This is a genomic window from Nonomuraea sp. IBHARD001 (genome assembly GCF_056106265.1).
On sequence record NZ_JBWBBW010000002.1, the window covers coordinates 7849084 to 8075396 of the forward strand.

Annotated in this window: 213 protein-coding genes, 1 tRNA gene and 3 rRNA genes (1 of these 217 running past the window's edge); 99 read left to right on the forward strand and 118 right to left on the reverse strand. The window is 70.1% G+C overall.

Translation table 11 applies throughout. The annotated features are described in order from the left end of the window. Positions 1-19 precede the first annotated feature (19 nt). From ACTWNK_RS37260 to ACTWNK_RS37285, 6 genes are all read left to right on the forward strand, one after another. On the forward strand, positions 20-1171 hold the full coding sequence (locus tag ACTWNK_RS37260) for an 8-amino-7-oxononanoate synthase (protein ID WP_474309613.1): 1152 nt from the start codon (positions 20-22) through the stop codon (positions 1169-1171). Then, positions 1168-1887 carry a GntR family transcriptional regulator gene (locus tag ACTWNK_RS37265; RefSeq protein WP_474309614.1) on the forward strand — a complete coding sequence of 240 codons (720 nt, stop codon included), beginning with the start codon at positions 1168-1170 and terminating at the stop codon, positions 1885-1887. The genes ACTWNK_RS37260 and ACTWNK_RS37265 overlap by 4 nt, the downstream gene beginning before the upstream one ends. 10 nt (positions 1888-1897) lie before the next feature. After that, positions 1898-2617: a dethiobiotin synthase gene (gene bioD, locus ACTWNK_RS37270; protein ID WP_474309615.1), complete on the forward strand. Its 720-nt coding sequence runs from the start codon at positions 1898-1900 to the stop codon at positions 2615-2617. Positions 2618-2655: 38 nt separating this feature from the next. Next, positions 2656-3654 carry a biotin synthase BioB gene (bioB, locus tag ACTWNK_RS37275; protein WP_474309616.1) on the forward strand — a complete coding sequence of 333 codons (999 nt, stop codon included), beginning with the start codon at positions 2656-2658 and terminating at the stop codon, positions 3652-3654. 42 nt (positions 3655-3696) lie between these two features. Continuing rightward, the gene (locus ACTWNK_RS37280) at positions 3697-4665 is read left to right on the forward strand and encodes a thermonuclease family protein (protein ID WP_474309617.1); all 969 of its coding nucleotides are present in this window, start codon (positions 3697-3699) and stop codon (positions 4663-4665) included. 79 nt (positions 4666-4744) lie between these two features. Next, on the forward strand, positions 4745-6391 hold the full coding sequence (locus tag ACTWNK_RS37285; protein ID WP_474309618.1) for an acetolactate synthase: 1647 nt from the start codon (positions 4745-4747) through the stop codon (positions 6389-6391). On the opposite strand, the gene ACTWNK_RS37290 is transcribed toward ACTWNK_RS37285, so the two are convergent. The 4 genes from ACTWNK_RS37290 to bsaP form a co-directional block, all read right to left on the reverse strand. Next, on the reverse strand, positions 6388-8034 hold the full coding sequence (locus tag ACTWNK_RS37290; RefSeq protein WP_474309619.1) for a serine/threonine protein kinase: 1647 nt from the start codon (positions 8032-8034) through the stop codon (positions 6388-6390). The two genes, ACTWNK_RS37285 and ACTWNK_RS37290, sit on opposite strands and share 4 nt — an antisense overlap. 148 nt (positions 8035-8182) lie before the next feature. Beyond that, positions 8183-9118 carry a trypsin-like serine peptidase gene (locus ACTWNK_RS37295; protein WP_474309620.1) on the reverse strand — a complete coding sequence of 312 codons (936 nt, stop codon included), beginning with the start codon at positions 9116-9118 and terminating at the stop codon, positions 8183-8185. A gap of 3 nt (positions 9119-9121) precedes the next feature. Then, a complete protein-coding gene (locus ACTWNK_RS37300; RefSeq protein ID WP_474309621.1) occupies positions 9122-10090 on the reverse strand; it encodes a trypsin-like serine peptidase in 969 nt (322 codons plus the stop codon). Positions 10091-10164: 74 nt separating this feature from the next. After that, positions 10165-10389, reverse strand: coding sequence for a biotin synthase auxiliary protein BsaP (gene bsaP, locus ACTWNK_RS37305; RefSeq protein WP_474309622.1), 225 nt, complete (start codon positions 10387-10389; stop codon positions 10165-10167). On the opposite strand from bsaP, the gene ACTWNK_RS37310 reads away from it, so the two are divergent. Then, positions 10352-10744: a thioesterase family protein gene (locus tag ACTWNK_RS37310; protein WP_474309623.1), complete on the forward strand. Its 393-nt coding sequence runs from the start codon at positions 10352-10354 to the stop codon at positions 10742-10744. The genes bsaP and ACTWNK_RS37310 overlap by 38 nt on opposite strands. Before the next feature lie 27 nt (positions 10745-10771). On the opposite strand, the gene ACTWNK_RS37315 is transcribed toward ACTWNK_RS37310, so the two are convergent. The 5 genes from ACTWNK_RS37315 to ACTWNK_RS37335 all read right to left on the reverse strand — a co-directional run bounded on the left by ACTWNK_RS37315 (position 10772) and on the right by ACTWNK_RS37335 (position 15528). Continuing rightward, on the reverse strand, positions 10772-12061 hold the full coding sequence (locus ACTWNK_RS37315) for an HD-GYP domain-containing protein (protein WP_474309624.1): 1290 nt from the start codon (positions 12059-12061) through the stop codon (positions 10772-10774). After that, positions 12058-13413, reverse strand: coding sequence for an HD-GYP domain-containing protein (locus ACTWNK_RS37320; protein ID WP_474309625.1), 1356 nt, complete (start codon positions 13411-13413; stop codon positions 12058-12060). The genes ACTWNK_RS37315 and ACTWNK_RS37320 overlap by 4 nt, the downstream gene beginning before the upstream one ends. 271 nt (positions 13414-13684) lie before the next feature. After that, the gene (locus ACTWNK_RS37325) at positions 13685-14623 is read right to left on the reverse strand and encodes an NAD-dependent epimerase/dehydratase family protein (protein WP_474309626.1); all 939 of its coding nucleotides are present in this window, start codon (positions 14621-14623) and stop codon (positions 13685-13687) included. Between the two features lie 36 nt (positions 14624-14659). Next, on the reverse strand, positions 14660-14923 hold the full coding sequence (gene rsrA / locus ACTWNK_RS37330) for a mycothiol system anti-sigma-R factor (protein ID WP_474309627.1): 264 nt from the start codon (positions 14921-14923) through the stop codon (positions 14660-14662). After that, positions 14920-15528 (reverse strand): sigma-70 family RNA polymerase sigma factor, encoded by a 609-nt coding sequence (locus ACTWNK_RS37335; protein WP_474309628.1) that lies wholly within the window; start codon positions 15526-15528, stop codon positions 14920-14922. Before ACTWNK_RS37335 ends, rsrA begins: the two co-directional genes overlap by 4 nt. A 260-nt stretch (positions 15529-15788) precedes the next feature. Between ACTWNK_RS37335 and ACTWNK_RS37340 the strand changes: the two genes are divergently transcribed. Further along, positions 15789-16538, forward strand: a complete 750-nt coding sequence (locus tag ACTWNK_RS37340) for a class I SAM-dependent methyltransferase (RefSeq protein ID WP_474309629.1) — start codon at positions 15789-15791, stop codon at positions 16536-16538. A 10-nt stretch (positions 16539-16548) separates the two neighbouring features. Here ACTWNK_RS37340 and ACTWNK_RS37345 read toward each other — a convergent pair whose 3' ends face one another. Together ACTWNK_RS37345 and ACTWNK_RS37350 are read right to left on the reverse strand one after the other, a co-directional pair. Next, entirely contained in the window at positions 16549-16884 is a 336-nt protein-coding gene (locus ACTWNK_RS37345) for a TraR/DksA family transcriptional regulator (RefSeq protein ID WP_474309630.1), read from the reverse strand. A 156-nt stretch (positions 16885-17040) separates the two neighbouring features. After that, on the reverse strand, positions 17041-17787 hold the full coding sequence (locus ACTWNK_RS37350) for an SOS response-associated peptidase (protein WP_474309631.1): 747 nt from the start codon (positions 17785-17787) through the stop codon (positions 17041-17043). A 41-nt stretch (positions 17788-17828) separates the two neighbouring features. Between ACTWNK_RS37350 and ACTWNK_RS37355 the strand changes: the two genes are divergently transcribed. From ACTWNK_RS37355 to rsgA, 3 genes are read left to right on the forward strand one after another with little or no spacing between them, the layout of a single operon-like run. Beyond that, on the forward strand, positions 17829-18857 hold the full coding sequence (locus ACTWNK_RS37355) for an alcohol dehydrogenase catalytic domain-containing protein (RefSeq protein WP_474309632.1): 1029 nt from the start codon (positions 17829-17831) through the stop codon (positions 18855-18857). A 34-nt stretch (positions 18858-18891) separates the two neighbouring features. Continuing rightward, positions 18892-20163: a 3-phosphoshikimate 1-carboxyvinyltransferase gene (aroA, locus tag ACTWNK_RS37360; protein WP_474309633.1), complete on the forward strand. Its 1272-nt coding sequence runs from the start codon at positions 18892-18894 to the stop codon at positions 20161-20163. 1 nt (position 20164) lies between these two features. Continuing rightward, on the forward strand, positions 20165-21190 hold the full coding sequence (gene rsgA / locus ACTWNK_RS37365; RefSeq protein WP_474311107.1) for a ribosome small subunit-dependent GTPase A: 1026 nt from the start codon (positions 20165-20167) through the stop codon (positions 21188-21190). Here the strand turns inward: rsgA and ACTWNK_RS37370 are convergent. Both ACTWNK_RS37370 and ACTWNK_RS37375 read right to left on the reverse strand, forming a co-directional pair. Beyond that, positions 21187-21651: a MarR family winged helix-turn-helix transcriptional regulator gene (locus ACTWNK_RS37370; protein ID WP_474309634.1), complete on the reverse strand. Its 465-nt coding sequence runs from the start codon at positions 21649-21651 to the stop codon at positions 21187-21189. The genes rsgA and ACTWNK_RS37370 overlap by 4 nt on opposite strands. A 67-nt stretch (positions 21652-21718) precedes the next feature. Next, positions 21719-22171, reverse strand: coding sequence for a DUF4442 domain-containing protein (locus ACTWNK_RS37375; RefSeq protein WP_474309635.1), 453 nt, complete (start codon positions 22169-22171; stop codon positions 21719-21721). A gap of 96 nt (positions 22172-22267) precedes the next feature. Between ACTWNK_RS37375 and hisN the strand changes: the two genes are divergently transcribed. Further along, on the forward strand, positions 22268-23071 hold the full coding sequence (hisN, locus tag ACTWNK_RS37380) for a histidinol-phosphatase (RefSeq protein WP_474309636.1): 804 nt from the start codon (positions 22268-22270) through the stop codon (positions 23069-23071). A 37-nt stretch (positions 23072-23108) separates the two neighbouring features. Here hisN and ACTWNK_RS37385 read toward each other — a convergent pair whose 3' ends face one another. Both ACTWNK_RS37385 and ACTWNK_RS37390 read right to left on the reverse strand, forming a co-directional pair. Further along, on the reverse strand, positions 23109-23825 hold the full coding sequence (locus ACTWNK_RS37385) for a CPBP family glutamic-type intramembrane protease (RefSeq protein WP_474309637.1): 717 nt from the start codon (positions 23823-23825) through the stop codon (positions 23109-23111). Positions 23826-23905: 80 nt separating this feature from the next. Beyond that, complete coding sequence (locus ACTWNK_RS37390) at positions 23906-24379, reverse strand: low molecular weight protein-tyrosine-phosphatase (protein WP_474309638.1); 474 nt, start codon at positions 24377-24379, stop codon at positions 23906-23908. 136 nt (positions 24380-24515) lie between these two features. Between ACTWNK_RS37390 and ACTWNK_RS37395 the strand changes: the two genes are divergently transcribed. The 5 genes from ACTWNK_RS37395 to ACTWNK_RS37415 all read left to right on the forward strand — a co-directional run bounded on the left by ACTWNK_RS37395 (position 24516) and on the right by ACTWNK_RS37415 (position 28962). Beyond that, entirely contained in the window at positions 24516-25529 is a 1014-nt protein-coding gene (locus ACTWNK_RS37395) for a PstS family phosphate ABC transporter substrate-binding protein (RefSeq protein WP_474309639.1), read from the forward strand. A gap of 74 nt (positions 25530-25603) precedes the next feature. After that, positions 25604-26470 carry a phosphate ABC transporter permease subunit PstC gene (gene pstC / locus ACTWNK_RS37400; protein ID WP_474309640.1) on the forward strand — a complete coding sequence of 289 codons (867 nt, stop codon included), beginning with the start codon at positions 25604-25606 and terminating at the stop codon, positions 26468-26470. Beyond that, complete coding sequence (pstA, locus tag ACTWNK_RS37405; protein WP_474309641.1) at positions 26470-27360, forward strand: phosphate ABC transporter permease PstA; 891 nt, start codon at positions 26470-26472, stop codon at positions 27358-27360. Before pstC ends, pstA begins: the two co-directional genes overlap by 1 nt. A gap of 29 nt (positions 27361-27389) precedes the next feature. Then, on the forward strand, positions 27390-28217 hold the full coding sequence (gene pstB, locus ACTWNK_RS37410; RefSeq protein ID WP_474311108.1) for a phosphate ABC transporter ATP-binding protein PstB: 828 nt from the start codon (positions 27390-27392) through the stop codon (positions 28215-28217). A gap of 22 nt (positions 28218-28239) precedes the next feature. After that, positions 28240-28962 (forward strand): response regulator transcription factor, encoded by a 723-nt coding sequence (locus ACTWNK_RS37415; protein WP_474309642.1) that lies wholly within the window; start codon positions 28240-28242, stop codon positions 28960-28962. 81 nt (positions 28963-29043) lie between these two features. On the opposite strand, the gene ACTWNK_RS37420 is transcribed toward ACTWNK_RS37415, so the two are convergent. The 3 genes from ACTWNK_RS37420 to ACTWNK_RS37430 form a co-directional block, all read right to left on the reverse strand. Next, positions 29044-30126, reverse strand: coding sequence for a serine hydrolase (locus ACTWNK_RS37420; RefSeq protein WP_474309643.1), 1083 nt, complete (start codon positions 30124-30126; stop codon positions 29044-29046). A gap of 83 nt (positions 30127-30209) precedes the next feature. Then, on the reverse strand, positions 30210-30569 hold the full coding sequence (locus ACTWNK_RS37425; protein ID WP_474309644.1) for a YbaB/EbfC family nucleoid-associated protein: 360 nt from the start codon (positions 30567-30569) through the stop codon (positions 30210-30212). Positions 30570-30647: 78 nt separating this feature from the next. Continuing rightward, complete coding sequence (locus tag ACTWNK_RS37430; protein ID WP_474309646.1) at positions 30648-31058, reverse strand: YbaB/EbfC family nucleoid-associated protein; 411 nt, start codon at positions 31056-31058, stop codon at positions 30648-30650. A gap of 112 nt (positions 31059-31170) precedes the next feature. Between ACTWNK_RS37430 and ACTWNK_RS37435 the strand changes: the two genes are divergently transcribed. The 3 genes from ACTWNK_RS37435 (at position 31171) to ACTWNK_RS37445 (ending at position 33631) form a co-directional block, all read left to right on the forward strand. After that, complete coding sequence (locus tag ACTWNK_RS37435; RefSeq protein ID WP_474309647.1) at positions 31171-31464, forward strand: hypothetical protein; 294 nt, start codon at positions 31171-31173, stop codon at positions 31462-31464. Next, on the forward strand, positions 31455-32261 hold the full coding sequence (locus ACTWNK_RS37440) for a hypothetical protein (RefSeq protein ID WP_474309648.1): 807 nt from the start codon (positions 31455-31457) through the stop codon (positions 32259-32261). The genes ACTWNK_RS37435 and ACTWNK_RS37440 overlap by 10 nt, the downstream gene beginning before the upstream one ends. Before the next feature lie 287 nt (positions 32262-32548). Beyond that, complete coding sequence (locus ACTWNK_RS37445) at positions 32549-33631, forward strand: tetratricopeptide repeat protein (RefSeq protein ID WP_474309649.1); 1083 nt, start codon at positions 32549-32551, stop codon at positions 33629-33631. Positions 33632-34326: 695 nt separating this feature from the next. On the opposite strand, the gene ACTWNK_RS37450 is transcribed toward ACTWNK_RS37445, so the two are convergent. Continuing rightward, positions 34327-35220: a phenylalanine 4-monooxygenase gene (locus ACTWNK_RS37450; protein WP_474309650.1), complete on the reverse strand. Its 894-nt coding sequence runs from the start codon at positions 35218-35220 to the stop codon at positions 34327-34329. A 130-nt stretch (positions 35221-35350) separates the two neighbouring features. Here ACTWNK_RS37450 and ACTWNK_RS37455 point away from each other — a divergent pair, with 130 nt between their 5' ends. Next, positions 35351-35815, forward strand: coding sequence for an Lrp/AsnC family transcriptional regulator (locus ACTWNK_RS37455; RefSeq protein WP_474309651.1), 465 nt, complete (start codon positions 35351-35353; stop codon positions 35813-35815). 71 nt (positions 35816-35886) lie between these two features. Here ACTWNK_RS37455 and rrf read toward each other — a convergent pair. The 3 genes from rrf to ACTWNK_RS37470 form a co-directional block, all read right to left on the reverse strand. Next, positions 35887-36003: ribosomal RNA gene (rrf, locus tag ACTWNK_RS37460) — 5S ribosomal RNA — on the reverse strand. A 76-nt stretch (positions 36004-36079) separates the two neighbouring features. Further along, a 23S ribosomal RNA gene (locus tag ACTWNK_RS37465) occupies positions 36080-39183 on the reverse strand. Between the two features lie 378 nt (positions 39184-39561). Beyond that, positions 39562-41081, reverse strand: a 16S ribosomal RNA gene (locus ACTWNK_RS37470). The 16S, 23S and 5S rRNA genes sit together here, the layout of an rRNA operon. A 610-nt stretch (positions 41082-41691) precedes the next feature. On the opposite strand from ACTWNK_RS37470, the gene ACTWNK_RS37475 reads away from it, so the two are divergent. From ACTWNK_RS37475 to ACTWNK_RS37485, 3 genes are all read left to right on the forward strand, one after another. Continuing rightward, complete coding sequence (locus ACTWNK_RS37475; RefSeq protein WP_474309652.1) at positions 41692-42087, forward strand: hypothetical protein; 396 nt, start codon at positions 41692-41694, stop codon at positions 42085-42087. A 209-nt stretch (positions 42088-42296) separates the two neighbouring features. Further along, positions 42297-42551 (forward strand): hypothetical protein, encoded by a 255-nt coding sequence (locus tag ACTWNK_RS37480; RefSeq protein WP_474309653.1) that lies wholly within the window; start codon positions 42297-42299, stop codon positions 42549-42551. 12 nt (positions 42552-42563) lie between these two features. Beyond that, positions 42564-42812: a hypothetical protein gene (locus ACTWNK_RS37485; protein WP_474309654.1), complete on the forward strand. Its 249-nt coding sequence runs from the start codon at positions 42564-42566 to the stop codon at positions 42810-42812. Positions 42813-42825: 13 nt separating this feature from the next. On the opposite strand, the gene ACTWNK_RS37490 is transcribed toward ACTWNK_RS37485, so the two are convergent. The 3 genes from ACTWNK_RS37490 to ACTWNK_RS37500 all read right to left on the reverse strand — a co-directional run bounded on the left by ACTWNK_RS37490 (position 42826) and on the right by ACTWNK_RS37500 (position 47042). After that, on the reverse strand, positions 42826-43494 hold the full coding sequence (locus tag ACTWNK_RS37490; protein WP_474311109.1) for a response regulator: 669 nt from the start codon (positions 43492-43494) through the stop codon (positions 42826-42828). Positions 43495-43511: 17 nt separating this feature from the next. Further along, the gene (locus tag ACTWNK_RS37495; protein ID WP_474309655.1) at positions 43512-46016 is read right to left on the reverse strand and encodes a DUF4118 domain-containing protein; all 2505 of its coding nucleotides are present in this window, start codon (positions 46014-46016) and stop codon (positions 43512-43514) included. Positions 46017-46097: 81 nt separating this feature from the next. Then, entirely contained in the window at positions 46098-47042 is a 945-nt protein-coding gene (locus ACTWNK_RS37500; protein WP_474309656.1) for an NADP-dependent oxidoreductase, read from the reverse strand. 72 nt (positions 47043-47114) lie between these two features. Here ACTWNK_RS37500 and ACTWNK_RS37505 point away from each other — a divergent pair, with 72 nt between their 5' ends. After that, positions 47115-48056 (forward strand): GlxA family transcriptional regulator, encoded by a 942-nt coding sequence (locus ACTWNK_RS37505; protein WP_474309657.1) that lies wholly within the window; start codon positions 47115-47117, stop codon positions 48054-48056. 49 nt (positions 48057-48105) lie between these two features. Here the strand turns inward: ACTWNK_RS37505 and ACTWNK_RS37510 are convergent. The 5 genes from ACTWNK_RS37510 to ACTWNK_RS37530 form a co-directional block, all read right to left on the reverse strand. Next, positions 48106-48179 (reverse strand) — tRNA-Met (locus tag ACTWNK_RS37510). Positions 48180-48234: 55 nt separating this feature from the next. Next, positions 48235-51165, reverse strand: a complete 2931-nt coding sequence (locus ACTWNK_RS37515; protein ID WP_474309658.1) for a UPF0182 family membrane protein — start codon at positions 51163-51165, stop codon at positions 48235-48237. A gap of 184 nt (positions 51166-51349) precedes the next feature. After that, positions 51350-52390, reverse strand: a complete 1041-nt coding sequence (locus tag ACTWNK_RS37520) for a YlbL family protein (RefSeq protein ID WP_474309659.1) — start codon at positions 52388-52390, stop codon at positions 51350-51352. A gap of 24 nt (positions 52391-52414) precedes the next feature. Further along, positions 52415-52840 carry a molybdenum cofactor biosynthesis protein MoaE gene (locus ACTWNK_RS37525; protein ID WP_474309660.1) on the reverse strand — a complete coding sequence of 142 codons (426 nt, stop codon included), beginning with the start codon at positions 52838-52840 and terminating at the stop codon, positions 52415-52417. Positions 52841-52935: 95 nt separating this feature from the next. Continuing rightward, the gene (locus ACTWNK_RS37530; protein ID WP_474311111.1) at positions 52936-54009 is read right to left on the reverse strand and encodes an NAD-dependent epimerase/dehydratase family protein; all 1074 of its coding nucleotides are present in this window, start codon (positions 54007-54009) and stop codon (positions 52936-52938) included. Positions 54010-54088: 79 nt separating this feature from the next. Between ACTWNK_RS37530 and ACTWNK_RS37535 the strand changes: the two genes are divergently transcribed. From ACTWNK_RS37535 to ACTWNK_RS37545, 3 genes are read left to right on the forward strand one after another with little or no spacing between them, the layout of a single operon-like run. Beyond that, positions 54089-55345, forward strand: a complete 1257-nt coding sequence (locus tag ACTWNK_RS37535; RefSeq protein ID WP_474309661.1) for a zinc-dependent metalloprotease — start codon at positions 54089-54091, stop codon at positions 55343-55345. Next, on the forward strand, positions 55342-55881 hold the full coding sequence (locus tag ACTWNK_RS37540; protein ID WP_474309662.1) for an NUDIX hydrolase: 540 nt from the start codon (positions 55342-55344) through the stop codon (positions 55879-55881). The genes ACTWNK_RS37535 and ACTWNK_RS37540 overlap by 4 nt, the downstream gene beginning before the upstream one ends. Before the next feature lies 1 nt (position 55882). Next, positions 55883-56857, forward strand: coding sequence for an endonuclease/exonuclease/phosphatase family protein (locus ACTWNK_RS37545; RefSeq protein ID WP_474309663.1), 975 nt, complete (start codon positions 55883-55885; stop codon positions 56855-56857). 28 nt (positions 56858-56885) lie between these two features. On the opposite strand, the gene ACTWNK_RS37550 is transcribed toward ACTWNK_RS37545, so the two are convergent. From ACTWNK_RS37550 to ACTWNK_RS37565, 4 genes are all read right to left on the reverse strand, one after another. Next, complete coding sequence (locus tag ACTWNK_RS37550; RefSeq protein WP_474309664.1) at positions 56886-57482, reverse strand: DUF2064 domain-containing protein; 597 nt, start codon at positions 57480-57482, stop codon at positions 56886-56888. Continuing rightward, on the reverse strand, positions 57479-57994 hold the full coding sequence (locus ACTWNK_RS37555; protein WP_474309665.1) for a M48 metallopeptidase family protein: 516 nt from the start codon (positions 57992-57994) through the stop codon (positions 57479-57481). The genes ACTWNK_RS37550 and ACTWNK_RS37555 overlap by 4 nt, the downstream gene beginning before the upstream one ends. Positions 57995-58061: 67 nt before the next feature. Further along, a complete protein-coding gene (locus tag ACTWNK_RS37560) occupies positions 58062-58844 on the reverse strand; it encodes an enoyl-CoA hydratase/isomerase family protein (RefSeq protein ID WP_474309666.1) in 783 nt (260 codons plus the stop codon). Positions 58845-59134: 290 nt separating this feature from the next. Then, the gene (locus ACTWNK_RS37565) at positions 59135-59746 is read right to left on the reverse strand and encodes a hypothetical protein (RefSeq protein WP_474311166.1); all 612 of its coding nucleotides are present in this window, start codon (positions 59744-59746) and stop codon (positions 59135-59137) included. Here ACTWNK_RS37565 and ACTWNK_RS37570 point away from each other — a divergent pair. Both ACTWNK_RS37570 and ACTWNK_RS37575 read left to right on the forward strand, forming a co-directional pair. After that, the gene (locus ACTWNK_RS37570; protein ID WP_474311113.1) at positions 59633-60712 is read left to right on the forward strand and encodes a hypothetical protein; all 1080 of its coding nucleotides are present in this window, start codon (positions 59633-59635) and stop codon (positions 60710-60712) included. The genes ACTWNK_RS37565 and ACTWNK_RS37570 overlap by 114 nt on opposite strands. A gap of 93 nt (positions 60713-60805) precedes the next feature. Beyond that, entirely contained in the window at positions 60806-62215 is a 1410-nt protein-coding gene (locus ACTWNK_RS37575) for an ABC1 kinase family protein (RefSeq protein WP_474309667.1), read from the forward strand. Between the two features lie 164 nt (positions 62216-62379). On the opposite strand, the gene ACTWNK_RS37580 is transcribed toward ACTWNK_RS37575, so the two are convergent. The 5 genes from ACTWNK_RS37580 to ACTWNK_RS37600 all read right to left on the reverse strand — a co-directional run bounded on the left by ACTWNK_RS37580 (position 62380) and on the right by ACTWNK_RS37600 (position 66434). Further along, positions 62380-62577 carry a hypothetical protein gene (locus ACTWNK_RS37580; protein WP_474309668.1) on the reverse strand — a complete coding sequence of 66 codons (198 nt, stop codon included), beginning with the start codon at positions 62575-62577 and terminating at the stop codon, positions 62380-62382. Positions 62578-62623: 46 nt separating this feature from the next. Continuing rightward, positions 62624-62893 (reverse strand): WhiB family transcriptional regulator, encoded by a 270-nt coding sequence (locus ACTWNK_RS37585; RefSeq protein ID WP_474309669.1) that lies wholly within the window; start codon positions 62891-62893, stop codon positions 62624-62626. 132 nt (positions 62894-63025) lie between these two features. Then, positions 63026-63355 carry a hypothetical protein gene (locus tag ACTWNK_RS37590; RefSeq protein WP_474309670.1) on the reverse strand — a complete coding sequence of 110 codons (330 nt, stop codon included), beginning with the start codon at positions 63353-63355 and terminating at the stop codon, positions 63026-63028. 146 nt (positions 63356-63501) lie between these two features. Then, a complete protein-coding gene (locus ACTWNK_RS37595; protein WP_474309671.1) occupies positions 63502-64374 on the reverse strand; it encodes an acyl-CoA thioesterase in 873 nt (290 codons plus the stop codon). Continuing rightward, positions 64371-66434, reverse strand: a complete 2064-nt coding sequence (locus ACTWNK_RS37600; protein ID WP_474309672.1) for an ATP-dependent DNA helicase UvrD2 — start codon at positions 66432-66434, stop codon at positions 64371-64373. Before ACTWNK_RS37600 ends, ACTWNK_RS37595 begins: the two co-directional genes overlap by 4 nt. A gap of 144 nt (positions 66435-66578) precedes the next feature. Between ACTWNK_RS37600 and ACTWNK_RS37605 the strand changes: the two genes are divergently transcribed. Both ACTWNK_RS37605 and ACTWNK_RS37610 read left to right on the forward strand, forming a co-directional pair. Continuing rightward, the gene (locus ACTWNK_RS37605) at positions 66579-67553 is read left to right on the forward strand and encodes an alpha/beta hydrolase (protein ID WP_474309673.1); all 975 of its coding nucleotides are present in this window, start codon (positions 66579-66581) and stop codon (positions 67551-67553) included. Positions 67554-67638: 85 nt separating this feature from the next. After that, the gene (locus ACTWNK_RS37610) at positions 67639-67887 is read left to right on the forward strand and encodes a mycoredoxin (RefSeq protein ID WP_474309675.1); all 249 of its coding nucleotides are present in this window, start codon (positions 67639-67641) and stop codon (positions 67885-67887) included. Here the strand turns inward: ACTWNK_RS37610 and ACTWNK_RS37615 are convergent. Further along, positions 67877-68836, reverse strand: a complete 960-nt coding sequence (locus ACTWNK_RS37615; protein WP_474309676.1) for a helix-turn-helix transcriptional regulator — start codon at positions 68834-68836, stop codon at positions 67877-67879. The two genes, ACTWNK_RS37610 and ACTWNK_RS37615, sit on opposite strands and share 11 nt — an antisense overlap. A gap of 147 nt (positions 68837-68983) precedes the next feature. Here ACTWNK_RS37615 and ACTWNK_RS37620 point away from each other — a divergent pair, with 147 nt between their 5' ends. Further along, positions 68984-69172: a hypothetical protein gene (locus ACTWNK_RS37620; RefSeq protein ID WP_474309677.1), complete on the forward strand. Its 189-nt coding sequence runs from the start codon at positions 68984-68986 to the stop codon at positions 69170-69172. A 26-nt stretch (positions 69173-69198) separates the two neighbouring features. Here ACTWNK_RS37620 and nudC read toward each other — a convergent pair whose 3' ends face one another. Further along, positions 69199-70173, reverse strand: a complete 975-nt coding sequence (nudC, locus tag ACTWNK_RS37625) for an NAD(+) diphosphatase (RefSeq protein ID WP_474309678.1) — start codon at positions 70171-70173, stop codon at positions 69199-69201. Positions 70174-70432: 259 nt separating this feature from the next. Here nudC and ACTWNK_RS37630 point away from each other — a divergent pair, with 259 nt between their 5' ends. The 5 genes from ACTWNK_RS37630 to ACTWNK_RS37650 are packed head-to-tail and all read left to right on the forward strand — an operon-like array spanning position 70433 to position 76118. Further along, positions 70433-71575, forward strand: coding sequence for a siderophore biosynthesis protein (locus tag ACTWNK_RS37630; RefSeq protein WP_474309679.1), 1143 nt, complete (start codon positions 70433-70435; stop codon positions 71573-71575). After that, positions 71572-73077, forward strand: a complete 1506-nt coding sequence (locus tag ACTWNK_RS37635; RefSeq protein ID WP_474309680.1) for an IucA/IucC family protein — start codon at positions 71572-71574, stop codon at positions 73075-73077. The genes ACTWNK_RS37630 and ACTWNK_RS37635 overlap by 4 nt, the downstream gene beginning before the upstream one ends. A 2-nt stretch (positions 73078-73079) precedes the next feature. After that, the gene (locus tag ACTWNK_RS37640; protein WP_474309681.1) at positions 73080-74648 is read left to right on the forward strand and encodes an IucA/IucC family protein; all 1569 of its coding nucleotides are present in this window, start codon (positions 73080-73082) and stop codon (positions 74646-74648) included. Then, positions 74645-75724 (forward strand): type III PLP-dependent enzyme domain-containing protein, encoded by a 1080-nt coding sequence (locus ACTWNK_RS37645; RefSeq protein ID WP_474309682.1) that lies wholly within the window; start codon positions 74645-74647, stop codon positions 75722-75724. Before ACTWNK_RS37640 ends, ACTWNK_RS37645 begins: the two co-directional genes overlap by 4 nt. 40 nt (positions 75725-75764) lie before the next feature. Further along, positions 75765-76118 carry an HPF/RaiA family ribosome-associated protein gene (locus tag ACTWNK_RS37650; RefSeq protein WP_474309683.1) on the forward strand — a complete coding sequence of 118 codons (354 nt, stop codon included), beginning with the start codon at positions 75765-75767 and terminating at the stop codon, positions 76116-76118. Here ACTWNK_RS37650 and ACTWNK_RS37655 read toward each other — a convergent pair. From ACTWNK_RS37655 to ku, 14 genes are all read right to left on the reverse strand, one after another. After that, positions 76115-79384, reverse strand: a complete 3270-nt coding sequence (locus ACTWNK_RS37655; RefSeq protein ID WP_474311115.1) for an ATP-dependent helicase — start codon at positions 79382-79384, stop codon at positions 76115-76117. The two genes, ACTWNK_RS37650 and ACTWNK_RS37655, sit on opposite strands and share 4 nt — an antisense overlap. A 14-nt stretch (positions 79385-79398) precedes the next feature. Further along, entirely contained in the window at positions 79399-82680 is a 3282-nt protein-coding gene (locus ACTWNK_RS37660; RefSeq protein ID WP_474309684.1) for an ATP-dependent helicase, read from the reverse strand. Positions 82681-82803: 123 nt separating this feature from the next. Next, entirely contained in the window at positions 82804-83184 is a 381-nt protein-coding gene (locus ACTWNK_RS37665) for a nuclear transport factor 2-like protein (protein ID WP_474309685.1), read from the reverse strand. Continuing rightward, positions 83181-83756: a MarR family winged helix-turn-helix transcriptional regulator gene (locus ACTWNK_RS37670; RefSeq protein ID WP_474309686.1), complete on the reverse strand. Its 576-nt coding sequence runs from the start codon at positions 83754-83756 to the stop codon at positions 83181-83183. The genes ACTWNK_RS37665 and ACTWNK_RS37670 overlap by 4 nt, the downstream gene beginning before the upstream one ends. 48 nt (positions 83757-83804) lie before the next feature. Next, positions 83805-86561 (reverse strand): CDP-glycerol glycerophosphotransferase family protein, encoded by a 2757-nt coding sequence (locus ACTWNK_RS37675; protein WP_474311116.1) that lies wholly within the window; start codon positions 86559-86561, stop codon positions 83805-83807. 239 nt (positions 86562-86800) lie between these two features. Continuing rightward, positions 86801-87139 (reverse strand): MGMT family protein, encoded by a 339-nt coding sequence (locus ACTWNK_RS37680; protein ID WP_474309687.1) that lies wholly within the window; start codon positions 87137-87139, stop codon positions 86801-86803. Next, on the reverse strand, positions 87127-87510 hold the full coding sequence (locus ACTWNK_RS37685) for a hypothetical protein (protein WP_474309688.1): 384 nt from the start codon (positions 87508-87510) through the stop codon (positions 87127-87129). The genes ACTWNK_RS37680 and ACTWNK_RS37685 overlap by 13 nt, the downstream gene beginning before the upstream one ends. 75 nt (positions 87511-87585) lie before the next feature. Next, positions 87586-88764 carry a S8 family serine peptidase gene (locus ACTWNK_RS37690; RefSeq protein ID WP_474309689.1) on the reverse strand — a complete coding sequence of 393 codons (1179 nt, stop codon included), beginning with the start codon at positions 88762-88764 and terminating at the stop codon, positions 87586-87588. Further along, positions 88758-89564 (reverse strand): hypothetical protein, encoded by an 807-nt coding sequence (locus ACTWNK_RS37695; protein WP_474309690.1) that lies wholly within the window; start codon positions 89562-89564, stop codon positions 88758-88760. The genes ACTWNK_RS37690 and ACTWNK_RS37695 overlap by 7 nt, the downstream gene beginning before the upstream one ends. Positions 89565-89767: 203 nt before the next feature. After that, positions 89768-91018, reverse strand: coding sequence for a S8 family serine peptidase (locus tag ACTWNK_RS37700; protein ID WP_474309691.1), 1251 nt, complete (start codon positions 91016-91018; stop codon positions 89768-89770). Further along, positions 91012-91689 carry a hypothetical protein gene (locus ACTWNK_RS37705; RefSeq protein WP_474309693.1) on the reverse strand — a complete coding sequence of 226 codons (678 nt, stop codon included), beginning with the start codon at positions 91687-91689 and terminating at the stop codon, positions 91012-91014. Before ACTWNK_RS37705 ends, ACTWNK_RS37700 begins: the two co-directional genes overlap by 7 nt. A gap of 100 nt (positions 91690-91789) precedes the next feature. Continuing rightward, the gene (gene moeZ, locus ACTWNK_RS37710) at positions 91790-92971 is read right to left on the reverse strand and encodes an adenylyltransferase/sulfurtransferase MoeZ (RefSeq protein ID WP_474309694.1); all 1182 of its coding nucleotides are present in this window, start codon (positions 92969-92971) and stop codon (positions 91790-91792) included. A gap of 45 nt (positions 92972-93016) precedes the next feature. Next, the gene (locus tag ACTWNK_RS37715) at positions 93017-93913 is read right to left on the reverse strand and encodes an alpha/beta fold hydrolase (protein WP_474309695.1); all 897 of its coding nucleotides are present in this window, start codon (positions 93911-93913) and stop codon (positions 93017-93019) included. Positions 93914-93990: 77 nt separating this feature from the next. Next, positions 93991-94884: a non-homologous end joining protein Ku gene (gene ku / locus ACTWNK_RS37720; RefSeq protein ID WP_474309696.1), complete on the reverse strand. Its 894-nt coding sequence runs from the start codon at positions 94882-94884 to the stop codon at positions 93991-93993. A 65-nt stretch (positions 94885-94949) separates the two neighbouring features. Between ku and ligD (ACTWNK_RS37725) the strand changes: the two genes are divergently transcribed. The 5 genes from ligD (ACTWNK_RS37725) to ACTWNK_RS37745 all read left to right on the forward strand — a co-directional run bounded on the left by ligD (ACTWNK_RS37725) (position 94950) and on the right by ACTWNK_RS37745 (position 98000). Continuing rightward, positions 94950-95870 carry a non-homologous end-joining DNA ligase gene (gene ligD, locus ACTWNK_RS37725; protein WP_474309697.1) on the forward strand — a complete coding sequence of 307 codons (921 nt, stop codon included), beginning with the start codon at positions 94950-94952 and terminating at the stop codon, positions 95868-95870. Next, positions 95867-96739, forward strand: coding sequence for a non-homologous end-joining DNA ligase (ligD, locus tag ACTWNK_RS37730; RefSeq protein ID WP_474309698.1), 873 nt, complete (start codon positions 95867-95869; stop codon positions 96737-96739). The genes ligD (ACTWNK_RS37725) and ligD (ACTWNK_RS37730) overlap by 4 nt, the downstream gene beginning before the upstream one ends. A gap of 32 nt (positions 96740-96771) precedes the next feature. After that, positions 96772-96987, forward strand: coding sequence for a hypothetical protein (locus ACTWNK_RS37735; protein WP_474309699.1), 216 nt, complete (start codon positions 96772-96774; stop codon positions 96985-96987). Positions 96988-97067: 80 nt separating this feature from the next. Then, entirely contained in the window at positions 97068-97688 is a 621-nt protein-coding gene (locus ACTWNK_RS37740; RefSeq protein WP_474309700.1) for a TetR/AcrR family transcriptional regulator, read from the forward strand. Positions 97689-97769: 81 nt separating this feature from the next. Further along, the gene (locus ACTWNK_RS37745) at positions 97770-98000 is read left to right on the forward strand and encodes a DUF3107 domain-containing protein (protein WP_474309701.1); all 231 of its coding nucleotides are present in this window, start codon (positions 97770-97772) and stop codon (positions 97998-98000) included. Between the two features lie 350 nt (positions 98001-98350). On the opposite strand, the gene ACTWNK_RS37750 is transcribed toward ACTWNK_RS37745, so the two are convergent. After that, the gene (locus ACTWNK_RS37750; RefSeq protein ID WP_474309702.1) at positions 98351-99016 is read right to left on the reverse strand and encodes a ferritin-like fold-containing protein; all 666 of its coding nucleotides are present in this window, start codon (positions 99014-99016) and stop codon (positions 98351-98353) included. A gap of 345 nt (positions 99017-99361) precedes the next feature. On the opposite strand from ACTWNK_RS37750, the gene ACTWNK_RS37755 reads away from it, so the two are divergent. Continuing rightward, positions 99362-101344 carry a DEAD/DEAH box helicase gene (locus ACTWNK_RS37755; RefSeq protein WP_474309703.1) on the forward strand — a complete coding sequence of 661 codons (1983 nt, stop codon included), beginning with the start codon at positions 99362-99364 and terminating at the stop codon, positions 101342-101344. A gap of 63 nt (positions 101345-101407) precedes the next feature. Here the strand turns inward: ACTWNK_RS37755 and ACTWNK_RS37760 are convergent, their stop codons facing one another. Then, positions 101408-101989, reverse strand: a complete 582-nt coding sequence (locus ACTWNK_RS37760) for a YceI family protein (RefSeq protein ID WP_474309704.1) — start codon at positions 101987-101989, stop codon at positions 101408-101410. Between the two features lie 122 nt (positions 101990-102111). Between ACTWNK_RS37760 and ACTWNK_RS37765 the strand changes: the two genes are divergently transcribed. The 3 genes from ACTWNK_RS37765 to ACTWNK_RS37775 all read left to right on the forward strand — a co-directional run bounded on the left by ACTWNK_RS37765 (position 102112) and on the right by ACTWNK_RS37775 (position 104742). After that, positions 102112-102534: a winged helix-turn-helix transcriptional regulator gene (locus ACTWNK_RS37765; RefSeq protein WP_474309705.1), complete on the forward strand. Its 423-nt coding sequence runs from the start codon at positions 102112-102114 to the stop codon at positions 102532-102534. 413 nt (positions 102535-102947) lie between these two features. Continuing rightward, positions 102948-103835 carry an alpha/beta fold hydrolase gene (locus ACTWNK_RS37770; protein WP_474309706.1) on the forward strand — a complete coding sequence of 296 codons (888 nt, stop codon included), beginning with the start codon at positions 102948-102950 and terminating at the stop codon, positions 103833-103835. Then, positions 103825-104742: an oxygenase MpaB family protein gene (locus ACTWNK_RS37775; RefSeq protein ID WP_474309707.1), complete on the forward strand. Its 918-nt coding sequence runs from the start codon at positions 103825-103827 to the stop codon at positions 104740-104742. Before ACTWNK_RS37770 ends, ACTWNK_RS37775 begins: the two co-directional genes overlap by 11 nt. Here the strand turns inward: ACTWNK_RS37775 and ACTWNK_RS37780 are convergent. The 4 genes from ACTWNK_RS37780 to ACTWNK_RS37795 all read right to left on the reverse strand — a co-directional run bounded on the left by ACTWNK_RS37780 (position 104732) and on the right by ACTWNK_RS37795 (position 107820). Continuing rightward, positions 104732-105646, reverse strand: a complete 915-nt coding sequence (locus ACTWNK_RS37780) for a RecB family exonuclease (protein ID WP_474309708.1) — start codon at positions 105644-105646, stop codon at positions 104732-104734. The genes ACTWNK_RS37775 and ACTWNK_RS37780 overlap by 11 nt on opposite strands. 122 nt (positions 105647-105768) lie before the next feature. After that, complete coding sequence (locus ACTWNK_RS37785) at positions 105769-106485, reverse strand: MBL fold metallo-hydrolase (RefSeq protein ID WP_474309709.1); 717 nt, start codon at positions 106483-106485, stop codon at positions 105769-105771. 45 nt (positions 106486-106530) lie between these two features. Continuing rightward, entirely contained in the window at positions 106531-107145 is a 615-nt protein-coding gene (locus ACTWNK_RS37790; RefSeq protein ID WP_474309710.1) for a MarC family protein, read from the reverse strand. Positions 107146-107187: 42 nt separating this feature from the next. Then, on the reverse strand, positions 107188-107820 hold the full coding sequence (locus tag ACTWNK_RS37795) for a DUF6758 family protein (protein WP_474309711.1): 633 nt from the start codon (positions 107818-107820) through the stop codon (positions 107188-107190). An 89-nt stretch (positions 107821-107909) separates the two neighbouring features. Here ACTWNK_RS37795 and ACTWNK_RS37800 point away from each other — a divergent pair, with 89 nt between their 5' ends. Continuing rightward, positions 107910-108287: an NUDIX hydrolase gene (locus tag ACTWNK_RS37800; RefSeq protein ID WP_474309712.1), complete on the forward strand. Its 378-nt coding sequence runs from the start codon at positions 107910-107912 to the stop codon at positions 108285-108287. A gap of 16 nt (positions 108288-108303) precedes the next feature. On the opposite strand, the gene ACTWNK_RS37805 is transcribed toward ACTWNK_RS37800, so the two are convergent. Further along, positions 108304-111102 (reverse strand): hypothetical protein, encoded by a 2799-nt coding sequence (locus ACTWNK_RS37805; RefSeq protein WP_474309713.1) that lies wholly within the window; start codon positions 111100-111102, stop codon positions 108304-108306. Between the two features lie 1034 nt (positions 111103-112136). Further along, complete coding sequence (locus ACTWNK_RS37810) at positions 112137-113225, reverse strand: lysostaphin resistance A-like protein (protein WP_474309714.1); 1089 nt, start codon at positions 113223-113225, stop codon at positions 112137-112139. Between the two features lie 97 nt (positions 113226-113322). Between ACTWNK_RS37810 and ACTWNK_RS37815 the strand changes: the two genes are divergently transcribed. Both ACTWNK_RS37815 and ACTWNK_RS37820 read left to right on the forward strand, forming a co-directional pair. Continuing rightward, positions 113323-114015 carry a hypothetical protein gene (locus ACTWNK_RS37815; RefSeq protein ID WP_474309716.1) on the forward strand — a complete coding sequence of 231 codons (693 nt, stop codon included), beginning with the start codon at positions 113323-113325 and terminating at the stop codon, positions 114013-114015. Continuing rightward, complete coding sequence (locus ACTWNK_RS37820; protein ID WP_474309717.1) at positions 114012-114557, forward strand: DUF6529 family protein; 546 nt, start codon at positions 114012-114014, stop codon at positions 114555-114557. Before ACTWNK_RS37815 ends, ACTWNK_RS37820 begins: the two co-directional genes overlap by 4 nt. Here the strand turns inward: ACTWNK_RS37820 and ACTWNK_RS37825 are convergent. Then, positions 114547-115479, reverse strand: coding sequence for an HpcH/HpaI aldolase/citrate lyase family protein (locus tag ACTWNK_RS37825; protein WP_474309718.1), 933 nt, complete (start codon positions 115477-115479; stop codon positions 114547-114549). The two genes, ACTWNK_RS37820 and ACTWNK_RS37825, sit on opposite strands and share 11 nt — an antisense overlap. Positions 115480-115637: 158 nt before the next feature. On the opposite strand from ACTWNK_RS37825, the gene ACTWNK_RS37830 reads away from it, so the two are divergent. From ACTWNK_RS37830 to ACTWNK_RS37845, 4 genes are all read left to right on the forward strand, one after another. After that, on the forward strand, positions 115638-116216 hold the full coding sequence (locus ACTWNK_RS37830) for a biotin transporter BioY (RefSeq protein ID WP_474309719.1): 579 nt from the start codon (positions 115638-115640) through the stop codon (positions 116214-116216). A 98-nt stretch (positions 116217-116314) separates the two neighbouring features. After that, positions 116315-117352 (forward strand): hypothetical protein, encoded by a 1038-nt coding sequence (locus ACTWNK_RS37835; RefSeq protein ID WP_474309720.1) that lies wholly within the window; start codon positions 116315-116317, stop codon positions 117350-117352. A gap of 1 nt (position 117353) precedes the next feature. Next, complete coding sequence (locus ACTWNK_RS37840; RefSeq protein ID WP_474309721.1) at positions 117354-117716, forward strand: hypothetical protein; 363 nt, start codon at positions 117354-117356, stop codon at positions 117714-117716. 28 nt (positions 117717-117744) lie between these two features. Continuing rightward, positions 117745-119364: a serine/threonine protein kinase gene (locus tag ACTWNK_RS37845; protein WP_474309722.1), complete on the forward strand. Its 1620-nt coding sequence runs from the start codon at positions 117745-117747 to the stop codon at positions 119362-119364. A gap of 48 nt (positions 119365-119412) precedes the next feature. Here the strand turns inward: ACTWNK_RS37845 and ACTWNK_RS37850 are convergent, their stop codons facing one another. Further along, entirely contained in the window at positions 119413-120357 is a 945-nt protein-coding gene (locus tag ACTWNK_RS37850) for an EamA family transporter (protein ID WP_474309723.1), read from the reverse strand. A 148-nt stretch (positions 120358-120505) separates the two neighbouring features. Between ACTWNK_RS37850 and ACTWNK_RS37855 the strand changes: the two genes are divergently transcribed. Together ACTWNK_RS37855 and ACTWNK_RS37860 are read left to right on the forward strand one after the other, a co-directional pair. After that, entirely contained in the window at positions 120506-121732 is a 1227-nt protein-coding gene (locus tag ACTWNK_RS37855) for a magnesium transporter MgtE N-terminal domain-containing protein (RefSeq protein WP_474309725.1), read from the forward strand. Continuing rightward, positions 121722-122192: a DUF1003 domain-containing protein gene (locus ACTWNK_RS37860; protein ID WP_474309726.1), complete on the forward strand. Its 471-nt coding sequence runs from the start codon at positions 121722-121724 to the stop codon at positions 122190-122192. Before ACTWNK_RS37855 ends, ACTWNK_RS37860 begins: the two co-directional genes overlap by 11 nt. Here ACTWNK_RS37860 and ACTWNK_RS37865 read toward each other — a convergent pair. After that, positions 122149-122640 carry a MarR family winged helix-turn-helix transcriptional regulator gene (locus ACTWNK_RS37865; protein ID WP_474309727.1) on the reverse strand — a complete coding sequence of 164 codons (492 nt, stop codon included), beginning with the start codon at positions 122638-122640 and terminating at the stop codon, positions 122149-122151. The genes ACTWNK_RS37860 and ACTWNK_RS37865 overlap by 44 nt on opposite strands. Before the next feature lie 156 nt (positions 122641-122796). On the opposite strand from ACTWNK_RS37865, the gene ACTWNK_RS37870 reads away from it, so the two are divergent. Next, positions 122797-123936 (forward strand): Mrp/NBP35 family ATP-binding protein, encoded by a 1140-nt coding sequence (locus tag ACTWNK_RS37870; RefSeq protein ID WP_474309728.1) that lies wholly within the window; start codon positions 122797-122799, stop codon positions 123934-123936. A 150-nt stretch (positions 123937-124086) separates the two neighbouring features. On the opposite strand, the gene ACTWNK_RS37875 is transcribed toward ACTWNK_RS37870, so the two are convergent. The 4 genes from ACTWNK_RS37875 to sigE form a co-directional block, all read right to left on the reverse strand. Then, a complete protein-coding gene (locus ACTWNK_RS37875) occupies positions 124087-124452 on the reverse strand; it encodes a sec-independent translocase (RefSeq protein ID WP_474309729.1) in 366 nt (121 codons plus the stop codon). Positions 124453-124658: 206 nt separating this feature from the next. Further along, positions 124659-126488 carry a S1C family serine protease gene (locus ACTWNK_RS37880; protein WP_474309730.1) on the reverse strand — a complete coding sequence of 610 codons (1830 nt, stop codon included), beginning with the start codon at positions 126486-126488 and terminating at the stop codon, positions 124659-124661. Positions 126489-126682: 194 nt separating this feature from the next. Continuing rightward, entirely contained in the window at positions 126683-127186 is a 504-nt protein-coding gene (locus ACTWNK_RS37885; protein ID WP_474309731.1) for an anti-sigma factor family protein, read from the reverse strand. A 1-nt stretch (position 127187) separates the two neighbouring features. Next, on the reverse strand, positions 127188-127817 hold the full coding sequence (sigE, locus tag ACTWNK_RS37890) for an RNA polymerase sigma factor SigE (RefSeq protein ID WP_474309732.1): 630 nt from the start codon (positions 127815-127817) through the stop codon (positions 127188-127190). Between the two features lie 162 nt (positions 127818-127979). Here sigE and ACTWNK_RS37895 point away from each other — a divergent pair, with 162 nt between their 5' ends. Next, positions 127980-128630 carry an O-methyltransferase gene (locus ACTWNK_RS37895; RefSeq protein ID WP_474309733.1) on the forward strand — a complete coding sequence of 217 codons (651 nt, stop codon included), beginning with the start codon at positions 127980-127982 and terminating at the stop codon, positions 128628-128630. A 22-nt stretch (positions 128631-128652) separates the two neighbouring features. Here ACTWNK_RS37895 and ACTWNK_RS37900 read toward each other — a convergent pair whose 3' ends face one another. Beyond that, positions 128653-130068 (reverse strand): leucyl aminopeptidase, encoded by a 1416-nt coding sequence (locus tag ACTWNK_RS37900; RefSeq protein ID WP_474309734.1) that lies wholly within the window; start codon positions 130066-130068, stop codon positions 128653-128655. An 87-nt stretch (positions 130069-130155) separates the two neighbouring features. After that, positions 130156-130323, reverse strand: a complete 168-nt coding sequence (locus tag ACTWNK_RS37905; protein ID WP_020545024.1) for a DUF3117 domain-containing protein — start codon at positions 130321-130323, stop codon at positions 130156-130158. Positions 130324-130504: 181 nt separating this feature from the next. Here ACTWNK_RS37905 and ACTWNK_RS37910 point away from each other — a divergent pair, with 181 nt between their 5' ends. Both ACTWNK_RS37910 and ACTWNK_RS37915 read left to right on the forward strand, forming a co-directional pair. Then, positions 130505-131290, forward strand: a complete 786-nt coding sequence (locus tag ACTWNK_RS37910) for a PaaX family transcriptional regulator (protein ID WP_474309735.1) — start codon at positions 130505-130507, stop codon at positions 131288-131290. Further along, positions 131287-132063 (forward strand): enoyl-CoA hydratase-related protein, encoded by a 777-nt coding sequence (locus tag ACTWNK_RS37915; protein ID WP_474309736.1) that lies wholly within the window; start codon positions 131287-131289, stop codon positions 132061-132063. Before ACTWNK_RS37910 ends, ACTWNK_RS37915 begins: the two co-directional genes overlap by 4 nt. 3 nt (positions 132064-132066) lie before the next feature. Here ACTWNK_RS37915 and ACTWNK_RS37920 read toward each other — a convergent pair whose 3' ends face one another. Then, positions 132067-132609, reverse strand: coding sequence for a DNA-3-methyladenine glycosylase I (locus ACTWNK_RS37920; protein ID WP_474309737.1), 543 nt, complete (start codon positions 132607-132609; stop codon positions 132067-132069). After that, the gene (locus tag ACTWNK_RS37925; protein ID WP_474309738.1) at positions 132606-133082 is read right to left on the reverse strand and encodes a hypothetical protein; all 477 of its coding nucleotides are present in this window, start codon (positions 133080-133082) and stop codon (positions 132606-132608) included. The genes ACTWNK_RS37920 and ACTWNK_RS37925 overlap by 4 nt, the downstream gene beginning before the upstream one ends. A gap of 28 nt (positions 133083-133110) precedes the next feature. Between ACTWNK_RS37925 and ACTWNK_RS37930 the strand changes: the two genes are divergently transcribed. After that, positions 133111-133401 (forward strand): hypothetical protein, encoded by a 291-nt coding sequence (locus ACTWNK_RS37930; RefSeq protein WP_474309739.1) that lies wholly within the window; start codon positions 133111-133113, stop codon positions 133399-133401. A gap of 6 nt (positions 133402-133407) precedes the next feature. On the opposite strand, the gene ACTWNK_RS37935 is transcribed toward ACTWNK_RS37930, so the two are convergent. From ACTWNK_RS37935 to ACTWNK_RS37950, 4 genes are all read right to left on the reverse strand, one after another. After that, positions 133408-133986: an LOG family protein gene (locus ACTWNK_RS37935; RefSeq protein WP_474309740.1), complete on the reverse strand. Its 579-nt coding sequence runs from the start codon at positions 133984-133986 to the stop codon at positions 133408-133410. Positions 133987-133997: 11 nt separating this feature from the next. After that, a complete protein-coding gene (locus ACTWNK_RS37940) occupies positions 133998-134780 on the reverse strand; it encodes an LOG family protein (protein WP_474309741.1) in 783 nt (260 codons plus the stop codon). 172 nt (positions 134781-134952) lie between these two features. After that, a complete protein-coding gene (gene dapE / locus ACTWNK_RS37945) occupies positions 134953-136014 on the reverse strand; it encodes a succinyl-diaminopimelate desuccinylase (protein WP_474309742.1) in 1062 nt (353 codons plus the stop codon). Positions 136015-136091: 77 nt separating this feature from the next. Beyond that, positions 136092-136928, reverse strand: coding sequence for a 2,3,4,5-tetrahydropyridine-2,6-dicarboxylate N-succinyltransferase (locus ACTWNK_RS37950; protein ID WP_474309743.1), 837 nt, complete (start codon positions 136926-136928; stop codon positions 136092-136094). Between the two features lie 37 nt (positions 136929-136965). Here ACTWNK_RS37950 and ACTWNK_RS37955 point away from each other — a divergent pair, with 37 nt between their 5' ends. Continuing rightward, positions 136966-137793 carry a hypothetical protein gene (locus tag ACTWNK_RS37955; protein ID WP_474309744.1) on the forward strand — a complete coding sequence of 276 codons (828 nt, stop codon included), beginning with the start codon at positions 136966-136968 and terminating at the stop codon, positions 137791-137793. Positions 137794-137822: 29 nt separating this feature from the next. On the opposite strand, the gene ACTWNK_RS37960 is transcribed toward ACTWNK_RS37955, so the two are convergent. The 3 genes from ACTWNK_RS37960 to fdxA form a co-directional block, all read right to left on the reverse strand. After that, positions 137823-138494, reverse strand: a complete 672-nt coding sequence (locus tag ACTWNK_RS37960) for a DUF4178 domain-containing protein (protein WP_474309745.1) — start codon at positions 138492-138494, stop codon at positions 137823-137825. A gap of 11 nt (positions 138495-138505) precedes the next feature. Continuing rightward, positions 138506-139585 carry a succinyldiaminopimelate transaminase gene (gene dapC, locus ACTWNK_RS37965; RefSeq protein WP_474309746.1) on the reverse strand — a complete coding sequence of 360 codons (1080 nt, stop codon included), beginning with the start codon at positions 139583-139585 and terminating at the stop codon, positions 138506-138508. A 114-nt stretch (positions 139586-139699) separates the two neighbouring features. Further along, positions 139700-140026: a ferredoxin gene (gene fdxA, locus ACTWNK_RS37970; RefSeq protein ID WP_474309747.1), complete on the reverse strand. Its 327-nt coding sequence runs from the start codon at positions 140024-140026 to the stop codon at positions 139700-139702. A gap of 104 nt (positions 140027-140130) precedes the next feature. Between fdxA and ACTWNK_RS37975 the strand changes: the two genes are divergently transcribed. The 7 genes from ACTWNK_RS37975 to cysS all read left to right on the forward strand — a co-directional run bounded on the left by ACTWNK_RS37975 (position 140131) and on the right by cysS (position 150007). Then, the gene (locus ACTWNK_RS37975; RefSeq protein WP_474309748.1) at positions 140131-140361 is read left to right on the forward strand and encodes a putative acetyltransferase; all 231 of its coding nucleotides are present in this window, start codon (positions 140131-140133) and stop codon (positions 140359-140361) included. A 17-nt stretch (positions 140362-140378) separates the two neighbouring features. Continuing rightward, the gene (locus tag ACTWNK_RS37980; RefSeq protein WP_474309749.1) at positions 140379-141458 is read left to right on the forward strand and encodes an ABC transporter substrate-binding protein; all 1080 of its coding nucleotides are present in this window, start codon (positions 140379-140381) and stop codon (positions 141456-141458) included. Positions 141459-141593: 135 nt separating this feature from the next. After that, a complete protein-coding gene (locus tag ACTWNK_RS37985; RefSeq protein WP_474309750.1) occupies positions 141594-142346 on the forward strand; it encodes a class I SAM-dependent methyltransferase in 753 nt (250 codons plus the stop codon). A gap of 152 nt (positions 142347-142498) precedes the next feature. Continuing rightward, entirely contained in the window at positions 142499-144799 is a 2301-nt protein-coding gene (locus ACTWNK_RS37990; protein ID WP_474309751.1) for a hypothetical protein, read from the forward strand. Between the two features lie 5 nt (positions 144800-144804). Beyond that, entirely contained in the window at positions 144805-146631 is a 1827-nt protein-coding gene (locus ACTWNK_RS37995; protein ID WP_474309752.1) for a UvrD-helicase domain-containing protein, read from the forward strand. 53 nt (positions 146632-146684) lie between these two features. Beyond that, complete coding sequence (locus ACTWNK_RS38000; protein WP_474309753.1) at positions 146685-148532, forward strand: sigma factor-like helix-turn-helix DNA-binding protein; 1848 nt, start codon at positions 146685-146687, stop codon at positions 148530-148532. A 104-nt stretch (positions 148533-148636) separates the two neighbouring features. After that, positions 148637-150007: a cysteine--tRNA ligase gene (gene cysS / locus ACTWNK_RS38005; protein WP_474309754.1), complete on the forward strand. Its 1371-nt coding sequence runs from the start codon at positions 148637-148639 to the stop codon at positions 150005-150007. 37 nt (positions 150008-150044) lie between these two features. On the opposite strand, the gene ddaH is transcribed toward cysS, so the two are convergent. Further along, a complete protein-coding gene (ddaH, locus tag ACTWNK_RS38010) occupies positions 150045-150821 on the reverse strand; it encodes a dimethylargininase (protein ID WP_474309755.1) in 777 nt (258 codons plus the stop codon). 127 nt (positions 150822-150948) lie between these two features. On the opposite strand from ddaH, the gene ACTWNK_RS38015 reads away from it, so the two are divergent. Further along, entirely contained in the window at positions 150949-153504 is a 2556-nt protein-coding gene (locus tag ACTWNK_RS38015) for a penicillin acylase family protein (protein ID WP_474309756.1), read from the forward strand. Positions 153505-154050: 546 nt separating this feature from the next. Here ACTWNK_RS38015 and ACTWNK_RS38020 read toward each other — a convergent pair. Next, positions 154051-154989 (reverse strand): MBL fold metallo-hydrolase, encoded by a 939-nt coding sequence (locus tag ACTWNK_RS38020; protein WP_474309757.1) that lies wholly within the window; start codon positions 154987-154989, stop codon positions 154051-154053. Between the two features lie 27 nt (positions 154990-155016). Next, positions 155017-155484, reverse strand: a complete 468-nt coding sequence (locus ACTWNK_RS38025) for a hypothetical protein (protein ID WP_474309758.1) — start codon at positions 155482-155484, stop codon at positions 155017-155019. A 1237-nt stretch (positions 155485-156721) separates the two neighbouring features. Here ACTWNK_RS38025 and ACTWNK_RS38030 point away from each other — a divergent pair. Beyond that, positions 156722-157684 carry a hypothetical protein gene (locus tag ACTWNK_RS38030; protein ID WP_474309759.1) on the forward strand — a complete coding sequence of 321 codons (963 nt, stop codon included), beginning with the start codon at positions 156722-156724 and terminating at the stop codon, positions 157682-157684. Positions 157685-157745: 61 nt separating this feature from the next. On the opposite strand, the gene ACTWNK_RS38035 is transcribed toward ACTWNK_RS38030, so the two are convergent. After that, the gene (locus ACTWNK_RS38035; protein ID WP_474309760.1) at positions 157746-158150 is read right to left on the reverse strand and encodes a flavin reductase family protein; all 405 of its coding nucleotides are present in this window, start codon (positions 158148-158150) and stop codon (positions 157746-157748) included. Between the two features lie 3 nt (positions 158151-158153). Between ACTWNK_RS38035 and ACTWNK_RS38040 the strand changes: the two genes are divergently transcribed. Next, a complete protein-coding gene (locus tag ACTWNK_RS38040) occupies positions 158154-158366 on the forward strand; it encodes a hypothetical protein (protein WP_474309761.1) in 213 nt (70 codons plus the stop codon). 232 nt (positions 158367-158598) lie between these two features. Here ACTWNK_RS38040 and ACTWNK_RS38045 read toward each other — a convergent pair whose 3' ends face one another. Then, a complete protein-coding gene (locus ACTWNK_RS38045; RefSeq protein ID WP_474309762.1) occupies positions 158599-159039 on the reverse strand; it encodes a DUF6113 family protein in 441 nt (146 codons plus the stop codon). Between the two features lie 11 nt (positions 159040-159050). Further along, a complete protein-coding gene (gene mshB, locus ACTWNK_RS38050) occupies positions 159051-159956 on the reverse strand; it encodes an N-acetyl-1-D-myo-inositol-2-amino-2-deoxy-alpha-D-glucopyranoside deacetylase (RefSeq protein WP_474309763.1) in 906 nt (301 codons plus the stop codon). Positions 159957-160084: 128 nt separating this feature from the next. Between mshB and ACTWNK_RS38055 the strand changes: the two genes are divergently transcribed. After that, complete coding sequence (locus ACTWNK_RS38055) at positions 160085-162154, forward strand: S9 family peptidase (protein ID WP_474309764.1); 2070 nt, start codon at positions 160085-160087, stop codon at positions 162152-162154. Positions 162155-162228: 74 nt separating this feature from the next. Here the strand turns inward: ACTWNK_RS38055 and ACTWNK_RS38060 are convergent, their stop codons facing one another. Genes ACTWNK_RS38060 through ACTWNK_RS38070 form a run of 3 tightly spaced genes read right to left on the reverse strand, consistent with a single transcriptional unit; the run spans position 162229 to position 166884 of the window. Then, entirely contained in the window at positions 162229-163977 is a 1749-nt protein-coding gene (locus tag ACTWNK_RS38060) for an ABC transporter ATP-binding protein (protein WP_474309765.1), read from the reverse strand. 2 nt (positions 163978-163979) lie between these two features. Continuing rightward, positions 163980-165668, reverse strand: a complete 1689-nt coding sequence (locus ACTWNK_RS38065; protein ID WP_474309766.1) for an ABC transporter ATP-binding protein — start codon at positions 165666-165668, stop codon at positions 163980-163982. A 40-nt stretch (positions 165669-165708) separates the two neighbouring features. Next, entirely contained in the window at positions 165709-166884 is a 1176-nt protein-coding gene (locus ACTWNK_RS38070; RefSeq protein ID WP_474309767.1) for an MFS transporter, read from the reverse strand. A gap of 49 nt (positions 166885-166933) precedes the next feature. Here ACTWNK_RS38070 and ACTWNK_RS38075 point away from each other — a divergent pair, with 49 nt between their 5' ends. From ACTWNK_RS38075 to ACTWNK_RS38105, 7 genes are all read left to right on the forward strand, one after another. Further along, complete coding sequence (locus ACTWNK_RS38075; protein WP_474309768.1) at positions 166934-170479, forward strand: nitrate reductase subunit alpha; 3546 nt, start codon at positions 166934-166936, stop codon at positions 170477-170479. Further along, positions 170479-172095, forward strand: a complete 1617-nt coding sequence (gene narH / locus ACTWNK_RS38080; RefSeq protein WP_474309769.1) for a nitrate reductase subunit beta — start codon at positions 170479-170481, stop codon at positions 172093-172095. The genes ACTWNK_RS38075 and narH overlap by 1 nt, the downstream gene beginning before the upstream one ends. Continuing rightward, positions 172092-172649, forward strand: a complete 558-nt coding sequence (gene narJ / locus ACTWNK_RS38085) for a nitrate reductase molybdenum cofactor assembly chaperone (protein WP_474309770.1) — start codon at positions 172092-172094, stop codon at positions 172647-172649. The genes narH and narJ overlap by 4 nt, the downstream gene beginning before the upstream one ends. Next, positions 172646-173326, forward strand: coding sequence for a respiratory nitrate reductase subunit gamma (gene narI, locus ACTWNK_RS38090; protein WP_474309771.1), 681 nt, complete (start codon positions 172646-172648; stop codon positions 173324-173326). Before narJ ends, narI begins: the two co-directional genes overlap by 4 nt. A gap of 81 nt (positions 173327-173407) precedes the next feature. Next, positions 173408-174640: a sensor histidine kinase gene (locus tag ACTWNK_RS38095; protein WP_474309772.1), complete on the forward strand. Its 1233-nt coding sequence runs from the start codon at positions 173408-173410 to the stop codon at positions 174638-174640. Next, complete coding sequence (locus tag ACTWNK_RS38100; protein WP_474309773.1) at positions 174631-175272, forward strand: response regulator transcription factor; 642 nt, start codon at positions 174631-174633, stop codon at positions 175270-175272. The genes ACTWNK_RS38095 and ACTWNK_RS38100 overlap by 10 nt, the downstream gene beginning before the upstream one ends. Positions 175273-175286: 14 nt before the next feature. Next, a complete protein-coding gene (locus ACTWNK_RS38105; RefSeq protein ID WP_474309774.1) occupies positions 175287-176060 on the forward strand; it encodes a DUF4097 family beta strand repeat-containing protein in 774 nt (257 codons plus the stop codon). Here ACTWNK_RS38105 and ACTWNK_RS38110 read toward each other — a convergent pair. From ACTWNK_RS38110 to ACTWNK_RS38125, 4 genes are all read right to left on the reverse strand, one after another. Next, positions 175982-177631, reverse strand: a complete 1650-nt coding sequence (locus tag ACTWNK_RS38110; RefSeq protein ID WP_474309775.1) for a beta-N-acetylhexosaminidase — start codon at positions 177629-177631, stop codon at positions 175982-175984. The two genes, ACTWNK_RS38105 and ACTWNK_RS38110, sit on opposite strands and share 79 nt — an antisense overlap. A 148-nt stretch (positions 177632-177779) precedes the next feature. After that, positions 177780-178517: a succinate dehydrogenase/fumarate reductase iron-sulfur subunit gene (locus ACTWNK_RS38115; protein ID WP_474311117.1), complete on the reverse strand. Its 738-nt coding sequence runs from the start codon at positions 178515-178517 to the stop codon at positions 177780-177782. 20 nt (positions 178518-178537) lie between these two features. Further along, positions 178538-180466 (reverse strand): fumarate reductase/succinate dehydrogenase flavoprotein subunit, encoded by a 1929-nt coding sequence (locus ACTWNK_RS38120; RefSeq protein ID WP_474309776.1) that lies wholly within the window; start codon positions 180464-180466, stop codon positions 178538-178540. Beyond that, positions 180463-181260 (reverse strand): succinate dehydrogenase cytochrome b subunit, encoded by a 798-nt coding sequence (locus tag ACTWNK_RS38125; RefSeq protein ID WP_474309777.1) that lies wholly within the window; start codon positions 181258-181260, stop codon positions 180463-180465. Before ACTWNK_RS38125 ends, ACTWNK_RS38120 begins: the two co-directional genes overlap by 4 nt. A gap of 129 nt (positions 181261-181389) precedes the next feature. Between ACTWNK_RS38125 and ACTWNK_RS38130 the strand changes: the two genes are divergently transcribed. The 7 genes from ACTWNK_RS38130 (at position 181390) to ACTWNK_RS38160 (ending at position 189208) form a co-directional block, all read left to right on the forward strand. Beyond that, positions 181390-182319 (forward strand): LysR family transcriptional regulator, encoded by a 930-nt coding sequence (locus ACTWNK_RS38130; RefSeq protein WP_474309778.1) that lies wholly within the window; start codon positions 181390-181392, stop codon positions 182317-182319. 84 nt (positions 182320-182403) lie between these two features. Next, complete coding sequence (locus ACTWNK_RS38135) at positions 182404-183540, forward strand: PP2C family protein-serine/threonine phosphatase (protein ID WP_474309779.1); 1137 nt, start codon at positions 182404-182406, stop codon at positions 183538-183540. Continuing rightward, the gene (locus ACTWNK_RS38140) at positions 183540-185084 is read left to right on the forward strand and encodes a sensor histidine kinase (RefSeq protein WP_474311119.1); all 1545 of its coding nucleotides are present in this window, start codon (positions 183540-183542) and stop codon (positions 185082-185084) included. Before ACTWNK_RS38135 ends, ACTWNK_RS38140 begins: the two co-directional genes overlap by 1 nt. Continuing rightward, on the forward strand, positions 185077-185526 hold the full coding sequence (locus ACTWNK_RS38145; RefSeq protein ID WP_474309780.1) for a response regulator: 450 nt from the start codon (positions 185077-185079) through the stop codon (positions 185524-185526). Before ACTWNK_RS38140 ends, ACTWNK_RS38145 begins: the two co-directional genes overlap by 8 nt. 215 nt (positions 185527-185741) lie before the next feature. After that, positions 185742-186527 (forward strand): hypothetical protein, encoded by a 786-nt coding sequence (locus tag ACTWNK_RS38150; protein ID WP_474309781.1) that lies wholly within the window; start codon positions 185742-185744, stop codon positions 186525-186527. Between the two features lie 12 nt (positions 186528-186539). Then, positions 186540-188429 (forward strand): fumarate reductase/succinate dehydrogenase flavoprotein subunit, encoded by a 1890-nt coding sequence (locus ACTWNK_RS38155; protein WP_474309782.1) that lies wholly within the window; start codon positions 186540-186542, stop codon positions 188427-188429. Then, positions 188426-189208: a succinate dehydrogenase/fumarate reductase iron-sulfur subunit gene (locus tag ACTWNK_RS38160; RefSeq protein WP_474309783.1), complete on the forward strand. Its 783-nt coding sequence runs from the start codon at positions 188426-188428 to the stop codon at positions 189206-189208. Before ACTWNK_RS38155 ends, ACTWNK_RS38160 begins: the two co-directional genes overlap by 4 nt. 186 nt (positions 189209-189394) lie before the next feature. Here ACTWNK_RS38160 and ACTWNK_RS38165 read toward each other — a convergent pair whose 3' ends face one another. The 12 genes from ACTWNK_RS38165 to ACTWNK_RS38220 all read right to left on the reverse strand — a co-directional run bounded on the left by ACTWNK_RS38165 (position 189395) and on the right by ACTWNK_RS38220 (position 206031). Further along, positions 189395-190696, reverse strand: a complete 1302-nt coding sequence (locus tag ACTWNK_RS38165) for a hypothetical protein (protein WP_474309784.1) — start codon at positions 190694-190696, stop codon at positions 189395-189397. A gap of 94 nt (positions 190697-190790) precedes the next feature. Then, positions 190791-192611 (reverse strand): hypothetical protein, encoded by a 1821-nt coding sequence (locus ACTWNK_RS38170; protein WP_474309785.1) that lies wholly within the window; start codon positions 192609-192611, stop codon positions 190791-190793. 114 nt (positions 192612-192725) lie between these two features. Then, on the reverse strand, positions 192726-193115 hold the full coding sequence (locus ACTWNK_RS38175) for a (deoxy)nucleoside triphosphate pyrophosphohydrolase (protein ID WP_474309786.1): 390 nt from the start codon (positions 193113-193115) through the stop codon (positions 192726-192728). Next, positions 193112-194206, reverse strand: coding sequence for a C40 family peptidase (locus tag ACTWNK_RS38180; RefSeq protein WP_474309787.1), 1095 nt, complete (start codon positions 194204-194206; stop codon positions 193112-193114). Before ACTWNK_RS38180 ends, ACTWNK_RS38175 begins: the two co-directional genes overlap by 4 nt. Then, positions 194206-194868 carry a hypothetical protein gene (locus tag ACTWNK_RS38185; RefSeq protein ID WP_474309788.1) on the reverse strand — a complete coding sequence of 221 codons (663 nt, stop codon included), beginning with the start codon at positions 194866-194868 and terminating at the stop codon, positions 194206-194208. The genes ACTWNK_RS38180 and ACTWNK_RS38185 overlap by 1 nt, the downstream gene beginning before the upstream one ends. 43 nt (positions 194869-194911) lie before the next feature. Further along, positions 194912-197284 (reverse strand): type IV secretion system protein, encoded by a 2373-nt coding sequence (locus tag ACTWNK_RS38190; protein WP_474309789.1) that lies wholly within the window; start codon positions 197282-197284, stop codon positions 194912-194914. 68 nt (positions 197285-197352) lie between these two features. Continuing rightward, positions 197353-199830: an ATP-binding protein gene (locus ACTWNK_RS38195; RefSeq protein WP_474309790.1), complete on the reverse strand. Its 2478-nt coding sequence runs from the start codon at positions 199828-199830 to the stop codon at positions 197353-197355. 31 nt (positions 199831-199861) lie between these two features. Further along, on the reverse strand, positions 199862-203290 hold the full coding sequence (locus ACTWNK_RS38200; protein WP_474309791.1) for a TcpE family conjugal transfer membrane protein: 3429 nt from the start codon (positions 203288-203290) through the stop codon (positions 199862-199864). 82 nt (positions 203291-203372) lie between these two features. Next, on the reverse strand, positions 203373-203648 hold the full coding sequence (locus ACTWNK_RS38205) for a hypothetical protein (RefSeq protein WP_474309792.1): 276 nt from the start codon (positions 203646-203648) through the stop codon (positions 203373-203375). A gap of 60 nt (positions 203649-203708) precedes the next feature. Further along, on the reverse strand, positions 203709-204641 hold the full coding sequence (locus tag ACTWNK_RS38210) for a conjugal transfer protein (protein WP_474309793.1): 933 nt from the start codon (positions 204639-204641) through the stop codon (positions 203709-203711). 419 nt (positions 204642-205060) lie between these two features. Then, positions 205061-205411, reverse strand: a complete 351-nt coding sequence (locus ACTWNK_RS38215; protein ID WP_474309794.1) for a hypothetical protein — start codon at positions 205409-205411, stop codon at positions 205061-205063. Positions 205412-205587: 176 nt separating this feature from the next. After that, positions 205588-206031 (reverse strand): hypothetical protein, encoded by a 444-nt coding sequence (locus ACTWNK_RS38220; protein WP_474309795.1) that lies wholly within the window; start codon positions 206029-206031, stop codon positions 205588-205590. Between the two features lie 170 nt (positions 206032-206201). Here ACTWNK_RS38220 and ACTWNK_RS38225 point away from each other — a divergent pair, with 170 nt between their 5' ends. Beyond that, a complete protein-coding gene (locus ACTWNK_RS38225; protein ID WP_474309796.1) occupies positions 206202-206477 on the forward strand; it encodes a CopG family transcriptional regulator in 276 nt (91 codons plus the stop codon). Next, positions 206474-206881 carry a PIN domain-containing protein gene (locus ACTWNK_RS38230; RefSeq protein ID WP_474309797.1) on the forward strand — a complete coding sequence of 136 codons (408 nt, stop codon included), beginning with the start codon at positions 206474-206476 and terminating at the stop codon, positions 206879-206881. Before ACTWNK_RS38225 ends, ACTWNK_RS38230 begins: the two co-directional genes overlap by 4 nt. 49 nt (positions 206882-206930) lie before the next feature. Here the strand turns inward: ACTWNK_RS38230 and ychF are convergent, their stop codons facing one another. Next, the gene (gene ychF / locus ACTWNK_RS38235) at positions 206931-208007 is read right to left on the reverse strand and encodes a redox-regulated ATPase YchF (RefSeq protein WP_474309798.1); all 1077 of its coding nucleotides are present in this window, start codon (positions 208005-208007) and stop codon (positions 206931-206933) included. An 11-nt stretch (positions 208008-208018) separates the two neighbouring features. Continuing rightward, positions 208019-208813: a hypothetical protein gene (locus ACTWNK_RS38240; protein ID WP_474309799.1), complete on the reverse strand. Its 795-nt coding sequence runs from the start codon at positions 208811-208813 to the stop codon at positions 208019-208021. Positions 208814-208921: 108 nt separating this feature from the next. Between ACTWNK_RS38240 and ACTWNK_RS38245 the strand changes: the two genes are divergently transcribed. Continuing rightward, positions 208922-210190 carry a DNA recombination protein RmuC gene (locus ACTWNK_RS38245; protein WP_474309800.1) on the forward strand — a complete coding sequence of 423 codons (1269 nt, stop codon included), beginning with the start codon at positions 208922-208924 and terminating at the stop codon, positions 210188-210190. Positions 210191-210263: 73 nt separating this feature from the next. Then, positions 210264-210884, forward strand: coding sequence for a DUF6542 domain-containing protein (locus tag ACTWNK_RS38250; RefSeq protein ID WP_474309801.1), 621 nt, complete (start codon positions 210264-210266; stop codon positions 210882-210884). Between the two features lie 22 nt (positions 210885-210906). Here the strand turns inward: ACTWNK_RS38250 and ACTWNK_RS38255 are convergent, their stop codons facing one another. Next, positions 210907-211872 (reverse strand): 4-hydroxy-3-methylbut-2-enyl diphosphate reductase, encoded by a 966-nt coding sequence (locus tag ACTWNK_RS38255; RefSeq protein WP_474309802.1) that lies wholly within the window; start codon positions 211870-211872, stop codon positions 210907-210909. Positions 211873-211977: 105 nt separating this feature from the next. Here ACTWNK_RS38255 and ACTWNK_RS38260 point away from each other — a divergent pair, with 105 nt between their 5' ends. From ACTWNK_RS38260 to ACTWNK_RS38270, 3 genes are all read left to right on the forward strand, one after another. Further along, positions 211978-212970 (forward strand): hypothetical protein, encoded by a 993-nt coding sequence (locus tag ACTWNK_RS38260; RefSeq protein ID WP_474309803.1) that lies wholly within the window; start codon positions 211978-211980, stop codon positions 212968-212970. Between the two features lie 146 nt (positions 212971-213116). Continuing rightward, positions 213117-214439 (forward strand): exodeoxyribonuclease VII large subunit, encoded by a 1323-nt coding sequence (gene xseA, locus ACTWNK_RS38265; protein WP_474309804.1) that lies wholly within the window; start codon positions 213117-213119, stop codon positions 214437-214439. Positions 214440-214489: 50 nt separating this feature from the next. Beyond that, positions 214490-214720 (forward strand): exodeoxyribonuclease VII small subunit, encoded by a 231-nt coding sequence (locus tag ACTWNK_RS38270; protein WP_474309806.1) that lies wholly within the window; start codon positions 214490-214492, stop codon positions 214718-214720. On the opposite strand, the gene ACTWNK_RS38275 is transcribed toward ACTWNK_RS38270, so the two are convergent. Genes ACTWNK_RS38275 through ACTWNK_RS38290 form a run of 4 tightly spaced genes read right to left on the reverse strand, consistent with a single transcriptional unit; the run spans position 214717 to position 219321 of the window. After that, positions 214717-216288 (reverse strand): beta-N-acetylhexosaminidase, encoded by a 1572-nt coding sequence (locus ACTWNK_RS38275; protein WP_474309807.1) that lies wholly within the window; start codon positions 216286-216288, stop codon positions 214717-214719. The genes ACTWNK_RS38270 and ACTWNK_RS38275 overlap by 4 nt on opposite strands. Beyond that, positions 216288-217127, reverse strand: coding sequence for a carbohydrate ABC transporter permease (locus tag ACTWNK_RS38280; RefSeq protein ID WP_474309808.1), 840 nt, complete (start codon positions 217125-217127; stop codon positions 216288-216290). The genes ACTWNK_RS38275 and ACTWNK_RS38280 overlap by 1 nt, the downstream gene beginning before the upstream one ends. Then, positions 217124-218062 (reverse strand): carbohydrate ABC transporter permease, encoded by a 939-nt coding sequence (locus ACTWNK_RS38285; protein WP_474309809.1) that lies wholly within the window; start codon positions 218060-218062, stop codon positions 217124-217126. The genes ACTWNK_RS38280 and ACTWNK_RS38285 overlap by 4 nt, the downstream gene beginning before the upstream one ends. Next, a complete protein-coding gene (locus tag ACTWNK_RS38290; RefSeq protein ID WP_474309810.1) occupies positions 218059-219321 on the reverse strand; it encodes an extracellular solute-binding protein in 1263 nt (420 codons plus the stop codon). Before ACTWNK_RS38290 ends, ACTWNK_RS38285 begins: the two co-directional genes overlap by 4 nt. Before the next feature lie 137 nt (positions 219322-219458). Between ACTWNK_RS38290 and ACTWNK_RS38295 the strand changes: the two genes are divergently transcribed. Genes ACTWNK_RS38295 through ACTWNK_RS38305 form a run of 3 tightly spaced genes read left to right on the forward strand, consistent with a single transcriptional unit; the run spans position 219459 to position 221645 of the window. Further along, the gene (locus ACTWNK_RS38295; protein ID WP_474309811.1) at positions 219459-220268 is read left to right on the forward strand and encodes an IclR family transcriptional regulator; all 810 of its coding nucleotides are present in this window, start codon (positions 219459-219461) and stop codon (positions 220266-220268) included. After that, complete coding sequence (locus ACTWNK_RS38300; protein ID WP_474309812.1) at positions 220265-221224, forward strand: sugar kinase; 960 nt, start codon at positions 220265-220267, stop codon at positions 221222-221224. Before ACTWNK_RS38295 ends, ACTWNK_RS38300 begins: the two co-directional genes overlap by 4 nt. 40 nt (positions 221225-221264) lie before the next feature. Further along, positions 221265-221645 (forward strand): Rid family detoxifying hydrolase, encoded by a 381-nt coding sequence (locus ACTWNK_RS38305; protein ID WP_474309813.1) that lies wholly within the window; start codon positions 221265-221267, stop codon positions 221643-221645. Between the two features lie 6 nt (positions 221646-221651). On the opposite strand, the gene ACTWNK_RS38310 is transcribed toward ACTWNK_RS38305, so the two are convergent. Further along, positions 221652-222065 carry a nitroreductase family deazaflavin-dependent oxidoreductase gene (locus tag ACTWNK_RS38310; protein ID WP_474309814.1) on the reverse strand — a complete coding sequence of 138 codons (414 nt, stop codon included), beginning with the start codon at positions 222063-222065 and terminating at the stop codon, positions 221652-221654. 98 nt (positions 222066-222163) lie between these two features. On the opposite strand from ACTWNK_RS38310, the gene ACTWNK_RS38315 reads away from it, so the two are divergent. Continuing rightward, complete coding sequence (locus tag ACTWNK_RS38315) at positions 222164-222760, forward strand: TetR/AcrR family transcriptional regulator (protein ID WP_474309815.1); 597 nt, start codon at positions 222164-222166, stop codon at positions 222758-222760. Positions 222761-222773: 13 nt separating this feature from the next. On the opposite strand, the gene ACTWNK_RS38320 is transcribed toward ACTWNK_RS38315, so the two are convergent. From ACTWNK_RS38320 to ACTWNK_RS38330, 3 genes are all read right to left on the reverse strand, one after another. Continuing rightward, a complete protein-coding gene (locus ACTWNK_RS38320) occupies positions 222774-223655 on the reverse strand; it encodes a glycerophosphodiester phosphodiesterase family protein (RefSeq protein WP_474309816.1) in 882 nt (293 codons plus the stop codon). A 109-nt stretch (positions 223656-223764) separates the two neighbouring features. Then, positions 223765-224295: a DUF4245 domain-containing protein gene (locus ACTWNK_RS38325; protein ID WP_474309817.1), complete on the reverse strand. Its 531-nt coding sequence runs from the start codon at positions 224293-224295 to the stop codon at positions 223765-223767. Between the two features lie 11 nt (positions 224296-224306). Further along, complete coding sequence (locus ACTWNK_RS38330; RefSeq protein ID WP_474309818.1) at positions 224307-224972, reverse strand: TetR/AcrR family transcriptional regulator; 666 nt, start codon at positions 224970-224972, stop codon at positions 224307-224309. Between the two features lie 81 nt (positions 224973-225053). On the opposite strand from ACTWNK_RS38330, the gene glpX reads away from it, so the two are divergent. After that, positions 225054-226091 carry a class II fructose-bisphosphatase gene (glpX, locus tag ACTWNK_RS38335; protein WP_474309819.1) on the forward strand — a complete coding sequence of 346 codons (1038 nt, stop codon included), beginning with the start codon at positions 225054-225056 and terminating at the stop codon, positions 226089-226091. Positions 226092-226176: 85 nt separating this feature from the next. Here the strand turns inward: glpX and ACTWNK_RS38340 are convergent, their stop codons facing one another. Then, on the reverse strand, positions 226177-226313 hold the 3' end of the coding sequence (locus tag ACTWNK_RS38340) for a DUF1707 SHOCT-like domain-containing protein (protein ID WP_474309820.1). It continues 514 nt past the right edge of the window; 137 of the gene's 651 nt are visible here — the last part of the coding sequence; the start codon falls outside the window, past its right edge; the stop codon is at positions 226177-226179.

The window sequence follows — 226313 nt, forward strand, 5'->3', positions numbered from 1 at the left end:
GGTTTGGTTGAATGCGCTCATGGATCCGCTGGCAAGACTGCGTACGGCCGCCGCCGCCCGTACGGCCGCCGGGCTGCGGCGCACGCTGCGCCCGCGCACACCGGACGACGACGGGCTGGTGGACCTGGCCTCCAACGACTACCTGGGACTGGCACGCGACCCCAGGCTGATCCGCGCCGCAGCCGACGCCGCGCGCGTGTGGGGCACCGGTTCGACGGGCTCGCGGCTGGTCACCGGGTCCACCGCCCTGCACGATCGGCTGGAACGAGCGCTGGCCGATTTCTGCCGGGCCGAAAAGGCGCTCGTCTTCTCGTCCGGCTATCTGGCGAACCTGGCCGCCGTGGCCGCGCTCGGCGGCAGGGACACCCTCGTGGTGTCGGAGGCGGGCAACCACGCCTCGATCGTCGACGCGTGCAGGCTGTCGCGCTCGCGGGTGGTCCTCACGCCGCACAAGGACGTCGGGGCGGTGGAGAAGGCGCTGGCCGACAGGAGCGAGCCGCACGCGCTCGTGGTGACCGACGCGGTCTTCTCCGTCGACGGCGATCTCGCCCCCGTCGCCGCCCTGTCCGAGGCAGCCGAGCGGCAGGGCGCGCTGCTGGTCGTGGACGAGGCGCACGCGCTGGGCGTGGTCGGCGACCAGGGGCGCGGCGCCGTGTACGCAGAGCGGCTTTTCGGGGCATCTCACATTGTGAGAACCGTCACACTGTCCAAATCCCTCGGATCCCAGGGGGGTGCGGTGCTCGGCGCTCCGGAGGTGATCGACACATTGATCGACACAGGACGCTCGTTCATCTTCGACACAGGGCTGGCACCGGCCTCGGTGTCGGCCGCATTGACCGCTGTGGATATCCTTCACCATCAGCCCGAGCTGCCAGGACACGCGCGCGCCAGGGCGAGGGAGCTGGCCGCCATGGCCCGCGAGCTCGGCCTGGAGACGAGTGAGCCGGCGGGCGCGGTCGTGCCTGTGGTGCTCGGCGCCCCCGAGATCGCACTGCGGGCCGCCGCCACGTGTGCGGAGCTGGGGGTTCGCGTCGGCTGCTTCCGGCCGCCCTCGGTTCGGGAAGGCCGCTCTTGCCTGCGGTTGACCGCTCGGGCCAATCTGAGTTCGGATGATCTCGCGGTGATCAGACACGCCCTCACCGCCGTGGCGAGAGTGAAGGTGAGCGCGTGACCGAGGACGTTCCCCGCGTACCCAAGTACTACGACGTCAAACGCAACCTGCTGGAGCTCACCAAGAGCCTGCAGCCGGGCAGCTCGCTGCCGCCCGAGCGCACGCTCGCCGTACGGTTCGAGACCTCCCGCACCACCGTGCGCCAGGCGTTGACCGAGCTCGTCGTCGAAGGGCGGCTGCTGCGCATCCAGGGCAAGGGCACCTTCGTGGCCCAGCCGAAGGTCGCACAGGTGCTGCAGCTGACCTCCTACATCGGCGACCTGCGCACCGCGGGCCTTGAGCCGGACACCAAGATCCTCGACATGAGCTACATCACCGCCGACGAGGCGCTGGCCAGGCGGCTGGCCATCAATCCCGGCGGCCGGGTGCTGCGCATCCACCGGCTCAGGCTGGCCAACGGCGAGCCGGTCTCCATCGACACCACCCACCTGTCGGCCAGGCGCTTCCCCAGGCTCAGGCGCGAGCTGGAGGTGCACGCCTCGCTGTACGAGACGCTGCACAACGCCTACAACGTCAGGCTGACCGACGCCGAGGAGATCATCGAGACCGTGCTCGCCACGCCCTACGACGCCCAGGCGCTCGGGGTCGACGTCGGCCTGCCGATGCTGCTGCTCACCCGGCACGCCTTCGACGCCGACGGCAATCCGGTGGAGTGGGCGCAGTCGTTGTACCGGGGCGACCGCTACAAGTTCGTCACGAGGCTGCGCCGCCCATAGGCTGCGGAAGATGAGCATTCTCGTCGTCAGCGGCACCGACACAGGGGTGGGCAAGACCGTCGTCACCGCGGCCGTGGCCGCACTGGCCAGGCGGCGCGGCGCCTCCGTCGCGGTGGTCAAACCGGGCCAGACGGGCGTACTGCCCGGCGAGGCGGGCGACGTCGACGATGTGATCAGGCTGTCCGGCGTGCCCACCACGTTCGAGCTGGCCCGCTTCCCCGACCCGCTCTCGCCCGCCGCCGCCGCGCGGGTCTCGGGCCGGGCGCCGGTGTCGCTGGCCGAGAGCGCCGTGCGCGTGCTGGAGCTGGCGCGCACGCATCGGCTGGTCGTGGTCGAGGGCGCGGGCGGCCTGCTGGTGCGCTACGACGAGGACGGCATGACGATCGCCGACCTGGCCAGGTTGGTCTCGGCGCAGGTCCTCGTGGTCACCAGGGCAGCGCTCGGCACGCTCAACCACACCGCGCTCACCCTTGAGGCGCTGGCCCATCGCGGGCTGCACCTGGCCGGGCTGGTCATCGGCTCCTGGCCGGACGAGCCCGGTCTGGCCGAGCGCTGCAATGTGGCCGACCTGGAGATGCTGGCCGCCAGGCCGCTCGCGGGCGCGTTCCCCGAGGGCGTGGGCGCGCTCGGGATCGAGGAGTTCGCCGCCGCCGCCCACTCCGGCCTGGCCCCTTCGCTGGGCGGCGGGTTCGATCCTGCGGCCTTCAGGCAGGCCCTTAAGCTGTCCTGATCCGGTGAGTCGGCCTGACGTCAGGAGAGTGGTCTTCCTTGAGCGGCGACATCCTTCAGATCGCGCGTGCCCAGGTGCTGGACGAAGGCAGGGGGCTGAGCGCCGAGCAGGCGCTGGCCTGCCTGAGCCTGCCGGACGAGCGGGTGGGCGACCTGCTGGCCCTCGCGCACGAGGTGCGGATGAAGTGGTGCGGCCCGGAGGTCGAGGTCGAGGGCATCGTCTCGATCAAGACAGGCGGCTGCCCCGAGGACTGTCACTTCTGCTCGCAGTCCGGCCAGTTCACCTCACCCGTGCGCGCGGCCTGGCTGGACATCCCCTCGCTGGTCGAGGCGGCCAGGCAGACGGCCGCGACGGGCGCGACGGAGTTCTGCATCGTGGCCGCCGTCAGGGGGCCGGACCAGCGGCTGATGGACCAGGTGCGCGAGGGCGTCAAGGCGATCAGGGAGGCCGTCGAGATCAATGTCGCCTGTTCGCTCGGCATGCTGACCCAGGCGCAGGTCGACGAGTTGGCCGAGATGGGCGTGCACCGCTACAACCACAACCTGGAGACCGCGCGCTCGCACTTCGGCGCGGTCGTCACCACGCACTCCTGGCAGGAGCGGTGGGACACCTGTCTCATGGTGCGCGAGGCCGGGATGGAGCTGTGCTGCGGCGGCATCGTCGGCATGGGCGAGACGCTGGAGCAACGGGCCGAGTTCGCCGCGCAGCTCGGCGAGCTGGCCCCGGACGAGGTGCCGCTCAACTTCCTCAACCCGCGTCCCGGCACGCCGTTCGAACAGTTCCCGCTGCTCGAAGGGTCCGAGGCGCTCAAGACCATCGCGACCTTCCGGCTGGCGCTCCCCCGCACGATCCTGAGGTACGCGGGCGGGCGTGAGCTGACGCTCGGCGATCTCGGCACGCGTGACGGCATGCTCGGCGGCATCAACGCCATCATCGTCGGCAACTACCTGACGACGCTCGGCCGTACGCCCGCGCAGGACCTGGAGCTGCTCAGCGACCTGAAGATGCCGATCAAGGCGTTGTCACAGACTCTGTAGATTTTTCCGGACATCGGGGTCGGGGCGGCGCATGATTCAACTATGGCAAAGGCAATCGAACAGCCCGTTCCCGGGATAACCGTCGGGCACGCCCTGCTCGCCAGGGCCAAAGGCGTCGCCCAGCCGGTCGACAAGATCGTGCACGACGGCGACACCCTCAACATCGCGGCCGACGGCAACTTCGGGGTGCGCCTGCTCGGCGTCGACGCCCCCGAGGTCAGCTTCGAGCTGCCCCGCAACCCCGCACTGCCCGACCAGCCGAAAGGCTTCGTCAAGATCGAGAACCCGGCCTGGACGGCCTTCCTGACCGACCCGTTCGCCGCGGGCTACCCCGAACTCGTCCTGCGCTCGGCTCTGCACGCCGACCTGCTGGCCAGGCTCGGCCCGAACGCGGCGCCCAACCACGCCGCCCACTCCGTGCCCTCGACCCAGGCGCTCAGGGACATGGTCAGCGGCGACATCGCCGAACAGGGCCTCACGCCGGACACCTTCAAGATCCGTCTCGCCTTCGCGCACGAGATCCTGGACAGGTACGGCAGGCTGCTGTGCTACGTCAACCGCGAGCAGAAGCTGCCCCCGAGGCCCGACGCCTACAACGAGCGCCTGCTCGCCGCCGGGCATGTCGTGCCGTACTTCATCTGGCCCAATGTCGACCCGTTCGTCCGCCAGGAGGGCCGGGTCGCCGACCACGTCCCCGCGCCGGGCACGGCCAGGACGCTGGCAGAGAAGGGCGCGCTCGGCCGGGCCAGGCGCAACGTCGGCCAGGCGAGGACGGCCGGGCTCGGCCTGTGGAACCACGCGGACCCGCTGGCCGTACAGCCGTTCGAGCTGCGGTTCCTGGCCCAGCGCCGGGCACCTGACCGCTATGTGCTCGACCTGTCCGACAGTGGGCGCGAACTGCTGCACCCGCAGAGCTACTTCCGGATCTCCCGTCCCGAGGACCGCCTCTACATCAACGCCGAGCACGCCCCGCTTTGGCATGAGAAGGGATGGTCGGTTCCGCCGCTGTAGCCGGGGCAGGCGGCATAAGAGGAGGCCATCTATCGGGCATGCCCTGTTTACACAGGTAACTCGTTGGTAGGTTCCCGGCATGGAGTCTGTGAAGCACGCCGGAGACGCCGCGGTCGCCGTGTCCAAGGCCTATGGCATCGAGACGATGTTCACCCTTTCGGGCGGGCACGTCTTCCCCCTCTACGACGGCGCCGTGCACGAGGGCATGCGCATTCTCGACGTCAGGCACGAGCAGAGCGCGGTGTTCGCCGCCGAGGCGACCGCGAGGCTGACCCGCAAACCGGGCCTGGCCGTACTGACCGCGGGGCCCGGCATCACCAACGGCGTGAGCGGCATCGCGACCGCGCACTTCAACGGCTCCCCCGTCGTCGTCATGGGCGGGCGCGCCCCGGAGTCGCGCTGGGGCAGCGGCGCCCTGCAGGAGCTCGACCACCCGCCCCTGCTGCGGCCGATCACCAAGCTCTCCTTCACCGCGACCGGCGCCGACTCCATCGGCCAGGACGTCGAGATGGCCTTCCGCACGGCGGTCGCGCCGCACAGGGGCCCGGTGTTCATGGACTTCGCCATGGACCACCTGTTCTCGCCCTCGCCCGTGCACGACGTGCAGACGCAGAGCCCCTCCCCGCTCGAACCCGACACCGACGCGCTGGCCAGGGTGGCGGCGCTGATCGGCGAGGCCGAGCGGCCGGTCGTGGTGCTCGGCTCCGACGTGTGGATGGACCGGGCCGAGGAGGCGGCGCGCGACTTCGTCGAGTCGTGGCGGCTGCCGGTCATCCCCAACGGCCAGGGCCGCGGCATCCTGCCCGCCGGGCACGAACTGCTGGTCACGCGGGCGCGCGGTCTCGCCTTCTCCCAGGCCGACCTGGTCATCGTGGTGGGCACGCCGCTGGACTTCAGGCTGGGCTACGGCTGGTTCGGCGGCAAGGACGGCGCGCCGCTGGCCAAGGTGGTGCACCTGATGGACGCGCCCTCGCAGCTCACCACGCACATGCAGCCGGTCGTCTCGGCGGCGGGCGACCTGTCGCTGGTGTTCTGGAGCCTGAGCGCGGCCTGCGGCGAGGCGAGCGTGGAGCCCAAGCGCTACAGCGAGTGGGTCACCAAGCTGGGCGAGAGCGCCGCCTCGGCCATCGCCGCCGACGCCGACCTGCTGGCCTCCGACTCCGACCCGATCCACCCGATGCGCATCTACGGCGAGCTCGGCAGGCTGCTCGACGACGACGCCGTGGTCATCGGCGACGGCGGCGACTTCGTCTCCTACGCCGGCAAGTACGTCGAGCCACGCAACCCGGGCAACTGGCTCGACCCCGGGCCCTACGGCTGTCTCGGCACCGGGCTCGGCTACTCCGTCGCCGCCAGGCTGGCCCGCCCGTCCTCGCAGGTGGTGCTCCTGCTGGGCGACGGCGCCGCCGGTTTCTCGCTGATGGACGTCGACACACTGGTCAGGCACAAGCTGCCGGTCGTGATGATCTGCGGCAACAACGGCATCTGGGGCCTGGAGAAGCACCCCATGCAGATGCTCTACGGCTACGACGTGGCCGCCGAGCTGCAGCCGCAGACCAGGTACGACCAGGTCGTCACCGCGCTCGGCGGCGCGGGCGAGCTCGTCACCTCGCCCGCCGACATCGCGCCCGCGCTGCGCAGGGCGTTCGACTCGGGCGTGCCGTACCTGGTCAACATCGCCACCGACCCGCAGGTCGCCTATCCGCGCAACACCACGGGCGTCTAGGACAGGATGCGCGCGATGCTGACGGAGGCGGACGGGCTGGGCGAGGTGCACGGCCGCTGGCTGATCAGCACCAGCTTGACCGGCCGCCCCTGCTCCAGCAGCTGACCCCCCGAGGGGAACTGGTCGGCGACCTCGACGCATGTGCCCGGCTCGCCCGTGGTCTGGTCGTCGACCCGGATCTGGAAGCCGTGCGCCCTGATCCTGGCCTTGGCCGCCTCGGCGCCCATGTTGACGACGTTCGGCACCGTCTTCTTGGCCTGCGGCGTCCTGGTGGGCGTCGGCGGCTTGCTGGTCGGCGGTTTGGTCGTGGGGGGCTTGGTCGTGGGCTCGTCCGTCGGCTCGGTCGGCTCCGGCTCGGTCGGTTCGGTGCTCGGCTCGTGCGTCGGCTCGGGCGGGCGGGGTGAGCGAGAGGTCGGCGGCCTGGTCGGCGGCCTGCTCTTCGGCGTGGTCGGGGTGTCGCTCGGCTGCTCGGTCCTGGGCGTCGCGGTCACCCGGCCCGCGTGCAGTCCGGGGTCCTGCTCACCTGCCCCGGTGAGCGCGACGGCCCCGGCGCCGACGCCGAGCACCGCGACGACCGCGATGCCGGCCACCAGACCGCTCCTGCGTTTGGCCTTGACCGCGCGCCGTCCCCTGCGCGCCCCTGAGGCGGCCAGGGTGGCCGTCCCGGCCGGGGAGGCCAGAGCGGTGTCCGCAGGCTGGTAGGAGCCCGTCTGCGGCGCTCCTGTGTCCCCTGTGGCCTGCGGGTAGACCTGCGCCTGCTGTGACCCGGTCTGGTACGGCATCTGCGGCGCGAGGCCGCTCAGCCCTTCGAGCGGCGCCAGGATCGACTGCCTCGCGGCCGCGCTCATCGCACCGGCCGTGGGGTATCTCCGCTCCGGATCCTTCAGCAGCGCCCGCTCGACGACCTGCCTGACCGGCGGCGGGATGTCTCCGGGCAGCGGCGGCGGCGCCTCCCTGATGTGCTTGAGCGCGATCGTCACAGGCGTGTCGCCGTCGAAGGGCCGCCTGCCCGTCAGGCACTCGTAGGCCACCACGCCGAGTGCGTAGATGTCGACGGCCGGAGTGACCGGGTAGCCCTCGGCCTGCTCGGGCGCGCAGTAGGCGGCCGTGCCGAGCACCATGCCGGCGTCGGTGAGCCTGCTGGCCACATCGGCCCTGGCGATCCCGAAGTCGGTGATGACCAGCGTGCCGTCACGCTGCACGAGCAGGTTGCCGGGCTTCACGTCGCGGTGCACGATGCCCTGCTCGTGCACGGCATGCAGCGCCGAGGCCGCCTGCGCGATCAGTTCCATGGCCGACTCGGGCGAGATGCGCCCCAGCCTGGCCAGCAGCCGGTCGAGCGGCTCGCCGTCGACGAACTTCATCACGAGGTACGCGGTGGCCCCCGCCCCCGGCACCTCCGCCACACCGTAGTCGTAGACGTCGACCACACCAGGGTGGTTGACGGTCGCCATCGCCCGCGCCTCGCCCTGGAAGCGCGCGACGAAACCCGAGTCGTCCATCCGCCCTGGGAGCAGCACCTTGACGGCGACGGTCCTGGCGAGAACGATGTCCTCACCTCTCCAGACCTCGCCCATGCCACCGGCGCCTATGCGGGTGTCGAGGCGGTACCTCCCCGCCAGCGTCGTCCCTTGGGCCACCATGCCCCCCCGTTACCCCCTTCAACTCGGAAACCTCTGCCACCCCAAGGTCTCCAACAAAGCGGATTTGTATCGCGACTAGATAACGCGGAGGTCACGAAAACCTGTGCGGGGTATGGCCGGCGGATGCCGCCATACCACCATCACTGCGTCAAAGTTGCTGCGTCCACCGGTAAAGAGAGTAGGCCGTCTCTCCTAGCAAAGGCGACGAATTCGCCACATGACGGTTACCCGACCACCAGAAGGCGCTCTGGACGCCCACCAGATATCCGGTGCCGTCGGCCGCCCGATAGCCCGCGATCCACGGCCCGCCGTCGGCGCCGGGCCCCAGCTTGCAGGGGGCCATGCGGTGCGCCGAGATGCCGAGCTTTGACGCGCTGACCAGCCGCCCCTTGGCCGTGCAGGTGGCCATCCGCCTGCCGCCCGACGTCGTCTGCGGATAGCCGAACATCGTGACCTTGGCCGTGTTCTTGGCGTTCCACCGGATGCCCTGGGCGCCGACCACGTTGGCGATCTGCTTGCCCTTGCGCTTGTGCAGGAGCACGAAGCCGTAGTCGTAGTCGGAGTCCGCCCACTTGTGCCAGCCCACGACCGACGTCTTCACCGAGGCGTACCAGACGCCGTGCGGCGCCCTGCCGTCGCGGTAGCCGGGCACGAAGATCGCGTCCTTGTACCAGACGCCCTTGCCGTTGCTGACGCAGTGCCCGGCCGTGGCCACGAGGTTGCGCAGTGCGGAGTTCACCACGGCGGCCGAGCACCAGTAGTTCTTGCCGCGGTGGGTGAAGAAGAGACGGCCCACGCTGCGCGGCTGTCCCGATCCCTTGATCCGCAGCGGCTGCACGGTCTTCGTCGCGGCGGCCGGGCCGTTCGACAGGCCCGCGACCTTCGTGGCGAGGTCCTGCTGCGCCCGCATGGGGACGGCCGCCCTCATCCGCGAGGCCGTCCAGTACCCGTCCCTGGCGTCGCCGTGGCCCGAGGCCTCGCCGCGCACCGGGGCGCCGGGGTCGACCGGCTCGGCGGAGGCGTCGAGCGCGGGCAGCAGGACCAGTCCGGCGAGCAGCGCCGCCGTCGTCATACGTGTCCGCACGGGTCAGCCCGCCAGGCGCTTGTAGGTGCGGAAGGTCTGCTCGCCGAAGTACGGGGAGGAGTTGTAGCGGATCACACGCTGCGCGTCCCACCACTTCTGGCTCTGCACGCCGACGACATAGCCTGCTCCCTTGATCCAGGGGCCGCCGCTCGAACCGCCCGACAGCTTGCACGTCGTGAAGCGGTGCGCGTCGATCTTCGCATTCGGCACGCGGTAGATCGTGGTGCGCTTGGCGCAGCTGACCATGCGGGAGCCGTCCCACGGGCGCTCGGCCGGGTAGCCGTAGACGCGCACGTCGATGCGCGCGGGCTGGTTCCACTTGATGCCCTGGGCGCCGACCACGTTGGCCACCCTCTTGCCGCGCAGCTTGGCGACGCTCACGAAGGCGTAGTCGTGGTCGAGGTCGCGCGTCTTGGTCCACGCCGAGTTCACCGCGATCTTCTTACCGGCCCAGACTCCGTACGGCGCGCGGTACCTGCCGCCCGACTCGGAGTAGGACGGCACGAAGACGAAGTTGCGCGCCCACCGGGAGCCGCCGTCGTTGACGCAGTGCGCGGCGGTGGCCAGCAGGTTGCGGCCGGCGGAGTTCACGACCGAGGCCGAGCACACGTAGTCGCCGCCGTCCATGGTGAAGAAGACCTTGCCCACGCTGCGCGGCCTGGACCCGCCGAGCCCGGCCCGCAGCGGCGCCACGGTCCTGGCCTTGACCGCCTTGGCCGCGGGTCTGCCCTGGGTGAGCTCGGCGCCACCCTTGACGGCAGCGGGTACGGCGGCCGCCATGCGCTCGGCCGTCCAGTAGCCCTCAAGGGCGGCGGTCGAGGAGGCCGAGCCGCTGCCGTCGGCTCCCCTGACCGTGTACTGGACGGTGTGCTCGACGGGCGCCGAGACCACGTCGGCCTCGGCGGTCAGCGCGGGGGTCACCGCGAGGACGGCGAAAGCCGTCGAGGCGACGAGCAGGGAACGAGGGGGCATCGAGATCCTCAGAGGTTCGGTCGGGATAAAGACGACGTAAACCTATGAAACTTCTCGTAATGCCCCAAATCGGACTATGAGTTGGTCAGGAGACCGTGCGCCGAGCAACGGGCCGACCAACCGACGGGCGTCACCTGCACCACCAGCCGGCGCCTGCACTCGGCGCAGTACCGCGGCGGCTCCATCGCCCTGGCCCGATCACAGGAGGCGTGATCCCCTTCGGCACGGCCCGCGCCGCAGTGATCGCAGTAGGCTGCCGTCATGACGCTCGCTCCCGGTCTGCGCTCCCAGTTGCTCATCCTGGTCGAGCGCGAGGATACCGCGCAGCAGGTCGGCAGCGGCGACGTCCCCGTGCTCGCCACCCCACGCCTGCTGACCCTCATGGAGGCGGCCACCGTACAGGCGGTGCAGGCGCACCTGGAGCCGGGCCAGACGACACTGGGCACCCGGGTCGTGCTCGACCACACGGCCGCCGTGCCCGTCGGTGTGCACGTCGACGTCGGGGCCGAGCTGACCGAGGTCGACGGCAGGCGGCTGGTGTTCGCCGTCACCGCCGTCCTGACCCGCGAGCGCTCCTCCGTCGTCGGGCACGGGACGGTCGAGCGCGTGCTCGTCGACAGGGAGAGGTTCCTGGCCAAGCTCGCCAAGCCGTAGGCCCTCGGCCTCACAGCAGGCGCAACCTCAGAGCAGGTACACCGGGGCCAGTCTGTCGATCACCCTGGCCATCGCCTCGATCACCTGGGGGTCGTAGGCGACGCCGCTGCCCAGACGCAGCCGCTCCAGCGCCGCGCCAGCCCGGTCGCGATCGGTCGAACCGCCCACCAGGTCGTCGTAGGCGTTGGCCGCCTTGATGATCCGGCTCGACAGCGGCGGCTCCTCCTGCATCGAGTCGGTCTGGCGGCGTACGAGATCGGCGACCCGGTCCAGGACGCCCGTCTGCTTGATGACCTCGGCGCCCAGCTCGGCGATCCGCCTGGCCTGCTCGGGATCGGTCAGCACGGTCGCGCCTCCCGGGATCGGGTCACGCAGCGACAGCTGGCCGATGTCGTGCATCAGCGCGGCGTACTCCAGCTCCAGCAGCTCCGGCTCCGGCATGCCGAGCTCACGCCCGATCGCCACCGACAGCCTGCTGACCCGGCGCGAGTGGCCGGGCTCGACATATCCCCCGACCTCGGTCACCCGCGACAACGCACGCACGGTCTGCAGATACGTCGCCCTGATCCCCGCGTACTTGCGGAAGGCCACCTGGGTGACCAGCAGCGGCGCGGCGAAGACCAGCAGGGCGAACAGGTCCATGCTGTGCGACGACAGCGCGAGCAGCACACCCGAGGCGGCAACGGCGGCGCCGAGCGGGTAGGCCATCCGCAGTTCGTCCTGCACGGCGACCTTGAACAGCGTGCGCACCTGCTCGGCCCTGAGCATGGCCGCGATCAGCACGTCGACCAGCAGGCTGAAGACGATCAGCAGCACCATGACGACCAGGGCAGGCCACCAGGTGAGCTGCGGCGGCTGGGTCATCTGGTGCAGCGGCGCGGCCAGCGGCCTGAAGGCGAAGGCCAGCAGCGCGCCGGTGAGCAGCCGCCTGGCCATCGCGTCCAGGCGTGGCGGCCTGCCCACGGCCAGGTGCGGCAGCGCGCCCGCCATCATCCCGACCGCGATCACCGCGACCACCTGGAGGGCCGAGTGCGTCAGCGGCACATTGCCGAGGTCGAGCAGCAGCGTGTAGCCGAGCGCCGCCGCCGCGCCGATCGGCGCGACCTCCCTGTTGCCCGGCATCGTCAGCCTGGCCAGCTCGCCCACCGCGATGAGCGCGCCGAAGCCCACGGCGATGTCGGCGCGTACGAGTCCCACGGCGGCGGTGTGCGCCACCCCCGCCACGGCCAGCAGCCCGGCCGCGCTGATGAGCAGGAGCTGGCCCGAGTCGAGGCCCTTGAACAGGCGCGTCGTCGCGACGCCGCGGGTAACGGTCACGGCCCGCTCACCACCTGGATGGGCATGGTCGGGTCGTCGTGGTCCTTGGTGGTGATCTCGGCCTCGCCTAAGGGTGGCGCCTCGACCTTGCTCGGCGGGTCCCAGGGGCTTCGGTCGAGCGCCTTGACGAAGGCCGTCACCATGACCGGGTCGAACTGCGTGCCCGCGCCCTTGCGCAGCTCGCCCACGGCCACCTCGACCGTGCGGGCGTTGCGGTAGGAGCGGTCCGAGGTCATGGCGTCGAAGGCGTCGGCCACGGCGATGACCCGGGCGAACTCGGGGATCTCGTCACCGGCCAGGCCCATCGGGTAGCCGCGCCCGTCGTGGCGTTCGTGGTGATGCATGATCCCGGCGAAGGCCTCGTCGAGGAAGTCGATGCCCCGCACGATCTCCAGACCGCGCATGGGGTGCAGCTGGATGGCGGCGAACTCCTCCTCGGTCAGCGGCCCCTCCTTCTGCAGCACCTTGGTGGGCACGCCGAGCTTGCCGACGTCGTGCAGCATTCCGGCGTAGCGGATGGCGCGCAGCCGTTCCGGTCCCATGCCGATCTCCTGGGCGATCATGCTGGAGGCCAGCGACACGCGTCTGCAGTGGCCTCGGGTGTAGTAGTCCTTGGTCTCGACGGCCTGGGCCAGCGCCGCGATCGTCGCCTCGTAGGAGCGCTGCTGGGCGAGGTACTGCCCGAAGGCCCACCGCGCGACGAACAGCGGCAGCAGCACGAGCACGGCCGAGATCGACTGCACGGTCGCCCACAGCCCGGCCACCAGCAGCCCGAAGGTCGCATAGCCCAGATAGGAGACGAAGAACTGGGCCAGCCCGCGCACCGGCACCTCTTCCGGCCTGACCTTGGTGGCCAGCCAGACGACGGTCGCGGTCAGCACGATGTTGAGCACCACGAACACCGCGGCCGCCGCGGCGTAGGGCCCGATCAGCGCGCCGAACGCCTTGATATCGGGAATGCCGGGCCGTCCGCCGAGCCACTCGAACAGCCACCCGGCCGCATAGCCGCATATGGCGAACTGTGAGCCGTTGAACAGCCGTTTGACCACCGGCAGGCCCGGCCGCACGCTGAAGACGGCGGTCAGCCCGACCAGGGCCGCCCCTTCGGGCCCGACGAGCACCACGGCGGCGAGCGCGGCCGAGAAGCTCACCGACACGGCGAACTGATCCACGTTGAGCAGGGTCGGCATCGACTCGCACACCAGGAACAGCAGTGCGAGAACGAGCAGGGTGTCCCAGCCGGCGATTTCCGACAGGTGACCGGAAAGGAGAATGCTGTGCCCGATCAGGGCACAGGCCGCGCCGATGACGGCGACGAGGTAGACCTTGGCAGGCCACGGCAGTCCACGCAATGCGGCCCCTCAAAGATGCGAACCGGGCGTCCGCTCAGGTCCAGGACACTCCTGGCGGGAGGAGAAATCCGCCCGCCAGAAGAACCATAGGCGCGACCAGCACGATCCTGATGGCCATTGCCTTCACCATGGGCTTGCCCTCCACGTTTTCTTCTGCGCCTCACGCTACAGAAATCAACGCGCCGAAGGCGGCCAAGCCGAGAATCGCAAGCAAAGCGTAATCATTCAACTACTCATTGCGGTTCCTCGCGCATTGTCGCGGTGAGCCGGATCACCCCTTGACCGACCTGGCCCATTCCACCGTGGCCTTGAGCCCCGTCGCCAGGTCGGTGCGCGGCTGCCAGCCGAGCGCCTCGTAGGCGGGCGCGGGGTCGACCGACATGGCGGGCAGGTCGCCGAGGCGGGCCGGAGCGGTGTCGGGCCGGTCCTGGGCGCCCGCGGCGGCGGCGATCAGCGAGTGCAGCCGCCTGTCGGTGGTCTCGACGCCGGTGCCCAGATTGAACCTGCGGCCGTTGCCCCGATCGCCGGAGGCGCGCACGAAGCCGTCGACGACATCCTCGACGAAGATGTAGTCACGCGTCTGCGACCCGTCGCCGAACACCACGGTCGGCGCGCCCGCCAGCAGGGCGTCGGTGAAGATGGCGACCACACCGGCCTCGCCCTCGGGCGACTGCCTCGGCCCGTAGACGTTGGACAGCACGCACGTCGTGTAGTCGATGTCGTAGAGCGCCTTGAACACCGCGAGATACGTCTCGCCGCTCAGCTTGGAGGCGGCGTAGGGCGAGCGGGGGTCGGTGGCCGCGTCGCCCGGCACCGGCAGGACGGCCGGTCTGCCGTAGACCGCGACCGACGAGGCGAACAGCACCTTGCGCGCGCCGCCGCGCTGGGCCGCCGTCAGGACCGATGCCGTGCCCTCGACATTGAGCCTGGCGTCGTGCACCGGGTCGGCCACGCTCTTGCGCACACTGATCTGGGCGGCCAGATGGAAGACCGTCTCGGGCCTGAACTCGGCCGCCAGGCCCACGACCGCCGGGTCGCGGATGTCGAGCTCGTGCAGGCTGAAGGCGCTGTGCCCGGCCGCGTCCCGCAGATTGGCCCTGCTGCCGGACGACAGGTCGTCGACGACCGCCACCTCGTGCCCCTCGGCCAGCAGCCGATCGACCAGTGTGGAGCCGATGAACCCGGCTCCACCGGTGACAAGTGCGCGCATGATCGCCCCTCCCGTAGCAGTGATGCAGGGGAGATCCTAGTCCGCGAGGTCGGCCCTGACCTGCGCGATCCGCGCCAGCACCTTCTCCTTCAGGTCGCCGGGCACCGGATCGCAGCCGCAGTGCTTGGCGACCAGCTGCTTGACGACCTTCTCCAGCCCGTATTCCTCAAGGCACGGGCTGCACTCGTCGAGGTGCAGCTTGATGTCGACGCACTCGCCCTCGCCGAGCTCGCCGTCGAGGTAGGTGTAGACCTGGTCCAGCACTTCGCGACAGTCCTTGTCGTGCGGCCCGCAACTCATTTCGCAGATCCCTCCGCCGGAACCAGGCCGCGCTCGCGGGCGTAGTCCTCGAGGAGCGACCGCAGCTGCCTGCGGCCGCGGTGGAGTCTCGACATCACCGTGCCGATGGGAGTGCCCATGATGTCGGCGATTTCCTTGTACGGGAAGCCCTCGACGTCGGCCAGGTAGACCGCGATCCTGAACTCCTCGGGAAGCGCGGCGAGCGCCTCCTTGATGTCGCCGTCGGGCAGGTGCTCGAGCGCCTCGGCCTCGGCCGACTTCAGACCGGTCGAGGTGTGCGACTCGGCACGCGCGAGCTGCCAGTCCTCGATCTCCTCCGCGCCCGACTGCTTCGGCTCCCGCTGCTTCTTGCGGTAGCTGTTGATGAAGGTGTTGGTCAGGATGCGGTAGAGCCAGGCCTTGAGGTTGGTGCCCTCCTGGAACTGGTGGAAGGAGGCGAAGGCCTTGGCGAAGGTCTCCTGGAGAAGGTCCTCCGCATCCGCTGGGTTCCGGGTCATCCGGAGCGCCGCGGAGTAGAGCTGGTCCAGATAGGGCATGACATCCCGCTCGAACCGTGCACTCCGCTGCTCCAGAGTCTCCGCGCCTGTCGCAGGGACCGGACCCACCCCCTTATGATCGCCGGTGGCCGGCTGGAGCGGGACACCGTACTCAGCGGAGGATACCCGCTCGTCAGGGGCCACAGGATCACCGGGGCGGGGTTGGAGCCGGGGATCCATCCGGGGATCGAGCAACGTCAGCATGCTCGTTGGCAACACGCCCAAGCCCGCGTCTGTTCCCGCAAGATAGAAGGTGACGAACGACCCGGTGCGGGGAAAAACATACGTACCGGCTGGTAGCCATTTCCCGGAACCACATGGAGTCGCGTGTGCTGCCCATTCCGGCCGAAGAGCTGAACGGCACAGGGACACTAGGGCCGTACTGGAACTTCTACCGCGCGGTGGTCGCGGAGCAGCTGAGTCGCTGGCTGCCCGCCCGTCCGTCGGTGATCCTCGACCTGTCGGGCGGCAGAGGCCGCTGGTCGGGGCAGGCGGTCAAGGCCGGTCACCGGGTCATCGAGGTGATCGACTTCCGCCGGGCAGTGGAAGGGCAGCCGCAGCTGCGCGATGCCGACCGGGTGCGTCAGGTGCGCTCGGACGACCTCTCCTTCCTGCCGGACGGATGCGTCGACGCGGTCGTGGCCGAGGAACGCGTGATGTCGATCGAGCTCATGGCCGAGTCGGCGATGAGCGACGTGGCCAGGGTGCTGCGTCCGGGCGGCAGGGCGCTGGTGTGCGTGGACTCGCTGGTGCTCGGGATGGCGATCCTGGCCGAGCAGAACTACTGGCAGCACCTGCGTCAGACCTCGTCGGGCGAGGTCATGCTGGTGCCGTGGCCGGACGGCAGCATCACGCGCTGCTTCTCCAGCGGCCAGTTCCGCGAGCTGCTGTCGGAGGCGGGCCTGGAGGTGGAGTGGATGCGCCCGCGCACGGTGCTCTCGCCGTCGACGGTCGACCACGTCCTGGCCACCGACGCACGCGCGCTGGCCTGGCTGGTGCGCACCGAGCTCGACGCGCACCCCGACGACGACGACACGGTCGGCATCCACCTGGTGGCCAGCGCCGTGAAGAAGGGCTGAGCGCCCCGCCTCAGCGACGGCGCTCGCGTTTGGACTGACAGGTGACACACCTGGCCGCCTCGGGCCTGGCCTCAAGGCGCCCTTCGGGTACGGCCTTGCGGCAGTCGACGCACAGGCCGTACCTGCCTTCCTCCAGGCGTTCGAGCGCCTGGACGACCGCGCTGCGCTGGCTGGTCGCCACCGTGAGCATCGCCTGCGCGCGGTCGTTGTCGGTCAGGTCGGAGCCTGCGTCGGCGGCCGACCTGTCGCGCACCGCGACGGGGTCTCCGCGCAGGACGCCGATGGAGCGGTCGAGCTCGGCGAGCATGTGTTCCAGTCGCTGACGAGCGGTCGTGACATCGTCCACGAATCCGCACCTCCGGGTGAGGGGGGAGCCGAAGGCGGAACTCCCCGGAGGTTCCGCCCGGCACTTGGGGTTGCTTGCTGTGCGGTGACTCCGTGTGAACGGGCGCATCGCTTTCCTCACCGGATGCCCGCTAGGGATGGTTCTTACACCGACCAGTTAGAAAAGCCGGGTTTCTTCAGCAGAAGGCAAAGGTTCGATGAGTTCGGGGCCGTTGTTGCGGACATTCCCGACAGCGTCGGAGACGGGACGCGCCGACAGCCCGCCCGCGTCGGCGGGCACGAGCAGGCCCGAGGCGGTCTCGACGTCGGTGAGCTTGGGGTCGAGCCACTGCGCCCAGCGCTCGCGCTCGATCATCATCGGCATCCTGTCGTGGATGGCGCCCAGCTCGTCGACCGCGTCCGTGGTGATCACCGTGCAGGTCACGAGCCATCGCAGCGGGTCGTCGTCGGCCCTGCTCCGGTCCTTCCAGAACTCGTACAGCCCGGCCATCGCCAGCACGCCGCCGTCCTCGGGGTGCACGTAGAAGGCCTGCTTCTTCTTCTTTTCGCCCTCGATCGGCATCCACTCGAAGTAGCCGTCGGCGGGCAGCAGGCAGCGCCGCTGGGCGAACGCCTTGCGGAAGGCGGGCTTCTCGGCGACCGTCTCGACCCGTGCGTTGATCATGCGGGAGCCGATCGAGGGGTCCTTCGCCCACGCGGGCACCAGGCCCCAGCGCATGGTCCGCAACTGGCGCACGCCCCGCTCGGCGTCCTTGGGCACCCGGCTCAGCACGGCGTAGACCTGCTTGGTCGGGGCCACGTTGTAGTCGGGCGGGAGCTCCTCGTCGGGCGAGTCGTCCAGCTCGACCTCGAACTCCTCGAGCAGCTCGTGCTTCTTGCGTGCCGACGCGTATCTACCGCACATACCACCACGTTGCCACAGGTAGCGTGGGTATGGAGGAAGATATGAAGGCATTTCAACTGGTAGGACCAGGCAAGACGGAATTCCGGGACGTGGACGTGCCCGAGCCCGGCCCCGGGCAGGTCCTGCTCAAAGTGACCGGTTCCGGAGTGTGTCACTCCGACCTTCACCTGCTGCACTCCGACAATCTCCCCTTTCCGATGACGCTCGGCCACGAGCCGTCGGGCATCGTCGAGGCCGTCGGGCCCGACGTCACCGGCTGGCAGGCGGGACAGGCCGCGATCGGCTACATCGTCTGGGGATGCGGCGTGTGCCGCCAATGCGCCACCGGGGCGGAGAACGCCTGTGAGCGCTTCCCCCGTGGCCTCGTCCCGGGACCGGGGCTCGGCTACCAGGGGGCCATGGCCGAGTACCTGCTCGCGCCCGCCCGTTCGCTCGTGCCGCTCGGCGACCTCGACCCCGTCGACGCAGCCCCGCTGGCCGATGCCGCGCTCACGCCGTACCACGCCATCACCCGCTCCAAGGCGCTGCTCACGCCCACCTCGACCGCCGTCGTGGTCGGTGTCGGCGGGCTCGGGCACATGGCCGTGCAGATCCTGCGCGCGACCACCGGCGCGCGTATCGTCGCCGTCGACGTCGATCCGGCCAAGCTGGAGGCGGCCAAGGGCTACGGCGCCGACGCGGCCGTGCTGTCGGACGCCGACGCGGCGGGACACATCCTGGAGCTGACCAAGGGCGTCGGCGCCGACGTCGTGCTCGACTTCGTGGGCGCGCAGCCCACCGTCGACCTCGGCGCGGCCGTCGTCTCCAGCTACGGGAGCATCACGCTCGTCGGCCTGGCAGGCGGCGTGCTGCCCTACCCCGCGTCGGGGCCGCCCAAGGGCCTGCCGTGGGGCACGACGGTCAGCACGCCGTACGGCGGGACCAGGCGTGATCTGTTCGAGGTGCTCGCCCTGGCCGAGCGCGGCCGGATCAAGGTCCATGTCGAGCGGCACCCGCTCGCCGAGGCCGCCGCCGTACTGGAGAGGCTCGAAGCGGGCGCGATCACCGGCAGGGCCGTGCTCGTCCCCTGAGGACGTCGTGCGGGGTGCCGGTAGGCTTTCGGTCATGCCCACCCCGCACTGGCCCGCACCGCTCGCCCAGGCACCGGTCGAGGCCACCGTCCGCCTCCCGGGGTCGAAGTCGGTGACCAACCGGGCGCTGCTGCTCGCGGCGCTGGCCGACGGCCCCGCGACCGTGCGCCTGGCCCTGCGCAGCCGTGACGCCGACCTGATGGTCTCCGCCCTGGGCGCGCTCGGCGCCGGGATGACGGCCGAGTCGCGAACCGCCTCCAGCACCGACTGGCGCGTGACGCCGGGCCCGATCAGAGGCGGAGCGCACATCGACGTCGGCCTGGCCGGCACCGTGATGCGGTTCGTGCCTCCGGTGGCCGCGCTGGCCGACGGCGAGGTCTCCTTCGACGGCGACCCGCATGCCCGCAAACGCCCGATGGGCACCATCCTGGGGGCCCTGCGCACGCTCGGCGCCGAGGTGTCGGGCGACGCGCTGCCGTTCACGATCAGAGGGCCGATCGAGGGCGGCGAGGTCGTGCTCGACGCCTCCGGCTCCTCGCAGTTCGTCTCCGGTCTGATGCTGGCCGCGCCTCGTTTCGCCAAGGGCCTGACGATCAGGCACGAGGGGCCGCCCGTACCCTCGCAGCCGCATCTGCGGATGACCGTGCTGATGCTGCGCGCGTTCGGCGTGAGCGTCGACGACGGCGAGCCGGACGTCTGGCGGGTCGAGCCGGGTCCGATCAGGGCCGCCGACTTCACCGTCGAGCCCGACCTGTCCAACGCGGCGCCGTTCCTGTCGGCCGCGATGGTGACGGGCGGCTCGGTGACGATCCCGGACTGGCCGCTGGAGACCACCCAGCCGGGCGACGAACTGCGCCACCTGCTGGCCGAGATGGGCGCCACCGTCGAGCGCACCCCCGAGGGCCTGAAGGTCACCGGCACCGGCGTGGTGCACGGCATCGACGCCGACCTGCGCGACGTGGCCGAGCTGACGCCGACGATCGTGGCCCTGGCCGCACTCGCCGACTCCCCCACCCGCATCAGGGGCGTGGCCCACATCCGGGGCCACGAGACCGACCGCATCCAGGCGCTCGCCACCGAGGTCAACCGGCTCGGCGGCGACGCCGAAGAGACCGAGGACGGGCTGATCATCAGGCCCGCCCGCCTGCACGGCGGGGTCTTCCACAGCTACGACGACCACCGCCTGGCCACGGCCGGAGCGGTCATCGGCCTGGCCGTGCCCGGCGTCGAGGTGGAGAACATCGCCACGACGGGTAAGACCCTTCCGGAGTTCGCCCTGATGTGGGCCGAGATGCTGGGGGTCTGACCTGCGCCGCAGGGAGTACGACGAGGACGATGTCAGGGTCAGGCCGGGCAAGGGCTCACGGCCGAGGACCCGCATTCGTCCTGCGCACGAGGACGCCGTCGAGGGCTTCGTCGTCGCCGTCGACAGAGGGCGTTACACCTGCCTGGTGGAGACACTGGACAGACGCAAGCGCACGCGGGCGATCGTCACCGCGATGAAGGCACGCGAGCTCGGCCGCAAGGGCATCGTCGTGGGCGACCGCGTCGGCATCGTCGGCGACGTCACCGGCAGGCCCGACACGCTGGCCAGGGTGGTCAGGGTGGAGCCGCGCACCTCGATGCTGCGCCGCTCGGCCGACGACACCGACAACACCGACGGCATCGAACGCCCGGTCGTGGCCAACGCCGACCAACTCGTCATCGTCACCGCGCTGGCCGACCCGCCGCCCAGGCCCCGCATGATCGACCGCATCCTGGTGGCCGCCTTCGACGCCGGCATCGAGCCGCTGCTGTGCCTGACCAAGGCCGACCTGGCGCCGCCCACCACCCTGGCCGCCCTGTACGAGCCGCTGGACGTGCCCTATCTCGTGGTGGCCAAGGGCAGCTCGCTCGATGAGCTGCGCGAGCACCTGGCCGGGCGGATCAGCGTGCTCGTCGGCCATTCGGGCGTGGGCAAGTCGACCCTGGTCAACGCGCTCGTGCCCGACGCCAATCGGGCGGTCTCGCACGTCAACGCGGTGACAGGCCGGGGCAGGCACACCTCGACCTCGGCGGTGGCCCTTGAGCTGCCGGGCGGCGGCTGGATCATCGACACGCCCGGCGTCCGCTCGTTCGGGCTGGCGCACGTCTCGGTCGACACCGTGCTGGCGGCCTTCCCCGACCTGGTGGAGGGCACGGTCGACTGCCCGAAGGGCTGCACGCATCTGGACAAGGACTGCGCGCTCGACGCATGGGTGGCCGCCGGCCACGCGGGTGTGGAGCGGCTGGAGTCACTGCGCCGCCTGCTGGCCAGCCGGGAGGGCACGGCCGAGCCCGACGGCGGCGACTAGCGGGGCAACGGCTCCAGGTGGGCCAGCAGCGCCTCGCTGACATCGCCGAGCTGCCGGATCTGTTCAGGGGTGAGCAGGTCGAACAGGTGCTCCCTGACGCTGCGCACGTGGGCCGGGGCGGCCACCTCGATCGCGCGCAGGCCCTCGTCGGTGAGCACGGCGAGCCAGCCGCGCCTGTCGGTGGCGTGGTGCTCGCGGCGCACCCATCCGGCCTGCTCCAGGCGGCCGACGGCGTGGGAGATACGGCTCGGCTGGGAGTGCGTCCAGCGGGCCAGCTCGCTCATCCTGAGGGTGCGCTCCGGCGCCTCCGACAGCAGGACCAGCAGTTCGTAGTAGGTGGGGGGCATGCCGGCCTCCTGCTGGAGGTCGCGCTCGACGCGGTCGGCGAACAGCCGTGTGGCGAGCCCGAAGGCGCGCCACGTGCGCTGTTCGTCCTGGTCGAGCCAGCGTGTTTCGGTCACCCTGCCAGGGTACCCACCGCTTAGTTTCGCGCTGAAATATCTACCTGTTCGGTCTGGCGGACCGCCTTCACCCGTTCGGCCTGAGGGTCCACGAGATCGTCATCTCGGCGACCACGGCGCCGTCCTCACGCCGCATCTCGACCCCGACCTCGAACTCAGGCCGCTCCCCCGCGTCCAGCGCCTCCACGACCGCCTGCCGTACGGCCAGCAGTCTGGCCTCGGCGACGACCTCGCCCTTGGCCAGCTTGCGATACGTCACCGTCGAGGCCGTGGTCAGGGGTGTCGCCCTGGCCAGTTCGCCGCCGAAGGCCGCCAGCATGGCCGCGCCAGACGCCGTCTCGCCGAGGGTGAACAGCGCTCCGGCATGCGGTCCGCCCACGTGGTTGTGCAGGTCGGCCCGGTCGGGCAGACGGCAGACGGCGTGCTTCTCGCCCACCTCGTCGAAGGTGATGCCGAGCGTGCGGGCGAAGGGCACGGTCTGCAGCAGGAACGCGCCGACGTCGAAGGATTCGGAAGACATACCGCCCATGCTACTCATGAGTAATGCCAGAAATCCTGACATGCCACCGACAGCCGTCTGATGTGAACAGCCGCTGACGCGATAGCGTGGCGACCCGTGAACGGCTACTCCGACGACCTGCGCCTCGCCCACGTGATGGCCGACGCCGCCGACGACATGACGATGCGCCGGTTCAAGGCGGTCGACCTGAGGATCGAGACCAAGCCCGACCTCACCCCCGTCAGCGATGCCGACAGGGCCGTCGAGGAGGCCATCCGCGGCACCCTGCGCAGGGCCAGGCCGCGCGACGCCGTCGTCGGCGAGGAGTACGGCAAGACCGGCTACAGCGCCCGCGAGTGGATCGTCGACCCGATCGACGGCACCAAGAACTACGTGCGCGGCGTGCCCGTCTGGGCCACACTCATCGCGCTGATGGACAAGGGCACGGTCGTCGTCGGCGTGGTCTCGGCGCCCGCGCTCGGCCGCCGCTGGTGGGCCGCGCGCGACGGCGGCGCCTGGACGGGCAAGAGCCTGACCAAGGCGACGCGGTGCCAGGTCTCGTCGGTGACCAGACTGCAGGACGCCTCCTTCTCCTACTCCAGCTTCGGCGGCTGGGAGGCGGCGGGCAGGCTCGACAACTTCCTCGACCTGAGCAGGACCTGCTGGCGCACCCGGGCATACGGCGACTTCTGGTCGCACATGATGGTCGCCGAAGGCTCGGTCGACCTCTCGGCCGAGCCGGAGCTCTCCCCCTGGGACATGGCGGCGCTGACCGTCATCGTCGAGGAGGCGGGCGGCGTGTGGACCGACATCGCGGGCGTGCCCGGCCTCGACGGCGGCAGCCTGGTCTGCACCAACGGCCACCTGCACGGCGAGGTCCTCAAGCGCCTGGGCGGCGGCCCGCTCACCCTGCCCGTCTAGGCCTCAGGTCTGGGGCCTCAGGTCCAGGGCCGCAGGTCTAGGCGCCGGTCGACAGGGCGAACAGCGCCCAGTCGTTGGCGATGTGCGCTCCGGCCGACACCCAGATGTTCTTCGTCCTGATGTAGGCCAGGGTCAGCACCATCCGGGCCGCGCCGATCACGACCAGCGCCTGGACGAGGTTCCAGTCGTAGGTCGGCAGGTGGGCCGCGCCGAACACCAGGGCCGAGCCCACCCAGGCCACCGTCACGGCCACCGTGCGCGAGCATCCCGGCCTGCCGTACAGCAGCGACATGACGGCCAGGAACGGCAGGATCGTGAGCACCTCCTCGCCGACGAGTTGCGGCAGCGTCGCGAGGAAGAACAGGACGCGCTCGGCGCCCGACATACCGGCCAGCGAGCCGATGGCCGCATTGCCCGCCACCTCGCCGACGCCGGAGACGGCCGCGGCCACGCTCATCGTCACGACGAGGTTGAGCGCCGCGAACGCCAGCATCCACCCGACGTCACGCACACCGACCCTGCGGAAGATCGCCCGCCAGTGCACGGGCACCACCCACGCGAAGACGGCCAGCGGGATCGCCAGGAACGCGATGGCCCGCACCCACATCCCCACGAGCGGCGGACCCGGCACCGGCAGCAGCGTCAGGACGAGGAATCCGGCCAGCACACCGAGCAGCACGAGCCCCCACTGCGCCGCGCCGAGGCGTACCGGCTTGCCGTCGTAGTAGGGAAAATCGGTCTCCGCGTGCGCCATGGCCACCCCTCGGTCCGGCCCGCCGGTGACACTTCGTGTCCTCGCCGGGCCCGGCGTCAGTGAATTGAAGGTAAACAGATCTACAAGAGCTTCTGCTCCAGGGTCTTCGCCAGCCCTTCGGAGGCGGCCTTCACCATCTCCAGCACCTCGACGAAGCCCTCCCTTTCACCGTAGTAGGGATCGGGCACCTGGGCCCCTGGCGCGGCCGAGGGGTCGAACGATCGGAACAACCGCACGTCGGCGCCCTGTGGAGCGATCCTGCGCAGGGCCTTCAGATTGTCGTTGTCCATGGCGAGCACCAGGTCGAACCGGTCGAACCACTCCCTGGTGAAGTGCCTGGCGCGTTGCGCCGATCCGTCGTAGCCGAAGTCGGCCAGCACCTCGGCGCCACGCTCGTCCATGGGGGCGCCCTCGTGCCAGCCGCCGGTTCCCGCGCTGGCCAGGGTCACGACGTGGTCGAGGCCGTGGTCGGCGAGCGTGCTGCGCAGCACGACCTCGGCCATCGGCGAGCGGCAGATGTTCCCCAGGCAGACGAGGCAAATGCGGTAGTCCATCCACTAAGGATGCCTATTCACACGACGCGTCACACCTCTTCCAACGTCGGTCACGACTCGTTTCTGTTCCGTTCACTTTGCCCCGCTTTTATCGACTCATCGAGAACGGATCTCACGACGGAGAAGGACACATACCGTGACCAGTGGACAGCGCCGCCTCAGCGCGGTGGCGACCGCCGCGCTCGTGGTCGCACTCGCGGCCGCTTGCGGCGGCGACGCCAAGCCCAGCACCGACGGCACCGCTTCGGCCGCCCCGGCCGAGACCGGCTCGGCTCCGGCCGCCGCCGCGGGCCTCAGCGGTGAGATCAAGGTGGACGGTTCCAGCACCGTCGCCCCCCTCACCCAGGCAGCCTCCGAGATCTTCGGTGAGGAGCAGCCCCAGGTCAAGATCCCGGTCGGTACCTCGGGCACCGGTGGCGGCTTCGAGAAGTTCTGCGCGGGCGAGATCGACATCTCCGACGCCTCCCGTTCGATCAAGGACGAGGAGAAGGCGGCCTGCGACGCCAAGGGCATCAAGTACGCCGAGCTGACCGTCGCCACCGACGCGCTCACCGTCGTCGTGCCCAAGGAGAACACCTGGGCGACCTGCCTGACCACCGACCAGCTCAAGAAGATCTGGGAGCCGGCGGCCGAGGGCAAGGTCAAGACCTGGAAGGACGTCGACGCCAAGTTCCCGGCCGAGGAGCTCAAGCTCTACGGCCCCGGCACCGACTCCGGCACGTTCGACTACTTCACCGACGAGATCAACGGTGAGGAAGGCGCGAGCCGCAAGGACTACAGCCCCTCCGAGAACGACAACGACATCGTCACCGGTGTCGCCGGCGCCAAGGGCGGACTCGGCTACTTCGGCTTCACCTACTTCGAGGAGAACGCCGACAAGCTGAAGGCCGTCGAGGTCGACTCGGGCAGCGGCTGCGTCGCCCCGAGCGTCGAGGCCGCGCAGGGTGGCAAGTACACCCCGCTGTCGCGCCCGCTGTTCATCTACCCGTCGGCCGCCGCCGTCAAGCGGCCCGAGGTCGCGGCCTTCCTCGACTTCTACGTCGCCCAGGCCGAGGCGATCGCCAAGGACGCCAAGTTCATCCCGCTGAACGCCGAGCAGGCGGGCAAGCTCAAGACCGACCTCGACGCCCTGAAGACGCAGGCCGGCTGATGTCGGCTCAGCACCGAGCGACCGCGCCAGGGACAGGCAAGTCCCTGGCGCGGTCGCGCCCGCGTTACGGCGAGATGGCGATCAAGGCAGTGCTCCTGCTCGCCGCTCTCGTCTCCGTCGCCACGACGGTCGGGATCGTCGCCGCCCTGTTGGAGCCGACCATCGAGTTCTTCGCCGAGGTCAGCTTCGGTGAGTTCTTCGGCTCGACGAGCTGGGGTCCGCTGTTCAAGGACCCGACGTTCGGTGTCTGGCCGCTCATCGTCGCCACGCTGGAGATCACGCTCATCGCGATCGTCGTCGCGGTGCCGCTGGGACTCGCCGCCGCGATCTACCTGTCGGAGTACGCGAGCGCGCGTGTCCGCAAGATCTTCAAGCCGGTGCTCGAGGTCCTCGCGGGTGTGCCCACCGTGGTGTTCGGCTTCTTCGCCCTGAAGTTCGTCACACCGCTGCTGTCGGACCTCTTCCCCTTCCTGAACCTGGAGCCCAAGAACGCGCTCAGCGCCGGACTCCTCGTCGGTGTGATGATCATCCCGATCGTCGCCTCGCTGTCGGAAGACTCCATGGCCGCCGTGCCCAACGGCCTGCGCGAAGGCTCCTACGCACTCGGCGCCTCCAAGATGCTCACCTCGGTGCGCGTCGTGGTCCCCGCCGCCTTCTCCGGCATCGTGGCCGCCATCATCCTCGCGGTCTCCAGGGCCGCGGGCGAGACGATGATCGTCGCCATCGCCGGCGGCTTCAAGTCGGAGTTCACGCTCTACCCCGGTGACGAGATGTCGACCATGGCCGCCTTCATCGCCAGCGCGGGCTCGGGCGACGCCTCCATCGGGTCGATCGCCTACAAGACCATCTTCGCGGTCGGGTCGCTGCTGTTCGTCATGACGTTCGCGATGAACTGGCTCAGCGCCCGCCTCGTGCAGAAGTACCGTGAGGTGTACGACTGATGGCCATCCTGTCGACCCCCCGCTCGGCCGTGCAGCTGGCCAGCAAGGGCCGTCCGCTGCGCGAGCACCTTTTCCGCCTCGCCCTGCTGTCCAGCCTGGCGATCGCGCTGCTGTTCCTCGCCTTCCTGCTCGTGTACGTCGTCGAGGAGGGCTGGCCCCGCATCAACTCGATGCTCTGGGAGAACCAGCCGTCGATCCGCAGGCCCGAGACCTCCGGCATCCAGTCCGGCATCCTCGGCACGCTGTGGATCATCGGCCTGACCGCGGTGATGGCCCTGCCGACCGGCATCCTGGCCGCGGTCTACCTGGAGGAGTACGCCGACCGGACCAAGTGGTACAACCGCCTGATCGAGCTCAACATCTCGAACCTGGCGGCCGTCCCCTCGATCGTCTACGGCATCCTCGGGCTCGGCATCATCGCCCGCTGGATGGCCTTCGGCTTCACCATCATGACCGGCGCGATCACCATCTCGCTGCTCGTGCTGCCCATTGTGATCATCTCGGCCCGCGAGGCCATCCGCGCGGTGCCGCCGTCCATCCGCGAGGGTTCGCTGGCCCTGGGCGCCACCCAGTGGCAGACGATCTGGCGCCAGGTGCTGCCCGCGTCCATCCCCGGCATCGCGACCGGCTCGATCCTCGCCCTGTCGCGGGCGATCGGCGAGGCCGCGCCGTTCCTCATGCTCGGCGCCGCGACGCTGGTCCGCTTCAACCCCGAGGGCGTGTGGAGCAGCTTCTCCGTACTGCCCCTGCAGATCTACACCTTCATCACCAGGCCTCAGGCCGAGTACGCCGTGCTCGCCGCCGCCTCCATCGCGATCCTGCTGGTGATCTTGCTGTTGATGAACTCCGTCGCGATCTGGCTTCGCAATCGCTACCAGAAGCGCTGGTGAGGAGAAGAATGTCTGAGATTGGAATCTCCATGCCGAACGTGACCGTCCGCGGCCCGGAGGCACCCCGCAACATCGAGGCCCTGGACCCGGTCTTCACCGTGTCGAACCTCAGCGTCTTCTACGGCGACTACGAGGCCGTGCGCGGCGTCGACCTGACGATCGGCAATCGTGAGATCACCGCCATGATCGGCCCGTCCGGCTGTGGCAAGTCCACCGTACTGCGCTGCTTCAACCGCATGAACGACCTGATCGCGGGCACCCGCGTGGCCGGCAAGATCACCTACCACGAAGAGGACCTGTACGGCGACCACGTCGACCCCATCGAGGTACGACGCCGCATCGGCATGGTCTTCCAGAAGCCGAACCCCTTCCCCAAGTCCATCTACGACAACATCGCCTACGGCCCCCGCGTCAACGGGGTCAAGGGCAAGATGGACGACATCGTGGAGGAGGCGCTGCACAAGGCCGCCCTCTGGGACGAGGTCAAAGACAAGATCAAGCAGAACGCGCTGTCGCTGTCCGGCGGTCAGCAGCAGCGCCTGTGCATCGCCAGGGCCATCGCGGTCAAGCCCGAGGTCATCCTCATGGACGAGCCCTGCTCCGCGCTCGACCCGATCGCGACCACCAAGATCGAAGACCTGATGCAGGAGCTCTCGCGCGACTACACGATCGTGATCGTCACGCACAACATGCAGCAGGCTGCCCGTGTCTCCGACCGCACGGCCTTCTTCACGGCCGAGGTCGACGACGCGGGCGTACGGCACGGCCGCCTCGTCGAGTTCGACGAGACCAGCCGTATCTTCACCAACCCCACGGACAAGCGCACCGAGGACTACATCACCGGTCGCTTCGGCTGATCGTTTCTATTGGAGGATCCGCGTGATCCAGCCGCATGCGGCACCCGAAGTGGACGGGGACACGACCACGGCGCCCGTGCTGCTCGTCGCCGACCCTGACGACAGCGTCGTCCAGGAACTAGCCGCGGCCCTCGAACGCGAGGGGGTCGCGGTCACCGGCGTGTCCGACGGGGCCCAGGCGCTGATCCAGGCCGGGGCCCTGCAGCCCGATGTCGTCCTGATCAGTGCCGGTCTGCCGGTGATAGGCGCGGTCGAATTCGTCCGCGCCCTCCGCCTTTCCCGGGCCGTGCCCCTGCTGCTCGGCGTCGGCGAAGGGCATGCCGAACAGGCCGTGCAGGCGCTGGCCGCAGGCGCGACCGCGTGTGTGGCCAGGCCGTACCGGGTGCCCGAGCTTCTGCCGTTCATCCAGGCCGCGTCCGCGTCGTCGGCGGGCGCGGACGTGCGCAAGGTGCTGACGGTCGGCGCGGTCGAGCTCGACGTGCACGCCTACCAGGTCCGTGTCTCCGGCAGGGCCGTGCACCTGCCGCTGCGCGAGTTCGAGCTGCTGCACTATCTGATGCGCAACGCCGATCGCACGGTGACGCGCGAGCAGATCATGCGGCACGTCTGGAACGCGGCCGAAAGCACCTCGACCAACACCATCGCGGTACACGTCAAACGCCTACGCGCCCGCCTCGGCGACGACGACGACCAACTCATCCAGACCGTACGAGGAGTCGGCTACCGCCTCATCACCCCCACCTGATCCGTACTTCGGGCTCAGACGTGCATGGTGCGGGTTCAGCACGTGCGAAGTGCCCGCATCGTCCGTATCCGCAGTGCGGGTTCAACACGTGCGCAATGCCCGCATCATCCGCGACGCGACGCCCTCCACGGTCGCGATCCCGTCGTCCACCTGCGCGCTGCCCTCGGTCAGTACGGCCAGCGCGTAGTCGTGGCCCCTGCTGCGCAGGCGTCCCACTGTGACGACCGCCCAGCGCTTGCCGGAGACGCGCTTCAGCCAGCCGTTCTTCTGGGCCACCTGGTCGCCCTTGCATGCCGCCGCGCGCACGCCCCAGTCCTGGCCCGCGACGACCGTGCTCATCAGCCTCAGCACCTGCCGCCTGTCGTCCTCGATCAGCGGGCCGCCCGGTGTGCCCAGTGCGGCCATCAGTCTGACCTGGTCGTCGGCCGAGGTCCTGGTGATGCCCCAGCAGTACAGATCGACGCACGTGCCGTCGATGCCCACCGTATGCCGCAGGCCGAGCCGCCTGCCCGCCTTGGTGAAGCCGCTCGCACCTCCGATGCGCCGCCACAGCCGGTCGGCCGCCTTGTTGTCGCTGTACCTGATCATGAGATCGGCGTCACGTCTGGTCGCCTTGCTCAGCTTGGACCAGGGGGTGTCGAGGAGGACAGCCACCAGGATCTGCACCTTCGCACTGCTGGCGGTGATCATGCGTTCACTCGCGTGGTAGCGGTAGGTCCGCCCCGTGGTCAGGTCCTTGACCGTCGCCGTCACCGGTCCGTGGTGGCCCGTCTTCACCAGGAAGGCGTCGAGCCGCCTGGCGAGGGCTTTGGACGACAGGGGCGGCTCCGGTTCCTCGACCGGACGTTCGTCCGGAGGCGGCGGCGTAAGCGCGTTCCCGCGTGCGGTGACCTGAGGTTTGTGCGTAGTGAGCGGGGCCCTGTGCATGGCGACCAGGGCCTCGTGCGCAGTCAGCGGGACCTGCGGCGCGGCGCCCAGGGCTCCGTCCCCGGCGAGCGGGCCCCTGTGCACGGCGACCGGGGCTTCATCCGCAGTGAGCGGGACCTGCTGTGCGGCGAGTGGGCCGGGGGCAGGTCGCACGGGTGGCGGTGAGGCCACGGCGGTCAGGCCCGGGCAGAGGCCCAGCAGTACGGCGACGACCACGCGCGGCAGGTGGACGAACATCTGGCCCAGCTCCTTAGCTAGCCCTCATTGCTCGACTTATCCCGAAATCTCGACTTATCCCGAAATATAGAGCTATCCCGTGATCAGGAGGGCGGCGTCCCGAGGATGGCGCCGAACTGGGCTCTCGCCGCATCCGGGTCGAATCCCTCCAGACCTGCACGCATCAGGTCGTCGGTCTGGCGCGTCGCGTCCGCCTGTGCTCGTCGTACCGCTTCGAGGGTTTCGGACGCCAGGGTGGCACTGTCCAGGCGGGAGGCGCGTGGGGCGAGGATGACCTGCAGGATGCGGCCGTCGGCGGTGGAGGTCGCCGTCACCAGTCCGGAGTCGCCGACGCCGGTACCTACGATCGCGACGAGATCGTCGCCTGCGGCCTCGACCCAGGCGGCCATACGCTCGGCCTCGTCGGCTGAGCGGGCGAGGTCTTCGTGTGTGGGCTCGTCCATCGTGTCTCCGCTGGGGGTGGGAGGAGGTTGGGCGGTCGGGCGCTGTTCGAGGCTCGGACTGCCAAGGGATGCTGGGGGCTATTCGAGACGGTCGGCGACGAGGTCGACGCATTCGCGGACGAGGGATTCGTCCAGGAGGGCGGGCAGGGTGTCGGCGAGCGCCATCGCGCCCGCCATTGCCTCGCGCGCCTGCTGTCCGGCCTGGTCCTGGGCCGACTGGATCGCGGTCGTGAGCTCCCGGCCGAGGGTGAGGTGGTCCAGGCGCAGGGCGCGGGGGTTGATCCGGATGTCGCCGATGGCGCCGCGCCCGCCGGAGGTCGCACGGATCAGGCCTTCGGCGGCCTCGCCTTCGGCGGCGATCCGGGCGATCACGGCCTCGGCCTTGCGTAGTTCCGTCAGGACATGGTCGGCCCGGCTGAGGTGATCTTCGAGGAGCTCCTCCAGAGCCCGCTGGTGTTCGGCGAACTCACCGCCCTTCTGCTGCACCATTTCTCCCCTCTTTGCGGCCCCTCTGACTAAAAGTCACGATATATAGATCAATCCTGCGAAAGGAAGATTTCATACTGGGTCAGGCTTCTTGATCGACGCTAGTGTCCGGGACATGAGTTCCGGATTCGAGATCGACTCGGCCCAGCTGTCGAGAGATGCCGCCCGGATGGACGGCCACGGGATGGACTACACCGCCGCGGTCCAACGCCTCACCGAGCGCGACAGCGGTGGAGCCACCTGGGGGCACGGCCCACTGATCGACATCTTCCGCCGCGCCTACATCTCCTGTACGGAGGCCGGTGTCGAAACCCTGGTCAAACTGGGCGACGTGACCGGCAGAACAGGCGAAGGCCTGCGCGAGACCGTACGCAACGTCCGCGACGCCAACGAGGCCTCATGGCAGTGATGCTGCCGCCGGGGGCCGACCTCGGGCTGTCCCTGCTCGGCATCCCCTGGCCGAACGTCAACGAGGACGAGATGCGCCTGGACGCCCAGGCCTGGCGTGTGGTCACCGCGCACTCCGACGGGGCCGCGCTCGGCGCGGAGGGCACGGTGGCGGGCACGCAGGCCTCCTACCGGGGCGACTCGGCCACCGAACTGGCCGCCTACTGGCAGGAGACCGGCTCCTCCGGCGGGCACATGACGCAGGCGAGCAGCGCCATGCGGGTCGCGCCCGTCGCCCTCGACGGCACCGCCATGGTGGTCACCGCGACCAAGGTGGTCGTCGCCACCGCCGCCGTGTGGACGACCGTACGGGTGGTGCGGTCGATGTACTTCGGCGGGCCGCTCGGCCTCGCCTCCGCCGGGGCCAGCGTACGATCGGCCCAGGTCGTCACCCGCAAAGCCGTACGCGAGGCGAGCGACGGCATCGGCGGCAAGCTGGCCACCGGGCTCGTCCGCAAGATGGGCAACCCGCTGCGCCGTATCCTGCAGAGCCTGCGCGCCCCCGGCCATGGCGGCCCGGTCCTGGCCGGTGCCGGAGGGCCGCGCGTGCCGCTGACCAAACAGAGCCCGTTCAACGGCATCCTGCAGATGGCGAAAAAGAAGAAGAAGCCCCTCAACCAGGAGAACCGCACCGGCCACCGCAGCGGCGGCAGCCGAAACACCAGGGACAAACACCAGAAGGGCGACGCACACGGCGGCAGACGCAACATCCCCCAGAACCCGAACAAGCGCAAGAAGCCAAAGGACGAGGGCAAGTGACCAACCCCGAGACCCCGTTCACCGAGCCCCCCTGGAAACCTGAGCCCTCCTCTGAGGCCGAGCGGCCCCCGGAAGCCGAGCTCTCGTTGGGAGCCGAACTACCCTCGGAGGCCGAGCTCTCTTTTGGGGCCGAGCCCCGCGATGAGCACGGCTCCCCGGCATACGCGAAGCCCCGCCCTCCGCACGCCGAGCCGTCATCGGAACACGACCTCCCCCTGGAAACCGAACCTCCCTCGGAAACCGAACCTCCCTCGGAAGCCGAGCCCCCCTTGGAAGCCGAGCCCTCCTTGGCAAGAGCGCGCAGGCTCACCGCACTCGGGCTGCACGAGGAGGCCGCGGCCCTGTATGAGGACGCGGTCGCGAGCGGCCTGCCCCATGCCGCTGCGGCCTACGGCGAAGCGCTCATCGAGGCGGGCGAACTGGGCAAGGCCGAACAGGTGCTCGGCGCGGCCGTGGCCAGGGGTGAGGAAGACGCCTTCGACTGGCTCTGCGACGTCCTGCTGGCGACCGATCGACCGGTCGAGGCCGCCCGCCTGCTCGGCTACGCCGCCTCCCCCCATGCCGCCCTCCGGGCCGCGGCCATCTGGGCGGACTTCGTCGGCGACCGGGCCGAGGCGGAGGAGAGCTACCGCAAGGCCGTCGACCAGGGTGCCGCCGGTGCGCTCAACGACTACGGCTCCTTCCTCGCCGACGACGACGACCGCCTGGAAGAGGCCGAACAGATGTTGCGCCGAGCCGCCGCCGAAGGCGACGCCCTGGCCTTCAGCAACCTGGGCGGCCTCGAACTCGACCGAGGCAACCCCGACGAGGCCGCCACCTGGCTCCGCCAGGGCCTGAACGCCGAAGGCGCCGCCGGATCCCCCATCCTGCTCAAACTCGCCCAAGCCGAAGAACGCCTCGGCCACCCCACCGAGGCCCGAGCCCACTACGACAGCGCCGTCTCCGAAGGTATCCCCGGTGCCCTCGTCGCCCGAGCCCGCTTCCACTCCGACCAGGACGAACGCGCAGCCGCCGAGGCCGACTTCCTGTCCGCGATCACCCAGGACGAGGAAGGCGCCCTCTACCACTACGCCGAATTCCTGGACGCCTACGGCCGCGACGACGAGGCCATGACCTTCTACCGCCAGGCCATCACCGCCGGCTCCGACGCCGCATACGCCGACCTCGCCCGCCTCCAACTGGAACACGGCGACCACAGCGAGGCCGAGCCCCTACTCCTGGCCGGCATCGAGGCAGGCTGGCTGGACGCTTTGCTGACGTACGCGGAGCTGCTGCGGGACCTCGGGCGCGGGGAGGAGGTCGCCGGACTGGTCGGGAAGGCAGTGTCGCTGGGGGCTACGACCGAGGAGATCGAGAGCCTCGGGGGGTAGTCCCGAGGCGCAGGGGCGTCATCCGGGGATTCCCTGTACGGCACGAGTGCGCCCCGCTCGGGTGGGCCAAAGGCCACAGCAAAGCGAAAGCGGCCAGGCCGGGCATCGGGCGTGACGAGGATCGGGCGGATGCCCGATCCTCGTCATCAGAAACCGGCAGGCGGCAGGCGGCAGGTACATGGGAAAAGGTGGCCTGGTTGGTGTCAATCGTCCTGATGCCTGAAGGTCTCCCCCGGAGGGCCGCGCGCTGGGGCCAGGCAAGCCAGAGACTGCTACAGGGATGCGAGCGATTTGGATGAGGGCGGCGGGGATGCGGGCGATCGCGGCAGTCGGCCGACGCTCGCGCGTCACTCGCCGCACTCAAGCGTCACCTAAGGACTCGCGCGTCATGGCGTAGCCCCAAATAGGACAGCCTCAGATGGCCGACACGTCCACCCACACCCTGCCTACGGCCCACCCAATTCCCACCGCACCTTGCCCTGCATAGCTCCCACGCCTCCCCACCGCATCTCCCGCCCGCGCCCTCACCCCACTCCCCCACCCTCACCTGCCCTCGTCGCTCAGCCCTCGTCGGCCGGCCCGCACCTCGCCCAACCTCCCGCCCTAACGCCCTCCCCCCCGTCTGGCCTCGCCCGCTCTCTCCCACAAACGGACCGCCAGACCAGAACGCCAGACCAGAACGGCAGGCAGGAACGTCAGACCGTGACCCCAGTGGCGTTCAGGCGAGCAATGGTGTCGTCGTCGCATGTGGACCAGAAAGCACCAACGACATCCTCCAAATGAGTCATGGAGTCCGCACGGAACAGCACATCCTGATATTTCGTAATGTCATAAGTCGTGTTCCCCATGGCGTGAAGATCCAGAGGACGGATGTCCATCCCGCGGAACTCCTCGATCTCGCCATAGGACGACAGAATGCCGGCACCGTACGCCCGCAGTTCCCCGCCCTCCTGCATCACGCCGAACTCCAGCGTGAACCAGAACACCTTGCTGATGAACTCCAGCGACTCCTCCCGCTCCACCCGGCGCGCCGCGGCCCCGGCCAGTCGGTACAGCGCCGCGAAACGGTCGGCCGCGAGGGCGTTCGCATGGCCGATCACCTCGTGGATGACGTCCGGCTCCGGCGTGTAGAACGGCACGGAATGGTGGCGGATGTACTGCGTCGAGTGGAAGTACCCGTCAGCCAGTACGCCGTAGAAGTCGCGCAGCGGCACCAGACCGGCGGCCGGTAGGTAGCGGAAGCCGGTCAGCGGCTCCAGTGCGACACTGACCTCCTCCAACTGCGGAATGCGCTCGGCGGGCAGTCCGAGTCGCTCGGCGCCCTCCAGGTACTCCTTGATGGCGTACTTCTCGTGCTTGACCGCCAGCTCCTTGGTGACCATCGCCCAGACGTCGTGCTCCTGGCCGGTGTACTCGGCCACGGGGATCGGCTCTCCCCTGCGGTGGTTGAGCGCCAGGCCGGCGATGGCGTTGCGGCGATCCCGGTACACCGGGTCGGCGAACCCCGGGTGCCCTGCGGACAGCTCGACCACGACCGAGCCGTCGTCCTGGGTGGAGATCGGGGCGAAATACTGCGCTTCCTCGAACATGCAGTAGATGACAGCAATATCCGCTTTCGCTGGCAAGAGCGAGCAGTTCTACTGGTCGTTCCGCCGAGTTTCAGCCCGTACGAGCGGCTAAGCTCTGGTCGAATCGCACAGTCCTCGAAGGGAGGCTCCCATGGTGATCGACTCGTTGGACGCCCGGCTGCTGTCCACCATGCGTGATCATCCGCGCATCGGCCTGACCGAGCTCGCTCGGCTCCTGGGTGTCGCCCGAGGGACCGTCCAGGCACGTGTGGAGAAGCTCACCGCCCGAGGTGTGATCGCCGATTTCGGTCCGACCGTCGACCCTGCGGAGATCGGCTATCCGATTCTGGCCTTCGTCTCCCTGCAGATCGCCCAGGGCCGCCTGCGTGAAGCAGTGGTGTCGCTGCGCGAGATCCCGGAGATCCTCGAAGCGCTGGGTACCAGTGGCACCTCCGACCTGCTGTGCCGCGTGGTCGCCCGCAGTACGGAACACCTTCAGGAGATCATCGCCACCGTGCTCGCCTCGCCGGCCATCCAGCGCACCGACACGACGATCGCCCTGTCGTCTCAGATCCCGTACCGAATCCAGCCCCTCCTGGACTCAGCTCATCGCTGAACCGCCGCACTTTTCGGTACAACGCAAAAAGGGCCACCCCGCACAAGCAGGGTGGCCCTTCTCGAAAGATTGTCCGGCGGCGACCTACTCTCCCACACCCTCCCGAGTGCAGTACCATCGGCGCAGTAGAGCTTAACTTCCGGGTTCGGAATGTAACCGGGTGTTTCCTCCACGCTATAACCGCCGTAACACTATGAAACTGTCAAACAGACCAGCTGTTTGTGGTTTCAGAATTGCCTAGTGGACGCGAGCAAAAGTTGCTTTGTGGTCAAGTCCTCGGCCTATTAGTACCGGTCAGCTCCACACGTTACCGTGCTTCCACCTCCGGCCTATCAACCCAGTCGTCTACTGGGAGCCTTACCCACTCTCATGGTGGGAGACCTCATCTCAAGGCGAGCTTCCCGCTTAGATGCTTTCAGCGGTTATCCCTTCCGAACGTAGCCAACCAGCCGTGCTCCTGGCGGAACAACTGGCACACCAGAGGTTCGTCCGTCCCGGTCCTCTCGTACTAGGGACAGCTCCTTTCAAGTCTCCTGCGCGCGCAGCGGATAGGGACCGAACTGTCTCGCGACGTTCTAAACCCAGCTCGCGTACCGCTTTAATGGGCGAACAGCCCAACCCTTGGGACCTACTCCAGCCCCAGGATGCGACGAGCCGACATCGAGGTGCCAAACCATCCCGTCGATATGGACTCTTGGGGAAGATCAGCCTGTTATCCCCGGGGTACCTTTTAGCCGTTGAGCGACGGCGCTTCCACATGCCACCGCCGGATCACTAGTCCCAGCTTTCGCTCCTGCTCGACCCGTCAGTCTCACAGTCAAGCTCCCTTGTGCACTTACACTCGACACCTGATTGCCAACCAGGCTGAGGGAACCTTTGGGCGCCTCCGTTACTCTTTAGGAGGCAACCGCCCCAGTTAAACTACCCACCAGACACTGTCCCCGATCCGGATCACGGACCAGGGTTAGACGTTCAAAACGACCAGAGTGGTATTTCACCAATGACTCCACCACCACTAGCGTGACAGCTTCACAGTCTCCCACCTATCCTACACAAGACGTTCCAAACGCCAATGTCAAGCTGTAGTGAAGGTCCCGGGGTCTTTCCGTCCTGCTGCGCGTAACGAGCATCTTTACTCGTAGTGCAATTTCGCCGGGTCTGCGGTTGAGACAGCGGGGAAGTCGTTACGCCATTCGTGCAGGTCGGAACTTACCCGACAAGGAATTTCGCTACCTTAGGATGGTTATAGTTACCACCGCCGTTTACCGGCGCTTAAGTTCTCAGCTTCGCGACTTACGTCGCTAACCGGTCCCCTTAACGTTCCGGCACCGGGCAGGCGTCAGTCCGTATACATCGTCTTACGACTTAGCACGGACCTGTGTTTTTAGTAAACAGTCGCTTCCCCCTGGCCACTGCGACCCCCACCAGCTCCAGGCGCAAGGCCTATCACCAGCAGAGGTCCCCCTTCTCCCGAAGTTACGGGGGCAATTTGCCGAGTTCCTTAACCACAGTTCACCCGATCGCCTTGGTATTCTCTACCTGACCACCTGAGTCGGTTTAGGGTACGGGCCGCCATAACACTCACTAGAGGCTTTTCTCGGCAGCATAGGATCATCCACTTCGCCACAATCGGCTCGGCATCACACCTCAGGCTGTATGAGACGCGGATTTGCCTACGTCTCGCCCTACATGCTTACCCCAGGAACAACCATCGCCTGGGCTGGACTACCTTCCTGCGTCACCCCATCGCTTACCTACTACCCGATCGGTCCGAGCGTTCACCCCACCCAAGCCCGAAGGCTTTAGGAAAGGCTAAGGACTCTTAGCATCACGAGGTTCAGTATGGGCGCGTTAAAGCGGGTACGGGAATATCAACCCGTTGTCCATCGACTACGCCTGTCGGCCTCGCCTTAGGTCCCGACTTACCCTGGGCGGATTAGCCTGGCCCAGGAACCCTTGGTCATCCGGCGCGAGGGTTTCTCACCCTCGATTCGCTACTCATGCCTGCATTCTCACTCGTGTACGCTCCACGGCTAGATCACTCTGCCGCTTCACCGCAGCACACGACGCTCCCCTACCCATCCACACCTTGCAGTGTGAATGCCACGACTTCGGCGGTGTACTTGAGCCCCGCTACATTATCGGCGCGGAATCACTTGACCAGTGAGCTATTACGCACTCTTTCAAGGGTGGCTGCTTCTAAGCCAACCTCCTGGTTGTCTCTGCGACTCCACATCCTTTCCCACTTAGCACACGCTTAGGGGCCTTAGTCGGTGATCTGGGCTGTTTCCCTCTCGACTACGGAGCTTATCCCCCGCAGTCTCACTGCCACGCTCTCACTTACCGGCATTCGGAGTTTGGCTGACGTCAGTAACCTTGTCGGGCCCATCGGCCATCCAGTGCTCTACCTCCGGCAAGAAACACGTGACGCTGCACCTAAATGCATTTCGGGGAGAACCAGCTATCACGGAGTTTGATTGGCCTTTCACCCCTACACACAGGTCATCCCCCAGGTTTTCAACCCTGGTGGGTTCGGTCCTCCACGAGGTCTTACCCTCGCTTCAACCTGCCCATGCGTAGATCACTCCGCTTCGGGTCTACAGCATGCGACTCAAACGCCCTATTCAGACTCGCTTTCGCTACGGCTCCCCCACACGGGTTAACCTCGCCACACACCATAACTCGCAGGCTCATTCTTCAAAAGGCACGCAGTCACATCACACACCAGACAAGCTGGTGCAAGCTCCTACGGCTTGTAGGCACACGGTTTCAGGTACTATTTCACGACCCCTCACCGGGGCGCTTTTCACCTTTCCCTCACGGTACTTGTTCACTATCGGTCATCAGGGAGTATTTAGGCTTACCAGGTGGTCCTGGCAGATTCACACAGGATTTCTCGGGCCCCGTGCTACTTGGGATCCCCTCAAACAGTCCAAAAGGTTTCGCCTACCCGGCTCTCACGGTCTACGGCGCCCCTTCCCAGAGGCTTCGACTACCCAAAGGATTTATCACTGTCCGGAGAAGCGGCAGCTCCTCCAAGAGGGTCCCACGACCCCGCATGCGCAACGCCTGCCGGCTATCACACGCAAACGGTTTAGCCTCATCCGCTTTCGCTCACCACTACTCACGGAATCACTCTTGTTTTCTCTTCCTACGGGTACTGAGATGTTTCACTTCCCCGCGTTACCACCAACCGCCCTATACATTCAGGCGGAGGCAACACCACATGACTGGTGCTAGGTTTCCCCATTCGGAAATCCCCGGATCAACGTCTGATTGGCGACTCCCCGAGGCTTAACGCAGCCTTCCACGTCCTTCATCGGCTCCTGATGCCAAGGCATCCACCGTGTGCCCTAAAAAACTTGGCCACAAAGATGCTCGCGTCCACTATGCAAATCTCAAACAACAAACAGCAACCAAACCCGACCCGCCATCAGACCACCACCCCGAAGAAGAGGCGATGCGATCTGGCAGGAGGATGGCCCTGAATGAGGCTCCAACAGACAGCGAGCCCGCCTCAGCGGGCCCGACCGGTCCGTTCCCTCAGGACCCAACAGTGTGTTCCAGACCTGGCCCGAACCCCCGGAAACCCCGTTCCCACTCCCTCACAAGGAGGGCGGTACTAGCGGCCCGGCGACCCGGTCCAGCTGACTAGCCAGTGCTCCACTAATGAGCTGCCGTGTGCAGAACATTCGCCTGCAATCACAGCGTAGACCAGGTCGTTAGACCCAGCCGGTGCTCCTTAGAAAGGAGGTGATCCAGCCGCACCTTCCGGTACGGCTACCTTGTTACGACTTCGTCCCAATCGCCAGCCCCACCTTCGACCGCTCCCCCCCTTACGGGTTGGGCCACGGGCTTCGGGTGTTGCCGACTTTCGTGACGTGACGGGCGGTGTGTACAAGGCCCGGGAACGTATTCACCGCAGCGTTGCTGATCTGCGATTACTAGCGACTCCGACTTCATGGGGTCGAGTTGCAGACCCCAATCCGAACTGAGACCGGCTTTTAGGGATTCGCTCCACCTCACGGTATCGCAACCCTCTGTACCGGCCATTGTAGCATGTTTGCAGCCCAAGACATAAGGGGCATGATGACTTGACGTCATCCCCACCTTCCTCCGAGTTGACCCCGGCAGTCTCCCATGAGTCCCCAACCCTCCGAAGAGGTTGCTGGCAACATGGAACAAGGGTTGCGCTCGTTGCGGGACTTAACCCAACATCTCACGACACGAGCTGACGACAGCCATGCACCACCTGTCACCCAGTCCGAAGAGGGCACCATCTCTGATGCTTTCCGGGCGATGTCAAGCCTTGGTAAGGTTCTTCGCGTTGCGTCGAATTAAGCAACATGCTCCGCCGCTTGTGCGGGCCCCCGTCAATTCCTTTGAGTTTTAGCCTTGCGGCCGTACTCCCCAGGCGGGGCGCTTAATGCGTTAGCTCCGGCACGGAATCCGTGGAAGGACCCCACACCTAGCGCCCAACGTTTACAGCGTGGACTACCAGGGTATCTAATCCTGTTCGCTCCCCACGCTTTCGCTCCTCAGCGTCAGGTAAGGCCCAGCAAGCCGCCTTCGCCACCGGTGTTCCTCCTGATATCTGCGCATTTCACCGCTACACCAGGAATTCCGCTTGCCCCTACCTACCTCTAGCCGGCCCGTATCCACCGCAGAACCCGAGTTAAGCCCGGGTCTTTCACGGCAGACGCGACCAGCCACCTACGAGCTCTTTACGCCCAATAATTCCGGACAACGCTTGCGCCCTACGTATTACCGCGGCTGCTGGCACGTAGTTAGCCGGCGCTTCTTCTGCAGGTACACGTCAACTTCGTCCCTGCTGAAAGAGGTTTACAACCCGAAGGCCGTCATCCCCCACGCGGCGTCGCTGCGTCAGGCTTCCGCCCATTGCGCAATATTCCCCACTGCTGCCTCCCGTAGGAGTCTGGGCCGTGTCTCAGTCCCAGTGTGGCCGGTCGCCCTCTCAGGCCGGCTACCCGTCGTCGCCTTGGTAGGCCACTACCCCACCAACAAGCTGATAGGCCGCGAGCCCATCCCCAACCGAAACAACTTTCCACACACAGACCATGCGATCGTGTGTCATATCCGGTATTAGACCCAGTTTCCCGGGCTTATCCCAGAGTCGGGGGCAGGTTGCTCACGTGTTACTCACCCGTTCGCCGCTCGAGTACCCCGAAGGGCCTTTCCGCTCGACTTGCATGTGTTAAGCACGCCGCCAGCGTTCGTCCTGAGCCAGGATCAAACTCTCCAAACAATGCTTGGAAATGTTTCACCCGGCTGATACTGCATGTATCAACCAAAGGAATCCATCACACCCACAATGTGAGCGCGACGGGGTTGTGCATCATGCACTGGCTTTTAACACACTGTTGAGTTCTCAAGAAACGGACGCGTACACCCTCGACCACCAGGTGGCGTTCATTCCGTCGTTGTGTCTCAATCTTAGCTCATCCGCCGTTTTTGTGTCAAACCCGGAGGCTTTGTCACAATCCCGTCAAACACGCTAGGATTTCGATCACCCCGTTTCCGGGGCAACCCCTCTAACTTACCAGAGGAACCGGACAGGTGCGAACTAAGCACACTTTCCGGGACGAACCGGTGAAATCTTGGGGTTTTGCGCGGCATGCGCTGGGCTTCGCCCTCGTCCGCCGCACAGAGGAAACCTTAGCAGCACTCCCGGAGCGCTCGGGCAACTTGATAGGCATTCCCTCCCCTGGAGCGCCCAAACTCCTGATCTTTCCGGTCTACCGGACGACATCCCGGGCTCCAGCAAGCGGTTGTCAAGTCATCCGCAATCACCCCCCGGTACGAAGTAAGCACGAGCCCACTGCGCCCGCAGAGTAAGTGCCCGTGGAGGTGTCCTCATGACCCGCTCAGAGTTCGACGACATCCGCGCCTACATCGACGCGGAGGCGGACCACGCCGGTGACCTGCTGATTGTCGCGCGCACGCTGCTGGAAGACCTGGAACACGCGCGCATGCGTGAGGCCATGCTCCGCAGTCACTACCTGCGTCTGCTCACCGCGGCGCGGGCGACGGTGGCGGCCGACCACCTGGGTGAGTCGGATCCGCTGTCCTACGTCACCCACGAACTGGCCGAACACGGTCAGCTGCCGCTCGACGGCGAAGCCGTGCACCGCGTGCTGGCCGACGCGCGTATGGCGGCGAGCCTGCTGGCCAGCCTTGAGCAGGCGCCCGTCCGATCGAGCGGCCCGCGTCTGCGTCGATGCGTCGGCACCAGCCGTTCCCTCCCCCGCTGAACCCGGCCGGCCCGGCCCGCGCCGGGCCGAGCCGCCCATGACCGGACCACCGCTCCCGCGGCCGGTTCGCCTCCTGGCCCCGGCCCTCCCCGGGGCCAGGAGACAACTCCCCTGGACCTTGGAGGCAACTCCCCTGCCAGGAGACAAGCCAGCGGACAAATGGGACTGGCCTGACCCGGTCTTGGATCAACGACTGCGAGACTGCTCGCATGGTGCAACGGGGGTTGAACTGGGCCGCGATCGTGCTCGTCTTCTGCTTCGGCGTGTTGTGGCTGGGCGTCGTGCTGTTCGCCGCCGTCGACACGGCCGTGTGGATACGCGTGGCGCAGGCGGCGTTCGGCGCCCTGCTCGCCGGCTGGGCCGTACAGAAGGCGGCTTTGCTGGTGCGGACCCCCGCGCATGTGGCCAGGCATGCCGAGCGGGAGCGGCAGCGGCTGCTCACCGATGCCGAGGCCAGGCCGTAGGGAGCCCCTCCGATGAGCGATCAGCCGTACGACATCGGCCATGACCTGGGTGATGACGTGCAGGAGTCCGAGGTCGCGATGTACACCGACCGGTTCCCCGAACGCCACCGGATCGACGAGATCGACGACGAGGTCGACAGGGGCATCACGCACTGGGTGCACGAGGAGGACGTACGCCTCACCGACACGCACCCGGACCCGCTGAGCGAACCCCGGACGCTGGCCGAGGAGATCGAACGCGAGGACCCGGAGGACGACTGAGCCCGGGACGGCCTCAGGGCTGGAAGCGGTACCCCATGCCGGGTTCGGTCAGCAGGTGCACCGGGTGCGCAGGATCGGGCTCCAGTTTGCGGCGGAGTTGCGCCAGATACTGGCGGAGGTAGTGCGTCTCCTTGCTGTAGTACGGACCCCACACCTCCCTCAGCAGATGTTGCTGGCTGATCAGCTTGCCGGGATTGCGCAGGAGGATCTCCAGCAGGTGCCATTCGGTCGGCGTCAGCCGTACCCCGCCTGAAACGGTCTTGTCGGTCAGGTCGATCGTGTGCTCGCCGACGCGGACGACGGCGAGGTCGGCTCCGGGTGCGGTCATACGCCTGGTCACCGCCCTGATCCTGGCCAGCAGTTCGTCGATGCCGAACGGCTTGGTGACGTAGTCGTCGGCCCCGGCGTCCAGCGCCTCGACCTTGTCGCCGCCGTCGGTGCGCCCGGACAGCACGATGATGGGGACGTTCGTCCAGCCGCGCAGCCCGTGTATCACCTCGACGCCGTCGAGATCGGGCAGGCCGAGATCGAGGACGACCAGGTCGGGATGCCATTCGGCGGCCTGGCGCAACGCCGATCCGCCGTCGGCGGCCACGGCCACGTCGTAGTGCCTGGCGACCAGGTTGATCCGGAGGGCACGCAGGATCTGGGGTTCGTCGTCGACGACGAGGATGCGGGCCAGGTGCTCGGCGGGTCCGCTCACGAGGCCGCTCCCAAGCTGACGGTCATGGTCAGTCCTCCCCCTGGGGTCTCCTCAGGCGCCAGTTCGCCGCCCATGGCCTCGGTCAGGCCCCTGGACAGCGCCAGCCCGAGTCCGACACCAGTGTGATTGTCGCGATCGCCGAGCCGTTGGAACGGCAGGAACACCCGTTCGTACGCCTCGGGCGGCAGTCCGGGCCCGCCGTCGACGACGCGGATCTCCACGCAGTCGCCGAGCGAGCTCGCGGTGATGAGCACCTTCTCCGGCGCGGGGCTGTAGCGGACGGCGTTGTTCAGCAGGTTCACCAGCACACGCTCCAGCAGGGCGGGATCGGCCATGACCTCCGGCAGTCCGGGCGACACGTCGATCGCGATCCGCTCGCGCAGGGGACCGAGCTCGTCCACCGCGTGCGGAATGACCTCCTCCAGCGCCACCCGCTGCATGTCGAGGCCGAGCGCGCCGGCCTGCAGCCTGCTCATGTCGAGCAGGTTCAGGACCAGGCGCTCCAGCCTGACCAGCGACTCGTCGGCCGTGGCGAGCAGTTCGCCCCTGTCCTCGGGGCTCCAGGTGATCTCGGTGCTGCGCAGGCTCTCCACCGCGGCCTTGGCCGAGGCGAGCGGTGTGCGCAGGTCGTGGCTGACGGCGGCGAGCAGGGCGGTGCGCATCCGGTCCGCCTCGGCCAGCGGCCTGGCCCGGTCGGCCACCTCGCGCAGCCGTTCCTGGCGCAGCGCGACCGCGGCCTCGGCGGCGAACGCCTCCAGCACCCTGCGGTCGGCGGCGTCGAACAGCCTGCCGTGTACGGCGAGCACGAGCCGTTCGTCGATCACCACATCGGTGTCGGCCGCACCGGGCCCCGGGCACGGCGGACCGGCCGTGGCGACGATGCGCCATTCGTCGGGATCGTCGGCGCCGCGCTCCAGCAGTGTCACCGAGGTGAGCGCGTAGATCTCCTTGAGCCTGGCCAGCAGCGAGGCCAGCGCCGACTCCCCGCGCAGCACGTGCCCGGCCAGCGTCGAGAGCACCTCGGCCTCGGCCCTGAGCCTGGCGGCCTCACGCGTGCGCCTGGCGGCGAGGTCGACCACGGTGCTGACCATGGCCGCGACCAGGATGTAGACGCCGAGCGCGAGAAGGTTCTCCGGATCGGCGACGCCGAGTGTGCGAAGCGGCGGTGTGAAGTACCAGTTCAGCAGCCCGAACCCGAGCACCGCGGCGGTCAGCGCCGGCCACATGCCACCGACGAGCGAGACGCCCACGACCACCAGCAGGAACATGAGGATCTCGCTGGGAAAGGACACGATCGGCCCGAGCGGCATCAGCACGGCCGTCAGCAGCGGCACCCCGGCCAGTGCCATGATCCACCCGGCGATCCTGCGCCCGCGCGACAACGAGGCCCGCGAGCGCGAGGGCGTCGCGGCGCGCAGCCCGATCTGCTCGTGGGTGACCATGTGCACGTCGATGCTGCCCGACTTGGCGGTCACGGTCGCACTGACCCCGCGCGAGAGCAGATGCGCGAGCCTGCCCCTGCGCGAGGCGCCGAGCACGAGCTGGGTGGCGTTGACACCGCCCGCGAAGTCGAGCAGCGCCTGCGGCACGTCGTCGCCGACGACCTGGTGGTAGCTGCCGCCGAGGCTCTCCACCAACGCCCGCTGACCGATCAGCCCCGCAGGGTCGGCGGGCCCGGCGATGCCGTCGGCCCTGGTGACGTGTACGGCCAGCAGGTCGGCGCCCTTGCCGCGCGCCGCGATGCGGGCGGCACGCCGTACCAGGGTGTCGCCTTCGGGGCCGCCGGTCAGGGCGACGACGACGCGTTCGCGTGCCTCCCAGGTGGCGGCGATGCCGTGCTCGGCGCGGTAGCGGCCGAGCTGGTCGTCCACCCGGCCCGCCACCCAGAGCAGGGCGAGTTCGCGCAGGGCCGTGAGGTTGCCGACCCTGAAGTAGTTCGACAGGGCGGCGTCGACCTTGTCCGGCCCGTAGACGTTGCCGTGCGCGATGCGCCTGCGCAGGGCCTCGGGCGACATGTCGACGAGCTCGATCTGGTCGGCCCTGCGTACGGCCTCGTCGGGCACGGTCTCGCGTTGCGGCACTCCGGTGATCTGGGTGACGACGTCGTTGAGCGACTCCAGGTGCTGCACGTTGACCGTGGTGACGACGTCGATCCCGGCGTCGAGCAGCTCCTCCACGTCCTGCCAGCGTTTGGCGTTGCGCGAGCCCGGCACATTGGTGTGGGCCAGCTCGTCGACCAGGACGACCGCGGGCGCCCTGGCCAGTGCGGCTTCGACGTCGAACTCGGTGAAGACGGCTCCCCTGTGCGTGAGCGTGCGCCTGGGCACGGCTTCGAGCCCGTCGAGCAGCTCGGCCGTACGCGGGCGGTCGTGGGTCTCGACCAGGCCGACGACGACGTCGGCGCCGCGTTCGCGTCGTCTGCGGCCTTCGCCGAGCATGGCGTAGGTCTTGCCGACGCCGGGGGCGGCGCCGAGGTAGATACGCAGCCGCCCTCGTGCCACGTCGTCCGCCTCCTCCGCCTGCTCGCCTCGCCTTCCAGGCTACGACCGCCCGCCCGGCGTGGCGGACCCAGGGGCGGGGGTTCAGGTGATGACGAGAACGGTCTTGCCGGTGGTACGGCCGGACTCGCCGAGTTCGTGTGCCTTGGCCGCCTCCGCCAGCGGGAGCACGCTCGACACGTGCGGGCGCAGCTCGCCCGCCTCCACCAGGGCGGCGATCGTCAGCATGTCGCCGTGGTCGGGCTCGACGAGCATGAACCCGGCGTCGATCCCACGCCGTCTCGCCTCGGGGATCAGCGCGTCGCCACCGCCGGGCAGCGAGACCAGGACGCCTCCGGGTCCCAGCACGTCGAGCGAGCGCTCCCCGCAGGCTCCGCCGACGCCGTCGAGCACGACGTCCACCCGGCCCGCGGCCTGGGTGAAGTCGATCTCGGTGTAGTCGATCACCTCGTCGGCGCCGAGCGAGCGTACGAAGTCGTGCTTGGCCGTCCGGGCCGTGCCGATGACGTACGCGCCGAGGTGTTTGGCCAGTTGCACGGCCAGATGTCCGACGCCTCCGGCCGCCGCGTGCACCAGGACCCTGGCGCCCGGCCGCACGCGGGCGGTGTCCTTGAGCGCCTGCCATGCGGTGAGCGCGCCCAGCGGAACGGCGGCGGCGTGCACATGGTCGAGTACGGCGGGCTTGGGTGCGAAGTGCCTGGCCGGGCCCGTGACGTACTCGGCGTAGGCCCCGGCCTGACGCGGGAAGCACGGCATGCCGAACACCTCGTCGCCCGGCCGGTACAGCCGCACGCCGAGTCCCACCGCCTCGACCACGCCCGAGACGTCGAACCCGAGGATCGGCGGGTCGCCCCACAAGCCGAGGCCGCCGGTGGCCCGGGACTTCCAGTCGGTCGGGTTCACCCCTGCGGCGTGTACCCGGACCAGGATCTCGGTCGGCAGGGGTTCCGGTCTCGGCACCCGTACCTCGGTCAGCACCTCGGGCCCGCCCCACGTCAGCGGGGTGATCGCACGCATCGTCCTCGTCATGCGTTCCAGCATCGGCGAGCCTGCTTGGCGGCTGCCAGTGGCCCGCAAGCCAACACCTGTGAGAATCGGGCCATGCACCGCATCGCCGTACTCGCCCTCGACGGGGTCATCCCCTTCGAACTCAGCCTGGCCGCCCGGATCTTCGGCACGGCCGAGGGACTGTACGAGGTGATCACCTGCAGCCTGGACGGAGGCCCGGTGCGGACCGGCGCCGACTACGCGATCACCGTCGAGCACGACGCCTCCGTCCTGGCCGAGGCCGACACCGTCGTCGTGCCCGGCTCGGAGTCGCACGCCCTGCTCGTCCCTCCGGCCCGCCTGCCCGACCCCCTGCTGGAGGCCCTGACCTCGGTACGGCCGGGCACCAGGTTCATGAGCATCTGCATCGCCGGGTATGTGCTGGCCGCGGCCGGGCTGCTCGACGACAGGCCCGCGACCACGCACTGGCGTCATGCCGAGCACTTCCAGCGGCACTATCCGAGGGTCAGGGTCGATCCCGGCGTGCTGTTCGTCGACGACGGCGACGTGCTCACCTCGGCGGGGGCCGCGGCCGGCCTCGACCTGTGCCTGCATCTGCTGCGCCGCGACCACGGCAGCGACGTCGCCAACCAGGTCGCCCGCCGCTGCGTCGTGCCGCCCTGGCGCGAGGGCGGCCAGGCCCAGTACGTCGAACGGCCCGTGCCCGCCCCCGGCGCCACCTCCACCGCCTCCACCCGCGCCTGGGCCCTGCAGCGCCTGCACGAGCCGATCCCCCTGGCCGACCTGGCCGAACACGCCTCCATGAGCCGCCGTACCTTCACCCGTCGCTTCCGCGCCGAGGCCGGCGTCAGTCCGGGACGCTGGCTCACCCTGCAGCGCCTCACCCTGGCCCGCACCCTCCTGGAGACCACGGACCTCCCGGTCGACCAGATCGCGACCCGCTCGGGCTTCGCCACGTACGCCACCCTGCGCCAGCATTTCCACACGGCCTTGGGGACGTCTCCGGCGGCCTATCGCCGCACGTTCCATGCGTGACATACGAAAAACACCCTCAGGGGCAATTCCCTGAGGGTGTTTCTTCTAGTAGCGGGGACAGGATTTGAACCTGCGACCTCTGGGTTATGAGCCCAGCGAGCTACCGAACTGCTCCACCCCGCGTCGGTGTGTGTCTAAAGACTATCCGGCTCGCGGGGTGGGCGCAAATCGAAGGGCGTTACTGGGTCGGCGTGGCGGACGGCGCCGGTGTCGCGGCCGGGGTCACCACCGGGGTGGCGGACGGGGACGCGGCGGGTGACGGGCTGGTGGTCGGGGTGGCGGCCTGCTGGTCGGCCGTGCGGTCCAGGACGGCCAGGGCGTCCTGGAGACGCTTCTGGGCCTCGCCGTACTTGACCCAGTCGGGCGGGCTCGCCTGCAGGGCCTTCTGGGCGTCGTCGTAGGCCGCCTGGGCCTCGCCGATGGCCTTGGCCAGGGCGCCGGTCGGCTGGGTGGGCGTGGTGGGCTGGTTCGGCGTCGTGGGCGTGGTGCCCTTGCCGCCGAACACGCGCTCAAGGGCCTCGGCGAGGGTGTCGCCGGTGCCGACCTGGGTGCCGAAGGACACCAGGACGCGCTTCAGGATCGGGTACGGCTCCTGCCCGGTGCCGGCCGCGACCTGGACGTACACCGGTTCGATGTAGACCAGGCCGCCCGCGTAGGGCAGCGTGAGCAGGTTGCCGTACTTGACGGTGGCGTTGCCCAGGCCCAGCAGGTTGAGCTCGCCGGAGAACTTGTTCTGGAAGTTGTTCTGCGCCTGCCCGGGCCCGGGGATCGCGGTGTTGGACGGCATACGCAGGATGCGCAGTTTGCCGTAGTCCTCGCTCGCGGTGGAGTCGACGGCCATGAACGCCGCCAGGTTGGGCCCCTGCCTGGGCACGAACGTCGTGGTGAGCGAGAACTTCGGCTCGTCGCCGGGCATCGTCGTGGTCAGGTAGTACGGCGGCTGCTTGATCGCGCTGGCGCCCTGGGAGGGGTCGTTGGGGACGTTCCAGAAGTCCTGGCCGCTGTAGAAGGCCGAGGCGTCCTCGATGTGGTAGCGCGCGAGCACGTGCCGCTGGATCTTGAACAGGTCCTCCGGGTATCGGATGTGGTCCGACAGGTCCGCCGACATCTCGCCCTTCGGCTTGAGGATGCCGGGGAAGGCCTTGGCCCAGGTCGCGAGGACCGGGTCGGCGTTGTCCCAGGCGTAGAGGCTGACGGTGCCGTCATAGGCGTCGACCGTGGCCTTGACCGAGTTGCGGATGTAGTTGATCTTGTCGCGCGGCTGCTGGGCGATGGCCTTGGTGGCGGTCGCCGTGTCGCGCGTCATCGCCTCCAGGCTCTCGCTCTGCGAGTACGGGAAGTCGTTGGACGTCGTGTAGCCGTCGACGATCCAGGTGATGCGCCCGTCGACGATCGCGGGGTACGGGTTGGCGTCGAGGGTGAGGAACGGGGCGACCTTCTGCACCCTCTCGCGCGGGTTGCGCACGTAGATGATCTTGGAGTCGTCGTTCACGTCACCCGAGAGCAGGATGTTCTTCTCGCCGTACTTGGCCGCGTAGAGCAGCCGGTTGAAGAACGAGCCGACGGGGACGCCGCCCTTGCCGGTGTAGGTGGTGTTGGCCTGGCCGGTGCCGCCGCTCTCCGGGTAGTCGAGCTCCTGGCCGCCCTTGGTGCCGGGCGGGCCGCCCGCGATGACGTACTGCGCGGCCCCGGGGTTCTCGCCGAAGTAGACCCTCGACTCCTTGAGCTTGGTCGCCTCGACGAGGGAGCCGGTGACCGGCATGTCCTTGGCGTCGAAGTTGGGCAGGCCTTCGGAGTCCACCTGGTTGCCCGGCGCGGCGACGATGCCGTAGCCGTGGGTGTAGACCAGGTGCTGGTTGATCCAGTTGTTCTGCTCGGTCGGCGGCCCGGTCAGCTCGCGCACACCGACGACGTGGTCGCGCGGCACGCCCGAGGAGTCCTTGTAGCGGTCGACGTCGAGCGGGTCGGCGAAGTCGTAGAAGCCTCGGATGCGCTGCTTCTGCTGGTAGGTCTTGGCCACCAGGCTCGGGTCGAGCAGGCGCACGCCCGACACCGACGTGTCGCCGTCGGGGCTGACCTTGCTCGGGTCGGCCTCGGCGGAGTACGGGATGACCTCGGAGTCGTCGACCTTGTACGCCGTGCGGGTGGCGTCGATGTTGCGGCCGATCGACTTGGCCTCACGCTGCTGCTGGTTCGGCTTGACCTGGAACTGCTCGACGATCGCCGGGTACACGCCGCCGATCAGGATGGCCGAGAGCACCAGCAGGCCGAAGGAGACGCCGGGCAGCATGCCGCCCGACCTGAAGATCCCGGCGAAGAACAGCGCGGCGCAGATCAGCGCGATGAACATCAGGATCGTCTTGCCCGGCAGCACCGCGTTGATGTCGGTGTAGGAGGCGCCGTGCACGAACCCGCGCTCGGAGAAGACGAGCTCGAACCGGTCGACCCAGTACGCGACCGCCTTCAGCAGGACGAACGTGCCGAGCAGCACCGACAGGTGCACCCTGGCCGCACGCGAGGCGTGCACACCGGGCGACTGCAGCCTGAACCCGCCGTAGAGGTAGTGCGTGATCGTCGCCAGGATCGCCGAGATGATGACCGCGGTGAACAGGAAGTTCAGCACCATCGTGATGAACGGCAGGTCGAACATGAAGAAGGAGATGTCGTAGCCGAACTCGGGATCGACCTTCCCGAACGGCGTGCCGTTGACGAACTCCAGCCAGGTCTTCCACAGCCCGGCGAGCGAGGAGCCGGAGAAGAGGGCGAGCATCGCCATGCCGACGATGAAGATCAGCTTGCGATGCGGGTCGAGCGCCATCCGATAGCGGTCGGCGCCGCTGCCTCCGCCGAACATCGCGGGCCCGAACATCGGCCGCATCCGGAAGGCCAGCAGCATGTTGCCGCCGACGATCGCCACCATGAGCGCACCGCCGATCAGGAACAGCAACACCTGCGTCAGCAGCACTCCGGAGAACACCGAGGTGTAGTCGACGGCGTCGAACCACAGGTAGTCGGTGTAGATGCCGGCGAAAAGGAAGAACAACGCCACGAGCACCACGAGGGTGATCGCGACAGGAAGAAGCAGGCGCGGTCGACGAGGCAAACGCACTCCCCGACCGGCTCCTGGGGTCCGGAAGCTCAAGGGCCAACCCCTCGTCGTGTCAGAACAAACGTCGTGTCAGAACAAACGGTCCGTGACTGGCAACCTACACCGGCGCACCCACCGGGGCACGGTCCAGCCACGTGACCCAACGAACGAGAGATCGGATTAGTTTCACCAGGCCGCCGCCCGATCACTCGCAGGAAGGCACTTCGCCCTTGCCCGTCCTGATCGCCTCAAGGGAGGTGACTGCGGCGTCCAGCGTGCCCGCCTTGACCAGTCGCAGTCCGTCGGGCACGGCCTTGACCGCCTCGGCGCAGTTGTCGGGCGGCGTCAGGAACACGGTGGCGCCCGCCTCGACCGCGCCGACCATCTTCTGCGCGATGCCGCCGATCGCGCCGACCTTGCCCTCGGGCGTGATGGTGCCGGTGCCCGCGATCGACTTGCCGCCCGTCATCGGGCCGGGGGTGAGCTTGTCCACGATGCCGAGGGAGAACATCAGCCCCGCGCTCGGCCCGCCGACGTCGCCCACATTGATCTCGACGTCGAACGGGAACTTGTACTTGGCCTGCATCACCACGCCGACCATCGTCTTGCCGCCGGTCGAGGCCACGCTCTTGATCGGCACCTGGAGCTTCTCCTTGGCCCTGGTGACGGAGAAGACGATCTCGTCGCCCGGCTTGTGCGCCTGCACGGTGTCGGCGACCATGCCCACGTCGGTGGCGGGCTTGCCGTCGACCGCGTCGATCTCGTCGCCCGGCTTGAGCTTGCCGTCGGCCGGCTTGCCCTTCTCGGTCGAGGCCACCGCGACGACCGTGCTGTAGGAGATCTTGAGCTGGCTCAGCGCCGCGGCCGTGGCGTCGTCCTGGGAGTTGGTCATCTCCAGGGTGTTCTCCGCCTCGACCTCCTTGGCCGTCTGCGTGCGCGGGAAGATCGACTCCTCGGGCACGACGGCGACGGTCGGGTCGACCCAGCCGCGCAACGCCGTCATCAGGTCGATCCGCGCGCCGGGCCCGCCCTGGTAGGCGACCGTGACCAGGCTCAGCTTGCCGTCGGTCGGGTAGGTCGTGGTGCCGGTGATGTTGATGACCGGCTTCTTCTCGACGAGCCCGATCGTGTTCTCCGTCGGCCCAGGACTGAGCACGACGTACGGCACGGGCAGGAACGCTCCGGTCACACCGAGCGCGAGCACCAGGAAACCCGCCACCAGAAGGGTCAGAGCACGTCGAGACATGGCGAAGAGCCTATGCGAGAGCGCTCACCCGCAGGCGCCGACCCACTCGGAGGAGCCGTCGGCGAACACCTGATGTTTCCAGATCGGCACCTCGGACTTGAGGTCGTCGATGAGTCTGCGTGAGGCCTCGAACGCCTCTCCCCTGTGCGGGCAGGCGACGGCCACGATGACCGCGATGTCGCCGAGCGCCAGGTCGCCGACCCTGTGCACGGCCGCCAGCGCCACCGTCGGGTAGTCGGCCGCGACCTTCTCCGCGACCCGCCTGAGCTCGGCCTCGGCGCTCGGATGCGCGGAGTAGGACAGGCCGGTCACGGGCTTGCCGTGGTCCTGCTTCCTGACCGTGCCGACGAAGAGCGTCGTGCCCCCGGCCGCGTGGTCGCCGACCGCGGCCAGCACCTCGTCGACGGAGAGCGGGGTTTCGCGTATGCCGAGCAGCCGGATGACGTCCACCCGGCCAGCCTACAACCGGCGCGGGCGCAGGCCCGGAACGGCCGGATCCGGCGCTTCCCGCGGACCTGGCGCTTCCTGCGGATCCGGTGCAACGGTCAGATGCGGCGCTTCTTGCGGACCTGGCGGACTATGGCGGCCGTGCCGATGACCGCCACCGTCGCGCCCGCGGCGGTGAGCGTGGCCTCCTTGCCCGAGAGCCGCCGCCCGACGACCGCGTGCTTGCCCTCGCGCAGTTCGAGCAGGAGCTCGAAGGCGGCCTCGTTCGACCAGGCGGGCTTCCATCCGGCCGCGCGCAGCGACGCCGCGTCGACCACCCACGGGTAGACGACGTAGTGCAGATCGGTCGCGGGGGCCGGGGTGATGCCCAGTCTGTGCAGGCGCTGGGCCGTACCGAAGGTGATCGCGGCGGGCAGTTCGAAACGGCGCAGGCCGGAGATCTCCTCGACCTGGTCCTGTTCGAGCCAGCCGTCGGAGCCGACGGCGAGCACGCCGGTCACCACGCCCTTGGCGGCCAGTTCGAGGGCCGACACCAGGTCGTCGACATGGCAGAACTGCCAGCGCGGCGTGCAGCCCTTGACGGTCAGCAGCCTCGGCGCCTCGAAATGACGGGTGACGACGGTGTCGACGCCGGGCCCGACGATCGCGGCGGGGCGCAGCACGGTCACCTCGAGGCCGGGATGGCTGCGCAGCGACCTGCGGACCAGGGCCTCTATCTCCAGGTGGTCGCCGACCAGGCCGGTGTCCGGCTCGGCCGCGACCGGCGACTCCTCGGCGAGCGGCACCTCGTTCTCGGGGGCGGCGCCGTACACCATGGCGCTTGTGACGAGAACCACCCTGCGGACGCGGGCGGCGGCGCTGGCGGTGAGGACGGTCTGGGCTGCTCTGAGGTTGTACGCACGGCGTTCGGCGGGGTCGGAGTCGAGGGCGTGGTCACCGGCGAGATGGACCAGGACGTCGATGTCGGAGATCCGGTTCGCCAAGAGCGGATCCCGGACGTCGATCACCCTCCAGGTGGCTTCCTGGACGTCGCCGCGCTGCTCGTCGATGGCCACCACCCTGCGGAAATCCGCTGATGTGACGAGCTTCGCGAGCAGCTCGCGGCCGATTCCGGAGGCGGCGCCCGTGACGGCGACGACGGGTGGCCGGTGGCGATTCGAGGTAGGCACCAGGTCCTCACTTTGCACTGATCCGCCATAGGACGGCTAACGTGGCGGATGTGGACTCCTCCATCCTGCACGAGGTAACGCGGTGACTGACCTGCCAGGTCGCGAAAACGACCCCAACGAGAATCCGTTCGCCATGTTCGGCAACCCCGAGCAGATGGCGCAGGCGATGCGGCAGTTCGCCGACATGTTGTCCGCGCCCCAGGGCTCGGGCCCGGTGAACTGGGACATGGCCAAGAACATCGCCAGACACGCCGTGGTCGCCGAGGGCGATCCCAGCGTCATGGAAGGCGAGCGTCGTCAGATCGTCGACGCGCTGCAACTGGCCGACCTGTGGCTCAACGAGGCCAGCGCCCTGCCGAGCGGTGTGAGCAATCCGCAGGCGTGGAGCCGGTCGGAGTGGATCGAGAAGACCGTCCCCGTCTGGCGCACGCTCACCGAGCCGATCGCCGCGCGCATGGTCGAGACGATGGGCGCGACGCTCGGCGGCGCCGGGCTGCCCGCCGAGGCCCAGCAGATGGCCGGCCCGCTCATGGGCATGCTGAAGCAGATGGGCGGCATGATGGTCGGCCAGCAGATCGGCCAGGCCCTCGGCACGCTCGCCCGCGAGGTCGTCGGCACCACCGACATCGGCCTGCCGCTTTCGGACGTCGCCGCGCTGCTGCCCGGTGGCATCGCCGCCTTCAGCCAGGGCCTCGAACTGCCCGCCGACGAGATCCGGCTCTATCTCGCCCTGCGCGAGGCCGCGCACCACAGGCTGTTCCAGCACGTGCCGTGGCTGCGCTCGCACCTGCTCGGCGCGGTCGAGGAGTACGCCAGGGGCATCACGGTCGACACCTCCGCGCTGGAGGAGCAGATCCGCGGCCTCGACATGAGCGACCCGTCGGCTCTGCAGGAGGCGCTGAGCGGCGGCGCGCTGCTCAAGCCGGAGGAGACCGAACGCCAGAAGGCCGCGCTGACCCGCCTGGAGACCGCGCTCGCGCTGGTCGAGGGCTGGGTGGCCACGGTCGTCGACACCGCCGCCGAGGGCAAGCTGCCCTCCTCCGCCGCCCTGGCCGAGACCGTACGCCGCCGCAGGGCGACCGGTGGACCCGCCGAGACCACGTTCGGCACGCTGGTCGGCCTCGAACTGCGGCCCCGCAGGCTGCGTGAGGCCGCGGCGCTGTGGCAGGCGATCGCCGCCGACCGCGGCATCGACGGGCGCGACGCGCTGTGGGCGCACCCCGACCTGATGCCGCAGGCCGACGACCTCGACGACCCCGCCGCCTTCATCAGGGGCGAGGCCGAGTGGGACATCAGCGCGTTCGAGAGGCCGGCAGACGACGACCCCGAGGATCGATGAGCCTGCACGACGACGCGGTGACGGTGCTCTCCGGCTGGGTGGCGCCCACCGACGAGGAGGAGGCGCTGCGCAAGGAGTTCCTGCAGCACCTCCAGGAGCACCAGGACGCCATGCTGCGTTCGTGCGCGCCCGGCCATCTGACGGGCACGACGGCCGTGCTGTCGCACGACGGCGCCAAGGTGCTGCTCACCCTGCATCCCAAGGCCGGGATGTGGCTGCCGATGGGCGGGCACTGCGAGCCTTCGGACGCCTCGCTGGCCGAGGTGGCGCTGCGCGAGGCCGTGGAGGAGTCCGGTATCTCCGGCCTTCGGCTGCTGCCCGGGCCGCTGGCGCTCGACCGGCACGAGGTGTGGTGCCATCCGCCGCGTAGCTGGCATCTCGACGTCGAGTACGCCGCCGTCGCACCCGAAGGCGCCGAGGCCGTGATCAGTGACGAGTCGCTCGACCTGCGCTGGTTCCCCGTGGACGAGATCCCCTCGCCGTCGGACGAGGCCACCAGGCGGCTGGCACGACGAGGCAGGGCAGCGCTGGGCTGAGATGGAGTCCCCGATCGGCGGCACGATCGTCACGCCACGGCGCCGAAGCCGGAGCGGGCCGCTGATCTGGGTGATCCTCACGCCGTTCGCCCTGTGGGCGGTGGCCAGGACGGCCGGACTCGAACGCGGCCCGCTCGCCGTCCCCCTCATGGCCGCCACGCCGTACGCCGCACTGGCGTCCCTGGTGCCGTTGTCGCTGGCCGTACGGGGGCGGGGCCGGGCGTTCACGCTGGTGGCGCTGCTCACGACGGTGACCCTGACGGCGTGCGTGCTGCCCCGTGCGTTCGGGCGTCCCCAGGACCTGTCCGGACGCCCGCTCCGCGTCCTGACCGTCAACCTGCTGTACGGCAAGGCGGACGTGAACGCGGTCATGGCGCTGGTGCGCGACCTCGCTCCCGATGTGCTGGCCACCCAGGAGCTCACGCCCGGTTATGTCGCCGCGCTGGACGCCGCCGGGCTCGCTTCGCTGCTGCCGTACCGGGTGCTGCGTGCGGAGTGGTCCTCCAGCGGGAGCGGGATCTTCGCCAGGCATGCGCTGGGTGAGATCGCGTTCACGCCTCCCGCCGGGCATCGCATGCCCGCCGCTTCGGTCGCGCTGCCGGGCGGTGCGGGCGTCGAGGTGTACGACGTGCATCCGTATCCGCCGGTCGGAGCGAAGGTGGACGCCTGGGGCGCGGCATTGGCCGCCCTGCCTTCGGCCTCTCCCCGGGTGGTACGCGTGCTGGCCGGGGACTTCAATGCCAGCCTTGATCATGCGGCGATGCGGGAGGTGCTCGGGCGTGGGTACAAGGATGCGGCCGAGCAGGTCGGGCTGGGGTTGACGGCTACCTGGCCGGCGAATCGACGGGTGCCCGCGGTGATCGCCATCGATCATGTGCTGGTGGACGGGCGGGCCGGGGTGCGGCGGGTGAGCGTGCACACCGTGCCCGGCAGTGATCACCGGGCGGTGTTCGCGGAGCTTTCTGTTCCGTTCTAGCTGTCTCTTCCGTTCTAGCGGCTTCGTGCTAAAGGTGCAGTATCGCGCGGGTGCACTCCCAGCCTTCGAGGCCGGGGTCGAGGCGTTTGAGGTCGTCGGTGGTGCGCAGGCGGTGCCAGCCGGGGCCGGTGGCCACCCGGCGAGGGCCGGGTGCCTGGGCGCGCAGGGCGGCGACCGGGTCGGGGTCGTCGAGGTCGGGACGCGCCCACGCGGGCAGCGGCAGCACCGAGGCGACGGCCACCGCGCCTCCGTCCTCGGCGCGGCACACGGTGAGCTCGGCGCGGCCCAGCTCCCGGAACAGCTTGCCGATCAGCAGCGGCGGCAGGTCGGGCGCGTCGGCGCTCAGCACGACCGCGCTCCCGCCATCGGGCACACCCTCGTTGAGCAGGGCGAACACCTCGGTCAGCGGCGTGTCCTCGCCGATCTCGATCACCCTGGTGCCGGGCCATACGAGCTCTTCGAGGCCCGGCACGCTGGTCACCAGCACCGGGGTGACCAGCTCCAGGCCCGCGACAAGGTCGTAGGCGTCTTCGGCCAGCGCCTCCAGGAACTGTGCGGGATCCACCCCTTCGGGCGTCGCGCCCGCCATGCCCGCTTTGACGACAACGGCGACGATCCGCGTCAACACTCCTCCGGGATGTTGCTGGCCGCACTGGAGAATCCTTCAAGGAAGCCGCGCGCCCGCTCCGCCTTGGGATACTGTTCGACCAGTTCCCAGAACTGCGGGCCGTGGCTCGGCACCAACAGGTGCACGAGCTCATGGATGATCACGTAGTTGATGACCCACTCGGGCAATCCCCGCAGCCGGGTTGATATTCTGATCGTGGCGTTCTCAGGCGTGCACGAGCCCCATCGGTGCTGCTGGTTGTCGACCCAGCGCACACTGGCCGGCTTGGCCGCTCCGTCGAGGTAGCGAGCCGAAAGCTCCTTAGCCCTTTCGAACAACTCGTCGTCCGTAGGGCGTCTTCGTTGTTCCCTGGCCGCCAGCCTGTCGAGCATCCGGCTCACCCATTCGTCCGCGTCGTCGCCGCTCAGCCAGGCCGGCAGCAGCACGATCGTCTTGTCGCCGTCTCGGTACGCAGACACCGTGCGCCGGCGACGAGAGCTTCGTCGGACCTCGACTGTCTCGGGGGGCACATATGCACGTTAGCCGAGACCGGCGAAATTCCACAGGGGGTGCATCCTGTTTTCGCTGGTCAGATGATTAAGACCCGGTGAACTTGGGCAGGCGCCTTTCCCGATGCGCCGCGAGCCCCTCCCTCATGTCGGCCGACACCATCGTCACCGGCTGGGCCAGCGACTCCCATCGCAGCGCCGACTCCAGGTCGTCGTGACCCTCGGCCAGGGCGAGCTTGGTGAGCTTCGTCGCGATCGGCGCATTGCCCGCGATCCGGTCCGCGACCCCCATGACCTGCTCCAACAACTCCTCCTTCGGGAAGCTCCCCGTGACCAGTCCACGCCTGGCCGCCTCCTGCCCCAGCATGGTCCGGCCTGTGAGCAACATCTCCCTGGCGACGTGCACACCTCCCGCCTTCGGCAGCAGATAGGTCGCCGCCATCCCCGGATGCAGCCCCAGCGAAGTGAACGGCACCAGCAGCTTGGCGTCATCCGCCGTGTAGACAAGGTCACACGCCAACGCCAGACAGAACCCCGCCCCCACCGCGGCCCCGTTCACCGCCGCGATCGTCGGCACCTCGAGCGTCGTCACCGACAGCCAGTCGCGGTAGAAGGCCAGCATGCGTTCGCGCAGCTGAGGGACGGTCTCGGCATTCGTCTCCGCCAGCCAGGAGAGGTCCCCTCCCGAGGAGAAGGCCGTGCCTGCGCCTGTGACGACCACACATCTGGTGGCGGGGTCCTGGCGGAGTTCGGCGATGGTGGTGCGCCATTGGGTGGTCAGGGGGGTGGTCATGGGGTTGCGGTGCTCGGGGATGTTGAGGGTGAGGGTTACCACGCCGTTGGGGTGCCTGGTGGTGAGGAGGTGGGTCATGGCGGACGAGCGTAGAGGAGGTGGAGGTCGTCCTCGCGCCTTTCACCCTTGCCCTTCGCGTTTCGCCCTTGCCCCTCGCCTCTCGCCCTCGTCCTCGCGCCTTTCGCCCTTGCCCTTCGCTTCTCGCCCTTGCTCTTCGCGTTGTGGCTCGCTGTCCCCATCCGTCCCTTCCCCTCCCTCCTCCACTCCTGCGCCCCCCTTCTTCGCCCCCGCTCCACTGCGCCATTCGTACTGGGCTGTGTTGCCTTGCGCTCACCCGCCTCGCGCCGGGTTGTCCACAGGCTCGTCCCTCAGGGGAGACTTATCCACAGCTGAGCGAAACCCCGCCCCGGGCCTCTCGAAATCGTGAAACCTTGCCGGTCATGAGGCCACGAGTGAAATCCGCGCTCCGCCGTATCAGCCGTGACGACCACACCCTGCAGTACGGCGTGCACCCCCAGCGCGCGGTCCTGCTGTCCAGCCTCGACCCCGTCGTACGCGATTGGCTTGACTCCCTCGACGGCACCCTCACCCTCGATCAAGCTCTGGAGTCGGCCGCAGCGATCGATTTCACCGCCAAGTCCGCCCGCGATCTGATCAACCTGCTGTTCGCCCAGGGAATCCTCGAAGACGCCTCGACCCCGCGCACACCACTCGCCTCGCTCAGCCTGGCCGAGCTCGACCGTCTCCGCCCCGAACTCGACGCCTTGGCGTTGTCCTCGGTCGCTCCCGACGCCGGGCTCTCCGTCTTCGCCCGACGCCGGGCCGCCCAGGTCCGCGTCTACGGCGCAGGCCGAATCGGCGCCCAGATCGTCGCCCTCCTCGCCGCCTCGGGCGTAGGCACGATCCGTGTCTTCGACCTCGGCCTCACCAGGCCGGAGGACCTCACCCCAGGCGGCCTGACCTGGTCCGAGCTCGGCCAACCCCGCCAGACAGCCGCCACCACGGCCGCCCGACGCCTCCTCAGTCCCCCACCTCCGGAGGCCCTCGCTCCGCCTTCCGGAGAGCCTGCCCGACCGCCCTCCGACAGGACTACCAGAGCCACCGAGCCAGCCTCTTCCCCCAGAAGGAACTCCAGCCGTTCCACTCCATACTCCGCCCAGGTGTCCACCTCACGAGGTCCCGCCTCCGCAGGCCGTCCTGTCGAGGAGCTTCCATCAGAAGCCCCTCAGCCCGACCGCCTTCCACTTCGCACTCAGGCACCGCGTCCCGGTGCCACCCGTCCTGCCTCTCCTGGTTCCGCTCGCACTCGCTCCACAGCTTCTCGCCCAAGCACGGGTTCGAGTGCTGATCCGGATTCGAGTAGTGCTGCTGGCCCTGCGCCCGGCCGGCAGCCGACACCCGCACAGGACGCGACATTCCAGGAGCCCTCGGACTCCCCCTTGGGAGTCGTCGCGGGTGGCACGTACCTGGGTGATGGGTCGCAGCGGCCCGATCTGGTGATCCTCTCGCCGGTCGGGCCGCTCGACGGGCTGCTCGCGTACGAGCTGGTCGAGCTGGGTGTTCCGCATCTCGTGGCGGCCGCGCTCGAAGGGTACGGGCTGGTCGGGCCGCTCGTTGAGCCGGGCTTGACGGCCTGCGTGCAGTGCCTGGACCTGGCTCGGAGTGATCGGGATCCGGCGTGGCCGCTTGTCACGGCGCGGCTTGGCGGCTATCCCGTGAGTGAGATCGCCTGCGATGCCGTACTCGCGTCGCTGGTGGCGGCCAAGGCGACCAGCCATGCGCTTGCTCATCTCGATGGTCGAAACACACCTGTGACCAACGGCACAATAGATGTATTGCCTGATTGGCAGTGGAGAAGGCGTTCTTGGGAGCGACACCCAGAATGTAGTTGTAGTCGAAACAAGTTCGGTTCGCCCACAATGGTCGAATCGGGTAGCAGTAGCTGACGACCGAGAGCAGCAAGATCGTCCGCGAAGGGGGGAAGCGGCATCTCGGCTGAGATACCGCACATCATGGTGAGTGATCTTCCACGCCGTGCCGTGACACGTTCCGCGAAACTGGCGACTCTTCCTCTCGGTTTCGCCGGGCGTACCGCGCTGGGCATCGGCAAACGCATCGGCGGCAAGTCCGCAGAGTTCGTGGCCCAGGAGATTCAGCAGCGTACGGCCGAGCAGATCTTCAAGGTGCTCGGCGAGCTCAAGGGCGGGGCGATGAAGCTCGGCCAAGCCCTGTCGATCTTCGAGGCCGCCCTTCCGCCCGAGATAGCCGGGCCGTACCGTGCGACGCTGACCAAGCTCCAGGACGCCGCGCCTCCGCTGCCGACCGCCACCGTGTACAAGGTGCTGGCCGAAGAGCTCGGCGACGACTGGCGGGAGAACTTCCAGTCCTTCGACGACAAACCGACGGCCGCGGCGTCCATCGGTCAGGTACACAAGGCCGTGTGGCACGACGGCCGTGCCGTGGCGGTGAAGATCCAGTACCCGGGCGCCGGCAAGGCGCTGATCGGCGATTTCAACCAGCTGTCCCGGCTCGGCAAGCTGTTCGGGGCATTGCTGCCGGGGCTGGACATCAAGGCCGTGCTCGCCGAGCTGCGTGAGCGGATCGTCGAGGAGCTCGACTACCTTCGTGAGGCCGAGGCGCAGCACGCCTTCGCGCTCGAGTACAAGGACGATCCCGACTTCCAGGTGCCCGACGTCATCGCCGCCAACGAGCAGGTGCTGGTTACCGAGTGGATGGACGGCACGCCGCTTTCGCGCATCATCACCGACGGGACCAAGGAGGAGCGCGACCGGGCCGGACTGCTGTTCGTCCGTTTCCTGTTCGCCTCGCCCGCTCGGGTCGGCATGCTGCACGCCGATCCTCATCCGGGCAACTTCCGGATGACTCCCGACGGGCGTCTCGGCGTGCTCGACTTCGGGGCGGTCAATCGGCTGCCCGACGGGTACCCGAAGGTGTTCGGCCTGCTCACCCGTATCTTCAACCACGGCGACATGCAGACGGTCGTCGACGGGCTGCGCGACGAGGGCTTCATCCGGCCGCACATCGAGGTCGACGTCGACGCGCTGCGCGGCTTCCTCGCGCCGTACGTCGAGCCGACCGCCGTGGAGGAGTTCACCTTCAGCCGCGAATGGCTCCAGGCCCAGGCCGCCAGCGTCACCGACCTCCGCCCTACGAACGTCGTCAGACAGCTCAACCTGCCGCCTTCTTACGTACTGATCCACCGGGTCCACGCGGCCGGCGTCGGCGTCCTGTGCCAACTCGGTACCACAGCCCGCTTCCGCGACGAGGTCATCCGCTGGGTCCCCGGCTTCGCCGACGCCCCCAACAGCCACACCCACAGCCACACGTGCGCCGAGGCCGACACCCATCCCAGTGGCGGTTCCGGGGCGCCCGGATCAAGTCCCGGCAATGACACCGACACCGATGAAAGCTCTCTCCCCGTGGGGTGAGCGAGCCTCTCCCCACGCGATAGCGACACCACAACACCTGCCCCGCCCCCACTCCCGCCCAACACGAAACCGCCCACACCCCCGTCGGGATGTGGGCGGTTTCTAATCGTGTGGATACGGTCCTCCGCCGGCGGTAGGACCGGAGCCGGGTGGCCGGACGAAAGCTACGTCAGGTCGACCAGGGCTTTGCGGAGGCGGGTGGAGGCGCGTTGGACGTCTCGGCGGGCGCGCTGCAGGCGGCGTACTCGGCTGATGAGGCGTTGGTGTTCGGCCTCGCGGTGGAGGGTTTGTATTCGGTCGTTGACCAGTTCCTGGAACATATACGTCATCTCGAAGCCTCGCGTGGTGGTGATGCCGTTCATGGGGTCTCGTCTTTCTGTGAGGTGCGGTGCGGACAGGGACAAGGGGTCAGGCAGCGACCGGGTGCTTGCGGGGACGCCCGCGGGGCCGCTTTCGGGGGACAACGATCCCCCTGAGGATGAGCTCGCCGCCCCAGACGCCCCACGGCTCCTCGCGCTCCAGCGCGCGGGCCAGGCAGGCCTTCTGGATCGGGCAGCCACCACAGAGCGTCTTGGCGAACTCGACGTCCTCGGGCGACTCGGCGAACCACAGGTCGGGGTCGGTACGGCAGGGGATCTCGGCTTCGTCGATCAGGTCCATGATCGTCTTCGCCCCCATCTGCGTCTCCTTCTGGTCGATCTTGATCTGATTGATCTGTTGGGTACCTCTTGGTGGCGAGGAGTCGCGGGAAAACAAGAAGGCCGCGGATCCTGTATGCGGATCCGCGGCCTGAAGGCTGGCTGTTGCCGGTCAGGTTATGACCGGTTCATGCCTCCAGGAATACGGACCACGCAGTCCACCGGTGGTGCTCTGCTGCTGGTTCGGCTTGACGGCGCTCTCGACGGAGAAGACCTTCGCGGCATCCACGAACGGGACGGCCGGGCCGGCTGCTTCGACTCCACGCAATGCCAGGGCGCTGCCACGCAGGGCGGCGGCGGCCGGAGCACCATGGAAGGCGTAAGCGCCGGTGGTCATCGCGATGAGGGCAGACTTCTCCTGACGGAGCGAGATCGGCCCGGCAACGGTCAGAGCGCGGCTGCGGAATGCCGAGGCGAGCACCTGCTCGACCGACATGATCATGTTGCTCTCCACAGCTGACTCACCTCCGATTCCAGTGACAGCCGGGCGGGAACCACCCGGCTGGTCGGACAGGACTGTCCGACTTGCTTGTCCATGACCCTAAACCGAGAACTCCGGAACGGGCAACATAATTTCTACCTGCAGTTTTATGACTTCGTCACGCGGATCATGCACTCCTGCACGACGGAAACCGCGAGATCCCCGGCCGGTGTGAACATCTGCCCGCGAGCCAGCCCGCGCGCTCCTCCGGACCAGGGCGACTCCTGAGCATAGAGCAGCCAGTCATCGGCCCTGAAGGGACGGTGGAACCACATGGCATGGTCGAGCGAGGCCCCCGACAGGTTCGAGGTGATCCAGTCGAGCCCGTTGGCCAGCAGCACCGTGTCGACAAGCGTGTAGTCGGAGGCGTAGGCGGCCAGCACCACGTGCAGCAGCGGGTCGTCGGGCAGCTCGGCGTCGTAGCGCAGCCAGACGTTGTTCAGATTGCTGCGCAGCGCCGGATCCTGGCTCGCCTCCCACGTCAGCGCCGAGGCGTACCTGAGGTCGACCGGACGCGGCCGCGACAACCACGCCTTCCACTCCGGATCGTCGCCGATCAGCCCCAGCATCCGCTCCTGGAACGGCTGCAACATCTCAGGCCCGGGTACGGCCGGCGGCACGGCGGCCTGGTGCTCGACGCCCTCCTCGACGACATGGAAGGAGGCCGACATGGTGAAGATCGCCTTGCCGTGCTGGATCGCCACCACCCGCCGCGTGGTGAACGAACGCCCGTCACGCACCCGCTCGACGTTGTACACGATGGGAACGGACGGATCGCCCGGCCGGATGAAGTAGGCGTGCAGCGAGTGCACGTGCCGCTCGGACGGAACGGTGCGCCCGGCGGCGACGAGTGCCTGGGCCGCCACCTGTCCGCCGAACACCCTCTGGATGCGCTCCTCGGGGCTGCGGCCCCTGAAGATGTCGAGCTCGATCTGCTCCAGGTCGAGCAGGTCGAGCAACTCCTTGAGCGCCTCGTTCACGTGGGGTCCCCTCCGCGGCAGATGTCGAGCACGGCCTCGCCGTACCGGTCCAGTTTGACGCGGCCCAGGCCCGCGATCGACAGCAGGTCCTGCTCGCTGACGGGGGCGCGCTCGGCGATGGCCTGCAGGGTGACGTCGGTGAACACGACGTAGGGCGGAATCTTGGCCTCTTTGGCGGTGGCGGTGCGCCAGGTGCGCAGGCGCTCCAGCAGGGCCTCGTCGTAGTGGGCCGGGCAGGAGGCGCAGCGGCCGAGCTTCTGCTCGGTGGCGGCCACCAGCGTCTTGGCGCACACCCGGCAGCTCACGGGCGCGGCGACCGCACGGCGCTGCCCACCGGCCACGGCGCTCTTGGGCGCGGGGGTGGCACGCCCGGTCAGACCGTCGAGGAAGCGGGAGGAACGGCGGCTCTTGCGCCCGCCGGGCGACCTGGCCAGCGCCCAGGACAGCCCGAGGTGCACGCGAGCGCGCGTGACGCCGACATAGAGCAGCCTGCGCTCCTCCTCGACCTGCTCGGGCGTCTCGGCGTAGATGATCGGCATCATGCCCTCGGTCAGCCCGACCAGGAAGACGGCGTCCCACTCCAGGCCCTTGGCGGCATGCAGCGAGGCCAGGGTGACGCCTTCGACGGGAGGGGCGTGCTGCTCGGTGGCCCGGCGTTCGAGCTCCGTGACGAACACCGGAAGGTCGCCGCCTTCGGAGGCCACGTCCTCGGCCAGATCGGCCAGCGCCTTGAGCGACTCCCACTTCTCGCGCGCCCTGCCGCCACCGCCGGGCGCGACCGGCGTGAGGCCGATCCCGGCCAGGATGTGATGCACCTCGGCGGCCAGCGGCGCACCCGAGACCGAACGCGCGGCCCCGCGCAGCAGGACGACCGCCTGCCTGACCTCGGGCCGTTCGAAGAACCGGTCGGCGCCGCGCAGCAGGTAGGGGATCTCCGCCTTGGTGAACGCCTCCTCGTAGATCTCCGACTGCGCGTTGACCCGGAACAGCACGGCGATCTCGCGCGAGGGCACGCCCTGCTCCAGCAGCTTGCGCACGGCCCTGGCGACGCCCGCCGCCTCCTGGGGCTCGTCGTCGTACTCGGTGAAGGCCGGGCGCGGCCCGTCGGGGCGCTGGGCGATGAGCTCCAGGCTGTGCGGGCTGCGCGCCTTGGCCATGACCATGTTCGCGAGGTGGACCACCTGCGGCGTCGAGCGGTAGTCGCGTACCAGCCTGACGACGGCGGCGCCGGGATGTTCGAGCTGGAAGCCGGTCAGGTAGCGCGGGGTCGCGCCGGTGAAGGAGTAGATCGTCTGGTTGGGGTCGCCGACCACGCACAGGTCGTCGCGCCCGCCGAGCCAGGTGTCGAGCAGCAGCTTCTGCAGCGGGTTGACGTCTTGGTACTCGTCGACGACGAAGTAGCGGTACTGCTGGCGGATCTGGGCGGCGACCTCACGGTGCTCGGTCATCACCGCGGCGGTCAGTTCGAGGATGGTCTCGAAGTCCACCATGTGCCGCTCGCGGCGGATCTGCTCGTAGGCGGCGTAGAGCCGGGAGACCTCCTCGGCCGGGATCGGCGGCGTCCTGCCGAACTTGGCCGCCGCCGCCTCATAGTCCTCGTGGCCGATCTGGGTGACCTTGGCCCATTCGATCTCGGAGGCGACGTCGCGCAACTCCGAACGGTCCAGGCTCTTGCGTACCAGCCGGGTGGCCTCGCCGAGCAGCGGCAGCTTGGACTCGATCACCGAGGGCGCCGAGCCGCCGATCACGCGCGGCCAGAAGTAGGTGAGCTGGCGCAGCGCCGCGGCGTGGAACGTGCGCGCCTGCACACCCGGCGCGCCGAGCGCGCGCAGCCGCTGGCGCAACTCCCCCGCCGCCCGTGTGGTGAACGTCACCGCGAGCACGCCCGACGCCTCGACGACCCCACTGCGTACGGCATGGGCGATGCGGTGGGTGATGGCCCTCGTCTTGCCGGTGCCCGCGCCCGCCAGCACGCAGACGGGGCCGCGCACGGCCTCGGCAACCTCGCGCTGCTCAGGGTCGAGCCCGGCCAGAACGTCGTCGACCGCCAAGCTGCTCATTACCTCATCCTTCCAGCCGGTGGCGAGACACGGCTTCATTCTGGCAACATGCGGCCGACGCCTCTTGCCGGGGCGTCGAGATGCGAAACTCGGTCAATTCCCCCAGAATGGGGCCGACCAAACTTCATGGGGAAAGGATGGGCCGTGCGAGCTGCGGTAACGCTGGGTGCTCTGACCTTGGCAGCCGTCGCTCTGGCGCCCGCGCTGGCGAGCGCCTCGACCGCCACCGTACCCGCGTCCGGCACGAGCATCACCGCCACCGCCCCCAAGGCCAAGTCCGCGACGAAGGCCAAGGCCCCGACGCCCTCCCCCACCTCGCTGCCGCAGCTCGACTCCAACGGCCTGGGCGGCATCGCGGTCGAGACCATCTCGTACGGCCCGCACCGCCGCCAGGCCATGGACGTCTGGTGGACGCCCGACGGAGCCAAACGGCCGGGCGTCTTCCTGATCCACGGCGGCTGGTGGTCCAGCGGCGACAAGAAGTACATGACCGAGATCACCCGTAGCTACGCCGAGCTCGGCTACACGGTCTTCAACATCAACTACCGCCTGTCGGGCGACGCCGCCTGGCCCGCGCAGCGCACCGACACCCTCGACGCCATCGCCACCGCGCGCAGGCACGCCGAGCGCTGGTCGCTCGACCCCGGCAACTACGTGGTCGTCGGCTTCTCCGCCGGTGGCCACCTGGCCGCCTCGGTCGGCACGTACGGCGACGGCATCTCCGGGATGAAGGGCGTCGTCGGCATCTCCCCCGTGATCTCGCCGCTGCGCGCCTACACCGACGGCGCCGAGAGCAGGAGCGTGGAGAAGTTCAAGCTCCGCGAGGCCGCCATCGAACTCGCGGGCGGCTGCGAGCCCAAGGGCAAGTGCGCCCGCATCTGGGCCAGTATGGAAGTGCCGTGGCACGCCAGCCGCAAGGACGCGCCGATGCTTTCGGTGCACTCGCAGGACGAGTTCGTGCCTCCGGCGCAGAGCGAGCTGCTCAAGGACATGCTCGGCCAGGTCGGCGTGCCGATGAGCATCGTCACCCAGCCGGGCAGCGACCACAGCGCGCCGCTGTACCGGCAGCAGGGCGTGGCCGAGCGCGTGCAGAAGTGGATCGCCGACCGCACGGGCTGATCAGGCCGGGAAATCGGGAATTTCGGGCTCTGTTCATGTTGTTGCACCGAGCGCCCGATCCTGGATTGCGAAGGGACCTCCCGACATGGCGCTCACGGTCTACACCACCACCTGGTGCGGCCCCTGCAAGCGGCTGAAGAGCCAGCTCACCCGCGAAGGCATCGCCTACCGGGAGATCGACATCGAGGCCAACCCCGGTGCCGCCGAGTTCGTGATGAGCGTCAACAACGGCAACCAGACGGTGCCGACCGTCGTCGCGGTCTCGCGTTCCGGCAACGAGCACGTCCGGACGAACCCCAGCGTCATCGAGATCAAGACCCTCCTCAACTCCTAGGACGCCTCCCGGCCTCGGCGTCCGCCTTGAGGTTGCGGTACCAGTCCATCCATGCGGCTCGCCTGATCTCCTCCGGCAGGGCGTTCAGGCCCTCCCCGATCAGGCCGGCCGCATCCTGGAAGCGGCCGAGGTGGAGCAGCACGAGGCCGCGTTGCATCGTCAGATAGGCCGGACCGAAGAAGTACGCCGAGTCCGGGGCGTGCGCGGTGGCGTCGTAGAGGCGCTCGGCGGCGTCCATCAGCAGGAGGGCGTTCCGCTCCTCCCCCGCCAAGGCGTGGCCTCTGGCCTGCTGCTGGGTGGCCATCGCGGTGGTCGCCGGGGTCACCGCCAGCTTCCTTGCCGCCCGTGAGGCCGCGATCATCCCCGGGGTGTCGCCGCGCATGTTCGCGTCCAGACCCCTGGCGGCCATGGCCGTCGACGCCGCGTCGGCGTCGACCGCCTCCCAGGCGATGCGCAGCGCCTTGTCGTAGAGGCGGCTCGCCGTGCCGTACTGGCCGAGGTAGGAGGCGATCCAGCCGGAGAAGTGGGCCGAGGACGCCGCCACGGACGCCAGCCGGTCACGGGCCGCCCCTCGGGCTCCGGCGAGTGCGCTTTCGGCCTGCTGCAGGTGGGCCCGCGCGGCAGGCTGGACCGCCGCCGAACCGACCACGTCCTCAAGCCTGCGATGGGAGAGCAGCACCGTCTCCAGCATGCCCGCGGTCACCGCGTCCGGCCTGCGACTCCTGCGCGCCTGCTCGGCCGCCTCCTCCAGCACGGCCTCCGGCACCCCCAGGACCACGGCCAACGCGGGCACGTCCCCGACCGGCACACGCCTGCCCGACTCCCACCGCGCCACGTCCCAGCGCGTCAGCGCCTTCCCAGAGACGTCGTTCACCCGCCCGGCCAACTGCGCCTGCGACAGTCCGAGCCCCGCCCTCAACTGAGCGATCAGGGGGCCGATCGGCAGCATGGGTGTGGGCCTCCAACCGCAGGTGTGGGCCTGGCACCTCCCATCATCCTCCGCAGCCGATGAACTCGGCGGTGTGACCGCACAAGAAGTGAGTCCCACCACGCCTGTCCGCCCCCACCCCTCTCACGGCGCAGGAGTGACGCCCTCGTGAAATGGGAATCCCCGCAGCCGTTCAGGGTCGAAGGCTGGATCGTGATGGACGGCGCCGGAGGCGGCTTCGTCGCCCTGCGGGTCGTCGAGCTGGGCGACAAGGAGAACCTCGTGTGTGGCAGGGACGCCTCCGAGATACGCCGCAGGATCGACCGTGCCGAAGGACGCCTGCGTCGGTCGGGGTAGCGGCATGCCCTTCGGGGGCCTGGGTCCTACCAGTCTCCGGTGAGGCGTTCGCCGTACCAGGTTTCGACGAGTCTTCTGGCGATGGAGACCTGGGGTGGGAGTTTGACCTCGCCGGAGCGGAGGGCCTGGGCGAGTTCGCCTCGGGTGAACCAGTGGGCTTCGGCGATCTCGTCGTGGTCGAGGTCGAGGGTGGTGGAGGTGGCTGTGGCGAAGAAGCCGAGCATCAGGCTGCGGGGGAAGGGCCACGGCTGGCTGCCCAGGTAGCGGGGGGCGACGACGGGGACGCCCACCTCTTCGGCCACCTCGCGGATGACCGCGTGTTCGAGCGACTCGCCGGGCTCGACGAACCCGGCCAGGACCGACAGCCTGCCTTCAGGCCATTGCGGGCCCCTGGCCAGCAGGACCCTGTCGGCCTCGTCGCGGACGAGCATGATCACGGCGGGGTCGACGCGGGGGAAGTGCTGGCTGGCGTCGTCGGGGCAGACGCGGACGTGGCCGCCCGACTCGACGCGAGTGCGGGAGCCGCAGCGCGGACAGTACTCGTGTGTGGTGTGCCAGGCCTCCAGCGCCACCGCGTAGACGAGGAGCCCGGCGTCCCGGTCGCCGAGCAGGGCGCCGACCTGGCGCAGCCCGGCGGCCGTCGGTGTGCCTTCGGCCACGTCGCGCAGGTCGACGGGTGCGACGATGCGGCCGTCGAGGTCGGCGCGCGGCAGGCCGGGCAGCGGGGTGGCGACCGCGAAGTAGGTGACGTCGCCCTCGACGCCCAGCAGGTAGCGTTCGCCCTCGGGCGCCTGCTCAGGGGTGTACAGCACGGCCTCGATGCCGTCACCCGTGCGCCTGACCAGGGTCTGGCCGCCGTCGATCAGCAGCACACGCGTCGTCGGCGCGGCCCACGCCGCCTCGATCCAGGCGGCGTCGCCGCGCAGGGCCGAGGATCGGTCGATCGTGCCGCGTGCGAGGAGCAGCGGTCCCAGGAGTTGTTCTTCAGCCGTCGGCTCCACGCGCAACTTCCTCCCCAGATCCGCAGCCATCTTATGCCTGGGCGAGATGAGCACTTGACCCGGACATGACCAGGAAGCCGGGCACGGGCGGCGCTGACGCGACACGACGTAGGCTTGATCACGGCGGATCCCGACGAGGCCCGGCAGGAGCGACCGACTCGGACTTCTCCTGCCATTGCGCCATCGCGGCAGCGAGATCATCTCCGTCACACTAGGATCTACCGAGTTAGGTTAGCCTTACCTGATCCGGGGGTGTCCGTTGCGGCTCTACCTGACCGCGCTCAAACCGACAGACTCGGTGACCGACGGTTTCCTGCCCGCTGCCCGCGCGCTCGGGTTCGAGGTCACGATCCTCACCGACAGGCCCGGCGAGCACCCGCACGCGATCGGCTGCGACGTACGCGACCCGCGAGCGCTGATCGACACCGTCGCGGGCCTGCCGCGCCCGGACGTGATCTTCACCAACTCCGACCACCTCCAGGCCGAGACCGCCATGGCCGCCGCCTACCTCGGCCTGCCTGGCAAGGACTGGCGGGCCTGCCTGACCGCCAAGAACAAGGCGCTGACCAGGATCAGACTGGCCGAGGCGGGCGTCGAGAGCGTGTACTCACTGCGCCTGGCGCCCGGCGACCCCGTGCCCGACGACCCGCCGTACCCTGTGGTCGTCAAGCCGCGCGAAGGCGTCGCCAGCGAGGACGTCGTGCTCGTCGAGGAGGACCTGGCGGGCGCCGTGGCCGCGTTCAGGGCGAGGCGGCCGGGCGAGGCGCTGGTCGTCGAGGCCTACCTGGAAGGGCCGCTGCGCACGCTGGAGACGCTCGGCGACGGCGAACGGCTGCACGTGCTCGGCGGGTTCGCCACCACACTCGGCCCCCTGCCGCACTTCGTCGAGGAGCGCCTGGACTGGGCGCCCGAAGGCCCGCACGAGCACGTCCTCGCCGCACTCCGGGCGCTCGGCGTCGGGCTCGGCGCCTGCCACACCGAGTACGTCGTGACGGCGCAGGGTCCGCGCATCGTCGAGGCGAACTACCGGGTGATCGGCGACCACTGCGACTTCCTGCTGGCCGAGATACTCGGCGTGCCGCTGTTCGAGCTCATCCTCAGGACCCACATGGGCGAGCGCCTCGCCCCGATCGACACCGCCGTGCCCAGGTACGGCAGTGCGGTCAGCCTCGTGGCCGACCGCTCGGGCACCGTGAGCGCCGCACCCGGCCACCTGGCCCCCGCGCCGGGCGACGAGGTGCGGGTGTGGCACCGGCCGCTCCGGGCGGTGGGCGACAGGATCGAGCAGACTCATACCAACCGCGACTACCTCGGCCTGATCCGGGCGATCGGCCCCGACCGGGCAGGGGTGGAGGCGGCGGTGACGCAGTTCAGGCGGAGCAGGCCGTGGGTGATCGCATGAGGGATCGGTATCTTGCGACCAGAGTGCTGGACGCGCTCCTGCGCGAGGACTACGGCGGCCTGGCCGGCCGGGTGACGCGCAGCAAGGACGGCGTGGCACTGGCCCTGCCCGGCGGCACGAGGGTACGGCTGAAGCCGGGCTCGCTGTTCCAGGACTTCGTCGTCGCACCCGGCCAGCCGCTCCGCCTGGAGCAGGTGCTCGACACACTGCGCACGATCGCGGACCCGGCCGACGCCGAGGGCGTGCGGGCCTTCGCGGGCGAGTGCGAGGCGGCGCTGAGCGCGCTCAGGCTGCACGACGCGCAACGCGAGGGGCTGCTGACCAGGCTGGCCGCCGAGGAGCGGCCGTTCGAGTCGCTCGCCGCCTTCGTCGACCATCCGGTCTATCCGACCTCGCGGGCCAGGCCGGGGCTGTCGGAGCTCGACCTGCAGTTTTACGCGCCGGAGTTCGCGCCCGCCTTCGCCCTGCGCTGGGCCGAGGTCGAGGGCCATGCCGAGCCGTTCCCCGTGCACCCGCTGACGGTCGGCGAGGTCGAACGGCTGCCCGGCGTGCGGCTGCTGCCACCGCGTGCGGACGAGCCGAGCGTGCGTCCGACGTTGTCGATGCGCACGGTCGAACTCGACGCGCGTACCCATCTGAAGCTGCCGCTGGCCACCAGCACGCTGGGGCTGCGCAACCGCCGCTCGATCAAGCCCTCGACGCTGGAGGACGGCGCCAGGGCCGAACGGCTGCTGTCGTCGCTGCTCGACCCCGGCATCGTGCTCGCCGGTGAGCAGACCTTCGCGCACGCGGGCCACGAGTACCTTGGCTGGCTGCGCCGCGCGCTGCCCGAGGGCGAGATCGTGCCCGTCGCCGCGCTGGGCGCACCGTGGCCCGCGGGGGGCACCGTGCTGGGCGAGCTGGCCAGACGGCACTTCGGCGGCGACAGGGAGGCGCTGCTGACCGCCTATCTACGCCTGCTGCTCGGCTGGAACGTCCGCCTCTTCGTCCGTTACGGCGTCGCGCTCGAAGCCCATCAGCAGAACCTGTCGCTGGTCTTCTCCGGTTCCTCGATGAGGCTGCTGGTCAAGGACAACGACGGGCTGATCGCCTCGCCGAGCAGGCTCGCGGCGGCCGGGGCGCACGTGCCCGACTTCGCCGACGCCCGCATGCTCGGCGACGACCCGCACGCGCTCGCCGACGTGTTCGTCACGATCACCCTGCACCTGGCCGCGGCGGCGGTCGCCTTCACCGCGCTGCCCGCCGACCGGGCCGTGCACCTGCTGCGCACCGAGCTCGGCGCGGCGCTGTCCGAGCACGGCGAGCACCCGATGGCCAGGCTGCTGCGGGCCAGGACCCTGGAGGCCGCCAGGCTCGTCGGCAAGTCGATGCTCACCGCGGGCACCCTCGTCGACAAGTCCCGCACGGGCGCCCGCGACGTCAACAAGTACTACGGCACCAGTGGGCCCAACTATCTGCGCCGCCCCTGCGCCTGCCGACCCGTTCACCAGAGGAGCGCCTGATCATGGAGAGCCTGCTGCTGGAGTCCCCGGCCGCGCTGGCCGAGGAGGCGACACTCGCCGCACTGCTGCGCTGCTGCGTACGCGAGGTGGCCGGGCCGCGCGGTCAGGTGTGGCCCGCGGCTCCGCACCTGCTCCTGCGCGTGGGCGGCACCCTGATCAGAGCCCGCACGCACGGCGGCGCCGCCCTGCGCTTCCACGGCCAGGTCGAACGCCTCGACCACGGCGCCTGGCGGCAGCTGACGGCGGGCGAGCTCGTCGGCCTGGCCGAGGCCGAGCTGTCCGACCAGCCGCACCCGGACACGGGCGGCGAGCCCGCCAACACCGAGTTCGCCGGGCAGGTGGCCGCGAGCAGGGACGCCATCGAGGCGATCCTGGCCGCCCGGGCGCTGGCCGACCCGCCTGCCGACCCGTGGCTCGCCTCCGAGCAGGCGCTGGTCTTCGGCCACCCGTTCCACCCGAGTCCCAAGGCCAGGGGCGGCGCCGACTGGCTGGCCCACGCCCCCGAGGCGCATGCCGGCTTCCCGCTCAGACTGCTGGCCGTACGGCGTGACGTGCTGGCCGAGGAGGGCGAGCCGGGGGCGCTGGACCGGCTGGGGGCCGCGCCCAGCGGGTACGCGCTGCTGCCGGCTCATCCCTGGCAGCTCGGGCTGCTGCGACCGGCGTTCGACGATCGGCTGATCGACCTGGGCGACAGTCCGTGGCAGGTGGCGCCGACCTCGTCGGTGCGCACGGTCTACGTGCCCTCCGCGGGCGTGTGCCTGAAGTTCAGCCTGGATGTGCGGATCACCAACTGCGTGCGCAAGAACGCCTGGTACGAGCTCGCGGGCGCGGTCGAGCTGAGTGCGCGGCTCGGGCCCGTCTTCGGCGCGCTGGCCGCGAGGTTCCCCGGCACCCGGTGGCTGTCCGAGCCCGGCTACCGCTCGGCCGGGCTCGGCACCCGGCTGCTCGAAGGGCTGGGCGTGATCGTCAGGAACGGGCCGCTCGCGGTCTGTTCGCCCGGCGTGACGCCCGTGCTGGCCGGGGCGCTGGCCGCCGGGCCCGCCGGAGGGAACGACCCTGTGGCCTGGTGGACGGCCTATGTGACGGCGGTCGCGCCACCCGTCCTGGAGGCGTACTTCGGCCACGGCGTCGTGCTCGAACCGCATCTGCAGAACGTGCTGATCGGCCTCGACCGATCGGGCACACCGGTCGAGGCGATCTTCAGGGACATGGAGGGCACCAAGCTCATCGCCGGGCGGCACGACCTGTCCGCACTGCCCGAGCGTGTCGCCGAAGGCCTGACCTACGACGCCGAGCGCGGCTGGACCCGGGTGGTGTACTGCCTGCTGGTCAACCATCTGACCGAGATCGCGGCCACGGTGGCCGACGGCGACGACGAGCTGCTGCGCGTGCTCTGGCGGCGGGCGCGCGAGGTGCTGGCGCGCTACGCCGAGTCGGCCGGATGGCCGCTGCCGCTCAGCGACCTGCTGGCGGGCGCGCCGCTCCCGGCCAAGGCCAACCTGTCGGTCAGGTGGGCCAGAGGCGCCGACCGCTCGGCGGGCTACGTGCCGATCGCCAACCCGCTCGCATGATCACCGAAGCGGTCCGCGAAGCGGCCTTGCGGCTGCCCGCCGTACCCGCCTATGTGTACGACCTGGCGGCGCTGGACGCGCATGCCGCCGGGGTGCGGGCGGCGCTCGGCGGGGTGGAGGTGTACTACGCGGCCAAGGCCAATCCCGATGCCGAGCTGCTCAGGTGTCTCGCACCGCACGTCGACGGGTTCGAGGTGTCGTCGGGCGGTGAGTTCGAGCATGTGCGCTCGGTCGTGCCGGGGGCCAGGCTGGCGTTCGGCGGGCCGGGCAAGACCGACGAGGAGTTGCGCCTGGCGGCATCGGCCCATCGGGTGCACGTGGAGTCGCCGGGCGAGCTGAGGCGGCTGCTGGATCTGGGCGTCGGGGCCGAGGTGCTGTTCAGGCTGAACCTCGAACTGCCGGTCGAGGGGGCCGCGCTGGCGATGAGCGGGCCGTTCGGCATGGACGAGGCCGGGCTGGCCGAATGTCTGGCCATGGTCTGCGGCGGCGTGCGGCCGCGTGGGGTGCACGCCCATCTGGCCAGCGGGCTGCAGGCCGATGACCTGCTGCGGATCGCGGCCGTCGTGCTGTCGCACCACGACGAGGAGGTGAACGTCGGCGGCGGCATGGCCGTCTCCTACACCGATCCCGCCGCGCGCTTCGACTGGCGGGCCTACGGCGAGGGCCTGGCGAGGCTGCGCGGGCCGGGCCAGGTCGTGCGCGTGGAGCCTGGCCGTGCGCTGACGGCGTACTGCGGCTACTACGTGAGCAGGGTGCTGGACGTCAAGCGGGTGCGCGGCGCCGCGTACGCCGTCGTCGCGGGCGGCACCCACCACCTGCGCACGCCGGTCACCAAGGGCCACGACCAGCCGTTCGAGGTGCTGCCTACGGGCCACGGCCCGGCGCTGAGCGGCTCGCCCGTGACGGTCGTCGGGCAGTTGTGCACACCCAAGGACGTGCTGGCCCGCGAGGCGGACGCCGAGATGCGGGTGGGCGACACGCTGGTCTTCGCCATGGCGGGCGCCTACGCCTGGAACATCTCCCACCACGACTTCCTCATGCACCCGAAGCCCTCGATGCACTACCTCGGCCGATAGGGTTACACATTGTCGACAATCGGCTACAGAGGGGGATGTTGTGGAGAGCGATGACGTGGTGGACGAGCGCCTGCGACTGGGCACGGGGTTCGCCGAGGCCGAACGCGCGGGCATCGTCGAGCGGTTCGCCGCGCTCGGCAAGCACCTGCGCAGGTACACACCCGACTCGGTCGACATGGAGCTCAGCGTCAAGGACCGGGACACCGCCGAGCAGCGGGTCACGTTCGAGCTCAAGGTCGCGGGACAGCACCGGCTGGTCGCCACCTCCACCGAGACCGACCTGACCTCCGCGCTGACCGAGGCCAGGGAGGACATGATCCGCCAGCTGGTCGACGAGAAGGACAAGCGCGTCCCGCAGTCCAACAGGCACCTGCGCGACACCATCCGCGACTAGGGCGCGGACGGCACCGACTCGATCAGGTCGACCAGCCCCTGGGCGTCGATCAGGTCGACCGGCCGCACGGTCTGGTTGATCCGGACATAGTGGAAGGCCGCTCCCACCTGCTCGACCGGCACGCCCGCCAGATGGGCCCACGCGAGCCGGTAGGCGGCCAGCTGCACCGCCGCCGCGCGGGCGTCCTTGCCCCGCGGCGGCCTGCCCGTCTTCCAGTCGACCACCTCGTAGGTGCCGTCGGGCAGGACGAAGACCGCGTCCATCCGGCCTCGCACCATCCGGTCGGCGATCATCGTCTCGAACGGCACCTCGACGTCGATCGGCTCACGCAGCGCCCACTCGCTCTCCTCGAAGCGCTCCTGCAACTCCGACAGGCGCTCGTCCTGCTCCTCCGGGTCGTCGTACGCGCCGGGCAGCTCGTCGTCCTCGAGCAGCCGTTGCTGGCCCCAGCGCGACTCCAGCCAGCGGTGGAAGGAGGTGCCCCTGCGGGCCAGCGGCGCGGGCTGCACGGGCACCGGACGGCGGATACGGCGGGCCAGCTCACGCGCGTCGCCCGCCAGCGTCACCAGCTGCGAGACCGTCAGCTTCGAGGGCAGCTCGACCGTGCGACCGGCCCCCATCCGGCGGCTTTCGCGCTCGCGCAGCAGCAGGTCGGTGTCGCGCTCCCAGGCCCGCATGCGCTCGTGCTCGAACGCCCGCAGCGCCTCCTCCTCGACCGGCTCGAACCGCCCGGCCAGCGCGTCCTCGACGAGCTGGGCGCCCTCCTCGATCGCCTCCCAGCGCGGGCCGCCCGGCTCGACCGGCCAGCTCGCCTCGGCGGGCTCGGCCAGCAGCGGGTTCTGCTCGCCCTCGCGCACGTCCTCGGCCCACACGCTCACCCGTTCGCACATGTCGCGGATCTCCAGCAGGAAGTCGGAGGGCTCCAGCGGCTTGGACGCCGTGCCCCAGCGATACCCGGAGGCGATGAGCAGGTAGTGCGCCCTGGTCACCGCGACGTAGGCGAGCCTGCGCTCCTCCATCAGGTCGCGCTCGCGGCACGCCTCGTCGAACGCGCCGAGCTCCTGCTTCGACAGCCCGCCGAGCCTCGGCAGGTCGGCGGCGTCGCCGCGCAGCGGGTAGGGCAGCTTGCGCGGGTTGTCGCTCCAGCGGCTGCTGGCCACCGGCGTCGCCGGGAACACACTGCCCTTGGCCACCGCGCCCGACGAACTGAGCAGCTGCGACATACCGGGCACCACGACGATCGGCCACTCCAGGCCCTTGGAGGCGTGCACGGTCATCAACTTGACGCTGTTGCTCTCGCCGACCCGGCCCGCCTCCAGGCCGAACTCCTCGCTCTCCGCGGCCTTCAGATAGGCCAGGAACGCGCCCAGCGTGGGGTCCTCGGCGTCTCCGGCGAACCTGGAGGCGGCGTCGATGAACGCGTCGAGGTCGGCACGCGCGGCGAAGGCGCCCATGGCGTTGCCCCTGGCCGCCACCTCGATGTCGAGGCCGAGCCTGCGCTCCACCTCGGTGATCAGGTCGGGCAGCGGCTGGCCGGTGTGCGCGCGCAGCAGGCGCAACTCCTGGGCCATGGCGACCAGGCGCGTCCTGGCCAGGGGCGAGTAGGCGTCGAGCCACTCCTGCCTGTCGGGCAGCTCGTCGAGGGCGTCGACGAGGCTGCCCCGCTCCTCGGCCATGTCGGCGACCGCCTGGTCGAGCGGGTCGGAGGTACGGCTCGCGCCCTCGCGCGCCTCGCGGTTGAGCTCCCTTGCGTGCTCGCCGAGCACCCGCAGGTCGGCCGGTGCGATGCGCCAGCGCGGGCTGCCCAGCAGTCTGGCCAGCGCGTCGCCCGCCGTCGGGTCGTACAGGCAGCGCAGCGTGGCCACGATGTCGCTGACCTCGGGCACGGTGAGCAGGCCGCCGAGCCCGACGACCTCGACCGGGATGTCGCGCTCCTCCAGCGCCCTGCGCAGGGCCGGGAACTGCGAGCGCTTGCGGGCCAGGATCGCCACGTCGCTCGGCTGGACGAGCGGCGTCTTGGCCTTCTTGCGTTCGCCCTCTCCCCAGGGCAGGCCATCGGGCGCGACGTCGGTGCCGATGAGCTCGGCGATCCTGGCCGCCACCCATGCGGCCTCGTCCTCGGCCGTGGGGTGGAAGGCGGCCAGCACCCTGCCCCTGTCGACGCGGTTGGCGCCGGGGACCAGGACGGGCACCTCGCGGGCCTCCATGCGCAGGGGGAGCTGCACCCTGGCCGCCACGTCGAGCACGCGGTCGCCGTTGCGGAAGCTGACCGACAGCTGCCTGACCGGCGCCCGCTCGCCGCCCGTCGTGGGGAAGTCGGCGGGGAACCTGCGCAGGTTGCCCGACGAGGCCCCGCGCCAGCCGTAGATCGACTGGCAGGGGTCGCCGACGGCCGTCACCGGATGGCCGCCAGCGAACAGGCTGCGCAGCAGGACCAGCTGGGCATGGCTGGTGTCCTGGTACTCGTCGAGCAGGACGACGGAGAAGCGCTCGCGCTCCATCTGGCCGACGTCGCGGTGCTTGGCGGCGATGCGGGCGGCCAGCGACATCTGGTCGCCGTAGTCGATGACCTCCCGGCCTCGTTTGAGCCGTTCGTAGGCCTCCACCAGCGGGAGCAGCTGTTCGCGGGCACGCTGGACCACCAGCGGGCGCTCCTGCGCCTTGATCGGCCTTCCGGGCAGCTCGCCGTACTTGCGGCTCAGCCACGCGCCGATCTCGCGGACGTCGGCGGGGGTGCGCAGGTGCTCCGACAGCTCGCCCGCGAGGTCGAGCAGGGCTGCGGTGACCGACGGCGGGCCGAGCTCGACCCTGTCCATCGGCCCGTCGTACATCGCCACCACACGCGCCGCGAGCTGCCAGGAGATCGCCGGGCTGACCAGCCGCATCGTCGGCTCCAGCGCCTCGCGCAACGCGTGGTCGGTCACCAGGCGAGCGGCATAGGAGTGGTACGTCGAGACGGTGGGCTCGTTGTCCAGCAGCTCGGGCTCGACCAGACCGGCCTCGGCCAGGCCGTTGAGCCGCTCGCGCACGCGGTGGGCGAGCTCGGCCGCGGCCTTGCGGGTGAAGGTCAGGCCGAGCACCCGTTCGGGTCTGACCAGGCCGTTGGCGACCAGCCAGACGACGCGTCCCGCCATCGTCTCGCTCTTGCCCGATCCGGCTCCCGCCATCACCACCATCGGCTCAAGGGGGGCCTGGATCACGGCGGCCTGCTCGCTCGTGGGCGGCAGGATGCCGAGCTTCTCCGCGAGTTCGACCGGGTCGAGCAGCGCGCGGTCGGGGGTCAGCACACCTGGCCCCCTCCGTCGTTGACCGGGCAGCTGCCCTTGACCGCGCACGTGCGGCAGCCGTCGTTGACCTTGGCCTGGAAGCTCGGCCGTCGCATGCCGTCGGCCACGGTGATCACGAGCTGTCTGGCCCAGCCCGGGTCGGGGTCGTCGGCGAGCGCGCGCTGGCCCTGCTCCTTGGCGTCCTTGCCCGCCGCCTTGCCCAGCTGGACCAGCGCGGCGCCGCCCGGCTCGGTCATCCCGTGCCTGGCGAAGGCGCCGAGCAGGGCGGCGAGCTGGTAGACGCCGAGCTGCGGGTGGCGTTCGAGATCGGCGGGCGGCGGTTTGGTGCCACCGGTCTTGAGGTCGATGATCACCGCACGGCCCAGGGCGTCGCGCTCGACCCGGTCGACCCGGCCCTTGATCTCGATGTCGGCCCCCACCTGCTGGACGAACGCCTCCTCCAGGGCGACGAGCTGTCTGGGATTCTCGGCATGCCAGCGGACGAACCTGGTGATCATCTGCTCGGCGACCTGACGCTGCTTGCGGTTGAACCACACGCCGCCGAAGTCCAGCTCGGCCCAGATGTCGTCGAGCCTCCTGCCCAGCGTCTCCTCGCTCGGGATGCCGGTCGCCGCGAGCACGGCCAGCGCGTGGATCACGGTGCCGAGCCCCTGGGCCGAGCTGGTGCCCGCCGCGCCGACGGCCGACTCAAGCAGCCAGCGCAGGCCGCATTTGGTGAAGCTCTCCACGGCGCTCGGCGAGATGCGCACCACGTCGTCCGGCCAGCTCAGCGGGCGGTCGTCGGTGATCGGGGTGAGCGCGTGCCAGTCGCTGGGATGGGCGCCGCGCACGCCGGAGGCGGCCAGTCTGGCCAGCTGGGTCGCCGCCTGCCTGCGCATGCCCTGCGGCTTCGTCGGGTCGGTGACCGCACTGCGCAGGTCGGCGACCAGGGCCGACATCGTCAGCCATCGGGCCCGGTCGTCGGCGCTCGCCGCCTCGACCGCGCCAGGCGCGAGCTCGCTCAGGAACCTGGAGGGCCGTTCGTCGGTGTCCTCGCCGCCGACCGCCGTGACCACCAGACGCCGCCTGGCCCTGGTCGCGGCCACATAGAACAGCCTGCGCTCCTCGGCCAGCAGCTTGGACGCCAGCGCCGCCGTCGCCGCCTCGGCATGGTCGAGCGGCATGCCCTCGGCCAGCTCCACCATCTCCGAGATGCCGAGCATCGACCCACGCAGCCGCAGGTCGGGCCAGACCCCCTCCTGCACGCCCGCCACGACCACGACGTCCCACTCCAGCCCCTTGGAGCGGTGGGCGGTGAGGATGCGCACGGCGTCGCCGTCGGGGGCACGGTCGGCGAGGGTGTCGCCCGGGATCTCCTGGGCGGCGAGATCTTCGAGGAACACCTCCGGCCCGGCCTTGGGCATCCTGTCGACGAATCTGGCCGCGTAGTCGAACAGGGCGACGACGGCGTCGAGATCGCGGTCGGCCTGCGCGCCCCTGGAGCCGCCCTGCACGCTCGTCTCGCTCCACCGCTCGGCCAGGCCGCTGGCCTGCCAGGTCGCCCACAGGACGTCTTCGGCGCTGCCGCCGCCCGCGACGGCCTCCCGGGTGGCGTGCAGGAGTTTGGCCAGGCGCTGGGCCGGGTGCGCGATGTAGTCCTCGACGCGGACGAGCTCACTGGGGTTGCGCACGGCGGCGACGAGCAGCTCGCCGGAGGAACGGGGCTCCGGGCGCGGCGTGTCGTCGTCGCGAGGCTCGTCGTCGGGCTCGGCCGATGCCTCCTGCTCCGCCTGGAGCGCCTGGTGCTCGGCGATGCGGAGGGCACGGCGCAGGCGGCGGACGCCGATCATGTCGGTGCCGCCGAGCGGGCCGGTCAGCAGCTCCTCGACGACCGGTTCGTCGAGCCCGGCCGGGTTCAGGGCCACGCGCAACAACGTGAGCAGCGGCCGTACGCCGGGCTCCTGGGCCAGTGGGACCTCGTCGCCCGCCACCAGCGCGGGGACACCGGCGCTCACCAGGGCGCGGCGCAGCAGCGGGACCTGCCTGGCCGCCGAGCGGACGAGCACGGCCATCCGGTGCCACGGCACGCCCTCGATGAGATGCGCCCTGCGCAGGGCGTCGGCGACGACGGCCGCCTCCTGGCTGGTGCTGTCGGCCAGCAGCACCCTGACCTCACCGGCGTCGACGTCGGGCAGTGCCGCGAGGTCGCGATGCCCACGCGCCCTGACCTGTCCCTGCGCCTGTGCCTGCGCGGTCCGGCCCGGTGTGCCGTCGTCGGGCGTCGGCGCGGCGGGCAGCCTGGCGGCCAGGCGGCGTGAGGCCTCCAGCAGGGTCTGGCCGCTGCGGCGGCAGGTGCGCAGCGCGACGACGGGGGCGTCTCGGCCATCCCTGGTACGGAAGCGTTCGGGGAAGCGCAGGATGCCCTGGACGTCGGCGCCGCGGAAGCCGTAGATCGACTGGTCGGGGTCGCCCACGACGATCAGGTCTCGCCCTTCGCCCGCCAGCTGCTGCAGCAGGAGCTCCTGGGCGGGGTCGGTGTCCTGGTACTCGTCGACGAAGACGGCGTCGTAGGCCGCGCGCTCCCGGCCGCGCGTCTCGGGATCGGCCAGCAGGGCGACCGCCGCCCTGATCAGCTCGGCGTAGTCGAGCGAGGGGTCGGGGTCGAGGTCGAACCTGGCCTGGTAGCGCCGTGCGAACCGCCCGGCCGCCGCCCAGTCCGGCCTGCCCCGCATGCCGCCGAGCTCGACGAGCCTGGCGCTGTCGAGCCCGCGCTCCCCCGACCTGGCCAGGAAGTCGCGCAGCTCCTCGGCGAACCCCCGCGTCTTGAGCGCCTCGCGCAGGTCTTCGGGCCAGTCGAGCGCGCCGTCCTCCAGCTCGCCGTGCAGCAGCCGCCTGATCTCCAGCAGTTGCTCGGGCCCGGTCAGCAGGCGCGGCGGGGGCAGCTCGGCCTGTACGGCCTCGCGGCGCAGCAGGGCGTAGGCGTAGCTGTGGAAGGTGAGGGCGAGAGGAGTACGTGTGGTGCGGCGCATGCGGGCGGTGATGCGCTGGCGCAGCTCGCCCGCGGCCTTGCGGCTGAAGGTGAGGATGAGCACGCGCTCGGGGTCGACTCCCCTGCCGTCGATCCTGTCGACGACGGTCTCGACCAGCGTGGTCGTCTTGCCGGTGCCGGGCCCGGCCAGGACGAGCAGCGGCCCGCCCGCGTGCGCGACGACGGCACGCTGATCCTCGTCGAGCACAGGAGCCGCAACCGGCCCACCGCCTCCACGCCGCACCAACTGCCAGGTCTGAGCACTCACAACCCTAGATTCCACCAGACCACAGGGGTAGATCGTGCCGAGTTGACCGGTGTCCCACCCTGATCGGCCAACGTTATCCGGGGAAATATCCCCATACCTGGCGACACGCCGGTGCGGGGTTGGTCAGGACGGAGGCGGTGTGACCTGCGACAGCAGCGCCTGCCACGGGGTGCCGTCGAATATGATCATGATCTCGGTGATCCTGCCGTCCTTCAGCCTGAAGTGCTCGGCCGTGCGCTGGGTGCCGACGGGCGTCGCGGTGTGGACGTCGTAGACGAGCGTGGCCTCGGACTCGCCGTACAGTTCGCTGATCATGTCGACGCCGGTGACGATCCGCACGAAGCCCGGCAGGCTCGCCAGGTGGCCCTCGGGGTCGGTCGAGCTCATCAGGGGGCCGGCGAAGGCGAACGTCTCGGTGGACAGGCAGGCCGCGGCCTCGGGGACGTCTCCGGCGAATCTGGCGTCGCTGTAGCGGCGCACGGTCAGGCGGGTCGCGGTGCTCATGCGCTCTCCTGGGTTCGGGCGAGGTACTGCTCCAGTTGGTGCTGGTTGTCGACCAGGCGCAGGCACAGGTGGCGCATCCGGGCGAGGTCCTCCGGCGTGAAGCCCCTGAAGACGGCGTCCATCGCCGCCGCCGTCGGCTTCCTGAACGCCTCGACCCACGCCTGGCCCGCCTCGGTGATCACGGCGAGCACCGAACGCCTGTCGTCCTTGTCGGGGACCCGTCGGGCCAGGCCCTCGCGTTCGAGCGTGTCGACCAGGCCGGTCACATTGCGGGAGCTCACCCCCGAGGCCTGGGCCAGGTCGCCGATGCTCACACCGGTCCCGGGCACGGCGGCGAGCCTGATCAGCACGTCGAGCGCGCCCGCGCTGAGGCCCCTGCCCTCCGCACCCCTGGAACGCATGCGCTCGACGGCGTGCGCGGCCGACCGCACCGCCGCCGCGACCTCCAGGGCCAGCGTGTTGCCGCCCGCGGTGAAGTCGCGCATCGCCGCGCGCACACCCCGGTCGTACAGCAGTCCGTCGTCGTCGTGGTCGAGGTCAGGGCGCGTTGATTTACTTCCATGCTTCATCATGAAGCACTACTTTATTACGTACTTCCACATTTTGTCCGGCGAAGCGCCTCAGAAGATGTGGTCCACCACGCGCACCGTGGCCTTGCCGTCGTCGCGAGGGGCGTAGGTACGGCGGAACATCTCGTAGCGGTCGGCATGGGCGGCGGCGATCGAGTCGATGGACCTGATCGCCTCGACCACCTCGGCCGACGTGCCGAGCAACGGCCCCGGGGCCTGCTCGGCGAGATCGAGGTAGAGGCCGCGCTTGCTGGAGTACTTGTCCTTGTCGTAGCCGAACAGCACGACCGGCCGCCCGGTCGCCACGAAGTCGAACATGGAGGAGGAGTAGTCGGTGACCAGCACATCCGCCACCAACAACAGATCCGCCATATCCGGATAAGTCGTCACATCATGCGCCAGATCCGGTACGGCGGGCATCGCCTGCATGGGATGGGCGCGTACCAGCAGTTCATGGTCGCCGCCGAGCTCCTGCCTGGCCTTGGCCAGATCGAGCTTGACCGTGCTGTTCTTACGGTCGTAGTCGCGCCAGGTCGGGGCGTAGAGCACGACACGCTTGCCCTCGACCAGGCCCAGCCGCCTGCGCACCTCGGCCGCGAGCTCCTCACGGTCGGGCGAGGACAGCACGTCGTTGCGCGGCAGCCCGCTCTCCAGGATCTCGCCCTGGTAGCCGAACGCCTTGCGCAGCACCGTGGTCGCCCAGGCGCTCTGCGACAGCAGCACGTCCCAGCCCCGCACCTCGGCGGCCTGGCGGTGCCACACCGGGGGCCTGGGGTCGCGAGACATGTGCGGCAGGTCGTTGCCCACGCGCTTGACCGGGGTGCCGTGCCAGGTCTGCACGACCGTCTGGTCCTCGCGTGCCCTGAACCAGGTCGGCAGGAAGGCGTTGGTCACGATGTAGCGGGAGCGGGCCAGCACAGCGTGGTGCTCCCTGCTGCCCGCGCGCACGGCCCTGGCACCTTCGGGCGCGCTGAAGGCGCCGTCCTTGACGATCCAGACGTGCTCGCGGTCGTCGCCCCTGCGCACCCGCTCCTCGTAGATCGCCCTGACGCTGTCGGAGTAGTGGCGGCCGTCGTTGACCACGTAGACCGTGGCGTCGGTCAGCGGCTCCTGGCGCTGGGCCGGGTAGTAGACCCTGCGCAGCACATGGGTGCCCGCCACGCCCTTCTCGTCGGCGGGCCTGACCTCCTCGACCATGAGGACCGGCACGTCGAACCTGGTGGAGACCAGTCGGTAGGCCCGGCCGTCGACCGCGCGCGGCGCCTCGTCGAGTGTCGGCAGCGTGGCGTGCTCCACCCGGACCGGGACGATCTCGCCGCTCGGGTGGCGGACCGAGAGGTTCCACGTGCCCGACGACAGCGGGACCCTGTCGCCGAAGCGGTCCATCGCGCCCGGCGACAGACGCACGGAGAAGTGCTCGCCGTCGCGCTTGAGCGGGAGGGTGAACGTCAGGCCCGAGCGGTGGCGCAGCGACAGCGAGCGCGGCCCCTCCAGGTCGGGGTAGTGGCCGCCCAGCACCAGCGACCCGCCCTCCCATACGGCCGAGGTGATGACCGGGCGCACCCGGTGCGCCGAGACGACGATGCGGTCGCGCCGGTCGCCGAGCACGGTGATCTCGCGCTCGCCGACGACCGCGCGGGTCTCGACCGAGCCGCCGAGCATGACGGAGGCGGCGGGGTCGCCCTTGGGCTCGACCCAGAGCCTGCGCCCGTCCTTCTCGCTCAGCAGCGCCGAGACCGCCAGGCCGACCGACACGGTGGTGCCACCCTCGACAGGGGTGAACTCGGCGGCCATGCGGTGCCCGCCGAGCCTGGCGTGGCCCTTGGTCACACTCCGGTCGGGCAGGAAGATCGTCAGTTCGAGTCGTTCGCCGTCGAGCTTGACGGCGGTGAGCTCGGCCCTGTTGGGCTGCAGCACGACCTGCAGCGCCCGGTCGGAGGTCCAGACGGGACGGATCCACCAGCCGGGCCGCAGCTGCTTCCCGGCGGGCCGCTCGGTGCGGCCGACGGCGGCGCCGCGCAGCAGGCCGGTGGCCCGGGCGCCGCGGCTCCAGAACACGATCTCGGCACGCCAGGTCGTGGTGTCGCGCACGGTGGGCCTGCGGCGCAGCAGCCGCCTGCCGCCGCTCGCGACCGCGCGCACCCAGCCGCGCCACTGCAGCGACCACGGGCGCAGCTCGGCGTTGAAGCCGGACCAGTCGTAGTTGCAGCCGGGCTCGCGGGCGCCGTGCGTGGCCTCGGGGGCGAGCACCCGCTTGGTGCGCATCCGGACGGGAGGCAGCCAGCGCGGCCCGCGCAGCACCACGGTGGCGATGTTGAAGCGCCTGCTGCGCACCGAGAGCCCGGCGAGGTAGGCGTGACCGCTGATCCGCAGCCGCCCGCCCTGCCAGGAGATGTCGTCGATCTGCGTGACCGGCACCAGGTCGGAGCGGCGCAGGCGATAGAGGTCGGGGGGCAGCTCGTCGCGGAAGGGCAGGTCGGCATACCACCGCAGGCCCTCGCGGATGCGCTTGGACGGCTCGGCCGCCGCGGCGATGACCTTGGTGAGGGCGTCGCCGTCGATCAGCTCGGCGGCGTCGCGCCGCTCGATCAGGTGGACGGTCAGCCGCCTGGCGACCGGGAGCTCGCTCTTGACCTTGGGGTCGACGCCCGCGAGGTAGGGCCGCAGCGCCTCGACCAGCTCGCGCCGCTTGGCCGCGCCGCGCTTGACCGCCTGGTCGATGCGAAGGCCCAGCGGGCCACTGAGCGCCTCGGCGTCCAGACGGCGGCGCTCGGCCGGAGTCAGCCCGCCCTCGCCGACGGCTTTCATCACCGCGTCGAGAGGTTCTCCCCTGTCGCAGAGGTCCTGGACAGCTCGCAAACGCTCGGCGACCAGGTCATCGCTGTGGCTCGGAGCAGTGGCGCCGGTGGCCATGGGGGAGGCACCGCCTTTCGAAGGCTATGTGCTCGCTATGGTAATGCGACTGCCTGACTCCAGCAGAACCGTCCAGGCCCATTCGGACTGGTTCACAGCCACCCGCCAGGCGGCATGCCGAATCGGGACAGGCCCTAATCCGAGCCGTCCCAGCGCGCCGCGCGCATGTCGGCGCGGTCGCCCCGGCGCAGGGCCGTGCCCTCCTCGCGCCAGTGGGCCAGGCATTCGGCGTCGTGACCAGGAGGTGGGGTGCCGTCGGCGTGCACGACACGCCACCAGGGCACACCGCCGCCCCAGGTCGACATGACGGTTCCGACCTGACGCGGACCGCCCTGACCGAGATATTCGGCTATGTCGCCATAAGACATGACCATGCCCGGCGGAATGCGTTCAACGAGTTGGAGAACCTTCTCCGCATAAGGGCCCGGCTCCCCCGCATGCCGCCCGGAGGAGGACCCGCTCACGCGTCCCATCGGGCTGGACCGGAGCTCAGCAGCTGCTCGTACTTGCCGATCTCGACGGCCACGCCGCCCGCGACCTGCTCCACCATTCCGGCCGTCACGGCGTAGACCTCGCCGTCCTCGCCCACCAGCCTGCCGCCGAGCACCGAGGCGATCCGCACCAGATGGGCGACCTGCCAGTCGGAGCCAGGCTCGCCGATCACGGCGTCGCGCCAGTGCGCGACCGTGTGTGCGTCGTCGTCGTGACGTGCGTAGATCTCGTGTTCGCCGCGCAACTCGTAGCCTGCCGAGCCGAGCGTGCGCGCGAGTTCGGAGTGATGCAGCGGCGACTCGCGCTCAACGCGCAACTCGTACCCCATGAGCGGCGACCATAGCGAATTCACGACGACTCCTGCGCGCAGCGCGAGCAAACCGCGTTCGAAACGTGATCATCCTGAGCTGCGGCGTGTCACGCCAGGTCATCGCCGCCGCGATCGGGTGTTGAGCACGAACACCGCACCCCCGAACACCACGACCCCGAACAGCGTGCCGAGAGCGAAGATCCAGTTGCGCCAGGCGCTCGGCCCCGGCCTGGCGGGCACCGGGGTGTCCTTGCCCGCGCCGAAGTGCCGATCGGCGGGCTCGGCCACCGTCCTCCTGCGGTCGGCTAGCTGATCGGCCCTGGTCAGAGCGGCTCCCGCGTCGACAATGCCGAAGCCGATCTTGTCGTCGTACCCGGCGGACGGCCTGGCTCTCGTACTGGCGGAAAGCGCCTCGGCCACCAGGTTCGGCGGCATGTCCGGGTGCCTGGACTTGATCAGCGCGGCCACCCCCGACACCAGCGCGGCGGCCGGACTCGTGCCCTGCGCGAGCGCGTAGTCGCCGCCGGGCGTCACGACCGGCACGCCGACCCCGGGAGCCGCGACCTGGACCGACAGATTGTCGCTGCTGAACGGCGCGCCCTTGCCGAGCCGGTCGACGGCCCCGACGCCGATCACACCGGTGTACCCGGCGGGGAAGGTCCAGTACGAGGTGCCGTTGGTCTTGGTGTACTTCTTCTGCCCGTCGTTGCCCACGGCGGCCACCAGCACCACGTTGTGCAGCAGCGCGTAGGCCACCGCCTCGCGCTCCGACCGGTGCGGGCCGTAGCCGCCGAGCGACATGTTGACGACCTTGGCGCCGTGGTCGGTCGCATAGCGGATCGCCTTGGCCAGCGGCGTCTCGGTCCGGCTGAACAGGTCCTCCTCGGGCTGGATCAGGTCCGAGCCCGAGATGACCTGGTCGAGCACCAGCGGCAACGACAGGACACGGGCCTCCGGCGCCACGCCGATCAGCCCGTCTCCCGCGCCCGAACCGGCGATGAGCCCGGCCATGGCGGTGCCGTGCCTGCCCGGCTCGGCGCGCTCGCGGCTGTAGGTGGTCGAGCTCATGTCCGGCCCCGTCGTCACCCTGCCCCGCAGCTCGCCCACCTCGGCGTCGACCGGGCTGTCGATGACCGCGACCGTGACGCCCGATCCCTTGGTCGTCCGCCAGGCCTGCTCGGTGTTGAGCGCGTCGAGCACCCAGTCCTGGCGCTCGCGGACCGGCTCGGGGGCGGCCGAGGCGGGAGCCGCGAAGGAGAGTACGGCCGCGAAGGCGGCCACGGCCCGGGTCAGCACACGTTCCCCTCGGTGCAGGGCGGCGCCTTCGGCGCGGCGGCCAGGTAGTGCGCGATGCGTCCCGCGATCGACTGCGCCGCGGGCCACAGCTCACTGTGCAGGATCTCCTCCGGCGGCACCGCGTCCCTGGTCCGCCCGTCGGCATAGCCCGCCGTTGAGAACACGATGTACGGCCCCGCGCCCACCCAGCCGCTGCGCTGGCGTTGCGCGATCCCGAACCGGTCGGCGACCGTGCCGGCCACGGCCACGGGGTGCACGCCCACCCGGTCGTCGATCGGCAGCGACTCGCCCGCCGAGACCCTGGCGTCCTCGTCCTTGAGCACGGCGATGCCGACGGTGAAGACGAAGGTCGCGCTCTGGTCGACATAGGTGGCGCGCAGCATGGTCTTGCAGCCGTGTGCGACGAGCACGCCCGACACCTGGGAGTCGACCGACTCGGCGCATCCGGACTCGGGGGCGATGGCCACCCGGCGGGCGTAGAGCTGGGCGTTGTCCAGGCCGGCGTACTCGACCTCTTCGGGGAAGACGGTGGCGGCGGGCCAGGACTGCCAGCGCCTGGCGACCTCCTCGCGCTTGTAGCGGGTCTGCTCGTCGGCGGTGAGCGGGCGTGAGCGGTTCTCCGAGATGAGCCCGGCCGCGCCCAGCAGCACGGTGACGGCCGCGACGACGATGATGGCGCTCACCAGCACCAGGAACGCGCTGCGCAGCCGTACGCCCCGGGCCAGCTCGGCCTGCTCGGCCCGCTCCTTGGCCGCCGCGCTGAGCCCGTCGCGCCTGCCCGCCGCCGGCCAGGCACGCACCCGCGACCGCCGCGACGCCGCCCCGCTCAACGGCGACCCACGCCGCGCCGCGCCATGGTCCGGGCCGCCTGCGCCCGTGCCGTCGCTGTCCTGGGCGCGCGGAAGTCCCGGCGTGGCCCGCCGTGGGGCACTGCTCGGCTTGTCTCCCACCGCTCCTCACCAGGGTTCGTGGCGTGTCTAGTTCGTCCCCCTCAAGGGCCGGATCATGCGTCGTGGGCCCCCTGCACCTGCACCTGGGTGCGGCGCGTGCGCTTGACCAGGATCGCCATCACGCTCACCGAGCCGAGCGCCCCCACCGCCGCCGCCAGCGCGATCGCCCCGAAGACGGTGATACGCCCATTGTCCCTCTGCACGACCACGATGGCCCCGTGCCCCCCTCCGAGCGGCAGATCGGGGTCGTGCACCTTGCGGCCGATCGCGGCGGTGTGGGTGTGCTTGGCCAGCCTGGCCGCCTCGGTCAGCGCCCGGGTGGCGTTGACGACGCCGAAACCGGTGCCGGTGTCGTAGCCGCCCTCCGGCCGCTGCGTCGCGCCCGCGGTGAGCGCCTGGGAGACCAGCGCGGGCGACATCTTCGGGTACTTCGCCTTGATCAGCGCCGCAACCCCGGACACCAGCGCGGTGGCCTGCGAGGTGCCCTTGCCCACCCAGTACTCGTCGCCGGGCCCCGCGCCGAGGATGTCGACGCCGGGCGCGGCCAGCACGACCGAGGGGTTGGAGTTGGAGAAGGAGGCCCTGCGCAGCCCGCCGTCGAGCGCCGCCACCGACACCACGCCGGGGAAGGCCGCGGGATAGGAGTAGGGCGCGAACCCCCCTGGCCCCGGCTTGCGCGCCCCGTCGTTGCCCGCCGCCGCCACCAGCACCACGCCCTTGGAGATCGCATAGCGGATCGCCGCCCGCTCCTGCCGCGTGGCCAGCTCCTTGGAGATCGACATATTGATCACCTCGGCCCCCTGGTCGACGGCGTAGCGAATGCCCTTGGCCACGACGTCCTCGTAGCGCTCGGCGGTGTTGAAATCGCGAAAGCCCGGCTCCTCGTCCTCCAGGATCACCCGGACCGACAGCACCTTGGCCTGGGGCGCCACCCCGATGATGCCGCTGCCGCCGTCGGGCCCGTGCCCGTGCCCGGCGATGAGCGAGGCCATGTAGGTGCCGTGCAGGCGCTTGGGCTCGACACCGGGCGGGTTGGCGCCCTCGGTGAAGTCCTTGCCCTCGGTCACCGAGCCGGCCAGGTCGCGGTGGTCGGGGTCGACGCCCGAGTCGAGCACGGCGACCAGCACGCCCTTGCCTCTGGTCACCGTCCAGGCGCTGGTCAGGTCGAGCGTCGTGATGACGGCCTGCTGGCTGCCGCGCACGTCGTCCCAGGCCGGCGCCGAGGCCGTGGCCGCAGGGACGCCGAGCAGCAGCACGCCCACGGGCACCAGGGCGAGCCCCGCCGTCAGCGCGCCCCTCAGCACTGCCACTCCTCGGCCAGGCAGTCGGGGATCTTCGGCGTGCTCAGCTCGGCCAGCAGCCGCTCCGACATGTCGGCGGCGAACGCGAACACCGAAGGCCGCTGCCCGCCGAGCGCCTTGGCCGGTCGCCCGTCGATCTGCCCGGCGGTGGTCAGCACGAGGTAGGGCCCGTTCTGCCGTACGGAGGACGCCTGCCGCCCGGGCCCGGTGAACCGGTCGGCCACCGTGTCCTTGAACGACAGCGCCCGCAGCCCGGGAGTCGGCCTGCCCCCCTGCGGGAAGATCGCCTTCGCCTTGACCGCCCGCGCCTCGTCCGGCATGGCGACGACCCCGACGGTGACGACGACTCCCTGCAAGGCGTCGATGTAGGTGGCCCGCAGCACCGCCTGGCACCCGGCCTTCCTGAGCTTGGCCGCGAGCTTGCTGTCCACGGCCGAGGCGCAGCGCGTGTCGGAGGAGATGCCGACCCGTCTGGCCTGCTCCTCACCGCCCTGCTCGGCGTCGTAGCGCAGCGAGGCGGGAAACAGGCGACCGGCGGGCCAGGCACGCCAACGGGCCGCCACCTCGAGGTGTGCGGCCCGTTCGAGCTCGGCGGCCGTGGGGCCGCGGGTCAGCTCACCGCCCGCGGCGCTCGCGGCCACACCGGCGGTGACCGCGCAGACGAGTGTCAGCACGGTCGTCACCACCATGGCCGGCCAAGGCCGGTTTCGAGGACCCACGCCACGACCCTAATCCGGAAGGGCGCTTGTTCCGTCCCGAAACGGAGAAAGCGGTCTAGTACGTCGGCAGGCTGGGGTCGACGGTCTTGACCCAGCTCAGGACGCCACCGCCGACGTGCACGGCGTCGGAGAAGCCCGCGCTCTTGATGACGGCGAGCACCTCGGCCGAGCGTGCGCCCGACTTGCAGTGCAGCACGATGCGCTTGTCCTGCGGCAGCCCCTCCAGGGCCGAGCCGTTGAGGAACTCGCCCTTGGGGATCAGCACGGCGCCGGGGATGTTGACGATTTCGTACTCGCCCTGCTCGCGGACGTCGATGAGGTAGATGTCCTCGTTCTTGTCCTGCATCGCCTTGAGCTCGGCCGCGGTGATCGTCGAGCCGGTCGCCGCCTGGGCGGCCTCGTCGGAGATCGTGCCGCAGAACGCCTCGTAGTCCTCGAGCAGCTCGGTGACCGACGGGTCCTTGCCGCACAGGACGCACTCGGGGTCCTTGCGGACCTTGACGTCGCGGTACTTCATCTCCAGGGCGTCGTAGATCATCAGACGCCCGACCAGCGGGTCGCCGATGCCGGTGAGCAGCTTGATGGCCTCGTTGACCTGGATCGAGCCGATCGACGCGCACAGCACGCCGAGCACGCCTCCCTCGGCGCACGAGGGCACCATGCCGGGCGGCGGCGGCTCGGGGTAGAGGCAGCGGTAGCAGGGGCCGTGCTCGGCCCAGAACACGCTCGCCTGCCCGTCGAAACGGTAGATCGAGCCCCACACATAGGGCTTGCCGAGCAGCACGGCCGCGTCGTTGACCATGTAACGCGTGGCGAAGTTGTCGGTGCCGTCGACGATGAGGTCGTAGCCCGAGAAGATGTCCATGACGTTCTCGGTGGTCAGCGCCGCATTGTGAATGATCACATTCACCAGCGGGTTGATCTCGCGCACCGAGGCCGCCGCGCTCTCGGCCTTGAGCTTGCCGACGTCGGACTGGCCGTGGATGATCTGGCGCTGCAGGTTGGACTCGTCGACGATGTCGAAGTCGATGATGCCGAGTGTGCCGACACCCGCCGCCGCGAGATACATCAGCGCTGGCGAGCCCAGTCCACCGGCGCCCACACACAGCACCTTGGCGTTCTTCAGCCGCTTCTGCCCGGCCATCCCGACATCCGGGATGATCAGATGGCGCGAGTAACGGCGCACTTCGTCGACGGTGAGCTCGGCGGCCGGCTCGACCAACGGTGGCAACGACACTTTTCTACGCTCCCGTTTCAGGGGGTCTTCTCACAGGAAGCAAACCTATCCGTGCACTCTGGCATTCCCCAATCGCGTCTCCAGGATGAGACGCCTGGCCTCGGCGGCCACCAGCTTGGGGTGCTCCATCTGGGCGACGTGCGCGGCGTTGGGCAGCAGCACCAGCCTGACCTGCCGGAAGGCACGCCCCGCCCGTAGCGCCATCGCCGGTCGCACCAGGCGGTCGCGACGGCCGTGCACGATGAGGGTCGGCGCGGTGATCCGCTCGGCCTGCCGCCAGAGGTTGTCCTCGCCACGCCTGAAGTACTCGGCCACGATCCCGCGCGCCGAGTTGATCATCGCGATCCCCGAGTACGGCAGGCCGTCACGCCTGAGCAGCTCGCTCACGGCGTCACGCTTGCGGTCGGGATGCACGTTGCCCACGTCGGCGTAGCACATGGCCAGGGTCGCCTCGATGCGTTGCTCGGCCGGAAGCAGCTTGAGCTTCTCGGCCACCCACTCCCCCAGCCTCGGCGCCGCCGACATCGCCACCCGCGCCGGGCCGTACCTGGGCAGCAGGTCGGGCAGCGCGGGCGAGACGAGCACGAGCGAGGTGACCAGGTCGGGGCGCAGCGCGGCGACGCGTACGGAGACGGCGCCGCCGAGCGAGTTGCCGAACAGGTGCGCCGGGCCGGTCTCCTCCAGCAGGCCGATCACGGCCTTGGCGTGCGCGCCGACCGAGTAGTCGCCGTCGGCGGGCTCGGGCGAGTGCCCCGCGCCGGGCAGGTCGACGGCATGGCCGGTGACCTGGTCGCGCAGCTCGTCCATGAGATCGGTCCAGTTGGTCGCAGATCCGGCCAGGCCGTGCACGAACACGGCCTGCTCGGGTGCGTCCTGCGGCGTCGAGCGGACGTGGACAGGGCCGTGCATGCGGCCTGGCCAGTGCGCTATGGGTCCGTCCACCGTGTGTTCTCCCCCCGTTGTCCCGACGGCAACTGTCCCGACGATAACCCGGCGCGGGGGGTGCGTCCTATCGGCCGTCAGGCCGACTTGCGGGCTCGCTTCTTGGGCTTCTCCTCGGTCTTGGCCGCGTTCTTGGCCTCGTTGTTCTTGGACTTGTCCTTGGCCGACGGCTCGCGCGCCGTCGCCGCCTCGGCGCGTTCCTTCTTGGCCGCGGCGACGCTGGCCCGCAGGGCGGCCATGAGGTCGACCGACGGCTTGCCCTCGTCGGCGCCTTCGGGCGCGGCGATGACCTGCCTGCCCTCGACCTTGGCCTCGATGACCTGCTGCAGGGCCTCGCGATAGGTGTCGTGGTACTCGGCGGGCTCGAAGTCGGCCACCATCGTGGTGATCAGCGACTCGGCCATCGTGAGCTCCTGCGCCCGTACCTCGACCTCCTCTTCGAGGAAGGCGAAGTCGGGCGTGCGGATCTCGTCCGGCCAGAGCATCGTCTCCAGGACGAACACCCCGTCGCGCACCCGCAGGGTGGCCAGCGACTCCCGTTGCCGCAGCGCGACCTTCACCACGGCCACCTGCCCGGACCGCTCCAACGCGTCACGCAGCAGCACGTACGGCTTGGCGCCCTGGGCGTCCGGCTCCAGGAAGTAGGACTTGGCGAAGTAGATCGGGTCGATCTGGTCGGCCGGACTGAACTGCAGCACGTCGATGCGGCGCGAGGTGGTCAGCGGCAGGTCCTCGAAGTCCTCGTCGGTCAGCACCACGATCTCGCCGGTCGCCAGCTCGTAGCCCTTGGCGATGTCGGCGTATGCCACCTCCTCGCCGCACACGGTGCAGACGCGTTTGTACTTGATCCGGCCGCCGTCCTCGCGGTGGACCTGATGAAAGGTGACGTCCTTCTGCTCGGTCGCCGAATACAGCTTCACGGGGATCGTGACCAGGCCGAAGGAGATCGCGCCCTTCCAGATGCTGCGCATGGCCTCTCCCCGGAAAAAGATCCGTTTTACTCACCAATGGGCACATACCCGTCATGCGCCATCCGATGCCATACCCGGTCGAACCTATGCTCGCCGTGGCCGGAGACCTGCCCGCCGACCGCGACCGCTACGGGCTCGAGGTCAAGTGGGACGGCATCAGGGCCGTCGTCTACGTCGACGGCGGCGTGCGCGTCAGCGGCAGGCACGGAGCCGACTTCACTCCCCGCTATCCGGAGATCGCCGCCCTGGCCGCCCTGCTGTCGCACTCGGCCGTGCTCGACGGCGAGGTCGTCGCGCTCGGGCCGGACGGCCTGCCCAGCTTCGAACGGCTGCAGCGGCGCATGCACCTCACCGACCCCGGGCCGATGCTGGCCGAGATCCCCGTCACGTACATGGCCTTCGACCTGCTCCACCTGGACGGCGCCCCGCTGTTCGACCTGCCGTACCAGGCCAGGAGGGAGCTGCTCGACGGGCTCGACGTGGCGGCGCCGCCGTACTTCCCAGGGGGGAGCGACCTGCTGGCGGCCACCAGGGAGCGCGGGCTCGAAGGGGTGATCGCCAAGCGGCTCGACTCGCCGTACCGGCCGGGCAGGCGGGCCGACTGGTGGGTCAAGGTGAAGAACCTGGCCACCCGCGAGGTGATCGTCGGCGGCTGGCTGCCGGGCAAGGGCCGCAGGGCGGGCGGGATCGGCTCGCTGCTGGTCGGCGTGTTCGACGACGACGGCCTGATCTACGTGGGACACGTCGGCACCGGGTTCACCGACGCGGCGCTCGACCACCTGTACGGCCTGCTGCGGCCGTTGGAGATCGACTCCTGTCCGTTCAGCAACAGGCCGGACGGGCGCAACCGGTGGGTTAGGCCCGAGCTGGTCGGGGAGGTGGCCTTCACGATGTGGACCCACGAACGACGGCTGCGCAACCCTGTCTGGCGTGGGCTGCGGCCCGACAAGATCCCGGCCGAGGTGACGAGAGAGGACGAACGGTGAAGGTCCCAGTGCAGGTCGACGGGCGCGAACTGACGCTCAGCAACCTCGACAAGGTGCTCTACCCGGAGGCCGGGTTCAGCAAGGCCGAGATCATCGACTACTACAGCCGCGTCGCGCCCGTCCTGCTGCCGCACCTGCGCGGCAGGCCGCTGACCGTCAAGCGCTACCCCAACGGCGTGGAGGGCGCCTTCTTCTTCGAGAAGAACGCGCCCAAACACACCCCCGACTGGGTGCGCAGGGTGACGATCCCGGTGCCTGGCAGTACGAAGGACCGCGACACGATCGACTTCGCCGTCGTCGAGGACCTGGCGAGCCTGGTCTACTACGCCAATCTGGCCGCGCTCGAACTGCACGTGCCGATGTGGCGGGTGGGCGACGACGACGAGCCGCTGCCGCCCGACACCCTCGTGTTCGACCTCGACCCCGGCCCCCCCGCGACCGTCGTGGAGTGCTGCCGCGTCGCCCTGCTGCTGCGCGAGGAGCTCGCCGCCGACGGGCTCACGGCCAGGCCGAAGACGAGCGGCAGCAAGGGCATGCAGCTGTACGCGCCGTGGGACGGTCGGGGCGAGCCTTCCGACTACGCCAAGGAGCTGGCCAGACGGCTGGAGAAGGCGCATCCCGACACGGTCACGAGTGTGATGACGCGCAAGGAACGCCCGCACAAGGTCTTCATCGACTGGAGCCAGAACAACCCCGCCAAGACCACCGTCGCGCCATACTCGCTGCGAGCCCGCTCGCGGCCCACGGTCTCCACGCCGCTCACCTGGCGCGAGGTCGAGGACTGCACCAGGCCCGAGCAGCTGGTCTTCACCGCGGAGGCCGTCCTGGAGCGGGTGCGCGAGCACGGCGACCTGTTCGCCCAGGCGTAGGCTGGACATGTCCACAACGGGAGGGGACTGAAATGTCGGAGATGGACGTGCGGGGGGACGAGCGGCCGGTCGGCGACGACGAGCTGCCCATCGAGGCCCCGGAGGCCGACGCGGCCGAGCAGCACCGCGCGCTTCTCGACGACGGCGAGAGCCGATCGGCCCGCGAATTCTCGATCGACGTCGACCCCGCCGACGCCGCCGAGCAGGACCGCACGGTGGGCGACGATGACGACGACGACTATCGCTGAGCAGGTTACTCGCACGTAGGATGTCCCAACGAGCTCGCCGGACGCACCGGCGACTTCGCCTTTCCCTCTAGGAGACCCGCGTGACCACTACCCCGGACGCCAAGCCCCGGGGCACCCGACTGCCCCGGCTCGCCCGCCGCCGCCAGCTGCTGAGCGCCGCGCAGGAAGTGTTCGTGGAGAACGGCTACCACGCGGCCGCGATGGACGAGATCGCCGATCGGGCCGGAGTCAGCAAGCCGGTTCTGTACCAGCACTTCCCCGGCAAGCTGGAGCTGTACCTCGCCCTGCTCGACCTGCACGTCGACGACATGGTCAACCGCTGCCGCGAAGGGCTCGCCTCGACGCAGGAGAACAAACTGCGCGTCCAGGCCACCTTCAGCGCCTTCTTCGACTTCGTCTCCAACCAGGGCGAGGCCTTCCGCCTGGTCTTCGAGTCCGACCTGCGCAACGTGGCCGCCGTACGCCAGCGCGTCGAGCGCTCGCTCAAGGAGTGCGCCGAGATGGTCAGCCACGTGATCCAGGAGGACACCGGCTGCTCGGCCGACGAGGCCCACCTGCTCGGCGTCGGGCTCGTCGGCATGGCCGAGGTGAGCGCGCGTTACTGGATGACCCAGCACGGCTCCATCCCCAAGGAGGCGGCCGAGCAGCTCATGGCCAGACTGGCCTGGCGCGGCATCAGCGGCTTCCCGCGCACGACATAGATTCCGCTTGCCGCGATCAAACGCCTCACCCCGGGGTTTCCAGGTCACGATGGGATGAGCAACCCGTCGAAAGGCAACCCGATGGAAATCAAGATCGGCGTACGTTCCGTGCACCGTGAGCTCGTCCTTGAGACCGATCTCACGGCTCAGGAGCTCGAAGAGGAGATCCGCAACGCACTCGCCGCCGACCGCGGCGTCTTCTCCGTCACCGACGTCAAGGGCAGGCGCGTCATCGTGCCCGTCGCCTCCCTGGGTTTCGTGGAGATCGGCGAGGACGAGTCCAGGCCCGTGGGATTCGGCGGCACCCTGTAACGACCCGGCGCCCGCCGCACCGCTCCCCTTCCCCGCCCTGCGCGGGCATGAACATGAAGGGGAGCGCTGCGGCGGGCGCGGCCGTTCAGCCGTCCGAGCAGCCCCGTCGTGGCGGCGGCAGCTGACAGCCGTGCGGTGTTCTTCGTCGGTCGGGAGTGTGGTTCCGCTGCTCGAAAGCGGGACATTCGACGCTTCCCCTGCGCAGCACCGCGCGTGAGATCCAGCGATTCGGCCCACATCTGGTCAAGGAACTGCCGTAGCGGCGCGAGGCCCTCATGCCAGGCACGCTACAACCGCGACCGGGCGCCGCGCGCCTCCCCCGCACATCCTGGTGTCCGTCACGCCGTCCGTCACGGGCCGGGCGTGAGCCCCATCGCGGCCACGCGCTTGCCGTGCGCCTCGGTCAGCCTGGCGAACATGCGCGAGATGTCGGCCTGGTCCTCGGCCGCCGCCTCCACCAGCATCCTGGCCAGCTCCGGCCTGGCCGCCGCGACCCGTTGCCCCTGGCTGAGCGCCTCGCCGACCAGGCGTCTGGCCCACAGCGCCAGCCTGCCGCTGAGCTTCGGGTCGGCCTCGATCGCCGCGCGTACCCGCTCGACGGCGAACTCCGAGCGACCGCCGTCCACCATCACCTCGCCGACCAGGTCGCGTACCGAGGCGTCGAGGTTCCTCGCGGCCTCGCCGTAGAAGTCGAGTGCGATGCCGGTCCCGACGTAGGCCTTGACCAGCGCCTCCAGCCAGTCGCCCGGCTTCGTCTGGGCGTGCCAGGCGTCGAACGCCTCGGCGAAGGGGGCCATGGCCTTGTCGGGATCGGCCCCCAGCGCGCTCAGCCGATCGCGCAGCAGGACGAAGTGCGCGAACTCCACGACGGCCAGTTCGCTCAGCTCCGCCTGGTCGGCCAGTGTCGGCGCCAGGTGCGCGGCGTCCTCGGCCAGACGGTGGAACGCGGTGAGTTCGGCATAGGCGAGCACCCCGAAAAGATCGACGACACCCGGATCGGGAGCGGAATCAGTCATGGGTGCAGACTAAGAGAAGTCATCTGGAACAAACAGAAACTCGGCTCGCGTTGTGGTATCGAGTACACTGCTCTGTGAAAGTGCGACCGCACTGTGTTGATCCGAGGGATTCCCCTCCGATTATCCCCAATCTGGGTCTGCGGTCGCGATGACGCGAGAGGGCTGGCTCTACCGCGAGGACCCTGGCACGGGGAACGTTTTTCGGCCCGATGGTCCCGGCAGGCCCGCCTTCATTTGAGACTGAGGCAGGCCACGCTGACGACTTTCCGAGACCTCGGAGTCACACCAGAGATCGCCGATGCCCTCGAGACCGAGGGCATCACCACGCCGTTCCCCATCCAGGAGATGGCACTTCCGCTCGCGCTGAGCGGCCAGGACCTCATCGGTCAGGCCCGCACCGGCACGGGCAAGACCTACGCGTTCGGCATCGCCATGCTGCAGAGCATCGGCAAGCCGCGCAAGAACCGCAAGAAGCCCCGCGGGCTGGTCGTCGTACCTACCCGTGAGCTGGCCGTGCAGGTGTCCGAAGATCTGGTCACCGCCGCCGGCAAGCTCGGCTCCCGCGTGCTCACCGTCTACGGCGGACGCGCGTACGAGCCGCAGATCGAGGCGCTCAAGTCCGGCGTCGACGTCATCGTCGGCACCCCGGGCCGCCTGCTCGACCTGGTCAAGCAGAAGCACCTCGACCTGAGCCAGATCAGCATGCTCGTGCTCGACGAAGCCGACCGCATGCTCGACCTGGGCTTCCTGCCCGACATCGAGCGTATTTTCAAGCTCATCCCGGCCGAGCGGCAGACCATGCTGTTCTCCGCCACCATGCCCGGCGAGATCGTCGGCCTGTCGCGCCGCTACCTCAACCGGCCCACGCACATCAGGGCCGAGTCGACCAGCGGCGAGGGCGAGGCCACCCCGCAGGTACGTCAGCTCGTCTGGCGTGTGCACCGGATGGACAAGATCGAGATCGTGTCCCGGCTGCTCCAGGCGGAGGGCCGTGGGCTCACCATGGTCTTCTGTGAGACCAAGCGGGCCTGCGACATGGTCTCCGAGCAGCTGCAGACGCGTGGCTTCGCCGCCGCGGCCGTCCACGGCGACCTCGGGCAGGGCCAGCGCGAGCAGGCGCTGCGGGCCTTCCGCAGCGGCAAGATCGACGTGCTCGTCGCCACCGACGTCGCCGCGCGCGGCATCGACATCGACGACGTCACCCACGTGGTCAACTACGACTGCCCCACCGACGAGAAGACCTACGTGCACCGCATCGGCCGCACCGGCCGGGCCGGGCGCACGGGCATCGCGGTCACCTTCGTCGAGTGGGAGGAGCTGACCCGCTGGAAGATGATCAACCAGATGCTCGGGCTCGACTTCGCCGAGCCGGAGGAGTCGTACTCGACGAGCAAGCACGTCTTCGCCGAGCTGAACATCCCCGAAGGCACCAAGGGCGTGCTCCCGCACGCCAACCGCTCACGGGCGGGGCTCGACGCCGAGCGGATCGAGGATCTGGGCGAGACCGGGCGTTCGCGCTCCCGCGGGGGGACACGTCCCCGTCGCGAGGAGGCGCGTGAGGAGCGCGAGGAGCGTCGTCCTCGTACTCAGCGTCAGCGCCGTCGCACCCGCGGCGGCAGGATGGAGGAGGGCACAGTCCTTCCTGAAGAGCACGCCGAGACAGCCGCCGCTGTGGAGCCGGAGGTCGAGCCAGTGGAGAAGCGACGCCGGACGCGCAGGATCGACGAGACGCCCGCGATCATCTCTTCGGAGGAGCTCGCGGCGGCCGGAGGTCCTCAGGCCGAGGTGACACCGGAGGCGGCGGCGCCGTCGTCGGTCACCGAGACCGCGCCGAGGCGCACGAGGACCCGCAAGGTGGCCGGAGCGGCGACGACGGCCATCGAGACCGTGCTCGCCGACACCTCGGCGGCGGTGACCGAGGCCCCCGCGGCCCCGGCCCAGCGCCGTACCCGCACCCGCAGGGCCGAGAGCGACCCCCGGGTGGAGGTGCAGGAGGCTCCCGCGATCCGCGAGGAGCGTCCCGTGCGCGAGGAGCGGCAGGCATGGGACGAGCGAGCGGCCCACGAGGAGCGGCAAGTGCGTGAAGAGCGGATCTCGGCCTACGAGGTGGCGGAGCCCGCCTTCTCCACCCCGCCCCCTGTACGCAGGGAGCCGGAGCGGATCATCCCGTCGAGCCCGTTCGCGGTGATCTTCCAGTCACCCGACCTGGCCACCGACGACGACGAGATCGCGCCGAGCGCCGCGAGCGAGCGTCAGGCCCAGCGCCGTCGCCCGCAGCAGCGTGGCGGCGGCGGCATGGGCGGCAACCGCCCGCGCCGGGCCGGCTGAGCGACTCGGGTGAGGGAGCGCCTCCTTGCGGGGGGCGCTCCCTTCGTCGTTCGTGGGGCCGGGTCAGGGCTTGGGGGTCTGCAGGGCGGCCTGGATCTCCAGGATGATGCGTACCTTCTCCCCCAGGGCCAGGCCGCCGCCGGGGATGGGCCCGTTGTAGTTCACGCCGAAGTCGGTCCTGTTGATCTCGCCGGTCGCGGTGAATCCGGCCCTGGCCCCGGCGAAGGGGTCCTCGGCGTAGGCGTCGGGGCCGAAGCCGTTGATCTCCAGCTTGAGTTCGATCGGCTTGGTGACTCCCCTGAGCGTGAGTTCGCCGTCGAGGATGTAGTCCTCGCCGTCGGCGCGCACGCCCGTCGAGCGGTAGGTCAGCTTGGCGTCGGTCTCGACCCCGAGGAAGTCGTCGGAGCGCAGGTGCGCGTCGCGCGACTCGTTGCCGGTCTCGACCGAGTCGAGGTCGACGACGGCGGTGACGCTGGAGTCGAGCGGGTCGGCGCCGGTGACGATCTGGCCTTCGTAGCGGGTGAACCTGCCACGGATCTTGCTGATCATCAGATGCTTGACCACGAACGCGACCTCGGAGTGGACCGGGTCGACGACCCAGGTCCCCGCGACGTAACCGGGGATTTCGACGACACCGGCAGGCATGAGAACTCCTTGAGTTATCTTTGGTAAGGCAGTTTGCAAGAGGAACCAACAACATCGTGCAGAACGTCACCAAGTCCTCACAAGAAGGCACTTTCCCCTGTCCTAGGCACACGGAGGGAACCATGGGCCAGATCGTCGAGCACAGTCCCGCCGCGTGCCGGGCGCGCGAGATCCTCGACCGCGTGGGCGACAAGTGGTCGCTGCACGTCATCGCCCGGCTCAGCCACGGCACCCTGCGCTTCACCGAGCTCAAGCGCTCGATCGAGGGCATCAGCCAGCGCATGCTCACCGCCACGCTGCGCGACCTGGAGCGCGACGGCATCGTCGAACGCACGATGTACGCGGTGATACCGCCCCGCGTGGACTACGAGCTGACCGACATGGGCAAGACCCTGCTCACCGCCGTCGAGTCGCTCGTCACCTGGGCCGAGGGCCACCTGGACGAGATCGACGCCTCCCGCGCCGACTACGACGCCCGCGCCGCCGCCGGCTCCCCTCTCACGATGGCCTCCCCGCCGCCCTCAGGGCAGCGTGAGCGCCTTTGAGGCGTATGCCGCACGTTGTACGGTCACCCGCGCACACGACGCGCCAGGCGCCTCCTGCGCCCCTCGACGGCAGGCGCTCACCGAAACGCCCCGAGGCGTCGGTGATGTCGGCGCGCACGTGATGGCAGGCCGCACTGCCCGGCGCCCTGTGCTGGATGGACACCGTACGGGCGGCGTACCCGCGATACCCGGAGGGCAGGACGCGCCTGAGTGCGCCTTCAACGACGACGGCGCGCCGGTCGGCGACGATGCCGATGACTATGGTGCCTATGATGGCAGGACGCGCTATTTATCCCTTTAGTCTTATATGTGAAGTCAAGAGACCTTATATGGCAATTTGTGTAGTTCGATCGACTCCACTGTCACGCCATAGCCGGTGTTGCCTACTTCGCGTCTGGGTAGTGTGACCTCACGTGAGTACGCCGCGATTCCTGACCCTGCCGCCTGGCGTTCGCCCCGTGCAGATCGATACGCCCGATGGCTCGTTCGCCGCTCTTGAAGCGATGCCGCTCACCGGTGTCGCCGAGCGCTGGCCCGCCCTTCTGGTGCCAGGCCTGACCGGCAGCAAGGAAGACTTCATCGCGATCATGCAGACGCTCGCGCACGGCGGGCGCCGGGTGGTCGCGATCGACATGAGAGGGCAGTTCGAGACCCCGGGGCCCGAAGAGCCCGACGCCTACACCTGCGCCGCGCTCGGCAACGACATCGACCTCGTCGCGCACGCGATGGGCGGCGAGCCGATCCACCTGGTCGGCCACTCCTTCGGCGGCCTGGTGACCAGGGAGGCCGTCATCGACGGGCGCACCAAGTTCGCCTCCTACACGCTGATGAGCTCGGGGCCGACCGGCATCGTCGGCATGCGCGAGCGCGCGGCCAGCACCATGCTGGAAGAGGTGCCCGAACACGGCCTCGAACAGCTCTGGAACACCCGCATGGAGGCCGAGGCGCTCGCCTCGGGCGTCAGCGACGAGATCGTGGCCTTCCTGCGCAAGCGCCTGCTGTCCAACTCGCCCACCGCGCTGACCACCATGACCAGGCAGGTGCTCGACCAGCCGGACCGCACCGAGGAGCTGCGCCAGATCGAGGTGCCGACGCTGGTGCTGTTCGGCGAGCACGACGACGGCTGGCCGCCCGAGGTGCAGTCGGCGATGGCCCGCAGGCTCGACGCCGACTGCGTCGTCGTGCCCGGCGCGGTGCACTCCCCCGCCGTCGAGGCGCCCGAGACCACGGCGGCGGCGCTCACCAGGTTCTGGAACGCCGCCGAGGCCACCCTCCTGGACGCCAGGTCCCATGCCCCGTGACGACGCCGTCCGCGCCCTGGTCGTCCAGCCGCCGCACACCGTGAGCTGGCTGGTGCACATCGACCGGTCGATGTGGGTGGGCGGCGTCAGAGGGCTGATGCTCCAGGCGCTGCACCCGGTGGCGATGCTCGGCGTGTGGCAGAACTCCACCTTCCAGGAGGATCCGTTCGGGCGGCTTCGCCGTACGGCGGACTTCGTGGGGCGGGTGACGTTCGGCAGTCCGGCGGAGGCGGAGGCGATCGGCAGGCGGGTGCGGGGGATTCACCGGGCGCTGCGTGTGCGCGGGCCGGGAGGCGCCTCCCATCGGGTCGACGATCCCGAGCTGCTGCTGTGGGTGCACTGCGCCGAGGTCTCCTCCTACCTGGAGGTGGCCAGGCGGGCCGGGCTCGGGCTGAGCACGGCGCAGGCCGACCGCTACCTCGCCGAGCAGCGGGCGAGCGCCGGGTACGTCGGGCTGCACGCCGAGGACGTGCCGGGGTCGCTGGCCGAGCTGGCCGCCTACTTCAGGCGCGTGCGGCCCACGTTGCGGGTCCTGCCGGAGGCGTCGGCCGCCGTCAGGTTCCTGCTGTGGCCTCGGCTGCCGCACGACCTGCGCCACCTGGCGCCGGGCAAACCGCTCTGGTTCCCGTTCGGCGCACTGTGCTACCACACGCTTCCCGCCTGGGCCAGACGCATGTACGGCCTGCTGCCCGAGATGCCGGGTCCGGTCGTCACGGCGGCGCTGCGCGCGTTCAGGACGGCGATGCGCACCCTGCCCGAGCCGGTGCACGACAGGGCGTTCCAGCCCGCGACCCGCGAGATGCTGCGCGGATCACGGCAGCGGCTGGCCTCGGCCGGCTACGACCTCGGCGCCGGGCTGAGAGGCCTGACCGATCCGCGCCGCTGGCCCGCGGGGCTCAGTCCTTGAGCGCGGCCCACGGCTCGCGGTCCGGAGCGGCCGATCGCCCTTCGGGGCAGTGACGGCGGAAGTCGCACCACGAGCAGATCGGGCCGGGGCTCGGCTCGAAGGCCTGGTCGAGCTCGCGTGAGAGCACCGGCGGCGCCGAGACGACGGGTGCGCCCGCCGTACGCGGGGAACGCGAACGGCCGCGTGGCGGTGCGGCGATCTCGGCTCGGTAGCGGTCGTCGGCCTCCGACGCCTCGGCCGCCACCTCCTCGGCCCTGCGCAGATGCCGATCCAGGGAGTCGTCGGTGTGTTGCCACTCGACGACCTCGCCGGTCGGCAGGTGATGCAGCTCCACCCGGTGGCACGGCACGTGCAGCATGCGCGAGGCGGCGATCGCGTAGATCGCCAGTGCGAGCGACGAGCGGGCGTCGTCGCCGGTCAGCGGACGCCGCCCCGTCTTGTAGTCGACGACGACGAGCTCGTCGCCCCGCCGGTCCAGCCGGTCGATGCGCCCGGACACGGCGATCACCGAGGTACGGGTCGCGACCGTGCGCTCGACGCCCACCGGGTCTTCGGCCGGGTCGAGCGTGCCGACATAGCCCGCGACCATGTCACGTGCCCGGTCGCGCCAGCGCAACGACTGCTCGGCGTCCCTGAAGCCCTCGCCGATCCATCCGGTCGTGAGCAGGGTGCTCGCCGTCAGCGGCGTCCTGCGCTCGTAGGGCTCGCGCCACCATCCGGCCAGGGCGTTGTGCACGCTCGCGCCCACGCTGTTGTGCGCCCAGGCCGGGCCCTTCGGCGGCTGCGGCCTGTCGAGGTAGGCGAAACGGTAGCGGCGCCTGCAGTCGATCCAGGTGTTGAGCCGCGACGGCGTGCACGAGTAGAGCCGTCGCGGCATGCCCTCCAGGGGGAGCTGCTCCTGCACCTGACGCGCCTCCCGTCTGCCCGGCGCGTGCGCCCGGCGTCGTTCGCGATCGCCGAAGGAGCAGGTGCCCGTCTCCCGCGCGGGGAAACCGGCCGCCCTGCTTCGGCGCCCTCGCGGCGTCGTCAGTCGTCGCTCGGGCCGAGCCTGATCCCCGACACCCGGGTGCCGTCGGCCAGCGGGCCCTCCGGCGCCGGAGCCTCGCCCTCGCGGGTCAGCGAGCCCGAGATCCACTCGTCGAAGCTCGGCTCCAGGTCGCCGACCGTCACCTCGTCGCCGTGCGCGGGCAGGACCCGGGTGGCGTGCGGCAGGGTGAAGATCCGGCCGCCGATCGCGGTGAGCTGGTCGGGCAGGGCAGGGTATTCACCGCCGATCCTGCCGGGGCCGTCGGCCTGGAGGGACTTGCCGGTGAAGACGGCCTCAAGGCCCTCGCAGTACAGCGAGACGCCGCCCGCCGTGACCCCGGGGGTCTCCATGACCTCGAGCTGGACGTCGGCGACACCGAAGATGCCGTCGTCCTCGATGTCGATGTCAGGCCAGGTCTCCGACCAGGTCTCCCGCCAGATCGGCTTGTCCTTGGGGTGCAGGGCGACGACGGCCTCGTCACGGCTGGCCACCTCGATGGCCGCCCCGACGTGGTCGGGCAGGCCGTGCGTGCAGATGACGGCCAGCACCTCCCGCTCGCCGACCTGCTCCAGAATCGCCTCGGCGTCACGCGCCGGGTCGATGACGATCACCTCGTCGTCGTCACCGACGATCCAGGTGTTGTTCTCGACCTTGTGTTCCACGCCGTCGACATCGACGACGCCCTCGGTCACCACTCGCTCGATACGCGCTGTCACGCCCCGAACTGTACTGCGTACCGGCCCCGATCGCTCCAGTGGAGATCAACCCGTGGCCACCAGCGACCTGATCGCATTGATGATGAGCTGTACGGCGAGCGCGGACAGCAGCAGGCCGGCGATCTTCGTGACCAGCTCGACGCCGTTCTCCTTGATCACCCTGATGATGCTCACCGAGAACCTCATGAACAGCCACAACACCAGGTGCACGGCAGCGATCGCCAGCCCGAGCGCCAGGATGCCGCCCTTCCTGTCGTCGGCCTGCTGGGCGAACACGATCGTCGCCACGATCGCGCCCGGCCCCGCCAGCAACGGCGTGCCGAGCGGCACCAGCGCGACATTGACATTGGAGCGGATGGCGCCCGCCTTCGGCTCGGTCGTGCCGCGCAGCAGTTCGAGTGCGACCAGCAGGAGCAGCAGCCCGCCCGCGATCTGCATGGCGGGCACCTCGACGTGCAGATAGCCCAGGATCGCCTGCCCGAACACGGCGAACACCACGATCAGGCAGAACGCCGTCACGGCCGCCTGCCAGGCGATGTGCTTGCGCTCCTGTGCCGTGCGCCCGCCGGTGTAGGCGAGGAAGAGCGGGATGACGCCAGGCGGGTCCATGATGACGAACATCGTCACGAACGCCTCGACGAAGAACCTGACGTCGAACACCGCACCCCCAGAGCGCAAACACCTGGGGGAAGTGTTCGAAGCCTACTCCTCGAGCCTGGGCGAGAACGCGCCGAACGGCAGGTCGTAGTCCTGGTCGTCGGCCCGCAGGTCGCGCAGGGCCAGCTCCGACAGGGCGATCAGGCACCCGGCCTCGACCGGCCAGGCGATGGCCCAGATCCAGTTGCCGAGCGCCTCGCCCGCGTAGACGGCACGGTCGTCCGGCCCCTCGACGCACCACAGCGCGGTCGGGCGGCCGAGCACGTCCAGCTTGGCGTTGGCCGGGCCCTGGTCGAACCCGCTGCCCGGGTCCGGGCCGCCGAGCCCGGCGAAGGCCGCGCCGAGGCCCACACCCGGCTCCTCCGCGATGAGCAGCAGGTCGGCGGGACCGTGGGTGAACGAGGGGCCGCTCAGCGCGACCACACTGGCTCTGCCGCCCGTGCGCTCGTCCCCAGCCTCGGCGAACCCGGTCACCAGCCAGCCCTGCGGCAGTGGCCACGGTAACCACACGGGCACCACACTGTGCCGGCGCAGCGCGTCGGCGGAGGCCGCCGAAGGCTGACGCGGCGGCTGGAACGGCAGGACGTCGCCGTGCGCGTCGCAGCGCCAGGCGCTGGACCACACACTCGGTGCATGAAGCTGGCCAAAGCACCTTGGACAGGTAGGCGCGGCTCTCACAGCTACCCACGGTGCTTCGCATCCCGCCCATCCGTCAAGACCGTCACACGTTATGAGGCCGTAATCTTGTCGGGGTGCGGGTCAAATGTGTGGGAGCGATCGTCCATGATTCGACAGGGCGGCTGCTCGTCATCCTCCGGGGCAGGCCGCCGGGCGAAGGGTCGTGGTCGCTGCCGGGCGGCCGGGTGGAGCCGGGCGAGACGCTCGCCGCGGCCCTGGTGCGCGAGCTGGCCGAGGAGACCGGCCTGACCGTGGTGCCCGGCGCGCTGGCCGGGGTCGTGGACCGGCCAGGGCTCGGCGCGACCGTCTACGAGATACACGACTTCCACGCCACCGTCGCGGGCGGCACGCTGCGCCCCGGCGACGACGCCGCCGACGCGCGCTGGGTCACACCTGGCGAGCTGCTCGCCCTCCCGCTGGCCGACGGCCTGCTGTCCGCCCTGCGCGAGTGGCACGTGCTCCCCTGACGCGAGGAACCCGGCGTCATCGGGACGAACCCAGGGTCGAGGTCCACACGAGCAGGTGGTCGGCGCTGTAGGTGGTGGAACGGCCGAGCGCCAGCACGTTCGGCCCGCTGAGCGCCACCGCGCCGAGCCACTGCATGCCGTCCCCGCCGAGCTGCCCCTGCGTCAGGTCATGCCGGTGCCAGTTCAGGCCGTCCTCCGACGTCCACGCGGCACTGTCCCCCGAACCCGGCGCCCCGTGCCAGCCCACCGCGACGATGCCCTGCTCGGTGGCCGCCAGATCGTGAACGGCCGCAGCCTGTACGGCGGGCAGCCAGGCGAAACGCCACGACGCGCCGTTGTCGTCCGACAGGGCGGCGAAGGCCTTGCGCGAACCCGACGTCTGGGCGGTGCCGACGGCGACGAGGTTCTCGCCGTACGCGACGACCTGGCGCAGTCCGGCCGATGTGGAGTCGGGCGGCACCACGCGTTTGCGTGCCGACCAGTTGACGCCGTCGCGCGAGGTCCACACCACGCCGCTCTCGTGGTCGGCCGTTCCGGCGCCGCCCACCGCGACGAAGCCGTCCGGGGTGGCGCTCACGTCGTGCAGGACGACGCCCGAACCGCCCTGGGGCAGCTTGGCCGCACGGTTGAAGCGTTTGAGGTCGGCGGTGAACCACACGGCCGCCGTACTGCCTCCCGCCGTGCGCTCCTCGCCCGCGAGCACGTAGCCGGTCGCGCCCGCCGCCACCACGTGCGCGGCCAGGAACGGGCTCTCCGCCCCTCTGGCCAGCGCGCCCGCCGCCGCGGCGCGCACCCATTCGCGGCCGTCGGGCGAGGTGACGACGAGGGGCTCGGTGGAGGAGGCATCGGTCATGTTGGCGCCTACCGCGATCCAGCCCTTGGCGCCGTGCGCGACGTCGTCGAGCGCCTGCCTGCGGGGGCCGTCGAGGGTGGTGGCCGCCCAGGTCGCGCCGTCCGTGCCGGTCCAGATGCCCGCGTCGCCCGCCACCGCGCCGACCGCGACGTAGCGGCCTGCCGCGACCGCCACACTGCTGGTCTCGCGTGCGATGCGCGACAGGCCGTCGATGCCGTCGAGCGGCACCTTCGCCGCCTGGGCGCCGGGCGCGGCCGTCATCAGGACGAGCTGGTTGTCGACCTCGGCCGCCGCCTGGTCGCCGCCGATCACCAGGCGGCCGGAGTCGGCGACGGCCAGCGAGCGCAGCGTGGCGCCTTCCAGATCGCCCAGGTCGGCGCGCTTGGACCAGGAACGGCCGTTCTGGCTCAGATGCACGGTGTAGCCGTTGAGCCCGGTCTGCGCCACCGCGGCCACACCCGCCGCGTAGGAGACGACGCCGGTCACGCCCGGACTCTGCGCGCCGAGACCGCCGATGGTCCCGCACGCCTTCCAGTCGACGCCGTCGGCCGAGCACGACACGCGTACCTCGCCGGAACCGGCCAGCTGCTTCAGCGGCACCAGGACGAACGAGCCGCCCGCGACGGCCAGGGTGCCCTCGCGCGGCCTGACGTCGGGCAGCTGCCTGGCCTTGCGGTTCCAGGTGCGTCCGCCGTCGGGTGAGCGCAGCACGACCGAGCCCTCGCCGCTCGCCTGTTGCGCCAGGGCCAGCACCTCGTCGCCCTTGGCCACCACGTCCTTCAGGTCGCGCACGGTGTCGGGCGTGGCGATGTCGCGGCTGTCGACCCGGGCCCACGCCCTGCCGTCGGAGGAGACCCAGGCCGCCGGGCCCGTGCCGCCGTCCTGCAGCAGCGTGCTGCCGACGGCCGTGAACCCGGTGGCCGTCCTGGCGATGCCGTTGACCAGGTCGCCGCGCCTGAACGCCGCCAGGCCGTCGGCCTCGACCGCCTCCCAGGTGAAGCCGTCGAGCGAGGTCCACATGCCGCGTTCGTCCCCGACGGCGTCGCCACCGGTGGCCAGCCATCGGCCTTCGCCGCCCGTGACGCGTTGCACGGTGGCCGTGCCCGACTGGCCCACCTTGCCGAGCTGCCAGGTCTCGCCTCCGTCGGGCGAGAACAGGAACAGCGGGCGCGGCACCGGGCTCGTGGTGTCGCTGCCGACGGCCACGACGATCGAGTCGACCGCGGCGACGTCGTTGAGCAGCTGGTTGGAGCCCGCGCCTTCCGAACGTGCGCTGAACAGCGTGTCGCCCGAACGGCTGTCGCCCGCCGCCAGGCGCAGTCCGGTCTGGCCGGGCGAGCCGTACCACTGCCAGGCCAGGATGCCGCCCGCGGCGAGCACGATGATGACCAGGCCCGCCGCGAACGGGCGTACCAGGCTTCTCCGGCCCCGTGTCGGGCTCGACCGTCTCGCGCCCGAAGGCGGCAGCGGCCGGTGCCTGCCGCCGTTGCCCTGACGCCTGCCCTCCTCGTCGTCGGCCAGCAGGTCCGGCCTGGTCGGACGGCCCGCCGGTGGCCGCCCCACACGGTGCAGCGGCTCGTCGCCCTCCGAGCGGTCGACGTACTCCGGCTCGGCGGTGACCTCGTCGTCGTACGGGCGTCTGGTGTCCCTGAAGGCCGCCGGGTCGCCGTAGGGCACCGGGTCGCCGAAGGGGCGCGGCTCGTCGTAGTCGTCCGCGTAGTCGTCGTAGGTGTGGTGGGGGTCGTGGGGGTCGTGGGCGTCGTGCGGGTCCCGGTCCTGGCGGTCGTACGGATCGTCGTAGGAGGGGCGGTCGTGGCCGTAGGAGGGGGGCGGGTCGCCGAAGGCCCTGCGGCCGTCGAAGAAGGACGGCGGGGTGATCGGGGTGGGCTGCTCCTCGTCCCGGTCCTGGTCCTGCGTGGGGTCCTGCGTGGGAGGGGGTGCCTCGGGTGGGGCTGCGGACACGAGGAGCACGTCGGGCGGCACCGGGCGGTGCGGCGGCGGTGGCGGCGTGTGCGCGCGGGTGGGGCCGGGACCGTGCTTGGGTCTGGCGGGCCCCTGGGCGACCAGTTTGTCCGCGCCTAAGTCCTGTGCGACGGCAGGTGCTTGGCCGGAGCCGGGAGCTTGACCGAAGGCAGGAGCCTGGCCGGAGGTGGGGACGGGACCGGAAGCAGGTGCTTGGCCGGAGGCAGGAACAGGGCCGGAAGCGGCAGCCGGGGCCGGGTCCTGCCGATGGGCCGGAGGCTGCCCGGGGAATGCGCCTGCTGCCTGCGTGTGCTTCGGGCGTGCCGGGCCTTGGGCGACCAGCTTGTCCGGGCCTGGAGCACGCCTCGGCCTGGGGGCGTCGCCCCACGCCCCGGCGGACGCGTCACTCGGCGCGGGCGCGTCGCCCCACGATGGCCCGGTCGACCCGCCAGGTGTGCCGGGCGCCTCGCCCCACTGAGGTTCACCCCCCGGATGCCCGGCGGACGAATCCCCGGGGGCATCCCCGGACGAAGCCCCGCCCGGTGGTGTCGGCCTGCTGTAGGGCCGACGGCCGCGTGGCGGCTCCGGGGAGTCGTCGGGCACAGGAGAGGAGAAGGGCGGGCGGCCCCACGGGGAATCGTTCACCGGCAGGCCGCGCATTCGGTCGTCGGCGGGTCCGGGCGGAGAGTGCCGGATCCGTGGCGGGGTGTCATCGTCCGGCTGTCGTCGTGGTGAGCGCGGGTCGCTGGGGCCGGAGGCCACGCGTCGCACACCTCCTCGTCGGGGGATCCGGACCGTTCCATTGGTGCCGTGGCACTAAAGCTGCGATATACCGATATATCCCAGCGCTTCATGCACGGTGCTACTTCTACCCCATCCCACGGCGTAGATCACCTCACTTGCCGACGGTCGTGCCTCTCCCAGAGCAACACGCCCAGGCCGCGATGGCGAGACCTCTCTAGTGAGATTCATGGAACCTGAGGCGACTTCCCGGACCCGGGAGGCGTCGCCCGAGCCGTGAGCAGACGCCGCCCTCACGGTGAGAGCGTGGCGACGCGACGCCTGCGCATGAGCCACACGACCCCCACCGCGAACACCGTGAGCTGCACCGCCGTACCCGCGAGCGACTGCCACGGCACCGAACCCTGCTGCAGTGCCTCGTCCAGCTCACCGGCAGCCGAGCTGAGCCCGAACGCCAGTGTGTTGTTGATCACGTGCAGGGCGATCGGCGCCTCCAGACCGCCGGTCTTGACCGCCAGCCAGCCCATCAGCGCGCCGAAGAAGAAAACGTCGAGGATGCCCCAGTCGGTATAGCCGTGCAGCGCCGTGAACCCGGCCGCCCCCAGCACGATGCCGAACCACGGACTCCTGAAGAACGCGCCGAACGCCTGCAGCAGCCAGCCCCTGAAGATGTACTCCTCGGCCGCGGCCTGCAGGGGCACGAACAGCAGCGTGACCACGAGGCCGGGCAGGAAGGCCGACCACCCGGCCCATCCGAACAGCTCCGACGCCTCCTCCCCCGTGAGCGAGTAGGCCAGGGCCGTCGCCCCCTGCCCGAGCGCCATCGCGAGCACGCCCACGCCCGCGCAGACGGCCATCCACCCCCAGCGCAGCCGCCCGAGCACCGAGGACAGGGTGCCGGGCCTGCGCCGTTGCACGAAGGCGACCGTGCCGTAGACCAGCGGCAGCACGGCCGCGATCGACACCAGCTGGACCGCGAGCCCGAAGGCGGGATCGCCGAACAGCCGCTCCTCCGTCATCGGCGCGTCGATGCCGAGCAGCAACGCCAGCGCCACCCCGGCCAGCAGCACGAACAGCCCGATCGCGAAGAACCCGGCGCCGACGATCACCGTGCCGACGACCGGACGCCACCAGACGTTGAAGGCGTTGCGCGCCAGCAGGTCGTACCTGCTGCCCGAAGGCGCGTCGGCGAACCAGGCCTGGCGGGGCGCGGACGTCCCGTAGGGCGCTTGGAGCCCGCCGGGCGGCTGCGCGGCCCATGGCCCCGGCTGCTGGGCGCTCCACTGCCCCTGCTGGCCCTGCTGGCCCTGCTGGCCCTGCTGCTCGGGTGGGAGCCCGGGAGGCGGCTGGAAGGTCGGCTGGCCCTGCGGCTGATCGTGCATCTCCTCATTCTCCCCTCCGGGTGCGCATTAGTTCACAGACAGGGGTGGTGAACGGGCGGATGCTCGGGTTTCGCACATCCGATCCCTGGGAGTAGTCATGTCAAGGCTGGGGCCAGTCATCACGCTCACGGTGGGGGCGCTCATGGCCGCCGGGCTCGGCGTGGGAAGCGTGCTCGCCTCGCCAGCGGGTCAGCCCACCGCCGCGCCGGGCGACACCGTCGAGGCCACGTCCGAGATCAAACCTGACGCGGCGCAGGAGGAGGCCGCGAGCCAGGCCGCGCAGCCGACCAAGGCGGCCCCCGCCCTCAAGGCCGACTACGCGGGCAGGGTCAAGGGCAACGGCGGGCTGATCGCCATCTCGGTCCGAGGCGGCAAGGCCGTCGGCTACTTCTGCGACGGCCGTACCGAAGCCTGGTTCAAGGGCAAGGTGGAGGGCGGCGACGCGAAGCTCACCGGCTTCGGCGAGGCCGCGATCACCGCGGCGTTCGGCGGCGGCAAGGCGGCGGGCGAGCTGGTCGTGGGCGACAGGAAGTGGAGCTTCACCGCCCCGACCGTGAAGAAGCCATCGGGCCTGTACCGCGCGACGGCCCTCGTGCGCGGCGCCCGCGTCAAGGCCGGATGGATCGTCCTGGCCCGGCCGGACGGCAACGGCTTCACCCAGGTCGGCTTCACCTCCGTCGGCGACCGGCAGGTGCCGACCCCCACGCTCACCCCTGGCGCCCCCGTCACCGTCGACGGCACCGAGATCGAGCCCAAGGACGTCGACGGCTTCATCGAGGAGATGTCATGACCACCGCCCAGGAGACCACCCCCAAGTCCGCGGCCCCCTTGCTCCTCCCGCTACTGGCCGGTGGGCTGGTGGTCCTCGCGCTCGGCGTGTACGGCAGGGCGCACACGCCGACCGGGTTCGCGATCGGCGTGGCCGGGTTCTCCGGGGCGCTGGCGATGAAGGCCTGGCTGACGACGGGGGCCTTCGTGCTGGCGTTCGTCCAGGTCGTCTCGGCGTTGTCGATGTGGGGGAAGATCGGGCTGCGCGTCCCGCCGTGGGTGCACCGCTGGTCCGGGCGGGTGGCCTTCCTGCTGACGATTCCCGTCGCCTTCCACTGCCTGTACGCGCTCGGCCTGCAGTACGACGTGCCCAGGGTGCTGGCGCACTCGTTGCTCGGGTGCCTGTTCTACGGCGTGTTCACGGCGAAGATGCTGAGCCTGTCCAAGCGCGGGCTGCCGGGGTGGGCGCTGCCGGTGCTGGGCGGCCTGGCCTTCGCCGTACTGGTCGGGCTCTGGCTGACCTCGTCGTTCTGGTTCTTCACCACGATCGGGCTCAAGGTCTGAACGCGGTGGTGCGCGACAGGCCCGCCGCCCGGCCTTTCGCCGCCACCACCAGGGCCATCTTGCGCGAGGCCTCGTCGATCATCTCGTCGCCGAGCATGACGGCGCCCCTGCGTTCGACCGTCGTGTAGTACTCGTAGGCCTCGATGATCAACTCGGCCCTGTCGTAGTCCTCCTGCGAGGGCGAGAACACCTCGTTCGCCGCCTCGATCTGCAGCGGGTGCAGCACCCACTTGCCGTCGAAGCCGAGCGCCGCCGCCCGTCCGGCCACGCGGCGGAAGCCCTCGACGTCCTTGATCTGCAGGTAGGGCCCGTCGATGACCTGGAGGTCGTGCGTGCGCGCGGCCATCAGCAGCCGCATCAGGATGTAGTGGTAGGCGTCGCCCTCGGTGTAGCCGGGCGGCTGCTCCCCCACCACGAGCGTGCGCATGTTGATCGAGGCCATGAAGTCGGCGGGGCCGAAGACGAGCGTCTCCAGACGCCTGGAGGAGCCCGCGATGGCGTCGGCGTTGACCAGGCCCCTGGCGTTCTCGATCTGCGCCTCGATGCCGATCCTGCCGACCTCGTAGCCCATCGTCTTCTCGATCTGGGTGAGCAGGGTGTCCAGCCAGATCACCTCGGTCGGGTCCTGGACCTTGGGCAGCATCACGCAGTCGAGGTGGGCGCCCGCGCCCTCCACGACCTCGATGACGTCGCGGTAGGTCCACTGCGTCGACAGGTCGTTGACCCGCACCACCCGCGTCTTGCCGCCCCAGTCGCCCTCGCGCAGCGCCGCCACGACGTTCTTGCGCGCCTCCTCCTTGGCCAGGGGCGCGACCGAGTCCTCCAGGTCGAGGAAGACCTCGTCGGCGGCAAGGGTCTGGGCCTTCTGCAGGAACCTGAGGTTGCTGCCTGGCACGGCGAGGCACGATCGACGCGAGCGCATGGGCCTCACGCTAGCGGCCGTGCGTGGTCCCCGGCAGCCGGGGCCCTTCTATAGCGGCCATACAAACGCGGCCGGTGCTTCTTGGCGGACCCCTCGTAGGAGTCATCCGGTGTCATAGGCCAACAATGAGGAGGCAAACCCACATTAAGGGAGTGAACATGGCATCCGTCCCCTCGGCCAAGCCGCTCAAGCATCCCGCCGTCCTGTCCGACCTGCTGCCGGGCAGCAGGGTCCGCGACGCCGCGCTCGTCGTCGGCGGCGCGGCGCTGACCGGTCTGGCGGCCCAGCTCACCTTCCCGGCCTGGCCGGTGCCCGTCACCGGGCAGACGTTCGCCGTCCTGCTGGTCGGCGCCGCGCTCGGGATGAACCGGGCGGCGCTCAGCATGGCCGTGTACATGCTCGCCGGGCTTGCCGGTGTGCCGTGGTTCGCCGGCGGCGCGTCGGGGTTCGGCGGCGCCTCCTTCGGCTATCTGATCGGTTTCATCGCCGCCGCCGCCATCGTCGGCAGGCTGGCCGAGCGCGGCGGCGACCGCTCGGTGGGCCTGGCCGTGGCCACCATGGTGTTCGGCAATCTGGTCATCTACGCGTTCGGGCTGCCCGTGCTCATCGCGGTGACCGGCCTGGACCTCGGCACCGCCCTGTACGAAGGCGCGGGCAAGTTCCTCGTCGGCGACGGCATCAAGATCGCGGTCGCGGCCGGGCTGCTGCCGCTCGCCTGGCGGTTCGTCAAGCGCTGACCCGGCCGGAGCTCGGGTTGCAGTGACACCCAACCCGGCTCCCAGCGCCCGCGTGCACGGTGTGGCTCTCCGACTCCTTCGACGAAGGGACGCCGCACATGCGCAGAGCGCTGACCGCACTGGTCCTCCTCCTGCTGGCCGGGCTGGTCCCCGGGCAGCAGGCCATGGCCGCCGACGGGCCGAGGGTGAGCACGCTCACCGTCTCGCCCGCCGCGCACACGGGCTCGTGCACCTCGCCGCCGACGTTCGGGGCGACCGCGACGGTCACCTCGGACGTGGCGGGCGCGGTGGAGTACCGCTGGTTCACCGACGGCGGCGCCGCCACGCCGTACCGGACGCTCACCTTCACCGAGCCCGGCGTGCTGGCCGTCGAGTGGAACTGGCGTGACGGCGTGAGCGGCGACCGCTGGCTGACCCTGCAGCTGAACACGCCGGACAAGCGCCACCGCCACCACGCGTACAAGGTCACGTGCACCGAGCCCAAGGTGACCTCGACGACCATCGAGCCCGCCGCCTCCCATGTCGGCGTCTGCGGCCCCGACGTCACCAGCACCGTGCGCGCCGTCGTCGCCTCGCCCGTCGCCCAGACCCTGACCTACCAGTGGGTCGACGTCTTCGGCGCCCCCGTGACGAGCACCGCCTCGCTCGCCTTCGACGCCCCGGGCTCGCGCACGGTCGAAACCCCGCTGGTACGGCGCGGCACGGGAGCAGGGCGCATCGGCCTGGTCGTGCTGACGCCCGAGCGGGTGGCCGGGCTGCTGACCGCATGGAGCACGACCTGCGCCGCGCCCACGGCCACGCTGGACCTCCCGCAACGCCTGAGCATCGCCCAGTACTGCGCCAAGGGCCAGGCCGCCTACCGGCTGACCGGACGCCTGGACAGTGCGGTGACGCCGTTGCAGGTCACCTATCACGTGTCCAGGCGCAGCAGTCTGACCGGACTGCAGTGGCAGCGCGAGCAGACGCACACGGCGACGGTCGGCACCACGGGCAGGCAGGACTTCTCGCTGGTCTGGACGGTGCCCGCCGATGACGACGGGTACGTCAGGGTCGAGTTCGCCGCGCCGTTGTCCGGCGTCTCGAACACCAGGCCGTTCATCTCGACCTGCGAGCCGCCCGGCGGGCTACAGTCGTGATGTGACGGTCATCGAAGAGGGCGCCAAGAAGTCGGGCGTGGCATGGCTCACGCTCGACCGGCCCCGCCTCGCCTGGCACGCCTGGCACGAGGGCGCGCTCTACGTGGTGACGGGCGGCGGCGAGCAGGAGCTTCCCGGTCTGGCCGGGCGCGACTCGGTCGAGGTGACGCTGCGCAGCAAGGACAACGGCGGACTGCTCACGACGTTCCCGGCGAAGGTGGAGATCGTCGACCAGGCGGCCTCGCCGGAGGCGGTGGCGGCCCTGGCCAAGGAGCGGCTCAACGCCGTCGACCAGAGCGGCATCGTCGCACGCTGGGCCGATCGTTCGGTCGTGGTCCGCCTCATACCCGTTCCACAGCAGTAAGTGTCGATCATGGCTTATGGTCGTTTCCGTGCAGAACCTCCAGCCGCTACTGCCCCGTGAAGCCGATCGTGTAGGTCCCTACCGCCTGCTCGGACGGCTCGGCGAAGGCGGCCAGGGCGTGGTCTACCTGGCACACGACCCCTCCGGCCAGCACGTGGCCGTCAAGATGCTGCACGCCAGGCTGGAGGCCGACGCCGCCGCACGCGACCGGTTCCTGCGCGAGGTCGCCGCCGCACGCAAGGTCGCCGAGTTCTCCACGGCCAGGGTGCTCGACGCCTCGACCGAGGCCGGCAGGCCGTACATCGTCAGCGAGTACGTCGAGGGCGTGTCGCTGGACGAACTGGTCAAGCAGAGCGGCCCGCGCCAGGCGGGCGCGCTGGAACGGCTGGCCGTCGGCACCATGGCCGCGCTCGCCGCCATCCACAGGGCCGAGGTCGTGCACCGCGACTTCAAGCCGAGCAACGTGCTGCTCGCCCTCGACGGGCCGCGTGTCATCGACTTCGGCATCGCCAAGGCGCTCGACGCCACCACGGCCAGTGTGAGCGGCCTCATCGGCACTCCGTCGTACATGTCGCCCGAGCACATCGCCGGTGAGCCCGTGGGGCCCGCATCCGACATGTTCTCCTGGGCGGTCACGATGGTGTTCGCCGCGACCGGCAGGCCCGCGTTCGGCGGCGACAGTGTTCCGGCCATCTTCAACAGGATTCTCACCAAGGATCCGGACCTGCCCGCGCTGGGCGAGCCCCTGGGCTCCCTGGTGGCCGCCTGCCTGGCCAAGGAGCCCGCCGACCGGCCCACGGCCTCCGAGGTCCTGCTGAGCCTCGTGGGACACGCTCCCGTGCCCGCCTTACCGGTGATCGAGGCGCAGGAGGGAGCACCGCAGCCACAGCCGCAGTCGCAGAGCACGGACGGGGCCGACGACGTCACCGGCCCGCAGCCCGTGGTGCCGTCCGAGCCCGGCGGCACGCTGTTGGACGTCCACGCCGGCCAGGTCCCTTTCACCTCGCCCTCCCTGCCCGCCGCCCCCGAGTCGCCCGCGCCGCCCGCGCCCGCCCCGAAGCCGAAGCGGCGGCGCAAGCGACGCCCGCTCCTGCTGCTGGCGGCCATGTCGGTGGCCGCGATCTTCGTCATGGGCACCACCGCCATCATCCTGTCCAACCTCGGCTCCTCCTCCGTCGAGAACCCCGCCCAGAACACGGGCCAGATCTTCCAGGCCAACGGCGACCAGAGGGAGAACGAGCCCGACCCGGAGCCGGACCCGCCGAAGAAGGTCAAGGTCAAGGTGCCGAGCCTGAGCGGCGAGTCGCTGGATGTGGCCATCGACAGGCTGCGGGCCGTCGGGCTGCGCGAGAAGGTCTCCGAGGAGCCGCACGACAGTGTGCCCTCCGGAAGCGTCATCAGGATGACGCCGGACTCGGGCACGGTGGTGAAGGGCTCGGTCGTCGTGCTCTACGTGTCCACGGGACCGGCCGAGGCCCCGAGCCCCACGCCCTCCCAGGACACCACGCCGACCGAGGACCCGGGCACGGGCGAGCCGCCCCAGGAGGAGGAGCCGTCCGCCGACCCCACACCGTCGACACCCGACGGCGAGGAGGAGACCCCGAGCCCCGACGCCGACCCGACCGAACTACGCGAGGGGCGTTCCTGACGCCACCCGAAACCCGGTGACCGAGCGCGGTCCAGACGAGCACGAGTCCTAGCGCACCGCCGGGACCGCCTCCAGCGCCACCTGTTGCGGCTGCGGCAGGCTGGCGGTCGCCATCTGGGCCAGCAGCGCCCCGACGATGACGATCACGCCGCCCACGATCTGGAACACCCCCAGCGTCTCCCCCAGCAACACCCACGCCACCACCGCGCCCGCGATGACCTCCAGCGAGGCCACGGTCGCGCCGACGGCCGCGGTCAGCCTGCGCACGGCGTTGACGCCGAGGATGTAGGCGATGACGGTCGCGACCAGGATCATCCAGAGGTAGGCGCCCACCACCGGCAGCGTGTGCCCGCCGAGCGTGACCGACCTGCCGAACGCCTCCCAGGGCAGCTGCCAGGGCTGCGAGAGCGGCGCCAGCACGGCGGCGGCGCCCAGCATGCCCCAGGCGATGAGGCCGAGCGGGTCGAGGTCGTCGCCGATGCTGTCGCTCATCAGGAAGTACCCGGCGCAGCACGCGCCCGCCGCCAGGCCGAGCAGCAGGCCGATGACGTCGATGCGCATGCCCTGCCACGCCTCCACCACGATGCCCAGGCCCACGACGGCGACCACGGCCCCGACGAAGGCCGAGCGCGGCAGGCGGATCCTCCGTACGAAACGCACCCAGACGACGACCATCACCGGCGCGGTGAACTCCAGCAGCAGCGCGATGCCCACGGGCAGCCTGGTCAGCGCCACGAAGTACAGCGCCTGGACGCCCGCGACGGCCATGACCGCGTAGGCCACCACGAAGCCGATCTTGTTACGCGGCACGCGGAGCGCCCGGGGCCGCAGCACCAGCAGGACGAGGCCGAGCAGCAGCCCCGAACCGGCCATACGCGTCCACACGGCCTCCAGCGGGGCCAGCCCGGCCGCGCCGAGGAACTTGGCCATCGGGCCGGAGAAGGCGAAACACCAGGAAGAGACGAAGGCCAGCGCCAGCCCGGAATACCGCATGAGACACCCACACCTTGGTAATGACCGTTAGATGTTTTGATCCTGACATGTGGCCTCATCGTCAGACAAGACCGTCCGGGGGCAACCTTTAACCGGAAGCGAAGGCGACCTGCCCGGAACCTCCCTTCCTGCTGCTTACGCTGCCGATGTGAGGATCTTCGTCGCCAGGCTCGCCGGTCTTCCGGTCTTCGATCCTGCGGGCGACCAGATCGGCCGGGTGCGCGACCTCGTCGCCACCCTGCGCGGCGGCCTGCCGCCCCGCGTGCACGGCCTCGTCGTCGAGGTGCAGCCCAGGCGCCGGGTGTTCCTGCCGATCACCCGGGTACGCGGGATCGACGCCGGATCGGTGGTCTTCACCGGCAGACTGAACATGCGCAGGTTCGAGCAGCGCGCCTCCGAGACGCTGGTCATCGGCCAGATGCTCGACCTCTCCGTCCAGGTCGAAGGCCAGCGCATGACCGTGTACGACCTGGCCATGGAGGAGACCAAGCCCGCCGAGTGGGCGATCACCAAGGTCGCCGTGTACAAGGGCAGGCGGCGAGGCGCGAGAACCGTCGACTGGGCCGAGGCCACCGGCTTCGACGTCCTGCAGCAGGACCAGGGCGCGGCCGGGCTCATCGCCGCCTTCGACACCATGCGCGCCGCCGACCTGGCCAGCGCCATCCACGCGCTGCCCGGCAAACGCCAGGTCGAGGTCGCGGCGGCGCTCGGCGACGACCGGCTCGCCGACGTGCTGGAGGAGCTGCCGCTGCGCGACCAGATCGGCATCCTCGGAAGGCTCGCCCCCGAGCGCGCGGCCGACGTGCTGGAGGAGATGGGCCCGGACGACGCCGCCGACCTGCTCCAGGACCTGCCGCCCGAGCAGTCGGCCGCCCTGCTCGCCCTGATGGAACCGGAGGAGGCCGAGCCCGTACGGCGGCTGCTGACCTATCCCGAAGACACCGCCGGCGGCCTCATGACGACCGAGCCCGTGATCCTGCCGCCTTCGGCCACGGTCGCGGAGGCGCTGGCCCACATCCGCCAGCGCGACCTGTCACCGGCGGTCGCCGCGCAGGTCTTCGTGACCAGGCCGCCGACCGAGACACCCACCGGGACCTACCTGGGCGTCGCGCACTTCCAGCGGCTGCTGCGCGACCCGCCCTCGACGCTCGTCGGAGCCGTGCTCGACCGCTCGCTCGACCCGATCAGGCCCGAACGCACACTGCCCGAGGTGACGTCCTATCTGGCCACCTACAACCTCGTCGCCGCGCCGGTCGTGGACGAACTCGACCGGATGGTCGGCGCGGTGACCGTCGACGACGTCCTCGACCACCTGCTGCCCGAGGACTGGCGCGAGGACGACGACCACACGGGAGGCGCCGGCGATGGTGCTTGACCGGCTGGACCAGCCACGCGAGCTGCGCAGGTCGCTGCCGCACTACGATCCCGAGGCGTTCGGGCGGGTGTCGGAGCGGATCGCCAGATTCCTCGGCACCGCACGGTTCCTGGTGTACATGTCGGCGTTCGTGGTCGTCTGGGTGCTCTGGAACATCCTGGCGCCCGCCGGGGTGCGGTTCGATCCGTACCCGTTCATCTTTCTCACGCTGATGCTGTCGCTGCAGGCCTCCTACGCCGCGCCGCTCATCCTGCTGGCGCAGAACCGGCAGGACGACAGGGACCGCGTGCAGTACGAGCAGGACAGGCACACCGCCGAGCTCTACCAGGCCGAGATCGAGTACCTCACCAGGGAGATCGCCGGACTGCGGATCGGGCTCGGCGAGGTCGCCACGCGCGACTACCTGCGCTCGGAGCTCAGAAGCCTGCTGGAGGAACTGGAGGATCGCCGCCCGCAGTAGCGGACTCCAGCTTGGCCAGCATCGCGGTGGCCAGCTGGATCTCCCCGGCGTCGAGCTGGTCCAGGAAGTGGGTGCGCACGCCGCGCCGGTAGGTCGGGGTCGCCTCGGCCAGCCGCTCGGCGCCCGCGTCGGTCAGCACGGCGTAGAGCCCGCGCGCGTCGCTCGCACACGCCTCACGTGCCACCAGGCCGCCGCGCTGCAGCCTGTCGACGAGTCTGGTCAGGCCGCTGCGCGACAGCAGAACGCGATCGGCCAGGTCGTTCATGCGCAACCGGCGGCCCGGAGCCTCGGCCAGACGGCTCAGCACGTCGTAGGAACCGAGCGCCAGATCATGGGTGAGCAGCAGCTCGGCCTCAAGGTGGCGGGTGACGCGCACCTGGGCCCGCTGCAGCATCCGCCAGACGGTCAGCTCCTCGGAGGTGAGGTGCTCGCCGCTCAGAAGAGTCACGGAGTAATCTTAGAACGTTGCACGCACACCTAAACAGGCGTTGGGGGCCTGAGCAGCGGCAGCGGTTCATACCATGGAAACGACGCCTGTCTCGATATAACTAAGGAGGGACGGCATCCCCCCGTCGCCTGACGGTGACGGTCCTGCCGAGACTTCATGGCACCTACCCAGGACCAGGTGACGGCCGCTCTCGCGACCGTGAACGACCCTGAGATTCGCCGGCCCATCACCGAGCTCGAGATGGTCAAGAGCATCGACATCTCGCCGGAGGGCGCGGTCCGCGTCGGGATCTTCCTGACGGTCTCGGGCTGTCCGATGAAGGACACCATCACCCGCGACGTCAAGGCCGCGGTCGGCAGGCTCGACGGCGTCAGCGACGTCTCGATCGAGATGGACGTCATGAGCGCCGAGCAGCGCAAGGCACTGCAGACCAAGCTGCGCGGCAACAAGGGGCCCGAGAAGGAGATCCCGTTCAACCAGCCGGGCTCGCTGACCCGCGTCTTCGCCGTCGCATCGGGCAAGGGCGGTGTCGGCAAGTCCTCCGTGACCGTCAACCTCGCCGCCGCCATGGCCGCCAACGGCCTCAAGGTCGGCATCGTCGACGCCGACATCTACGGCCACAGCATCCCGCGCATGCTCGGCGCCGCCGAACGGCCGACCAAGGTCGAAGACATGATCATGCCGCCGGTGGCGCACGACATCAAGGTCATCTCGGTCGGCATGTTCAAGCCGGAGGGCAACACGCCCGTCGTCTGGCGCGGCCCCATGCTGGACAGGGCGCTGCACCAGTTCCTCGCCGACGTGTACTGGGGCGACCTCGACGTCCTCCTGCTCGACCTGCCGCCCGGCACCGGCGACATCGCCATCTCGGTCGCCCAGCGACTGCCCGGGGCCGAGATCCTCGTGGTCACCACGCCCCAGATGGCCGCCGCCGAGGTCGCCGAGCGGGCCGGTTCCATCGCCGCCCAGACCCACCAGCAGATCGCCGGCGTCATCGAGAACATGGCCTGGCTGCCCTGCCCGCACTGCGACGACCGCATCAACGTCTTCGGCGAGGGCGGTGGCCAGACGGTCGCCGACGCCCTCACCCGCATCCTCGGCGCCCGCGTGCCCCTGCTCGGCCAGGTCCCCATCGACCTGCGCCTGCGCGAGGGCGGCGACGAGGGCAAGCCCCTGGTCCTGACCGACCCCGACTCCCCCGCCGCCGCCGAGCTACGCCGTATCGCGGCGACGCTGTCGAAGAAGTCCTCCAGCATCAAGGGCCTCCAGCTGGGCCTGTCCCCCAGCGCCCGCTGACCCCACACCTTCCAGTACGGCCGGCCACGGCCCAGCCTCCTCACCCCACGTGGCCGGCCCCGTCCTTCACGCTCCTCAAGCAGGACTACGGCCGGGCCCCGAACATCGCCCCTTCGACGCCGCGCGCCGAAGAAGCCGAAGAAGAGGGGATCAGGTCGCCTCGGAGTCGTAGGGCGGAAGCTCGCCCGGGCCCAGCTCGAACGCCGCAGCCGCCGCGAAGCCACCCGCCGGGGTCAGCGCGGGAGCCGAGTCCGGCTGGCGCTTCCACTCCTGCTCGACGTCGTCGAGGAGATGCTTGCGGACGAAGTTCTTCGGATTGAGGTCGGCGGGGTCGAAGTTGGAGAACTCGGGACCGAGCCCTGCCTGCAGGTCGTCCCTGGCGTTGTTGGCCATGCGGCGCAGGTTGCGCAGGGTCTTGCCCGCCTGGGCCGCGGCCTGAGGCAGCTTCTCCGGCCCGAACACGAGCAGCGCGATGACCACCAGCGCCCCGATCTCGAGCCAGCCGAGTCCGATCACCGAGATCTCCTAGAGCAGTCCACCAGTGTCCTCCACCCAACACCGTCCACCCATGCCGTGCGACAGCGCCGGGGTGTTGTCCAACGCTGTCCAAAGATGGACCGGCAAGTCCGATTCAGACTCTGTCGATTCCAGACTAAGGGCTCAGGCACCGCGATAGTGCCTCCCGGCGGGGTCAAGTATCTCCCCGCCGGGCGCACGCCAGGTCAGGAGGGCGAGGGAGCGGGCGTGGCGTCGGTCTCGGCGGCCACGGTGACGGTGGCGGACTTCTCCTGGCCGCCCCGCTGGAACTTCAGCGTCACCTTGGAGCCCGGAGCCTTCGCCCGGATCAGGGCGATGAGCTCGTTGCCGTCCTGCAGCCGCAGGCCGTCCATCTCCAGGATCACGTCGCCGGGCTTGAGGCCGGCCTTTCCGGCGGGGCCTTCGGGCTCGACCGGCTGGCGGCCCTGCTGGGCCTCGGAGGCGATGCGCACGCCCTGGCCCTGGTAGCCCTGGTCGAGGACGACACCGATGCGCGAGCGCTTGGCCGTGCCGGTGGTGACGATCTCCTCGGCGACACGCCTGGCCTGGTTGACCGGGATGGCGAACCCGAGGCCGATGCTGCCGCTCTGGCTGCCGAGCGAACGGCTGAGCGTGGCGATGGCGGAGTTCACGCCGACCACCTCGCCCCTGACGTTGACCAGGGGGCCGCCCGAGTTGCCGGGGTTGATCGCGGCGTCGGTCTGGATCGCGCTGATGTAGGCGGGGTCGGGGTCGTTCTCCTCGCCCGCGACGACCGGCCGGTTGAGCGAGCTGACGATGCCGGTCGTGACGGTGCCCGTCAGGCCGAGCGGCGAGCCGATCGCGATGACCGGGTCGCCCACGACGACCTCGTCGGAGTTGCCGAGACTGATCTCCGGCGTGCCGAACGTCTCGTCCGGCTTGACGACGGCCAGGTCGGAGCCCGGGTCGCGGCCGACGATCTGCCCGCTGGTCGACTTGCGGTTGTTGAACAGGATCGTGATGTTGCCCCGCTGGGCCGCCGCCGCCACGACGTGGTTGTTGGTGACGACATAGCCGCCCTTGATCAGGAAGCCCGATCCGGTGCCCGCGTCGCCACCGCCCTCGACCTCCAGCGAGACGACACTCGGCAGGACACGCGAGGCGACGCCCGCGACCGACTCCGGCGCACGGCTGATGTCGCCGGTCGGCGCGGGGCCGAGGCTGAAGGCGGGGTCGGTGCCGCTGCCCGAACGGGTGAGCAGGTAGGTGCCCACACTGCCGAGTCCGGAGGCGACGAGCGCGATGACGACCGCGAGCGCGACGAGCACACCGGTCGCGGGGCCTCGCCGTACGGGCTCGGCGGGGGTGGTGGTGCCCGGGTAACCGGGCGGGGGCGGCGGGGCCCAGCCGTGTCCCATGCCGAAGGCCTGGGAGGGCGGGGGCGGCGGTGCGGCCGACGTGGTGAAGATCCCGGTGTCGCCGCCTGACCTGGCGCGCCCCGAAGGGTCGCCCCACGCACCCGAGCCGCCCGCCTGCGCGCCGGAGCCCGGCGCGGATGACTGCCCCGGGTATCCGCCCGCGCTCTGGGCGCCGGAGCCGTACGTGCCGGGGTAGCTCGGTTCCGGGGTCTGTCCGGCATAGCCGCCATAGCCAGGGCCGTCGCCACGCGAGGGGCCGCTCCCCTGGTACCCGGCGGCCCACCGGTCCCCGGCCGGCGCCTCAGGAGCGGAGTAGGCCGAAGGGGCGGGGCCGGGCGGTGGCGGCGCGAAGGACGGCTCGGCGCCGTCGCGGCTCCACGGGTCGGGCTGGGCGTCGGTCCACGTGGAGTCGCCCGCTGGGCCGATCTGCCAGGTGGAGCCGTCGTGCGGCCCTCCTGGAGCGCCCTGCGAGGCGCCCGAATGGCCACCAGAGGCCTGCGAGGAGCTCCAGACCAGTTGTTCGGCCTGCCTGCCCTCCCACGGGTCCCTGGCCGCGCCCGTCTCCTCGCCCGCAGGCAGAAAGTCAGGGCGTCGCGGAGACTCGGGGGCGTCCGACGAACGCGTCTCGTCGGTCATCTATGGCTCACCACTCCTTGCTCGGACACCGCCATCCTGGCGCGGGCGACATACGAGTGTTGTAAATCCGCGGTCAGAGGAGCGAGGAACGGACAGGTGCCTCGCTCGCTCACACAACATCCCGAACCCAGATCGTATGCCCGCGGTGTCGGCGGCTAAGCCACTCCCCCGGTGTTCTCCTGATTGTCAGAAGGTCAGGGGTGTGCTCCGGGCGTGGCCGGAGTGCTCTGGTGCTTGAACGCCGGCACGGGCGGCGACGGGTCGGGGTTGAACGTGCCGACCGCGAACAGGGTGCCGAGCGCGACGGCGGCCGAGGCGACGCCGACGGCCACGTAGGTGGAGCGGCGGCGCTTGGCCTGGGTGCCCGGCCGGGTGGTGCCGGAGGCGCGGCGCGGCCTGTTGTCGAGCGGCGAGATGCTGTGCGGTCCCGGCAGCGGCACGCCGCCGAACGTCGGGAACGGCCGCTCGCGCGGCGGCAGCGGGCCGCCGGGCTCGGACATGCGCAGCAGCGACATGGTGAGGTCGGCCGGCATCGAAGGGCCGTCGAGCGAGCGCAGACGGGCCTTCAGCGCCCGCATGGACTCCACTTCGGCACGGCACTCGGCGCAGAAGGTGAGGTGGGCCAGGGCGCGCTCGCGCTCGTGGTGGCGCAGCTCGCCGTCGACCAGCGCGGAAACGCGCTCTCCAAGGTGGGACATATCAGAATTCCTCCCGACGGGTCACGGTCGGGGGGTGTTCAGCGCTACGGGGAGCCCGGTGGTCGAGCGCCTCTCGCAACTGAGCCCGGCCACGGTGGATCCGGCTTCGGACCGTGCCCAGCTTCACGCCGAGTGTGGCCGCGATCTCTTCATAGGACAGACCCTCGATGTCGCACAGCACCACGGCCGCCCTGAACTCCGGGGCGAGCGCGTCGAGCGCCGCCTGGATGTCGGGTTCGAGGTGGGAGTCGTCCCACGCCTGCGCCGGTGAGGGCTCGCGGCCCTTGAGGCGCTCGGCGGCGTCGTCGGCCAGCCCCTCGAACCTGATGCGCTGCTTACGGCGCGCCATGTCGAGGAACAGGTTCGTGGTGATGCGGTGGAGCCAGCCCTCGAAGGTGCCCGGCTGGTAGCTCGACAGTGACCTGAAGACCCTGACGAAGACCTCTTGGGTGAGGTCCTCGGCGTCATGAACGTTGCCCGTCAGCCTGTAGGCCAGCCGGTAGACGCGCGCGGAGTGAGTGCGCACCACTTCCTCCCAGCTGGGAGGCGTCCAGTCAGACACGGGAGCATCGGTCTGGTGGTCGCTCGGGTCCACCAGCCCTCCTCTCTCTTTGACCATCGCTACCGTCATAGTGCCTGGTTTCGTCCCTCCGTGCGCACTGCCTGCCTAGGAGACCGGCAAAGGCCGTTTAAACCGTGCAACGCGCTCGGCGTGACATGAGTTCCCGTCCCGGCGTGTCTCCCCTAGGCTGCGATCAGTGACCAATTGCACGGAAGTGGGGAGGAGAGGCCGATGACCGCGACGCCGACAAGTCCGGTGGAGGCCACTCTGGCCTATGCGGAGCAGTTTCATCAGGAAGACGAAATTCTCTATGCCGCTCGTCAGCGCGGTGTGGAGATGGGTGCGCCTCCCATCCTCCCCGGGGGCGGCGCCGCATTGTGTTTCCTCGCTACCGCCATCAATGCCAGAGCTGTCGTGGAGATCGGGACCGGCTGCGGGGTGTCCGGGCTGTGGCTGCTGCGCGGCATGCGCCCCGACGGCACGCTGACCAGTGTGGACGTCGAGCCCGAGCATCAGCGCATGGCACGCCAGACGTTCGCCGAGTCCGGCTATTCGGGCGGCAGGATCCGCCTGATCATCGGCAGGGCGCTCGACGTGCTGCCCAGGCTGTCGGACGGCGGCTACGACCTGGTGTTCGCCGACGGGGCCAAGCAGGAGTACGCCGACTACCTCGCCGAAGCCGTGCGTCTGCTGCGCGTGGGCGGCATCGTGGCCTTCGACAACGCCCTGTGGCACGGCAGGGTCGCCGACCCGGCCCAGCGCGACCCCGACACGGTGGCCGTGCGGGAGCTGGGCAAGCTCGTGCGATCCGACGAGAGGCTCAGGCCGCTGATGATGCCTCTGGGCGACGGCCTGCTCGCGGCGATCAAACTGGCCGACTAGACACGGGGCCCAGACACGGGGCTCAGGCGCGGGTGAGCCACTCCAGGAGCACGCGCACGCCGAACCCGGTCGCGCCCTTGCTCCTGGTGCCCGCGTCGACCGTGCTGCGGCCCACGCCTGCGATGTCGAGGTGGGCCCACGGCCTGCCGCCGGTGAACTCCCTGAGGAACAGCGCGGCCGTGATCGCCCCCGCCCCGAATCTGGAGCCCGCCTCCACGTTGGCCAGGTCGGCCACCGGCGATTCGAGCGCGGGGGCGTAGTCGTCGATCAGCGGCATGCGCCACAGCGGTTCGCCGCTCGTGGCGCCCGCCTCGACCAGCTCGCCCGCCAGGTCGTCGCCCGAGGCGAACACCGCGCCCACGTCCTTGCCCAGCGCCACACTGATCGCGCCGGTCAGCGTGGCGATGTCGACGATGACGTCGGGGTCGAGCTCGGCGTCGGCGTATGCGATCGCGTCGGCCAGCACCAGGCGGCCCTCGGCATCGGTGTTGAGCACCTCGACGGTCCTGCCGCCGTACTGCGTGAGCACGTCGCCGGGTCGCTGGGCCGTACCCGAGATCATGTTCTCGGCCGCCGCGATCAGGCCGGTCACCCGTACGGGGGCGTCGAGTTCGGCCAGGGCGCGCATCACCGCGATGACGACCGCGCCGCCTGCCATGTCGGTCTTCTGGGTCTTCATGTTCGCGGTCGGCTTGAGCGACAGGCCGCCCGAGTCGAAGGTGATGCCCTTGCCGACCAGGACGACGTGCCGGGTGGCGCCTTCGGGGTGGTGGCTCAGCTGGATGAGCCTGGGTTCGTGCTGCGACCCGGCCGCGACCCCGAGCAGGCCGCCGAAGCCGCCCGCCCTCAGCTCGGCCTCGTCCCACACGCGGAGGGCGAGCCCGTCGGAGACCGCCTGTTCGGCCAGCCAGGCCGGGTTCTTCACCGAGGCGGGCATGTTGGCCAGGTCGCGGGCGAACGCGACCGCCCTGGCCACCGTCTCGCCCCGGCGTGCCCGCTGCGCGTCGGGCGTGACCAGGGTGAGCTCGGCCACCGCCTTCTTCGGCTCGGCGCCGATCCTGAAGGAGTAGGCGGCCAGCAGCGCGGCCTCGGCGAACACGGCCGCGTCGCCCTCGTACGGCAGGACGACCGTGAGCGCCGCCCTGCCCTTGGCCCGGCGGGTCAGCGCGGCGGCGGCCTTGCGCAGGGCGACGGGCGAGGCGTCGCCCACTCCGTAGAGCAGCACCCGCCCGACGCCCTCGCCCAGCGGCACCGCCACGTCGACGATCTCGCCCGCCTCACCCTTGGACTCGTAGTGCGCCAGCAGCGCCCCTGCGGGCAACGGCAGCTCGCGCAGCCCGTCGTGCGCCGGGCTCAGGTCCGCGCCGTAGGGCAGGGCCAGCAGGTCGGCATCGGCCGGAACCTGCGTGAGCACCTGCAGCGTGCTCTCAATGGGCAACGCGCTCTCCCCCAACGTGAGCGGCCCCGGCGCGGGTCATCAGCCCGGCGGCCGGGGCCGTCGATCAGTCCTGGAATCGGCGACAGGTCAGCCGACGACGTTCTTCAGTGCCTCGCCGAGAGCCTTGGCCTCGTCGGCTGAGATCTCCACGACGAGCCGGCCGCCGCCCTCCAGGGGGACTCGCATGACAATGCCGCGCCCTTCCTTGGTGACCTCCAGCGGACCGTCGCCGGTCCGCGGCTTCATCGCCGCCATGCGTGCATCCCTTCGTGCATTGGGCTCCCGCAGCCCGCGGTTTTCGACCGCCCCTGGGGGGTGGCCGACGCATTCACGTCTTCTGTGATGTCCTATTCTCCCGCATCCCAGCCGCTCATGGGTAACGATCTCCTCCCAGAATGCGTTGTCCGTGGCACATAAGGCGTCCAAACTGGACCATGTGAACGCACGCGCAGCGCTCTTCGACCTCTACGGGGACCACCTGCGCTCACGTGGCGGGAGGGCCACCGTGGCCGCTCTCGTCAGGCTGCTCGCCCCCCTCGACATCGCCGCTCCCGCCGTACGCACAGCGGTTTCCCGCATGGTCAGGCAGGGCTGGCTGGCCCCCGTGAGACTGCCCCCGGGACCTGGTTACGCGCTCACCGCCAAGGGCGTACGGCGCCTTGACGAGGCCGCACTGAGAATTTACCGAGCGGGCGCGATCACCTGGGAGGGCCGCTGGCATCTGGTGGTCGTCGGACAGGTCCGCGACCGGGCCAGGCGCGAGCGGCTGCGGGCCGAGCTGACCTTCCTCGGATACGCGCCGATCTCGGAGAGCACGTGGGTCGGACCGCGCCGGGCGGCCGAGCTCGACGACCTGCTGGCGGCCGAGCAGGTGAACGCCGACAGGTTCGAGGCCAGGCTCGGCGGCGACCCACGCGAGCTGGTCGCCAGGGCGTGGGACCTCGCGGGCATGGGCGAGTCGTACGAGGACTGGCTGGCCGATGCCATCGAACTGGTCGGCGCCCTGGCCGGCGACGCGCCCGACGACCAGGTGTTCGCCACCAGGAGCAGGCTGCTGCACGGCTGGCGCAACTTCCTGTTCAGCGACCCCGGCCTGCCCTGCGAACTGCTGCCCGCCGGGTGGCCGGGCGAGAAGGCGCGTATGTTCTTCGAGCAGGAGGCGGCCAGGCTGCTGCCGTCCGCAGCCGCCTTCGTCGATCGCACCCTGGGAGACCGCTGGTGATCCGTTACGACCTGTCAGACGCCGTGGCCACGATCACACTCGACCGGCCCGACGCCATGAACTCCCTCACCGCCGAGGTCAAGACCGAGCTCCTCGCAGCCCTGCGCCGCGCATCGGCCGACCGGGACGTGCGCGCGGTGCTGCTGACCGGCTCGGGACGCGCCTTCTGCGCCGGGCAGGACCTCAGGGAGCACGCGGCCAACCTGGAGGCGGGCAAGGGCCTGGACGGCACGGTCAGGGAGCACTACAACCCGATCGTCGAGACCATCACCCGGATGGCCAAGCCGGTCGTGGCCGCGGTCAACGGCGTGGCGGCGGGCGCGGGCGCCTCCCTGGCCTTCGCCTGCGACCTGCGCCTGGCCTCCGACAGGGCCAAGTTCGCCATGGCCTTCTCGGGCATCGGCCTGGCGCCGGACTCCGGCGCATCCTGGACGCTGCAGCGCCTGGTCGGCGCGGGGAGGGCGGCCGAGATCCTGCTGCTCGGCGAGCCGATCGACGCCCCGAAGGCGCTCGAACTCGGCCTGGTCTCGCGCGTGGTGCCCGGCGACGAGCTCGTCGAGAACGCCACCGAGCTCGCCGTACGGCTGGCCCAGGGTCCGACGCTCGCCTACGCGGCCACCAAGCGGGCGCTGTCCTACGGAGCGGCGCACGGCCTGCCCGAGACGCTGGAGCTTGAGGCCGTGCTCCAGGACGAGTGCGTGGCCAGCGCCGACCACGTGGCGGCGACGACGGCCTTCCTGGCCAAGGCGCGCCCGGTGTTCGAGGGCCGCTGAGGCTCAGCGCGCGACGCAGTCCACGATGTGGTCGTTGACCAGGCCGATCGCCTGCATGAGCGCATAGGCGGTGGTCGGCCCGACGAAGCGGAAGCCGTGCTGCTTGAGCTCCTTGGCCAGCGCCTTGGAGCCCGGTGTCACGGCGGGCACGTCGGCCATCGTCCTCGGCGCGGGCGAGCCGGGATCGGCGTGCCGCCACACCAGGTCCGACAGGCCGTCGGGCAGGTCGAGCGCGGCACGCGCATTGGCGACGGCCGCCTCGATCTTCGCCCGGTTGCGCACGATGCCGGCATCGCCGAGCAGGCGTTCGACGTCCTGCTCGGTGTAGGCGGCGACCTTCTCGACGGAGAAGCCGTCGAAGGCGACCCTGAAGTTCTCGCGCTTGCGCAGGATCGTCAGCCAGGACAGGCCGGACTGGAACGCCTCCAGGCAGACACGCTCGAAGACCGCGTCGTCGCCCTTGACCGGACGGCCCCACTCCTCGTCGTGGTAGGTCAGGTAGATCGGCGTCGAACCGGCCCACGCGCAGCGGACCGCATCGCTCACTTGCCGTCCTCGTGCGCCTCGCCCTTGCCCGCGAACACTTCGCCTTCCTGCGGCTTGTGCTCCTCCGGCTCGGGATCGGCCTCACGCAGCTCCAGGGCGTGCTCGGGGGCCTCCGGGGCGTGCTCGGTGCGGGGACCGGCCGAGGGGCCCGCGTAGACCTCCTGACGGGCCTGGAGGCGCCCGGCGAGCAACTCGGAGACGCGCTGCTCCAGCACCGCGATCCGGGTGTCGCGCGCGCTGATGGCGTCGGCGGCGTTGCGCAGGGTCTCGTCGACGCTCTGCGTGTGATACCCGACGAGATTGACGGGCAACTGCAGAGCCATGAAGTCGACGGCCGTGACCTGCCCGGGTTCGGGCAGGTCAAGCGGCGGAATGTCAGGCGGGAACTCGCTCAGCTCTCCGCCTCTGCCAAGGGATACCACGACCACGCAGGCCAGTACGGCGAGGGCGGCGATGGCGAGTACGACCAGCACATTGGCATCGTACTCGTACGATCAAGACATGAGGCCTGTAGTGCTGGCGCCCGGCGAGCCAATCGCGACCACCTGGAGCGCCGTGCGGCGCCCGTCCGAGGTCGAGGCGGTGACCGCTGCGGGCGGCATCGCTTTGGTCACGCTTCCTCCCGCCCTCGACGCCGCACTCGCCGCCGCCGCCGTCCACCGCTGGCACGGCACCACGGTGTTCGTCACCGCCGACCCCGCCCACGTGCCCCACGTACGGCAGGCCCTGGCCATGACCGACGCGCTGGCCGGCCGCCGCCCGCCCGAGGTGACCAGACGGGGTCTGGCCTGAGCGCGTCTAGCCCTCGCCGAGTTCGGAGACGCTCGGGGTGAGGGGGACGACCGAGCCCTCGATCTGCTCGAGGGCCTCGGTGACCGACGTGGTCCAGGAGACGGCGTCGAAGACGTTGGGGCGGGTGAAGCCCTCGTCGTACATGTTCTCGATGAGCTGGCGCAGGGGGGCGTACAGGCCCCAGGGGTCGAGGATGACCAGGGGGCGCTCGTGCAGGCCGAGCACCCGGGCGGTCCAGATCTCGAACAGCTCCTCCAGCGTGCCGATACCGCCGGGCAGGACGAGGAAGGCGTCGGAGCGCGCGTCCATGACGCCCTTGCGCTCGCGCATGTCCGCGGTGACGATCAGCTCGTCCGACTCGGTGTCGGCGATCTCGATGTCGACGAGCACCTGCGGGATCACCCCGATGGTGCGCCCGCCCGCCGCTCTGGCCGCCCTGGTCACCGCGCCCATGCACGAGACGGTGGCGCCGCCGCTCACCACGGTGTGCCCGCCCCTGGCGAGCGCGGCGCCGACCTCTGCCGCGAGGTCGGTGTACTTCTGATCAATCTTCTGACTGGACGCGAGGTACACACAGACGTTCACGACACAAGACCCTATTGCGGCTCGGCGTCGTGCTCCTCGACGGCTTCGCGTTCGAGGGAGCGCGCCTTGTCGGCGTCGGAGATGATCCGCACGGCCGTGTCGATGTCGTCGGTCAGGTGGATCAGGTCGAGGTCCTGCGGGGAGATCTTGCCGCTGCCCAGCAGGGCGCTCTTGATCCACTCGACCATGCCGCCCCAGAACTCGGTGCCCATCAGCACCACGGGGAAGGAGGTGACCTTGTGCGTCTGGACCAGCGTGAGCGCCTCGAACAGCTCGTCCAGCGTGCCGAAGCCGCCGGGCAGTGCGATGAAGCCGCAGGAGTACTTCACGAACATGGTCTTGCGGACGAAGAAGTACCTGAACTCGATCCCGAGGTCGACGTACTCGTTCATGCGCTGTTCGAAGGGCAGCTCGATGCCGAGGCCGACCGAGATGCCGCCCGCCTCGCGCGCTCCCTTGTTGCCCGCCTCCATCACGCCGGGCCCGCCGCCGGTGATCACCGCGTAGCCCGCCTCGGCCAGCGCCTTGCCGAGCTCGGCGCCCAGGAGGTACTCGGGCGAGCCGGGAGGCGTCCTGGCCGAGCCGAAGACGGTGACCGCGGGGGGCAGTTCGGCGAGCTGGCCGAAGCCCTCGACGAACTCGGCCTGGATCCTGAGCACGCGCCACGGGTCGGCGTGCACCCAGTCGCTGCTCTGCTGACGGTCGAGCAACCGCTGGTCGTGGGTGGATTCGGGGACCATGTCGCCGCGCATGACGGCCTGTCCCTGACGGCGCTCGGGGCGTTTCTGCTTCATGCGGTTCACGCTAGTGCCCCCGCCGAAAAAATCTTGGAAAAAGGAGGGAACCGGATTTCGACATGGCTGCGTCTAACAGCCGAGGGTGCTGCTCGGGACTGAAAGTGGCTTTCCCCGCCAAATGGCCGGCGAGGAAAGCCACTTTCTTTTGTGCCGAAGCCCCGCGCCGGCCCTACGCCGCGCCGCCGAGCCAGGTCAGCATCGCCTGCTCCGCCTCGTAGATCTTGCTCAGCTCGACGTATTCGCCCTGCTGGTGGGCCAGATTCGGATCCCCCGGCCCGTAGTTGACCGCGGGCACGCCGAGCGCCGAGAACCTCGCCACGTCCGTCCAGCCGAGCTTGGCCCTGGGCGTGCCGCCGACCGCCGCGACGAACGCCGAGGCCACCGGATGCGTCAGACCGGGCCGCGCGCCCGGCGCCAGATCGACGAAGGCGACCTCGAACCCGTCGAACACCGCACGCACATGATCCTGGGCCTGCTCCGGCGACAGGTCGGGCGCGAAGCGGTAGTTCACCGTCACCACGCACTCGTCGGGGATCACGTTGCCCGCCACCCCACCGCGCACGGCGACGGCCTGCAGACCCTCGTGGTACTCCAGGCCGTCCACCACGGGCAGCCGCGCCTCGTAGGCGTTGAGCCTGGCCAGCACCGGTTCGATGCCGTGCACGGCGTTGACGCCGAACCACGACCTGGCCGAGTGCGCGCGCTTGCCCCTGACGGTGATCTCGGCGCGCAGCGTGCCCTGGCAGCCGCCCTCGATCACACCGTCGGTCGGCTCCATCAGCACGGCGAAGTCGGCGGCGAGCCACTCGGGCCGCTCGCGTGCGACCCTGGTCAGCCCGTTGCGCTCGGCCTCGATCTCCTCGCAGTCGTAGAAGACGTAGCTGACGTCACGGTTCGGCCCGGGTAGCAGCGCGGCCAGCTTGAGCGCCACCGCGACGCCCGCCTTCATGTCGGAGGTACCGCAGCCGTAGAGCAGGCCGCCCTCGACCCGGCTGGGCAGGTTCGCGGCGATCGGCACGGTGTCGAGGTGCCCGGCGATGAGCACGCGCTCGTCCCTGCCCAGGGAGGTCCTCGCGATGACGGTCTCGCCGAGGCGCTCCACCTTCAGGTGCGGCAGGGCGCCGAGCGCCTGCGCCACCGCGTCGGCGAGCGGCTTCTCCGCGCCGCTCACCGACTCGATGTCCACGATCCGCGCGGTCAACGCGCCCACGTCCTGCGTCAAGTCCAGCATGGGACCCGAGCTTATCGGCGCACCTCGGCGCGGGCTCGTGCCCGCCGTACAGGAACGGGCGGGCCGATCTCGTGCGGTCAGGCGTTGACGCCGTGGCGGCGGAGCACGTCGTTGAGCTCCGCCTTGTCGTGGCGCTCGCCGGGCTCCAGGCGCTTGAGCACCAGCACGCAGGGCAGGCCGAACGTGCCGCCTGGGAACTCCTTCTGACGGGTGCCGCCGACGGCCACGCATCGGTCGGGGACGCTTCCCCTGCCGATCTCCTGGCCTGTCTGCACGTCGATGACCGGGATCGAGGCCGACAGGATGGTGCCCGCGCCGATCACCGCACCGGCGCCGACCCGGGCGCCCTCGACGATCATCGCCCGGCTGCCGATCAGGGCGTCGTCGCCGATCACGACGGGCACGGCGCTGGGCGGCTCCAGCACGCCGCCGATGCCCACGCCGCCCGACAGGTGGACGTTGGCCCCGATCTGGGCGCAGGAGCCCACCGTGGCCCAGGTGTCGACCAGGGTGCCTTCGCCGACATAGGCGCCGATGTTGGTGAAGGAGGGCATCAGCACCACACCGGGCGCCAGGTAGGCGCCCCAGCGCGCGATCGCGCCGGGCACCACGCGCACCCCGTCGAACGTCGTCTTCAGCGGCACCCTGTCGTGGTGCTGGAAGTCGCCCACCTGCGACCTGGCCATGCCGAGCAGCCGGAAGCCGAGCAGGATCGCCCGCTTGGCCCGCTCGTCCACGACCACGGCACCGCTCTCCTCCTCCAGCACGGCCACGCGGGCCGCACCCGTGTCGAGGAGATCGATCGCGCCGACCACGAGACCCCGGGCCTCGGCGTCGGCGGGTGACAGCTCGTCTCGCTTGTCCCACAGCTCGTCAATGACGGGGGAAATCGGGCTGACACGGTGTTGACTCATGGCCACGGACTCTATACGGGCGGGTAGGTTTTTCAGGGTGCGCCGCCGTTTCTCCATAGGGGTCATCACCATCGTCGTCATCGTCTCGATGCTCGCGGTGGCCATCGCCGTGGGGCTGTACAACCTGCTCACCCGGGCCGAGCCGTTCACGCTGGAGGCGCAGTGCTGGGCGCGTACCCCTGGCGGTGAGCTGACGCTCGACATCGAGCAGGCGCGAGTGGCCGCGACGATCGCCGCCGTGGCCGCGCGCAGGAAGCTGCCCGAGCGGGCCGTGGTGATCGCATACGCCACCGCGCTGCAGGAGACGAAGCTGCGCAACCTCGACTACGGCGACCGCGACTCCCTGGGGGTCTTCCAGCAGCGCGAGTCGCAGGGCTGGGGCAGGCCCGAGCAGCTGATGGACGTCGTCTACGCCACGGGCAAGTTCTTCGACGGCCTGGTCAAGGTCAGGAACTACCGCAAGGTCCCGCTGCACGAGGCGGCCCAGGAGGTGCAGCGCTCGGCCGACGGCTCCCTCTACGCCCAGCACGAGCCCGACGCCGAGATCCTCGCCGCCGCCTTCACCGGGCGCGTGCCGAAGGCCGTGCTGTGCTGGTACCCCCAGGACGAGAAGAAGTCGCCCCCTCCCCCGACCCCCGACAAGGCCCGCAAGGAGCTGAGCCGCGCCCTGGGCGCCAACGGCGAGGCCGCCGTCCCCACGACCAGGCGAGGCTGGCTCATCGCCGCCTGGTCGGTCTCACACGCCCAGAAGTACGGCCTGCGCAAGGTCACCTTCGCCGGGCAGACCTGGACGGCGAAGATCGGTCACGAGGGCTGGAAGGGCGCCTCGGGCGTCCCGGCCGAGCGCCGCGTCGACCTGACCTGACCTGACCTGAGTCGTCCTGACCTGAGGGCTCAGGCCTCGGGCAGGATGGTGATCGACCCGGGCGGCAGCGGCGAGGCGTATCCCGCGGTCCAGCCCTCGCCCTGGATGCGCTCGAAGGACAGCAGCCGCCCGTCGCCCGCACGGTAGTCGGCGAAGTCGATCAGCCCACGGTCCGGGTACCTCGTCTCGCCTTCGGACTTGAACGCGGCCGTGCCCCGCTCGATGGGGAAGAACTCGACGTCGTCCATGACCAGCATGCTCTTGGCCGGGACCATGCCCTGGGTCGGAACGGGCGTCCACAGCAGCACCTCGAGATGCGGCGGGTCGCTCGACAGCAGCCCCTGGCGTACCTCGACCGACAGCCACTGCAGCCGCCTGGCGCCGTCGTCGAGCGCGTACTCGACCCACTGGGTGCCCTGCCACGACGAGTGCAGCGCGCCGCGCACAAGGTAGCGCGAGCCTCTGCAGTCGATGCGGTCGCCGACCTTGATCGTGCGCGGGTCGGTGTAGTCGGTGCTGTGCTGGAGCACGGGCGGGAGCATGACCGGCGCGGCCAGGGGGTCGTCGAACATCGACGGCTCGGGCTGGGGCGTGGCCGGACGTGCCTTCCTGTCCTGGCGCGTGGTGGCGTAGAGGGCGCCGAGCAACAGCACGATCGTGGCGAGGCTCAGTGCGAGTACGACCGCCGAGGTCATGCCCATGCGCCGGGATCTTACTGGAGGCGACGCACCGCCGCACTGATGCGTTCGTCACTGGCCGTTACGGCAATCCGGATATGCCGCCCACCTGCGACTCCGTAGAAATCGCCCGGTGCGACCAAAATCCCGATTTCGGAAAGCGCCCTTACCTGGTCCCAGCAGTCCTCGCCGTTGGAGGCCCACAGGTACAGCCCGGCGGTCGAGTGCTCGATCTTCCATCCGGCCCGCTCAAGGGCGGGACGGAGCTCGGCCCGCCTGGCGGAGTAGCGCCCGCGCTGCTCCTCGGCGTGCGCGTCGTCGTCGAGCGCCGCCGCCATGGCGGCCTGCACCGGGGCCGGCATGATCATGCCCGCGTGCTTGCGCACCTCCAGCAGCCGCCTGACCAGCGCGGGATCACCCGTCAGGAACCCGGCCCGGTATCCGGCCAGGTTGGAGCGCTTGGACAGCGAGTGCACGGCCAGCAGGTTGTCGTGCGAGCCGCCACACACGTCCGGATGCAGGATCGAGATCGGCCGCTCCTCCCAGCCGAGCTCGATGTAGCACTCGTCGGACGCCACGACCGCACCGCGCTCGCGCGCCCACGCGACCACCTTGCGCAGGTGCTCGGCGGGCAGCACGCGGCCCGTCGGGTTGGAGGGGGAGTTCACCCAGACCAGCGGCACGCGCTCGGGCCCCGCGGCCAGCAGGCCGTCCGAGGCGAGCGGCGAGGCGCCCGCGATCCTGGCCCCGACGTCGTAGGTCGGGTAGGCCAGCTCAGGGAAGATCACCTGCTCGCCCGGCCTGACGCCGAGCAGCGTGGGCAGCCAGGCCACGAGCTCCTTGGAGCCGATCAGCGGCAGCACGTCCTGCTCGTCCACCGTGACGCCGTGGCGGCGGGCCAGCCATCCGGCCGCGGCCTCGCGCAGCCTCTTCGTGCCGTGGGTCAGCGGGTAGCCGGGACTGTCGGCCGCCTCGACAAGGGCCTGCCGCACGACCGCGGGCACCGGGTCGACCGGCGTGCCGACCGACAGGTCGACGATGCCGTCCTCGTGGGCCAGCGCCCGCTCCTTGTACGGCACGAGCCGGTCCCATGGGAAGTCGGGCAGGTTGTTCACGTGGGCCTCTCCGTCGACGGGCCGGCTGCGGGAAAGCCCGGCTGCGGGAAAAGCATCGCGCCCGGCGCGAACTACGGCGCGGCGGGCGCGATGCCTCAGGTCGTGGACCTGAACTCAGTGCTCCTCGGCCTGCGGCGGGAGAGCCGCCACGACCGCGTGGTCCTTCTCGATCTTGCCGACCTTCGAGGCGCCACCCGGCGAGCCGAGGTCCTCGAAGAAGTCGACGTTGGCCTTGTAGAAGTCCTTCCACTGCTCGGGAAGGTCATCCTCGTAGAAGATCGCCTCCACGGGACACACCGGCTCGCACGCACCGCAGTCCACACACTCGTCTGGGTGGATGTACAGCATGCGCTCGCCCTCGTAGATGCAATCGACGGGGCACTCCTCGATGCACGCCTTGTCCAGGACGTCCACGCAAGGCTGCGCGATGACGTAGGTCACCTCGGGCTCCTTCTTCCTCGCGCCTTGGCACGACTTCGACCGCGGGTTGCTACGCCTAGTATTGCCGTGCCTGCCAAGTGACCGGAACGGAGGGTGCCAAACTCATGGCCGCGCGGCTTGTTATCGCCATCACAAGAGCGGACATCGGCACCCGGATCACCACCCGGAGGCGGGTTCCCGGCGGCTTCCGCGATGCCGTCGGCATTCTCGTTTCCTGGGACGACGGCGTCATTCGAATTCGCAAACGCGACGATTCGCTCGTCGAGTTCGCCGAGGAGACACTCGTCGCCGCGAAGGTCGTACCGGCCGCGCCTCCTCGACCTGGGCGGATATAGCAGGTTGTATTCGAAGGGTGACTGTACGTACCTGCGCCGCCACCGCTGTAGCCGTGATCGCCGTGAGCGCCGGATGCAGCGCTCCCGCGACCGAGGACAAGGCGCTTCCGCCGATCAACGCCAGAGCCGCCTCCATGAAGGACGGCTTCACCACCATGGAACGCCTGGCCGAGGCCGCGAAGAAGGAGGGCGCGCTCAACGTCGTCGCCCTGCCGCGCGACTGGGTGAACTACGGCGAGATCATCGACACCTTCGCCGACAAGTACGACATCAAGGTCAACGAACTCGAACCCAACGCCAACAGCAAGCGTGAGATCGAGGCCATCGCGCAACTCAAGCCCGACGTGTTCGACCTGACCCTCGACGTCGCGCTCGCCCACTCCGACGCTTTCGCCCCGTACAAGGTCCAGGGCTGGAACGACCTGCCCGACAACATCAAGGACCACGACGGCGCCTGGTACGGCAGCTACGGCGCCTACATGTCGCTCGGGTACGACCCGCGCAAGGTCGCGGCGCCCGCCTCGTTCGCCGACCTGCTCAAGCCGGGCTACACGGTCGCGCTCGCCGGGGACCCGCTGCAGGCGGCATCGGCGTTCAACGGCGTGATGGCGGCCTCGCTCAAGGACGGCAAGGCCGACGCCGAACGCGGTCTGGCCTACTTCGCCGAGCTCAAGAAGCAGGGCAAGCTGACCGACCCGGCCAAGGCCACCGTCGTCGTCGACTGGGACAACCTCAACGCGGCCAAGGCGGCCAAGGCCATGGAGGAGGACGAGGAGAAGCCGGCCTGGAAGGTGACGATCCCGAAGGACGCGCCGCTCGGCGCCTTCTACGTGCAGGCCGTCAGCAAGAGCGCCACGCACCCGGCGGCGGCCAGGCTCTGGCAGGAGTTCCTGTTCTCCGACGAGGGCCAGAACCTGCTCCTCAAGGGGTACGTCAGGCCGGCGCGCGGCGAGGCGATGCTCATGAAGGGCACCCTCGACACCGAGACCGCCGCGAGCCTGCCACAGGCCCCCGCGCCGGTGATGCTGAGCGTCACCCAGACCGACAGCGCCAAGACCTACCTGCGCAAAGAGTGGAGTGGCCAGATCGGCGGATGAGCGGCATGTGTCAGTGGTGACTGATATGTCGTAGAGACATTCGGACTCTAGAGTGAGCACTCACGAAGAGTCCGGGGGGTCCTCGATGTCTCAGAATGTGAGCTGATCGTCTTGCGATACGACACACCGAGCTTGATGCGGTGGAACAGTCGCGCCTACGACAGCAGTTTCGGCTACGTCTCCGCCCAGGGCGCACCCCTGGTCGACCTGCTCGACCCGCAGCCGGGAGAGCGGGTGCTCGATCTGGGGTGCGGCACGGGGGTGCTGACCGCGGAGATCTCGTCGAGGGGGGCCCAGGTTCTGGGCATCGACGGCTCGCCCGCGATGATCGAGAAAGCTCTCGCACACTACCCCGGCATCGACTTCATCGTGGGCGACGGCCACGACTTCACCGTCGCCCGCGCCTACGACGCCGTCTTCTCCAACGCGGCCCTGCACTGGATGAACCGCGACCCCGACGCCGTCATCGCCAACGTGCACCAGGCCCTCGTGCCCGGCGGGCGCTTCATCGCCGAGATGGGCGGCTCGGGCAACTGCGCCGAGCTGACCGCGGCCATGTCCACCGCCTGGCGTGAGTACGGCCTGCGCGAGCCCGGCCTGCCCTGGTACTTCCCCTCACCCGCCGAGTACGCCCGCCGCCTGGAGAAGAACGGCTTCGCCGTGCGGCTGCTGGAGTACTTCGACCGGCCCACGCCGCTCGACGAGTGTCCCAGGGGCGCGGCCGACTGGGTGCGGATGTTCGCCGGGTCGTTGCTCGGCGGCCTTCCCGTGGACATGGTCGAGCCCTTACTCCAACGGGTCAATGAGCTGGCGGCACCCGCCCTGCGCCGGGAGACGGGTTGGATGGCCGACTATGTACGGCTACGCTTCGCGGCTGTCCGACGCTGAAAAGCTTGTGGTGAGCCGCTGAAGAGGGCCGGAACGAATGCGTGTGATTTGCCAGACGACGTGGGCGATTTGCCAGACTATGGTCTGTTCCGTTGGGTGGCGTGAGTTCGGCGGCGCCGCTCCTGCGGCGTGAGGGGCTGGTGAAAAACAGGATGAACTTCTCCCTGAGCGACCTTGTACCACCGCTGAGGTGGAGCGACGCGACCGCCATCACGCTGCTCACCGGCCAGCCGGGACTGCCCGACGCCTGGTGGCGCAGCCTGCCCATCACGCATGTGCTCGCGGCCATCGGGCCCGAGTCGCTGGGCGAGCTGGTCACCGAGATCGCGTTGGAGCACTGGCCCGCCGCCGCCGTCGGCGACGTGCTGCCCGCTCTGCACGTGCTCGACCCCGACGAGGCCGACGAGCCGCACGTGGCCATCGCGCTCGACCGGGTCGGCTCCTGGGCCGGACTGCTGGCGCTGACGCCTCGCGAGCTGATCGACCAGCCGTTCATCCAGGCGCGGGCGGTGCTGAACACCCTGTTCGCCGCCGTCCTGGTACGGCTCGCCCCGGCGTCCCACTTCGAGACGCCCGCGCCGCTGGCGCCCGTCGGGCCGCCGGTGGCGGCGGGCGCGGGCCTCGTGGCGGCTCCCGTGGCCAACGGGGTGGCCTCGCAGGGGCGCTCGGGCGGACGCGCGCGGCCCGCGGGCGCCGACGCGCCCGAGCCGGAGGGGCACCGCCTCGACGCGCCTTCGGGCGAAAGCCCTGGCTCGGGGGAAAGCCCCGCCTCGGGCGAACACCGCGCTTCGGGCGAAAGCCCTGTCTCGGGCGAACACCGTGCCTCGCGTGAAAGCCCTCCTGTCTCGGGCGAACGCCCTGCCGACGAGCTGCCGTCCGATCCGCTGGGCGGTCGCGCCGAGCGGCGGTCCCGGCGTTCGGCCGCCGAGGCGGCGGGCGTCGAGCGTGGAGACGTCCTGGACGAGGCGTCAGCGGCCCCTGAGCCGCCTCAGGCGCACGGTCCCGGGTCGCCGGTCTTCCATCCCTTCGGCGTGCCTCCACGAGGCTCTGAGGGCGCCCCCTCGCGTCCGGGTGACGACGTGTCGCACCGGTCGCCCGCCGAGCCGATCCCGGGCGAGCCCGCGCCGGCCCAGGAGCAGGCCCCTGAGCCACCCGCCGACGCCCTGGACCCGCTCTCCGACCCCCTGGGCCCTGTGGCGCCCCAGCTCTCCCTCGTCGAGCCCCTGCGCGACGCGGACATCCCCCAGCCGGAGCCCGTGCTGCTCCCGGTCGACCCCCTGGCGGCGCACGCCCAGGAGGCGGACCTGGGCGAACGGCCCGGCCCCGGGCCCAGGCTCGCCGAGCGCCTCCCTCCCGAACCGGCGCCCGAGCTGCAGTTCGGCCCCCAGCCGGGACCGCTGTTCGCCCAGCCCCCATCGCCCCTCGACTCCCCTGCCGACCTGGGACCGCCCACCATCGGACCGGCGAGCGAGGACCAGCCGCCGGTGCACGAGCTGGCCGCGCTCATCGAGGCCGCCTTCTCCGACCTGGACGACAAGAGCTGGGCCGTCGCCCAGAACCGTGTGTTCACCGACTCCCCTTCGGCCCCCGAGGAGCTCGCCAAGCTGTTCGCCGTGCCCCGATGGGAGATCGACGAGCTGGAGGCCGGGCTGCGCGTACGGCTGAAGCACTGGCTGGTCAGCGACGAGGCGGCGCCGTACCGGGAGCATCTGAACACGTTGCGCCGGACGCTCGGGCTGCACGCGCCCAAGGAGCGGCTGATCCAGGCGGCCGAGTGGCACTCGCTCGACATCAAGGCGCTGGACGTCCCGGCGTGGCAGTTCGTGCTGGCCACGCTTCCGGCCTCGCCGGGGCCCGAGGCGGGCGTGCCGGAGTTCCCGCAGGTGGCGGCGCAGGCCAAGGCGGTCAACGGCGGGTCGGACCCGGGCAGGCAGTTCCAGCCGCTCAAGGACGTCTCGCAGACCAGGCGCTGCTTCCGTCAGCCCGACGGGCGGTGGTGGCTGCGCGTGGACGTGGCGGCCGAGCACCTGGCGGGCGCCGAGTGCCCGCTGCCCAGCGGCTTCGCGGCCTACCTGGGCCTGTCGCCAGGCGACTCCCGTGTCGTCAGGAGCGCGGCGGGCGAGCTCACGCTGAGCTGGCACGGCAGGCCCGCCATCGAGTCGGTGCAGCGCCTGCTCGGCGACGTGGGCGCGAAGGAGGGCGGGCACCTGTTCCTCACGCTGTCGGACGAGGGCGTGCTGCGGGCCAGGCACCTGCCCGTCGCCTCGCAGAACGCCGAGCCGATCACCAAGGCGCTGCGCCTGGTCGGCTACACCGCGCCGGGAGGCACGCTCGACCAGGCGGCCAGGGTGATCGCCACCCGCATCGGCATGTCCGGTCCGGTGGCACTGCCCGACCTGCTCAACAAGCTCCGTGAGCGCGGAGACCGCGACCTGCTCTCGCTGCTGGGCTGAGCGTCATGCCGCGCCTCGCGATCTCTCCTGAGTTCCGCAGGGAACTCGGCGCACTGGCACCGCCGGTGCGCGGGGAGGTCGTGGTCGCGGTCAGGCGCTTCCTCGGCCATCTGGCCGCGGCCCCGCATCCCGAACGGGTCAGGGGCGGGCGCGATCCGAGGGTGGCCACGCTGCGTCTGGCCGATCGCCATCGGGGGGTCGTGCTCAGGCGCAACGACGTGTACTGGCTGCTGACCGTGCTGCCCGACGCCGAGGCCTGGCCCTACGCCCAGCGCCACGCCTATGGCGTCAACCCGTTGCTCGGCACCGTCGAGACGTGGGACGCCGAGTCGCTGGAACGGGCCGAACCGGCGCTGCGCAGGGCGGCCGGCGGTGCGCCGAGGCTGTTCGAGGGTATCTGCGACGCCGATCTTGCGGGGCTCGGCCTCGACGCCAGGCTGCTCCCGCTGATCAGGGACATCACCACCGAGGCGGACGTCGAGGCGCTCGAACCACTGCTCCCGCCCGCCCAGCACGCCCCGCTGGCGGCGCTGGCCGCCGGAGGCACACTGGCCGACGCGTGGCGCGCGGTGATCGCCTGGCGTACGGCGGGCGACCTGCCGGGCGAGGTCGACCCCGACGACCTGTACACGGCGCTGACCAGGACGCCGGGCGAGGCGGTCTTCGTGCACGACGACCACGACCTCGACCGTGTGCTGGAGCGGCCGGACTGGTGCACGTTCCTGTACCCGGCGCAGCACAGGCTGGCCAAGGCCGACGGCTATGCGCGCCCGGTGCTGGTGACGGGCGGCGCGGGCACGGGCAAGACGCTGATCGCCCTGCACAGGGCCGCCCATCTGGCGGCGAACGGGCGTGGGCCCGTGCTGCTGGTGACGTTCTCGCAGGGCCTGGCCGCCGATCTGGAGTCACGGCTCGACCTGCTGATCGAGGACGAGATCGTCCGCAAGCGCATCGACGTCGGCAATGTCGACAGGCTCGCCGTCCGTATCGTCGCCGAGGGCGAGGGCAGGCAGCCGGTCCTGGTCGGCACCGGGGCCAGGAGGCTGGCGCAGCTGACCGACGAGGCGCTCAGGCTGCTGGCCACCACGACGGGCGACCTGCTGGACGCCGGTCCCGAGCGCAAGCCGTACAACCATGTGGTGGTGGACGAGGGGCAGGATCTTCATCCCGCGCAGTGGCGGCTGCTGCGGGCCGCGGTGCCGCACGCTGTGGACGATCTGTTCGTGGTGGGCGATCCGCACCAGCGTGTCACCGACACGCGCGTCACGCTCGGCACGGTCGGCATCGCGGCCGGCCAGCACACGCTCGACGTCTCCTACCGGCTGCCGCACGAGATCCTCTCGTTCGGTGTGCGACTGCGTGGAGGCGGGCCGGAGTCAGGACTTGTCAAAGGCTTTCAGCAGTTGCACGGGCTGAGGGCGACACGACATGGGGAGCGGCCGATGATCAGGGCTTATGACACGCCCGAAGCGGAGCTTGCCGGAATGGTCGGCACGGTCATGGGCTGGCTCGACGACGGGGTGCCCGCGCACGAGATGGCCGTCGGCGCCCGCACCTCCGGTCTGGTCCGCGCGGCGCGCGAGGCGCTGCGTGCGGCCGGTCTGCTCGTACGGGCGAGCACACTGCACGGGCTCAAGGGGCTGGAGTTCGAACGGGTGGCGCTGATCGGCATCATCGCCGGTGTCGTGCCCGGCCCGCTTCCCGACGATCCGGCCCAGCGCGCCCGCGCTCTGCAACGCGAACGCGGGCTTCTCTATGTCGCCTGTACAAGAGCCAGGTCCGTTCTGTATTTATCGCATTCAGGCAGGGAAAGTCCTTTCCTGTCAGCCTGATCACATAGTCTCTGAACTGCGGATACTTTTTCCCTTTTGTCGGTTGGACCTCCATGAATCTGAGCCTGAGCGACCTCGCGCCTCCCCTGCGCTGGACCTCTCCAGCGCAGCTCGCGCCGATCGCGGACGACGCCCAACTGCCCGAGGCATGGTGGCAGGCGATTCCGCTCGACCTGGCCTGTTCGACGATCGGGACGCAGGAGGTGGCGGGCAAACTCGCCGACCTCTCCATGGGCGCTTGGGCCCACCTGGTGCTCGGCGACATCCTGCCGCTGCTCAGATTCTCAGACCCCGCCGAGAGCGAGCGCACGCCCGACACACTCGGCCGCGACGTCGTGCACAAGCTGTTCAGCAACGTCCTGGAGCGCCTGCTCGAACCCGCCGAGAGCCGGGGCGCGGGCGCCGCACAGCTGCGCAACGACCGGCCGGTGCCCGAGATCGTCGACGAGCTGTTCGCCGGGCTCGACGACCGGCAGCGCGCCATCGCACGCGACCGGCTCTACGCCCTGCAGCGGGCCACGCTCGACGAGCTCGCCCAGCGCTTCTCCGTCACCCGCGAGCGCATCAGGCAGATCGAACGCGACCTGCGCGACCACGTCGAGGCCTGGCTGGCCGGACCCGAGGCCGCGCCGCTCGCCGCACACCTCACCTGGCTGCGCGAGCGCCTCGGCACCGCCGTACCCCTGGAGGAGCTGGCCGCCGCCTCGCCGTGGCACGAGGCCGAGCTGCCCTCGCTCGGCATTCCGGCCTGGCAGTTCGTCCGCACGCTGCTGACCGGGTACGACCAGGCCGACGGGTGGCTGGTCAGCGGAGGCGCCGACGAGCTCAGGGAGAAGACCAGGCAGCTGTTCGCCGACGGGCCGCACCCGATGGCCGAGGCCGTCTCGCTGGCCGCGCAGCTCGGCATCCGCGAGGACGTCGCCGAGCGCTGGATCGTCGCCGTGCCCCAGCTGCGCGTGCTCGACACGCACGTCGTGCCGTGGCCGCGCAGTGTCAACGAGAAGGCCGAGGCCGTGCTCGCCGTGGCCGGGGAGGCGCTGACGCCCGAGGAGATCCAGGAGCGCATCGGCGAGGACTACAGCCTGGTCGGCATCCGCAACCAGCTCACCGCCGACGAGCGTTTCCGCCGGGTCGACCGCAACAAGTACGGCCTGGCGAGCTGGGGCGGCGAGGAGTACCTCGGCATCAGGGAGATGATCGCCCGCGAGATCGAGAGGGCGGGCGGCGAGGCCTCGGTCAACACCATCGTCACCAACCTGACCTCGCGCTACGACGTGTCGGAGAGCTCGGTTCGCGCCTACTCGGGCGGGCCCGGCTTCGAGCGCACCCAGCGGGGCTGGATCCGGGTGGCGGGCGCCTCACGCGAGGAGGCCGAGCCGTACCAGCCCCGCAAGGACGTCTCCGAGACCCGTCGCAGCTTCCGCAGCCGCGACGGGCGCTGGTGGCACCGCGTCGACGTCAACGCCGAACACCTCAGGGGCTCCGGCTCGCCGCTGCCCACGGGATTCGCCGCCCACCTCGGCATGGCGCCGGGCGGACAGCTCACCGCGTCCACGCCATCGGGCGATGTGGTGATCAGCTGGCACAACCAGCCGACGATGGGCTCGATCCGCAACGTGCTGTCCGACTTCAAGGCCGGGGACGGCGACCACGTGTTCCTGACCGTCTCCGACGGCGGCGAGCTGCTCACCAGGCACCTGCCCGCCGCGGCCGTCGGGCTGCCGCCGGTGAACCGGGCGCTGCACCTCATCGGGTACACCGCCCCGGTCTCCTCCGAGGCCGAGGGCATCAGGCTCATCGGGGCCAGAATCGGCCTGCCCGAGAACGCGACCCGCGACGAGGTCGTCGCCAGGCTGCGCGAACGCGGCGACCGCGACATCCTCGGCTTCCTGGGCGAATAGCCCTCGGCTTGTTGGGCGAACAGTTCTCGGCTTCCTGAGCGAACAGTCCTGGGCGAGCAGGACGCGAGGTAGGAGAACGGGAGCCGGTCGCCTAGGCTCGGAGGATGTTGCGGATCTACGACACGCGCACCCGCCGGGTCGAGCCGATCGCCCCCGCCAGGGCGTTGCGCATGTACACGTGCGGGCCGACCGTCTACAGGTTCGCGCACGTGGGCAATCTGCGCTCCTACCTGCTGTCCGACCTGATCAGGCGGGTGCTCGAACACCGCAAGGTCCGTATGGTCGTCTGCCAGAACATCACCGACGTCGGCCATCTGGTCGACGACGCCGAGATCGGCGAGGACAAGGTGCTGGCCCAGGCCAAGGCCGAAGGCAGGAGCTCGGCCGAGGTCGCGCGCTTCTACGAGCAGGCCTTCCGCCGCGACACCTCGCTGCTGAACCTCAGACCGCCCGAGCACACCCCCAGGGCGACCGAGACCATCGACCTGATGATCGAGCTGATCGTCAAGCTGATGGAGCAGGGCCACGCCTATGCCGTGCCCGACGGCTCGGTCTTCTTCGACGCCCGCTCCTTCCCCTCGTACGGCGAGCTGTCGGGCAACCGCCTCGACGACCTCAAGCCGGGCCACCGCGTCGAAGGCGTCGACGAGCGCAAGCGCTTCCACGCCGACTGGGCGCTCTGGAAGCACTCCCACCGCGAGCTGACCTGGGACACGCCCTGGGGCGGCAGGGGCTTCCCCGGCTGGCACGTCGAGTGCTCGGCCATGTCGCTGAACCTGCTCGGCGACTCCATCGACCTGCACACCGGCGGCATCGACCTGCGCTTCCCGCACCACGAGGACGAGCGCGCCCAGTCGGACTCGGCCGCCGGGCGCGAGGTCGTACGCCATTGGGTGCACGGTGAGCACCTGCTGTTCGACGGGCGCAAGATGGCCAAGTCGACCGGCAACGTGGTGCTGCTGAGCGACGTCGCCGACGCCGGACTCGACCCGCTGGCCGTACGGCTCGCCTTCATGGAGCACCGCTACCGCCAGCAGATGAACCTCACGTGGGACACCCTGCGCTCGGCCGACCGCACGCTGCGCCGCTGGCGGGCCCGGGTGGCCGAGTGGGCGACCCTGCCCAGCGCGCCGATGAGCAGGCCGTACGTGGAGCAGGCCGAGGCCGCGCTCGACGACGACCTCGACACGCCCGCGGCGCTGCGCGTGCTGCGGGCGCTGGAGAAGGACGAGGGCGTGTCGGCCGGGGCGAAGTTCGAGGCGTTCCTGCATCTCGACCACGTGCTCGGGCTGGATCTGTCGGTGGACATCGGGCGGGCGGGGGGTTCGCTGCCCGCCGGGGCCTCGGTGCTGCTGCAGGAGCGGGCGAAGGCCAGGGCGGCCAGGGACTGGGCGCACGCGGACCGGTTGCGCGAGGAGCTGGCCGACCTGGGGGTCACGGTGACCGACACGCCCGAGGGTCAGTCGTGGCGATGACGGGCCGGCTGTGGAGGCGTACAGGCGGGCGGACGGGCTAGCCGTAGAGGCCGCGGAGGCGTACGGACAGGCAGGTCACGCAGCCTTCGAGTTTTTCGTACTCGCCGATCTCCACCAGGACGGGGCGGTACCCGAGGTCGGCGAGCAGGGCGGCGCTGCGGGGCGCGCCGGTCGCCATGAGCAGGGCGTCGCCGCCCAGCAGGACGACGTGCGCGCCCGGTTCCTCCGGCATGTGGATGAAGCGCGGGAAGAAGCCGGGGTCGTCCACAGCCGGGGCGTATCCGATGATCGACCCGTCCGGCAGCGCGGTCAGCGCCGACTTCAGGTGCAGCACCTTGCTCAGCGGTACGGCGACCACGGTCGCGCCGATCGGCTCCAGGATCGCCCGCAGCTGGCGTACGCCCTCGGCGTTGGTCCTGCCGCCCCTGCCCACGTAGACGAGGTCGCCGACCTTGAGCACGTCGCCGCCGTCGAGCGTGCCCGGCGCCCTGACGCGGTTGACGGAGTAGCCGAGCTCGGTCACCACGCGTTCGGCCGCCTCGGTCTCCGGCCTGCGCGCCTCGGCGCCCGGCCTGGCGATCACCGCGACGTTGCGGTGGACGACCATCGTGTCCTCGACGAACACGCCGTCCGGGCAGTCGTCCGCCGGGGGTACCTCGATCGTCTCCCAGCCGTGCTCCTGGAGCGTGCGCACGTATCCGTGCCATTGCTCCAGGGCCAGGCCGGCGTCGACCGGCTTCCTGTCGATGTGGGACACGATGCCCTCGGCCAGCCGCGGGCTCGGCCTGCGGACCAACGCCTTCTTCGTCGCCATGCCCCCAGGCTCTCATCGCGTTGTCCACAGGGCTGAGGGTGGGGGGTGAGGTTGTCCACAGGTGGCCTTGTCCGTGCGGTCGGCGGGCTCGTGGCTGCCACACTGGTCGAGCACGTAAACGATCTAGGTGGAGGAGGGCGAGGAGATGCGGCTCAGCCCCTATGCGTGGATGCCGGGTCCGCTGAAGTGGGCGGCCAGGGTGCTGACCTTCCTCCTCGTGCTGGCCGTGCTGCTCGCGGGTGTGGGCGTGGCGCTGGTCAGGTCGTCGTTCCCGCAGGTCGAGGGGTCGCTCAAGGTGGCCGGGCTGAGCGGCGAGGTCACCGTGCACCGCGACGCGCACGGCGTGGCGCAGATCTTCGCCGACAGCGCCGACGACCTCTTCCTCGCCCAGGGCTATGTGCACGCCCAGGACCGATTCTGGGAGATGGACTTCCGGCGTCATGTGACGGCCGGGCGGCTCTCGGAGCTGTTCGGGTCCGCGACCGTCGACACCGACAAGGTGATCCGCACGATGGGCTGGCGCGAGGTCGCCCGGGCCGAGCTGGCCGCACTCGACGAGCAGAGCAGGCGCCACCTCGACTCCTACGCCAAGGGCGTCAACGCCTGGCTGGCCGACAACCCCAACGCCTCCGACCGCAGCTTCGAGTACTCCGTACTCAAACTCACCAACCGGGGCTACCGCCCGGAGCCGTGGACACCGCTCGACTCCGTCTCCTGGCTCAAGGCCATGGCCTGGGACCTCGTCTCCAACCTCAACGACGAGATCGGCAGGGGCCTGGCCGCCACCCGGCTGCCCGCCGAGCGGGTGGCGCAGCTCTGGCCGCCCTATCCGTTCGACCGGCACCAGCCGATCGTCGATCAGGGCACGGTCGTGCGGGGGGCCTTCGACCAGACGGCCGAGCCGCAGCCGACCGACGCCACCCCTGTCGGCGCCGCCGCCTCCGCGCTGACCAGGGCGGCCGAGGCGCTGCGCCGGGTGCCGCCGCTGATCGGCAAGGGCGACGGCATCGGCTCCAACTCCTGGGTGGTCTCGGGAGCCCACACCAAGAGCGGCAAGCCGCTGCTGGCCAACGATCCGCACCTGTCGGCCCAGCTGCCCTCCGTCTGGTACCAGACCGGCCTGCACTGCCGGGTCAGGTCGGAGGGCTGTCCCTATGACGTCACCGGCTTCTCCTTCTCCGGGGTCCCCGGTGTGATCATCGGGCACAACGACCGCATCGCCTGGGGGTTCACGAATCTGGCGCCCGATGTCGCCGACCTCTATGTGGAGCAGGTCAGGGACGACGGCACCTATCTGTATCGCGGCCGGTGGACCCGCCTCGACATCCGGCGGACCGAGATCAAGGTCGCCGGGAGCGAGCCCGTCCCGCTGACGATCAGAAAGACCCGCCACGGCCCCCTGCTCAGTGCCGTCATGTCCGACATAGCTGCCCTGACGCCGGCCGGGGCCGCCTCCGGCAGGCAGGAGGTCGCACTGCAGTGGACGGCGCTGCAGCCGGGCACGGCCGCCCAGGCGATCTTCGCACTCAACCAGGCGCAGAGCTGGCCCGAGTTCAGGGCGGCGGCCCGGCTGTTCGACGTCCCCGCGCAGAACCTCGTCTACGCCGACGTCGACGGCCGGATCGGCTACCAAGCCCCCGGCCGTATCCCCATCCGCAGCAGGGGCGACGGCTCGGCGCCCGTCCCCGGCTGGACCGGCGACTTCGAGTGGAAGGGCATGATCCCCTTCGACGAGCTGCCCAGCCTCGAAGACCCCCCGACCGGCTATGTCGTCACCGCCAACAACGCCGTCATCGACCCCGCACGCTATCCCCGCTTCCTCACAGGCGACTGGGCGTACGGCTACCGCAGCCAGCGCATCCTGGAGCGCGTCCAGCAGTCGATCAAGACCGGCGAGGTCGACGCCGAGACCATGAGCCGCATCCAGCAGGACACCCACAACGGCAGTGCCGCCTTCCTCGTGCCCGCCCTGACGCAGGTCGACCTGACCGGCCCCGCCGTACAGGCTCGCGACCTGCTCACCGGCTGGGACGGCTCCCAGCGCGCCGACTCCGCGCCCGCCGCCTACTTCAACGCCGTCTGGCGGCAGCTCCTCGTCCTGACCTTCAACGACGACCTGCCCGAGGGCGCCCGGCCGAGCGGCGGCGACCGGTGGTTCGAGGTCGTGCGCTCCCTTCTCGCCCTGCCCGACGACCCGTTCTGGGACGACACCACCACACGCGACGTCGTCGAGAGCCGCGACGACATCCTGCGCAGGGCCATGGCCCAGGCCTATCGCGAGCTGGCCGACCGTCTCGGTCCCGAGCCCGAGTTCTGGCGCTGGGGTTCCTTGCACACCCTCACTCTTGAGCACGGCGCTTTCGGGTCCGTTCCGTTTCTGGCGTCCCTTTTCAACCGGGGGCCTTTCGAGAGCCCCGGGAATGACGATGCGGTCAATGCGACCGGGTGGGATGTCCAGGCGTCTTATGCGGTGACCGCTGTGCCTTCTATGCGGATGATTGTCGATCTGTCGGACTTTGATGCTTCGCGGTGGGTGAACTTGACCGGGGCTTCGGGGCATGTGTTCGCTGCGCATTACACGGATCAGGTGGAGCTGTGGCGGGGTGGGGGGACTACGGCCATGCGGTCGTCGGAGGGGGCTGTGCGGGAGGGGGCTGCGGTTACTTTGACGCTTACGCCGTAGGGGGGTGGGGTGTTGGGGGGTGATGCTTGCTGGGCTGCCTGGGCTGCCTGGGCTGCCTGGGCTTGAGTGGGCGGTTGGGGGTAGCTGTAAGGAGTGCGCTTGGGGACGGCTCGCTTGTGAGGGATGCCTAGGGTGAGGGAAGGCTGGGGTGAGGGAAGGCTTGGGTGCCTGAAATGCCGCTGTTTCGGGAGTGACCGTTGAGCGGAATGCCTTTTTTGGTCGCGGTTTGTCTGCGAGGGAAGCTTTGTTTTGGCTGCGACTTGCCTGGCGGAGAATGTCTACCTCTGAGTCGGCCGATTGACGGAGCGGCCGATTTTCCTGGCGCTGTCGGCTTGCCGGAGAGCGGTCCAAGAGCCTGTTCGGGTCCAGGCCCTTCGTCCCTCATCTTCTCTTCCCCCCTCCCCAGCGGCGCTGCAGCAAGTAGCCCTCGCCGAGCCAAACGGCGGCCCGGAATGCAAATGACGCATTGGGCAGTCGTATGTCGTACTTGCTGCATTTCGGTGCCGGTGAGGAGCGGTTTTCGGTGGAACGGGGTGGGGGTGGGGGTCACGGGGTGAAGGTGCGGGACTCGCCTACTGCGAGGTCCCAGAGGTTGGGGCGAGGGAGGCCGTGGGCGGTCCAGGCTTGGCGGGTTTCGTGGAGGGGGGCGAGGAGGGCTTCGCCGGACAGGACGAAGGTGCCCCAGTGCATGGTGGCCATGCGTACGGCGCCGACGTCGAGGAAGGCCTGGACGGCTTCGGCGGGGTTGGTGTGCTGGGACTTCATGAAGGCGTGCGGCTCGTAGGCGCCCACCGGCATGAGGGCCAGGTCCAGGCCGGGGAATCGGGCGCCGATCTCCTGGAGGCGTTCGCCGTACGCGGTGTCTCCGGCGAAGTAGATGGAGCGGTTGATCACCCAGCCGCCCCACAGGGTCTTGCACGTGTCGAACAGGCTGCGACGGCTCCAGTGATGGGCCGGCACGAAGTCGAACGTCACCGGGCCGACGCTGGCCGACTCCCACCAGTCGAGTTCGATCACGTGGGTGAAACGGCGCTTGGTGAACCACGGTTTGACCTTGGCGGGGACCAGGATCGGCGTGTCGCGGGGCAGGCGGCGCAGGGTGGGGCCGTCGAGGTGGTCGTAGTGGTTGTGGCTGATCACCACGGCGTCGACGCGCGGCAGGTCGCTCCAGGCGACACCGGGTGGCGTCAGGCGTTGCCGTACTCCGGGGATCTTGCGGGACCAGACCGGGTCGGTGAGGATCGTCAGGCCTTCGACCTGCAGGACGTACGTGGCGTGGCCTACCCAGGTGATCGCGTGCTCGCCCGCCGCCGGGCGGGGCAGGCCCTCGCGCAGGACCGGGATCTGGTCGGCGTCGCCGATGTCGGTACGGAATCCGCCGTGCCAGGCGACGCTCAGCACCTCACGGAAGGCAGGCAGTGGAGAGGTCAGCCTGTCCCTGAACGAGTCAGGCCAGCGTGGCGCCTGCTGCGTGGTCTGTGTCATACGCGCTCCCCCGGCGTGATGAGACGATCACACGTGGTCATCCCCCCGTGTCGACGATCTCCACCATGGGGACTTACGCGGATATCCGCCGTCCTCCAGATTGGCCAGCCGTTCGAAGGGGTTGTAGGCGGCCTGGTCACCGCAGATCACGATCGAGATCCCGAGCGACAACACGTACAGCGGCAGCATCGGCAGCCCCAGACAGCAGGCCCACTGGCTGGCGTGCCGCCCTTCGTGCTGGAGCAGGCGTTCGGTGAGGTAGGTGTCGTCGTGCTTGGTCAGGACGACGTTCCCCACGGTGAACGCGCCCGCGATGGGAAAGGCGAACCGGTATCCGTAGGCGAGGATCAGGCCGTCGGGCCCGGGTACGCGCCTCGCGCCGCCGATGAGGGAGATCAGCAGGCCGAACGGGGTGGCGAGATTGGCGTAGTTGGCCACCCGCCTGGCACGGTACCTCGCCCGGAGGCGGGAGGGGGGTGGGTCGCTGGTGTGCATGGGGTGGGCGCTCCCTCCGGTGTGTTCACTTTGGATGGTGCCCTTCTTTGGGTGGTGGGCCTCTTTGGATAGTGCCTCTTTCTGGGGGTGTTCAGGGGGGTGGTGTTTCTGAGGGTTGGGTGGGGTGTGGGGGGTTCTCGGTGGTTTGGCGGGGAATCGGCTGGCCGATATGGTGAGATTGCCAGGTGATTGTCAGGTTGGGGGTTGGGGGGTGTTTGTGGGGCTTCTCTGATCTTGCGAGGGGTGGGTGAGCGTGGTGTGGGGGTGGGGGTTCGAGGGCGGCGGGCGGGGAGAGGGGGGGCGAAGGGGCTTCGGGTCGGACGCCGGGCTGGGGTGGGCGGGCGTGAGGGGGCGACCGAGGGGGCCGAGGGTTGGGGTGGGCGGTGAGGGCTGGCGATGGCTCGATGGGCGATGCCTCTGATGTCCGACGGGCGGTACTTCGTGGAGCCGTGAGGGGTTGCGGGGAGCCTGCGGGGGCGTGAGGGGCTGCGGGGGTGATCTGAATCGGCGGGCTCCCAGAGGGCGGGCCGGGAGCGGACCGGGGACGGGTCGGGGACGGGCCAAGGACGGGTCGGGTCGGGTACCGGTTGGGGCGGACTGGGGGGAGTCGCCGAGTCTTCGTAATGGTCGATATTTCCCGCTATCGGGTGCTGCAGGGGTCTTGTCGTCTCATCGGTAGTCATGGTGCTGACCTGCGGATTGGCCTACCTTGGGGCGTTCGGGGTCTGCTCTCCAGAGTGTCGTTGAGAAGCCGCCGATGAGCGTCGGTGACGTCTCGCGTTGGTGCGGTATTGAGGTGCCGTCTTGCTCCTGCTGACTCCTGGCTGCTGGCTGTGGACTGCTGGCTGCTGTTGCTCCGGAGGGCCGCGGATCCCCTTGTGTCTGCCATGCCTGCCGTCCAGCCGCCCGCCCGGGTCGGTGGCGAACTCCCGGCGTACTGGCTGGCGAACTGGCTGGCGAACTGACTGCAGGACCGGCGGCCGGAGCGGCGGCTGGATTTGGCGCTTGTTGCCTTCTTTGTGGTCCGCTCCTCGGGCAGTCCCCGCGTCCCGTCTCGCGGGTCGCTGGATCGCTGTCACCCCGACGGCGAGCGCCCGACGTACGATGCCCGGTCGCCCCTCCAACGATCATGCGCCTCCCCCCGGAAGGGTGGATTGCGGAACGGATCGGGCGGTTGACCGAGGGTGGCATCGCGGGATAATGATCGCTGTCCTGACTTCTCCCCCAATCCAGGATCATGAGATTTGTCATCTTGGCGGCTGCGGTCGCCACACTTGCCCTCACTGCGGTCGGCGGCATCGCCGTCACCACGACCTCTGCGTCAGACCCCTACGACGTCGGCAGGCTTCAGCTGCCCGTCTCGCAGAGCCCGACGCCGACCGCGTCCACCTACACGGCCAGTACGAAGGTCGTCAAGAAGAAGGGCGTCTCCTACCTCGACGTTTCCATCAAGTACGGCGGGGCCGCACGGTTCACCGTGAAGCAGCGCGTGTGCAAGAAGTCGTCCTGCCGTACCGAGACGACCGAACTGCCTGTCACGACCGGTGCGGGCAAGGCGTCCAGGAAGCTGGGCTCCGGCACGTACAAGACGAGCGGCAAGCCCGTCATCTCGGTCAAGGTGCTGCCGTGGCCCACCCGTACCGTGACCGCCAGGCCGACGGCCACCACCACGGTGACCACCGGCCCGACCGTCACCCTGACACCGGCCCCCGCGCCGACGGTCACCGTACGGGCGACGGCCACCGCCACGGTCACCGCGACGGCCACCGTCACCGTGGCCCCGACGGCGACGGTCACGATCACGTCGCCTCCCGTCACGGTCACCGCCACCCCTGCGGTCACCGTGACCGTCACCGCGCCGCCTAGCCCCGAGCCTTCGGACGACCCGAACGCGACCGGCGACCCGAACGCGTACGCCGGATCCGTCCAGCGCCCGCAACCGTCGGTGGTAGGCGCACTGCAGCCGGACGGATGCGGCATCCCCGCCAATCCGTACTCCCTGCACTACTGCCAGGATCGCGGAAGCCGCGTCGACGTACCCGCCGCGGACGTGTGCCTGTACGTGGGCTGCGTCGACGCCTTCTGGGCGGGCACCGGGTACCTGGTCGAGTGCAACGACGGCCGGCTGAGCAGGTCCGGCGGCCTGCCCACCTCCTGCGCGGCCAACCTGGGCCAGCGCCACGAGGTACGGCAGGGCTGACCCTTGTAGTCCCTTGGCCCCGTCCGTGATCGTCGCGGGCGGGGCCTTCGGCTGTGCGGCGTCAGGGGAGGGTGGGGTCCGGGGCCAGTTCGGTGTAGTGGGACTCGTGGTAGAGGAGCGGGGCGGCGTTCGACGGTGTGGCGAGCGCGGTCACCTCGCCGACGACGATGACGTGATCGCCCGCGTCGTGCACGGCCGTGGTACGGCACTCGACGGTGGCGATCGCCTCGTCGAACAACGCCACGCCCGACGCCCCTCTGTGCCAGGCCCACCCGGCCAACTGCTCCTCCACCGGACGCCCATGCCGCGCGAAGAAGCGGGAGGCGTCCCGCATGGTGACCGGGAGTACCGAGACGCCCCAGATTCCGCTGGCCAGGACGGCGTCGTACAGGCGTGCGGTTTTCTTGGCGCAGAACAGCGTGAGGAGGGGGGTCAGGGAGACCGAGGTGAAGGAGTTCACGGTCATGGCGTGGTCGACACCGTCGAGGGTGGTCGTGACGATGGTGACACCGGTGGCGAACCGCCCGATGACCTTACGGAAGAGGCCGGGGTCGATGGGCGGTTGGAGGGGCTGGGGCTCTTGGGGCTTTTGAGATTCCTGCTGCTTTCGGGGCTCTTGGGGTCCTTGGCGCTCCAGAGGCCGTGGAGGCTTCTGAGATTTCTGCCGCTCTTGGGGCTGTGAAAGCTTCTGAGTCTGCCCGGGTTCCTGGGGCTTCTCACGCACAGCGCGCCCCCCACACACCCCGCCCGATCACCCACGCAACACCCCACCCCACCAACACCCCAACACCCGCCCCCGCACCACGCCCTCCACCACGGCCCCCAGCACGAGCCCCACCCCGCCCCCCGAACCACCCCAGGAGGACCGTGCCGAGACGCAACAGAAACAGGTGCACGTTACATACTTTATGTCCCTACCGGGACTGCGACTCCAGTGGTGAGCCGTACAGCAGCCATGACCCCTGGGGAGACGGCGTGAGCAGCACCGAGACCACCGCCGCCAGTGCGCCGCCGTACAGATAGACGTATCCCGCCATGTTCCCCGCGATCACCAGATCCCCGGCGACGCGCTGCAACGAGAACGCGACCGAGACGAGCAACCAGCCGAGCGCGGGCGCGACGGCGGCGAGTTTGCCGCCCATCAGGCGGCCCGCGCCCTGGATGACGGCGAACAGCAGGAGCACCCACACGACGGAGGCGAGCGGCCACTCCCCGGCGTACCAGGCGTGGGTGAAGCCCCCGACGACGCCCATGACCACGCCGAGCACGAACAGCATCCCGTACGCGGCTCCCGCCAGCGCCGATTCGGCCTGGCTCCGCTCGGGGTGGTGCTCGGCTTCCGCGTGCTGCTCCATGGGGGATGAGGTTAGTGGATGCCCGCGAAGAGGTCGTTCTCGCGCGTGTATGGCTCGCCGATGCCGCCGGAGTCGGTGGAGGGGCCGGGGCCTGCGGGGCCGGGGGTGCCGCTGCGGAGGATGTAGTGCTCGACGCCGAGTGCCTCCTGGCCGATGTTGTTCGACAGGGCGAACCAGGGGGCGTCGACGGCGATCTGCGTGTAGTGGGCGCGCATGGCGTCGAGCTTGGCCTGGACGTACGGCCTGGCGTCGATCTCGGTGGTGACGGCGTCGTCGGTGCAGCCGAAGGGCATGTCGTCGACGTTCTCGGCGAAGAACTCGATGTCGGCGGCGCGCATGGCCTCGTTCATCCGGCGCATGACGGACTTGGGCAGTGCGGTGAAGTAGAACTTCGCGATCTGCCACGCCTCCCCCTCGCCGAAGGCCGGATCGGCGGCCAGCTCGTAGGCCCGCCACGCCACCCGGTAGGCCTGGATGTGGTCGGGATGGCCGTAGAAGCCGTTCTCGTCGTAGGTGACGAGCACCTGGGGACGCGTCTCGCGGATGACCTTGACCAGCTCGCCGGCCGCCTCGTCGAGGTCGGCCTGCCAGAAGGCGTTGGCCCGCTTGTTGGAGGAGACGCCCATCATGCCGGAGTCGCGCCAGCGGCCGGGCGAGCCGAGGAAGCGGTGATCGGTGACGCCGAGCGCCTTGCAGGCCTCGGCGAGCTCGCCGATGCGATGGGAGCCGAGCGTGTCGTCGCGGTCGGCCGCCAGGTGCGCCAGCTCCGCCGGAATGACCTCCCCCTCCTCCCCCAGCGTGCAGGTGACCAGCGTGACCTGGGCCCCCTCCGCGGCGTACTTCGCCATCGTCGCCCCCGTGCCGATCGACTCGTCATCGGGATGGGCGTGCACGAGCAACAGTCGTCGATCATTCATGCCTTCGAGGGTAACCCCGCCCACCGAAGCCAATCCTGCAATACCCCCCAAACAACCCCAACCCCCCCAACGCCGATAGATCGACACCGCCGATGGACCATAAGGATGTTGCTGGCAGGATTGGGGGCATGAGTGAGAGCTTCCCGCGCCTGCACGCGAGGACCCGCCGGTTCACCCTCGGAGTGCCCCGGTCGTTCACCATCGCCCCCGACGGCAACAGAGTGCTGTTCCTGCGCACGACCTCGGGCACCGACCCGGTCACGTGCCTGTGGGAGCTCGACACCACCACAGAGCTCGAACGCCTGATCGTCGATCCGAGGGCCCTGGACGCCGACGAAGGCGATCTGCCACCCGAGGAACGGGCGCGCAGGGAGCGCAGCCGGGAGCAGGCGGGCGGCGTGGTCGCCTACTCCACCGACACCCAGGCCCGCACGGCGGTGTTCGCCCTGGCCGGAGGGCTGTATGTCACCGACCTCGCCAGTACGGCGACGCGGACCCTGGTGACGCAGGGCGCGGTCATCGACCCCCGCCTTTCGCCCGACGGGCGACATGTCGCCTATGTGAGTGGGGGCGCGCTGCACGTGCAGGAGCTCGCGACCGGCGAGGACCGCACGCTCGCCGAACCGGAGAGCACCACCGTCACCTACGGCCTGGCCGAGTTCGTCGCCGCCGAGGAGCTCGACCGCTTCCGCGGCCACTGGTGGGCCCCGACCAGCGACAAACTGCTCGTCGAGCGGGTCGACGAGGCCCCGGTCCAGACCTGGTACATCGCGGACCCGGCCAACCCGGACAGGGAGCCGGTCCCCCAGCGCTACCCGTCTGCGGGCACGCCCAACGCGATCGCCGAGCTGTTCGTGCTCGGCCTCGACGGCTCCAGGGTCGAGGTGCCGTTCGCGCACGAGTACGTCACCGCCGTCACCTGGGACGCCCACAGTCTCTCGATCGTGACGATGCCCCGCGACCAGAAGGTCGTACGCCTGCTCACCGTCGACCCGGGCAACGGCGAGTCGGTCATCGTGCGCGAGGACTCCGACGCCGCCTGGGTCGACGTGTTCGGCGGGGTACCCGGCCACCTCGACGACGGCTCCCTGGTCTGGATCGCCCAGTCCGAAGGCGGCAACCGGCTGTTCGTCGGCGAGCGCGCGGTCACCCCACCGACCCTGCACGTGCGCGACGTGCTCGACATCGACGGCGACACCGTGCTGTTCAGGGCGAGCGGCGACCCCGCCGAGATCCAGCTGTGGACCTGGGACGGCCATTCGCTGCTGCCGGTCTCCACCAAGGCGGGCGTGTACTCCGGCCGCCTGTCCGGAGGCGTCGGCGTGCTCACCGAGCAGACGCTCGACAGCGAGGGCGTGGCGATCTGGGTGATCCGCAAGGACGGCCGCGCCGTGTCCGTCGCCTCGCTCGCCGAGCGCCCCGGCCTGGACCTGCGCGTCTCGCTCGGCCGTTCGGGCAGCCGCGAACTGGCCACCGCCGTGGTCTTCCCCTCCTGGCACGTGCCCGGCTCCCGCCGCCTGCCCGTCCTCCTCGACCCGTACGGCGGGCCGCACGCCCAGCGGGTGCTCGCCGCGCAGGGCTCGTACCTGACCAGCCAGTGGTTCGCCGAGCAGGGCTTCGCCGTCGTGGTGATCGACGGCAGGGGCACGCCGGGCAGGAGCCCGGCCTTCGAACGCGCCGTGCTCAACGACCTGGCGACCCCGGTCCTGGACGACCAGGTCGACGCGTTGCAGGGTGTGGCCGCGCAGTACCCCGACGACCTCGACCTGACCAGGGTCGGCATCAGGGGCTGGTCGTTCGGCGGTTACCTGGCGGCGCTGGCCGTGCTGCGGCGGCCCGACATCTTCCACGCGGCGGTCGCCGGAGCGCCGGTGACCGACTGGCGGCTCTACGACACCGCCTACACCGAGCGCTACCTCGGCCACCCCGACGAGCAGCCCGACGTCTACGACGGCTCGTCGCTGTTCGCCGACGCGGCCAAGCTGGAGCGCCCGCTGCTGCTCATCCACGGTCTGGCCGACGACAACGTGGTGGCCGCGCACACGTTGCGCCTGTCGTCGGCACTGCTGTCGGTCGGCCGCGCGCACAGCGTGCTGCCGCTGTCGGGCGTGACACACATGACGCCGCAGGAGGTCGTGGCCGAGAACCTGCTGCTCCTTCAGGTGGACTTCCTGAAGAAGTCGCTCAACATCACCTAGAGAACCTGAAGATATGAAGGGGCGACCCCCCAGCGGGCCGCCCCTTCACGAATGTCCGGCGAGGTGCGCCGCCGTCAGCGGGTGCCGCCGCCGTTCCAGCTCGACCACAGGGCCGCGTACGACCCGCCCGCCTCGACAAGTTCGTCGTGCGAGCCCAGCTCGCTGATCCTGCCGTCCTCGACCACGGCCACCCGGTCGGCGTCGTGCGCGGTGTAGAGGCGGTGCGCGATGGCGATCACCGTGCGCCCTTCGAGCACGGCCGCGAGCGAGCGCTCCAGGTCGCGGGCCGCACGGGGGTCGATGAGCGAGGTGGCCTCGTCCAGGACCAGGGTGTGCGGATCGGCCAGCACCAGTCTGGCCAGGGCCAGCTGCTGGGCGTGCGCGGGCGAGATGGTGACATTGCCCGAGCCCACCTCGGTGTCGAGTCCGTCGGGCAGCGCGTGGACCCAGTCGAGCGCGTCGACGGCGCCGAGTGCGGCCGTGACGTCCTCGTCCGAGGCGTCGGTCCTGGCGATGAGCAGGTTGTCGCGCAGCGTGCCCCTGAACACGTGGTGCTCCTGCGAGACGAGGGCGACATGGCCGCGCAGGTCGTCGAGCGGCAGGTCGACCAGCGGCACGCCGCCGACGCTGACCTCGCCGGTGCGCGGGCCGTGGATACCGGCCAGCAACCGGCCGAGCGTCGACTTGCCCGCGCCCGAAGGCCCGACCATGGCCAGCCGCTCGCCGGGCGCCACGGTCAGCGAGACGCCGTGCAGCACGTCGTGCCCCTCGCGATAGGAGTAACGCACGTCGTCGGCGCGCATCTCCTCCCCCTTGGGCACGGCGGAGCCCGGCGTGCGGTCGTCGGTGACATTGGCGACGCCGAGCAGACGCGACATGGCCGCACCGCCGACCTGGAGCTCGTCGATCCACATGAGGAACCTGTCGAGCGGGTCGACGAGCTGCTGGGCGTACAGCGTGGCCGAGGTGACCTGGACGATCGTGACCCAGTCGTTCATGAAGAGCAGGCCGCCGACCAGCAGCGTCGCGGTGATCGGGATGACATAGCCGAGCTCCACCGCCGGGAACCACCGCACGCGCAGGCCCAGCGTGTAGCGCTCGGCCTTCCACGAGCCGGTGATGTCCCTGTCGGTGCGGTCGCGGCGGCGCTGCTGCAGGCCGTACGCCTCGACGGCGCGTGCGCCCTCGACGGTCTCGGCCAGGCCGTCGGTGAGGTCGGCCCAGGCCTCGCTCTCGGCCAGGTAGCCGTCGCGCGCCCGCTTGAGGTACCACCGCGTGGAGAACCACAGGAGCGGCGCGGCCAGCAGCATCGGCGCGGCGAGCACCGGCCCGACCAGCAGCAGCGCGCCGACGCTGATGGTGAAGGTGACCACCGCGATCAGCGTCTCGGGCACCGCGTGCCTGACCGTGCGCGACAGCGAGTCGACGTCGCGCGAGGTCCTGGTGATGAGGTCGCCCGAGCCCGCGCGCTCGACCGTCGACAGCGGCAGGGCGAGCACCTTGTCGACGAACTCCTCACGCAGCTCGGCGAGCACCTTCTCCCCGAGCTTGGAGGAGGCGTAGACGGCGAAGCGCACCAGCACCGACTGCAGTACGAGGAAGGCGGCGATGCCGAGCCCGATGAGCGCGACGCTGACCTGCCTGCCGTCCTTGACGTCCTGGACGAGGTTGCCGATGATCCAGGGGACGGCGAGCCCGGCCACGGCGGCCAGGCCGTGCAGGGCCAGTGCGAACGTCAGATCGCGCGGGTACTTCAGCGTCAGCCGCCGCGCGTAGGCGCGCACCTGCGCCTTGTCGGCGATCGGCAGGATCTCCTTCGCCATGGTCAGTCCTCCCCTCGGGTCACGCTCGCCCGGTAGGCGGGCGTCGTCGCGAGCAGCTCCCTGTGCCCGCCTTCGGCGACCACCCTGCCCTCCTCCACGTAGATGACGTGCTCGGTGCGGTCCAGCACGAGCGGGCTGCTCGTACAGACCAGCGTGGTACGGCCGGCCCTGGCTTTGGCCAGCCGGTCGGCGATGCGGGCCTCGCTGTGCGCGTCGACCGCGCTGGTGGGCTCGACGAGGATGAGCACCTCCGGATCGGTGACCAGCGCCCTGGCCAGCCGCAGGCGCTGCTGCTGGCCGCCGGAGAACTCGCGCCCGGCCTCGGCCACGTAGGAGCCGAGCCCGTCGGGCAGCGCCTCGACGATGTCCTCGGCGCAGGCGGCGTGCAGCGCCTGGCGTACCTCCTGCTCGGTGGCCGCTCCCCTGACGTCGAGTTCGTCGCGCAGCGGGCCGGTGAACAGCCTGGCGTTGTTGTCGGCGACCAGGATGCGCGAGCGCACGTCCGCGACCGGCAGGTCGGCCAGCGACACGTCGCCGAAGGTCACATCGCCTTCGGCGTAGCGGCCGAGGCGGTCGGCGATCGCGATGGCGTCCTCGGGCGAGGACACGGCGAGTGCGGTGAACACACCGGGCTTGACGCGCACGCCGCTGGCCCGGTCGTAGAGCAGGCCGCCGTCGCTCTCGCCCGCGCCGCCGTCGATCTCCGGCTCGATGGACAGGATGCGGATGACGCGCTTGGAGGCGACCACGCCCTTGGTGATGCGGTCGGCGGCCTCGGTGATGGTCCGCATGGGCCCGATGAGGAAGACGGCGTAGCCGTAGAAGGAGACGAGCTCACCGGCGCTGATGGAGCCGTTCATGGCGTAGGAGGCGCCGAAGCCGGTGACGACGGCGATGAGGATGCCGGGCAGCAGCACCTGGGCGCCTTCGAGCAGCGACTCCACACCCGCGACCTTGACCCCGGCATGCCTGACGCGCTGCGACTCGGCGCGGTAGCGCTCGTGGAAGACCTGCTCGCCGCCGATGCCGCGCAGCACGCGCAGGCCGGTGACGATGTCGGCTCCCCTGCTGGACAGCTCACCCTGCAGCTCGCGGTGGGCGTGCTGACGGCGGTGCAGCGGCTTGAGCAGCGGGCCGACCGCGACCGTCATGAGCGGCACGCCCACCAGGACCATCAGGCCGAGCGGTAGCGACGTGGAGATCAGGATCACGGTGACCGTGATGATCGCCACGACGGCCCCTGTCCCGCGCAGCAGGATGTCCATCGAGCCGCCGATATGCGAGATGTCGGAGTTGCCGACGCTGACCACCTCGCCGGTGGACAGCCTCTTGGGCAGCGTCGCGCCGAGCCTGGCCGACTGTTTGGCGGTGAGCTGGACCGTGCGGTAGGCGGCCGAGAGCCAGTTGTAGACGGCCATCCTGTGCCGCATCACGCCCATCGCCGCCTGCAGCAGGCCGAGCCCGAACAGCACGGCCGACCAGATGAGCAGCGCTCGCGCGTCCTCCGCCGTGATGGCGTCGATCCCCCTGCCGAGGACGAAGGGCACGAAGGCCTGGCCGAGCCACCACAGGATGGCGTAGGTGATGCCCGCGGCGAGCGGACCGGACTGCATACGCGCGTTCCAGATCAGGTATCGCAGCGGCCCACGGATGTCAGGAGGGCCGGGATCGGCCTGAGGAAGGGTGCGCATAACTCACCCAGGCTGACAAACAACACCCTGACCAGGCAAATCAATTTTTGACGTGCCGAAAGGCGGCGACCGTGTACAGCAGGGCGGCCAGAGCGGTCGCGGCCAGCAGCAGATAGCCGACCGTGTACGCCCCGGTCGCCGAGTAGACCGCGCCCATCACCAGGGGCGGGAAATAGCCCCCGAGACCGCCCGCCGCGCCGACCAGACCGGTGACCGTGCCCACCCGCGAAGGCTCGACCAGCTTGGCCACGAGAGCGAAGACACCACCCGTGCCGAGCCCGAGGAAGAAGGCCATGAGCACGAAACTGGCCCCGGCCGGAACCTCGATCGGCGGCCCGAACGACAGCACGACCGCCATCACCACGGCCCCGGCGAATGCGACGGTCAGCACCCGCACCGGCCCGACCCGGTCCGACAGCACGCCGCCGAGCGGCCTGGCCAGCACCGCGGCGACGGAGAACCCGGCCGTGCGCAGCCCGGCATCGGTCTGGGCGAAGTGGTAGACGTTCTGCAGCAGGGTCGGCAGATAGGTGGAGAAGGCGACGAACCCGCCGAACGCCACGGCGTAGAGCCCGGCGCACTGCCAGGTGGCCTTGAGCTTCGTCGCCGCGCGCATCCTGGGCAGCGCGGGCGCGGTCGCCGGGGTCCAGGCGGGCGAGTCGCGGCTGGCCAGCAGCATGACGACGCCCATCGCGGCCAGTGCCACCGCCATCAGCACGTGGGTGGTGCCCCGGCCGAGCGATTCGACCAGCCTCGGCGTGAGGAAGGCCGACAGTGCGGTGCCGCCCATGCCCGCGCCGAACACGCCGGTGGCGAAACCGCGCCGCGAGGCCTCGTACCAGGCGTTGACGAACGGCACGCCGACGGCGAAGGAGGTGCCGCCGACGCCGAGGACGAACCCCCAGGCCAGCAGCGAGGCGTAGGAGTCGGACCAGCCGACGAACAGCACGGGCACGATGGTCACGAAGCAGACCGCGGCGAACATCACCCGGCCGCCGAGCTTGTCGGTCAGGATGCCGACCGGGATGCGGCCGAGCGAGCCGACCAGCACGGGCACCGCGACCAGCATCGACGTCTGGGTCGCCGACAGCCCGAGCAGCTTGCTGTAGCTGCCCGACAGCGGCCCGATCAGGTTCCAGGCCCAGAACGTGATGGCGAAGGCGGCCGTGGCCAGCACGAGATTGCGGACCTGCCCCGAGCGAAGATCAACCGACATGAGTCCCCCCTATACCAAGAATCGTAACTGTGTGTGATGGACTGCTCACATGGGGTCCAATGCCGAGGAGCTTCTCCTCAAGACCGGTCGCTTCTTCCGCCGCTCACCGACGAGCGCCGACCTGCGCACGGTCTTCCTGTCGGGCGGCAGGGAAGGCGACGTCTTCTACCGCGACCGCTGGAGCCACGACCGCGTGGTGCGCTCGACGCACGGTGTGAACTGCACCGGCTCGTGCTCGTGGCAGGTGTATGTGAAGAACGGCATCATCACCTGGGAGACCCAGCAGACCGACTACCCGAGCGTCGGCCCCGACCGCCCCGAGTACGAACCACGCGGCTGCCCGCGCGGCGCCGCCTTCTCCTGGTACACCTACTCCCCCACCCGCGTGCGCTACCCCTACGCCAGAGGCGTCCTGGTCCAGATGTACGGCGAGGCCAGGGCGCGAGGTCTCGGCCCCGTCGAGGCGTGGGCCGAGGTCAGCACCGACCCGGCCAAGCGCGAGAAGTACCAGCGGGCCAGAGGCAAGGGCGGCCTGGTCCGCATCACGTGGGAGCTGGCGAGCGAGATGATCGCCGCCGCGCACGTGCACACGATCGAGGCCTACGGGCCGGACCGGATCGCCGGGTTCTCGCCGATCCCCGCGATGTCGATGGTCTCGCACGCCGTCGGGTCGCGGTTCGTCTCGCTGGTCGGCGGCACGATGTTGTCCTTCTACGACTGGTACGCCGATCTGCCCGTCGCCTCGCCCCAGGTCTTCGGCGACCAGACCGACGTGCCGGAGTCGGCCGACTGGTGGGACGCCGCGTACCTGGTGCTGTGGGGGGCCAATGTGCCCGTCACACGCACGCCGGACGCGCACTGGATGGCCGAGGCGCGCTACCGGGGTCAGAAGGTCGTCGTGGTGGCGCCCGACTACAACGACGCGGCCAAGTTCGCCGACGAGTGGCTCGCGGTGCGGCCGGGCACCGACGGGGCGCTGGCCATGGCCATGGGGCACGTGCTGCTGACGGAGTTCTTCGTCGAGCGGCAGGTGCCGTATTTCACCGACTATGTCAAGCGCTTCACCGACCTGCCGTTCCTGGTGCGCCTGGTGGAGCGGGACGGCGCCTACGTGCCCGGCAAGTTCCTCACCGCCGCCGATCTCGGCGACACCGGTGAGGGCGCGCAGTGGAAGACCGTGCACATGGACACCGGCGGCGAGCCCGTCGTGCCCGGCGGCTCGGTCGGCTTCCGCTGGGGCGAGTCGGGCAAGGGCCGCTGGAACCTCAAGCTGGAGCACGACCCCCTGCTCACCCTGCACCCCGGCGACGAGGCGGCCGAGGTCCTGCTGCCACGCTTCGACGAGGGCCCCGGCGTGCTGCGCAGGGGCGTGCCCGTCAAACGCGTCGGCGGCCACCTGGTGACGACGGTCTTCGACCTGATGCTGGCCGCGTACGGCGTGCGCAGGGCGGGCCTGCCCGGCGAGTGGCCCACCGGCTACGACGACGCCTCCCAGCCCTACACGCCCGCCTGGCAGGAGGCCATCACCTCGGTCCCGGCCGAGCGCGCGGCCAGGATCGCCAGGGAGCTGGCCGACACGGCCGAGCGCAGCGGCGGACGGGCCATGATCGTGCTCGGCGCGGGCACCACCCAGTGGTTCCACGGCGACACGATCTACCGCGCCTTCCTCTCGCTGCTGCTGCTGACCGGCTGCCAGGGCGTCAACGGCGGCGGCTGGGCGCACTACGTCGGGCAGGAGAAGTGCCGCCCTTCGACCGGGTGGGCGCAGCTCGCGGGCGCGCTCGACTGGTCGCGCCCGCCACGGCAGACGCCGGGCACGCCGTTCTGGTACCTGCACACCGGGCAGTGGCGCTACGACACCTTCGACGCCGGGGTGCTGACCTCGCCGCTGGGCGACGGCTCGTTCACCGGCAGGCACACGGCCGACCTGGTCGCCCAGGCGGTGCGGCACGGCTGGATGCCGATGGCTCCGGCGTTCGACCGCAACCCGCTGGACCTGGGCGAGGCCGAGGACCCGGTGGAGTTCACGCGCAAGGAGCTGGCCGAAGGACGGCTGCGGTTCGCCGTCGACGATCCCGACGATCCGCGCAACTGGCCCAGGGTGCTGACCGTCTGGCGTTCCAACCTGCTGGGCTCATCGGCCAAGGGCGACGAGTACTTCCTGCACCACCTGCTCGGCGCCGACTCCAACCTGCCCGACCCGAAGGGCCCGCGCGGCAAGCTCGACCTGCTGGTCACCCTGGACTTCCGGATGACCTCGACGACGCTGTTCTCCGACATCGTGCTGCCCGCCGCGACCTGGTACGAGAAGCACGACCTGTCCTCGACCGACATGCATCCCTTCGTCCATGCGTTCAACCCGGCGATCAGCCCGCCGTGGGAGACGCGCACCGACTTCGCCGCCTTCCACACGATCGCCGAGGCGTTCAGTGCGATGGCCGGGCCGAGGCTCGGCGTGCGCAAGGACGTGGTGGCGGTGCCGTACCAGCACGACACGCCCGGGGAGATCGCCCAGCCGGGTGGCAGGGCGCCCGAGCGGGACGCGTGGCCGAACCTGGTGGTGGTCGAGCGCGACTACGGGGCCGTGGCCGAGAAGATGGCCGCGCTCGGGCCGCTGGCCGAAGGGGCCGGGCTGCCGGTCAAGGGGCTGACCTTCCATCCCGGCGAGGAGGTGGCCTGGCTCGGCCAGCGGTGCGGGCTGGCCGCGCGCGGGGTGGCCAGGGGCAGGCCGCTGCTCGACACCGACGCCAAGGCGTGCGAGGCGATCCTGGCCCTGTCGGGCACCACCAACGGCCGCCTGGCCGCCCAGGGCTTCGCCGAGCTCGCCGAGCGCACCGGCACGGACATGAGCGCGCTCATCCACTCCGACCTGCGCATCGTCTTCTCCGACACCCAGGCCAGACCGCAACACGTGGGCGCGAGTCCGGAATGGTCCGGCAAGGAGGCGCACGACAGGCGGTACTCGCCCTTCACCATCAATGTCGAGCACGACAAGCCGTGGCACACCCTCACCGGCCGCATGCACTTCTTCCTCGACCACGACTGGATGCACGAGTACGGCGAGGCGCTCCCGGTCTACCGGCCGCCGCTGGACATGACCGAGCTGTTCGGGGAGCCGAGGCTCGGTCCCAACGGGCCGGAGATCGTGGTGCGCTACCTCACCCCGCACTCCAAGTGGTCGATCCACTCCGAGTACCAGGACAACCTCATCATGCTGACGCTGTCCAGGGGCGGCCCGACGATCTGGATGTCGGTCGAGGACGCCGCCGCGATCGGGGTGGCCGACAACGACTGGATCGAGGCGGTCAACCGCAACGGCGTGGCCGTGGCCAGGGCGATCGTCACCCACCGCATGCCGAAGGGAACGGTGTACATGTACCACGCCCAGGAGCGGGTGGTCGACGTGCCCAAGTCGGAGGCGACGGGCAGGCGCGGCGGCATCCACAACTCGCTGACCCGGGTGCTGATCAAGCCGACGCACATGATCGGCGGCTATGCCCAGCTGTCCTACTCCTTCAACTACCTCGGCCCCACGGGCAACCAGCGCGACGAGATCACCGTCATCAGGCGGCGCTCGCAGGAGGTGAGCTACTGATGCGCGTCATGGCACAGCTGGCGATGGTGATGAACCTCGACAAGTGCATCGGCTGCCACACCTGCTCGGTCACGTGCAAGCAGACGTGGACCAACAGGCCGGGTGTCGAGTACGTCTGGTTCAACAATGTCGAGACCAGGCCCGGCCAGGGCTATCCCCGCCGCTACCAGGACCAGGACAAGTGGCGTGGCGGCTGGGTGCGCGGACCGGGCGGACGGCTGCGGCTGCGCTCGGGCGGACGGCTGCGACGGCTGGCGTCGATCTTCGCCAATCCCGTCATGCCGGCCATCCAGGACTACTACGAGCCGTGGACCTACGACTACGAGACGCTGACCAGCGCGCCGCTGTCGGACGACACGCCGGTCGCACGGCCCCGGTCGCTGCTGACCGGCGAGCCGACCAAGGTTCGCTGGAGCGCCAACTGGGACGACGACCTGGGCGGGGGGCCCGCGCTCGCCGCGCAGGACCCGATCGTCGAGCGGATCGGCGAGCAGATCAAGCTCGACTTCGAGCAGGCGTTCATGTTCTACCTGCCGAGGATCTGCGAGCACTGCCTCAATCCCGCGTGCGTGGCCGCCTGTCCGTCGGGCGCGATGTACAAGCGGGCCGAGGACGGCATCGTGCTGGTCGACCAGGACAGCTGCAGGGGCTGGCGCATGTGCGTGACCGCCTGCCCGTACAAGAAGGTGTACTTCAACCACAAGAGCGGCAAGGCGGAGAAGTGCACGTTCTGCTACCCGAGGGTGGAGGCCGGGCTGCCGACGGTGTGCTCGGAGACGTGCGTGGGACGGCTGCGCTACCTGGGCGTGCTGCTCTACGACGCCGACCGGGTGACGCAGGCGGCATCGGTGGAGAACGAGCAGGACCTGTACGAGGCGCAGCTGTCGATCTTCGTCGATCCTGACGACCCGGCGGTGGCCGCCTCCGACGTGCCGCACGAGTGGGTCGAGGCGGCCCGCAGGTCGCCGGTGCGCGAGCTCATCGTCAAGCACCGGCTGGCGCTGCCGCTGCATCCCGAGCACCGCACACTGCCCATGGTCTGGTACATCCCGCCGCTCTCGCCCGTCGTCGACGCCCTCGCCGGCACCGGCCACGACGGCGAGGACGCGGGCAACCTCTTCGGCGCCATCGAGTCCCTGCGCATCCCCGTCGGCTACCTGGCCGAACTCTTCACCGCGGGCGACCCAGAGCCGGTACGGCTGGCGCTGCGCCGCCTGGCCGCCATGCGCTCGCACATGCGCGCCGTCAATCTGGGCGAGGAGCCCGACCCGGCCATCGCACGTGACGCCGGGCTCGACGCCGAGGCGATCGACGCCATGTACCGCCTGCTGGCCCTGGCCAAGTACGAGGACCGCTATGTGATCCCGACGGCGGCGGGCGTCGTGCCCGGCGCGGTCGACGAGCCGGGCTGCAGCCTCGACTACGACGGCGGCCCCGGCATGCAGGGCCCGTTCGGCGAGGCGTCGGGCAGGCCGGTCCCGGTGTCGATCGAGACCTTCCACGGCCTCAGACAGCGCCAGACCGGCGAGGAGGTCACGGCCGAGCGGCTGAACCTGCTCAACTGGGACGGCAGAGGCGCCCCCGAGAACCTGTTCCCGCCGAGGAGGAACCCGTGAGCGCCGTCGTGTGGCAGGCCGCCTCCCACCTGCTGAGCTACCCGGACGCCAGGTTCTGGGAGCGGCTGCCGCTCGTCGAGGCGGCGGCGGGCCCGTCCTTCAGGCCGTTCCTCGACAGCGCCGCGGCGCTCGGTCCCGCCGGGCTCGCGCCGCACTATGTCGAGACGTTCGACCTGCGCAGGCGCTGCTGCCTCTACCTCACCTACTACGCCGACGGCGACACCCGGCGCAGGGGCGCCTCGCTGGCCGCGCTCAAGGAGAGGTACGACGCCGCGGGCTGGGACCTGTGCGCCGACGAGTTGCCCGACCATCTGCCCGTGGTGCTGGAGTTCGCCGCCCTGGAGGCGTCGGGCGCCGCGATCCTGCGTGAGCACCGGGCCGGGCTCGACCTGCTGGGCACGGCGCTGACCGAGTGCGGCTCGCCGTACGCGCAGGTGGTCGGGGCGGTCGCGGCGACGCTTCCGGCGATCACCGAGGCCGAGCGCGCGGCGGCCGAGCGGATGGCGGCGCAGGGGCCTCCGGCCGAGGCCGTGGGGCTCGGGGGGTACTCATGACGTGGGCCGAGATCGCGTTCTGGATCGTGCTGCCGTACGTGACGCTGGTGGTGCTCGTCGGCGGGCTGGTCTGGAGATACCGCTACGACAAGTTCGGCTGGACCACGCGCTCGTCGCAGCTGTACGAGAGCAGGCTGCTGCGGGTGGCCAGCCCGGTCTTCCACTACGGGCTGCTCATGGTGATCGCCGGGCATGTCGTCGGGCTGCTCGTCCCGGCCTCGTGGACCGACGCGATCGGCGTGTCGCCCGAGACCTACCACCGGGTCGCCTGGGTGCTCGGCGGCCTGGCCGGGCTGGGCACGCTGGCGGGAATCGCCCTGCTCATCTATCGCAGGCGCACGACCGGGCCGGTGTTCCTGGCCACGACGCGCAACGACAAGCTGATGTACGTCGTGCTGACCTGCGCGATCCTGGCCGGGCTGCTGGCCACGACGCTGGGCGCGCTGACCGAGCAGGCCGACTACCGGCAGACGGTGTCGCCGTGGTTCAGGAGTGTGTTCGTGCTCTCGCCCGACGCCGAGGCCATGGTGGCGGCGCCGTGGACGTTCAAGACGCACGCGGTGATCGGGATGACGCTGTTCATGCTGTTCCCGTTCACCCGGCTGGTGCACGCCTTCTCCGCGCCCGTCCGGTATCTGTTCCGGCCCTACATCGTCTATCGCTCGCGGGGCGGCTGAGGCAAGGGGTGCCTGGGCCCCCTTTTTCGCGGATGCCACGCCCATGTCGGTCGTGTCGCCTCGCTCCTTACTCTGTGAGCCATGAGCGAGTTGCGCAGCCCCTGGGATCGCATCAGGGGTCACTGGTCGGCCCCGGCCTGGATCGGGACCGCCCACATCACGATGGGCGTGCCGATCGGCGGGCTGGGGGCCTTGCTGATCGTCGGGCTGAGCGTGGTGTCGGTGGTGCTCGTCTGGACCGTGGTGGTGCCGCTGGTCGCGTTGCCGCTGGTGTTCGTCTCGATCAGGCTGCTGACCCGGCTGCAGCGCGACCGGTTCGCCGCCTTCCTCGACCTGGACATCCCGCCGACGGCCAAGGTGCGCACGCAGGGGCGGCTGCCCGCCAGGCTGCTGCAGTGGATCCGGATCAGGAGCCTGTGGCGTCAGCTCGCCTACCACCTGCTCACCATCGTGATCACCGGGATCGGCGCCGCGATCGTCATCGGCGCCTGGTCGGGCGCGCTGATCCTGCTCGGGCTCGGCATCCAGCACCTCGTGCTGGAGAACACCATGCAGGCCTCGATCATGGCCGCCTCGTCCGCCGCCCTGTTCGTCGCCGGGCCCTGGCTGGTCAGGGGCGTCACCGCGCTGGACACACTGGCCGCCGAGGCGCTGCTCGGCCCGGCGCTCAGCGACACTCTCGCCCGGCGTGTGGAGACGCTTGAGGAGAGCAGGGCCGATGTCGTCGACGCGGCCGACGCCGAGCGCAGGCGCATCGAACGCGACCTGCACGACGGCGCCCAGCAACGCCTGGTCTCGCTCGCGATGAACCTCGGCATGGCCAGAGCCACGCTCACCGACCTGCCCGACCCCGCGCGCGAGGCCATCGAGAACGCGCACGAGGAGGCCAAACAGGCCCTCAAGGAGCTACGCGACTTCGTCCGCGGCCTGCACCCCGCCGTACTCAACGACCAGGGCCTCGACGCCGCCCTGTCCGGCCTGGCCACCCGGGCCTCCTTCCCGGTGCGGCTGCGCGTCGACGTGGCCGAGCGGGTGTCGCCGACGATCGAGGCCGTGGCGTTCTTCGTGGTGTCGGAGGCGCTGACCAATGTGGCCAAGCACGCGCGGGCCGGATCGGCCGAGGTGGTGGTGCGGCGCGAGGACGAGGTGCTCACCGTCGTGGTGCGCGACGACGGCAGGGGCGGGGCGCACACCAGCGGCGGCAGCGGGCTGCGGGGGCTGGCCCAGCGGGTCCGCTCGGTGGACGGCACACTGCAGATCGACAGCCCGGCGGGCGGGCCGACGACGATCAAGGTGGAGTTGCCGTGCGTGTAGTGCTGGCCGAGGACTCGGTGCTGCTCAGGGAGGGGCTGATCCGGCTGCTCGGCGCCTGGGACCTGGAGGTGGTCGCCGCGGTGGGCGACGCGGAGGAGTTGCTGCGCGCCGTCGACGAGCACCGGCCCGACCTCGTCGTCACCGACGTCCGGATGCCGCCGACGCACACCGACGAGGGGCTGCGCGCCGCCCTGGTGCTGCGCAGGGAGCGGCCCGACCTGCCCATCGTGGTGCTGTCGCAGTACGTCGAGGAGCGTTACGCCACCCGGCTGCTGTCGACCGAGACGCGGGGCATCGGCTATCTGCTCAAGGACAGGGTGGCCGACGTGGAGCAGTTCGTCGACGCCCTGCGCCGGGTGGCGGGCGGCGGCACGGCGCTGGACCCGGAGGTCGTCGCCCAGCTCCTGCTGCGCCGGCACAGCGATCCGCTCGACCTGCTCACGCGCAGGGAGCACGAGGTGCTCGCCCTGATCGCCGAAGGCCGTTCCAACGCCGGGATCGCGCAGGCGCTGACCGTGTCGGAGGGGGCGGTCGGCAAGCACATCAACAACATCTTCACCAAGCTCGAACTCTCCGGCGAGGAGAAGGACCACCGCAGGGTGCTCGCCGTACTCCGATTTCTGAAGATCTGAGAGGACTTCGTCGCATGCACCCCAACGTCAGGACCGCCTGGCGGGTCGCCGGGGGCGCGCTCGCCGCCTTCACCGTCGGGTCGATCGCCATCAGCGCCCTGGTCAACCAGGACGTCCCCGACAGCACCTACCAGAGCACGACGGCCGTGCACGAGCTCACCGCGTCCAAGGTCGTCGTGCGTTCGGACGGCAATGTCAACATCTCCTTCGTGCCGGGCCGGGCGGGGCAGCTGAGTGTCGAGAACGCGATGATGTGGGGCGGCGGGCGCCGACCGGCGCTGCGTTCGGACTGGGACGGCGCCACCCTGCGGGTCGGCCTGGAGTGCTCACGACCGGCGGACGGGTGCATGGGCACGGTCACGGTCGGCGTGCCGACCACGGCGGCCGTCGACGTCGAGGCCGACCGGGGCAACGTCTCGGTGACCGGCGTGTGGGGCGAGCTCAGACTGAGCACCAAGGTGGGCGACGTGGTGTTCAACGCCGCCCAGGGCAAGGTGTGGGCGCGCACGCAGAGCGGCAGCATCAGGGGCGGCGGCCTGCGCAGCACCGGCGTCGACGCCGAGACGCGCGCGGGCAGCACCACCCTGGCCTTCGTCTCGCCGCCCACCAGGGTCAGGGCGGTGGCCGACGCGGGCGACGCCGAGGTCGTCGTGCCCGCGGGCGACGGCTACGCGGTCGAGGCGCCGCCCGGGGCCGGTGTCGACGTGCCTCAGGACGCCGACTCCCCTCGCGAGATCACCGCCTCGGCGCCCGCCGGGACCGTCACGATCTCCCGTACGCCCGGCTGAGCCTCCTGCCACGGCACCTGCGCCGAGCGGTAGAAGTCGATGCCCAGGACGGTCCACCTCGGGCCGTGTGCGGCGAGTCTGGTCCTGAAGCCCTCCCAGTCGTGCGTCGACCAGGGCGACCAGCCGAGTTCGGCCACGGCGGGCAGCCTCGGGAAGGCCAGGTACTCCAGATGGCTCTCGGTGACGGCCGTCTCCGTCCACAGCGGCGCCTCGACGCCGAGCACGGCGCCGGCGGGCACGCCGCTCAGGTAGGAGCCCGGGTCCCAGCCGTAGGCCGTGTCCACCTCGATGTAGCCGGCCCAGCTCAGGCCGATGGGCGTCGTCGCGTTGTACTTCATGTCGAGGTAGGCCTTGTTCGCCGGCGACAGCACGACCTTGGCGCCCTTGCTCACCGCCTCGGTCACCAGGGCGTCGGACGCGGTCAGGCCCCAGTACTGCACCACGCGTCCGCGCGAGTGCGCCACGTCGGGCGCGCCGATCTGGTGCCAGCCCATCACCGCCTTGCCGCGCCTCTTGACCATGGGCTGCACCCGGTTGAGGAAGGTGGCGTACTCCTCGTCCGTGGTCACCTTGGCCTCGTCACCGCCCACGTGCAGGTACGGGCCGGGCGTGAGGGCGGCCAGCTCGCGCAGGACGTCGGAGGCGAAGGTGTAGGTGACCTCCTTGGCCGCGCACAGCGTGCTGAAGCCGACCGCGATGCCCGTGTAGAGCGGGGGCGCGACGCCGTCGCAGTTCAGCTCGGCGTAGGAGGCCAGTGCCGCGTTGGTGTGGCCCGGCATGTCGATCTCGGGGACGATCGTGATGTGCCTGGCGGCGGCGTGCGCGACGATCTCGCGGTAGTCGGCCTTGGTGTAGTAGCCGCCGGGCCCGCCGCCCACCTGGGTGCTGCCGCCGTAGGTCGCGAGCCTGGGCCAGGCGTCGTTGACGATGCGCCAGCCCTGGTCGTCGGTGAGGTGCAGGTGGAGGTAGTTGATCTTGTACAGGGCCAGCCTGTCCAGGAACCGCTTGACGGTGTCCACGGGATGGAAGTGCCTGGCGACGTCCAGCATCGCCCCCCGGTAGGCGAACCTCGGGTGGTCGACGATCCGCCCTGCGGCCAGTCGCCAGGGCCCCTGCCGTACCTCGGTGGACTCGATGTCGGGCGGGAAGAGCTGGCGCAGGGTCTGCACGCCGTTGAACAGGCCGGTCGCCGTGCGCGCCCTGATGGTGACGCCCGAGGCGCTCACGTCGAGCTGGTAGCCCTCGGCCCCGACCTTGGCGGGCGCGCCGTGCAGGAGCAGCGAGACGGCCGCGTGCTTGGCCGAGCGCACGATCGGCAGCGTGTAGCCGGTCGAGGGCCGCAGGATGTCGGCGAGGTAGTTCGCCACCCCTCGCGCCTCCCCCTCGGCCGCGATGCGGGCATGCCGAGCCAGCGTGTACGTGACGCCGGCGACGGCCTTGACGGACACCGGCGCGGGCACGACGGCTCCGAGAGCCACCACCGCCTGCGCCTCGTCGGCCTGCGCCGGGCCCACGGGTAAGACCCCGAGCACCAGCACACCGAGCAGAACGATCCTGAACCACGTGCTCATCACAGGCCCCTCAGGAGAGCGTTTCGGTCAATTGTTAGCTTTCCTTCTTTACAAGTCCTGTCAAGGCCCATTTGTCGGACTTGCGAGGGTCGTGAATGCGAAAGGGCGCGGGCGAGGAGACCTCGCACGCGCCCTCGGGCCCGATCGCCTACCGGGAGGCGCGCAGGTACTCGCTGTTCATCCTGGCGATCGTGTCCAGCGGGATGCCCTTCGGGCAGACCGCGGTGCACTCGCCGGTGTTGGTGCAGCCGCCGAAGCCCTCGGCGTCCATCTGCTCGACCATGTTCCTGGCCCGGATGTCACGCTCGGGCTGGCCCTGCGGCAGGAGGGACAGGTGGGTGATCTTGGCGGCGGTGAAGAGCGAGGCCGAGCCGTTCGGACAGGCGGCCACGCACGCGCCGCAGCCGATGCAGGTCGCCGCGTCGAAGGCGTCGTCGGCGTCCTCCTTGCGCACGGGCACACTGTGCGCGTCCGGCGCCGAACCCGCCGGGACCGAGACGAAGCCGCCCGCCTGGATGATGCGGTCGAAGGCCGAGCGGTCCACGACCAGGTCCTTGACCACGGGGAAGGGCGCCGCGCGCCACGGCTCGATCGTGATGGTGGCGTTGTCCTCGAAGTGCCGCATGTGCAGCTGGCAGGTCGTGGTGGCGATCTGCTCGCCGTGCGCGACGCCGTTGATCACCATGCCGCACATGCCGCAGATGCCCTCGCGGCAGTCGTGGTCGAAGGCGATCGGGTCGTCGCCCTCCAGGATGAGCCGCTCGTTGAGGACGTCGAGCATCTCCAGGAAGGACATGTCAGGCGAGACGTCCTCGACCCGGTAGGTCACCATGCGGCCCTTGTCCTCGGGGCCGTTCTGCCGCCAGACCTTCAGGGTGAGGTTCAGGCCGCCCGTGCTCGTCTCGATCACTTGTAGCTCCGCTGGCTCATCTTGACGTACTCGTACTCAAGGGCTTCCTTGTGCAGGACCGGCCCTTCGGGGCTGTACTCCCAGGCGGAGACGTGCGCGAAGTGCTCGTCGTCGCGCAGGGCCTCGCCGTCGGCGTCCTGGGACTCGGCGCGGAAGTGGCCGCCGCACGACTCGGTGCGCTCCAGGGCGTCCAGGCACATGAGCTCGGCCAGGTCGAAGAAGTCGGCCACCCGGCCGGCCCGCTCCAGGGCCTGGTTGAGCTCGTCGGCCTCGCCCGAGACCTTGACGTTGCGCCAGAACTCCTCGCGCAGCTCGGGGATGCGCTCCAGGGCCTTGCGCAGCGACGCCTCGGTGCGTTCCATGCCGCAGTAGTCCCACATGAGCTTGCCCAGCTCACGGTGGTAGGAGTCGGCCGTGCGGTCGCCGTTGACCGTGAGCAGCCGGTCGATCTTGTCGCGCACGGCGATCTCGGCCTCGGCCACGGCCTCCTCGTCGACCTCGCCGAACGGACCTGCGGCCAGGTAGTCGCCGAGCGTCGTCGGCAGCACGAAGTAGCCGTCGGCCAGGCCCTGCATCAGCGCGGAGGCGCCGAGCCTGTTGGCGCCGTGGTCGGAGAAGTTGGCCTCGCCGACCACGAAGAGGCCGGGGATCGTCGACTGCAGGTCGTAGTCGACCCACAGGCCGCCCATCGTGTAGTGCACGGCGGGGTAGATGCGCATCGGCTGGCTGTAGGGGTCCTCGCCGGTGATGCGCTCGTACATCTCGAACAGGTTGCCGTACTTCTTCTCGACGGCGTCTCGGCCGAGGCGGGAGATGGCGTCGCGGAAGTCGAGATAGACACCGAGCCCGCCGGGGCCCACCCCCCTGCCCTCGTCGCAGACGTTCTTGGCGGCACGCGAGGCGATGTCACGCGGGACCAGGTTGCCGAACGCCGGGTAGATGCGCTCCAGGTAGTAGTCGCGCTCGTCGTCGGGGATGTCGCCCGCCGGGCGGTCGTCGCCCTTGCGCAACGGCACCCAGACCCGGCCGTCGTTGCGCAGCGACTCCGACATCAGCGTCAGCTTCGACTGGTACTCGCCCGAGACCGGGATGCACGTCGGGTGGATCTGCGTGTAGCAGGGGTTGGCGAACATCGCGCCGCGCCTGTGCGCACGCCAGATGGCCGTGGTGTTGCAGCCCTTGGCGTTCGTGGACAGGAAGAAGACGTTGCCGTAGCCGCCCGAGGCCAGCACGACCGCGTCGGCGACGTGCCGCTCGATCTCGCCCGTCACCATGTCGCGGACGATGACGCCGCGCGCCCGCCCGTCGGAGACGATGAGGTCGAGCATCTCGTGCCTGGTGTGCATCTCGACGGTCCCGGCCGCGATCTGGCGCTCCAGCGCCTGGTACGCACCGAGCAGCAGCTGCTGGCCCGTCTGGCCGCGCGCGTAGAACGTACGCGAGACCTGGGCGCCGCCGAACGAACGGGTGTCGAGCAGCCCGCCGTACTCACGGGCGAAGGGGACGCCCTGCGCGACGGCCTGGTCGATGATGTTCACCGAGACCTGGGCCAGGCGGTAGACGTTGGACTCGCGGGCGCGGAAGTCGCCGCCCTTGACCGTGTCGTAGAACAGGCGGTAGATCGAGTCGCCGTCGCCTCGGTAGTTCTTCGCGGCGTTGATACCGCCCTGCGCGGCGATCGAGTGCGCGCGGCGCGGGGAGTCCTGGTAGCAGAAGGACTTCACGTTGTAGCCGAGCTCGCCCAGCGTCGCCGCCGCCGAGCCTCCGGCCAGGCCGGTGCCGATGACGATGACATTGAGCTTGCGCTTGTTGGCCGGGTTGACGAGCTTGGCGGCGAACTTGCGCTTCTCCCACCGCTCCTCGATGGGCCCTTCGGGCGCCTTCGTGTCGCGGATCGGCTCACCCTCGGTGAATCGCACGGTCACTTGACTACTCCGATCATGATCGCGAGCGGCGCGGCGAGGAAGCCGACCACCAGTACGGCCGAGAGCAGCCCGGCGAAGAGGTTGAGGCCGCGGTACCGGTTGCCGTTCGCCAGCCCCAGCGTCTGGAACGCGCTCCACAGGCCGTGCCGCAGGTGCAGGCCGACCATGACGACGGCGACCACGTAGAACAGCGCCACCCACCAGCGCCCCGGCTGGAAGCCCTGCACCATGCGGTCGGCGGCGGTGCCGTCGAACCCGGCCGGGTTGACCACGCCGAACGTCAGGTCCAGCAGGTGCCACACCACGAACAGCGCGATCGTGAGCCCGCCGAACCGCATGATGTGCGTGGCATAGCCCTTGGCCTGCGACTTCTTGGCCACGTACTTGACCGGCCTGGCCTTGCCGGCCCGCCTGGCCAGCGTGATCGCCGCCCACATGTGCGCCACCACGCAGACCAGCAGCACCACCTCGGTCAGCGTCAGCAACGTCCGGTACGGCACCAGCGGCTCGCCCATGGTGCGCAGGAACTCGGCATAGTCGTTGAACGACTGCTTGCCGAAGAAGATCTTGAGGTTGCCGAGCATGTGGCCGACGAGGAACAGCACGAGCACGGCGCCCGTGACGGCCATGACGACCTTCCTGCCGTTGGAGGACCTGAGGAACCCACCGGACCGCCTCCTCGTTGGACGCTTGGCGCGCCGCTTACGGGAGTCCTTCACGGGGGGCACAGGCGCGGTGGCGGACCCGCGCTCAATCGTGGCTGTCACGTCTTCCGACGTTATGGATGAGCCCATGCGGCGTCCAAGTCATCACCGGCCTGGTTTCCATAGCCGGTGGCTATGATCCTTGGTTTCACCCGGCAACGGGAAATCGTGCACCCCGGACGATGCGATCAAAATCACACGCGAGATGCTGGGGGATCTATGCAGCTTCAGCAGCTCGCCTACTTCGTCGCGGTCGCCGAATCACGGCACTTCACCCAGGCCGCCGAGAGCATGCGGGTCGCCCAGCCCTCCCTCAGCAAGCAGATCAAGGCCCTGGAGAGCGAGCTCGGCGCACCGCTGTTCTCGCGCGCCCGGGGCAATGTCACGCTGACCGCCGCGGGCGAGGCGCTGCTGCCGCTGGCCCGCCGCATGCTCGCCGACGCCGACACCGCACGCCAGGAGGTGGCCGAGCTCGCCGGACTGCGCCGGGGCAGGGTCAGGCTGGGCGCCACCCCCTCGCTGTGCGCCGGACTGCTGGCCGACGCGCTGGCCCGCTTCCACGGCGACTACCCGGGCATCGAACTGCTGGTGGAGGAGGGCGGCTCCCGCGACCTGGTCAGAGCGCTCGCCCGGGGCCAGCTCGACCTGGCGCTGATCATCATGCCGCTGCAGAGCGACGACCCGGCCCTGCTGACCGAGGACATCCTGCGGGAGAACCTCGTCGTCGTCTCGCCCTCGCACGAGCCGCCCAGACGCTCGCCGATGCGCATCCAGGACCTGAGGGGCAGGCCGATGGTGATGTTCAGACGCGGCTACGACCTGCGCGAGGCCACACTCAGCGCCTGCAGGCAGGCCGGGTTCGAGCCGCGCTTCGCCGTGGAGGGCGGCGAGATGGACGCCGTCCTGCGCTTCGTCGAGGCCGGGCTCGGCGTCGCGGTCGTGCCCTCGATGGTGCTGGACGGCAGGCCGGGCCTGGCCGGCACACCGCTCGCGCCTCCCGGGCTGCGCCGTACGATCGCGCTGGCCCATCGCAAGGACGTCGAGCCGACGCGGGCGGCGCACGCCTTCCGGGCCACGCTGCTGTTCTTCCTGGCCGAGGCCGCCCACGAAGGGACGCTGCCACCCGGTGTCGAACTTCTGCTGTCCTGAGCTCGTTCGCACGGTGCAGAATGAGGCAGCGAAGACACACCCGCCCAACTCATCGCGTCTGCGCTCATCGGCCTGGAGGCGGTATTGACGGCGAACCTGAACGAGACGCTCACCCTGCTTCTCGTGGAGGACGATGCCGGTGACGCGTTCCTCGTGGAGGAGCTGCTCAAGGAGGCGGAGGCGCCGCCGCGCATCACCTGGGCGCGCAGCCTCGCCGAATGCCGGACGCATCTGACGGCCGAGGTGCAGTGCGTGCTCGTCGACCTGACGCTGCCAGACGCGACCGGACTCGAAGCCCTGGAGCTGGTGATCGATCTCGCGCCCGACGTCGCCGTGCTGGTGCTGACCGGGCTGCGGGACGTGCACGTGGGGGTGGCCGCCGTCCAGGCGGGCGCGCAGGACTACCTGGTCAAACAGGACATCGACGCGCGGCTGCTGGCCAGGTCCATCAGATACGCCATCGAACGCAAGCGCGGCGAGATCACCCAGCGCAAGCTGACGGAGTCCGAGCTCGTCCACAGGGAGAACGACCGCCTGGAGCGCGGGCTGCTGCCGGTGCCGCTGCTGCGCACCTCGGCGATCGAGCACGCGACCCGCTACATCCCGGGCCGCGAGCGCACCCTGCTGGCGGGCGACTTCATCGACACCGTGCAGACGCCGGACGGCGCGGTGCACGTGGTGGTGGGCGACGTGTGCGGGCACGGGCCCGACGAGGCCGCACTCGGCGTGGCGCTGCGCATCGCCTGGCGCACGCTGGTCCTGGCCGGGCACACCGGCAACGACGTGTTGCGCACGCTCGACACCCTGCTCAAGGCCGAGCGCAAGTCGGCGGAGATCTTCACCACGCTGTGCACGGTGGCCGTCTCCCCCGACCAGCGCCATGCCGCCCTCCAGGTCGTCGGCCATCCGCCGCCGCTGGTGATGCGCGGCGACTGCATCGACGTGGTGCCGGGCGCGCCGTCGGGGCCGCCGCTCGGCATCTTCCCCGACGTGCACTGGAAGACGATCGACATCGAGCTCGGTGACGACTGGTCGCTGATGATCTACACCGACGGCCTGATCGAGGCGGCGACCGGGCCCGGCGGGCATCTGCTCGGCACCGACGGCCTGCTGCGGCTGATCAGGGAGCACGGCAAGATCGACCTGGACCGGCTCATCACCCAGGCGGGCCAGCTCAGCGACGACGTGGCCGTGGTGCTCCTGCGCAAGGCCGGATCGTGATGGCGGGCATCCGCCCGCTCCCGCCCGCGTCGCCGCCCAAGGGCCTGCCGGTCGGGCGCTGGTTCCTGCTGGCCGGTGGGGTCATCGCAGTTCTGCTGGCGACGTCGATCGGGCTGATCATCAGATCGGTCGCCGAGACCGCCGACGCGCGCCGCACGCTGGTGGAGACCATCGACCCCGCGCTGCAGCACACGCTGGAGCTCAGCACGGTGATGATCACCCAGGAGTCGATGGTCAGAAGTTTCGGGCTGACCGGCCTGGAGGAGTTCCGCGCCACCTACCGCGCCGCGGTGAACGAGGAGCGCACCGCGACCGCCGGGATCTCCGCATTGCTGCCCAGGATGCCCGAGGGCGAGGTGATGCGCGCCAGGCTCGCCGCGCTGACCGGCGCCGCGGCCGAGTGGCGCCGGAGCTACGGCGACCTGATCATCGGCGGGGCCGCGCTCAGCCGCGAGCGGGCGCAGGTCAACAGCACCCGCTTCGCCGAGGTACGCGCCGCGCTCGACGGCCAGCGGGCCGAGCTCCGCCGCCTGCACGACATGGGCAGCGGCAGACTCGACCAGGAGTGGACCTCCGTCTACGTCTCGCTCGGCTACCTGCTCGCGGTGCTGATCCTGGCGGCCACCGGCCTCACGCTGATCATCCGCCGAGCCGTGCTCAAGCCGATCGCCCAGCTCGCCGAGCAGGTGCGCACGGTCGCCTCCGGCGACTTCGACCATCGGCTGCACGTGGCCAGGCCGACCGAGCTCACCGAGCTGTCCGGCCATGTCGACGCCATGCGCAGGCGCATCCTGGCCGAGTGGCGTGCCGCCGAGCAGAACCGGCGCCGCCTCGAGGACCAGACGCTCGAGCTGCGCCGCTCCAACGGCGAGCTGGAGCAGTTCGCCTATGTGGCCAGCCACGACCTGCAGGAGCCGCTGCGCAAGGTGGCCAGCTTCACCCAGATGCTGGAGCAGAGATACGCCGACCAGCTCGACGACAGGGCCAGGCAGTACATCTCCTTCGCCGTCGACGGCGCCAAGCGCATGCAGCTGCTGATCAACGACCTGCTGGACTTCTCCCGGGTCGGCAGGCTGGGCGGCGAGCGCGAGCCCGTCGACGGCGGCGAGGCGCTCGGCACGGCGCTGGAGAACCTGGCCGCCGGGATCGAGGACGCCGGAGCCGTCGTCACCCACGGCGAGCTGCCCGTCGTGCTCGGCAACAGGACGCAGCTCGTCCAGCTCTTCCAGAACCTGGTGGGCAACGCCCTGAAGTTCCGTACGGCCGAGCCGCCCCGCGTGCACGTGTCGGCCGTACGGGGCGAGGAGGGCTGGTGGGAGTTCGCCTGCGAGGACAACGGGATCGGCATCGCCGACAAGTACGCCGAACGGGTGTTCCTCATCTTCCAGCGGCTGCATCCGCGTGACGCCTACCCTGGCACCGGCATCGGGCTGGCACTCTGCCGGAAGATCGTGGACTATCACGGAGGCCGGATCTGGATCGAGGGCCCGGGGCCCGGCGCCACCTTCCGATGGACCCTGCCCGATGGAGCGCGCGATGCATGAGGCTCAGCCGATCGAGGTGCTCCTCGTCGAGGACGACCCCGGTGACGTGCTGCTCACCAGGGAGGCCTTCGCCCACAACAAGGTACGCAACAAGCTCAGCGTCGTCGGCGACGGCGAGGAGGCGCTGGACTTCCTGCGTGGGGCCGATCGGCTGCCCGACCTCATCCTGCTCGACCTCAACCTGCCCAGGATGGACGGCACCGAGGTCCTTGAGGTGATCAAGAACGACGAGGTGCTGCGGTGCATCCCCGTGGTGGTGCTGACCACGTCGGAGGCCGAGGAGGACATCCTGCGCAGTTACCGTCTGCATGCCAATGCGTATGTCAGCAAGCCGGTGGACTTCGAGAGGTTCATCCAGGTCGTCCGGCAGATCGACGACTTCTTCGTGACGGTCGTCAAACTGCCCAACCACGACCGCCGCCAGACCCCGCCACCCCCCTAACTGGACATAGGCGGATATTTCACTCTTCGGTTACTGCGAGGGTGACAACAATCACACCCAGGGTCGGAATTCCTGCGTGACTCTTCTCACACCAGGACGCCTGCTCAGGCGTAACGTAGCTCCACCGACACGCGCCCCGACACATCCTCGGCGCGCGACCTTATCGAACCCGGACCCACGGCGAGCAGGGTCCGCGGGAGGTGGAGAGGTCTCCGATGACCCAGACAACGCCTGAGAGCCAGGCCAGGAGAGAACGCGCCCAGATCACGGTGCGTACCCTTCGCACGGACCGATGGTGGCTGGCGCCCCTACTGACCTTCCTGGGGCTCAGTTCGTTCCTCGTGTACGGCTTCTGGGCGATTTTCGACGGTAGTTACTTCGTCGATCCCTATATCGCGCCCTTCTCGTCGCCCTGCCTGGCGACGTCCTGTCCGGAGGGAGCACGCTTCCTCGGCTTCGCCCCCTTCGGCGACTGGTACACCCTGCCCCCTGGGCTGCTCATCCTCGGTCTGCCCGCGGGCTTCCGGGTGACGTGCTACTACTACCGCAAGTCCTACTACCGCTCCTTCTGGCTGTCGCCGCCCGCGTGCGCGGTGCAGGAGCCGCACGGCAAGTACACCGGTGAGACCCGCTTCCCGCTGATCATCCAGAACATCCACCGTTACTTCTTCTACGGTGCGATCCTCATCGGCGGCATCCTCACCTACGACGCGATCCTGGCCCTGGTCCACAAGCCGCTCGGCCTCGGCACCTGGATCCTGGTGCTCAACGCCGTCCTCATCGTGGCGTACACGCTGTCGTGCCACTCCTGCCGGCACATCACCGCAGGGCGGCTCAACCACTTCTCCAAGCACCCCGTGCGGTACAAGGCGTGGACCTTCGTCTCGAAGCTCAACGCCAAGCACCAGCCGCTCGCGTGGGCCTCGATGTTCTCCGTGATGGGCGCCGACCTCTACGTCCGCCTCGTCGCCAAGGGCATCATCCTCTTCCCGTACGCCTAAAGGATCTTCACCGTGGAAATCGAGCGTCACGAATACGACGTCGTCGTCATCGGGGCCGGAGGTGCCGGGCTCAGGGCGGCGATCGAGGCCCGCCAGCAGGGCAAGCGGACGGCCATCGTCTGCAAGTCCCTGTTCGGCAAGGCCCACACCGTCATGGCGGAGGGCGGCGCCGCCGCGGCCATGGGCAATGTCAACAGCGACGACAACTGGATGGTGCACTTCCGCGACACCATGCGCGGCGGCAAGTTCCTCAACAACTGGAGGATGGCCGAGCTCCACGCCAAGGAGGCGCCCGACCGGGTCTGGGAGCTGGAGGCCTGGGGCGCGCTGTTCGACCGTACGAAAGACGGCAAGATCAGCCAGCGCAACTTCGGCGGCCACGAGTACCCCCGCCTGGCCCACGTCGGCGACCGGACCGGCCTCGAGCTGATCCGCACGCTGCAGCAGCGCGTGGTGGCCCTGCAGCAGGAGGACTACGAGACGCACGGCGACCACGAGGCCTACATCAAGGTCTTCGCCGAGTGCACGATCACCCGCCTGCTCAAGGACGGCGACGCCATCTCCGGCGCCTTCGGCTACTGGCGCGAGACGGGCAACCTCATCCTGTTCGACACCCCGGCGGTCGTGCTGGCCACCGGCGGCATCGGCAAGAGCTACGTCGTCACCTCCAACTCCTGGGAGTACACCGGCGACGGCCACGCCCTGGCCCTGCTCGCCGGCGCCAACCTGATCAACATGGAGTTCATCCAGTTCCACCCCACGGGGATGGTCTGGCCGCCCTCCGTGCGCGGCATCCTCGTCACCGAGTCGGTGCGCGGCGACGGCGGCGTCCTGCGCAACTCCGAGGGCAAGCGCTTCATGTTCGGCTACATCCCCGAGGTGTTCAAGGACAAGTACGCCACCACCGAGGAGGAGGGCGACCGCTGGTACACCGACCAGGCCAACAACCGCCGTCCCCCCGAGCTGCTGCCGCGTGACGAGGTGGCCAGGGCGATCAACTCGGAGGTCAAGGCCGGGCGCGGCTCACCGCAGGGCGGCGTCTACCTCGACGTCTCGACCCGGCTTCCGGCCGCCGAGATCATCAAGCGGCTGCCGTCGATGCACCACCAGTTCAAGGAGCTGGCCGACGTCGACATCACCAAGGAGCCCATGCAGGTCGGCCCGACCTGTCACTACATCATGGGCGGCGTCGAGGTGGACGCCGACACCGGTGCGGCGGCCGTACCCGGGCTGTTCGCGGCCGGTGAGGTGTCGGGCGGCATGCACGGCTCCAACAGGCTCGGCGGCAACTCCCTGTCGGACCTGCTGGTCTTCGGCCGCCGGGCCGGAGCCGGGGCCGCCGCCTACATCGACGGCCTGCCCGCCAGGCCCAAGGTGGCCGACGCGGCCGTGGCCGACGCCAAGGCCGAGGCCCTGGCCCCCCTGGAGCGCAGCGGCGAGAACCCCTACGAGCTGCACCACGAGCTCCAGCGCACGATGAACGAGCTCGTCGGCATCATCCGCAAGGCCGAGGAGGTCTCCGAGGCCCTGGAGGTCGTCGAGAAGCTCAAGGAGCGGGTGCACCTGGTCGGCGCGGCCGGGACCCGCATCTACAACCCCGGCTGGCACCTCGCCCTCGACCTGCGCAACATGCTGCTGGTCTCCGAGTGCGTGGCCAAGGCCGCACTGCTGCGCCAGGAGAGCCGAGGCGGTCACACCCGCGACGACTATCCCGGTATGTCGGCCGACTGGCGGACCAAGCTCCTGGTCTGCTCGACGCCGGACGGCGGCGCTTCCGTCACCGTCGAGGAGCAGGTCCAGACGCCGATGCGCGACGACCTCATCACGCTCTTCGACCGGGACGAGCTCAAGAAGTACCTCACGGTGGATGAGATGGCGGCTTTCGACGGGATTGAGAAATGAGCTACAAGGCGAAGTTCAAGGTCTGGCGTGGCGAAGGCGGCGAAGGCAAGCTCGAGGACTTCACCGTCGAGGTCAACGAGGGCGAGGTCGTCCTCGACATCATCCACAGGCTCCAGGCCACCCAGGCGCCCGACCTCGCGGTCCGGTGGAACTGCAAGGCCGGCAAGTGCGGCTCCTGCTCCATGGAGATCAACGGGAAGCCGCGTCTGGGCTGTATGACCCGGATGTCGACCTTCACGGAAGAAGAGACGATCACCGTCACCCCGATGCGGACCTTCCCCGTCATCAAGGACCTGGTGACCGACGTCTCCTTCAACTACCAGAAGGCACGCGAGATCCCGTCGTTCACCCCGCCCGCCGACGTCAAGCCCGGCGAGTACCGCATGCAGCAGATCGACGTGGAGCGCTCGCAGGAGTTCCGCAAGTGCATCGAGTGCTTCATGTGCAACAACGTCTGCCACGTCATCCGCGACCACGAGGAGAACAAGCCCAACTTCGCGGGCCCTCGCTTCCTCATGCGCATCGCCGAGCTCGACATGCACCCCTACGACGTGGCCGACCGCCAGGAAGCCGCCCAGAACGAGCACGGCCTGGGCTACTGCAACATCACCAAGTGCTGCACCGAGGTGTGTCCCGAGCACATCAAGATCACCGACAATGCGCTCATCCCCATGAAGGAGCGCGTCGTGGACCGCAAGTACGACCCGCTGGTGTGGCTGGGCAACAAGATCTTCAAGCGCAGCAGCAGCGGCAGCGGAGCCGGAAAGGGCGACAGCTGACGCCACCTCGTCCCGCGTGATCGACAGGCCCTCGCCGGGTGGCGGGGGCCTGTCGGGCTTTACCGGGTGTTCGTGCCTGATGTGACGGCGCTCGGGCGAAGTCCTGCTGGAGTGGCGTGAAAGACGGAGCCCCGCCACGTGCCCACAGGGGGCGTGGCGGGGCTTGCCGTAAAGGTCCGGAAGGTTTTAGCGGTGGAACGGGCGGGTGCGGCCGTCGTCCTCGTCGGGGCCGTCCTGCGCCGGGTCGTCGTCGTCGCGCGCGTGGTCTGTGGGCTCCGGGGCCGACAGGCTGCCCATCAGGGTCAGGTCGTCGGCGTCGGAGATGCGGTACGGCGTCTCGTCCGGCAGGGGCGGCGGCGAGTACGGCTCGGCGCCGAAGCGGCCGGGGAAGGACTCCTCGATCGTGGGCTCGGCGAAGGGCACGTCGGAGCTGCCGGGACGGCGGAAGGCGTCGTGCGGATCGGCGTGCGAGGCCAGGTCCTCCGAACGGCCGAACGTGTCCTGCGGCGGCGCGTGCAGCAGCGTCGTGTCCTCACCGGGCGGCGGGCCGTAAGGCTGCTGCACGGCGTAGGGGTGCTGGGGGAACATCGCCGGGTCGAACCCCTGCGGGTGCCCCTGCTGCGGGAAGCCGGGCTGCTGGTACACCGGGGCGTACTGCGTGGGCCCGCCTGGGCTGGAGTGCACCGGGACGAAGCTGATGATCGGCGCATAGGCGGCGCCCACCGGGTAGCCGACGAACCCGGGACCGGCCGGGTAGCCGTAGGGGTCGCCGGGCGCGGGAGCCCTGCCGAGCGGCGGCTGCGGGCCCGCCCTGCGTACGGCGGCGGCATGCGCCATGCGACGCAGCCTGCCCTCGAAGATCAGCACGGCGAACAGTGCCAGCAGGACCAGCACGAGGGCCGGGATGCCGAGCTTCTTGCTGAGTTCGTTCTGGTCGTACTCGGCGGTCGCGTTGCCCAGCACCAGCTCGCCCGAGCTGTCGGAGGTGAGCTGCTGCTCCTCCGGCGCCGTCGTGACGGGCGGCGCGGACGTGATGGGCGGGGTGTCGCTGACCGTGGGCAGCTGGATCTGCGGCTCGGACTCCGTGCTCGGCTCGGGCTGCTGCTCCTGCAACGGCGGCGGCTGCTGGACCGGCGGGACCACGGGAGCCACAGGAGGCTGCTCCGCGGCCTTCGTCACGGTCTCGGTGACGACGGCCTGCGGCGGGTCCGGCTTGGGCTTCGGCGGCTTCTTCGTGGTCTTGGTGACCGTGACGACCGGCTCGGGAGTCGTCGGCTCGGGGGCGTTGGTGATCGTGACGGTGACGACGGTCGTCGGCTCCGGCTCCGGCACCGGGTCGGCCTCTCCGGCGTCGCCTCCCGTGATCATGTTGTTCGGATCCTGCGCCACGGCCAACGCACTCGCCGTCGATCCGACGAAGGGTGCGATGGCCAGCACCGCGGTGCCGCTCAGCCCCAAAGTCAAGAACAGGGCGGACACGGCTGTCACTCGCCTGGCTGCCACCTCTGCCGCCCTCCGCGATTCCCCGGAATACCAGTCAAAGGGAAATACTAGCCGGGCCAAAGTGACAGCAAAATCCTTATCACATTGCAGATCGCGACTTTCGCAGAATTCTCCGGGCTTGCACCCTGGTCAGAGCCCACAGGGCCACGAGCAGAATCCCGATGCCCGACACGACCGCCGGCAGCCCCCTCCCACCCGCGAGCAGGTCCCCCGGCCCCGACGCCGCCGACACCTTCCGCGTCGCCACCGCGATCTGCCTCGGCAACGGCGCCCCCATCGCCTCGGTGGCGCCTGTCGGGGTGGGCGTCGCCTGGGCCTGCTGGGGTACGGCCTGCGGGAGTCGCAGGCGGTCGTCACCCCAGAGGCCTTGCGTGGGTTGTCCCTGGTCGAGGCCTTGCACTTGGCCTGATTCGGCCAGGCCTTGGAGGGGTTGCTGTGCGGGTTGGGACGGCTGGGACGGCTGGGACGGCTGGGCTTGGGTGGTGATCGGGGTGTCGGTCAGGGGGAGTTGCTGGTTGGTGTCGGTGGGTGCGTTCTGGCCGTATGGGGGGGTGCCTGGGTACTGCTGGGCGTATGGGTACTGCTGGGTGCCGGGCTGGGCTGCTTGGGGAGGCTGGACGGGCTGGGCCGGCTGGACGGGCTGGGCGGCGTTGGGGGCTTGCATGAGGCCGGGGTCGATGGGTGGGATGCCGCCCATGTCGCCATTGGCCGGCTCCTCGCGGCCGGTGACGGGGGCTGCCTGGAGTCCGGTCGTGTCGGGGGCGACGACGCCCGGGGCAACGCCGTCGGGCGTCGTCATGTCGGGGACGACCACCTTGACCGCCTCGTCCTTGGTCGCCGCCTTGGGGCCTCTGTACGTGGGGGCTTCGGCCTTGGGTGGCGTCTTCGGGCTTTTGCTCTTTGGCTTTTCGGCTTCGGGGGCTGCTTTGGGGCTCCCGCTCTTCGGGGCTTCGGCCTTGGGGATCACGGCCGTGGGTGCTTGTGCCTGGGGAGCGGCTGCCTTGGGGGTCACCACTGTGGGTGCTTCCGCCTTGGCGGCGGCCGTCTTGGGGGTCACGGCCTTGGGCGCTTGTGCCTGGGGAGCGGCTGCCTTGTCCTTGGCTGTGTCGGCCTTGGCCTCGTTCGCCTTGGTCTCCCCCACGCCGGCCTCGCCCTTCGGGAGGGCGTGTTGGCGTGGCTCGGCTGCCTCCAGGTCGGGTTGGGCCTGCTTGTCGGGGGCGCTGTCCCGTACCGGGGTCACCGTCGTGCCGTGGACGGTGCGGAGGCCCTCTCCGTCGCCGACGTGGGCGACGGCGGCCAGGACGATCTCGCCGACGCCGGAGGGCACCTTCAGACGCACGTCCATGGCCCGGCCGCCGGCCCCGCCGTCGAGCGCGCACACCTCGGCGCCGGACGTCACCGTCACGGTCCGGGGCGGCACCGCGACCACCCGGTGCCTACCACCGGGCGGCGTGGGCGCGACCTGCGGCGCCAGGGACGGCCGGGGACGCACGCCGGGCGAGGCGACGGTCGCACGGGGGCCGGGTGTGGCGCTCGCGACGGGAGCGGGCGAGGTGGTGGCGGGAGGCGGAGTGGTGACGAGAGGAGGTGACGTGCCGGGATGCGTCTCGGTCACCCCGCACGTCACCTCCGACAAGGCCGAGGACGGATTGGCCGCCACCGCGAGCCTCGCGTCATTGGCCTGTCCCTCCAGGCGGATACGGAAACGCAGGACGTCCCCGGTGCGTACCCACTGGCCCAGATCGGGGTCGGGACTGTCCAGCCGGTCGACGACGAGCCGGAGCGGGGTCTGCTCGTTCGTGAGTTCGGCGGCGGCGGCCGTGGTCGTGGCGGTCGCCAGTATCAACGCCCCCGTGCCCATGGCCGCTGCTGTCCGGGCATGGTGCCACCAGTCGGCCACGACGTTCCCCCGATGCTGCGATCCCCGATGCTCTGTCAGACGACATGTGCTCCCGATAGAAGACATGCGAGAACAAACACGTCTAGTAATCGTTATGTCACAGAGCGCAGCAATCTAACCCTCGGAACGGAGTTCCGCGACAGCCTTGACGATCGGCAGGTCGGCCGCGAGCCAGGCCACGTCGTAGAGCTCGTCGGGAGCCAGCCAGCGCAACGCCAGATGCTCCTTGGCCTCCGGCGTGCCGTTGACGAGGGTGGCCAGCCATACCCGCATGATGTATCCGACCGCGAGCGGCCAGTCGCCGCCGACCTTCGCGCCGACCGCGATCTCGACGCCGAGTTCCTCACGGCATTCGCGCATGAGCGCCTCGATCTCGCCCTCCCCTGGGTCGACCTTGCCTCCGGGGAACTCCCAGCCTCCGGCCAGCGAGGGGGGCTCGGCGCGCTGCGCGGCCAGCAGCCTGTCCCCCGAGATGATCGCTGCGGCCACCACGACAATGGTCATACCGAAGAATTCTGCAGCTTCTCCAGCTGTTTCAACACCTCGGGATTGCGCAACGGCCGGGTGAATCCCACCACGCCGCCCCGCGACTTGTAGCTGGTGACCTTGATCGGCCCGCACAGCCGGCACCTGGCCTCCACCATCTTGCCCTTCGAGACGACCATGCCGACATGGCCCGGCCGATCGGGCCCCGTGCCCGGCCCGGCATTGAAGAACACCAGGTCGCCCGCCTGCTCCTGCCCTTCGGGCACCTTGATCCCGAACGGCCACTGCCCGAACGTCGTACGCGGGATCGACAGTCCCACACTGCGATAGGCCATGTAGATGATCCCCGAGCAGTCGTAGGCGTCGGGCCCGGTGCCACCCCAGAGGTACGGCTTGCCGCGCTGGGCGAGCGCGTAGTCGAGGATCCTGGCGACCACGGTGTTGGGCGCGGCCTCCAGCAGGGGCTCGTCGCACGAGGGATCGGCCTGCGGCGGCAGCTTGACCTGCCCGTCCTTGGCGTACTTCTGTGCGATGGCCTCGACCTGGTCGACGTACCACCAGGCCCGGTTGTAGACGAACAGCGAGCGCCGCACGTCCTCCGGAGCGCCGTTGCGCTTGAGCATCCTGGCGGCGCCGAGGATGGCGTCGGCCGGGTTGTAGACGTCGGCGATGCCGTCGTCGTCACCGTCCGAGGCGTAGCCGTTGAACTTCGACGGGATCGGGATACGCGCCTTGCCGCCCCACGTGCTGATGAGGAACTGCATCGGCCCGGCGGCTCCGGCGTAGTTCGTCCCGCTCTGTACGCCGGGCAGGGTGGAACGGCCGTGGTCGGTCTCCCGCTTGCCGACGGCGGCCAGGATGTTCCACTGCACGCCGATCTTCTTGCCGTGCTTGAGATAGAGCGCGAGGTACTTGGGCGGGATGTCGGACGTGGCGGTCTCGGACCCGGCCTCGTCGAGCTGGGAGATCTCCTCGCAGTCGGGCATCGAGTCGCTTCCGAGGAAGGAGGGGAAGGAGCTCATCAGCATCGGCGAGACGATCAGGGTGAGCAGGACCAGCCCGGCCAGCCCGATGGCCAGGACGACGCGGGAACGGGTGGAGACGTTCACTAGGCGTCCCCGTCGTCACCGGAGTCTGCGGGCTGCAGGTCGAAGATTCGCCAATCGGCGCCGTACTCCGAGACCGTGACGGCGAAGTCGTTCGTGCGTTGCGCCGGGCCGCTCTTGGCGGTCACCACCTGGGTTCCGGCGACGACGAAAACGATCGAGTTCTGGTCGACCTGCCTGATCGACTTCACCTGTGCGGTGCCGACCGAGACGATCTGCTCTGCGCGGTTCTGCTCCACCGTGCCGGGCGAGGTCAGGGTCCGCGTGAGGACCTCGCCGAGGTCGGAGGTGGCGAACACCTTCAGCCTGCCCGCGTAGACGGCCGCGTCCTCGTCGTAGCGGAAGGTCCCGTACGCGGCCGTGAAGCGCTCGGCCAGGTCGGCGGCCGCCGCGAGCTCCTGCTTGGTCATCGGCAGGAAGGAGTAGATGTCGAACGGGGCGTTGCTCGCGGTGGCCAGCGGCGAGACCGGCGGCGCGACGACGCCGCCGGTCTCCCCCTTCGTTCCCTGTTCGCCCTGCTCGCCCTGCTCGGCCGCGACGGCGGAAGGGGGGTTTTCGCCGCCGTCATCGCCGCCCGAGCCCATGGTCAGGAAGATCCCGACCGCGGCGAGGACCAGCACGATGACGGCGAAGGCGAACCCCCGCCTGTCGCCCGACTGTGCCATATGTCAGTCCTTGTCCGAACTGCTTGGGGGGAGCCAAAGCATGTCAGTCCTTGTCCGAGCTGTTGGGGCGGAGCCAGAACGGCACCGGTTCGTCGCTCGACCTGGCTCCTTCTCGCCTGCTGGGCAGCCAGAGCGGTGGCGGCTCGGCCGAACGCGCCTGCGGCACATCCGCCGACCGGGACGAACCGCCGCCCCCGCCACCGAAGATCCCGCCGCCGCCCGACCCGTTGCGCGCCCCACCGGACCCGGACCCACCCGAGCCGCCGGACCCGCCTGAGCCGCCGAACAGGCCGCCTCCGGAAGACCGCCGCGACCCGCCGGCACTCCCCGAGCCCCCCGAGCCGCCGCCACCACCGGACCCGCCACGAGAGCCGGAGCCCCCGCCGAACAGCCCACTGCCCGAACTCCTGCGCGACCCGCCGCCTCCGAAAATCCCGCCTCCGGAGCCACCCGAGCCACCCGAACCGCCTGACCCGCCCGACCCACCGGAGCTCACCGAGCCGCCGCCGCCGGATCCGCCGGATCCCGCGCGAGCCGCCCAGCCGCCGCCCGAGCGACCGCCGAACCAGCCGCCCGTGCGTCCGCCGCCGCCACTGCGCGTCGGCGCGCCGCCTGACACACCCGCCGCCGCGGCCGTGCCCGCCGCGCTCGCCGTACCGCGAGCGGCGGTGCCGCCGAGGTTCAGCGGAGGCGCGGCGCCGGTGCGGGTGGCGGGAGCCGTACGGGTGCCGGTCTTGGCGCCCTGGGCGTCGGTGCTGAGCGGGGCCGGTTGCACGGGGACCCGGGTGCCCGAGGGGGTGTTGGGGGTGGCGCCGTCCTCGCCGCGTACCTTGCCCTGGGCCACGGCCGCGGCGCCCGCCGCCGCTCCCGCCGTGCCGGCCATGGCCGCCGCCTGGATCACCGGCTCGGCCTTGCGCAGACCCCAGCGGCCCATGCGCGCCGCCGCGACCGGCGGCAACGCGCCCGCCGCCCGCTGCAGGGTCGGCGCGGTGGTCGCGTCGCCCAGCATGCGCGTGGCCAGCGTGTGCCCGTCCATCGAGGCGAACAGATGCTGGAACGGCCTGCGGTAGAAGAACACCGAGATCGTCAGCAGCGCCATGAAGAGGATCTGCATGCCCCACGGCATCGCCGTCGAGATGATCAGCGCATAGCCGTAGACGAGCACGCCGAGCACCATCGCGAGCACCGCCTGCCTGAGCAGGGTGCCGATCAGCATCTCCACCCAGCGCATGGCGATGATGCGCCCTGTGCCCGGATGTACGCCGAGGAGCAGGAAGACAGGCCCGAGCATCAGCAGCAGCAGGAAGCCGATCTTCAGGACGAGCAGCGTCACCGAGACCAGGAAGATCAGCAGCCCGGCCACCAATGCGGCCATCAGCGCGCCGATCGCCACACCGAGCCTGCCGGTCCAGTCCTTGCCCTGGAAGGTGAAGAACAACGGGGTGTTCTCCAGCTTGGTGGCGATGGCCTCGTATCTCTCCTGGTGGACGCTGGAGGGCGTCGAGGTCGCCGCCTGCTGTTCGGCCAGGTCCTGCGCCTGGGCGTCGAGCAGTTGCGCGGCGAACGCCTTCACGACCGGTGCTTCGGGGTCCGAGGTGCCGAACTGCCCGACCAGCCATGGCTTGCACACCAGGACCGACCACAGGGCGTCGGCGTTCTGCGCGACGCCGGGAGTGCCCGGTCTGCCGTAGCCGCCGTCCTTGACCTCGGGATTGGTCTCGCCCTTGGTCGGCAGGCAGGAGGCGCCGCCCGCGCCCGGCAGGCCGGAGAAGGCGGAGTTGACCACCTCGCCGGTCTTGTCGGTGACGATCTTGCCGAGACCGGTGAAGTCGCCGGGTCTGCTGAAGAACCAGACCGCGACCGTCACCGCGAGCACCATCCAGATGACGCCTTCGGCCGTGGTCGAGGCCCGTTTGCGGATCAGGCCGTACCAGGCGAGCCAGATCGCGCCGAGGATGACGATCGGCCGCAGGAACGGCCAGTACATGGCCTCCGAGAGCCGGATGACGATGTCGTCGACCACGTCCTTGATGGTCTGCAGCGGGCCTTCGGTCGCGGCGGCCTGGTAGGTGGTGATGGTGAGCCGGTCGAGCGACTTGGCCCACTGGAAGATGGCGTTGGCCCACGAGTTGCCAAACACGGCCACGATGTCGCCGCAGCCGAGTTGGTAGGTGTGCCAGTACTGGCCCGCCGTGCCGTAGCGCTCGTAGTTGGTCAGCGGTCCCTGGGCGGTGGGGGCGGGAGCCGCGGGCGCACCGGGGACCGGGGCGTCGGGTGGCGGCGGTCTGAGCATGCCGTCCATGCCGCCGCCGACGAGCTCGGGGGCCAGATCTGGCGAAAGGTCGCACGGCGCCGCCGCCGCCGGCGAGAACGCACCTGTGACCAGCGGCAACGCCAGGATGCCGATGACCAGCACCAGCGCCAGCGATAGCCGCTTTCCTAGTCGGGACCGCCGACGCCGGGACCCCAGACGAGGGATCTTCATCACCGCACCTCCTGAGCTCTGCCCACGCCCCCTGCTGCTACATGATCATGCCCGTTGTCGCTGGGTTTGTCGTGCGTCGGGTTCGTGTCGAGCCACCGGAGCAGCTCCTCCGAGATCAGGTCTACGCCGATTCGCCCCGCTCGGCCATCCAGATCACGGAAAATGCATTCGCCGTTGCCGAGGGAGCGCAGCACGGCCTTGTGCTCTTCGGAGTGGTCGACTCCGAGCAGGGCCATGACGTTCTCCACCTCGACCCGTTCGGTCGAACGGAAGGCGAAAACGGAGGACAGGCAGTTGGTCACCTGTTCGTTGAGCAGGTCGCCCGCGTTCTGCGAGACCAGCACCAGCGCGGTGTTGCGCGAGCGGCCCATGCGGCTGACCTCGGGCACCAGCTTGGCGCCCTCAGGTGTGGAGGTGATCGCCCACGCCTCGTCCAGGAAGATCGCCTTGGGCGCCCTCCTGTCGAGGCCGTTCATCAGCCTGCGGGCGAACTGCGAGACCAGATAGAGCAGGGCGACCGACAGCCGCTGCTCGTAGGAGTAGTCGTCGCGCCCGGTCGCCACGTCGGGCAGCGTCAGGCCGCCCAGGGTGAAGACCGTCGTCCAGCCCTCGCTGTCGATCTGGTCGCCGCCCGAGGGGTCGAAGCAGAGCGTCGCGAGGTGCATCTCCGACATCGAGCGCAGCACGGCGCCCAGGTTCTTCGAGGCGGGGTCCTCGGCCGCCTCCAGGTAGTCCACGACCTTGCCCAGCGACGGGTCGGGCGCGTTGGACACGGCGGCGACCGCCTGGATCATCGCCGACTCGCGCTCCTCCGACATCCTCGGCAGCAGCAGGCGCAGCGTCTCGGTCGCCATCGTCTTCTTGGCCGCGATGTCGTCGCCGAACGAGAACGGGTCGAGCAGGCCGGGAGCCGCCGAGCCGAGCGGGATGATCCTGGCCTTGCGGCCTCTGCGCTGCAGCAGCCTGATCAGCGACTCCGCGTCGCCCTTCGGGTCGATGACCGCGACCGTCACCCCGCGCAACGCCATCTGGTAGATCATCAGCAGGGCCAGCGTGGTCTTGCCGCCGCCGGGCTCTCCGGTGATCGCGATGGCCGTCGGACGGTTGCGGGTGGCGGCGACCAGCGGGTCGAAGTGCACGATGCTGCGCGCCCTGCCGACGGTCTCGCCGATGTAGGGACCGTGCCAGCCCGCGCTGGACTCGTCCACCCTGTCGCCCAGGTCGACCGTGGCCGTGGCCATGCCGCCCGCGATCGTGCGCAGCGGCTGGCGCTGGGCGTAGGCGTTGACCCTGACCTTCTCGCCCGGCAGCGCCTCGCAGAACAGCGAGAACTGGTCGCCGGTGGAGTTCACGATGTCGATGCCGAGATCGCGGTAGTGCTCGACGACGGCCTCGACCCGCTGCACGCAGATCTCCTCCGTCGGCGCCGAGACGATCAGCCGGTGCCAGCCGTACACGAAGGGCAGGCGTTCCTTGGTGATGCCGTGCTCCAGCATGCGGGCCGCGTCGATCTGCTCGGCCAGGGCGATCGGCGCCTCGGCTCCGGCCTCGCGGATGTGGATGTCCATGTCGCGGGCGTGTGCGAGCTTGCGTGCGACGTCCTTGCTCGCCTTGACCGGTGAGATCAGCCGCATCCGGGAGGAGATCTCCACGGGGAAGGGCAGCTGGTCGGCGAAGTGCAGCCACGGCTCGCCGTCGGGGAAGGCCATGAGGTCGGGGAAACGGGCGAACGACAGATGCGCCACGTAGGAGTCGCCCTGGGGTTGTTCGATGCGCAGCAGGGACCTGCCGTTGTGGATCTGGCCTTCGACCAGCGACTCGATCTCGCCCTTGCCCCAGCGGCGCTTCGGGCTGGCGCTCGGCGGCGGGTCGCCGACCGTGCCGCTCGCGGCGTGCTGGAACAGCCAGGCCACCTCGGTCGAACTGGCGTGCCTGGCGTACAGGGCGCTGGAGGCCAGGGCCCGGCCCAGGCGCTCGGCCTGGTCGGTCCACTTGCCGATCTCGCCGTCGGGCACGTGGTCGTCGTCGAGGCCGAGCGCCTTCTCGGTGCGCTGGTAGAAGCCGAACAGCTGCGACAGCACGCCCGAGCCGAGCTGCGCGCCGCGCGGGCCCAGCCGTACGCCCAGGTAGACCTCCTTGGACCAGAAGTCCTTCGCCCAGACGTGGCGATACATCTCCTCCAGGTAGTCGCGCCAGCCCGGCCCTTCGTCGGAGGTGCCGTTGAGCGTCATCGCCCATTCGGCCGCCGGGTAGGTACGGTGGGCGATCCGCAGGTGCACCTCGGCGTCGGGCATCCTGATGGCGGCGAGCGCGATCGTGATGTTGGTGGCGAGCGCCTCGCGTTCCTCTGGCGTGACGAACTCGTAGCTCACGGTCGGCAGCCGGAAGTAGGCCCATGCGGAGGACTCGGTGAGCAGGATGCGGTCGTCGAAGTACCGCACGGCCAGGCGGCTGCGCGCCCGGGAGGTCCTACTCATGCCGCGTTCACCGTCTTTCGTGCCCGGGGGGTCACTGGGCCAGTTCCTCCTCGCTCGATCTCGTCCTTAGCACCTGTCCCGCTGCCGCAGCCGGCCCACTGCCCGAGCCGGCTCCGGCCGCCGCGAAGCCTGCGATCACCACACCGGCCAGGGCGACGTAGGCCCGCCTGCCCGCGGGGCGCAGACGCGCCGGTTCGACCGGCCCCGACGAACTGGGGGCGAGGTCGTCCTCCCACGGCACCCTGACGATGGCCCGGCATCGCCCGCGGGCCACAGCCTCGGCCTGCTCGACATCGGCCATGCTGCGCCTGCTGACTCCGTTGACCACCATGATCGCGCGCTTACGGAGATCCGCGCAGCCATGTCCGTCAAGCCATTCGTACGTCATGGCCACGGCTTCGGCCGCGTCCTCACTCGCCGGGGCGACAAGTACCAGTTGATCCGCATAAGGCAGGATTCGTCCGGCGAGGGCGGCGGCCGGGTCGAGCACCGACAGCTTGTAGTGCCTGTCGATCAGATGCATCGCCTGCCCGAGCCGGTGCTCGGAGAACAACGACCGATCGGCGAACCCCAGCTCGGCCTCCTCCTCGGCGTCGGCCGCCACCACTTCGAGGCCCGTCGGCGTCCTGGTGGTGTAGGCGCGCATGCGGAGATAGCCGTTGATCTGGTCCAGCCCCGCCAGCAACGAGGCCAGCGTCTCGGGCGACTCCACCACGATGCGCTCCGACATCGTGTGACTCCCGGCATTGGCGTCGACCGCCAGCACCCGCTCCTCCCTGAGCCTGGCGAACGTGTGCCCCAGCATCAGCGCCGTCGTACTCTGCCCCGCTCCCCCCGTGCAGCCCAGCACGACGATCCGCCTGCTCCCCCCGAACGCCGCCCTCGCCCTGGCCTCGTCCACCTCCGACCCGTCACTACGGCTCCCGCCGCCTCCCACCACGACCTGCGCCACCCGCCGCCATCCCCCCGCTTCCCTGCCGACGACCGACTCCACCCGCCGCACCCGCTGCTCCCCCTCGCCCGGCCCCTCCCGCTGCTCGTCCGGCGCACGGAAGTCAGGCCTGACCTTGGACTCGTCCTGCTGAGACACCGGAGGTACGGCGAGCGCATCCGGCTTGGCCGCCGCCGCGCCTGCCACGGGGATGGGTCTGATGGTCGGCTTGGGCTGCGTACGGGCGTCCCATGCCGCCGGGGCGACCTGCTGGACCGGAGGGGCGCCTTGGCCCTTGGCCGAGGCCGGGATTCTGGGGAGGCGTGGGGTGTCGTCCGGGGTTGGGTGGGGTGTGTTCTGGGCGTCGGTGCGCGGGGGGTGGCCGGTGCGGTGCTTGAGGTGGGCGTCGGTGGGGGTGGGGGTGGGGTCGTGCGGGGTCGGCTGGGTGGGGGTGGGGGTGGGGGCGCCGGGCGTGGCGGCGTCGGCTGAGGCTGCCAGCTTGCGGAGGCGTCGAAGGGCTTCGCTGTCGATGGGGCGGGGGGTGGGCTTTGGCGGGGTGGTCGCGGCTTCTGCGGTCGGGGCTTCTGCGGTCGGGGCTTCTGCGGTCGGGGCTTCTGCGGTCGGGGTGGGGTCGGGGGTGGTTGTGGGGGCGGGGTGGGGCTCGGAATTGAGGTCGGGCTCGGCGTGGGGGGGGACGTCTGCGGCGGTCCGGTCGGGGGTTGCCGCCTCTGCCTGTGTCTTGGGCTGGTCGTCGGTGGCCTCAGGCGCGAGGGGGGGCGGTGTCGTGGGGGTGAGCGGCGTTGCCGTCTCGGACTGGGATGCCGGGCCGGACTGCACATCCAGGTTCGGCTGCACGGCCAGGTTGGGCTGAATGCTCGATGTGTCTTGCCTGGCGGGCTCTTCGGAGCTGGCGGACATTTCGGGAATGTCTGCGTCGCCGGGCATGTCGGAAACGCCGGACACCTCTGAGTCGACAGACACGTCTCGGCCGACAGGCATCACGGAGTCGCCGGGCATCTCAGACTCGATGGGACGCGTCGGCGCTTCCGGTTGCATGGGCACGTGCACGGCGGGCTCGTCTTGCGACACAGGCGAAATAAGCGAAATGTCCGCCTGCTCGACCGATGCCACAGACGGCTCGAAGTTCACGGCAAATTCGGCATGCGGCCCAGGCTCAACACTCGGGCCAGACTCAACACTCGGGCCAGACTCAACACTCGGGCCAGACTCAACACCCGCGGAAAGCTCAACGCTTGGGCCGGGGTGGACGCTCGCCACCGGCTCAGGGCTCACAACCGGCTTGACGCCCAGCACGGGGTCGGAGCCCGCGACAGGCTCAACGTTCGATGCGGGATCGAAGTTCGGGACAGCCCCAGCGCCCAAAGCGGGCTCAACACCCCGCGCGGCCTCGGCGCTGGTGTGGGGCTCGGTCAGCCAGGCGTCCAGCTCGTGAGCGGACTGTACGTCCTCGTCTCGCGCAGGCATGACGACAGGGCCGACCTCATCCCGCGTAGGCAGGACGACGTCTCGCGCAGGCACGACAGGGCCGGGCTCGTTCCGTGCAAGGGGGGCGGCGTCTAGCGCAGGCTCGGCAGAGGGGTCGGCGTCGTCTCGCGCGTACCGTGCGGATGGGGCCGTCCGGTCTCGGGAGGGCTGGTTCTGTACGGCGGGGATCGGCGGTTCGACGGCCTCGGGCGTCTCGGGCGCGGGCTCCGGCACCTCGAAGGAGGCGGGGCCGTCGAACGACGACGAGCGAGCCCCCCATACGGGGGTGTTCGGCCGTACTGGAGTCTGGGTGTGAGGGCGTTGGACGTCTGCCCAGGCGGGCTGGGCGGTGTCGCTCTGCCGTACCTGGTCCTCGCGGCGGGGCGGGAGGGGGAGGTCGGCGGGCGGGTCGGCCAGGGCGGGGGCGGCGCCTCGGCGGCGGGGGGCCACGGCGGTGCCCCAGGCGGTGGCCTTGCGGGGGGCGGCCGGTTCGGCGACGGGAGCGTGGGTGGCAGCGGCGGCGGCTGCGGCCACGGCGGGGCGTACCTCGCGGGCCTTGGCCTGTGCCGGTGTCAGGCCGGACACGGCGGCGGAGGCGGCGAGCTTGGCCTTGGCCTTGGCCTTGGCGCGGGCGGGCTTGCGGACCTTCTGGGTGGCCTTGGCGCGCACGGGCACACCGCTGGCCCGCCACACGCGCCCGGTGAGCGCCACGGTCTCGGGCTCGGCCAGCGGCGCCATCCGCGACCACGAACGCGGCTCCCCGAGGTAGCGCAGCTGCGACTCCAGCAACTCCGTCAGGCGCTTGCCCTCGATGACGGGACGCGTGGACAGCCAGGTGACGATGCCGGGAGGGACGAGGTACAGGACATGCCACGGCATGGCGATCGGTACGCCGATCAGCCACAGGAACAGCGCCCAGGGCACGATCACGCCGACGAAGACGCCGATCCAGACGATCGGCAGCGGCGTCGGAAGCCGTAGGTCGTACAGCTTGTAGAGCCGCTTCTCGATGCGCCAGATGTTCGTATATGTAGGCAGGTCCATGCAGTCCTCCTCTCCACCCTCGCGTGCGGCCGAGTCCTCCGCTCTCGTTCAATGACCGCTCTGTGGCGGTCTCAACCCTCTCTCACCGGATGCCCAGGGCACCCGCGATGGCCTTGGCCGTCACCTCGATGACATTGGGCACATAGAAGATCACACCGATGGCTACGGCCAGAATAAGGAACTGGACGAACCGCGTGATCTCGCGTGTGAAGAGGAAGAACAGCGCGACGACCGACACGACGACCAGGAACAGCGGAGCGAAGAAGGCGCGCAGGAAGTTCGCGAGCCCTTCGGTGTTGACGCCGGTGGGAGCCGGTGTCGGAGTGGCTGCCGCCAGCTCAGCGGCGTTCAGGACCATGGTCTTAAGGATCACTTCTCGTCCTCCCGGGGGGTACCGATCAGCAGTGCGGCCGTGCGTCTATCCAACGGACCGACCGGCGCCGCGGATGTCTTCGACGAACCATTTGTCGCCCTGCTTCTCGACAGTGAGACGGTAGACCTGTTCGAGCCGCCCCTCGGCTGCGCTCGGCGAGGTCGGCGTCGGCTCGGCGGACGGCGCCCCGGAGGGCACCCCCCACACCACCACCGCCTGCACCTGTCGGGTGGCACCCCCCACAGGAACCACGACTTCCTTGAGCTCGGCGAAGGTGAAGGCTCCGCCGAAGTTCGGCAGGTTGACCCCTTGGGACAGGAATCGCTGCAGTCCGATCGCGTCGCCCTCGGCGTAGGCCTTGAAGAAGCCTTCGAGCTGCGGGCGGAGCTCCTGCGCCGCGGCCTCGTCGCCCTTGACCTCCGCGATCTGCGGCAGGTCGGCGGCGGCGGGCGCGGGCAGCAGCGCGGGCCGCGCGGAGACCACGAACCTCTCGCCGCCGTAGAAGACCGGCACCGACAGCAGCAGCCTGCGGTTGCCCGACTGGAACGCCAGCGTGACCACGGCATTCCTGGCGTCGATCACCTCGACCCCGAAGGGCTGGATGGCGGTGGCGTACATTCGGCCGAGGCCGTCCCAGCCGAACTGGGAGTCGGCGCCGTCGGGCAGATACGGAGCCAGCCATCCGGCGCGCTCGCTCGCGCGGTCGCCGTTGAGATTGAGGTACATACCCGCGAACTGCAGGGCGAATGACGACGCCCTGTCGGTCGGGAATCCGGAATCGGCCGCCTTGGGATCGACCGCGGCAGGCGCCGCCGTCTCGGTAAAGCGCTCGAAAGGCGCACGGACCCCATTGACCACGATGACCACGATGAGCGCCCAAAGAATGGCACGCCCGGTCCACACCAGCCAGCGGCCACCGCCACCGGACCAACGGCCGCGGCGGGACACACGTCTGGAGGGCTGGACATCGTCGACCATTTCAGGGTACGCCGACAGCTCAGGGTCACCAGCCGTCCTAGGACCTTGCTGGACGGTGGACCTTCGAGCCATCACGCCTCCGCTCGCGCCATTCCCCCCGGCTGGCGCGGTGTCGTCCTTCTCGAACCCTGTCATCCGTGGTGAAGCAATCACCCTATCGGTCCCCGCAATTGTTCCAGGAAAGCCACGCCCATGCTGCAGGCATCGTCGCGACACGGCAAACCGAGTGTGCATGACGAAGGAGCGTGACCGATTCGCTACGAATTCAGATATCGCCTGGCCAGCGGCCTGTACGGTTACCACAAAGCCACTCATTGGTTACCAAAGCGCTCACGACTATCGCATTTGCCGTAGAACGCGAACGGCCGCACACCCCCAGGGCATGCGGCCAGGTCAGCGCCGCGAAAACGATTGGCGACTCAGGCCGTCTCCGGCCCGTCCACCGCGCGCAGGTGCCTGCGACGCAACTGGATCACATTCGACGTCGGGGACTCGTGCGTCAGGGCCACCCGCTTCGGCGGCGGCGCCGCCCGGTCCAGGAACCCTCGCAGCTCCCCCAGCATGACCGTCACGTCACGCCGGTGCAGCCGCCTGCCGACCTCCTCCCGCTCATCCACCTTCCGGCGCAGGTAGGCCTCACGATTGACCCGCAGGCCGTACATGAGTTCCACCCTGAGCAGGGCCAGCTCCTCCTCCAGCGTGATGCACTCCAGCGAGGGCACCCGTGCGGGTACTTCGGGACGTCTCTTACGAAGTATGCGGCGGATCATGTGAGTCCCTCCCGATTCAGCGTGAACGCCGTGACGATTCGACGCGCAGGGGCCGACAGGGGTTGACGCAGCAGAGTGTCCCGATATGACGAGAACGTCAGACATCCCCGCAGAAACCTCTAAAACCGCACCCCCAGCCCCTCCCTGCCACTGAAACGGCAGATCCCCGGCCGCCGTCAGGAAGCCGCCCTCGCCAGCGCCTCCGCGTACTCCTCGGCCGCCATGCCGCTGTCCGGGTAGGTCTGGTGGAGGTCGTACTGATCGGCCGCCCATTGGCGATAGGCAGTACGAAGACCGGTTTCGTCGGCGTCGAGCACGGCGGCCAGCTCCGGCCACGTGACGCCGCCCTGCAAGGCGTGATGGATGTTGGAAGGATGCCGCACGGTCCTGGCCACGCACTCGGCCAAGGCCAGGAGCTCGACGTGCTCGGCAGGCGTCAAAGGCGTGGGCGCGTCGACGCCATGCCTGGCAGGGTCATAGCGCCCACTGGCCACCAGCTCGGCCCGCGCCTGAGCGGAGGCCCGCCTGGCCGACAGCTCGTCATAACGCGCCAACTGCCGAGCGACAGGCATGTCGAAACGCGCGTCACGCCACGTCGTACGGCCATCGGGTGCGGTCATGGGCGACTCCTCACAGACATCGGGCTCGGACGTGGACCCCAGCATGGGAGGGCCGCAATCGCCACGCAACACGACAACGCCTCCTTCTCCCGTGCGTCAACCACGTGCTCAGCAGGTCATCGGGACACAAGTCCCGGGCGCTGTAATAGTTTCTGTATTAGAATGACCTCGTGAAGTCACCCCGTCCCGGCGGCACGGAGAACATCTCCGTCTCGATGCCCTCCGAACTCCTCGGAGCTCTGCGCACACGCACCGGCAAGCGCGGCATGTCCGCATACGTGGCGGCCGCGGTGCGGCATCAGCTCGCCATGGACGGCCTCGCCGAGATCGTGGCCGCCTACGAAGCCGACCACGAGCCGCTGAGCGAGGCCGAGATCCAGGCCGCGCAGCGCGAACTGTTCGGTGACGCACCGGCGCCTTACGCGTCGAACGACAGCGCCGCTTGAAGGAGCCCACCGCCAGGTCCCTGGTGCTCGACTGCCAGGCGCTGGCGCTGCTCCTGCGCGACGACCGCCAAATGATCACGCGCATCGAAGCCGCCCGGCGCGTGGGCGTACCGGTCCTCGTGTCGGCCCTGACGGTGGTGGAGGCGGCTCACGCGAAGACGGATACCGCCCGGCTGCACTGGGTGCTCTCCCGGCTTCAGGTACAGGACGTCGCCCAGGCCGACAGCTTCGCCGCGGTGCGGCTGCTGAGCGACGCCGGCGGCCTGCACGGCCACAAGTACGCCATCGACGCCCTGGTCGCGGCGATGGCGCTTCGCTCCCCGGCGCCCGTCCTCGTCCTGACCTCCGATCGCGACGACTGGTCGAGACTGTGCGGCGATCGCGTACGGATCAAGGACATCTGACGTCCGCCCGCATCACGGGGTCCGGCCCCTCGTGATGACACGTCAACCGCTACACGTTGAAGCGGAACTCGACCACGTCGCCGTCGCGCATGACGTAGTCCTTGCCCTCGATGCGGGCCTTGCCCACGGAGCGGGCGTTGGCGATGGAGCCGGTTTCGATCAGGTCGTCGAAGGAGACGATCTCGGCCTTGATGAAACCGCGCTGGAAGTCGGTGTGGATGACGCCCGCGGCCTCCGGAGCGGTGGCGCCCTTGCGGATCGTCCAGGCGCGGGCCTCCTTGGGGCCCGCGGTGAGGTAGGTCTGCAGGCCGAGGGTCTCGAAGCCGACCCTGGCCAGCTGCGTCAGGCCGGACTCCTGCTGCCCGACGGACTGCAGGAGTTCGAGCGCCTCGTCGTCGGGCAGCTCGACGAGCTCGGACTCGATCTTGGCGTCGAGGAAGACGGCCTCGGCGGGTGCGACGAGGGCGGACAGCTGGGCGCGCAGGTCCTCGTCGACGAGTTCGTCGGCGTCGAGGTTGAACACGTACAGGAACGGCTTGGCCGTCAGCAGGTGCAGCTCGCGCAGGTCGGTCAGGTCCAGGCCGCTCTCGAAGACCGTCTTGCCGGTCTCCAGGACCTTGGCCGCGGCCTCGGCGGCCTCCAGCGCGGCCTTCTTGTCCTTGTTGGTACGCGCCTCCTTCTGCAGGCGCGGGATGGCCTTCTCCACGGTCTGCAGGTCGGCGTAGATCAGCTCGGTGTTGATCGTCTCGATGTCGCGCTTGGGGGCGACGTCGCCGTCGACGTGCGTGACGTCGGGGTCGCTGAAGACGCGGATCACCTGGCAGATGGCGTCGGTGTCGCGGATGTTGGCCAGGAACTGGTTGCCCCTGCCCTGCCCCTCGGACGCGCCGCGCACCAGGCCCGCGATGTCGACGAACTCCACCTTGGCGGGCAGGATGCGCTGTGAGCCGAAGATCTCGGCCAGCTTGCCGAGCCGCTCGTCCGGCACGCCGACGATGCCGACATTGGGCTCGATGGTGGCGAACGGGTAGTTCGCCGCCAGAGCGTTGGCGGTCTTGGTCAACGCGTTGAAGAGCGTCGACTTTCCGACGTTGGGCAGGCCGACGATACCGATGCTGAGGCTCACGGGCGTTGAGTTTAGTGCTTCAGCCGACTCAGACAGGTCACGGGCCGCAGCGCCCCCTCGGCCGTGAGGTAGGCGTCGGAACCGCCGGGACAGGCGTCGCGGTGCGCGCCGAGCGCGGTGACCTTGGCCCACGCCCCCGCCGAGCCGCACGCCACCCTGACGATGGCCGAGCGCGTCAGCGCCTCACGCCTCGGCTTGGCGACGCACGCGCCCTTGGACAGGACCGCGCCGCCCTCGCCGAGGCAGACGGCGGTGCCGTCGTCGCGGGTGAGCGCGTCGAGCGTGGCCGCCTTCGGGCAACGGCCGGGCGTGCGGGCGGTGGCGACGGCTCTGCCGTACCAGCCGGGGGTGGTGCAGGGGTGTTCGCGGCCGTCGAGGGCCACGCAGTCGCCGGGGCGCAGGGCGCCGCCGCCCATGCCGGGGTCGCCGGGGTGCGGGGCGGCGAGGTTGCGTACGCAGGCGGTGCGGCGCTGGCCGACCCTGACGACCTCGTCGGTGGCGTCGGGGCACTGGCCGAGCTCGGGCGGGTCCGCCGCCATCGCGCCCACCGTGCCGGTCGCGGGCCTGGCCGCCCTGCCCTTCGCGCCCTCGGGCACGACGCACGAGGTGAGCTCGAAGCTGGCGCCGTCACGACGTACGCAGGCGCCCTGGGACCAGCGCAGGGTGGGCGGCGCCGCCTTGGCCGTGCCGGGCACGGCGCTCTCGTCCGCCCTTCCGGCGATCACGGCGCCCGCCGCCGCGACCACGACGGCCGCGACCACGACGGTGGCGGCGAGGGACACCAGCATCTTCGCTCCAGTAGTCACAAAGGTACTGTGAGTGACGGAGATGCGGCTGCACAAGCGGAATGCGGACTCTTCGCATGCAAGCGTGTCGGGGCGACCCCGGCGCGCGGCCCTGGAATCATGCCGACAATGGACGTCCTCTCGCTCGTTCTCGGTCTCGTGGTCGGACTCGCCATCGGATTCCTGCTCGCCAGGACCAGGATGGCCGTACGCGTGGCCGAGTCGGACGCGAAGGCGAAGGCGGCGGCCGAGAAGCTGGCGTATGTCGAGGAGCAGCTCGCCGAGCGCTTCCAGGCCCTGTCGGCCCGCGCGCTCGACGTCAACAACCTGCGCTTCCTCGAACTGGCCGAGACCAGGCTCTCCGCCTCGCGCGCCGAGGCGAGCGGCGACCTCGAACAACGCCGCCAGGCGGTCGAGCACCTGGTCGAACCGCTGAAGGACGCCCTGGCCAGGGTCGAGGGCCAGCTGCGCGACACCGAGTCCGGCCAGCGTGCGGCCCGCGCCGAACTCGCCCAGCAGATGGAGTTCGTCAGGCAGAGCAACGAGCAGTTGCGCTCGCAGACCACGGCGCTCGTACGCGCCCTGCAGCGGCCGGAGGCCAGGGGCCGCTGGGGCGAGATGCAGCTGCGCCGCGTGGCCGAGATCGCCGGGATGTCGCGCTTCTGTGACTTCGACGAGCAGGCCAGCGTCTCCACCGCCGACGGCGCCCAGCGCCCCGACATGGTCATCAGGCTGGCCGGAGGCAAGAACATCGTCGTCGACTCCAAGGTCTCACTCGCCGCCTACCTGGAGGCCGCCGAGGCCGGGGACGAGAAACTGCAGTCGGTACGGCTGGACGCGCACGCCAGGCACGTGCGCGACCACATCGACAGGCTGGCCGCCAAGGCGTACTGGCAGGCGTTCAGCCCTTCGCCGGAGTTCGTGGTGCTGTTCATCCCGGGCGAGGCCTTCCTCGCGCCCGCCCTCGAGCGCGACGGCACGCTGCTGGAGTACGCGATGACCAGGCGCGTGCACATCGCCACGCCCACCACGCTCATCACCATGCTGCGCACCGCGCACTACGCCTGGCAGCAGGCGGCGCTCAGCGAGAACGCCAAGGCGGTGTTCGAACTCGGCAAGGAGCTGTACGACCGGCTCAGCAGCCTCGGCCGCAATGTCGAACAGCTGGGCCGGGCGCTGACCCGGTCGGTCGAGGCCTACAACAAGACGGTGGGCTCGCTGGAGAGCCGGGTCCTGGTGAGTGCCCGCAAACTGAACGATCTGGGCGTCGTGGACGGCGACCTGGAAGCACCGGACATGCTCGACGGTCTCCCGAGGCCGCTCAGCTCCCCTGAACTGCTGGAAACCTCGTCTCTGATGTCGCACGTGAACGGTAAGTTGGCGGGCGACCTGTCCTGACGCAGGATGGTCGCAAGGGGGGCGGGGCCGTGAAGGAGCGACTGCTGTGTCGCCGTCCGGCGAGGGAGGGCACATGAGCAAGGGCGAGGGCGCCGCGTCCGGTCCCGCACCGGCGCCGGGCGCCTCCGGTGGTCGGGGAGCGGGCACGCGGGGCAAGGCGGGCGCGCGGGCGAAGGGCGGCAGACCGGGCGGCGGCGGGATCAAGCTGACCGCACGCGGGGCGGTGGCGCTCGTGCTCATCGTGACGCTGGCCGGTTACGTGCTGGCCGCGCTGCTGTCGCTGCCGATCCTGGTCGGCCCGTTCTTCGTCGCCGCGTGTCTGGCCGGTGTCGTGCTGGTCAACGCGCGTGAGCTGCTGTCGCTGGTGGTGACGCCGCCGCTGGTGTTCTTCGCCGCCACGCTGGTCGTCGAGCTCGGCAGGTCGCTGACCTCGGCCTCCGTACTCCAGGCGCTGTCGCTGGGGATGTTCGCGTCGCTGTCGTCGGGTGCGCCTTGGCTGTTCGCCGGGTCGGCGCTGGTGCTCGGCGTGGCCTGGCGGCGGGGGCTGCGGGCCAACGTACGCGAGCTGCGTGAGGAGTTGCGGGCCGACGCCGCCGTGCCGAAGCCCAGGGGCGGGCGCACGCCCGAGTTCGCACCCGAGCCGGAGGGGTACTTCGAGCCGAAGGTGTACGGGACGCCACGCGTCGAGGAGTGACGTCCCGTCCGTGTGTCGTGCCTCAGCCTGCGCGCAGGTCCTTGCGGAGCTCGTGCGGGAGGGCGAAACGCATGCTCTCCTTGACCGACTCGATCTCGGCCACGTCGTCGTAGCCGTGGCCGGCGAGGAAGGCGAGCACGCCGTCGACCAGCTCTTCGGGCACCGAGGCGCCGCTGGTCACGCCGACCGTCGTGACGCCTTCGAGCCATTCGGCCTTGATGAAGGAGGCGTCGTCGACCAGGTAGGAGGCGTCGGCGCCGTAGTCCTTGGCGACCTCGACCAGGCGCTTGGAGTTGGAGGAGTTCTCGGAGCCTACGACGATGACGAGCTGTGACTCGGCCGCCAGCTCCTTCACCGCGACCTGGCGGTTCTGGGTGGCGTAGCAGATGTCGTCGCTCGGCGGGTCGAGCAGCGTCGGGAAGCGCTCCCTGAGCCGGGTGACGGTCTCGATGGTCTCGTCGACCGACAGGGTGGTCTGGGAGAGCCAGACCAGCTTGTCCGGGTCCTTGACCTCGATCCGGTCGACGGCGTCGAGGCCGTCGACGAGCTGGATGTGGTCGGGCGCCTCACCGGCGGTGCCCTCGACCTCCTCGTGGCCCTCGTGCCCGATCAGCAGGATGTCGTAGTCCTGCGAGGCGAACCTCTTGGCCTCGTTGTGCACCTTGGTGACGAGTGGGCAGGTCGCGTCGATCGTGCGGAGACTGCGGCCTCTGGCCTGCTCGTGCACGGCGGGCGACACACCGTGTGCGGAGAAGACGACGATCTCGCCCTCGGGCACCTCCTCGGTCTCGTCGACGAAGATGGCGCCGCGAGCCTCTAGGGTCTTGACCACATGGGTGTTGTGCACGATCTGCTTACGTACGTAGATCGGCGCGCCGTACTGCTCCAGGGCCTTCTCCACCGCCTCCACGGCTCGGTCGACTCCGGCGCAGTAGCCGCGAGGCTTGGCCACGAGTACACGTCGGGTGCTGGGGGTCGCAGGCGTCATGTTCCTATGCTACGTGGAGTGGCGACGCCGTCAGGGCTCGCCCATCAGGCAGGACGTTTGCCAGACTTGCCGCCCAACAACAGAAGACCTCCCAGGGAGTCCCCTATGTCGCTCGGCGACGTACTTCGAAACATTGCCAAAACGGTCACCGACAAAGAGAAGGTCAAGGAGGTGCCGCTGCTGGTCGTCCAGGGGACGCTGAGCGTCGCCGGGCAGGCCCTGCTGTTCGCCGATCGGCTGCGCAACGGCATCAAGGACCTCGTCAGCCGTGAGGAGCGTCCGGCGGCCGAGTCCGAGCCCGAGACGCCCGCCGTCGAGGAGAAGCCGGCCCGCCGGGAGCCCGTGATCTTCGCACCGCGCCCGGCGGCCGACGCCGACTCCAACGGCGCCAAGCCCAAGGCCGACCCGGTCATCTTCGCCCCGGCCACCAAGCCTTCGACGCCCACGACCGAGACCACCGACGCCGCCGACGCCGCTGCGGCCACCACCGGCTCCACGGGCTCCACCGCGAACGGCACCGCCCCGACGCACGCCCCGGTCGCCGAAGAGCCCGTCGCAGAGCCGACCGAAGAGCCGGCCGCTGAGACCAAGCCGGTCGAGGCAGTGCACGTCGAGGCAGCGCCCGACGCCGCCCCCGTCGTCGAAGAGCCGGTCGCCGAGACGCCCAAGCCGTCCCCCGCCGCCGCCCCCGAAGCCGCCCCCGAAGCCGCTCCCGTCGCCGAGGCCCCCAAGCCCGCCCCCAGGAAGCGCGCCCCGGCCAAGCCGAAGGCCGCGACCGCCGCCCCGGCCGCCACCACCCCGGCCGCAGCCAAGCCCAAGACCCCCGCTAAACCCAGGACCGCGACGCCCAAGCCCGCGGCTGCCAAGCCCACCGCCGTGCCAGCCGAAGCCGCCGTCGCCTCCGCCGCCGGGTCCGCCTCCGCCGCCCCCCTCCCCGGCTACGACGACCTCACCGTCGCCTCCCTCAGGGCCAGGATGCGTGGCAAGTCCGCCGAGCAGATCACCGAGCTGCTCGCCTACGAGACGGCCAACGCCGCACGCCCCGAGGTCGTGAAGATGTTCGAGACCCGCCTGGCCAAGATCGCCGCCGAGGCCTGAGCAGGCGAGCACCGCAGCGGGCGCCCCGCCACCCCGGCGCCCTCCTGCCCTCCTCAAGCACGTCCCGGGGCGACCAACCCCGACAGGAACACCCCGGCGACATCGCAAGACGCGAGAACGTCGCCCGCGCACCGTAGCCTTCCCTCATGAGCGCGAAGACCTCGGCCGAACAGCCTCTCCCGGTCCGCACGGTCCTGCAGATGGTCGCGGGCTGGATCGGCAAGCTGGGCACGGTCTGGGTGGAGGGCCAGATCACCGACCTCACCGCGCGCGGCGGCACCGTGTTCCTGACGTTGCGCGACCCGGTGGCCAACGTGTCGGCCAGGGTCACCGCCCCGCGCGGCGTCTACGAGGCCACCGTGCCACGGCCCGCCGACGGCGCCCGTGTCGTCGTGCACGTCAAGCCGGACTTCTGGGTCAACAAGGGCTCGTTCGCCTTCACCGCGCTGGAGATCAGGCCGGTCGGCGTCGGTGAGCTGCTGGCCAGGCTGGAGCGGCTGCGTTCGGTGCTGGCGGCCGAAGGGCTGTTCAACGCCGACCGCAAGCGCCGACTGCCGTTCCTGCCGGGCACGGTGGGCCTGATCTGCGGGCGCGACTCGGCGGCCGAGCGCGACGTGCTGGAGAACGCCAGGCGCCGCTGGCCCGCCGTGCGGTTCAAGGTGGAGCAGGTCGCCGTCCAGGGCCCTTACGCGGTGGGCGAGGTGACCGAGGCGCTGCGCAGGCTCGACGGCGACACCTCGGTCGACGTCATCGTGATCGCCCGTGGCGGCGGCTCCCTTGAGGACCTGCTGCCGTTCTCAGACGAGATGCTGGTCCGTGCGGTCTCGGCGAGCCGTACCCCTGTGGTGAGTGCGATCGGGCACGAGCAGGACAGCCCGCTGCTCGACCTGGTGGCCGACGTGCGGGCCTCGACGCCGACCGACGCCGCGAAGAAGGTGGTGCCGGACGTCGGCGAGCAGCTCACGCTGGTGCGCCAGCTACGTGACAGGGGGCGCCGGGTGGTGGGCGGCTGGCTGGAGCGGGAGCGCTCCTGGCTGGTCTCGGTGCGTTCACGCCCTTCGCTCGCCGATCCCGTGCGTGAGCTGGAGCGCCGTTCGGAGCAGGTGGAGGCGTTGCGCGACCGCACGCGGCGCAGTCTGACCTCCTCGCTCGACCGTGCGGGCGACTCCCTCACCCACCTGCGTGCCCGCCTGGTCACCCTCTCCCCCGCCGCCACGCTGGAACGCGGCTACGCGATCGTGCAGCTGCCGTCGGGCGAGGTCGTCCGCACGACGGGCGCGGTGGCGCCGGGCGACACGCTCACCGTGCGGCTGACCGACGGACGCCTGAGCGTGACGGCGTCGGGCGACGAGGCCCCTGCGGCCAAACCGGCCCCCAAGCGCAAACCGGCGACCAGGCGCAAGCCGGAACCCAAGGCCGACCCCGAGCCCACCGAGTCCAGGACAGAGCCCGAGGCTGAAGCGGACTGATCGGCGGGCCAGGGCCGCGTTTGTCGGCGGGTGACCCTAGGGTGGGTGCCGTGGCAGACGAGAAGGCACCCTCCTATGAGCAGGCCCGCGAGGAGCTGACCGATGTGGTCCGCCGCCTGGAGACCGGCGGCCTCACCCTTGAGCAGTCGATCGAGCTGTGGGAGCGCGGCGAGAAGCTGGCCGCGATCTGCGAGGAGTGGTTGCAGGGCGCACGGGTGAAGCTGGCCGCCGCGATGGCCCGCAGGTCCGACCCGGCGACCGGCGACGACACCCCGTTCTAGCCGGGCTCGCCGAGCAGTTCGGCGACCAAGGCCTCACGCTGCCCTCTGGTGATCGGCCAGCCGGGCGCGTCCGGCCTGCTCTGCCAGGGATGCGGCCCCGTCAGCGGCCGGTACTCCACGGCGAGCGCGTCCAGCCTGCGCAGATGCGTCTCCAGGCGCACGGCGAAGTCGTCCCACGACGGACGCCCGGTCGACCAGACCGCCTCGGCGAAGGCGCACAGCCGGGGGAAGACCATGTAGTCGACCACACGCGGCGAGTCCATGTGCTCGGTCCACACGTTGCACTGCCCGCCGATCACCCAGGCGGCGGCGTCGTCGGCGAGTGTGGCGGGCACCGGCTCGAAGGCGTGCACCTCGCGCAGGCTGAGCGGCGGCCCGACCGGAATGGGCTCGGCGGGGTCGTCGGACTGGCGGTAGTCCAGATAGACCGACGTGTCCGGACAGGCGACCACGCGATGCCCGGCGAGCGCCGCCAGCTCGACCGAACGAGGCCCGCGCCAGGCGGCCACGGTCACCCCGGGAGGCGCGGCGCCTTCGAGGATCTCGTCCCACGCATAGGGAGTACGGCCGCGCGCGGCGACGTGCTGGGCCAGCGAGCGCATGAAGGCGTTCCTGGCATACAGGTCGCCCGGCGCCTCGTCGCCGCCGATGCCGACATGCGTGGCCGGGAACAGGTCGATGACCTCGTTGAGCACGTCCTTGCAGAAGTCGAGGGCGGCCTGCGAGGTGACGTCCAGCATGTGCTCGGCGATCCCGCCCCACGCGGGACGCACCTCGGCGCTCTCGCCGTCGGCTGCGGCCAGCCACGGGTAGGCGGCGACGGCGGCCTGCGTGTGACCGGGCAGGTCGATCTCGGGCACGACGGTGATGGCCCTGACCTCGGCGTAGGCGACGATCTCCCTGATGTCTTCGGCGGTGTAGTGGCCGCCGTGCGGTCTGGCCGTGTACGTGGCGTGGCGGCGGTCGCCGACCATGCTGGAGGCGCGCCAGCCGCCGACCGAGGTCAGTTCGGGGTACTTGGCGATCTCGATCCGCCAGCCCTGGTCGTCGGTCAGGTGCAGGTGCAGCACGTTGAGCCGGTGGAAGGCCAGCAGGTCGACGAATCTGAGCAGATCGGCCTTGGGCATGAAGTGCCTGGCGACGTCGAGCATGCAGCCGCGCCAGCCGTACCTGGGGCTGTCCTCGACGACGACGGCGGGCAGCAGGGGCGCACGGCCGGAGGGGGCGCGGCGCAGGGAGGCGGGCGGCAGGAGCTGGCGCAGGGTCTGGGCGCCGTAGAAGGCTCCGGCCGCGTCGCCGCCGGTGATCCGGACCCCGCGTACGGCGTTGACCTCGAGACGGTAGCCCTCGGGGCCGAGCGCCGGGTCGAGCCTGAGTGCGATGCCGGGCCCGGCGCCGGGCAGCAGTTCGGCGCCGAGTGCGGGCCCGAGTTCGGCGCGCAGCCATCCGGCCACGCCGGACAGCCCCGGCGCGGCGTCGAGGGTGGTGGCGGGGCCGAGGGCGAAGACGCCTTCACCCGCGTGCACCGTGGTCGGCATCGGCACCAGGCCGAACGATTCGACAGTCATCAGTCCTTCACCGCTCCCGCGAGCCCCGAGACGAGGCGCCTTTGCACCAGCACGAAGAAGATCAGCACAGGGATCGTCATCAGGGTGGAGGCCGCCATGATGCCGCCCCAGTCGTTCTCGTCCGGCTTGAAGAACACCAGAAGCGCCGAGGGCAGCGTCTGGTTGTCCTTGGCCGAGATGATGAAGGTCCGTGCGAAAAGAAAGTCGTTCCACGCCGTGATGAACGAGAACACACTGGTCGCGATCAGCCCGGGCGCCACCAGCGGGAACAGCACCCGCCAGAGGATCACCGTACGGCTGGCCCCGTCGATCATCGCCGCCTCCTCCAGCGCCTCGGGCACGGCGGCGACGAAGCCGCGCATCATCCAGATGGCGAAGGGCAGCGAGACCGCCAGGTTGACCAGGACGAGCGAGCCGAGTGTGTTCAGCCCGACCCCGGGCACGACCGTGCCGATATCCCTGACCAGGAAGAACATCGGAATGGTGAGCGCCTCGATCGGCACCATCTGCGCCACCAGGAACATGATCAGGACAGTGGTCCTGAACTTGAAGGTGAACCTGGTGACCGCGACCGCCGCGAGGAAGGCGACCACGGCCGACAGCAGCACGACGGCGAGTGCGATGCCGAGGCTGTTGAGCAGGTAGCGGCCGAAGTTCTCGCCGGTGAGCACCCGGGTGAAGTTCTCCAGGGTCGGCGAGAGCGTCCACGGCCGCACCGACAGCGACTGGATCTCCCCGTCCGGCTTGATCGCCGAGAGCACCATCCAGTAGATGGGGAAGAACGCCACGATCGCCACCACGATCGCGACGACATTGAAGAACAGCCGAGAGCGCGTCACAACTTCTCCCCCGACCGGTAGAGCGTGCGGATGTAGAACAGGGTGATCACCAGCAGGATCAGCGTCATGATCATGCCGATCGCCGAGCCGAGACCGTACTCCGACGAGCCGAACGCGGTCTGGTAGGCGTAGACGTTGAGCACCGAGTTCTGCCCGGCGATGCCGCCGCCGTTGGTCATGACGTAGATCTGCGTGAAGATCTTGAAGTCCCAGATGATCGACTGGATGACCACGATCGTGATCAGCGGCCGCAGCATCGGCACGATGACCCGCCAGAACGACTGCCAGGTGCTGGCCCCGTCGAGCGAGGCGGCCTCCAGCACGGACGCGGGCACCGCCTGGATCCCGGCGTACAGGGTGACCATGACGAACGGGAAGGAGTGCCACACGACGGTCGCGCCGACCACGCCGAAGGTGACCCACTTGTCGTAGAACCAGTTGAAGCCCTCGATGCCGAGCACCTGGTTGACCAGGCCGAGGTCGGCGTCGAACAGGAACATCCACACGGTCGCGCCGGTCATCGCCGGAGCCGCCCACGCGGCCATCGCGGCCAGCGACAGCAGCAGCCTGGGGATGCGGCCCGCCTTGGTGAGCACGACGGCGAGCGCCGCGCCGACCGCGAGCGTGGCCACGACGAGCACGGCGGCGAAGCCGACGGTCTGGCCGAGCACCATCCAGAACTTCTGGTCGCCGAGCACGGCCTGGTAGTTGCCGAGCCCGAGGAAGGTCGTCGGCTCACCGCCGCTGACCTGGGCCTGGCGGTAGTCGAAGACCGACAGCAGGCCCAGCATGTACACCGGGTAGCCGAAGAGCGGCAGCAGCACGGCCGCCGCGGGCAGCAGGTAGAGCCAGGGGCGCCATCTGCCCCTGGCTCGCGTCCCGGCCACGGGGCGGGCCCGGACGACCGGGCCCGCCGATGTGGTACCTGTCGTCATGACCGGCCGAATGCGGTGTTCACCGCCGCGGCGGCCTCGTCCGTCGCCTGTTCGACGGTCGCCTGCTTGGTGGCGATCTTCTGCAGCAGGGTCGGGATGACCTTCTGGTTGTCGATCTTCACCCAGGCCGGGTCGATCGGCACGAACTTGGTGCCCGCCGCGACCGTGTCGAGGAACGGCTTGAGGAAGGGGTCCTTGGCCGCGAGCTCGTCACGTGCGCTGGTCAGCGTGGGCAGGTTGCCCATGGCCTCGTACATCTTGGTCTGGTACGTCTTGCCGCCGAGCAGTTGCAGGAACTTCACCGCGAGCGTGCGGTGCTTGGCGTTCTTCATGACGCCGAGGTTGTTGCCGCCGGAGAACGCCGGGGCGACGGTGCCCGCGTCGATGCCGGGCAGCGGGATCACCGCGTACTTGTCCTTGGCGGCTCCGGCGTCGACGGCTCCCCTGCTGAAGTTGCCGAGGATGCCCATGGCGGCCTTGCCGGTGGCGAACAGCTCGACGGTCTTGCCGCCGGTGAGGCTGGCGCACGCCTGCGGCGGGCAGTTGTCGTCGGCGAGCAGGTCGGTGTAGGCCTGCACACCCTTGCGCGACTCGGGGCTGTTGAGCTTGTCGATGTCGCCGCCCGCGCTCCACACGAACGGCAGCGCGCCGAAGGTGTACTCGCCGCCGACGGCCACGCCGTACAGTTCGGGCTTCTTCTTGCGGATGGTGCGTGCGGTCTCGGTCAGCTCGGCGATCGACGTGGGGGGCTTGAGGCCGAGCTCGTCGAAGACGTCGGTGCGGTAGTAGAGGGCGCGGATGCCGATGTACCAGGGCAGGCCGTAGACCTTGCCGTCGACGGTGGCGGACTTGAGCAGGTCGGCGCTGACGTCCTTGCCCTCGGCCCAGCCGTTGATGTCGGCCGACAGGTCGGCGAAGCCTCCGGCTGCGGCGTACTCGGCCAGGTCGGTGTTGCCGTACTCGACGACGTCGGGCGCGCTCGCGGGGTCGTTGAAGGCGCCCTTGAACTTCTCGTGCCTGGCGGGTGTGGTCGGGACGTGGCTGACCTCGACGGTGACACCGGGGTTGGCCGCGGTGAACTCCTGGATGGCCTCGTTGACGACCTTGTCCTTGGGCGCGCGGTTCGGCTCCTCGAACAGCCACACCTTGAGCGTGCCCGTCTTCTCGTCACCGCCGCCGTCGCCGGTGGAGGTGGACGGCGCACACGCGGCCAGGGCCAGGACGGCCACACCGGCCGCGGTCCACTTAAGGATCTTCACAGCATTCTCCTCCTGTTGGCGGCAGACCCTAGGAAGCGCTTGTCCACCCGAGGAAGACCTCATGTGATTTGTTGTGCAATGCAGAACGACGTCCCGAAAATGTGACATCGGGCGATTGGTCGCCTAACTTGACCTGCGTGTTCGATGACCCCATCCACCCCACACCGCCCCAGGGCGCAGAGCGCAACCAGTCGGCGTCCTTGCGCAGGGCGCTGGCGGTGCTGGAGTACGTGCGCGACCACGGCGGCCCTGGTCACGGCCTGCCGCTCTCCCGTCTGGCCGAGGCCGTCGGCCTGTCCAAAAGCACGGTGCTGCGCCTGGCCGTGCCCCTGGTCGAGGCCGGGCTGCTGGAGCGTGACCGCAAGAGCGGCGCCTACCGGCTCGGCACCGGCGCCCTGCATCTCGGCCAGGCCTACCTGTCCACCCTCGACCTGCGCACGGTGGCGGCCGAGGAGACGCACGGCCTCATGCGCGAGGTACGCGAGACCGTGCACCTGGTCGTCTACGACTGGCCGTACGTCGTCTACATCGACAAGGTGGAGAACGAGACCACCGTCCGCATGGCCTCACGCATCGGCAGCAGGGGCCAGCTGTACTGCACGGCCGTCGGCAAGGCGATACTCGCCCACCTGCCCGGCGAGATGGTCGAGCAGGTCGTGGCGGCCGGGATGCCCGCGCTGACCAGGTACACCATCACCGACGCGGGCCGGCTCACCACCGAACTGGCCAGGATCAGGCAGCGGGGGTACTCCGTCGACGACCGCGAGAACGAGCCAGAGGTACGCTGCGTGGCGGCCCCGATCTTCAACCACAGCGACGACCCCGTCTCCGCGCTCTCGATCTCCGGCCTGACCTCGCGCATCACCGCCGCGCGTGTGCGGGAGCTCGGACCGATGGTGGCGGAGACAGCGCTGCGCATCTCCAGAAAGCTGGGATCCACACGATGACCTCTCCGTCGGCCGACCTGGTGACACTAGGCGAGACCATGGCCCTGTTCACCGCACGGCGGGTCGGACCGCTGCAGCACGCCCGCGAGTTCGATCTCGGGATCGGCGGCGCGGAGTCGAACCTGGCCATCGGCGCCACCCGCCTCGGCGTGCGCGCCGCGTGGCTGGGCCGGGTGGGCGCCGACGAGTTCGGCGACCTGGTCCGCTCGACGCTGGCCGGGCAGGGCGTCGACGTCAGCCGCATGATCGTCGACCCTTCGGCCTCGACCGGCCTGATGGTCAAGGGCAGGCGTACGGCCGAACTCGTCGACGTGCGCTACTACCGTTCGGGCAGTGCGGGCTCGCGGCTGAGCGCCGAGGACCTGGACCTGCCGCTGATCCGCTCGGCCAGGGTCCTGCACGTCACCGGCATCACCCCTGCCCTGTCCCCCGGCGCGCACGGCGCCGTGCTGGCCGCCGTGGCCGAGGCGAAGGCCGCGGGCGTGCTGGTCTCGCTGGACGTCAACTACCGGCGCGGCCTGTGGACGCCCGAGGCGGCGAGCGCCGGACTGTGCGAGCTGGTCAAGTCGGCCGACGTCGTCTTCGCCACCGAGGCGGAGGCCGGGCTCTTCGTCGAGGGCGGCACTCCGGCCGCCCTGGCCGAGGAGCTCGCCGCACTCGGCCCCCGGCACGTGCTGATCAAACTCGGCGCCCGCGGCGCCGTCGAACTGTCCGACGCCGGGGTACGGCAGGCGGCGCCGTACCAGGTGACCGAGCTGGATCCGGTCGGGGCCGGTGACGCCTTCGCCGCCGGGTGGCTGGCCGAGTGGCTGGCGGGGGCCGATCCCGAGCGGCGGCTGGACACCGCGTGCGCGGCCGGGGCCTTCGCCGTCACCGCGAGCGGCGACTGGGAGAGCCTGCCGCGCCGCTCCGATCTTCGTCTGCTGCGTCCGGCGCCCGACGCGGTCGACCGTTAGACCCCTCTGTTTCCCGCTTCCATCACCTCTGGAGAGTCCCATGCATGCCATCAGCACCGACGCGGCACCGGCGCCCGGCGGCGCCTTCTCGCAGGCCGTCGCCACCGGGCAGCTCGTCTTCACCGCGGGCACGGTGCCCGTCGACCCGGCGACCGGCAAGATCGTCGGCGACGATGTCGTCACCCAGACCCGCCAGGTGCTCGACAACCTCACCGCGATCCTCGCCGCCGACGGCCTCACCCTGGCCGACGTCGTCAAGGTGACCACGCATCTGGAGAACGTTCGCGAGGACTTCGCCGCATACGACCAGGTCTACCGCGAGTACTTCACCGAGCCCTACCCCGCTCGCACCACCGTCGGCTCCGACCTGATCAACGTCCTGGTCGAGATCGACGTGGTGGCCGAGCGCAGGGCCGGCTGACCCAGCTCAGGCCTTGCGGCTGAGCGCGAGCACCGGGATGACGCGCTGGGTCTTCTTCTTGTAGTCGGCGAAGCCCTCCGCGACCGCGACCATCCGGTCGTAGAGTGCGTCGCGCTCGGCCTCGTCGGCGATGACCTCGGCCCTCGCCTCGTAGGTCTCGGTGCCGACCTCGACCGTGAGGTCCGGGTTGGCCACCAGGTTGTGGTACCAGGACGGGTGGTTGTCGGCTCCGGCGTTGGAGGCGATGACCACGATCCTGCCGCCGTCGGGCAGGTACATCACCGGCGAGGTCAGACGCCTGCCGGTCTTGGCTCCTGTGGTGGTCATCAGTACCAGGTTGTGGCCTTCGAAGTAGCCGCCCACCTTGCCGGAGTTGGCCCGGAACTCCTCGATGACCTTCTCGTTCCAGTCGTTCGCCATGCTCGCCCCTCGCATTGGAATGCCTGTTGTAAACGGAGAACCCTCCGGATATTAACCGGAGAGCTCTCCGCTTACAAGGAGTACAGTGCGGAGGTGTGATGCGACGTGTCGTCCCTCTGCAGATCGCCGGACAGCCCGCCCCCGAGCGCGCCGACGCGGCCCGCAACCGCGAACGCATCCTCGCGGTGGCCGCCTGCCTGCTCGGCGAGTGCGGGGCCGAGGCGCTCTCGCTCGACGAGGTCGCCAGGCGTGCGGGCGTGGGCGTCGGCACCGTCTACCGGCGCTTCGGCGACCGGAGCGGCCTGCTCTACGCCCTGCTCGACGAGCGTGAGCGCAGGTTCCAGGCCGCGTTCATGACCGGTCCGGCGCCGCTGGGGCCCGGTGCGCCCGCCGCCGAGCGCGTCAGGGCCTTCCTGCACGCCCTGGTCGACCGGGTCGGCTCCCAGGAGTCGCTGCTGCGCGTCGCCGAACGCGCCTCCAAGCAGGGCAGGTTCGGCGGGGCCTACTCCGTCTACCACACCCATCTGAGCGGCCTGCTGGCCGAGCTCGATCCCGAGGCGCCCTGCGCCTATCTGGCCGACGCGCTGCTGGCTCCGGTCAACGCGGGGCTGATCGCCTTCCAGATCCACGAGCGCGGCCGGAGCACCGCCTGGGTGAAGGACGGCCTGGACGCCCTGCTGGATCGCGTGCTGTGAGCCCGCCGTCCCCTCAGCGCGGCTCGGCCAGCACCTTCTTCAGCAGGTCCGGCCGGTCGGTCATGATGCCGTCGGCACCCATCGCGACGAGCCTGCGCATGGTGGCCTCGTCGTTGATCGTCCAGTAGTGCACCTGCTGGCCCAGGCGGTGCGCGCCGTCGACCAGGCCCTTGTCGCCGAGGTCGAAGCCGCTGCTCTCCAGCGGGATCTGCAGCACGCTCGCCTGCGGGCGGTAGAAGCCCGGCACCCAGAACTTGTGGGTCAGGGCGAACATCGTCGCCTCCGCCCGGCCCGCGCCCACCGCGACCTTGCCGCCGCTCAGCCGTCTGAAGGTGTCGACGAGCAGTTGGTCGAAGGAGACGACGACGATTCTCCTCTCCAGGCCGTGCTTGGTGATCAGGGCCCAGAGCTTGGCCTCGATCTCGGGATAGGCGGCCTTGATCTCGACATTGAACAGCTTGCTGTCGCCGTACTTGGTGAACAGCTCCTCCAGTCTGGCGATCCTGGCGCCCTTGCCCCGGTAGCTGTGCCTGCCCTTGAGGTCGGTGAAGGAGTGGCCGGCGTCCAGCTTCTTCAGCTCGGCCCAGGTGAGGGAGTCGACCCGGCCGGTGCCGTCGGTCGTCCTGTCGACGGTGTCGTCGTGGATGGTGACGAGCTGGCCGTCCTTCGACAGGTGGACGTCGGTCTCCAGCACGTCGGCGCCGTGGGAGACGGCCAGGTCGAAGGCTGCCATCGTGTTGCTCGGCGCCAGCAGCTCACCGCCCTGGTGCGCGATCGACAGCGGCGTCCTGGCGCCGGGGAAGGCCGTGAGCGGCCGGTCCGGGGTGAACACGTAGTACATGAGCGAGTGCGCGACCACCAGCCCGAACACCAGGGCGAGGACGGCGGGAAGCACACGCCGCTTTCGAGCAGTCTGGTTTCCAGCGGTTCGGGCCGATTTCACGGCGCTCATTCTCCGAGAGAACGCCGATCGATGCCAGTGCGCACAGGCTTCAGTACGGCCTTCAGGAGGTCGTCAGGGCCTTGGCCAGATCGGCGAGCTGGGGGTAGTCGGCCGTGCCGGTGACGATGATCGTGGCGTTCGGCAGGGTGCGGATGAGCGAGCGCTGCTTCTTGTCCTCGCGGTAGCGCTGCTCCCACGGCTGACCGGCGATCTCCAGCGTGCCCGTCGCCTTGTCGGTGTTGGTGTTGCGGTTGACGAACTCCGCCGACGGCCGGGCATCGGTCTGGATCAACATGGCGTGGTGGCGCTTGCCGTCCGGGCCGTTGGAGGTGGCGTAGCCGAGACGCCAGGTGAAGGGGCTCTTCGGCTGGTCGAAGCGCGAACTGGTCGGGATCCAGCCCGCCGGGTCCTTCGCCGGCGCCCACACCTCGAACGGCGCCTCGCGCCTGGCGTTGGCCAGGTCCATGCTGTAGTTGACCGCGGGGATGTGCTCTTCGCGGCTCTGCGGAGTGATCAGCAGGAAGATGCCGGCGCCCGCGAGGCAGACGAAGAGCGCGAAGGCGTAGCCGTAGAAACCCTGAGTGAAGCGCACGGACGCCGAGATTACCCGCTGTCGGCCTCGGTCAGGGAAGCGGCCGGCTCGATCCGCGCCACGGCGGGCTCGATCCGGCCGATGATGGCGAGCACGTCGTCGGCCAGCCTGCGGGAGGCGTCCTCGTCGCCCGAGAGCACGACCTCCGACACCGCCGCGGCCAGCGCGCCCGTCACGACCACCACGAGCGCGCCCTCGTCGTGGTCGAACAGCGCCGCGTTGCGCTTGGCCCACTGGCGCAGCCGATCGCGCATGACGACCTCGAAGCCGGGCGGACCGTCGCCGCGCAGGAACAGCGCCGCGAGCTCGCGCTCCTGCAGCGAGCCCTCCAGATAGGCGCGGGCCGCGGCGATGAACACCCGCATGGGGTCGTTCTCGCCCTGCGCGCGTGTTTCACGTGCCGCCTGCTTGGTACGTAGCGTCTGGCGGGCTTGGAACTCCTCGAACAACGTCAGATAGAGGTCGGCTTTGCCGGAGAAGTGGTGATACAGGCTGCCGACGCTGGCTCCGGCTCGTGCGACCACGTCGGTGACGCCCGCTTCGGCGAAGCCGCTCGTGACGAACACCTCGCGGGCCGCGTCGAGGAGGGCCATCCGCGTGGCCGCGCCTCGCTCGGATGTGCGCACCGCGCCCGTGCCTTGGGCCGCTGTCACCGGCCGTTCCGCATCGCTGCTCATGAAGGGAACATTATCCCCCGCTTACCGGCCACAGACCGGTAACTACGATCGAGGCAGTTGTCCACGAGGAGGCTCGTCTTCATGTCCGAACAGTCATCTGTTCCCGCCGCGCTCGCCACCGGTGAGCACGCACCTGACCGCAACCTCGCGATGGAGCTGGTACGCGTCACCGAGGCGGCCGCCATGGCGGCGGCACGCTGGGTCGGGCGCGGTGACAAGAACGGCGCGGACGGCGCCGCGGTCAACGCCATGCGCCAGTTGATCAATACCGTTTCGATGAACGGCGTCGTGGTGATCGGCGAGGGCGAGAAGGACCACGCGCCCATGCTGTTCAACGGCGAGCAGGTCGGCGACGGCTCGGGCCCCGAGTGCGACGTGGCCGTCGACCCGATCGACGGCACCCGGTTGACCGCACTCGGCATGCCGGACGCCATCTCGGTCATCGCGGTGAGCGAGCGCGGCTCGATGTACGACCCCTCGGCCGTCTTCTACATGGAAAAGCTCGTCACCGGCCCCGAGGCGGCGGGCGTCGTCGACATCAACGCCCCCGTGGCCGACAACATCAAGGCCGTGGCCAGGGCCAAGGGCGGCACCTCGCCCTCCGACGTCACGGTGGTCATCCTGGACCGGCCCAGGCACGAGGGCATCGTCAAGGAGATCAGGGAGACCGGCGCGCGGATCAAGTTCATCCCGGACGGCGACGTGGCCGGAGCGATCATGGCCGCCCGCGCGGGCACCGGCGTCGACCTCATGCTCGGCATCGGCGGCACCCCCGAGGGCATCATCGCCGCGTGTGCGCTGAAGTGCCTGGGCGGTGTGATCCAGGGCAGGCTCTGGCCCCAGGACGACGCCGAACGCCGTCGCGCCCTCGACGCCGGTCACGACCTGGACAAGGTGCTGACCACCGGCGACCTGGTCACCTCCGACGACGTGTTCTTCGCCGCGACCGGCATCACGCAGGGCGAGCTGATGAGCGGCGTGCGCTTCAGGGGCGGCGCCGCGATCACCAGTTCCCTCGTGATGCGCGGCAGGTCGGGCACCATCCGCAAGATCGAGAGCGAGCACCAGCTCTGGAAGCTCCGCGCCTACAGTGCGATCAACTTCGACAGCGCGGGCTGACACGCGGGCGCCTTGACGTGCCGGGACGCGCGGGCCTTCGGGTCCGCGCACCCCGGGCTGACACGCGGGCGTCCCGGAGGGGTGCTCAGCGGCGGCGACGGCGCTTGGGCGGTTCCTTGACCTTGACCTCGCCGAGGAAGTTGGTGGTGTGGACCTCGACGGTGGGGGCGTCGGGGTCGTCCTGGGGGCGGGTGAGGCGTGCGGTCTTCTCCTTGGTCACCC

Excerpts from the sequence above, each read along its gene's own strand:
- ACTWNK_RS37420 (WP_474309643.1), bottom strand. The coding sequence starts at position 30,126 with ATGTTCGTCCACCTGCCGCGCGTGGTCGTCGCCGTACTGCTGGGCCTC.
- ACTWNK_RS37765 (WP_474309705.1), top strand. The coding sequence starts at position 102,112 with ATGGGCCAGATCGTCGAGCACAGTCCCGCCGCGTGCCGGGCGCGCGAG.
- mshB (WP_474309763.1), bottom strand. The coding sequence starts at position 159,956 with ATGAATGATCGACGACTGTTGCTCGTGCACGCCCATCCCGATGACGAG.
- ACTWNK_RS38175 (WP_474309786.1), bottom strand. The coding sequence starts at position 193,115 with ATGACCATTGTCGTGGTGGCCGCAGCGATCATCTCGGGGGACAGGCTG.
- ACTWNK_RS37750 (WP_474309702.1), bottom strand. The coding sequence starts at position 99,016 with ATGACTGATTCCGCTCCCGATCCGGGTGTCGTCGATCTTTTCGGGGTG.
- ACTWNK_RS37285 (WP_474309618.1), top strand. The coding sequence starts at position 4,745 with ATGGAGTCTGTGAAGCACGCCGGAGACGCCGCGGTCGCCGTGTCCAAG.
- aroA (WP_474309633.1), top strand. The coding sequence starts at position 18,892 with ATGCCCACCCCGCACTGGCCCGCACCGCTCGCCCAGGCACCGGTCGAG.
- ACTWNK_RS38205 (WP_474309792.1), bottom strand. The coding sequence starts at position 203,648 with ATGGTCCTGAACGCCGCTGAGCTGGCGGCAGCCACTCCGACACCGGCT.
- ACTWNK_RS38125 (WP_474309777.1), bottom strand. The coding sequence starts at position 181,260 with ATGGGCTCATCCATAACGTCGGAAGACGTGACAGCCACGATTGAGCGC.
- bioD (WP_474309615.1), top strand. The coding sequence starts at position 1,898 with ATGAGCATTCTCGTCGTCAGCGGCACCGACACAGGGGTGGGCAAGACC.
- ACTWNK_RS37760 (WP_474309704.1), bottom strand. The coding sequence starts at position 101,989 with ATGCCTGCCGGTGTCGTCGAAATCCCCGGTTACGTCGCGGGGACCTGG.
- ddaH (WP_474309755.1), bottom strand. The coding sequence starts at position 150,821 with ATGGCGACGAAGAAGGCGTTGGTCCGCAGGCCGAGCCCGCGGCTGGCC.
- rsrA (WP_474309627.1), bottom strand. The coding sequence starts at position 14,923 with ATGAGTTGCGGGCCGCACGACAAGGACTGTCGCGAAGTGCTGGACCAG.
- xseA (WP_474309804.1), top strand. The coding sequence starts at position 213,117 with ATGAGCGCGAAGACCTCGGCCGAACAGCCTCTCCCGGTCCGCACGGTC.
- ACTWNK_RS38145 (WP_474309780.1), top strand. The coding sequence starts at position 185,077 with ATGCATGAGGCTCAGCCGATCGAGGTGCTCCTCGTCGAGGACGACCCC.
- ACTWNK_RS38065 (WP_474309766.1), bottom strand. The coding sequence starts at position 165,668 with ATGCGCACCCTTCCTCAGGCCGATCCCGGCCCTCCTGACATCCGTGGG.
- ACTWNK_RS37300 (WP_474309621.1), bottom strand. The coding sequence starts at position 10,090 with ATGCCCCCTCGTTCCCTGCTCGTCGCCTCGACGGCTTTCGCCGTCCTC.
- ACTWNK_RS38035 (WP_474309760.1), bottom strand. The coding sequence starts at position 158,150 with ATGACCGTGAACTCCTTCACCTCGGTCTCCCTGACCCCCCTCCTCACG.
- pstB (WP_474311108.1), top strand. The coding sequence starts at position 27,390 with ATGCCGAACGTGACCGTCCGCGGCCCGGAGGCACCCCGCAACATCGAG.
- ACTWNK_RS37520 (WP_474309659.1), bottom strand. The coding sequence starts at position 52,390 with ATGTCTCGACGTGCTCTGACCCTTCTGGTGGCGGGTTTCCTGGTGCTC.
- ACTWNK_RS37375 (WP_474309635.1), bottom strand. The coding sequence starts at position 22,171 with ATGTCTTCCGAATCCTTCGACGTCGGCGCGTTCCTGCTGCAGACCGTG.
- ligD (WP_474309697.1), top strand. The coding sequence starts at position 94,950 with ATGCCATACCCGGTCGAACCTATGCTCGCCGTGGCCGGAGACCTGCCC.
- ACTWNK_RS37670 (WP_474309686.1), bottom strand. The coding sequence starts at position 83,756 with ATGATGAAGCATGGAAGTAAATCAACGCGCCCTGACCTCGACCACGAC.
- ACTWNK_RS38070 (WP_474309767.1), bottom strand. The coding sequence starts at position 166,884 with ATGTCGGTTGATCTTCGCTCGGGGCAGGTCCGCAATCTCGTGCTGGCC.
- ACTWNK_RS37325 (WP_474309626.1), bottom strand. The coding sequence starts at position 14,623 with ATGCGCGCACTTGTCACCGGTGGAGCCGGGTTCATCGGCTCCACACTG.
- ACTWNK_RS37960 (WP_474309745.1), bottom strand. The coding sequence starts at position 138,494 with ATGGGCATGACCTCGGCGGTCGTACTCGCACTGAGCCTCGCCACGATC.
- ACTWNK_RS37485 (WP_474309654.1), top strand. The coding sequence starts at position 42,564 with ATGAGCGATCAGCCGTACGACATCGGCCATGACCTGGGTGATGACGTG.
- bsaP (WP_474309622.1), bottom strand. The coding sequence starts at position 10,389 with ATGAGCAACTGGGAGCGCAGACCGGGAGCGAGCGTCATGACGGCAGCC.
- ACTWNK_RS38200 (WP_474309791.1), bottom strand. The coding sequence starts at position 203,290 with ATGGACCTGCCTACATATACGAACATCTGGCGCATCGAGAAGCGGCTC.
- ACTWNK_RS38305 (WP_474309813.1), top strand. The coding sequence starts at position 221,265 with ATGCATGCCATCAGCACCGACGCGGCACCGGCGCCCGGCGGCGCCTTC.
- pstA (WP_474309641.1), top strand. The coding sequence starts at position 26,470 with ATGGCCATCCTGTCGACCCCCCGCTCGGCCGTGCAGCTGGCCAGCAAG.
- ACTWNK_RS37635 (WP_474309680.1), top strand. The coding sequence starts at position 71,572 with ATGAGGGATCGGTATCTTGCGACCAGAGTGCTGGACGCGCTCCTGCGC.
- ACTWNK_RS38025 (WP_474309758.1), bottom strand. The coding sequence starts at position 155,484 with ATGCACACCAGCGACCCACCCCCCTCCCGCCTCCGGGCGAGGTACCGT.
- ACTWNK_RS38030 (WP_474309759.1), top strand. The coding sequence starts at position 156,722 with ATGAGATTTGTCATCTTGGCGGCTGCGGTCGCCACACTTGCCCTCACT.
- ACTWNK_RS37440 (WP_474309648.1), top strand. The coding sequence starts at position 31,455 with ATGGCAGTGATGCTGCCGCCGGGGGCCGACCTCGGGCTGTCCCTGCTC.
- ACTWNK_RS37820 (WP_474309717.1), top strand. The coding sequence starts at position 114,012 with ATGACCACCGCCCAGGAGACCACCCCCAAGTCCGCGGCCCCCTTGCTC.
- ACTWNK_RS37425 (WP_474309644.1), bottom strand. The coding sequence starts at position 30,569 with ATGGACGAGCCCACACACGAAGACCTCGCCCGCTCAGCCGACGAGGCC.
- ACTWNK_RS38255 (WP_474309802.1), bottom strand. The coding sequence starts at position 211,872 with ATGACGCCTGCGACCCCCAGCACCCGACGTGTACTCGTGGCCAAGCCT.
- cysS (WP_474309754.1), top strand. The coding sequence starts at position 148,637 with ATGTTGCGGATCTACGACACGCGCACCCGCCGGGTCGAGCCGATCGCC.
- ACTWNK_RS38285 (WP_474309809.1), bottom strand. The coding sequence starts at position 218,062 with ATGACGACAGGTACCACATCGGCGGGCCCGGTCGTCCGGGCCCGCCCC.
- ACTWNK_RS37560 (WP_474309666.1), bottom strand. The coding sequence starts at position 58,844 with ATGACCCACCTCCTCACCACCAGGCACCCCAACGGCGTGGTAACCCTC.
- ACTWNK_RS37310 (WP_474309623.1), top strand. The coding sequence starts at position 10,352 with ATGACGCTCGCTCCCGGTCTGCGCTCCCAGTTGCTCATCCTGGTCGAG.
- ku (WP_474309696.1), bottom strand. The coding sequence starts at position 94,884 with ATGCGCAGCATCTGGAAGGGCGCGATCTCCTTCGGCCTGGTCACGATC.
- ACTWNK_RS38060 (WP_474309765.1), bottom strand. The coding sequence starts at position 163,977 with ATGGCGAAGGAGATCCTGCCGATCGCCGACAAGGCGCAGGTGCGCGCC.
- ACTWNK_RS38300 (WP_474309812.1), top strand. The coding sequence starts at position 220,265 with ATGACCTCTCCGTCGGCCGACCTGGTGACACTAGGCGAGACCATGGCC.
- ACTWNK_RS37580 (WP_474309668.1), bottom strand. The coding sequence starts at position 62,577 with ATGAACGGCATCACCACCACGCGAGGCTTCGAGATGACGTATATGTTC.
- ACTWNK_RS37290 (WP_474309619.1), bottom strand. The coding sequence starts at position 8,034 with ATGGTGGCCCAAGGGACGACGCTGGCGGGGAGGTACCGCCTCGACACC.
- ACTWNK_RS38215 (WP_474309794.1), bottom strand. The coding sequence starts at position 205,411 with ATGATCCGCCGCATACTTCGTAAGAGACGTCCCGAAGTACCCGCACGG.
- ACTWNK_RS37680 (WP_474309687.1), bottom strand. The coding sequence starts at position 87,139 with ATGGGACGCGTGAGCGGGTCCTCCTCCGGGCGGCATGCGGGGGAGCCG.
- ACTWNK_RS37585 (WP_474309669.1), bottom strand. The coding sequence starts at position 62,893 with ATGGGGGCGAAGACGATCATGGACCTGATCGACGAAGCCGAGATCCCC.
- ACTWNK_RS38315 (WP_474309815.1), top strand. The coding sequence starts at position 222,164 with ATGCGACGTGTCGTCCCTCTGCAGATCGCCGGACAGCCCGCCCCCGAG.
- ACTWNK_RS37745 (WP_474309701.1), top strand. The coding sequence starts at position 97,770 with ATGGAAATCAAGATCGGCGTACGTTCCGTGCACCGTGAGCTCGTCCTT.
- ACTWNK_RS37870 (WP_474309728.1), top strand. The coding sequence starts at position 122,797 with ATGGCACCTACCCAGGACCAGGTGACGGCCGCTCTCGCGACCGTGAAC.
- ACTWNK_RS37455 (WP_474309651.1), top strand. The coding sequence starts at position 35,351 with ATGGTGATCGACTCGTTGGACGCCCGGCTGCTGTCCACCATGCGTGAT.
- ACTWNK_RS37615 (WP_474309676.1), bottom strand. The coding sequence starts at position 68,836 with ATGCTGCCGATCGGCCCCCTGATCGCTCAGTTGAGGGCGGGGCTCGGA.
- ACTWNK_RS38110 (WP_474309775.1), bottom strand. The coding sequence starts at position 177,631 with ATGAGCACGTGGTTCAGGATCGTTCTGCTCGGTGTGCTGGTGCTCGGG.
- ACTWNK_RS38000 (WP_474309753.1), top strand. The coding sequence starts at position 146,685 with ATGAATCTGAGCCTGAGCGACCTCGCGCCTCCCCTGCGCTGGACCTCT.
- ACTWNK_RS37815 (WP_474309716.1), top strand. The coding sequence starts at position 113,323 with ATGTCAAGGCTGGGGCCAGTCATCACGCTCACGGTGGGGGCGCTCATG.
- ACTWNK_RS37480 (WP_474309653.1), top strand. The coding sequence starts at position 42,297 with ATGGTGCAACGGGGGTTGAACTGGGCCGCGATCGTGCTCGTCTTCTGC.
- ACTWNK_RS37500 (WP_474309656.1), bottom strand. The coding sequence starts at position 47,042 with ATGACGAGGACGATGCGTGCGATCACCCCGCTGACGTGGGGCGGGCCC.
- ACTWNK_RS37640 (WP_474309681.1), top strand. The coding sequence starts at position 73,080 with ATGGAGAGCCTGCTGCTGGAGTCCCCGGCCGCGCTGGCCGAGGAGGCG.
- ACTWNK_RS37895 (WP_474309733.1), top strand. The coding sequence starts at position 127,980 with ATGACCGCGACGCCGACAAGTCCGGTGGAGGCCACTCTGGCCTATGCG.
- ACTWNK_RS37930 (WP_474309739.1), top strand. The coding sequence starts at position 133,111 with ATGAGGCCTGTAGTGCTGGCGCCCGGCGAGCCAATCGCGACCACCTGG.
- ACTWNK_RS37880 (WP_474309730.1), bottom strand. The coding sequence starts at position 126,488 with ATGACCGACGAGACGCGTTCGTCGGACGCCCCCGAGTCTCCGCGACGC.
- ACTWNK_RS38250 (WP_474309801.1), top strand. The coding sequence starts at position 210,264 with ATGAGCAAGGGCGAGGGCGCCGCGTCCGGTCCCGCACCGGCGCCGGGC.
- ACTWNK_RS37260 (WP_474309613.1), top strand. The coding sequence starts at position 20 with ATGGATCCGCTGGCAAGACTGCGTACGGCCGCCGCCGCCCGTACGGCC.
- ACTWNK_RS38045 (WP_474309762.1), bottom strand. The coding sequence starts at position 159,039 with ATGGAGCAGCACGCGGAAGCCGAGCACCACCCCGAGCGGAGCCAGGCC.
- narH (WP_474309769.1), top strand. The coding sequence starts at position 170,479 with ATGCGCGTCATGGCACAGCTGGCGATGGTGATGAACCTCGACAAGTGC.
- ACTWNK_RS37835 (WP_474309720.1), top strand. The coding sequence starts at position 116,315 with ATGCGCAGAGCGCTGACCGCACTGGTCCTCCTCCTGCTGGCCGGGCTG.
- ACTWNK_RS37735 (WP_474309699.1), top strand. The coding sequence starts at position 96,772 with ATGTCGGAGATGGACGTGCGGGGGGACGAGCGGCCGGTCGGCGACGAC.
- ACTWNK_RS38185 (WP_474309788.1), bottom strand. The coding sequence starts at position 194,868 with ATGGCACAGTCGGGCGACAGGCGGGGGTTCGCCTTCGCCGTCATCGTG.
- ACTWNK_RS37755 (WP_474309703.1), top strand. The coding sequence starts at position 99,362 with ATGGCACTTCCGCTCGCGCTGAGCGGCCAGGACCTCATCGGTCAGGCC.
- ACTWNK_RS38020 (WP_474309757.1), bottom strand. The coding sequence starts at position 154,989 with ATGACACAGACCACGCAGCAGGCGCCACGCTGGCCTGACTCGTTCAGG.
- ACTWNK_RS37645 (WP_474309682.1), top strand. The coding sequence starts at position 74,645 with ATGATCACCGAAGCGGTCCGCGAAGCGGCCTTGCGGCTGCCCGCCGTA.
- ACTWNK_RS37610 (WP_474309675.1), top strand. The coding sequence starts at position 67,639 with ATGGCGCTCACGGTCTACACCACCACCTGGTGCGGCCCCTGCAAGCGG.
- ACTWNK_RS38195 (WP_474309790.1), bottom strand. The coding sequence starts at position 199,830 with ATGAGTAGGACCTCCCGGGCGCGCAGCCGCCTGGCCGTGCGGTACTTC.
- ACTWNK_RS37505 (WP_474309657.1), top strand. The coding sequence starts at position 47,115 with ATGCACCGCATCGCCGTACTCGCCCTCGACGGGGTCATCCCCTTCGAA.
- ACTWNK_RS37950 (WP_474309743.1), bottom strand. The coding sequence starts at position 136,928 with ATGAGTCAACACCGTGTCAGCCCGATTTCCCCCGTCATTGACGAGCTG.
- ACTWNK_RS37825 (WP_474309718.1), bottom strand. The coding sequence starts at position 115,479 with ATGCGCTCGCGTCGATCGTGCCTCGCCGTGCCAGGCAGCAACCTCAGG.
- ACTWNK_RS37665 (WP_474309685.1), bottom strand. The coding sequence starts at position 83,184 with ATGAGCACCGCGACCCGCCTGACCGTGCGCCGCTACAGCGACGCCAGA.
- ACTWNK_RS38245 (WP_474309800.1), top strand. The coding sequence starts at position 208,922 with ATGGACGTCCTCTCGCTCGTTCTCGGTCTCGTGGTCGGACTCGCCATC.
- ACTWNK_RS37975 (WP_474309748.1), top strand. The coding sequence starts at position 140,131 with ATGGCCGCGCGGCTTGTTATCGCCATCACAAGAGCGGACATCGGCACC.
- ACTWNK_RS38160 (WP_474309783.1), top strand. The coding sequence starts at position 188,426 with ATGAGCTACAAGGCGAAGTTCAAGGTCTGGCGTGGCGAAGGCGGCGAA.
- ACTWNK_RS37600 (WP_474309672.1), bottom strand. The coding sequence starts at position 66,434 with ATGAGCAGCTTGGCGGTCGACGACGTTCTGGCCGGGCTCGACCCTGAG.
- ACTWNK_RS37885 (WP_474309731.1), bottom strand. The coding sequence starts at position 127,186 with ATGTCCCACCTTGGAGAGCGCGTTTCCGCGCTGGTCGACGGCGAGCTG.
- ACTWNK_RS37475 (WP_474309652.1), top strand. The coding sequence starts at position 41,692 with ATGACCCGCTCAGAGTTCGACGACATCCGCGCCTACATCGACGCGGAG.
- ACTWNK_RS37385 (WP_474309637.1), bottom strand. The coding sequence starts at position 23,825 with ATGGCGCACGCGGAGACCGATTTTCCCTACTACGACGGCAAGCCGGTA.
- glpX (WP_474309819.1), top strand. The coding sequence starts at position 225,054 with ATGTCCGAACAGTCATCTGTTCCCGCCGCGCTCGCCACCGGTGAGCAC.
- ACTWNK_RS38075 (WP_474309768.1), top strand. The coding sequence starts at position 166,934 with ATGGGGTCCAATGCCGAGGAGCTTCTCCTCAAGACCGGTCGCTTCTTC.
- ACTWNK_RS37435 (WP_474309647.1), top strand. The coding sequence starts at position 31,171 with ATGAGTTCCGGATTCGAGATCGACTCGGCCCAGCTGTCGAGAGATGCC.
- ACTWNK_RS38105 (WP_474309774.1), top strand. The coding sequence starts at position 175,287 with ATGCACCCCAACGTCAGGACCGCCTGGCGGGTCGCCGGGGGCGCGCTC.
- ACTWNK_RS37430 (WP_474309646.1), bottom strand. The coding sequence starts at position 31,058 with ATGGTGCAGCAGAAGGGCGGTGAGTTCGCCGAACACCAGCGGGCTCTG.
- ACTWNK_RS38275 (WP_474309807.1), bottom strand. The coding sequence starts at position 216,288 with ATGACTGTCGAATCGTTCGGCCTGGTGCCGATGCCGACCACGGTGCAC.
- ACTWNK_RS38130 (WP_474309778.1), top strand. The coding sequence starts at position 181,390 with ATGCAGCTTCAGCAGCTCGCCTACTTCGTCGCGGTCGCCGAATCACGG.
- ACTWNK_RS37280 (WP_474309617.1), top strand. The coding sequence starts at position 3,697 with ATGGCAAAGGCAATCGAACAGCCCGTTCCCGGGATAACCGTCGGGCAC.
- ACTWNK_RS38220 (WP_474309795.1), bottom strand. The coding sequence starts at position 206,031 with ATGACCGCACCCGATGGCCGTACGACGTGGCGTGACGCGCGTTTCGAC.
- ACTWNK_RS38330 (WP_474309818.1), bottom strand. The coding sequence starts at position 224,972 with ATGAGCAGCGATGCGGAACGGCCGGTGACAGCGGCCCAAGGCACGGGC.
- ACTWNK_RS37675 (WP_474311116.1), bottom strand. The coding sequence starts at position 86,561 with ATGAAAGCCGTCGGCGAGGGCGGGCTGACTCCGGCCGAGCGCCGCCGT.
- ACTWNK_RS37990 (WP_474309751.1), top strand. The coding sequence starts at position 142,499 with ATGAACTTCTCCCTGAGCGACCTTGTACCACCGCTGAGGTGGAGCGAC.
- ACTWNK_RS38210 (WP_474309793.1), bottom strand. The coding sequence starts at position 204,641 with ATGGTCGACGATGTCCAGCCCTCCAGACGTGTGTCCCGCCGCGGCCGT.
- dapE (WP_474309742.1), bottom strand. The coding sequence starts at position 136,014 with ATGCTGGACTTGACGCAGGACGTGGGCGCGTTGACCGCGCGGATCGTG.
- ACTWNK_RS37590 (WP_474309670.1), bottom strand. The coding sequence starts at position 63,355 with ATGATCATGTCGGTCGAGCAGGTGCTCGCCTCGGCATTCCGCAGCCGC.
- ACTWNK_RS37995 (WP_474309752.1), top strand. The coding sequence starts at position 144,805 with ATGCCGCGCCTCGCGATCTCTCCTGAGTTCCGCAGGGAACTCGGCGCA.
- ACTWNK_RS37540 (WP_474309662.1), top strand. The coding sequence starts at position 55,342 with ATGAGCCTGCACGACGACGCGGTGACGGTGCTCTCCGGCTGGGTGGCG.
- ACTWNK_RS37830 (WP_474309719.1), top strand. The coding sequence starts at position 115,638 with ATGGCATCCGTCCCCTCGGCCAAGCCGCTCAAGCATCCCGCCGTCCTG.
- ACTWNK_RS37450 (WP_474309650.1), bottom strand. The coding sequence starts at position 35,220 with ATGTTCGAGGAAGCGCAGTATTTCGCCCCGATCTCCACCCAGGACGAC.
- ACTWNK_RS37350 (WP_474309631.1), bottom strand. The coding sequence starts at position 17,787 with ATGTGCGGTAGATACGCGTCGGCACGCAAGAAGCACGAGCTGCTCGAG.
- pstC (WP_474309640.1), top strand. The coding sequence starts at position 25,604 with ATGGCGATCAAGGCAGTGCTCCTGCTCGCCGCTCTCGTCTCCGTCGCC.
- ACTWNK_RS37355 (WP_474309632.1), top strand. The coding sequence starts at position 17,829 with ATGAAGGCATTTCAACTGGTAGGACCAGGCAAGACGGAATTCCGGGAC.
- ACTWNK_RS37850 (WP_474309723.1), bottom strand. The coding sequence starts at position 120,357 with ATGCGGTATTCCGGGCTGGCGCTGGCCTTCGTCTCTTCCTGGTGTTTC.
- ACTWNK_RS37985 (WP_474309750.1), top strand. The coding sequence starts at position 141,594 with ATGCGGTGGAACAGTCGCGCCTACGACAGCAGTTTCGGCTACGTCTCC.
- ACTWNK_RS37810 (WP_474309714.1), bottom strand. The coding sequence starts at position 113,225 with ATGCACGATCAGCCGCAGGGCCAGCCGACCTTCCAGCCGCCTCCCGGG.
- ACTWNK_RS38095 (WP_474309772.1), top strand. The coding sequence starts at position 173,408 with ATGAGCGAGTTGCGCAGCCCCTGGGATCGCATCAGGGGTCACTGGTCG.
- ACTWNK_RS38150 (WP_474309781.1), top strand. The coding sequence starts at position 185,742 with ATGACCCAGACAACGCCTGAGAGCCAGGCCAGGAGAGAACGCGCCCAG.
- ACTWNK_RS38140 (WP_474311119.1), top strand. The coding sequence starts at position 183,540 with ATGGCGGGCATCCGCCCGCTCCCGCCCGCGTCGCCGCCCAAGGGCCTG.
- ACTWNK_RS37775 (WP_474309707.1), top strand. The coding sequence starts at position 103,825 with ATGCCCCGTGACGACGCCGTCCGCGCCCTGGTCGTCCAGCCGCCGCAC.
- ACTWNK_RS38055 (WP_474309764.1), top strand. The coding sequence starts at position 160,085 with ATGAGTGAGAGCTTCCCGCGCCTGCACGCGAGGACCCGCCGGTTCACC.
- ACTWNK_RS37905 (WP_020545024.1), bottom strand. The coding sequence starts at position 130,323 with ATGGCGGCGATGAAGCCGCGGACCGGCGACGGTCCGCTGGAGGTCACC.
- ACTWNK_RS37860 (WP_474309726.1), top strand. The coding sequence starts at position 121,722 with ATGGTGCTTGACCGGCTGGACCAGCCACGCGAGCTGCGCAGGTCGCTG.
- sigE (WP_474309732.1), bottom strand. The coding sequence starts at position 127,817 with ATGACGGTAGCGATGGTCAAAGAGAGAGGAGGGCTGGTGGACCCGAGC.
- ACTWNK_RS37545 (WP_474309663.1), top strand. The coding sequence starts at position 55,883 with ATGGAGTCCCCGATCGGCGGCACGATCGTCACGCCACGGCGCCGAAGC.
- ACTWNK_RS37940 (WP_474309741.1), bottom strand. The coding sequence starts at position 134,780 with ATGAAGCAGAAACGCCCCGAGCGCCGTCAGGGACAGGCCGTCATGCGC.
- ACTWNK_RS38310 (WP_474309814.1), bottom strand. The coding sequence starts at position 222,065 with ATGGCGAACGACTGGAACGAGAAGGTCATCGAGGAGTTCCGGGCCAAC.
- narI (WP_474309771.1), top strand. The coding sequence starts at position 172,646 with ATGACGTGGGCCGAGATCGCGTTCTGGATCGTGCTGCCGTACGTGACG.
- ACTWNK_RS37390 (WP_474309638.1), bottom strand. The coding sequence starts at position 24,379 with ATGGACTACCGCATTTGCCTCGTCTGCCTGGGGAACATCTGCCGCTCG.
- ACTWNK_RS38260 (WP_474309803.1), top strand. The coding sequence starts at position 211,978 with ATGTCGCTCGGCGACGTACTTCGAAACATTGCCAAAACGGTCACCGAC.